Consider the following 230,686-nt stretch of genomic DNA (forward strand, 5'->3'; position numbering starts at 1 on the left):
CTTTTGTCGAGCTGACTCATGGCGGCGATACCACCGCGCACGCCAACCGGCATATTGCGGAACACAAAGCAGGCAATCAGGATCAGCGCCGTGCCGGTCATTTCAAGCGGTGGCAGATTGAAGGCCATAATATAACTGACACCAATGACCGTACCCGGAATGGCAAAGCTCAGCATCAGTGCAAATTCGAACACGTTGCGTCCGAAGAAGCGCTGCCGCACGATCAGATAAGCAGTAAGCAATCCGACTGCAGCAGTGAGCGGTGCCGAGATCAGTGATATTTCCATTGTCGTCCAGAACGAGTTCCAGGCAACACCTGTCCATGAAAAACCGCCATCTGTCCAACCCACAGAGAAAGCGCGCCGATAATGATCGAGTGTTAGCGAATTATCGAGACCCCATGTACGAACGAACCCGCCGATCAAGATCATCAGATAGACAACAACAGTGAAGATCATCCAAGGAATAACAAGGGCATAGACGCCGATCTTCAATCCTTTTGGCAGGCCAGCATGAATGCCGGAATCACCCTTTCCGGTGACGGTTGCAAAGTTTTTGCCAGACAGCCAAAGACGCTGGATGAGGAAGGCTGAAAGCGTGAAGCAGAGCAGCACAATCGCCAGAACAGCCGCGCGTGACGGATCGTTTTGCGCACCCACAACGGCAAAGAATATCTCCGTCGAAAGTACACCGTGACTACCGCCAAGCACCATCGGATTGCCGAAATCAGCCATGCTTTCGATGAAAGCAATCAGGAATGCATTGGCCAGCCCCGGCGCCATAAGCGGCAATGAAACACGGTTAAACGTCCGCCAGCGGTCGGCACGCAGGGTTTGCGATGCTTCTTCCATGGAAGGAGAAACACCTTCGACCACGCCGATCAGAACGAGGAAAGTGATCGGCGTGAAGGATAGCACCTGCGCGATCCAGATCCCTGTTAGACCATAAAGCCAGCGGCCCGGTTCAACGCCGAACAGATTGGAAATCTGTTCCGTCACAACGCCAGCGCGGCCAAACAGCAATGTCAGCGCCAGACCAATCACGAATGGTGGTGTGATGATCGGCAGCACTGTGAGAATGCGCAAGCCTTTCTTGAATGGAAAGCCTGTGCGGGTTGCAACGAGTGCGAAGGAAAGCCCAAGCACTGTCGAGCCGGTTGCCGTCATCAGCGCCAGCCAGAGCGTGCGCCACGCAACACCACAACGCCCCTCGCCGATCACACAGGCAAGGCTCCAGATTGAAGAATCCTGAACATTGCCGATAAAGCCGTCGGGATTGAAAGAGCCGTCAAAATTCTGCACAGATCCTGCGAACATGCTGAAGATCGGGTAGAATACAAAAACACTCACAAGAGCGACCAGCAGCGTGATCGAGGAAACGACAAAAGCGTCACCTTTCATCACACCGCGTTCTGCAAGCCCGAAGGAGAAGATCAGCAGAAAGCAAAGACCTGTGAGAACAGCACCGGCACCAAAAGCGGGTTGGCCGTCTGCAAGCTGACCGAAGAGCGTTTCGCTTACCATCCAGTTCCAGCCGGTAAAACCAATTGCCAGCCCTTGCAGCGCAAGGAATCCTGCTCCCAGAAGGCTAGCGCCGATTAGAACGGATGTTCGTTTTTCCGGCGTCATCGCAAAGCGTGCGAAGCCGCAGATGAGCATCAGTACCGCGACGACAGCCAGCCACGGGCGGCCATAAGCGAATATTTGCAGAATACCGGGACCGTTTTCGGCCTGACTGAAAAACCCTTCAATCCAGCTGAAACGGAAGAAACCTTGCTCGATGCGATACCAGGGCAGGATCAGAAACGCGACTAAAGCCAGCGTCAGAACCACATCAAGCCGTCGATTGTGTTGTCTCATAGCTATCCGCTTTTCTGCTCATTTTGCGCATTGCGGGCAAAGTCGACATATTTATCCTTCTCCCGCCGCAATCAGGCGGGAGGGGATAACGAAAATAGACCGCCAACCAGAGATAGGGCTCGTTTTAATTGGCCTTTGCGCCAATTTCCTTGTCCCAGCGCTCAAGGATTTCCTTGCGCTTGTTTGGCTCGCCATAGGTCTTAAAGTCATAGTCGATCAGCTTGATATCCTCGAAGCGTGGCGACTCTTTTGGAACTTCAGCATTCTTGTTGGATGGAATCTGGAAGGATTTTGCATCCTTCATCTTGGATTGCACTTCAGCACTCAACGCCCAGTCATACCATTTCTTGGCATTATCTAGATTGCGAGCGCCTTTGATGATCGACATGGAACCGATCTCATAGCCAGTGCCTTCGCAAGGCGCGATCGACTTGATAGGAAAACCTTCTGCCGTCATTGCAACTGCATCATGCATGAAAACGATGCCAATGCCGTTTTCACCACGCGCAGCCGACTTCACCGGGGCTGAACCAGACTTGGTATATTGGGACACATTTGCATTCAGCTTTGCCAGATATTCAAATGCCTTCTCCTCGCCCATCAGCTGAACGAGTGTGGCAAGCGCCGTATAGGCTGTACCAGACGAATTCGGGTTGGCCATCTGGATTTCACCCTTATAGGACGGATCAAGCAAATCCGCCCAGCAGGCGGGTTCTTTCAAATTCTTCTTCTTAAAAAGATCGGTGTTATAGCCCCATCCGAGTGCGCCAGCATAAACGCCGACAGTGCGGAAGTCCGAGCTTTCTGCCTGCTTTTTGGCCCAATCCTGTAATTGGTCAAGCATTGGCGATTTATACTCGAGCGTCAGCCCTTCGGAAGCAGCTTGCAAATGGGGATCGCCCGTACCTGCCCACCAAATATCGGTCTTGGGATTGCGCGCTTCGGCTCGAACCTTCGCATAGGTTTCGCCAGAAGACAGGCGTACCATATTCACCTTTATGTTGGTTTCTTTCTCGAAATTGTTCTTCATCTGCTCGCAGATTACGACGTCTGCCGAACATATAAGATTGAGATTGCCCGAAGCCTGTGCCGAAACTGCAAATGATGAAACGCCGGCGGCAAACGCCGCGATTGTAAGTGCCCAACGCATTGTTGTTCCTCCCTATGTTCAGCGCCTCCACGCTGCGGCTTTTCACAAGCCTTCGCATAGTCTTTGCCTTTTAGGCTTGTGTGTCAATGTGAATTTATAAATTTCATTCTATAAATTCTATAAACGGACTAATAATTCTGTTTTAATGGAAATGCGACTAACACGAACCAAAAAGGCGACCCAAAGGTCGCCTTTCTGACTAATCGAAGAAGATCGAAACACGCTCGAAGACGTGTCACCCGATTGCCATCAGGCTGGCATTGCCGCCTGCAGCCGTTGTGTTGATGGAGGTCGAAACCTCTTCAAGCAACCAGCTCAGGCAATAGCAATCAGCGCTCTTTGCAAGCTGCGCCGAAGTTGCTGCCTGTGTCAGCACAAGCGGGCCCGGAAGAGCTGCCAGCTTCTTGTTGATGTCGATCAGGCGTTCGCTCTCTCCTTCAACAAGCGCACCGGCGAAAGGCGCGTCTGCCTGCCAGTCCTTTGTCCAGACAACACGCGCAGCGACGCTTGAAGGCAAGTCCTTCAGAACATTACGCAAGCCTGAAGCCTCGTCGATGACCGCTTCGTTGCCAGTGGCCAGTGCCGCTGTCAGCTGACGATAGAGACCGGTTTCAGTTTGTGGAACAAGAAGAATGCGGCCCCGCGCATGAAGCGCATAGAGGTTGCGTTCGCCAACCGGGCCCGGAAGCTCGATATTCAAACCAAGTGCAGAAGTACTGCCGGTTTCACGAGCGGCTTGCGCCAGTTCGTTCATGCCGCGATTGCCAAGCCACTTTGCGAAATCGTTGAGCGCGGCATCAGTGTGAACAGAAGCCATGCGTGGCGGGATCGGCGCTGTTTCTACGAGGCGACCAAGATAGAGCGGACCGCCAGCCTTCGGACCCGTGCCGGACAGACCACGGCCACCAAAAGGCTGGACGCCAACAATCGCACCAATGACGTTGCGATTGATATAGATGTTACCAACGCGAATACGATCAGCAACGTGAGCAATCGTTTCATCAAGGCGCGTATGAAGACCAAAAGTCAGGCCATAGCCGGTTGCGTTGATGTCATCGATGAGGCTGTCCATGTCGTTACGCTTGTAGCGTACAACATGCAGAACCGGACCAAACACTTCACGCTTCAGATCGCGCAGACTGTCGATCTCGACGATGGTTGGCGCAACGAAAGTGCCCTTCCCTGTTTCAGGCCCAAGCGGAAGCTGCTCCACCTTACGACCCATATCGCGCATCGTCTGAACGTGCTTCTCGATGATGTCCTTGGCTTCAGCAGTAATTACAGCGCCAATATCGACTTTCAGCTGGTCGGTGCGGCCAATCGACAGTTCCTTGAGCGCGCCCTTGAGCATGGTCAGAATGCGATCAGCAACATCTTCCTGCAGGCAAAGAACGCGCAGAGCCGAACAACGCTGACCGGCGCTGTCAAAAGCCGAACCGATCACGTCGAACACGACCTGTTCGGCAAGAGCGGACGAATCCACGATCATGGCGTTCTGGCCGCCGGTTTCAGCAATCAGCGGGATCGGCTTGCCATTTGGCAGCAGACGTGACGCAAGCTGCGCCTGAATAAGACGTGCAACTTCCGTCGAGCCGGTGAACATTACACCACAGGTTTCCTGTGCTGCAACAAGGGCTGCACCAATGCGGCCATCGCCCGGCAGAAGCTGCAATGCGTCCGCAGGAATGCCAGCTTCATGCAGAATACGAACGCCCTGCGCTGCGATGAGTGGGGTTTCTTCCGCAGGCTTTGCCAGAACCGGATTGCCTGCAACAAGAGCTGCTGCAATCTGACCGGTGAAAATCGCCAGCGGGAAGTTCCATGGGCTGATACACACAATCGGACCAAGCGGCTTGTGCGCAACGCCCAGCGTGCGGCGGGTCTGTTCGGCATAATAACGCAGGAAGTCGATGGCTTCGCGCACTTCTGCAATCGCGTTTGGCATAGACTTGCCAGCTTCACGCATGATGAGACCGAGAAGCTCTGCCATTTCACGCTGCATGATATCGGCAGCGCGATCAAGGCAAGCTGCACGATCAGCAGGCGAAATTTTTGACCAGCTTGCTACAGCCTTTTGAGCTGCGTTCATCGCGCTTGCAACATCTTCGGCGGCGATTTCCGTAACCGTACCCACGACATCGGAATGATCGCCGGGGTTCAGAACCGGGCGGCTTTCACCCTTAACCTTGGCACCAGCAACCTGCGGTTCCGCAGTCCAGGCGCGCGTAGCATTGGCTTTGAGCGTTTCGCTCAGTTCTGCCAGCTGCTGTTCATTGGAAAGGTCGAAACCTGCCGAGTTTTTACGAATGCCATATAAATCTTCAGGCAAGCTGATCTGGTCATGACGCGCACCGACAACGGCCATCGATCGAACGACTTCCGCAGGATCGGCAATCAGTTCATCAACCGACACGCTCTTGTCGCCAATGCGATTGACGAAAGAAGAGTTCGCACCGTTTTCGAGCAGACGACGGACCAGATAGGCCAGCAGCGTTTCATGCGTACCAACCGGCGCATAAATACGAGCTGGACGACCCAGCTTCGATGCACCGACAACTTCATCATAAAGCGGCTCGCCCATGCCATGCAGGCACTGGAATTCATAAGAGCCCGTTTTGAAGTCCGGGCCTGCCAGATGATAGATCGTGGCAAGCGTCTGCGCATTATGCGTTGCAAACTGCGGGAAGATCACATCACGGGCGGCAAGCAATTTGCGGGCGCACGCAATGTAGGAAACGTCAGTATGAACCTTGCGGGTGTAGACCGGGAAATCTTCAAGGCCATCAACCTGCGCGCGCTTAATTTCAGCATCCCAGTAAGCGCCCTTGACGAGACGAACCATGACGCGACGATTGTTGCGGCGGGCAAGATCGATAATGAAATCAAGTACAAACGGGCATCGCTTGCCATAGGCCTGCACCACGAAGCCGATGCCTTCCCAATCAGCCAGATCAGGATCTTCAATCAAGCTCTGCAGAAGATCGAGCGAAAGCTCAAGACGGTCTGCTTCTTCAGCATCAATGTTGAGGCCAATATTGTACTTCTTGGAAAGGGCTGCGAGCGCCTTCACCTTTGGCAGAAGTTCGCCCATCACGCGTTCGCTCTGCGCGCGAACATAACGCGGATGCAGCGCCGAAAGCTTGATCGAAATGCCGGGACCATCATAAATGCCGCGGCCAGCGGAAGCGCGACCGATCGCATGGATCGCAGTCTCGTAATCCTTGTAATACCGTTCTGCGTCGGCAGCAGTCGTGGCTGCTTCACCGAGCATGTCGTAGGAATAACGGAATCCGCGCTCTTCAAGCGACTTTGCGCGCTTCAGTGCTTCATCGATAGTTTCGCCGGTAACGAACTGCTCACCCATCATGCGCATGGCCATATCCACGCCGCGGCGGATGACCGGCTCACCACAACGGGCGATCAGGCGCGTAAGCGCTGCCGAAAGACCGCTGTCATTGACGGTGTTGGTGAGCTTGCCGGTGACAACAAGACCCCAGGTTGCAGCATTAACGAATAGCGAACGACCGCCCCCAACATGCGACTTCCAATCGCCATTGGAAATCTTGTCGCGGATCAGCGCATCACGCGTTGCCATATCCGGAATGCGTAGCAGAGCTTCGGCAAGGCACATCAGTGCCACGCCTTCCTGGCTCGACAGCGAATATTCATGCACCAGACCTTCAACACCGGTTCCCTTGTGCTTGGCACGAAGGGCTTCAATCAGCTTGCGAGCAGTCTCTCTGATCTGCCTGGTTGTTTCTTCAGGCAGGGTTGCCTGCTGAACCAGCGCGGTCACGCATTCAGCTTCTGGCCGACGATAGGCATCGGTGATTGCTTTACGCAGCGGTGTCTGCGCGCGGATTGGCGGCGCAAAATTCTGGAATACAGGAGTAGCGTTGGCAGATAGTTTATCAGTCATGGTGCAGTGCTCGCAAAAACAGGCTCGGGCCCAGTTCAACTATGCTTTATATCGTTGCACACTATCATCAGCACAAATTGCATTCTGCCTTCATTTAATCCATATAAAGACAATTCGATCTTATTAAAGCGACTTCAAAAGGCAGTTTGAATGCGAAAGATAGACTCTGTAGACGATCTGGATCAGTTCGATCGCCGCATTCTGGAAGTGCTCAGCGATGATGGTCGCATTGCCATGACCGAGTTGTCAAAAAAGGTCGGCCTTTCCAAGACACCGTGTCAGGCACGCGTCAAACGATTGGTCGATGAAGGCTATATTATCGGCTTTCGCGCGGCGATTGATCCCGAAAAGCTTGGCCTTGATCATATCGCTTTTACGACCGTGAAATTATCGGACACGCGCGAAGCGGCCCTCACCGCCTTTAACGTTGCGGTACGCAAGATACGTGAAGTCGAAGAATGCCATATGATTGCAAGCTCTTTCGACTATCTGCTGAAAGTGCGAACGCCCAACATCCGGCGTTACCGCGAGGTGCTGGGCGAAAAAATCTCGAGCCTTCCGAATGTGGCAAGCACATCAACTTTTGTGGTGATGGAATCTGTCAAAGACAATCGCCCGGTTAGAGTCTATCCGGGCGCACTGTAGGTTTTATAGTGGTTGATCTGCCAGATAGCGCTCAAGTGTTCTGGCCGTTCCATCCTGCCATATGCGCTTAAGTGCCGCCGAGAACGCCTCGATATAGGCTTGATTGGTGGCCAATGCTCCGAAGATATCGGTCATTTCGAGCCAGCGTTTCGGTTCGTCTTTGGCAAGTAATGCCTGTTTTAACAGGCGATCCCACGACGGATCATTGGGTTCTATAACTGCACCGCTATCCGTTGTTCCATAGCAGTAGCGGCACCAGAGAGCGGACACCAGTGCGAGGCCGGTGATCGAACGCCCTTTGGCCAGGCGATCTGAAACGGTGGGCAGAATAAACTTCGGCTGACGGTTGGCACCGTCAAGGCACAGGCGGCGGATTGTGTCGCCGATCTTTGGATTGGCAAAACGCTTGTCGATAAGCAGGCGATAGTCTTCCAGAACCGTATTTGGAACGGGTGGTACTTCTGGAATGATTTCTTCCTCGGTGAGCTTTTCCAGATATTGACGGATCAGGGGATGTTCCATTGCTTCATGAACAAAATGGATGTCGAGAAGTCCTCCCGGATAGGCAATGGCCGCATGTCCGCCGTTGAGGATACGGATTTTCATTAGTTCATAGGCGTCGACCTGATCGGAGAAGGTCACACCGACTTTTTGCAGCCGTGGGCGCCCGGTCGGGAATTTATCTTCGACCACCCACTGTTTGAAACCCTCACAGAAGACCGGCCAGCCATCTTCAACTTCAAACTCCTTAAGCGCAATATCGCGTTCGCGCGCACCGGTCGCCGGTGTGATGCGATCAACCATTGAATTGGGAAACGCAACATTGGCGGCAATCCAATCAGCAAATTTCGGATCACTAAGCTTCGCGAGACCAACGACAGCATCTTCGGTAACATGGCCATTGCCGGGAATATTATCGCAGGACATGATCGTGAATGGCTCAACTTCGGCTTGCTTGCGTAGTTTCAGCGCCTGCACGATAAGGCCGAAGACAGTATTCGGCTTGTCGGGATGAACGCTGTCATAGACAATATCCGGATGCGCAGGATCAAAATGCTGGCTTGCCGGATTGATGTAATAACCGCCTTCAGTAATCGTCATCGACACGATGCGGATATCCGGTGATGTAAGATAGGTTAGCAAGGCCTTCCGGCCCTCATCCGTCGATATAGTCACGTAATCGATCATCGATGCCGTTATACGCGCGATGGAATAATCAGCTTCCTGCTCGACAACTGTTGTCAGCCAATCCTGAGCTTTCAGCGTGTCGCGCATGGCGTCATCGCTCGCACGTACGCCTGCGCCGACCAAAGCCCAGTCGTGATCAAGCCCCAGACCAAACAGGTCATCAAGATAAACAGCCTGATGCGCACGATGGAAGTTACCGATGCCAAAATGCACGATTCCGGGCGTCAGCGCCTCCAGGTCATAACCAGGCTTATCAAGTTTGTTGAAGCTCTTAAGCGTTGCGCGGGACAGCTTGGTCATGACTTACAATCCTCCTCATGAATCCAGACAACCCAGCCTATGGTTTGATATTGCAGTGGGCAATATCTCTTTATAAGTATCGTACATACAAATAAAAATGGCGGGCAAGGCCCGCCATTTCGATCAAATTTATAGTACTTAGTTCAAGCCAAGCGTGCCACGCAGTGTCGAGAGGTCTTCCGCCAGCGTGTTGATCGCGCCAGCCATAACCTTACGGTCTTCTTCTGTCAGCTTGTCATACAATTCATAGCCATCGCCCTTCTTGTACTTAACAAGAATGTCGTTGACGGTTTTGAAATTGGCATCCGACTTCTTCAGAAGCTCCGGATTTTCCTTTTCAATCAGCGGACGGAAGAGTTCGACGATCTTCTGTGAACCATCAACATTAGCCTGGAAATCCCAGATATCCGTGTGGCTGTAACGGTCTTCTTCACCGGAAATCTTGGTTGCAGCCACTTCTTCCATAAGCGCTGCTGCACCGCCGACAACCTTTTCAGGCGGGAAGGTCATGTCTTTGATGCGCTTCTGAAGCTCGACAACATCTGCGTACAGCTTATCAGCATATTTATCGAGACCTTCGGTCGAATTCTGGTCGAACAGACCATATTCGAGGCGATGGAAGCCGGTAAAGTCGTCTGACTTTTCCGCGTCTTCGTGATCGTCTGCACGGCTATCGATCGATGCGTCAAGATCAGCAAAGAGTTCAGCAATCGGCTCGATTCTTTCATAAGAAACGCGTGTCGAAGGATAAAGCTCTTTCGCCTTCGCCAGATCACCAGCCTTGATTGCGTCGGTGAAAGCCTTGGTGTCTTTCACGAGAACATCAAGGTTGTCCTGAACATAGATCTTATAGTCAGCAATTGGCTGAACGAGATCGAGTGGGGAAACTTCAGCTTTTGCAACGCCAAAGCTAAGAGAAAGAGCGACGACACAAGCCGACGCGAGCAGTGGCAGACGATATTTCATAGTTACCTCTCCTTGGTGATAAGACCTTCACCCACGCGCATTCTGCGGCCCACTCGCCTGCAAAAGAGCACTTGCATAAAAGTCATTCTGATCTTTCACGCCGGGTAGCGTGAAGAAATAACCGCCGCCGATTGGCTTGATATACTCTTCCAGAGGCTCGCCATCGAGGCGCTTCTGAACAGTGATAAAGCCCTTTTCCAGATCGGCCTGATAAGCGATGAACAGCAGTCCCATATCGAGCTGTCCAGCTTTTGTGACACCATTGGAATAGTTAAACGGACGGCGCAAAATCAGATGTTGCTCGGCATTGGCATCGCGTGGATTGGCCAGCCGAATGTGCGAATCCATTGGCGTGATCTTGCCTTCCGGATCTTTGGAATAGTCAGGCACATCAGCTTCGGTTTTACCATCGAATGGCGCACCGCTATCCTTGTGACGGCCAAAAATTGTCTGCTGTTCCTGCAGCGGTGTGCGATCCCAGCGTTCAACAAAATTGCGGATAATACGCACGGCCATGTAACTGCCATTCACAGCCCATTCTGGTTCATCCTTATCGGGCTGAATCCACACGATGCGATCCATCAAGGCTTTATCTGCTGCATCCGGATTGGCAGATCCATCGCGGAAGCCGAGGAAGTTACGTGCGCTTTCTTTGGCTTTCGGCGAATGCGGCGGCTGCACAGGCACAGAGCCTTCCTGCTTCCAACGGATCATCAGCAGGTCTGGCATATTCTTCACGATGTCGCGCAAGGCGTGAATATTGGTATCTGCCGTATTCGAACAGAATTGAATGACCAAATCACCGTGGCAGAGATCTTTCTGCAGTGCATCATTGGGAAACGCTGTCATGCGCTGCAATTGCTTTGGCTTATGCGGCTTTAAGCCAAACCGATCATCGAACAGCGAATTGCCCAAGCCAACCGTTATTGTCAGGTTATCTGGCGTCACATGCGGCCCGAGAATGCCGGAATCCGACGGCGGAAATTTAGGATCAAGTTCAGGCGGCACGCCACCTTTCATAAGGAAGGCTGTCCGCTCCGTGAGGAGCTTGAACATGCGCTCAAGATCGGCACGGTCACGCGCCAACACATCAAAAGCTGCGACAAGTCCTGTTGCCGGACGAGGCGTTACAATACCCGGCTGGTGAATACCATAAAATGGCTGCGCCTCATGCAGCTTGTCGCTCTCAGGCGCATTGGTCACGCTTTCGGACGATAGCGCGTTGTTCGACGAGCGCGCACTGGCTGCCGAAGATGCCAACACACCTGCAACACTTGCCGCACCAGCACCAAGCAAAAGTGCGCGGCGCTCTGGCGATATCGGATTGTCTTTTCCATTATCTTTTTTGAAAAATTTCTTTGTCATTAATCCACTCCCAATTGATCGCGGAGTTTTGAAAACTGTTCGGCAAGAGCAGTTGCGCCATCCTTGATTTTCGCCTTCTCGTCAGCAGAAAGTGTGTCATATGCCTTGCCATTCTGCGCACTTAGCATCGCCTTCACGGCAGACACCTGAGCATCAATCCCTTCAAATGCCTTGGGATCGACTTTGACAACGATCGGACGCAATACGTCGGCTGTCTTGGCCGAGCCCTCAACAAGCCCTGCAAATACCTGTAAATCCGTATGTGCGTAACGATCATCGCCTGCGTCAGCAGCGGTGGATGCAAAGCGGTTGATTGCCGATGCTGTGCCCGCCAGCATGCGATCAGGTGAGATGCGCAACGCGCGAATACGATCTTTCAGGCCAGCCGCGTCCGTCACAAGCTTGGCTGCAACAGGCTGAAGTCCGTCAAGCGACTTCTGCTCAAACAAACCATATTCAAGGCGATGCAAACCGCCAAATGCTGGATCCTGCTCGCGTTTTTCAAAGAAATCAGCGCGCGCATTGATTGCCGTATCAAGATCAGAAAGTGCTTCTGAAACCGGAGCAATACGAGCATAGGCTTCGCGTGCTGGCGCGTAAGCGACCTGTGCAGCTTCCAGATTACCACTTGATATAGCATCCGAAAGGACGCCGACCGCCTTCTGGAATTCCGCCACTTCTGTTGCAAGATAAATCTGATATTCAGCCAATGCGCCAAGGAAAGCGGTCAGCGGCATCTTACCCTTTTCGGCTTCGCTGCTTGCCGATGGCGTCACAATCAACTTTCCGCGCGGATTGGAAAGAAGGCCGCATGTAATCTGATACTCGCCCGGAGAAAGCTTGGCAGAAAGTGTTTGCTTAAAGCCCGGCGCAATGTTTTCGCGCTCTTCGAGAACCATCACGCCGTCGAGAATTTCCCACTCGACCGAGCGGTCAGACTTGTTCACGATTTCAAAAACAGTACGTCCAGCAGGCACTGTCAGCTCATTCGGCTCGCAGCTCTTGGCGTTAATAACAACCTGGACCTTATCGTCACCATCCGCGTGACGTGATTTATCTGACACCTTGGATGCGTAATAAAAAGCAGCCCCTGCCGCTAGCACCAGCAGAATGGCCAGCACCAGAACCGCTCGCACGAGGTTGCGGGAGAATGGTGCAGCAGGTTTTGGGCTTTGCGGCTTAGTCATGGAAAATCTCTTCGATTAAACTGTGTGCTTCGCGGCTGCGCTCTGCGCAGGTGCGAAAGATGGGATCAGGAAAATAATGAGCGCAGGCACAAGGAAGCCGAGATAGGCAACCACTTCGCTAACCGTCGGCGTTGCGATATAACCGAAGATACCAGCCAGAACGGAGCCAAGCGTGCTGTCGAGCGGCAGAATTTCGCTTGTATCGAAAACGACCGTCTGGAAATGATTCCAGATACCGGCTTCATGCAGCGCCATGACAGAATTTGCGAGAATGCCGGCTGCGATAATCAGGATGAAAACACCCGTCCAGCGGAAGAAGCGGCGCAGATTGAGTTTCAGGCCACCACGATAGATGCCATAACCAACCAGAGCGGCAAGCAGAACACCGAGCAATGCGCCAAGCGGTGCTGCGCCACCTTCGCTCTGCTGAAATGCGGCGAGCAGGAAGAAGACCGACTCAAGCCCCTCACGGGCTACAGCAAAGAATACCATCAGGATCAGGCCGAAACCCTTATGCGTTGGTGTTTCAAAAGCCGCATCAATCGAATGATGCAGTTCCGCTTTTATGGAGCGGGCGGCCTTCCGCATCCAGAACACCATGGAAGTCAGCACGAAAACTGCTATGAGCCCGATAATGGCCTCAAAAAGCTCCTGCGCCTTCTGCGGAAATTCTGCACTTACGAGCTGGAGAATTGCACCAACTGCCAATGACATCGCTAAGGCCAGCAGAACGCCAATCCAGACAACCGGCATCCAGGCGCCGCGCCCAGTCTGATGGAGATAGCTCGCGATAATACCAACGATCAGCGCAGCTTCCACGCCTTCACGGAACATAATGAGAAATGGCACGAGCATTAACAAACAATCCAGTACACTTGAAACCGCCTGAGAAACACTCTCATACAGTGAGCAGAACATTGCCCGACTTCATCTCTTGAAGGGAATCGTTCTGAATCCTTATCCTGCTGCATTCGATTTTTACGAAACGCCAAACTCTTTAGCCAGGAGTGCAATGAAGCCCCCGACACGACTTGTCAGGCTACCGTTAATCACTACTCTTTTATAACTCTGCATGTCGCCCTGCAACAGAAATGAACATGAGCTCCACGGTAATGTTTTAGAATTATTCTAATGATTTCATAGATTTATGTAGCATTTAATAGGATAGCTAATGAAAGACGTCGCCGTGTAAACAGCGATTTTCATAGCTATCTTACGGAAATATAATCAGTTTTGATCTGTCTGACAGATCGAAAAATCACAACACGTCGGCGGACAGGATGTTGGGGAAATTTCACTTCATTGTGAAAAGTTTCAGAATTTTCCGAAATGGTCAAAAATTTCATCTTTTAGGGGTTGAAGAATAGTTGCAACAGGTCCATATGACAGGTGCTTACCGCTTGCGCCTCCTCCCATTGCGCGCGGTAAGTGTTCCCCTCTGGAGGTTTGCCTTTATGGCACCTTCATAACTTAGCCGGACTTTTTAGTCCGGCTCTTTTTTTGCCTGAATTTCAGTAAGTTAGAACTAAAACAAAAAGCGCCGCGTTACCGCAGCGCTTTAAAAAACATGTCTCTTTCCTTGCCGGAAATGACTGTCAAAGAACATAGTTCTCATCAGCGTTCAGACAATAAAAATGCATTCCAAGCTCTTTCGCCGACAAATAAAATCTGCGTTAGAACGCGGTAATTTTTATTTCTGCCGGAGCGATAGAGTACCGCTCCGACCCGTCCCTTTATAAAACATTAAAACGCCACTGATGTACTGTATCAGCCGTAAGACGCAACCGGCGGACATGAACAGATAAGATTTCTGTCACCACCCACGTTATCGACGCGGCTGACTGGCGGCCAATATTTCGCCGTCGTGTCAAAATCGCCGTTCAATGCGCTTCCCGGAAATACTGCTTCCTCACGGGTGTAAGGATGTGTCCATTCCGTTGCCAGCGTGTCGCCTGCCGTGTGCGGTGCATTGGCAAGCGGATTGTCATCCGCAGGCCAGACACCATCGGCAACCTTCTTTGCTTCGCCTGCAATGGCAATCATCGCATCGCAAAGGCGGTCGATTTCCGCTTTAGGCTCAGACTCAGTTGGCTCAATCATCAGCGTTCCAGCAACCGGCCACGACATGGTCGGCGCATGGAAGCCATAGTCGATGAGGCGTTTGGCTACGTCTTCTACGGTAATGCCTGCACTATCCTTGAGAACACGCGTATCCACGATGCACTCATGCGCCACACGATCATGTGCACCGGTGTAAAGGATCGGATAAGCGTCCTTCAAACGATGCGCGATGTAGTTGGCGTTGAGGATTGCAGCCTCGGTTGCCTTCTTGAGACCCGCGCCGCCCATCATGCGGATATACATCCACGTAATGACCAGAATGGATGCACTGCCAAACGGTGCTGCGGAAACAGCGTGCTTGGAACCAAGATCAACATGACCTGGCAGGTAAGGCACCAGATGCTTGGCCACGCCAATCGGACCAACACCCGGACCACCGCCGCCATGCGGAATGCAGAAGGTCTTGTGCAGATTCATATGGCAAACGTCAGCACCAATATCGCAGGGACGCGCAAGACCAACGAGTGCGTTGAGGTTTGCACCGTCAAAATAGACCTGACCGCCATTGTCATGGACGATCTCGCAGAAATCCTTGATGCCCTCTTCAAACACGCCATAGGTCGACGGGTAGGTAATCATGAAAGCCGCAAGATTGTCGCGATGCTTTTCAGCCTTGGCTTTCAGATCATCAATGTCGATATCGCCATCCGGAAGGCAATTAACGACAACAACGCTCATGCCGGCCATCGATGCGCTGGCAGGATTGGTGCCATGTGCAGAGGATGGGATCAGGCAGATATTGCGATGACCTTCGCCGCGTGACTGGTGATAGTGACGGATCGCGAGAAGCCCCGCATATTCGCCCTGACTACCCGCATTTGGCTGCAGCGATACGCCTGCAAAACCGGTGACTTCGCAAAGCCACGCTTCGACATCCGAGGTCATCTTGGCATAACCGGTCGTTTGTGCCGCAGGTGCGAATGGATGCAGATTGGCAACCGTGTTCCAGCTCACAGGCATCATTTCTGCTGCCGCATTGAGCTTCATCGTGCAGGAGCCAAGCGGGATCATTGCACGATCAAGCGCCAGATCCTTGTCCGCCAGACGACGCAGGAAGCGCATCATCTCGGTTTCTGAGCGGTGCGAATGGAACACGTCCTGTGTCAGGAAGCCTTCGCCACGGCCTTTGCCAGGAACCAGCAGATCGTCGTTACCGACTGGCTTTGCGCCAAACAGAACTGCGAGTGCTGCAAGATCGTCTTCCGTCGAGGTTTCGTCAAAGGTGACGCCAACCGTATCGGCATCAAAGATGCGGATGAGACGACCGCCCTTGTCTGCTTCGTCAGCAATGGCCTGCGCCTTGCCGGAAACCTTAACGCTTACGGTGTCGAACAGGCTATCGCCCGCGATTTCGACGCCAGCAGCCTTGAGGCCCGTTGCGAAGCGAGACGCAAGGCCCGCAACACGCGTTGCAATAGCCTGAAGGCCAGCGGGACCATGCCAGATGGCAAAGGATGCAGCCATATTGGCGAGGAGTGCCTGCGCGGTGCAGATGTTGGAAGTCGCTTTGTCACGGCGGATATGCTGCTCACGCGTCTGAAGAGCCAGACGATAAGCGGCACGACCATGCGCATCGACCGACTGACCAACGATACGGCCCGGAATGATACGCGTAAGAGGCTCGGATACTGCGAGATATGCAGCATGTGGACCACCAAAGCCCATTGGAACGCCATAGCGCTGCATAGAGCCGACAGCCATGTCAGCGCCCCACTTGGCAGGCGCTTCCAGAATAGTCAGCGCCAGCGGATCGGCAACAGCGATGACCAAAGCGCCCTTCGCCTTTGCATCGGCGATGACAGCGGTGAAGTCGCCATAAACGCCGCGCGTATCCGGCCATGGCACGATGACGGCAGCGGTGTTGTCGTCAACAGTACTTCCGGCTTCAACCTGCCAGCCAAGCGGCTCTGCACGGGTGTTGATCACATCCACGCTCTGCGGATGCAGATCGCCTGCAAGCAGAATGCGCGAGCGCTTGTCGCGGTGATGACGAACAGCAACGCCCACGGCTTCAGCAACAGCAGTTGCTTCATCCAGTAGCGATGCACAGGCAACCGGCAGGCCTGTCAGCTCTGCAACAAGTGTCTGGAAGTGAAATAGCAGTTCAAGGCGGCCCTGACTGATTTCCGACTGGTAAGGCGTATAAGCGGTGTACCAGGCTGGGTTTTCAAACAGGTTGCGCTGAATGACAGGTGGCGTCTGCACACCATGATAGCCCGCACCGATGAAGCTCTTCTTCACCACATTGCGGCCCATGATTTCATTGAGCTCGGCAAGGGCTGCGTGTTCGCTCAAAGCCGCTGGCAGATCAAGTGCGCGGTTCAAGCGGATGGATGCGGGAACAGCTTGCGTGATCAGTGTTTCCATGGAAGGAAGACCGAGCGCTGCAAGCATTGCGCGCTCATCTTCCAAGCGTGGCCCGATATGACGGGCAACAAAGGGGAGAACCTGTTGCGTCATCTTTTTATCCTACGAGTTTGTCATAACCGGCCTTGTCGAGAAGCCCCGAAAGCTGGCCTTCATCGGAAAGCTTAAGTTTGAACAGCCAGCCATCGCCCTCTGCAGCTTGGTTGACGAGTGCCGGATCGCTCGAAACGGCTTCGTTAACTTCAACGACTTCGCCATCGACCGGAGCATAAACGTCCGAAGCGGCCTTGACCGATTCAACAACGACGATGCCGTCGCCCTTGGAAACGGTACGACCGACTTCCGGCAGATCTACGAATACGAGGTCGCCTAGCTGTTCCTGTGCGTGGATCGTAATGCCGACAGTGGCAACGCCACCTTCGACGCTGATCCACTCATGATCTTCGGTGAACAGGATATTGGCCATGGAAATCATCCTTTGCGATAGCGATGCGGTGTGAAGGGAAGTGCATGAACATCAACGGGAACCTTGTTACCGCGGACGTCTGCGAAAATGCGGGTGCCGGGGACTGCGAGGCTTGCCTCGACATACCCCATGGCAACCGGGAAACCTGCGGAGGGGCCGAAGCCACCCGATGTAACAGTACCGATCTGAAAACCGGTTTCGTCGAAAAGTTCTGCGCCGCCACGCACTGGCTGGCGGCCTTCCGGCTTAAGACCAACACGCTTGGCGGTTGCACCCTTGGCAATCGCATCCAGAACGGCTTTGGCGCCCTTAAAGGCAGCCTTTTCACGCACTGGCTTGGAAATTGCCCATGTGAGGCCAGCCGAAACCGGATCGGTTTCCGGCGTAATATCCTGGCCGTGCAGGCAAAGCCCCGCTTCAAGGCGCAAGGAATCGCGGGCAGCAAGACCGATCCACTCAACGCGTTCGTCGGCCAAAAGCTTGGTTGCAAGCGCGCGTGCCTCATCGGCAGGCAAGCCAATCTCAAAACCATCTTCGCCGGTATAGCCCGAACGGGTCATGAACCAGTTGGGATTAGGCTCAAAGCCGCTCATAAAGCTGAGTTCTGCACCTGCAAGACCAGCATCGGTAATGACGCTTTCGGCTTCCGGACCCTGAATAGCCAGGAAAACGCGATCCAGCGGATTGACCGTTACGTCCTTGCCAGATGCTGCTTCATTGAGATGCTCAATATCGGCTCTAGCGTTGCCCGCATTGGCAACGACCATGAAACGGTCTTCGCCAAGGCGCGTGACGATAAGATCATCAAGAACGCCGCCGTTATCATTGAGAAAGAATGTGTACTTAGACTGGCCGGTTTTCAGAATCGAAGGATCAAGCGGACAGGTTTCGCTCAAAAGCGTAATTGCATCTGCGCCTGAAACTTCGATCAGCTTCATATGAGAAATATCGAAAAGCCCGACATGCTCACGCGTGTGAAGATGTTCCTTCATAACGCCAAGCGGATAAGTGATCGGCATGTTCCAGCCAGCAAAACCGCCAAAGCGTGCGCCAGCCTGTTCATGTAAATCCTGCAAAGGCAGGGTATTCAAATGTGCGGTATCGCCCATAACAACTCCAGAGTCGCACGTATGCCCCCGCGAAATGCGGTTGCTTCGTGCCCCTCTGTCTCAAGCCTGAGAGACTCGCATAGCTATCAAGCTATACTTACACCTTCGGCGCGGAGTTTCCCCCGACTTTCCAGAGTTGCCTTACCCATCTGCGGTTCATGGTACCTGAGAGATTTCGGGCGATTTCCCCTTCGGTGGCCAGCTTGCGCCAGCTCTCTCCCGCAGACAAACAGTGATAAAACATACTTACAAGAAGCAAAATTCCATCACACGACATAACTCACTTAACTGAATCCGTTTCGGGAGTCATGTATAATTATTGTCACGAGACGACAATTCCAGGGGTTTTTGCGACAAAAATCGATCTTCCCTGAAAGCGCAAAAGAACCCTCTAACAAAGCCCCTTACTATGGTGAATATGTCTGGAAATTCACGACTCATTAAGGATTAAGGCCATAAAGGGCGCTCAAATTGGTGATTTGGGCAGTCGGCATGATGATTGTGATTATAAAATGACCAAGTTGCGCAAAAGCCATGCAATCGACAGGCTATATTGCACAGCAGCTATGCAAATCTGGCTCTCCACTTCCAAAAACATAGGGCCTATATGCTGGTGGCAACAAAGAGATTTGATTTTCACTAGGTGAGAGAAATGAACCTGATCCGCTCGTACAACAACTGGCGCCGTTACCGTAACACTGTCAACGAACTGAGCCGCCTGAGCCCACGCGAACTGAACGACCTCGGCATTATGCCTTCGGAAATTCCATTCGTTGCACGTAAGGCAGCTGCTCGCTAAGAACGCGCCATCTGAAGGCTAATGCCTTTGATTTGAACCGCGACGCTTTATTAACGCGGTTCTACAGTTTCTAAAGTTTTCACCGGGGTGTTCCCTCCTCCCATTTTCCTCGGTGACATAAAGACCGGACCTCCTCCTCCCATTCCGGTCTTACCCTAAATGACACCTGCCGCTCCTCCCGCGGCGGGTGTTATTTTTTTGTGCAATCGATCCGTATATGCGCGAGCTATTTAGCTGCCACAACCTCGATCTCGACCTTAAACTCTTCCCGCGTGAAACCGGAAACGATCATGAGTGTCGACGCTGGTGCATGCTGCGGAAACAGGCGATCACGCACATCCATGTAAGGACGCATATGTGCACGATCCGTGACATAGGCATTGATGCGCACAACATTAGACAGTTCCATGCCACCATCACGCAGGATGCGGCGAATATTCTCAAAGCAGAGCTCGGCCTGCGCGCCTGCATCTTCAGGTACAGAGCCATCTGGCCCAATACCCAATTGACCTGAACAGAAAACCAATTCAGCGCCAGCGGCTACCTTCACGCCATGACTATAAGCAGCAAAGGGAGCTGCCATATCGGCAGGGAGCAGATGTTTTAAAACAGTCATTCTATATCCTCAGGCTTTCGGCGCGGCTGCGAGCAATTCTTTGAAACGCGCGGCACCCGCTGCAATATCGTCTTCATTCGGACTAATACCAGCCGCGAGCAACCGGCGCGCGATCATGTGATCTGTCGGGCGATTGATGGAATCAACCGCCACCAATTTGTCACCTGCAAAGTGAAATACAGAAAAGGCATTGTCTTCGAGACTGCCCGACAGGATATGGCGGTCGGCGTCAAATGAAAGACCAGCCGTTTGCAACTTCATGTCGCCCTGATCCGACCAGAACCATGCAATATCGCGGAAGGGCGTACCGCGACCAACAATCGCGCGCGCAACATGCTTGGCCTGATCGGTCGCATTCTGCACCGATTCCAACCGTACGCGACGACCTGCATGGAAATGATCATAGCTCACGCAGTCGCCAATCGCATAAACATGCTCACTCGATGCACGCATATGCTCGTCAACCACAATCCCATTATCGACAACGAGTCCGGCTTCGGCCGCAAGCTCGATATTCGGAACGGCGCCTGTACCAAGCACAACCATATCAGCCGGATAAACAGTGCCGTTCGCTGCCTTTACGCCCGTTACCCGGCCGTTTTCACCTAGAATTGCTTCAACGCCAACGCCTGTGAGAAGCGTAATATCCGCCGCACGGCTACGTGTTTCGACATAGGCAGAAATATGTGTGGCAACAGAACGCCCCAAAACACGCGGAGCAGCCTCAATCAGAACGGTCTTCTTGCCAAGCGCAACTGCACTATGTGCCATTTCAAGACCGATAAAGCCGCCACCGATAATCACCACTTTCTCAACACGTGGCATCATATCGGCAATGCGGCGCGCATCACCCAAACGGCGCAACGTGACAACGCCATCAAGCTCAACACCCGGCATATCGGGGATTCGCGCACGAGCACCGGTCGCAAAAACCAGCTCCGACCAGTTCAACACCTTGCCGTCATCAAGCGTGACTGTCTTGTCCGTCAGAGACACATGCTCAACGCTGTGCCCAAACAGCATCTCAATATTATTCTCGCGATAGGTACTTTCCGGGCGCAGAACGAGAATGCCTGCTTCTGGGGCTTTCAGATAAGATTTTGAGAGCGGCGGCTTATGATAGGGAATATCCGTCTCATCATTAATAAGAACGATTTCGCCAGCATAACCTTCCTGTCTCAGACTGATCGCAGCCTGTGACCCGGCATGCCCCGCGCCAATAATAATACATCTGTTGTCCATAGGACCTCCGGAAATTTCCGCGCATCATAAACATGAGGCAGGCTGTCGCGTGGCGAATTCGTCACGGATTCACACCTTATTTACATGCATCCTCATTTTTTTAAACATTTAGTTTGACCGATCGGTCAGATTGTTTAGTAAAAAGCTTTACCGCCTCCCAAGAATGCAGGAGCCACCACCTTGAAAAGATATTGGTCTGATTACACGAGCGAAGCGTTTTCACGCCTCGAGCGCGAGAAGATTGTGGCGGTTCTGCCTGTTGGCGCAATTGAACAGCACGGACCGCACCTCCCTCTGGCAGTTGATGCCGCAATCGTGGAGGGCATGGTCAAAGAAACCATCGCTCGTCTGCCTGATGAAAGCCATGCGCTTTTTCTACCAACGCAAGCCATCGGCAAAAGCAATGAACATAGCCTCTATCCCGGCACACTGACATTCTCCGCAGAAACGCTCATTCGCATGTGGTGCGAAATCGGAGCCTGCGTTGCAGCAAGTGGCGTGCGCAAAATGGCGCTTCTGAACAGCCATGGTGGCCAGATCACGATTATGGACACAGTCGCCCGCGAATTGCGCATTAAGCACAATATGATGGTGTTCAGCGTCAATTGGTTCGGCCTCGGCATGCCGGACGGTGTTTATAGCGAACATGAGCTTAAGCACGGCATTCACGCTGGCGACATGGAAACCTCTGTCATGCTCGAGTTCCACCCCGATCTGGTGGACATGTCAAAAGCGCAGAACTTCAACACACTGACCGAAACATTGGCTTCGGACTACAAGCACCTTTCGCTGAGTGGTGGCGCAAAGCCCGCATGGCAGATTCAGGACATCAATGCACATGGTGCCGCAGGCGACGCATCGCTTGCCAGTGCTGAAAAAGGCCGCAAGACCATCGATTTCGCCGCCGAACGGTTGGTTGAAGTGCTGGCTGAGATTGAGCGAGCGCCGCTCTCTTGGCTCGATAACCAACCTGCCTGGTAAGGACGATGAGCGTGGCCCCCAACTCGCAAACCTCACCTTCCCTGATCGATATCAAAAGCGTCTACAAGCAATATGGTACGGGCGTCATTGCGGTCAGCGATATGTCGCTCAAGATCGAACAAGGTCAGTTCGTAAGCTTCCTTGGCCCATCGGGTTGCGGCAAAAGTACAGCGCTGCGCATGATAGCGGGGCTCGAGTCCATTTCAGCGGGCGACATTCGCGTCAATGGTCACGCACCGGGCAAAGGCCCAATTGGTGCGCAGGATATTGGCTTTGTGTTTCAGGAGCCGACGCTGATGCCATGGGCCGGCGTGTTCGACAATGTTTATTTGCCGCTGCGCCTTTCCGGCATGTCCCGCAAGAAAGCCACACCGCGCGTTGAAGACGTGCTGACGCAGGTTGGTCTGTCCCGCTTTGCCAACGCCTATCCCCGTGAACTCTCGGGTGGCATGAAAATGCGCGTTTCGATTGCCCGTGCACTGGTCACGCGTCCGCGCCTTTTGTTGATGGATGAGCCTTTTGCGGCGCTCGATGAAATGACGCGGTTCAAGCTCAACAATGATGTTTTGCGGCTGTGGCAGGAACACGGCCTCACTGTGGTCTTCGTCACGCACAGCGTTTATGAATCCGTCTATCTCTCAAACCGCGTCATCGTTATGGCCGCACGTCCGGGACGGGTCGTTGCCGATATCGCTATTGAAGGCAGCTATCCACGCGCTGAAAACTTTCGCACGACGGAAGCTTACGCAAAGGATTGCGCGACGGTTTCCGATGCACTCACCGCAACGCTTTCGTCGCAAGACATCGACCATTGAGGACAGGGATCATGCAAAACCAAACGCCTGTTCTTAATTCAGAACAACATCGCCTCGCCCGTCGTGAGCGCAATCTGCGCATCTTCATGCCAACGCTTGCGATCCTCATTGCACTTGGCATCTGGGAAGGGCTGGTGCGCTATTATAACGTGCCGCATTACCTGATCCCGGCCCCGTCGCTCATCGGCGAAACGCTGATTAAAGACGGACCATCGCTGATGACGTCGATGTGGTTCACAGTCAAACTCACGCTCATTTCCCTGCTCTGCGCGATTGTTGGGGGTGTTGTTCTCGGCATGATCTTCGCGCTGTCGCGGCCGATCGAGATGGCTTTCTTTCCATTTGCCGTCATTCTTCAGGTAACACCGGTCATTGCCATTGCACCGCTGATCCTGATCTATGTGCGCGATACGTTTTCAGCCCTGCTGATCTGCGCATGGATCGTGGCCTTCTTCCCGATCCTGTCAAACACCGTCATCGGACTGCGTAGCGCCGATCATAATCTGCGCGATCTCTTCAAGCTCTATCGTGCCTCGCCATGGCAGCGTCTGCGCTATCTGCTTGCTCCAAGCGCCCTGCCTTATTTTATGGCGGCGCTCAAGATCGCCGGCGGCCTTTCGCTTATCGGTGCTGTGGTGGCAGAATTCGTTGCTGGCAGTGCTGGCCAAAGCACCGGCCTGGCCTCACGTATTCTGGAATCGAGCTTTCGCAACGAAATTCCGCGCATGTTTGCTGCACTTTTCCTAGTTTCACTGCTTGGCATCGTGATTTTCCTGATCACAAGCTGGTTGTCACGTCTTGTGCTTGGACGCTGGCATGAAAGCGAGATCCGCCGTGAACGTTGATATGCTGAAAGGTATCGCCATTGCTGATCTTGATGGTCATTACGACATCAGCATCGATTGCGGGCGCATTGCATCGCTGACGCCCTCACAGTCTAAAAATGGTGGCTTTATCACACCGCTTTTCGCTGACGTGCATGTGCATCTCGACAAGACCTTCACCATTGGCCGCATTGCCGAGCGTGGCAGCGCCAAAGTTGATTGCCTGTTCGATGCAATTGATCTGATGAATATCGACCGTGAGAGCTGGAGTGCCGACGATATCCGCGCACGCGCCACCAAGGCTCTTGAAGCAGCTTATGCGCAGGGCGTTGGCGCCATGCGAACTCATGTCGATTGGACCACACCTGATGTGCCGATCGCTTGGCCGGTGTTGAACGAGCTGCGTCAGGAGTGGAAAGACCGCATCGACCTTGAGCTTGCTGCTCTTATCCATGGCGACATCGTGCTTGGCGCAGGCGCAGCAATTGCTGAACGTGTAGCAAACGATGGTGGCGTCCTTGGCGCTTTCTTCTATCGCAATGCTGATCTTGAAGCCAAAATTGAAGAGATGTTTCGTCTCGCAGTGCAGCATGATCTCAAGCTCGACTTTCACGTCGATGAAGGGCTTGAATTAGAGGCTGATGGCTTTTCGCTTATTGTTGCCGCAACGAAGCGCCATAACATGGCGGGACGCGTCCTTTGCGGCCATGCCTGTTCGCTTTCACTGCGCGAGCCTCAGGAACTAAGCCGCATTCTCTCCGCTGCTGCGGATGCTGGAACAGCGCTTGTGTCGCTTCCAACATCCAATCTCTATCTGCAAGACAGGCTTGGCGGAAAATCGCCACGCCTTCGTGGTATCGCACCGCTTAAAGAAGCGCGTCGGGCGGGCATGGACGCCATGCTCGGCTCCGACAATGTGCGCGACGCTTTCTATCCCTATGGCGATTACGATCCGCTTGCAGTCCTTCGCCTCGCAGCCCCGGTCTGCCACCTTGAGCCGGATGAATGGCTCAATAGCATCACGACCCTGCCCGCGCGTTTCATCGAAAGCAACCGCGTATTGGCGCTGATCGAAGGCGGGAATGCAAATTTTATCTGGCATGACGCTACAGACATTAACGACCTCATCAGCCGTCCGCAGGCGCATCGCGTCGTCTGGCGCGATGGTAAACCAATCTAATCGGAGACACCCATGAATTCTGCCGCACCACAGCGCATCTATGACTGGGCCGCGTTTCGCGCCGAAATCGATGGTATCCGCATTTATGACGACCCAAAGCAAGTCGAACTGCGGTCCCGTGATTATTTCTGGTACAGCCCGATCCTGACGGAAGATATTGGTCATTATCTCGGCGATCTCGTCGTCATTCCAAAAGATCAGGATGAAGTGCGCCGCGTGGCAGCAGCTGCCGCCAAACTTCGCATTCCAATCACCGTTCGCGGTGGCGGCACCGGCAATTACGGCCAGTGCGTTCCGCTTGAAGGCGGAGTCATTCTCGACATGACCAAGATCGACCGCATCATCGCAATCGAGCCGGGTAAGGTTCGTGTTGAAGGCGGCGCACGTATTTCACGCCTCGACGATGCTGTGCGTGAAACGGGTCAGGAACTGTTGATGTATCCGTCCACCCGTCGCATCGCCACGATTGGCGGCTTTTTCTCAGGCGGTTCGGGCGGCATCGGTTCGCTGCGCCACGGCATGCTTCGCGATGACGGCAATGTCTATTCAGTTAAGGTTCTGACCGTTGAGGCCGAGCCGAAAATCATCGAACTGACGGGCCGTGACATTCACAAAGTGCAACACGCCTATGGCACCAATGGCATTATTCTTGAACTCGAAATCGGTCTCACCAAAGCAACCGAGTGGGTGCATACCGCAGCCCTCTTCGACAGCTACGAGGCAACACTAAAATTCTGTCTCAAAGCACTCGAAGAAAACCTCGATTGCTACCTGCTGACGACGGTGGATCGCCGTTTTGCGCGTTTCTACACAAAATTTGGCGATCTTTTCCCATCTGATAAGGATGCGGTTTTCGCGATGATCGCACCACAAGAACTGGCGCGTTTCGAGCAGCTGGCCACAGAGTTCAGCGGCAAAGTTTCCTTCTCGATGACGCTTGACGAGTTGCACAAGGCCGGGCTTCAGCCTGCTTATGAATGTGGATGGAACCACACCACGCTTCAGGCGCTGAAGGCTGAACCGGGTTGGACTTATTTGCAGGTTGCCTATCCTCGCCCGTTCGACATTGATGTGGTTACACGCCAGATCGAACGCTATGGCGAAACGCAATATATGCATCACGAAATGGCGCGTCTGGAAGGCGAAGTACAGATTTTTGCACTGCCGCTCGTGCGCTTTGAAGGTCGCGATGAAATGTACCGCCTGATCGAAGAGCTGGAACAAGTTGATGGCTGCGACATATATGATCCGCACGCTTACACCATCGAAGACGGCGGCATGAAAGAAATCGACAGCGTACAGATCGAATTCAAAAAGCAGGCTGATCCATATGGCCTGCTTAACCCAGGCAAAACCCGCGGCTGGACAGCCGACATGGTAGCAAAAGACTAATCAAGGGGAACCAAAATGAAAAAAGCACTCTTTGCGGCTGTCGCCGCTTTCTCGCTCGGCCTTTCCGCCCAGATGGCCTATGCGCTTGATAAAGTAACACTCGGCACCAACTGGCTGGCTCAGGCCGGTCATGGCGGCTTCTATCAGGCTGTTGCCGATGGCACCTACGAAAAATACGGCCTCGACGTGAAAATCGAAATGGGTGGACCTCAGGTCAACAATCGCCCAATGCTGACTGCTGGACGCCTCGACTTTTTGCTGACCGGCAATCTGCTTCTGTCGTTCAACAATGTCGCCAATGGTGTGCCGACCACAGTTGTGGCTGCTTTCTATCAGAAAGACCCACAGGCACTAATGGCACATGAAGGCGAATACAAGGACTTCAAAGACCTTGCCAATGCAGAAACCATCCTAATTTCCAAGGATGGTCAGTTCTCGTTCTGGCCATGGCTGGTGAAAGATTTCGGCTTCAAGGACGAACAGCTCCGTCCTTATGGCTATAGCCTTGCGCAATTTCTGAGTGACAAGAAGACCGTGCAGCAGGCCTATGCCACTGCCGAGCCGATCTATGCTGAAAAAGAAGGCGCGAAGGTCACGACCTTCCTGCTGGCCGATCAGGGCTTCAACACCTATGCCAATACCATCGAAACACGCCAGCAGCTCGTCGATGAAAATCCTGAACTCGTACAGCGATTTGTAACGGCCTCCATCGAAGGCTGGAACAACTTCCTTTATGGCGACAACAGCAAAGCCTATGAGCTGATCCTCAAAGACAATGCGGATATGAGCAAAGAAACACTTGATGCGGAGCTCGCGCGTCTTAAGGAACTTAAGCTGATCGATAGCGGTGACACGCTCGAAAAGGGCATTGGCGCAATCGACATGAACCGCGTGAAAGAGTTCTATGAACTCGCACGCAAGTCGGGCATCGTCAGCGGCGACGAGCTGGACATGACCAAGGTTGCAACTGACGCTTTTGTTAACAAGGGTGCGGGTCTCGACATCAAGAAACAATTGGGCCAATAACCCTCCCGCAATTCTAATAACGGCTGGTACGAATGACCACAGACAACCAGAATGACGATAGTGAGCTGACCGGACGAGACAAGGTTCTTGGCCGCAGGCGTCGCATTCAGGGTGCCATTCGTACCGCAGCCATCGATGAATTTGCCGAAAAAGGACTAGCGGGCGCATCCACGCAAGGGATTGCGCAGCGCGCTGGACTAACCAAGCCTCAGCTCCATTATTATATTTCCAGCAAAGAAGAACTCTACGAGGATATTCTCATTTATATCCTTGATGAGTGGGAAGACATATTTCTCGGCGTCAGCAACGAGGAAGACCCGGCCACACTTATCCGGCAATATATTCGGGCCAAGCTTGAATTCAGTCAGAAAAACCCGAAAGCCTCACGGCTATTCACGACCGAGATTGCCAATGGAGCGCCTTTTCTCAGCCGCCACTGGAAGAAGCACGTTTCGGCAACTCATAATGCAGTGAAGCTCATTCAGTCGTGGGTTGATGAAGGTCGTATCAAGCCAGTAGACCCGCTGTTGTTTCAGATGCACATATGGGCCGTAACCCAACATTATGCTGACTTTGAAACACAGGTCCGCAGCATGATGTCGCTCAGTAAAGATGAACCGTTAGACCTCGACCGCATCGAGAAAGAAGTCTCTACACTGTTTCTGCGCGCGTGCGGACTAGAGTAACTGCCTGCAAAATCTGGCAGCTTTTTCAATTCAATTAAAAAATGTCAGAATTCCTTTAGTGAATATCAGAATCAAGTTGCACTTGAAAACAATTGTGCGTTAAAGTTGATCTTAAGATTAAGCGCTTTTAATTAGTTATTACTAATCAATAGCTTACAGATACAGCATCGACCATCCGCAGGCGGGGGCGATGCATTAAGGAGCAGGTTCTTGGGGAGGAGCCTGCTCCTTTTCAATTGGGAGTATTCCAATCAAATTCGTGGCCCGGCTATGTGGTTTAAGCGCGTTACTCTAAAGAAAAACCCCGGCGCATGCCGGGGTTCTGTTTTCTCGAAAGCGCTATGCTTATTCAGCAAGCCATTCTTTAATCCGATCCGGATGATCGGCGATGTATTTATCAACGGCCTTCTCGTAAGAAGTTTCCTGCGCATTGAACATCGCAGTTTCAAGCTCATTGATAGGAATGCTCATTTTAGTCAGAAGCGCCGCAGCTTTCGGGTTATCTTCCTTGAAACCCTTGCGCGCAATCGCATCGACATGTTCTGCGCCGCCCAATGCACCTTCTGGATCGGCAATATAACGAAGCTTATATTTGCCGAACATCCAATGCGGGCTCCAAGAGGTCGCTACAAACCAACCATCTGAACGCGTCGCACGATCAACCGTTGTCAGCATTGCTGCTTCACTCGATACATTCAGCTTGTAGTCTAAGCCATATTTTTTGATTGCTTCTTCGGAAAGACGGGTCAGACCTGCACCCGGATCAATACCCTGAATTTCGCCCTTCAGTTTCTCACGAACTTCCGGCTTCTTCAGATCTTCAATCGAGCTGATTTCACTTTCCGGAATGTAGTCTGGTACAATCCAGCCGAGCTTGGCACCTTCGTACAATGGACCGAGATTTTCGACCTTATCTTCAACGCGCTTGTAATAATCCGCGTGTGTTTCCGGCAACCATGCCATCATCATTGCATCAACATCACCACGGCTCACGCCCTGATACAGCGGCGCAACATCGGTCTGAACCAGCTCGACCTTCTGGCCGAGATTATCTTCGATCAGTTTTGCAGCGAGTTTTGTTACGAACTCCGCATCAGACCATGGAGCCCAGCCGATTTTTACCGTCTTGTTATCCTGCGCGAAGGCTGTTCCGGCGCACATGCTGCCTGCAACAACTGCCGCAAGACCGAATTTTGTCAGTTTGCCTAACATAACTTCTCCTTTGAATTGAAAGAGTTCCCGTTTTTTGTTTATGCTTGTTGATTGCGTAGTGAGGATGAGGACTGCTCACCCTCAGTCTTTTTCATAAAGGACAGCCTTTTGAAAAAGCCCAGCACGCCACCAGAATTTCCCTTGCCAAAGCTCTGCGTGATGCGGTCGAGAATAACGGCCAGAATGACCACAGCCAGACCACCTTCAAAGCCCTTGCCGACGTCCAGACGCTGAATACCTGTCAGTACCGTATTCCCAAGACCACCCGCACCGATCATGGACGCGATAACCACCATCGAGAGCGACAACATGATTGTCTGGTTCATGCCCGCCATTATCGATGGCATGGCATTGGGAAGCTGCACCTTGAAAAGCAGCTGTCGTGCCGTGCAACCAAATGCGAGGCCTGCCTCAACAAATTCTGCATGCACCTGACGAATACCAAGATTGGTCAAACGTACCACAGGAGGCATGGCGAAGATAACGGTTGCAATCGTACCCGGTACGGCACCAAGGCCAAAAAACATAGCTGCCGGAATGAGATAGACAAACGCTGGCATTGTCTGCATGAGATCAAGCACCGGACGAACAACCGATGCCACCGCATCGCTGCGCGCCATCGCGATGCCGAGTGGGATACCGATCACAACCGCGATGATTGTAGAAGCCAACACCAGTGAAAGGCTTTCCATCGTGCCGCTCCACAGCCCCATATGAATAATGAGCGCAAGGGCCAGTACCGCAAAAATCGCGAATTTCCAGCCGACCCTCCAGAGAGCCAGCAGCGTGAGAATTGCCACGCCGCCATATGGTGGAATTGCGAGAAGAGCATTTTGAATACCATCGGTTACAAACCCGATAGTGGCTGCAATAATATTAAGTGCAGGCGTGAAATGATCGAGAATGTAGTTGACCACTACATCTGCTCCTCCACCTATACTAAAATTAAAATCCATGGTTTACCGTCCATTTCAGATCGAGTTACCTATGGCTGGACTTCTGTCCCTTGCGGGGCGTCCAAACGGGATTGACCCCGAAAGCCTGAGAGAAATAAGGCGCGCAGATCAGCCTGCGCGGCCAAGCGTTTCAAGCAATGCCGATTTACTGATAGCACCGAGGTAGCGATTGTTCCGATCCGTTACTGGAACAGGCCAAGGACTTTCCGCCACACGCACCAGAAGCCCCGATAACGGAGCATCAGCTTGTATCGCAATCGCTCCATCCAACTGATCGTTCTCTACCTTGAAGTTTCCGCTCGCAAGCGCTTCCCGTGTGACAACGCCGCGATAAATACGGTCGGCATCCAGCAATACGCCGTAAGGCTTGCCACTTGCATCGAGACGTTCGAGTGCGGAAGACAATTGTGCCTGATCGAAGGTGATCAGCTCATCTTCGCGCACGACATCAGCGGCCTTAAACACACGCGAAACATCAACATTGCGGAAGAATGACCGAACATAATCATTAGCAGGTGCTGAGACGATTTCGTTTGGCGTACCGACTTGGACCACTTTGCCGTGCTGCATGATGCAAATACGATCACCAATACGCATGGCTTCGTCGAGATCGTGGCTTACGAAAATGATTGTGCGGCTGTGTTCCGCCTGAAGGCGCTTCAATTCGTCCTGCATTTCCGTGCGGATCAACGGATCAAGCGCCGAAAATGCTTCGTCCATCAACAGAATGGTGGGTTCACTCGCCAGTGCTCTTGCAAGACCAACGCGTTGCTTCATCCCGCCGGAAAGCTGATCAGGCATCGAATGCGCATAGGGTTCAAGACCCACTGCTGCCAGCGCTTTCAGCGCTTTTTCGTGACGTTCAGCCTCGCCCAATCCGGCCACTTCAAGACCAAACGCGGCATTATCAATCACGTTCCTATTTGGAAGAAGGGCAAATGACTGGAACACCATGCTCATATCGCGGCGACGAAGATCGATAAGCTCGCGCTTCGACATTTTCACGATATCGCGACCATCAACTTCAATGGAACCGTCGGTCGGCTCAATAAGACGATTGAGAAGGCGTAACAACGTTGACTTACCTGAGCCAGAGAGACCCATGATCACGAATACTTCACCTTCTTTAATATCGAAGGTCGCGTTGTCTACACCGATTGTGGCGCCATGATCGCTGTGAATCTGGGCCTTTGATTTCCCTGCAAGCAATTCCTGCATCGCAAGCTTCGGATCGTCGCCGAAGACTTTAAACACGCTATTCAAGCTTATTTTTGTCTTAGCTGGCGACTTCATACTTTCATCCTTGTATAAAATACCATGCATTATGTTTAACCCCACTGCGCTTGTGGGTTTAATCTCCTTTTTACCATTTTTATTTCTTCATTCACGCGCGAATTGGACATGCGCAACTTGCGAGCAACGACATGCCCACATGGAATGATTATCGATTGGTGTGATCTATTTATATAGGCCATTTCCCGACATGTCCACCCACAGTCACGGATTCATCTTTGCACGGCCCGTCCCCTTGATAGTTTTTGATAGGCTGCGCGACGAAATATAAGGGTTGATCAACTTGTCCGGTTCTCGGATCTCATCGGTCAACCTGACTATAATAGTAATCCGCTGGAAGGGCCGCACAGGAGCGAGCTGCGACAAATATGCAATCGGCTGCGACATGAGACAATTTAGTATTCGCAGAATATAATTGAGCTTAATTACAGTGAAATTGTATGATTATACTTGTGCAATATATGGCATCATTTGCCAGAAAAATGGGCGCAGCCCAACCGATCCGTGCCCAAATTTGCAAGATTATTTAACGCGTTTCAATCAATCGTTAACCATATATCCGACAAAGCCCGTAATGCGCCAACGACCGCCATCGCGACGACAAAAATAGAGCGTCTGCCAGTTCAAAATATCCTGCGTTCCATCTGCTTTAGCGATAGTTCCGTCGAATTTTTTACGCGCAACTGCGACATCACCATTGATATCAATCACATTGAGTCGTGTTGCACGGTGTACGCCATCAGCAAGAGATTCGGCATAATCAGTTGCCGCACTCGCGGCTGCCTGCCGCAACCATTCATCGCGATAGGAAGCGAGTGTTGGGAAAGCAGCGTCCCATTTGTCGGGGTTTGCTTCACCATGCGCATGAATGCCGAGAAAACGCGCCTCATCAAAGTCATCAGCAACCAATGACCAGTTCTGTGTAACAAAGGCCTCAATATCGCGACGAACCAGCATGTCCCAAATCTGCTCGCGGTCTTTATCGCCGGCAAAAGGATTATCTATTATCATTTAAGCTTTCCGCGTGCAGCGACAGGCAAAATATCGATGATATCGTCGCCGGAAATCAGATGCACTTCGTCGAAGAGATTGGAAACAACACAGACATGATCGGGAATAACCCGCACCTTATCACCGACTTTCAAGCCAGCAATATCACCCTTAAGCGTGCCGTGCTCTTCGCTCAGACCCGTCACACGTGCGTCTGTCCTCTCAGCCAATTCGCCAAAATCATGCAGCCCTAGCGTATCGCTGGAAAGCGATTTTGAACCCGCATCGATTATCGCTCGGTCTGCTGTCGGATGACTGACAATTGTCGCGAGTACCGTCAAAGCACAATCGTTGAGCGTTGCCGCACCTTTAGCCACCTGAAAACGATCAAAGTAAATATACGTACCGGGGCGGTATTCCGTAACAACACTCTCGTTGGGCGAAAGCCACATATCGGGCGTGCCGCCGCTTGAAATGGTTTCGCATTGAATGCCATTGGCAGCCAAAAGATCGCGCGCTTTACGCAACCAGTTTTCGGCCTGTTCTGCCTTGCCAGTCGCAGGATAGGTCATCAGGCCACCGAAGCGCAGACCTTTGCTCTGGCTGATCTGCCGAGCGAGTTCGAGTGCCTCTTCGGCTGTTTGCACACCACAGCGCCCCATGCCGGTGTCGCATTCCACCAAAACTTTAAGCGGTCGCCCTGCATTGGTGAAACGCTTTTCCAGTCCCTCAAGGGCCGTCGCGTTATCAACCGTTACAGATATTGTGATACGCTGATGCAGAGCATAAAGCCGATCAAGCTTCGCCTTACCCAGAATATTATAGGGCAAGAAAATATCGATGATGCCTGCGTCCGCCATGACTTCCGCTTCACCAAGCTTTTGACAGGTAATGCCAACCGCTCCGGCCTCAAGCTGGCGTCGCGCAAAATATGGGAGCTTATGTGTTTTAATATGCGGACGCAGCTTCACGCCGATCGCATCGGCATGCGCCTGCGCCTTAACAATATTGGCCTGAACGCGATTTACATCAATCAGAATTGCAGGCGTATCAATCTCATGGATATTTTTAGGCCTCGTCATTCATCAGTCTCCCAGCGGCAAACGCGGATCATCAATCTTGAGTGTGTTTAAACTGTGCTTGATACGCCGTAAGCTCTCAAGCACTTGTGGCCCGTGAATTTCAGCAGTGGCGGTGGCGATCATGTCGAGAATTGCCATCAATGCAAACCGCGAAGATGTCGGCTTATAGAGATTTCCATCCTCATTAGACTGGAACGGAATAACCACATGTGTTGCTTTGGCAAGATCCGAATCCGGCGCGGTGATCGCAATCGTTTCGGCACCATATTGACGGGCAACCAGCACAGCCTCGACAACCGAACGCGCATAACCTGACACCGAGAATGCAATGACCGTCGTTTCGCGCGTTGCAACCGCTGCATACATGCGCTGCAATTGACCATCCACTTGCGCCAGAACCGGAATACCGAGCCTGAAAAGCCGGTTTTGCAATTCTGTAGCCATCATTGATGAAATGCCACCCGAGCCAAGGCAAAGCACTGAGCCTGAATTTACAATCCGCTCAGCGATTGACATCACAACGGACATATCGAGCATATCACTTGCGCGATGAATAGCAGCGACGGCAGCGTCAGTCACAGCGGAGGCGATACGCGCCTCACGAATATCACGAGCTGGAATTTCTGCCGTCAGATATTGACCGCCAATCGCAAGTGCTTGCGCCAGAAAAAACTTGAAATCACGAACCCCATCGCAGCCCAGCCCGCGACAAAACCGGGTCACAGTCGGCTCACTCACCTCTGCACGCGACGCTATTTCCGAAATAGCGGCCTTGGATGCATAGGCGGGGTCAGACAACACCAAAGCAGCCAACCGGCGGTCGGATTTCGACCCCTCCTGTGCTGCGGCATGAAGCCGTGTAATGATGTCTGCGACCTTGCTCATGCAGTATTAAAGCGGCAAACCGCTTTCCTTATCAAAGAGATGAATATGTTCGGGCTTTGCCGTTACAGGGACTCGCTCTCCGGGTGCAAGGTGAATACGCTCGCGGAATACGGCACGCACAGCTTCGCCAGCAACTTTTCCATAAACATGAGTTTCTGGTCCGGTTGGTTCGACCACTTCAATCACAAGCGTTAACCCCTCGCCGTCTTTCGCAATGACGAAATTCTCAGGACGCACACCCAATTCAGCCTTCCGGCCAGACACAGATTTTCCCGGAACGGCAATCTCTTCGCCTTCGGTGGTACGGAACCTGCCACCTTCCAGCAATTCACCGGGAATGAAGCTCATCGACGGCGAGCCTATGAACCCAGCGACAAACTTGTTTGCCGGACGATCATAAAGATCGAGCGGCGCACCGATCTGCTGGATTTTGCCCTGATTCATAACGACAATACGGTCGGCCATCGTCATGGCTTCGATCTGGTCATGCGTCACGTAGATGACCGTCGATTTGAGACGATGGTGCAGCGCCTTGATCTCAGTACGCATCTGCACACGTAGCTGCGCATCAAGGTTCGACAATGGTTCATCGAAGAGAAACACCGATGGCTCGCGCACAATGGCGCGCCCCATGGCGACGCGCTGACGCTGCCCACCAGACAGTTGGCGCGGATAGCGATCAAGATAAGAATGCAGATTGAGAATGCCTGCGGCTTTATCAACTTTGGCAGCAGTTGCTGCTTTATCTTCACCGCGAATGCGTGGACCAAAACCAATATTTTCACGCGCCGTCATATGTGGAAACAGCGCGTAGGACTGAAACACCATCGCGATATTACGCTTTTGCGGCGGGAGGTCATTGGCGCGTTCGCCACCGATCGTCAAATCACCACCGGAAATTGGCTCCAGCCCCGCAACCATGCGTAAAAGCGTAGACTTACCACAGCCAGACGGCCCAACCAGCACAAGAAACTCACCATCCTCGATGTCGAGATCAACCCGATCAAGAATGGTCATTTGCCCGAAAGATTTGGTAATGCCACGCAGGGAAACATTTTTCATCACTCAGTTCCCATTTAAAATATCATCGATAAAAGGACGACAGCCCGCCATAAGCCCTGCATCAACCGGCAATATCGTGCCGGTGATGCCAGACGCACGATCTGATGCAAGAAAGGCAATCGTCTCTGCCACCTCATTCACCTTGACAATGCGACCAAGCGGATAAAGACGTTTGAGCTTTTCAAACACGGTTGGATCTTTGGCGATGCGATGATCCCAAGCAGATGTATGAATAGAGCCGGGACAGACCACATTCGCGCGCAAACCATACTGGCCATATTCAACTGCGAGCGCCCGTGCAAAAGCATTGATTCCGGCTTTTGCCGCTGCATAAGCGGGATTACCAAAATGCGAGAGCGCATTGACCGACGAAACAAAAACAAATGTGCCAGAACCGCGTATAGCCATTTTTTGGGCGATGGCAGTAGAAACCGCGCTTACCCCTGTCAGATTGAGATCAATTTCCCGATTTATCATTTTCTGATCAAGTTCTTCAAAAGTCTCGGCCCGGGTCCAGCCAGCGTTGTTGATGACGATATCCGGCACACCCTCACGCGCCATGATGTCATCCGCGACGGCAGCCAATGAATCGCGATTGAGCAAATCGAAAACATAACGACTGGCTATTTGGGGAGCTTGCAACGCTTCCAAGCTTTGGTCACAGCCAATTACACGCGCGCCGCGCGTCGAAAACATCTCAACCAAAGCTGCGCCAAGGCCGCCACCAGCACCAGTGATTAACACGGATTTTCCGGCAAATTCGCCTGAATGATCCACTCTGTTCCCCTTTGTACAGCACTTTGCGTGCCTGATTATTTTGATTAGCCTAGAAGTGAAAATGTAAGTTTGCAACAAAACATTTTACTTGAAAGCGCAAAATTTGCCGATAATGTAGGAAAATAACAAAAATTAGCATTTCCTGCATAGAGCAGAGGCAAAAAGGGGAACGGAAACATGACGATAGGAAAATGGAAGACTGGCCTTTTGGCTGGATTAAGCATTCTGGCACTCGGTTCGACGGCGCTTGCTGGCGAAGTGCGTATGACAGTCGCGGAGTACAGCTCCAAGACTGGACCCTATTTTGAAGAAGTGAAAAAGGCTTTTGAAGCTGAGAACCCCGGCATCACGCTGACTTTCGAAGTCGTGCCATGGGACGTGCTTCTCCAGAAGCTTACAACCGATATTTCAGCCGGAACCAATGCTGATCTTTCTATCATCGGAACGCGCTGGCTGATCGATTTCGTGCAGCAGGGCATTGCCGAGCCGATGGACGGCTATATGGACGATGCTTTCAAGGATCGTTTCATCGAAACCTTCCTGTCACCTTCGGTATTGGAAGGCAAAACATATGGCCTGCCCATCGCCGCATCTGCCCGCGCGATGTATTACAACAAAGATCTGCTTGAAAAAGCAGGTGTAGCTAATCCTCCAGCAAACTGGGATGAAGTCAAAGCCGCCGCAGAAAAAATTAAGGCGCTCGGCGGCGAAAACTATGGTTTCGGCTTGCAAGGCAAGGAAATCGAGACCGACGTATATTATTACTACGCCATGTGGTCACAAGGTGCTGAAATCCTCAACAAGGATGGCACATCGGGCCTGAGCTCGCCGGGTGCACTGGAAGCAGCCAAGCTTTACAAATCGATGATTGATGATGGCCTCACTCAGCCGGGCGTTACATCCTATGCACGCGAAGATGTGCAGAACCTGTTCAAGCAGGGCAAAGTTGGCATGATGATCACAGCGCCATTCTTGTCGAACCAGATCAAGGAAGAGGCGCCGAACCTGAAATATGGTGTTACCGCAATTCCCGCTGGTCCAACCGGCGCACGCGGCACCTATGGCGTGACCGACTCCGTCATTATGTTCCAGAATTCCAAGAACAAGGAAGAGGCCTGGAAAGTTCTCGACTTCCTGTTCCAGAAAGATTGGCGCGCCAAGTTTACGCAAGGCGAGGGCTTCCTTCCTGTAAACAAGGAAGAAGCCAAGATGGATTATTACGTCAATAATGCTGATCTTGCTGCTTTCACCGCCCTGCTTCCTGATGCACGTTTTGCACCGATCATTCCGGGTTGGGAAGAAATCGCCGATATCACATCCAACGCCATGCAAACCATCTATCTTGGCAAAGGTGAGCCAGACGCCGTACTCAAAGAAGCCGCAGGCAAGGCAGATGCGATCCTGAAGAAATAATTTCATCAACCCGGCATCAGACGGCTCAAGTCAGTCTTCATCAATCTGCTGCCGGGTTCCCTTTCTTGTTTGGATTTTTTGGCCGATGCACAATCGCACCCTGCCCTATTTTCTGATCCTGCCAAGCTTAATGCTTGCTGCGGTGGTGATCTTCTGGCCGGTTGTAAATCTCTTTGAGATCGCCACCCATGATGTTAACCGTTTCGGACAATTGCGCGAATTAAACGACGGTGCAAACTTTACCGCACTTTTCGCATCAAGCGAATTTCTCAATGCTTTATGGCGAACCGCTATCTGGACAGTTGCTGTCGTTGTCGGCGCGCTTGTCGTGTCGGTTCCGGTAGCAATCGTCCTCAATATGGATTTTTATGGCCGATCTGTTGCGCGTGTGATTGTCATGCTGCCATGGGCTGTATCGCTAACCATGACAGCCATCGTCTGGCGCTGGGCGTTAAACGGCGAAAGCGGAATGTTGAATTCCGCGCTGCGAAACTTAGGGTTAATCGATAGCAATATTCAATGGCTTGCCAGTGCAACGACTGCCTTTCCAATGCAAGTATTGGTCGGCATTCTCGTGACTGTACCTTTTACAACCACAATCTTCCTTGGCGGTTTGTCCTCAATCCCCGACGATCTTTATGAAGCTTCATCACTTGAAGGTGCGAATATCTGGCAACAATTCCGCGAAATCACGCTGCCGCTGCTCAAACCATTCATCAATATCGCAATCGTCCTGAATACGATCTACGTATTTAATTCCTTCCCAATCATCTGGGTGATGACACAAGGTGGGCCAGCAAACTCAACCGACATCCTCGTAACGCATCTTTACAAGCTGGCGTTCAGGCTCGGGAAACTTGGTGAGGCATCAGCAGTATCGCTGATCATGCTCGCGATCCTGCTTGTATTCACCGCGATTTACATTCGAATTTCAATGCGGAGCGAACGCGCATGACCGCATCAAAAACCAAACGCACAATCATCGCCTGGATCATCCTCGCACCGTTGATCGTGCTCACACTGTTTCCTTTTGCGGTCATGTTTTTGACGGCAGTGAAGCCACCGCAAGAGGTTCTCTCGCCGACATGGTGGCCAAGTGAATTCCGCTGGCAGAACTTTTCTGAAATGTGGGTGAGGACGGGTTTCGGCACGGCACTTCTCAACTCTTTCTATGTCTCGATAATCGCGTCAGTCGGTGCGATCATCGTGTCCATTCCTGCTGCTTATGCCATGTCGCGCTTTCATTTTGCAGGTCATGGCGCATTCCGCCAGTTCCTGCTTGTCTCGCAAATGATCTCACCAATTGTATTGGTGCTTGGGCTATTTCGATTACTGGCAGCTTATGGATTAATTGAAAGCGTGACGGCGGTGGGCGCAATCTACATGGCCTTTAACATCGCTTTCACAGTGTGGATGTTGCAAAGCTATTTCGACACGATACCGAAAGACCTCGAAGAAGCTTCATGGATGGAAGGCGCTGGCCGCTTCAAAACACTTGTCAAAGTGTTTCTGCCACTCTGTCTTCCGGCAATCGCAGTGACGGGAATATTCACCTTCATCAATGCCTGGAACGAGTTCGTCGTCGCACTCACAATGCTGCGCAGTCAGGCAAGCTACACATTGCCTATTCAGGTCTTCTCACTGGTCGCAGGCCGCTACACGGTCGAATGGCATTATGTCATGGCTGCAACGCTCATCGCCACTTTACCTGTCGCGATACTCTTCATATGGCTACAACGCTACCTCATCAAAGGTTTGGCGCTCGGTGCTGTAAAATAAGCAAGGTTTATCATGTCAAAGAAACAAGCATTTGGTGCCTCTCACGTGCCGCTTTCGCCCGCAGTGCGCGCTGGCGACACTGTTTATATCTCCGGTCAGGTGCCAATGGGCGCTGACGGCAAGATCGTAGAAGGCAATATCGAAGCCCAGACCAAACAGGTTCTTGAGAACATCAAGGCTGCTCTGGCGCTCGCAGGCGCAAGCATGGAAGACGTTGTGAAAACGACGATCTGGCTTGAAGATGCACGTGATTTTGGACGTATGAATGCCGTTTACGCGACTTACTTTCCAAAAGACCCACCGGCGCGTACCACCGTCGAATCCCGTCTGATGCTCGACATCAAGATTGAGATTGAAGCTATCGCCTACACACCAAAAATAGCCCAGGCAAACCATATGCGCATTTTCACAGCGTCGCTTGCAACTGAAACCAACACATTTTCACCCGTACCAACCGACCGTGCGTCGTTTGAAATGGCTTTTTATGCTGCGCCCGGAAAACATCCGGACACACCGACGCTGTGTTCCTCGCCTATCGTCGCTCTGCGCAAGCAGGCAGCAGCTGAAGACTTGACCGTCATTGAAGGCACCGCCACATGGGCCGAACCGGGCGGTTTGCTTCAGAGGCAAGCTTTTGAAGAACTGCGCGATGAAGTTCTGGATCAGCTCAAAGCCGCAATGCCTGTGGATGCGGTTGTGCTTGGTCTCCATGGCGCAATGGTTGCGCAAGGTTACGATGACTGCGAAGGTGATCTGCTTGAACGCATCCGGGCAATCGTCGGACCAGATATTCTTGTTGCCAGCGAGTTTGATCCGCACAGCCACCTGACGCAAAAGCGCGTCAAGAACCTCAATATTTACGCTGCATTCCTCGAATTTCCGCACACGGATTTTTATGAGCGCGGTGAACATGTGGTTTCACTCGCCCTTGATGCCCTTAAAGGTAAAGTCAAACCTGTCATTTCGACATTTGATTGCCGGATGATCGGCGTTTTTCCAACCAGTAAGGAACCCATGCGGAGCTTTATTGATCGTATTAAAGCATTGCATGGCAAAGACGGCATTCTATCCGTCTCAGTTATTCATGGATTTATGGCAGCCGACGTCCCCGAAATGGGTACGCAAATACTCGTCGTCACCGACAATGATGCAGCTAAGGGTTATGCCTTGGCTGAGAAACTTGGCCGTGAGCTCATCGCCATGCGTGAGCAAACGCCTATGACAATGTATGATGTTGATGAAGGGATAGATCGAGCGACCTCGGCGCACGCCGCGCAACCGTCGAAGCCTGCTGTCATCGCCGATGTGTGGGATAATCCCGGCGGCGGGGTAGCCGGAGATGGCACTTACATTCTTCGACGCTTGATCGAACGTGGCATTCAGAAGGCCGCCGTTGCAACAATCTGGGATACGCTGGCTGTCACGTTCTGCCATGCTGCTGGCGAAGGCGCCATTATCAATTTGCGCATTGGTGGCAAATCCGGTCCGCAGGCGGGCGAACCCATTGATGCGCGCGTCACTGTGATGAAAGTGTTGCAGGAAGGGTGGCAGAGTTTTGGACTAAGTCGCGTCACGCTCGGGCCTTCTGCAGTCGTCCGCATCGTGGGAACTGAGATCGACATCATTCTCAACACCAATCGCACGCAGACATTTGAGCCGGATATCTTTTCAAACTGTAGCATAGACCCAATGCAGAAAGACATTCTGGTTGTGAAATCGACCAATCATTTTTATGCGGGCTTCGCGCCGATAGCCGCAGAAATTATCTATATCGACGCGCCGAGTTCCTACCCGGTCAATCCGCGTGTGACCGACTACCAAAAAATGACGCGGCCAATTTGGCCGAGAGTCGAAAACCCATGGTAAACAAAAAGGCGCGGACTAATCCGCACCTTTCTTTCAATTAATGTGCCAGAAATGTTGAGATAAACGGCACGTAAGTGACAAGCGCCAGCAGAATAAACAGCGCGAGATACATGCTGAATGCCTGACGCGTGAAATCTGCAACGCGTACCTTGGCGATGTTACAGACCATCAGCATCACCGTGCCGACTGGCGGTGTCAGCGTTCCAATCGAGAGATTGACGATAACAACGATACCAAAATGCACTGGATCAATGCCAAGAGCCTTAACAGTCGGCATCAGCAATGGCACCAGAACGATCATTAGGGCCGTACCTTCGATCAGCGCACCAAGGATCAGCAGAATTACATTGACCGCTAACAGGAATGCATAAGGATTGCTGGTAAAAGACGAGATCAACTGCATCAGCGATTGACCAGCCTGCTCCAGCGAAAACACCCATGCAAGCGCCGATGATGCCATGATAACCAGCATGACAGAGGCTGTGGACTTCGCAGTTTCGATCAGTGAATCCACCACATGCGACACGCGCATCTCCCGATAGATCACAAAGCCGATGATCAGAACCAGCGTGACAGCAACAGCACCAGCTTCAGTCGGTGTGAAGATGTTCATGCGGATGCCGCCGATAATCGCGAACAGCAGCAGAACGGCAGGCCATGCAGATGCAAGCGTCGATGCAACTTCAGCGCCGCTCATACGCTTTTCACGGCTTGGCTTGTAACCGCGCTTTACCGAAGTAATGTAGGCTGCAATCATCAAAATGGCAGCGCCAAGAATTCCTGGAACAACACCTGCCATAAACATCTTGCCTATGGATACATCTGCAATCAGACCGTAAATGATCAGCGCAATACCCGGAGGAATGATTGGCGTAATCAGCGAACCAGCAGCCGTAACTGCGCAGGAAAATGCCTTATCATAGCCACGCTTAACCATTTCCGGCACCATCATGCGGGTCAGCATGGCACTATCGGCGAGGTTAGAAGCGCTCACGCCACCCATCAGGGTCGAAACCATGATGTTGGTCAGCGCCATGCCACCACGCATGCGGCCCACAAGAATGTCAGCAACCTTGATCAGACGCTCGGCAATACCGGTATGCGACATCACGGTCCCAAGCATGATGAAGAACGGGATAGCGAGAAGCGATGTATTCTGCGCGGGGCTGATGAAGCGTTGCACAGCAATAGCAATCGGCATCTGGTTGAAGAAGATAAAATAGGTAAAGACTGCGATCAGAATGGCCACATAAAGGCGCATATTCAGCGCAATCAGTGCCAGCATGATAAGAACGATGGTTGTCAGGTTCATGCCTTGCCTCCCGCAAAGACTGCGCGCAAGGACTTGAATGCACCTGCAAACATATAAACAGAGATAATCACGAAGCCGACGGGAACTGCAATGTCGATCCAGAAATAGGACACACGAAGCACGTCAGTGACTTTGAACTGCGCTGCAACCGAGAGCTTATAACCGGCGTAAGATACGTAGAGCAGAAACAGTCCTGACAGAATTGAGATGATCGCATTGATGACGTCACGGACCTTTTCCGAAAAAAGGTCCACCAACATCGGGATTGCAAGATGCTGGTTGCTGCGTTCAGCTGCGACAGCGCCAAGCATCACAATCCAGATCATCAACAGACCGGCCATTTCCTCTGTCCATTGCAGTGGCTGATGCATCCAGTAGCGCATGACAACAGCGGCATTGAACATCGCCAAAAGAACAAAGAGCGGCGCAGCGGCCAACCATTCGATCAGTTTATCAAAGTATTTCATCGGATTAATTCCATAGCCATGCCACGCCGCAGCAAGAGCCGCGACATGGCAATATCCGAATAGGAGGGATTAGTTTTTCAACTCAGCCTGGATCTTTTCGTAAAGACCCGGTGACCATTCAGGGAACTGCGTGTAGACCGTTTCAGCCAAAGCCTTGAAAGGAGCACGGTCGACTTCGATGACTTCGACGCCAGCTTCTTTCATCTTCTCGATCATTTCGTTGTCTTTTTCGATCGTCAGCTTCTGGCTGTAAAGACCGGCATCATATGCGGATTCATGGATCATCTTGAGCTGCTCTTCAGGCAGCGTCGAGAAGAAGGCTTCGCCACCGACGATCAGAGCCACGTTGGTCAGATAGCCGACCTTGCTCAGATACTTGGCTTCTTCCTGAAATTTCTGGCCATAGAGAACCGAAATCGGATTTTCAACGCCATCAATCACACCCTGCGCAAGCGCCGGGAAGGTTTCACCTAGTGGCATTGGCGTCGGTGTTGCGCCCATGGCTTCAAAGGTCTTGATCTGCATAACGTTGTTCGGCACGCGGATCTTCATGCCCTTAAGGTCGTCCGGCGTGCGGATTGGCTTCTTGGAAATGATCTGGCGAATACCGTAGAGGTAGTTTGGCATTACGATGTGAATGCCCTTCTTCTTCAGCTCTTCGCTCTTTCCTTTGAACCAATCGCCGTCATAAACTTTGAAAAGCTGTGCCGGATCATCGGTCAGGAAAGGGCCATAAAGTACGCCGAGGTCCGGGTCATACTCGGCCAGAAAGCCAACGTCGGAAATGGTCACCACATTGAGACCCATCATGGCCTGCTCGGTCACATCCTTTTTCGAGCCCAGCTGTGAGCTTGGATAAAGCTCGAGCGTGATTTCGCCATTGCTGCGCTTGGCGAGATCGTCTTTCCAGTAATGCATTACCTCATCAAAAGGCTCGCCCGGGTTGTTTTCATAGGCAACCTTGATCGACACATTGGCAGCATAGGCTGCCATGCTTCCTGCCAGCAACATGCCAGCGGCGATCATGCCGGTAACGAGTTTTTTCATGATATTCCTCCCTTTTGGGGTCTTCAAACAATGGCCACGAGGCCGGCTTCCTCCACTAGCGCACTACGTCATCCTTCCTGACGCAGCGCATTTGCTTCGATTCAGTTGCGTTCAATGATGATTTTCAGAACGTTGCGGTCGCCATCCCAATAAGGCAGCGCCTGTTCTGCTTCCTCAAAAGGAAACACCTTCGAGATAAGCAGGGCCGCTTCATCTCCAAGCTTTTCGAGATGCGCGATGACAGCCTGAAAATCGGTGAGCGTCGCATTGCGCGAACCCATGATGTCGAGTTCTTTGAGATTGAAGAACTGGGTCTGATAGGTCACTGGCGACTTGGAATAGCCGACATAAACCACACGACCAGCAAAGCCTGCTAGGTCAACGGCCTGCGTAAAAGTAATCGGCAGACCAACGGCTTCAAAGGCGATATCGACGCCATCATCATTGGTGAATTCCTGAACCTTTGCGACAACATCTTCGCCACCCGGCAGAGCATGCGTTGCACCAAATTTCAGCGCCAGTTCGCGCTTTTCGGCACTCGGATCGATGGCGATGACTTTGGCACCACGCGCAACCGCACCAATCAGCACACCCATGCCGATCATGCCACAGCCCAGCACCGCAACCGTATCACCAGCCTGAACGCGTCCACGTTCGACCGCATGAAAACCTACAGAAAGCGGCTCAACCAGAGCCAGATGACGTGGCGCCAGGCTGTCATTCAGAATGAGCTTTTCAGCCGGCAGCACGATCTGTTCAGCCAGTCCGCCATTCTGTTGCACACCGAGAGTCTTGTTGTAACGACAAGCGTTTAGACGGCCTTTGCGGCAAGATGAACACTGGCCGCAATTGGTGTAAGGCAGCACGATAACGCGTTTACCCTTGGCATATGCCGGGCTGACGCCCTCGGCCGCCTCGACGATTTCGCCGCCGATTTCGTGACCGGGAATGCGTGGCAGTTCCACCAGCGGGTTAAGCCCCTTGAACGTATTCAGATCGCTGCCGCAAAGCCCCACATGCTTCACGTCCACCCGGACATGACCGGGCAAAAGCGGTGCTTCGGGAATTTCGGCGAAACGGGTTACATTTTCGCTCTCGATACGCAGAGCTTTGACCATCAGAATATTCCTGTCATTTTAATTACATGAGGCAGATCAGGTTACGGCGCCGACCTGCCACGGCACGAATTCGTTATCGCCATAGTCGTAGATTTCGCTCAGTGTCTTCTGACCGGAAGCCACCGCGATAATGTGCTCGAAAATGCGCGTCCCGGACTCTTCAATGGTTTCATCGCCAGTGACGATGCCACCGCAATTGAAGTCCATATCTTCCTTCATGTGCTCGTACATTTCGGAATTCGTCGCGATCTTGATGCAGGGCGCTGGCTTGAAGCCTGAAACCGATCCGCGTCCTGTGGTAAAGCAGATCACGTTACAACCGCCCGCCACCTGCCCGGTCACGGCAACAGGATCGTAGCCCGGCGTATCCATGAAAGTGAAACCCTGTTCGGTTACGGTTTCAGCAAATTCATAGACAGCCTTGAGAGGCATAGAGCCGCCCTTGGCAACAGCACCCAGCGACTTTTCAAGAATGGTGGTCAGGCCACCGAGCTTGTTTCCATGCGATGGATTGTTGTTCAGCTCGTCACCGTTGCGGGCCGTATAATCGCGCCACCAGTCGATGCGCTCAAGCAGCTTTTCCGCAACCGCAGGCGTAACAGCGCGACGTGTGAGAAGATGCTCCGCGCCATAAATTTCCGGTGTTTCTGAAAGTACGGTCGTGCCGCCATTGCGCACGATCAGATCAGATGCATAGCCCAGAGCGGGGTTTGCTGAAATACCGGAATAGCCATCAGAACCACCGCATTCGAGTGCCACCTTGAGCTTCGACAAAGGCTGGGGCGTGCGCTTTGCAGCATTCACCAGCGGCAGCATCTCCTTGATCTCGGCAATCGCATGATCGATTGTCTTGCGCGTACCGCCATGCTGCTGGATCGTCATGGTGCGCAGGCGGGCGCCCTCTTCCATGCGATAATGCTCCATGATCGGCGCTATCTGGTTGGTTTCACAGCCAAGCCCGATCAACAGAATACCGCCGAAATTCGGATGTTTTGCATAACCCTGAATGGTGCGCGTCAGCAGACGATAACCTTCTGACTTGGTGTTGAGCGCACAGCCGCTGCCATGCGTGAGTGCCACCACGCCATCGACGTTTTCAAATCCATCCAGACCACCCATGCGGTTGAAGTAATCCGCAATGTAGCGAGACACGGTCGCAGAGCAATTCACCGATGAAATGACACCGATATAGTTGCGCGTACCAACGCCACCGAAACCGCGATCATAGCCCATGAACTGGCGGCGCTCCGCTTCCGGCAGCATACCGCGTTCTTCAATATCGACGGAAAACTGATGTTCATGCTCAGATGGCAGCATAGCAAGATTGTGCAGATGCACATGCTCACCCACCGCAATATCCTGCGTGGCGACACCAATCACCTGCCCATATTTATGGACTTCTTTACCGGCCGTGATATCGCGCAAAGCCACCTTGTGACCGCGCCCGATCAGATCTTTTGCAATCACATCGCCAAGTCCAATCGGATCGCCGGCACGAACCGAAATACGCGCCACCGCCACATCATCAGACGGATGCAAGAGGATTACCGGCGTCACAGCTGAAACAGCCTTGTCTTTCATTTTTCTGACCTCACTCCCAAGATCGCAACAGCGCGAAACATGAGCCCACCTATCGGGGCTCATTCTCCATCCATCGCTGCTTTGATGTATCCAGATGCGTGCGCATCGCTGCCTGCGCCAGAAGCGGATCCCTCGCCTCCAGTGCAGCATAAATCTTCTCATGTTCCGCCAGAGCAAATGCCCATGTTTCCGCATTCTCATAGCGCGTGCGCATTTGCGCGGTCAGCGGACTATGTCGCTCGTCAAACAAATCACGAACAATGCGTGCAACAACCGAATTGGCTGATTGCTCGGCAATGATCAGATGAAATTGGCGATCCAGTTCAATCGGCTTACGTTCCGCTTCAATCTGTAGCCGCATCGCATCAAGATTACCGCGCAGGCGTTCCAGCGCTTCCGTGTTGATCTGGCTGCATGCCATAATCACCGCACTGCCTTCGATCACCGAGCGCGCCTGCATGATTTCGAGCGGGCTTTCACCGATCGAACCGCCTTGCGCTGGAAGCCGCGTTTCTTCAGCCGCAACATAGATGCCAGAACCCATGCGGATTTCGACATTGCCTGCAATTTCTAGCGCAATCAGTGCTTCACGTAAGGAAGGGCGCGACACGCCCAGCTGATGCGCAAGTTCGCGCTCAGCGGGAAGCCTGCTTCCGGCCGGAAAATGTCCCTCGCGGATCAGCAATCGGACCCGGTCGGCAATTTGCTGGTAAAGCCTCCGTGGTTCAACGGAGGCAATATGCTCGTTCATGCTCTCTCCCAAATTGGCCTTACCATATTTTGAAGATGCAAAAAGTGCAATATTATCTATCTTATTGTAACTATTGCATATTGTCTTTTATGTCAGTTTTGTCGCACCATGCTTTAGTTGGCTTTTAAAGAGTGGCTTGACCAATTTTACACACTGGCGTAGCTATTTCACGACAATCTAAGGGAGGATTACATGACCGATCAGCCATCGATTCTACAGTTTGGAACCAGCCGTTTTCTGCTCGGGCATGTGGATTTTTTCATTTCCGAAGCCCTGGCAAAAGGCAAGGCCATCGGTACAATTGCCATTGTTCAGACCACATCCAATCCTGAAAGCGCACGCCGCATTAGCGCGCTGAACAGTGGCGAGGGCTATCCGGTCATCATTCGCGGATTGCGCGACGGCAAGCCCGTTGATGAAAAACATCAGGCAAAAAGCGTAAGTGCTGCCTATTCCGCTCACTGCGACTGGCAAGCCATACGCTCCCTTGCCACTACAGTGCAGGTCATCTTGTCCAATACGGGCGACAAAGGTTTTGAGTTGGATGCTGCTGACGATGTTTCCCTGCTGAGCGAAACCGGCGGCCTTCCTAAAAGCTTTCCCGCGAAACTGCTTGTGCTGTTGCATCATCGCTGGCAGATCAATCCAGATGCGCCTCTGTCGATTTTCCCGTGCGAGTTGATCTCGCGCAATGGCGACAAGCTGCGCTCGATTATTCTTGATCTTGCGGAAAACTGGAGCCTGCCGAAAGCTTTCACGCAATGGATTGAAAGCAACTGTGTTTTTGCCAATAGCCTCGTTGACCGCATCGTATCGGAGCCGATCGATCCGGTCGGCGCCATTGCCGAACCCTATGCAATTTGGGCCATCGAGCAAGCAGAAGGTCTGGCACTCCCTTGCACGCATCCGGACATCGTCGTGACGGACAATCTCGCGCTTTATGAGCGCCTAAAGCTCTATCTGCTTAATCTCGGCCACACTTTCATTGCCGAGCAATGGCTGAACGGTAATCGTCCGAAGGACGAAATCGTGCTGGAAGCCATGAACGACGATACAATCCGCAATGAACTTGAAGCGCTTTGGCGCGAAGAAGTCCTACCGGTCTTTGCCGCTGATGGCCTCGGCGAACAGGCTGAAGCCTATGTTATTACCGTTCGCGAGCGCTTCCTTAACCCGTTCCTCAAGCATCGCATTGCGGACATTGCTTCAAACCACGAGGAAAAGAAGCAGCGCCGGTTTGCACCGATCATCGCTCGCGCTCAGGAACTCGGTCTGAAACTAAGCCAATCTCGTCTTAATTCGGCGATGAAATAAGCAAAAATAAAACTCTGTAATCGCTTTATCGTCACGACCATGCCCGTTGTGACGGAACTGCTTCGCATAAAATAACGACGACATCCAAAAAAGATGCCGCCGCTCTTTATAAATATAAATATAAATGTAGTTAAAAATAATATTGACAGCTCTTAAATTTGTTTCCGTCCCCTTCAGAATGAGCTTATCCTAAAATGCTGGTTCTAAAAAAGATGCTGCGAAAATAGCTGCATCTATCATATCACAAACAGCGAATATTGAAGCATATAATTAGTATTTACTAAAATAATCGACATGCACATTTTTTACAAGTCAAGAAAACAACAATTAAAAATGAACAGTTTGATAATATGACGTTTCGCCTATAGCAGCATCGTCAATAATATGTAAACGGAGTGTCAACAATATTAACCTCACATTCACGTGAAAAAGTTAAATAGAATCAAAAAGTTTAAAAGCTAAATTATATAATTGTAATTTAGCTTTTATTTATAGTTTTAATTCTGTGCAACGGTGAACAACTCTTCAAACCGCGTCTTTGCGCGCACCGGAAACTTCACATCACGATAGCTTTGTGGAAGCTCCACTTCACCAACCTTAATCAGCATCACCATACCCATGCCGTAATGCGGCGAACACTTGATGCCATAGAAGCCAGCTTGATCGAAAGTCACTTCGATCTCTTCATTGATCTTGCCCTTAAATCCCGGATTACCCTCTGGAACCATCCCATCGACTGTCGCTGCGTTATGGCTCTTATGGGTCGCAATGAACTTCACTTTATCACCAGGCGCTAGCTTCAAGAAGTCCGGCTCGAAAACCATTGAACCTTTTTCACCACGGTTCATCATCTTGACTTCGAATGTCTCAGCCAAAGCTGGAAATGCAGAAGCGACCATCAACGCGGCGGCCAGAAAAAGTCGTTTGCTCATTGTCATGCCAATCATGTTTATGCGGATTGTTTAAGTTCAAGCTTCGGATGGCTCGGTGCGCGATAACGAATATGGCAGCCATCCACGCCCTCATATTCCACCTCAACCTCAACGCCAAATACCTTGCGGATACATTCGGCCCGAAGCACGTCACGCGGCGTTCCTAAAGCAACGAGCTGCCCTTTATCCATGACCGCAATGCGATCGCAGAACATCGCCGCATGGTTTAAATCATGAAGTGCCGCAACCACCGTCAACTTCTGTCGGCTGACAAGGTCAAGCAGGCCAATTTGATGGCCAATATCGAGGTGGTTCGTCGGCTCGTCCAGCAACAAGATTTGCGGCTCTTGTGCCAGCGCACGTGCAATATGCACACGCTGCCGCTCGCCACCGGAAAGCGTATGCCAATAGCGCTCTGCGAGATGCGCCATATCAACATTGGCAAGCGCACGATCTACGATCATATCGTCTTCGGAGGACCATGGAGAAAGTGCGCCGAGATAAGGAGTACGTCCAAGCTCGACTGCTTGTCGTGCAGTTATGCGATCAGTCGTACCCGCTTGCTGTTCAACCAATGCGAGCTTGCGCGCAATCTCCCGGCGATTGAGCTTATGAATAGGCATTCCGCCCAGCTTCACCTCGCCAGAACGGCTGCGGCGAACTCCAGAAAGAAGCGACAAGAAACTGGTCTTTCCGGAGCCATTTGGCCCGATGACGCCGAGAAACTCGCCTTCTTTCACATCAAGCGATACGTCGCGCAGGATTTCGACACCGCCTGCTGACCAACAAACATTATGCGTTGAAAGCATCATGATTGTGCCCTTCTCTGCCCAAGAAGAAATGCAAAAGCCGGAGCACCAAACAGAGCTGTTATGACCCCGATTGGCAGAACCTGCCCCGGAATGATGATGCGAGAGAGAATATCGGCAACAATCATAAAAATTGCGCCTATGAGGGCTGAAGCTGGCAACAATCGCCCGTGACGGACGCCAACCACCATACGTGCCGCATGAGGAATGACGAGCCCGATAAAGCCAATCGATCCCACAATGGAGACCATAACTGCCGTCATCATGGCACTAACACCGATCAATACGGCATAGACGCGACGCACAGGAATGCCAAGCGATGCAGCCGATTCCGAGCCAAACGTGAATGCGTCAAGCGCACGCGCATGCCAAAGACAGATTGCAAGCCCCACAATACAGGCTGGTAGCGCAAGCGTCACATCAGGCCAGCGCACACCTGAAAGATTGCCCAGCAGCCAGAACATAATGCCGCGTGCCTGTTCCGCATTGGCAGCCTTGGTCACGATGAATGAAGTAAGCGCGTTAAAAAGTTGCGAGCCTGCAATGCCAGCAAGGATGATTGCGCTGTTGCCCCGCCCTGCTCGAAGTGCCAGCAAAGAAACAAGCGAGAACGCAATAATCGCGCCGATGAAAGCTCCCACCGAAAGCGAAAGCATACCAGCGCCTATACCGAGGATTGCAACCGCGACAGCACCTGTCGACGCCCCGGCTGAGATACCGAGAATATAAGGGTCAGCCAGAGAATTTCGCAGAAGTGATTGCAGAACCACGCCAGATATTGCAAGAGCCGCACCGCAACAAGCCGCGACCATTGCACGGCTTAAGCGATAGCTCCAGACAATGCCTTCATCAATCGGTTCGAGCGGATAACCCGCATTCCAGACGCGGTTAGCAATAGTCTTTGCCACCACGTCGAGAGGTATAGACGTTTCGCCAATGGCAGCGCCCAGCCACAGCGCGCCGAGCAACAAGACAAGCGCGAGAATGCCGAAAAGCACTCTGCTGCTTGAGCTTCTCGCATTTAGAATTCCGGCTGTGGCTGAGCGTGTTGTCACTTGTTCAGGCCTGAAGCTGCAATGGCATCAGCCAGTGTTTCAATGCCTTCGATGGTACGGATAGTCGGGTTCATCGCCTGTGCATCCATATCGAATACATGGCCATCCTTCACCGCAGGCATGAGGCTTGCAACCGGATCAGTCTTCAGGAACTCCCGTTTCACGGCAACATCATCAGCAGGGAAACGGCGACGATCCATAGTTCCAGCGACAATTATAGTTGGATTGGCCTTGGCAATGGTTTCCCAGCCAACGGTCGGCCACTCTTCTTCACTATCAATAATATTATTGATGCCAAGTGTTTTCAGAATATAGGCTGGAGCACCGTTCTTTCCCGCAACATAAGGATCAATGTCGAGTTCTGCACTGGAGAACCAGACAACAGCCGAAAGCTTGCCATCGGCAGATGCGATCTTTTTACGTGCTGCGTCTTCACGTGCTTTCAAATCAGCAACAACTTTCGCGCCACGGTCCTGCACGTTGAAAATCTGCGCGAGCTCATCAATTTCCTGATAGACCTGATCCATGGTGAAAGCGTCATGACGCACGCCATCACCACCATCCGAATTGTCTTTTCCGATGCAATCGGCCGGAGACGTATAGACAGGAACGCCCAATTCTTCGAACTGCTCAGCCTTGGCAACAACGCCCTCTGGTCCAATCTGCCATTGGAACTGATTGGCAACGAGGTCAGGTTTTTCGGCCAGAATGCTCTCAAAGCTCGGATCATTATCCGCGAGACGCTTTACCTTGGCATTGGCTTCTTCGTAGCCCTTGAGAACAGGTCCGACCCACAAGGCCGTACCAACCATTTTATCGCCGAGACCCAGAAGATACATTATTTCTGCGCTGCTCTGACCAACGGCAACCGCCCGTTTTGGTGCATGTTTAAACGTCACGTCGCGCGCGCAGTTTTTCAACGTCAACGGATACCGCGTTTCGGCTGCTTCAGCTGCAAAACCAGTTACGAAAAGACTTGCAGCGCCAACCATTGCGCCAAACGGCAACTTGCCGATGAGTTTCATTTGAATCCCCGAAATGATGTGAGAAAAGCCGTATCAAACGGCGGATGTGATCCGGCGCGTATAGAGAACGGACATATCCGGGGATATGAATGACAAAGGTAAGCGACGTCTTGCGACGTTAAAAGCTGTCATAACCAACTCCTGCACCGGGCATCCCCGCCCGTGACAATGGACTACGTTAGACGGCAGGTCTCCTGGCTCACGAATATTCACTGTTCATCTGCCTTCCCGAGCTAAACTCAGTGGCATGACGCTTGCAGCGTCACGAGGATGAACGGCAATCCGCTTACAGTTGCGGGGGCAGCCACGGTCTCGGTCCCTTTTGGGTCGCCCTCACCGTGTTCCCTATTAATCCCCTTCGCTCTCGGTCGGGGAACCGTCGTAACTCTATTACGTTCTGATATCCGCCAGGTCAAGCAACTGGAACCATTAAATCATCTATAAAAAATTGCTTAGGCTTTATGCTAATGAACGAGCGCTTACACAGTCACACGCTAGCGAATTTTAAATCCCTTTTATAACCGCCAGGTTAGGAGCCTTTACCTTGGGAGAGGTGTAGGTTTTTGGGGAGAGCTATCAAAAAAGATAGCAGCAATCGCAAGTGCAGCATCGGCAGAAGACTAAAAAGTTTGGCACCTGCGGAACCGGGTGACGGCTGGGATAAGACCGCGCTCACCATGCGCAGCAAGTTACAGGCCGAAAAGAGTTCCGGCAGCGTTCAGGTTCTCAATGCTCCCGGTGCTGGCGGAACAATTGAGCTGGCGCAGTTCGTCAATCAAAACAAGGATGATCCAAGCCAGCTCATTGTCGGCGGCTTAGTTATGGTCGGAGCGACCTCGACCAACAATCCCCCTGTTAATCTTGACGCTATTATGCCGATTGCGCTCCTGAGCGGTGAATATGAATCCATCGTGACTACATCATCTTCCGACATTCAGAACCTTGGTGATCTGGTTACAAAGCTGACAGCCGATCCTGATTCAGTTTCACGGGGCGGCTGCTCATCAGCGCGCGGTACCGACCACATTACGGCGGGGCGTTTTGCAAAAGCTGTTGGTGTTGATCCTACAAAAGTGAACTACATCGCATTTTGCGGCGGCCGTGAAGCGCTTGCCGCAATCTTCGAAACTCAGGTGACTGTCGACATTTCCAGCGATGAGCGTATTAAAGGTATAGATTCACCGACCTTCAAGGAAGGTGGCGTTGATCTTCCTATCCAAAACTGGCTCATGGTGGGTGCAGCAACCGATATTACTGCGGAATAATAAGCGGGAATCAAAGCCAACGTTGATAAGATGGTGAAGTCTAAATCCTGGAAGAAAGCACTCAAAGATAATGGCTGGACAGACACCCATCTTGCAGGCGATACCCTCAAGGAGCAGCTTAAGAAAGACGTCACCGCGAAAGGAACCTTACCCAAGGATATAGCCTTGTAAAATTACAACCACCGAAAAAGTGGGAAAGCGCGGTTTGGACTTGCTTCGGAAAAGTGGAGAGTCATTTTTCGACTATGCGGCCGTTCATTGGAAGTGAGCCGGGCTCAAATAGTCAAGTGAAGAATGACGGCTGACGGAATTGTAGAAGCCCTCGATATATCGGGCAATAGCTATTTCTGCATCTTGCCTTCTATGAAATATCGTTCTCCAAATCAGCTCTGATTTTAACATTTTGAAGAATGTTTCCACCATCGCGTTATCGATATGGGATTCCACTTTCTCAACACTGCCTAGCACTACTTTGGCAGATTAACCAACGATTAACGATGATCGGCCATCTTTGGCCCCTTAAAAGGGGTGTGATGGATGGTGGAGCGGAATATTGCACTGGCGGATTGGTTGAAGCCGTTTGTTGAGAAGCTTGGTCACAAAAACGGCGGCCGATATGCCGGTATATGTTTTGGGCCTGATCGGACCGGGTGATCGCAAGAGTATCGAGCCGATGGCGGAACGCCTTGCGCCTGATCACTACGATCGTCTGCATCATTTCATCTCGGATGGGATTTGGGACGTCAGTCCGTTTGAGACGGAGCTGGCTGTACAGGCTGACAGAATAGTCGGAGCCTCAGACGCCTTTCGGGTGATCGACGATACGGGTCTACCGAAGAAGGGTGATCATTCGGTAGGGGGCGCCACAATATGCTTCGATGCTGGGCAAACGCGCCAATTGTTAGACGTTGGTATCGCTGACGTTAGCACGCGAGGCGGTTCCAGTTCCGGTTGGTTTGCGACTGTTCTTGCCGGAAAGCTGGACCAGTAACCAGGATCGGATGGTGAAGGCTGGCGTCCCCGAGGAGATGTGCTTATCCCCATGGTGTCGCCCCGATTTTTCCGGTTTCCGGTCACGGCAGGCCGCGCAAGCATTCGATCCCTGACACCCTGTCGAGGGCGGCCGAAGCGATCCTGGAAGGAGGTCAGTTGGCGTCGCGGAACGAAAGGTCGCCTGACAGCGCACTTTGCTGTGCTCCGCATTCGGATCGCTGATGGTAGTCCGCACCGTATCTTCGACAAGGGACAGCAACATATGCCGGGCGAAGCAGCATTAAAGCAGCTGGCAACTGCCATCAAAGCCCGATGGGTCTGCGAGCAGGCGCATCAACAAATGAAAGAAGAACTCGGCCTTGATCACTTCGAAGGCCGATCATGGCAAGGTCTGCATCGACACGCGCTGATGACAATGATCGCTTATGCCTTCCTGCAACATCAGCGCCTACACCAAGTCAAGCGGGAAAAAAGCCAAGAGGCACGGCCCGCCTAAACCGACACTGCCAGCCATACGACACGCAGTCATGAACACCCTCCCATCAACGTCAGCCCCAGACGATGTCCGCACTGCTGAATTCGCTTCAGACCGCCAAAATGTATTCTGCCAAAGTAGTGTTAGTATTCTTTTATGGCTCAACGGAAGCTGTACTGCCTTTCAGATTGACTGGGAACGCATTGCCACAGTTCAATCGTAAGACAAAACTAAAGTGTCTTTACGCCAACCTGAGAACTCCCAGCTAAAATAAGATTAATGTAACTTCATGTTTTCGTACACTTAAATCGCGATTCAAGCGAGCGCATCTGTTCCATATTGAGTGGTCTAATTGCTCTATCATTCAGCAGATAAAACAGTCGTGCTGTTTCTTCGAGTTCTTCCGTCGCATATTGCGCCTCACGCAAGTTACGACCAGAAACCACAGGACCGTGATTCGCCAGAAGCACGGCATGATGATTCTTGGCCATGTCTTTGACTGCATAAGCTAGTTTCTCATCGCCCGGAGCAAAATAGGGAACCAGTGGCAAGCGCCCTACCCGCATCACATAATAAGCGGTCAATGGTGGCAGCACATTTTCTGGATCAACATCAGCCATAATGCTGGCTGCAACTGCATAAGTCGAATGCAAGTGCACAACAGCTCCTGCAGACTGACGCTCGCAATACATACAAGAATGCAAAAATGCTTCCTTGGTCGGTCGGTCACCGCTTATCAAAGTGCCGTCAGCAGTGCACCGCGAAAGCCTTGCAGGATCGAGAGTGCCGAGCGAGCAATCAGTCGGTGTCATCAGCATCGTACCATCGCTCAGCCGTGCACTGATATTGCCTGTAGAGCCAAATGTCAGACCGCGATCAAAGATCGACTTTCCGACGGCGCACATTTCATCTCGCAAACGGGTTTCTTCCGACATTATTGCGATCACGCCATCATCTCCCAGGCTTTGATGAAAAATTCATCCGAGCCAAAATTACCCGATTTAAGAGCAAGCCTCACCGGCCCTTCGCCTGCGGATGTCACAAGCGGCACACCGGGATCAATCTCCCGGCCAATCCAGAAAGCCTCAGCCCCCAGCGCTTGAACCACGGCACCGGACGTCTCACCGCCAGCAATGATAAAGCGATTATATCCCTGCTTAGAAAGACCAGCTGCAACCTCGCCAAGAAGTTTCTCAACGACGAGACCTACAGTTTCCCGGCCAAGTTCTTCTTGTGCCAGTGCAACGATATCAGGCTCGGCAGACGAGTAAACGAGTGGAGGCAATAGGCTATCACGATGTGATCTGACGAAAGCAATCACGTCGCCGGGTGTGGTTTTTCCGCCGGCAATATCCAATGCATTCAACTGCATTGATGGGACACCATGAACCTTCGCCGTCTCAATCTGTCGCCGGGTTGCAGCGGAACACGAGCCAGCTAATATGACGCCGCCGCCAATAGCAATCGGTGTTTCTGAGCGACCACCAGTCTCACGTAGCAGCCCTGACATACGAAAATTTTCGGGCAAGCCCTGAGCGACCGCAGAACCGCCTGTAACCAGCTTCAAATCACGCACCGCACGCCCGATAGCGCGCAAATTCATATCATCAATCGCATCCACGATTGCGATCCCATTCAACTCGGCCAGCACATCCGCAATAGTATCTGCTCCTGACGCCACCACCTGATGGGCAACCAGACTAACCTCATTTGCAGATTGTCGTTGCAGAACACGGACGAGGTTAGGATCGCACATCGGCGTAAGCGGATGGTCGCGCAGCGGACTTTCCGACAGCAGTTGGTTACCAACAAACAAGTGGCCCTGAAAAACTGTGCGCCCATTGGCCGGAAAGGCGGGACAAGCGATCGTTCGGCTCTCGCCAACAAGTTTCAGCAGTGCATCCGTAACAGGGCCGATATTGCCCTTATCGGTTGAATCAAAGGTCGAACAGTATTTGAAGAAGAGCTGTTTTGCACCTGCTTCAAGCAGCAGTTTTGCTGCACCAATCGATTGTTTAATCGCCGCCTCTGGCTCGATTGTACGGGACTTAAGTGCAATGATCACTGCATCAGCATCACCAAACTGCGATGTATCTTTGGGCAGACCATTGACCTGCACAACATTCATTCCTTCACGTGATAGAATAAGGGCAAGATCAGTCGCACCGGTCAGATCATCGGCAATAGCGCCAAGAAGCATAGTCATCTCCTACTGCATATCGGAGGCGCGGCTCAATAGAGCCAACGCGCAGGAACGATAACAATTTGCGGGAACAGCCATAACAGAACCAGAACAGCAAACTGTGCGACAATGAAAGGGATAGCACCACGCACAACATCCATATAGCGAACTTTTGCGACTGCGCAGGCCACGTTTAAAACAGCGCCCACTGGTGGTGTAATCAGGCTTATTGCAGCCGTCATGATGAACATCACACCAAAATAAACAGGGTCAACGCCCGCCTGCTTGGCGATTGGCAGAAGCACTGGAGTCATGATCAGAATGGTTGGAATGAAATCCAGCGCTGTACCGATCACGATCAACAGCAGCAGCATAACAGCCATCAGAAGCAACGGACTTTCACGCAGTGGACCAAGCCAGCCAACAATTTCGGCTGGAATGTTTGCAATCGCGATCATATAGGCTGTGATGGAAGCGGCTGCGACCAGAAGCATTACGGCTGATGTCGTCAGCACTGCACTCACAAAGCAATGATAAAGCTTGGCTAGTGAAATTTCGCGATAGACAAAGCACCCGATGAACAGAGCATAGACGCAAGCGACAACGCCAGCTTCTGTGGGAGTGAATATTCCGGCCTTCAGTCCGCCAATAATGATAACGGGTAGCATGAACGCAAAGCCTGCATCCATTGCTGCTTTACCAACATCTTTCCAGCTCGAACGAGGCAGAACAGCGGTATTTTCCTTACGGCTTAGCAACCACCAGGCCACAGCAAGCGAGAGCGCCATTAACAGCCCTGGCACAATACCAGCCATAAACAATCGTGTTATCGAGACGCCACCGGCAACGCCAAACACGATATATCCGATTGAAGGCGGCAAGACGGGCGCGATGATACCGCCTGCGCTGATAAGACCAGCGGAACGGCCTAGGTTATAGCCAGCATCGCGCATAATCGGGATCAGCATACCTGCCAGCACTGCAGTATCCGCAATCGCCGATCCAGAAAGACTTGCAAGCAGAAGTGCCGTCACAATAGCAACATAGCCCAAACCACCTTTGAGATGCCCAACGAGCGTCAATCCGAAATTGACCAAACGGCGCGACAAACCGCCAACATTCATCGCCTCGCCAGCGAGCAGGAAGAAAGGAATAGCCAGTAGCGGAAAACTATCCGCGCCATTGGTCATTTGCAGCGCAATCAGCTGCCAATCGAGCATTCCAAGCCACCACATCATGGCAATGCCGCTGAGGATCAGGCCAAAGGCGATGGGGGTTCCGATAAGAAGTGCTGCAATAAGCACAACGATAAAAACAACAAGCGTGGTCATTTTAAGCGATCCTCACTGTGCTGATTTTTAGCAAATGTGAAAAGCGCACAAATCAGATCAATGAATGCGACAACCGCGATCATTACACCTGCTATCAGCGGGGCCGCGTAGACCACACCCATCGGAATACCTGAAATAGGCGCTTTGTTGGCCATATTGGTGATCGTCTGATCATATGCGCCAGCAACCAGAAAGCAGCAGCAGGCGATGATAATTATATTTGTGAGCGCGCGGCAAATGATAGCGGAGGTGCCGGTTAAACGCGCTGTCAGGATATCCACACCGAGATGTTCATGGCGGCGTGCGACGACCACCGCACCAACAAATGAAATCCACACAAACATCATACGGGACACTTCATCGGTGATCGTAATGCCGGTATCAAACCCATAACGCATGACGACGTTCGCGAAAACCAATGCCACCATTGTGGCCAGGATCAGAGCAAGAAAGGCTTCAAGCGCCTTAAATCCCCAATCTGATATCTGTTGCAAGAAACTCACAGTCGGATCTCCCCCTCGATTGCGAAGACCCGCGCCGGTGCGCCATCGGCATTAACGACTTTAAGCGGAGCGGCGGAAAGCAGAAATCGTTTGCTGGTGAGAGCCGCTGTGTTGACGACATATTCAATTAGCGTAACACCTGCACGCAATAACACATCATGTGTGACATGCTCTTCGTCAGGAACACGAACACCGTCGAGAAGAAGGCGGATTGGGTAGTCTTGCGGGAAATCAACGGCAAGCGCGCTTGGCTTTAGTTCCAGAAGATATTCTGATGCCTCACGCGTCAGCCACGGCGCTTCTGTCCAGAATTCGCGGGTCTTATAATCACGGCGCTGATCCCACTGCGTTGAAAGCAGCAATATATCGCCTTCCTTACCACCCGGATTTGTAGAAGCCAGTTGTTCTGCGGTGATCGCACTATTCTCTGGCACGTGAGACAAATCGAACAGGCGACACGCACCGACGACATTTTCAAGCTGTGTCGCCTCAATCGTGGGCGCACCGGCGATGAAGTGCGCCTGCGCATCGACATGGGTGAAACCATGGCACGTGGTTGCCAGCGACGTCACGCGGAACTGATCCCCGCCCGACTTATCACCCTTTACGTGCACCTGTGGGTTCCATCGAAAATGATCGGATATAGGCATGCTGAGATCAACGATGCGCATCTGGCTTTCCTGCTCAAGTATTTCACATTCAGATGCGTCAAATCTGAATGGCATGACACTGCGACGAACTAAAAATAAGGTATGATGGGCGCAGATTTTTGTGATCTGCACCGCAGTGATAGGATGAATTAATGTCAGCCGAGTGCTGCTATGCGATCTGGCAATTCTGCGCCAAACTGGGTAGCAAAGGCTTCTCGTACTTTGTCGGCCACAACAGCGCGCAGCGCTTCACGATCCGGCGTTTCGACAACTTCCATCCCTTCGGATTTAAGTGTCTCCAAGCTGGAAATCTCACGCTCAGCGTTCATCTGGCGTTGCTTGACAGCTGCTTCACGCGCAACCGCTACCAAGGCCTCCCGCAATGCCGGGTCCATTGCATCAAGCTTCGTCTTGTTCGTAACCAATGGCGATGTGGTAAACGCGTGCTGGGTGAGCGAAAGGTAACGCTGCACTTCGTTGAACTTCGAATTGAGGATCAGTGTGGTGGGGTTTTCCTGACCATCAATCGAGCGCATTTCAAGCGCTGTGAACAACTCAGTGAAAGCCATAGGTGTTGGAACGGCTCCAAGCAGTTCAAATGCTCTGATATGTGCCGGGTTCGGTGTGGTCCGGATTTTAAGGCCTTTCAGGTCGTCAACACCATGAACAGGACGACGGCTGTTGGTGACATTGCGCCAGCCAGTCTCCCATGTTGCCAGCGCAACAATGCCTGACGGCTCAAGCTCCGCACGCAACTCATCACCAATTTCTCCGTCCAAAACCGCTGCAACATGGTTACGATCTTTGAACAGGAATGGCAGATCAAGCACATTGAGCTTTGGCGCAAGCCCGGTAAAAAATGGATTCCCTGTCACCATAATATCAATCGTGCCACCGCGCACCGCATTGATCATGGTGGAATCATTACCAAGGATTCCGTTGGCAAAGACCTGAACACCAAGCGCGCCATCTGTGCGCTCACGAAGCGCTTCATTCATCCACAAGCCAGCATCTTGCCAGCTATCGGTATCCGGGTGTGGATGCGCCAGCTTTAACACCTGTGTTGACTGCGCTCGACCAATTGCCGGTGCGGCCAAAAGAGCTGCACCCGAAGCCATGACGCCCATGAAACGGCGACGATTAATGTTCATGATCATGTTTTCCTCCCAGATGATCTTTGTTATGTGCGCGGCTTGTCAGCCCCGAAAAAGAATGCGTCTTGCCAAAGACGAAGTTGCCAAAGAGCACTTGTCTCAGGAATTTCGAGGTCAGCGATCGTAATGGCCTTCCCGGCCTTGACCGAACGCTTAAGCGTCTTGTTCGCAGCCAGATAAAAAGGCGCAGGCGCTTCGCCAGTCAAAGGACGTGCTGGCAAAATAGCCGAGGACACCCCAGTTACCGAATGGTGATGACCACCCATTTCGAGGACATGCCCAGCTTCCAGATCAATATCAGCAATTGCAACCAAATCGACATGATGCGCTGGGATAATTGCGCCTGACGAAAGGCCTTTCATGCCTGCTTCAAGAACAGAAGTTGCAGCTTCCAAACCAAGCAGATGACGCGGGATGTAAACCATCGCGCATTTCAGGTCACGGCTGACGACATGACCTTTTTCTTCAAGCATTTTCCACGTTGCAATATCGTCACAACGAATAATCACAAAAACGCCGCCCGCGAAACTGACCTCACCCGGATTTCGCAGGCAATGAAAGACATCAAGAGTGCCAGTTTCTTCGAGAATTCCGCCCTCCGATTTTGAGCAGAACACCGAAGGGACTTCGCCAATACGTGCAATGGGGGCATGAAGCGCGGGCGCATCAACACTCAGTCCAAGCGCATTTGCAACGACACTCAATTCGCACAGATCAGGGACAGCGCGTTGCGGCAAATCAGAAGCAGCCAATGCACGACCAGCCATAACATCCTGCATGCTACGATCAGCAGACTGCGAAAATTGCCCAAAATCTGGCGCATCAACAGTCACGCCATTGCTTGTGAGCTTACCCGTCTCAGCGTCAAAAACGAAGTCATACTCGCTGGATTTTCCAGCTGCAATAATCTCAAATCCTAGCAACTGCGCCCAAGTAATCAGTCCAATGAGCAAGCTCGGCTGATCGCCGTCAACTGGCGTCACTATCAACCGCTTTTCTCGCGCCATGGCAGCGAGGCCCGGTCCTATGACGCTATCAACCTCTTTCGAGACAAGTGCTACGTGATGACCGGCTTCAATAGCCAAACGCGCATGACGTGCACCGGCCTCTGGATGGCCAGTCGCTTCAACAACAACGTCGAACGGAAGATCTGCAACAAGCGCAAAATCAGCAACAGCGATATACTTGCCAGCATCCCATGCGGAGCGCGCCGCCTCAACGGTATCACAAACGCAAACACTATCAGCAGCCACACCAGTTTCAATAATTGCTTTCGCAGCAGCCGTAGCAGAAATATCAACGGCTACACGCGCACGCATCAGAGGCACTCGCAACCCTTGCGCCAGAAAGCTGCGGCCAAATCCTCCCGTACCGAGTATGCAGGTCTCGATGGGGCGGTGGCTGGCATCGAAATAGGCGTGATAATTCATCCGGACTACATCTTTCGCAATCATTCTCAATCGCGTCGCCATCAACTTTGTATGCAATAACTGCAAACAACAGTCTAACTGCGACACGTCACACGAGACATCATCATTCTGTATGCAATTTGACCAGATCAGACAGATAAAACTGCCAAAACAATCGATCTCCTCACCATTTCCGGATTAATTGCATGCAAAATAATATGTGTCAACACTGTTGCAGGCGCATTTCATAGCATTTAAGATGGATTGCATGCAAAAGAGGTTGTGATGGATTCTTTAGAGAATGATGATTTATGGCCACGCGGACAGCGTTCGACCTTCGTAACCCAACATATCCGGGATATGATTGTTTCAGGCGAGCTACCAGGGGGCGAGAGAATTAACGAACGAATTCTCACTGAGCGTCTTGGCGTATCGCGCACACCCTTGCGAGAAGCTTTCAAAATCCTTGAAGGCGAAGGATTAATTGCAATTTCTCCAAATCGCGGCGCAACAGTTGTCAGCCTTTCACCTTCAGATGTAGAGGCGGCGATAGATGTATTGATAGGACTCGAGAGTGTTGCTGCTGAGCGGGCCTGCGAAAAAGCCAGCCGCGCAATGATCAAGCATATCGAAGAGTTGCACCAGAAAATGGTCGCGAGCTTTCGCGCTCAGGAACTGATGGAATATTTCCATATCAATCAGACCATTCATCAAGAAATCGTCGATTGCGCGCAAAACGCGACGCTATCGCGTGTCTACGCAGCCGAAAGCGCCAGAATCCGACGTTATCGTTATGCGGGTAATAGAAGGCCAGAGCGCTGGGAGCGCGCTGTATTTGAACACGAACAAATATTGGATGCACTTAAGCAACGCGAAGGACCGCTACTGCGCGAGGTCTTGCGCTCTCATCACCTCAAAGGTTGGTCGGTTACCAGAAGTGTGCTCGAAAGCTAAATTTCGACTTCATGAATGAAACGCTCATGAACAGGGAATGATAGGGTAATAGATCACAAACCAATTGCAGGGACCCGCTAATTTGGGTCGTTTCAGCGAATTTAAGCAAGAATACAAGTGGGTGTTTGAGCCGCCAGAAGCTGCTTGCTCGATACGACCAAGCGGCTTGTGGAAGATCGGCGTGGCCTTCTCTTTGCCTGATAGGTGACCATCATGTTCGGGCCGCGAATTCGCGCGGTGGCCCGTGGGTTGATGCCGGCCCTATGTCGAGCAAGGCTCCGAAGCGCGTTGTATCCGCAACCTGGCCACGGTTAGATGGAAAACGACAGTATCACTCGAAATTGCTCGCTATGGGATAAAGTTTGGACTTGAATCCACCGCGCGGGCGACCCATCGGTCTACCATTGCCCTCCGTGTTTTGCGGCAGCCACCGAGGCGTGAGCGCCGACAACAGTGGTATCGCAATCAGGAGAAGGCCGCGTTACTCGGTCTACTGCCAATGGCGACATTTTGATGTTTTGCCGATGCCAGGATTGAAGCTGTTAGTCGGATCAAGTGAGCGATAAAAATTCTTTAACGCGGGTTTAGCATCGTAAAGATGCCCGACATTATGCTCGGCTGGATATTCTGCGCCGCGTGCATCCAGAAGAGCACATATATCGTGTTCGAATGCTTCGCAGTGAGTTCCCTTTTTAACGAGATATTCCTGATGCATTACATGGCAAAAGAAATGTCCTACATAGATTTTCAGGGCAATTTGATTATCTAGAGAATCTGGAAGAGTTTCGAACCAGTCAATCGTGTCGCGAGGCAGCGCAACGTCAAGTGCAACGATATCTTCAACAGTACGCGAATGAACAGCGCGATAACGCACAACAGCACTCCCAACGGTAAAGCGGTTGAGAAACGCTGCACTGCCTTCTTCATTGCTGCACTCAATGAAGCTACCGCTCGCACTCGGAAAAATAGTGGCGAGATAATCGCGCATCTCAGTGATGCATGCATCACCAGTGCGGATCATCAGGTGATGAGGATAACGATTTCTATAATCCACCAGCCGTGCCGGCATATGCTCAGGCAAAAGGCGGCTGACGAATTGAAGGAGCTTATCTGAAACTGATTTGCCTAACCCCAGCTTTTCTGTCACGCCGTCGAACCAGCTTTTTGCCTTAAAGGCACGTGGAACGTTCAGAGTGCCAAAGGTACGGATGAAAAGATAAAGATCTTTGCCCCATATCTGTGCAGCGCGGAAAGCATCGGTATGCATATACTCACCGGCGATCGGCAAGTTTTTAAAATTCGCCAAAATATGACGGCGAATGGTTTGGAGTTCAGCAGGATCGTGAGATCCAATGTAAAATACCTTTTCCTCTTTTGCAGTCGGGAATGTGTCCAGCCGGAGTGCAAATATGCCAATCTTGCCAGCGGAACCTGAGGCTTCGTAATGTCGACGAGGATCCGCGTTGAAGCGGGCTGGTGTTTTTGCCGCAATATCCCGAACATGTTCCTTGTACTCGATATCTGAGGCCTGTGCACTTTGCGGAAAATCAATATCGTCGTCGGAATATTGCCCGGCATCCAGACGGGAAAGTATCTCTTTAGGATTACTACCGAGACGAATTCCTAAATGATTAACAAGATGTAGTTTGCCATTCGCATCGACCTGCGCAAAGAGAGCCAGCTGAGTGTAAGCTGGACCGCGCTGAACGAGAGACCCACCAGAATTGTTGCAGATGCCTCCAGTTACAGAAGCGCCAATGCAGCTTGAACCGATAACCGAGTGCGGCTCGCGGCCAAGCGGTTTGAGGCGTCTTTCGAGCTGGTCAAGTGTTGCACCCGGCATGCTCAGAATTTGTCTGCCGTGGTCTATAAGGTCAATTCTCCTATTACGAAGGGTGGAGACTATGACGATGGGGCGATCATAGCCGTCACCAAACGGCGTGGAGCCCCCGGTTAGACCAGTATTGGCTGCCTGGAAGATGATCGCCACATCTGCTGCCACACATGCTTCAAGCACACGCCACTGTTCAACAAGCGTCCCTGGCTCGACGGCAGCCAGAACCGTGCCGTCGCCATAACGGTAGCCTTTACGAAAACGACGGGTAGAGCTGTCGCTGATATGAAGATAACGACGGCCAACGATTTCGCGCAGATTCTTAATAAGCGTTTGGGTCATAGCCGCTCAAACCTCGTCAAATAATTGCATCATGCCCACCCCTGACTTGGGGCAGGCAAGTTTCGTTGAAAGCTTGGCGCGCTAGCGACCCATCAGGCCAGGCAATGTCATGCTGATTGCTGGCACAAAGGACACAATCATCAGGCAAACAATGATGACCAACACAAATACGATCAGCGGTCTGAGCATTGCAGTGACCGAGCATCCTGCGATTTGTGCAGCAGCAAACAGGTTGACTCCGAGCGGCGGCGTTATCATTCCGAGTGCCAAGTTTATCACCATTACGGTTCCAAAATGCACTGGCTCAATGCCCACACGAACCGCAGCTTCTTGCAGAATTGGAGCCAGAACAATAATACTTGCACCAGTCTCAATAAACATGCCGACGGTAAAGAGCATCGCGTTGATTGCCAGCATCAATGATACGGGACCGTCGAAGGTGCTGGTAAGCCAAACTGCTGCTGCATCAGGAACACCCTGTCTGTTCAGAAGATAGCCCATCAACGTTGCAACGCCGATAATGAACATAATTACGGCAGAGGTGATAACCGTCTTGCGAAAGGCATTCGCAACATCTGTCAAGTTCATTTCACGATGCAAAAATAGCCCCACCAACAAGGCGTAAATAACCGCTATAACACTGGCTTCGGTTGGGGTTGTGATGCCGCCATAAATGCCTCCCATGATGAAGATTGGCATAAGCAATGCCCATATGGCACGACGCGTTGCAATGAGACGTGGCTGGCGACCTTCTCCATCGCGTTTACCCCACCCCTTGATGCGGCACCAGATAATTGCTGTTAACAACAGTGCGCCTGCGATCATGAAACCAGGCAATACACCAGCAAGGAACAACTCCGGTATCGAAGTCTGGGTAGCAACGCCATATAGGATCATCGGGATGGATGGCGGGAAGATCACGCCAAGTTCTGCGGACGCAGCCATAAGGGCTGCTGCAAAGCCTACCGGATAGCCATAATTGCGCATAGCGGGAATAAGAACAGCGCCAACTGCAAATGTTGTGGCAACGCTTGAACCCGAAATCGCGGAGAACAGCATACATGTCAATACGCACGTCGCTGCAAGTCCACCCTGAACCTGCCCGACAAAAGAACGTGCGAATTCGACCAGCCGACGCGAAAGCCCCCCGACTTCCATGAGGTTACCCGCAAGGATGAAAAAAGGGATGGCGGCAAGTGGAAACTTGTCGAGCGCTATGAATATCTGCTGGGGAATGATGATCGATGGCAAGCTGGTGAAGCCAATAAGCCCGATCATTGAGGCAAGACCTACGGAAATAGCGACGGGCACCGAGATGGCAAACAAAACCATCATGGCAGTAATCATTGCAGCGGTCATCCTGCGTTCTCCCTGCCCAAATCAATGAAGTGAACGATTGCTCCGAGCGCGGCGAAAACCGATCCAACCGGAATTGCGGCATAGCCCCATGCAATTGAGATATCGAGCCCAGCCATTTCCTGAAAGCGAACGCGCTGGGTCATGGCGAGACCAAACCAGAAAAGGGTCCCGAACATGATCAGGCATGAGATAAGTGTTGTTGCCTCAATGGAACGACGAATCCGGCCCGATGTGCTTTCTCGCGCCAGATCAATAGCAATGAAGGCACCTCTACGAAGTGCCGTAGAGATTCCCAGAAGTACCATCCAAACCAGACAAAGCCGCGTTAGTGCCTCAGACCATGTAGACGGTGAGTGAAAAACGAAGCGCCCCATCACCTGCCAGAAGCTTGATGCCACCGCAAGAGCGAGCGCTAGAGAGGCGGCCGCAGCCACCCCCATCGCTAAAGCCGCGTCCATTTGACGGACGAATCTGGACATTGAGTTCATTGAGCTTTCCAGTCACGGATGCGCTGTAAAAGCTCAATACCGAACTGATCTTCGAACCCCTTATTCGCGCCAGCCATTGCATCACGATAAGCGTCTCGGTTTTCGATCTCGATGACTTCAATTCCGCGCTTACGTAGCGTCTCAATACCGACGGTGTCATCTTTTTCGACCCGTGCACGGTTTGCGGCGGTTGCAGCAACACCAGCCTCATCAACGGCTTTTTTCTGCTCATCGGTCAGGCTTGCAATGAAGTCGGGATTGCAGACAAGAATACCTGGTGAATAAACATGCCGCGTGAGGTAGAGATGTTTCTGCATCATATCGAGATTGTTTGACAGAATAACAGGAACCGGGTTTTCTTGCCCATCAATCGTGCCTTGCTGCAATGCAGACGGAAGTTCAGAGAACGCCATCGGCGTCGGCAAAACACCCGCAGCCTGCCAAGCCTGCATATGTATCTGGTTTTCCATCGTGCGAATTTTCATGCCTCGCAGATCTTCTGGCGAAGAAATGCTTTTCGCACCAGTTGTCAGATTGCGGAAACCATTCTCAGTCCACGCAAGACCGTAAAGGCCACGGGCAGGAAAGAGCGCAAGTAATTCCTTTCCAACTTCGGAATCCAACACGCCACGGGCATGTGCATAATCATTAAATAAGAAAGGAATGTCGATAACCCGTGTTTCAGCAACGAAATTACCGAGAGGGCCTGCGGAGCCGATAGCGCATTCCTGTGAGCCCAGCTGCACGCTCTCAATGGCCTCACGTTCATTGTCCAGGCGCTGGATTACAACATTTAATGTACCATTCGAGCGTTCTTCAGCGACTTTTTTGAACGCAAGTGCTCCCTCGCCAAAGTGACTGTCGAGCGGTGACGAGTGGGTTATCGTCAGTACGGTCTGAGCCGACGCGGTGAACGTGGTACCAGCCAGCAGCAAGCTGGCCAGAAGTGCTGTTTTCACTGAATTTTTAGTTTTCATGAGTATTCCTCCTCCTTGTAGAATGCGGTATGGGCAAGGCTTTCAGATAGTGCTGCTATAGCGCTTCTTCAGGCAATAAAGCCGCGGGAAAGTTCTGATAGCTGACCGGCCTGAGAAAACGTCGGATCGACATCGTACCAACGCTTGTTGCCCCAAAATTAGTTGATGCTGGATATGGCCCCCCATGCACCATTGAATCAACCACTTCAACTCCCGTTGGAAAGCCGTTGACAAGAACACGTCCGGCCTTGCGCTCCAGTACAGGCAGAAGCGCTTTGGCTGCATTTATATCGGCGTCATCCATGTGGATTGTTGCTGTCAGCTGGCCTTCGAGGTTTCGTGCCAGTTTTTGCATGTCCTCAAGCGATTTTACACGAACGACAAGACCGAGTGGTCCAAAGACCTCTTCAGATAAACTGGGATTCTCAAAAAAGCGCTCTACAGACGTCTCGTACAAATTTGGGTTCGCTTCACGTCCCTTCGACACAGTCTCGTAGATGACATCAACGGCATCACTCGCTTGGAAGCGTTCTTGTCCAGCGCGATAGGCTTGAGCGATCCCGCCAGTGAGCATTAGCTGTGATCCGACGCTTGATAGCCCCTCTTTTGTCGCGGCAACAAATCCATCTGCATCAGAATTATCCAGCACAATGGCAATACCCGGATTTGTGCAGAACTGACCTGCACCCATCAGCAACGAACTTGCCCAGCCGTCACCAATTGACTCTGCGCGTGCCTTCAGAGCTTCAGGCAGGATAAACATTGGATTGACGCTGCCCAGCTCTCCAAAGAACGGAATAGGTTCTGCACGTTGTGCGCACAGATCGAATAATGCACGTCCACCATTCAGTGAGCCGGTAAAACCGACAGCTTTGATCAGCGGATGCGTGACGAGCGCACTGCCAACATGGCGATTGCCTCCCTGCACAAGGCTGAATACGCCCGGATTGATCCCCGCTTTTTGAATAGCTGCATGGATAGCCTCAGCGATGATTTCGCCCGTACCTGGATGAGCGGAATGGCCTTTCACAACAACAGGACAACCCGCTGCAAGGGCAGCTGCCGTATCACCTCCTGCTGTCGAAAAGGCGAGCGGGAAATTGGAGGCTCCAAAGACTGCGACCGGTCCAATAGGACGTTGCATCAATCGGATATCAGGACGTGGCGAAGGCAGACGATCCGGCAAAGCTGGATCATGACGCTTGTCAAGATAATCGCCCTTTTCAATATGATCGGCAAAGAGACGGAGCTGGCCGCACGTCCGACCGCGCTCGCCCTGAAGACGGCCAACAGGCAGTCCTGTCTCCCGAGTACCAATTTCAGTGATGGCATCGCCGCGCGCTTCAATCTCATCCGCAATGGCACGCAAAAAGCCTGCACGCTCTGTAGACGAGGAATAGCCATAAGACCAGAAAGCATTTTCCGCTGCTTCAACAGCACGATTTACCAGTTCCACTGTTCCCAGCGAGAATTCAGATGCATCACCAGAAACCGGCTCGTTCTTAAAAGTTTCGTCTGTAGCAATCCATTCGCCAGCGATAAGATGCTTTCCATGCGGTTTGAAAGTCATGATTCTTCCCTACAGATTGACTATCAAAGTGCTTCTTGAAGCATCGCGCGGTAGTCGTCTGCCGATGCATCTCGCGGGTTCGTGCGATGGCTGTGGTCCGCGAGCGCTCCAGTCACTATCCGATCAAACAGATCTTCAGTGACACCAAGTTCTGACAAGCGGGATGGCAAACCAATAGCGCGTGTCATCGCTTCAATTGCGGCGCCAATATTTGCGTCAGTCTCAAGGCCCATGGCATCAGCAAGACGTGCATATTTGTCCCCTTCTATCACCGTTTGTGCACTGCGATTAAAGTTCAGAACAGCAGGCATGAAGATTGCGTTTAGCGTACCGTGATGAAGTTTTGGATTAATACCACCGAGTGAATGGCTGAGGCTGTGGACACAACCCAGACCTTTTTGGAAAGCCATCGCGCCCATCGTGGCGACGATAGCCATATTTGCACGCGCATCACGATTATCCGGCTTTTCGACTGCCAGACGAATGTTGGCCCAGCCCCTGCGCAGCCCCTCAAGAGCAATACCATCAGCAGGTGGATTGAAAGAGGGTGCGAGAAAAGTTTCGATGCAATGTGACAAGGCATCCATACCTGTCGCTGCGGTCAGCATCGGAGGTAGGCTAAGCGTTAGCTCAGGATCTACAATTGCTGTCTTAGGGATGAGATAAGGAGAAAGCAGCCCAACCTTGCGTCCGTCATCTAAAATGATGATTGCGGCGCGGCCAACTTCACTACCCGTTCCAGCAGTTGTCGGCACTGCAATCATCGGGAATGTCTTATTGGTTATTTTTTCCATGCCGCCTTCCATGACAGCATAGGTTTTCAGCGGTCCACCATGTGCGGCGAGCACAGCGACAGCTTTTGCCAGATCCAGTGCAGATCCGCCGCCGATCGCAATGATGCCATCCCCCTTTGCTTCAAGGAAAAGCTCTGTAGCCTTAACAGCTGCGGCTTCGTTTGGATTACCGGGAGTTTCATCATAAACGGCTACAGGAATAACACCCGTTGCAGCTTCAATTCGATCCAGCATACCAAGTGCACGCACACCTTTGTCCGTAACAATAACAGGGCGGGTAATGCCTGAAAGCGCAAGTTCCGTTTTCAGTGTAGCGATCTCGCCGAATCCGAATTGAACACGGGTTACGTAATTAATCAGGCTCATGTGCCTCTCCCTTTGTATTCCAAAATGGCAATCCGAACACGAATTAGAACGTAAACGCGATGGATGTCTTTTACTGCGGGGCAAAATACCGGTGACAATTACCGTGTAAATCCGCTATTTCTTGATACAGGTATAACGAAAAGGAAATTCCGTATCGATGGCGCATTCCCATGCCAACCCTTTGCTTCGTCTTTCTTTGCGACAGATGCTGTTGATTTCGGCTATTGATGACAATGGGTCGTTGAAACGCGCTGCGGAGTTGATCGGCATGAGCCAACCCCGCGCCACAAAGGCCCTGCAGGAAGCCGAAGATCTCATAGGCCATAAGCTTTTCAATCGTACGAATCGCGGACTGACACCAACCGCTGCAGGTGATTGCATGGTTAGACATGCAAAAACGATGCTTTCCCAGCTCACAATAATGGAACAGGAAGTTCATAGTGCTTCTGATATAGAGTGGGGAAAACTAAGAATTGGGACAATTATGGGTGCGGTACCCTATGTTACTGAAACAATCAGCAATTACTTGCGCCGCTATCCTCGTACTTCAATAGAGATTCTTGAAGATACCAGTGTTGAGTTATTACGTCAGCTCGATCGCGGATTACTCGACCTTGTTATTGGCCGTAGTTCAGTTAGCACTACTCCGCAGCTCTATAATATTACCGCTTTTCATGACGAACTTTTGGCTGTAGTGGCTAATCCATACCACCCACTCGTCGGAAGAAAACGCGTTAGATTAAAAGACCTCGTTGATTCTCGGTGGATTGTTTATACCGCATCGATGCCCATGCGCCTCTCGTTAGAGCAAGAATTCAAACAAGCAGGATTAGTTATTCCCACGGCTCTATTGGAAACTCGCTCTGCTCTTACGACGATGTCACTCATGCAGTCTGATATGAATACTGTCGCATTGCTTTCAAGCGATGTCGCAGCGTTTTTTGTCAATTTCGGAATGGCTTGTATATTACCCATGCATCTTCGATCCAAAAGCGAGCCTTATGAGGTCATAACGCGACAATCATCTGATCTTGGGATTCATGCTCGTCAGTTTATCGATGAACTCCTTTCAGGCATCACCCACTTAAAGCTATAAAACTTGCATGCCCGTCGTCGAATGATTTGACACTTTTAAAGCATTAAAAGTTTGGTGTTTCAGGCTCAGTTTGTGATTTGATCTAAGCAGCCCTGGCTTGGCCAGCCTGCCAACATACCATCCAATAGAAGAATCAGCTGAACAGCTTGCAATATCAAAAACGCAAAGGTCACCCTCACGTCCATTGACACGCTGCTAAAGATTACTGAGCAGGATGGGCAGTCATTGATCTATTCCTCAAAACAATAACGCAGCGTAATCCATAGCCCGATGCAGAATGCGAACAATAGATACACGATCATTATCTATTCGATAGAAAATAAGGGAATTACCGTGCATCTGACGACGATAGCCTTAACATTCATAACGAGGCGCTAATCGAAAGCTGCCAGCGAGCTCAGCTGAGGCGCGGCACATGTTAAGCAATTCGAGAAGAAGGAATAGCCGAATATGCTCACCGCGCACATCGAAAGCAGTAACTTCGCGGGGCACGCGACGACGCTTGTAGAAATAGTTTCCGTTTCGAATTTGGAGGCGTCGATCTGGGCCTTTTTCTGCACGCTTACGTGACAATCAGACCAACCCCCAAATCCTTATGTGCGCTTTATGTGGCACGAAATCAGGCGTTTAGGAAATATGCTGCATTTATAAATCAAATTTATACAATAAAATCAATACATTAAGGGAAATTAAATGGTACGGACGGGTGGATTCGAACCACCGACCTCAGGAGCCACAATCCTGCGCTCTAACCAACTGAGCTACGACCGCGTACCTAAATCTCAACGAACTTTCTTTCGATATTCGCTGACAGGGGGTCACATACGGAGAATCGAACCACATTGCAAGTGATTATAACGATCTTTTTTGAAGATTTCCCCGATTGTTAGCTCGAAACCTGTAATCACTAAAATTCTACGCAATCCGGTTACCAAGTTTTATGCATGGTTGTGCATAAACAAGGATTATTCACCGAGACATAAAATTGGCTTACCCACATTAACTAATGAAATAGAAAATCAGGCCCATATCGAAGGCGAATATAGACCCCACTTCGGAAGAGGCTTATTAAAGAATTATTAATTGGCACTCTGAGTGGTAACGAGAACAGTTGAAGGACCGGTATGTCAGGATCATACCCATTCATTGATGTAGTCGCGCTAGACAATATCAGCGAAGGCTTTGCCAGAGGCGATGCTCAGCTTGTGCTGACGCGCGACTTATCGACTGTCCTTTGGATCAATGGTTCCGGCGCCAAACTTTTCGGCTTTGAACGCATCCAAGACATTATTGGCGGCCAACTCGAGCTGCCCATTGCAACGCGCCGCCAAATCGCGGGTGCCAGCAGTGAAACGGCGAGTGAACCACGCATCGTCTCTGTACGCCTTAATTCTGGACTTCGTTCAGAAATTATACGTCTACACGTTTCGCATCTCACAATGCCGGACGGCATTGAAGCGTTATTGCTTACGTCAGAACAAGAAGGCCGTACGCCAGATGCCATTATTGCCGGTCTCAGCGATGAGACGACACATGTGGCACTCATGGACGATAAGGCTCACTTGATTGCTACAAGCGAGCGCTTTGCAGCGCTCGATATTTCCGTTTCAACACTGGAAGACCTAATCATCGAAACGCGCGATGCAGCCGAGCGGATCGTGAAGCGCCGCATTCGCGCTGGAAAAAACTCGGTGCCCGGCGCAATTGTCAAGCTCACCGACAATCCTGTGATGCATCTCATCTGTATCGTAGGTGAAGCGACAACCGCAATCAAAACGGATACGCCCGCAATAGCTGCGATCGTTGAAGATGAGAAAGAGGCTGAAAAGCCAACCGCTCCGAAAAACTTCGTTTTTGATTCAGAGGGATCGCCTGCTCGCTTCATCTGGAAAGTTGATGCGGAAGGCACGTTTACCGAAGTTTCGCCGGAACTGGGCAATATTATCGGGCCGAACGCAGCAGATGTAGTTGGTCGGCGCTTTGCAGAAGTGGCGAATGTTTTTGGTTTTGACACCGATGGCAGCATTAACGCACTCTTACAGCAGCGTGATACATGGTCAGGCAAGAAGCTCTTATGGCCGGTTGAAGGCACGAGCTTGCGCGTTCCGGTTGAGCTTGCCGCACTACCCGTCTATTCGCGTGATCGCGAATTTATCGGGTTCCGCGGCTTTGGCCTTGTTCGCCCTGAAGACGCAGAGCAAGACCCCGAAACGATTGGTACCGTCCTCGCAGGCGGCACGCCGACAAAACGAGACTCGGCACCGACTATTCAGGAAATGCTTAGTGCCGATGATGAAGACGACATCCTGGCTCTCTCAGAAGAAATCGCCAATGATGATCGGCCTGAAGCAAAGCATAAACAATCAGAAGCCCCAACGCTTCCGTTTGAACTGACGCCCAATCCCGGCCGCCGGGAATCTGACAAGGTCATTGAGTTGCTCAATGCGGCGGCACGCGGAAAAGTAGAAGCAGATCAGGCAAAGCAGCGGAAAGGCAAAGAACAGCGGCCGGAAGGTGGCTTGACCACGACAGAACGCAATGCATTTCGCGAAATTGCGGATCGGCTGCGCAAGCAGGGACTGGCGAATTCTCGTCAGGACACAGATGCTTTGCCAGACGACGTTGCCCATACGCCACCAGCCGCAGACCGCGTTGCGCCTATAGCGCTTGTATCGGAAAACACATCCATTGCAGATGAGGTTCCAATACCGCCAAAGCCTGAGAAACAGCGGCTTGCTGACGAAACGGTACTTCTCGCCAACCTTCCTATCCCCGTTATCATTCATTCGGGCGATACAATCCATTACGTCAATCAGTCTCTCTTAGACCTGACTGGCTATGCAACGCTCACTGAAATCCAACAAGCTGGTGGCATTACGATCCTGTTCAACAGTGACCGAAGTGACGACGAGAAAGCTGACGGCATGGTGCTGCGCCGTGCTGATGGCAGTGAAGCGCCTGTAGAATCACATCTGAACGCCATTAACTGGCAAGATGGCCGCGCTTTGATGCTCAGCCTTATGCCGATGACGAGCGCTACAAATGTTAGCCTGACAGAGAGTGCGGATCAGCGAGCACTTCAAGGGCACATCGAAGAACTCAAAACCATTCTTGATACGGCCACGGATGGCGTCGTACTCATCGACACTGACGGGCGCATGCGGTCCATGAACCATTCCGCAGCCGCTTTGTTCGGCTATGATCAGGCTGATACCGAAGGCAAATTCTTCTCCATGCTCTTTGCCATCGAAAGCCAGCGCGCAGCGATGGATTATCTGCATAGCTTATCCGACAATGGTGTTCTCAGCGTTCTCAATGATGGACGCGAAGTCATTGGCCGCGAAGCACAAGGTGGCTTCATTCCGCTGTTCATGACGATGGGAAAGCTCCCTCATACAAGCGGCTTCTGCGCTGTTCTGCGCGACATAACGCAGTGGAAACGCACCGAAGAAGAACTGACAAATGCCCGCAAGGAAGCGGAGCGTGCTTCCCGCCAAAAAACTGAGTTTCTTGCCCGTATCAGCCATGAAATCCGCACTCCGCTGAATGCGATCATCGGGTTTTCCGAGTTGATGTCTGACGAAAAATTTGGCCCGATTGGGAACGAACGCTATCGTGATTATCTGCGCGACATTAACCGTTCTGGCAATCACGTTCTGGCCTTGGTCAATGATCTGCTCGATATCTCGAAGATCGAAGCAGGCGGCGTCGACATGCAATTCGAAGCGGTTTCACTCAACGATGCAATTGGCGAAGCAATTGCGTTGATGCAGCCGCAAGCCAATCGTGAACGCGTGATCATCCGTTCCAGCTTCCAGTCGAACCTGCCTGATATCGTTGCCGATGCGCGTTCGATTAAGCAAGTCGCGCTCAACCTGCTTTCCAATGCCGTGCGCTTCACTGCAACAGGCGGACAAGTGATCGTTTCAACCAATTACGAACTAAACGGCGATGTCGTGATGCGTGTTCGTGATTCAGGCGTTGGCATGACCAAGCCTGAAATTGAACAAGCGCTTAAGCCCTTCCGTCAGGTTAACACCATGCAACGCCGTCAGAGTGAGAGCGCAAAAGACTGGCGCAATGAAGGTACGGGGCTTGGACTTCCACTGACCAAGGCTATGGTTGAAGCCAATCGCGCCCAATTTACAATCGACTCTACGCCCGGACAGGGAACTGTCGTAGAAATCGTTTTCCCTCCGACACGCGTTCTGGCGGACTGATGCTACAAAATATAAAGCCCTCTTTTTAGAGGGCTTTTTCTATTGATCAAAAAAAACGCCGGTAAAAACCAGCGTTTGAGAATCTCAGAGACAAAGAGACACAGAAGCAAACATAAACGAAGCTGAGGCAGCTCGATCATCGCTCAGTGTTAAACTCTTTATCGGGCCAAACCAGTTAATAGGGCGTTAAATATGGGTGCTCGGATTCAGACATTAGAAACTCGCGTAAAATCAGGGTTAATTTCTTAGAAACAATTGTTTAACCATAGGCAGGAATCAGCATAGGCGGCTTTGCTTTGCCACAGTGCTGGGTTAGATTACGAAATGTGTCTCACTGATAGGATGGTTGATGCGCTGGCCCCGATTTATGCGCCTTATTATTGCGGTCATCATTCTTGGTGCGGCAGCAGTAGCCACCCTGCTCGCGGTCATACCGTTTATTGTCTCGACCGATGCGATCCGTATCCGTGTCGCACAGGAGATCAGCGCATGGACCGGCTATAGCGTCGAACTGCGTGAAGCACCGCGTTTGCGGGTGTTTCCAGTTTTGCGTGCGTCGCTTGATGGCGTGACACTAAGCAAACTGTCCGACCCGGGTGAAAAGCCCTTTATGAGTGCCAATCGTATTGAAATCGAGCTTTCTCCGCTTGATGCCATCATGGGACGACTATCATTCTCTGAAACGCAAGTTGTCAGGCCACATTTTAACATCGGTGGGCCAGTTGATAATTTTGCAGAACTTCTCGATGCGATTGCAAGTTCAAACGGCCGGCTTGGCACCGCCATCCGCGCGCAGCGCGCCTTGCAGCAGAACGGTGCGAATGACAAAACACTTGCAGCACAACAAGCGTCCCAGCCGTTCGGTCGTGTTGTTCTTCGCGACGGAACGGTCTCGTTCAGCGATCCAGATTCGCAGGAAGAACCGAAAGACGACCAGCAAATCACCAAGCTGAACGCCACACTTGAATGGCCTCGCACCTCAAGCGCTGCAACGCTTCGCGGCAGTGCACTCTGGCGCGGTGAAAATACGCAATTCAGCCTGACCGCAGCTCAAGCCTTGCCGCTTCTTGCAGGCGGGACCTCCAATGTTACAGCGAGTTTCACATCAACGCCTCTCAACATCACATTTGAAGGCAAGGCCAATATTTCCAAAGATCGTTTCTTTGAAGGCGCGTTGAGCGCCAAGACGCCTTCTTTGAGCAATTCGCTGCGCTGGCTGGCGCTACCGCCTGTGGCGGGAAGTACGGAAATTGGTGCCTTTTCACTTGCTTCGACGATCACCTCGACTCCTCGCCGTCTGAAATTCGACAATGTCGAAATGACAACGGACGAAAGTCCGGCAAAAGGTGTAATTGACGTTGGTTTTGAGCAGGATACGCCAGCAATCACCGGAACACTGGCTTTTGAAAAGCTCAATCTGCGACGTCTTTTTTCGATTTTTGTGCCACTGCCTGAAAACCAGCCACGTTCGCCGAGCGATCGGGATCTAAACGAGAGCGACATCATCAATACGAGTTTCATCGATCGATCAGAACTCGACCTTCGTCTCTCCGCGCAAACCGCCACAGCCGGGCCGGTCACCATGACTGGCGTGGCAGCAGCCGTGCAAATCAGAGGCGGTCGGGCAATGTTCGATATTGGAGATGCCAAAGCCTTTAATGGCATTTTACAGGCCAATCTTCAAATTGTGCGTGATCTCAAAACAGCAACCGGAGAATTGCGCTTCAACGCGTCTGATATTGATAGCTCACAGCTTTTCGCAGCGCTCGGTTTCGAGAAGCCGTTCGTCAATGGCAAAGGCAATGTCTCGCTATTTATGAAGGCTCCTGCAAATCGTTGGTCAGGCTTACTTAATAATGCGCAAGGCAATGTCTCAGTGCAGTTGAACAACGGACAAATGCAAGGCTTCTCAGTTCAGGATTTTTTGACGAAAGCCGAAAGTCAGGGCTTTTTCGCGCTTGAGCGACAGGAAAATGTATCGCTGGCTTTCAATCGCCTCGATGTGAAAGCAAATCTTTCCGACGGTGTAGCGTCTTTAGAAAATGCAACGCTCGTCACATCGCAAGGCACACTTAATCTTGCTGGTATTGTACCATTTGTAGATCGCAGCCTTGCGCTGAGTGGCGAAGTTATCTTCCCCGATAGTCAACCTCTGCAACAGGAAAATACAGACAGTCAGCAGGCTCAACCTTCGCCCGTGAAGCCGCCACTGCATTTCTTCGTGGGCGGTTCATGGGATCGTCCCTTTATTTCCCCATCGACTATGGGAAACGGAACAGCGCAGTAATCTGCGCTGTTCCTTATTCGTTTAACCCATACGAAATGCTGCTTGCTCGTCGCGACGGCGCTGCACTTCACGGCGCTTGTTAACAACCGACGCGATGATCACACCCGCTGTCACGATTGCGATCAAGATGGTACAAACCGCATTGATTTCCGGTGTCACCCCGAGCCGAACCTGCGAGTAGATTTTCATCGGCAGTGTGGTTGCGCCCGGACCCGAGGTGAAGCTTGCAATCACCAGATCATCCAGCGAAAGGGTGAAGGCCAGCATCCAGCCGGAAACAACAGCTGGCAGGATCACCGGAAGCGTAATCTTCATGAAAGTGGTGACGGGCGGCGCACCAAGATCCATCGCCGCTTCTTCCAACGAACGGTCGAAGCTTACCAGACGTGACTGCACAACCACGGCCACAAAACACATTGAGAAAGTGATGTGTGCAAGCGTTACAGTCCAGAAACCACGATCAAAATTCATCGCCACGAACAATAGCAATAGCGAAAGGCCAGTGATCACATCCGGCATAACCAGTGGTGCATAGACCATGCCGGAAAACAGGATACGTCCGCGAAACCGCGTGTAACGTGTCAGTGCCAATGCTGCCAGCGTGCCAAGCAGTGTTGCAATGGTAGCCGACAAAAGCCCGACGCGGATTGTCACCCACGCTGCATCCATAAGCGCCTGATTGCGAAACAGTTCGCCATACCACTTGGTTGAGAAACCCGCCCAAACCGTCACGAGACGGGATTCGTTGAACGAATAAATGACCAGCAGAACAATCGGCAGATAGAGGAAAGCGAAACCGAGCGCGACTGAGGCGATGTTAAAACGGGACCAGTTGTTCTGCATCTTATTTCCCCTTCTCCTGCTGGCGCGCCTGCACCTGCTGGAAAATCACAATCGGCACAATCAACAAGAGCAGCAGAACCACTGCCACCGCCGAAGAAACCGGCCAGTCGCGATTGGAAAAGAACTCACTCCAAATTGTTTTACCGATCATCAATGTCTGCGACCCGCCTAGAAGATCAGGGATCACGAACTCACCAACCGCTGGAATGAAAACGAGGAAGCACCCCGCCACCACACCTGCAAGCGACAGGGGAAAAGTGATTTTCCAGAACGCTGAGAACGCCGTACAGCCGAGATCTTGAGCGGCTTCGATCAGCGAATAATCCATTTTTTCGAGTGATGAATAAATCGGCAATACCATAAACGGCAGATAGGAATAGACGATACCAATGAAAATTGCCGTATCTGTGTTCAGAATATTCAACGGTGTATCAATGACATTCAGCCACATCAGGAACTGGTTGAGCAGACCTTCTGGCTTCAAAATACCGATCCACGCATAAACGCGGATCAGGAAGGACGTCCAGAACGGCAGAATAACCAGCATCAACAATGTCGGGCGGAGGCTCTGCGGCGCACGCGCCATGCCGTACGCCATTGGATAAGCAACCAGCAGCGTTAAAAACGTTGAGATTGCCGCAATCCGTACGCTGGAAAGATACGCCATATAATAAAGCGGATCGTCCATAAGCCACAGATAATTGTCGATAGAGAGCTGTTTTATGCGTTCCCATGCAAGACCAAAGCCCTGTGTGAGATCAATCACCGGTTGATAAGGTGGGATCGCCATCGTGACTTCGGAGAGCGAAATCTTGAAGACGATGAAAAACGGAATCAAAAAGAATATCAGCAGCCACAGATAGGGAACTGCGATCACGAGACGGCTGGTTATGGAAGCAATCAGCTTTTGCATGTGCTTGCCTCCTCAAGCCGTGAGCACAAGACCGGCATCGGTATCAAATGAAACCCATACGCGCTCATCATAGGTCAGCGGGTTTTCCGTCTTGCGCACTGCATTCAGGCTTGCAGCCTTGATGGTGCGACCATTGTCGAGACGAACGTGAAAAACCGTCATATCGCCAAAATAAGCAATATCCCAAAGCTCACCCTCAACTGCGTTGACGGAGGTCTCTTGCGGCTTTTCACGGGTGATGCGTGTCTTTTCAGGACGCACCGCATACCAGACTTTCTGGCCAGCGCTAAGCTTTTCACGGGTTTCGGTCTGAATGTGAAAGCCGAATTTTTCGGTGGCGATTTCTGCCTCACCATTGGCGGCTTTGACCACTTCGCCTTCAATGATGTTCACATTGCCGATGAAGTCGGCAACGAACTTGGAGCCCGGCGCTTCATAGACTTCAGCAGGTGTCGCTACCTGCATGATACGGCCCTTGTCCATGACGGCAATACGATCGGACATGGTCATCGCTTCTTCCTGATCGTGGGTGACGACCATGAAAGTCAGGCCCAGCTTGACCTGCAAATCCATCAGCTCGAACTGGGTTTCTTCGCGAAGCTTCTTATCAAGAGCGCCAAGCGGCTCATCAAGAAGCAACACTTTCGGGCGCTTGGCAACAGCTCGTGCCAACGCCACACGCTGTCGCTGACCGCCAGAAAGCTGATGCGGCTTGCGCTTGCCAAATTTTTCCAATTTGACGAGCTTTAGCATTTCAGCAACGCGCGCATCGATTTCCGATTTCGCCATACCGTCCTGCTTGAGACCGAACGCAATATTGTTTTCAACCGTCATATGCGGGAACAGCGCATAGGACTGGAACATCATATTGACCGGACGCTTATAGGGAGGAATGCCGCGCATATCCTGACCATCGAGCGTGATGCGGCCAGAGGTCGGCTCTTCAAAGCCAGCCAGCATGCGCATCAGCGTGGTCTTGCCGCAGCCGGAAGCACCCAGAAGCGAGAAAAACTCGCGATTAAAAACATTGAGCGAAAGATCATCAACAGCAGTAAAATCGCCGAAAATCTTTGTTACATTCTCGAAAGAAATAAAAGGCTTCGCAGCCGGATCATTCCAAGGTGCGAATTTGCGGCGAAAGCTGCCAAAAGATTCCATTCCGTTCCCCTATCGCTCTATCAGGAACCTGACATTCACAGGCAAGGCCTGCCATTAAGGTATATTTTAAGACGTAGAGCGGCCCTCCTGTATGAACAGTGAGCCGCTCTCAATTTCAACGCTTAACGCGCCTCAGCTAGTAAGCTGTCTTACGATTTAACTATTACTGGCCTGTGACAATTTTGGTCCAGGCGCGAGTGACATAGCGCTGTGTCTTCTGGTCATAGGGCGTTGGCACAAAAAGCTTTTTCAGCACATCCTCGCTTGGATAGATTTCTGGATCGTCCAGAATCTCCTTATCGATAAATTCCTGCGAAGCCTTGTTGCCGTTAGCATAGAAAACAAAGTTCGATGCCTTGGCAGCAACTTCCGGACGCATGATATAATTCATGAATTCAAGCGCTTCTGGCACATGCTTTGAATCGGCAGGGATTGCCATCTGGTCAAACCACATCAGCGCGCCTTCCTTCGGGATCGAATAACCGATCTCTACGCCCTGATTGGCTTTCTCCGCACGATCGCGCGCCTGAAAAATATCCCCTGAATAGCCCACTGCCATGCAGATATCACCATTCGCGAGTGCGTTGATGTATTCCGACGAATGGAACTTACGGATATTCGGCCGAATCTTGAGATAGAGTTCCTGCGCCTTTTCCATATCTTCCGGTGATGGAGAATTCGGATCAAGCCCGAGATAGTTCAGAGCCGGACGCAGCATTTCGCTGGATGTATCCAGCAGGTAAATGCCACAATCTTTCAGCTTAGCCGAAATTTCCGGGTTGTAGAGAACGTCCCATGAATCAATTGTATCCGTGCCGAGGATTTCTTTGATCTTGGCTTTGTTATAGCCAATGCCGGTGGTGCCCCACATGTAATTGATGGAATATTCGTTGCCCGGATCGTAGGTCGCGGCACGGGTCGAAATTTCGTCCCACATATTCTTCAGGTTTGGCAGTTTGTCTTTGTCGAGTTTCAGGAACACACCGGCCGGGATCTGGCGGCCAAGGAACTCGCCCGATGGCACCACGAGATCATAACCGCTGCCACCAGCAAGAAGCTTTGTTTCCAGAATTTCGTTGGAATCATAAACGTCGTAAACGACTTTGATGCCAGTTTCCTTGGTGAAGTCCTTGAGGATCGAATCGTCGATATAATCCGACCAATTATAGATATTGACCACCCGCTCCTGCGCGCTTGCGGGAAATACGGCAGCGCTCACAAGGCCCGAGACCATTGTTGTCGCCAGAAGAAAAGATTTCATCCTCATCGCGTGCTCCATTCTGTACCGTAATTTCCGGTACAGCTTAAGGGTGGGTAAACTGTTTCAGCTACTACCTTTTTAGATTGTGCAGCTTTCGTCAACCGGGTGATTTAAAGACGAACATAAAAAGTTGTGTTGTGAACTCTCGCATGCCAAATATTGTGGCTTCACTGGAAGTCGAAAGCGGAAAGCCCCGCCACCATTTCATCGAGCCCTAATGGACGCGTCAACGGTGGCTCCGCCCTTGTGATGCAGCCCTGTCGTTCACAAAGCCGACAGACCGGACCGATTTCCGTGCGCGTGGTACAGTTTTCACCATAAATTGTCTCTGCTCCTGCATCGAGCGAACAGCCGAGAAGAATGGCAGTACGTCGCGGGCGTTCATTGAAAGCCCCCTGCGGCCCTTCAAGCGTTCGCGCAATCGTCAAATAGCCGGAGCCATCGGGCAGTTCTGCTGGCTCCACCAGCACCTGCCCCGTTTGCGTGAATGCCGCATAGACTGGCAGTTTGGGGCACTGTCCGCCAAATCGCGTTGGAAACCCTTCCGCTCCCACCATATGAAGACGATTTCCAGCATGGTCAATTTCCATCAGAAAGAATGGTAACGCAGAATTACCTTGTCGTTGAAGCGTCGTAAGGCGGTTCGCTGCCTGCTGAAATGATACCCCAAAGCGCGAACGCAACACGTCGACATCATAACGCACCCGCACAGCGGTATCGCGAAATTGCCGATACGGCATCATCAGGGCCTGTGCCGCATAACGGGCCAGTTCAAAGCGCGCGATACGCTTTGCTTCACTGGACGAAAGTTTCAGCCCTTCTATTTCAGCGCCGATCATCACCTGCATACGGATAAGCGCCGCCTCCATCGCAATTTCCTGCAACTGATCAAAGAGCGACAATCGCTCCGATATAAACAGCCGCTGCGAATGCCGGTCGTAACGCCTGCGCCAGTTGGGCATGGTCGCGACGGGCAGCGTCCGCACAGTGATACCATGTTCGCGCCGCAGCCATTCTTTCAGCGCACTCGACAGGTCGCCCTCGGGCTTCAGCAGCGCGTAAAAACTTTCCGCCTCTTCTTCGATACGCGGATAATGATTGGGTCGCCGTGCCATAACATCGCGCACTTCATCAAGCGGCAACCGCGTCGCGGAAAGCTGCGCATCGCTGCCTTCGTGCGAAAGCAGTTGCGAGAGATCAGACAAGCGTTGCTGTTGCTCACGATAGGCGCGGTAAAGCTTGACGATCCCAGCGGCGGCATTCGGTGCAGCCTCGCCAATTTCCACCAATTCCTGATCGCCCGGCAATTCTCCTGTCAAAAGCGGATCAGAAAACACTTCCTTCAGGCCCGCAACTGTTGTGCCGCTTTCTGCCTGAAGACCGTCCAAATCAAGCTTGTAGACGCTAGCAAGCTTTAACAAAAGCTGCACTGTCAGCGGACGCTGATTGCGCTCAATGAGATTGAGATAAGAAGGCGAAATGCCAAGTGCTTCGGCCATGGACGTCTGCGTCAGACCGCGCTCGTTGCGGATACGCCTGATGCGTGGACCAGCAAATATCTTGCGTTCGCTCATCAGGTCCTCCAAACCAACAGTGTTGAGTTTTACAACTCGTGACAAAATAGCTGCAAAGCCCATCTATGACAATATTTACAAATTTACAGATTGCCGCAGTCAATTTCCAGACAGCGTGACTTCAATTATCGGCTCGTTTTACTGGTTTTACTGGCCGTTCAAGCTCCACAATTGTAAATCTAGTCACAGAAAGAGTGACAATAATTTGCTCTTGAAAAACTAATTAAAGCGTGAGGAGACACCGAAATGACAGATTTTTACAGCCTTATCCCTTCGGCACCCAAAGGCCGCTTTGACGGCATTGAGCGTGCGCATACAGCCGAAGATGTGAAGAGGCTGCGCGGTTCGGTGGACATTAAGTATTCGCTGGCCGAGATGGGTGCAAATCGTCTGTGGAAGCTTATTCACGAGGAAGATTTCGTCAATGCACTGGGCGCACTTTCCGGCAATCAGGCGATGCAAATGGTTCGGGCCGGATTAAAGGCGATCTATCTTTCCGGTTGGCAGGTTGCGGCGGATGCGAACACGGCTTCAGCCATGTATCCCGACCAGTCGCTTTATCCGGCTAATGCAGCCCCTGAACTCGCCAAGCGCATCAACAAGACGTTGCAGCGTGCCGACCAAATTGAAACGGCGGAAGGCAAAGGACTCTCGGTCGACACATGGTTTGCGCCAATTGTTGCCGATGCGGAAGCAGGCTTCGGTGGACCGCTGAATGCTTTCGAGATCATGAAGGCCTTCATCGAAGCGGGCGCTGCCGGTGTGCATTATGAAGACCAGCTGGCATCTGAAAAGAAGTGTGGTCATTTGGGTGGGAAGGTTTTGATACCGACTGCGGCCCATATCCGTAACCTCAATGCAGCACGCCTGGCTGCTGACGTCATGGGAACGGCCACGCTGGTTATCGCCCGTACAGATGCGGAAGCCGCCAAGCTTCTAACCTCGGATATCGACGAACGCGACCAGCCTTTCGTTGATTACGATGCTGGCCGCACAGCGGAAGGCTTCTATCAGGTGAAGAACGGCATCGAGCCATGCATTGCCCGTGCGATTGCCTATGCGCCCTATTGCGATCTGATCTGGATGGAAACGTCCAAACCCGATCTCGAACAGGCTCGTCGCTTTGCGGAAGCCGTACATAAGGCGCATCCGGGCAAGAAGCTCGCTTATAACTGCTCACCGTCGTTCAACTGGAAAAAGAACCTCGACGACGCAACGATTGCCAAGTTCCAGCGCGAGCTGGGTGCAATGGGCTATAAGTTTCAGTTCATCACGCTGGCCGGTTTCCACCAGCTCAACTTCGGAATGTTCGAACTGGCACGCGGCTACAAGGATCGTCAGATGGCAGCCTATTCCGAGCTGCAACAGGCAGAATTTGCAGCCGAAGCCAACGGCTACACTGCGACCAAACACCAGCGCGAAGTCGGCACTGGCTATTTCGATGCCGTATCACTCGCAATCACCGGCGGCCAGTCCTCGACAACCGCTATGAAGGAATCCACTGAAACAGCACAGTTCCGCCCGGCTGCGGAGTAAAAAAGGAGTTACGATAATGGCTTCGATTGCACGTGTTAAGGAAAGAGCAGAAGAGCAATCAACCTCGATGAGCACTGATCAGCAAAGCGCGATCCGTATGCTTGCCAATGACCTGCACCGCCTCAACCAGTCGGTTATGAAAGCAGTCGAGGCCGGTGTTTCCGTTGAGCTGGTCCGCTCTGCGCGTCATCATGGTGGCGAAGGCAATTGGGGTGATCTGCTAATACCAGTAATCGTTACCCGCAACCCGTGACGCTTACCATCGCAAGCTTGGTCGCCACCTTGCTTTTCACTTCGACAAGGCTGCAGCGGCGGAAAAAATTAAGGATACAAGCCGCATTTCGGTCATTTCATCCAAAGAACATATATTAGCACTTGATATACCACTTCATCCATGTTGGACTAACCCAACTGACCTCCCCGGCTGGCTCTGCCAGTCGGGTTCTTTTTTACATGAGCAGATAACCTCTCGGCTGCGGTAGATCTGGCAAATCTGTTTCGCCCAGCGCTTCACGCAGATTGATCTCAACGGTATCCGCAATCGCGCCGATCGGCAGATCATTGGGCAGCGTGCCAAAGGGTTCTTCAAGCTCATCGCCAAGCGCATCAAGGCCAAAGAAAGTATAGGCGACCAGCGTGGTCGCAAAAGGCGCTCCCCAGCCGAGCATATCTGCAAATCCAAACGGAATGAAAAAGCAAAACAAATAAGCTGTACGATGCAAAAGAAGCGTGTAGCCAAATGGTACCGGTGTAAAGCGCAACCGCTCAGAAGCTGCTTGCACCTCGGAAAGGCTGTTAACCGACGCATTCAGCGTCTGAAAATCAATCGCACCAATGTGCCCTTGACCGCGCAGCTCCGCAAGCAACACGCCAATCTTGCGTAAAATGTAATCCGGTCCATTGCGGCTGACTGCAAAGGCCTTTTGTTCATCAACACTCAGCCACTTGTGCGATTGTGCCTGACCATCCTCTGGCCGAAGATGCGGCACCATCGACTGCACGAACGCCATTCACACAATCAAGAAGCTTCGCGCGCACGCCTTGCTTACCCGGCAGTTGGTCCAATACCATTGTCTCGCGCGCAAAGCTGCGTGCCACATGGACAAGTTTACCCCAGACTTTGCGCGCCTCCCACCAGCGGTCGTAACAGGCATTGTTGCGAAAGCCCAGGAAGATGGAAGCGCGATGCCAAGCAACGCGAAAGCTGTGCTATTGTTGAATGCCGGAACCCAGCCGGGAAATGTGCGATGGGCCCAGACTACGACGAGCGACAGCAAGAAGACCGCAATGATTTGTGGCAATATCCGCGTGACAATGGAGCCTTTGAGGATAAAGAATAATTTCCACAACGGCGGACGCGAACGGACAATCGTTTCAATGCATATCCCAGAATGTTATCGGCTTTGCTCTATAGTCTTTGCCCCTCTTCGTCGACCACTACACGTAAACCCTTGATCAAATCTTGATGCTTTCTTAACAATCGCGGTCAATAAGCTCGGCATATTATATCGTTGGAAAACGCAATAAGGAGTTCTTATGTCTATTCAATCGCTTGTCGACACGGTCGCACACCGGGTCAATATCGATCAGCCGCTTGCAGAAAAATTGACCGGTTCAGTTTTTTCCGTGCTGCAACACAGCACGCCGGAAATCGGTGAAAAAGTTTTCAAGCTTTTGCCCGATGCGAAGCCTTTGGCTGAAAGCCATGACGTGCTCGCGGCTGGGAATAGCGGTGTTCTGAGCGTCTTCTCCGGGCTGATGGACACGTTTGCCGGGGAAAAGATGAGTGCATTGCTCAAAGCCGCTGCCAGCCTGCGTACAAGTGGTCTCTCGAGCGAGCAGATCACCGATGCAGGAAATCAGGTGTTTCTCTATATTCGTGACCGTGATCCAGCTCTGGTGGACCAGCTGATTATCTCGGCGCCATCTATTAAAGAGCATTTCGGACTTTAAACCGACAGCGCGCCATCAAAAAACAGACGGCGCGCACTGCAGACTATTTGAGCGTCTTTTCCAGGATCGAAAATTGTTCGTCACGTGTGACAGGCCCCATACCGCTGCCTTTCGCTGGTATGTTGCGGTTTAGGCGTACGAATACGACCCTCTCATCGCCTTTTTCTGCCCATCCAACATACCAGCCGAACTGCCGACGCCGGTCGGGCTTGCCTTTTGGACCAATTTCAAAGGCCGAGCCGGTTTTGCCATGAGCTGTCCAGCCGTTTGAAAGCTTATGGATCGGCAGAATAGCCATGGTTTTATTTATTGAAGCTTCCGAGAGCGGTAGCTTGTTATTGACCATTTTCATGAGAAAATCCGCCTGCTCATTGGGCGATATCGTCAGGGACGAGGAAATCCATGAGCGTAACATGCCATTATTTTTGCCCGGATCGCCACTCAGATCACGATTGCCGTAGTTGAGCTGGTCTGTGTATTCCTGAAACTTTTCTTTCCCGAGTTTCCGCGTAAGCTCCTGTGAGAACCAGACGACGGATTGATCTTCCCAGTAGGTCGGATCGACAGATTGTTTCCAGGATTCACGCCATGCAGGATAACCCTCCTTGTAAGGCCAGGACGGATTGTGGCTATCTTTTAATATGCCGCTTTCAAACCCCATCAGCGCCAACGGAACTTTAAAAGTTGAAGCCGGACTGTTGCGCTTGTCACAAATCGCGCCTTCTTTGGCGATGACCTCTCCGCTCTTTGCGTTAAGAATAATCATGCAAGTGAGTTTTTGATCAGCAGCCATTGCTTGGTCTTGCATAGCAAGAGTTGCAAACGAGAGACCGCCTGCAATTCCAAGCGCAACTCGAAACGATCTTTGCATTAATGAAATCTCCTGGAAAAATCAATTTGGTAATTCTTTACCGAAACATGGCGCCAAGATTACAGGAAAATGGCAATTCACACATTTATGCAATGAGCATAAAATGAATGTTGCGGAAGAGCGTCGAACATCCGACAAATGTCGCCACTGAGCAAATTTTTCTCGATATTTAATGCGGTTATTGCTCAAAGGTTATTTGTCATTGCCGCATGTCCCCGCTATCATGCACATACAAGAAATCATTTTTTTGGTGTTGGATGTCTGCTGATACGACGGAAAAGAAGGTAACGCGTGCGCCGCGTCGCCGTACCCCGCCTCATGTCAAATCGCTTCGCGGCGTGAAGAACTGGAAGCAAGCCACCGAATGGCTGGCGTGGCGTGATATCGAAGACATCGAATGCATCACACCAGATCAGGCAGGCGTTGCCCGTGGCAAGATGATGCCATCGAAAAAATTTACGTCGAACACGTCGCTGGCGCTGCCTTCGGCTGTGTTTATGACCACAATTTCGGGTGACTACCCGGAAGACGGCCATGGCTTCCAATATCCGGAAGATGATGGCGATCTGAGACTTCTTCCCGATCTGTCAACCCTTTCCGCTGTACCGTGGGAAACTGATGCGACGGCGCAGGTTATCTGCGATCTGGTCTATCAGGATGGACGTGCGGTTGAATTCACTCCGCGAAACGTGCTGCGCTCGGTCGTGGCTGCTTATAGCAAACGCGGCCTCAAGCCCGTCGTAGCCCCGGAAATCGAATTCTATCTGGTACGTAAAAACCCGGACCCGGATTATCCGCTCACCCCACCCGTTGGCCGTTCTGGCCGCGCAATTGGCGGTGGACAGGGCTATTCAATTGCGGGCGTTAACGAATTTGATGAACTCATCGACGATATTTACCATTTCTCGGAAGGCCAAGGCCTTGAGATCGATACGCTGATCCACGAAGAAGGTGCAGCCCAGCTTGAAATCAACCTGCGCCACGGTGATCCGGTTGAACTGGCCGATCAGGTCTTTTTGTTCAAACGCACAATTCGCGAAGCGGCTCTCAAGCACGATATGTATGCAACCTTCATGGCCAAGCCCATTCAGGGCCAGCCGGGATCGGCCATGCATATCCACCAGTCGATTGTCGATAAGAAAACTGGACGAAACATCTTCTCCAACGAAGACGGTTCGGAAAGCGAAGCCTTCCGCCACTTCATCGGCGGCATGCAGCGCCACGTCCCTAACGCGCTTGTGATGTTTGCGCCTTACGTGAACTCCTATCGTCGTCTGACGCCATCGGCTTCGGCTCCGGTCAATGTGAAGTGGGGTTATGACAACCGCACGACCGCATTCCGCGTGCCGCGTTCCGAACCGGGCGGTCGCCGCGTTGAAAACCGTATTCCATCGTCGGATGCAAACCCTTATCTGGCATTGGCAGCATCGCTTGCTTGCGGTCTGATTGGTCTGGTCAACAAAATCGAGGCGGATCAGCCCGCATCGACCAGCGTCAATACCAAGGAAATCGACCTGCCACGCGGCCTGATTGACGCGGTGGAGCTGTTTGAGAACGATCAGGAATTGCGCAACCTGTTTGGCAGTTCATTCGTTACGACTTACGCGGCAATCAAGCGTGCCGAGTTTGAAACCTTCATGGAAGTTATCAGCCCGTGGGAGCGCGAGTTCCTGCTGCTCAACGTCTGACCGGTTCCACATGCCACATCATCGGCCCTATCAAAGCCCCATCTCGCCCGGCATCTCCTGGTACGAAGCGAGCGTAGCGGAACGCCCGCAATATCCGGAATTGGATGGTGCACGACAGGCGGATGTCGTGATCATCGGCGGCGGATATACAGGGCTTTCTGCAGCGTATCATCTCGCCAAGCAAGGCGCAGATGTCGTTTTGATTGAAGCCGCGCGTTTTGGCGATGGAGCATCAGGGCGCAATGGTGGGCAGTTCGGCACAGGTCAGCGCACATGGGCTGAAGACCTTGAAAAGCAATATGGCTTTGAACGGGCAAAGGCACTGTTCGACGTTGCGGAAGAAGCCAAGGCGCATCTGCTTGGCTTTGCCCACGAACACAATATCGACATGGAATATATGCCCGGTCAGATTTCTGCGGCGCATAAGCCACGATATTTGAAGCACTACCGCGACCATGCGGAGCAGATGGCAACGCGCTTCAACTATCCGCATATTCGCTATGTTGAACGTGATGAAATGGCTGCACTTCTCGGCTCAAGTCGATACTACGGCGGGATCTATGATGCCGGCACGGGTCATATTCATCCGCTTAAATTGCTGATCGGTTTGGCAAGAGTTGCTGCCGAGGCTGGAGCGCATATTTTCGAGAACACCAAAGCCACCCAAATAACCACAGCAAGCGGTCGTGTGCAGGTCGAAACACCACGCGGAACGATCTCAGCAAAGCACGCATTTCTCGCGGTCAATGCGCATGGCGGTGATCTTGAACCGACGAGTGCATCCCATGTCATGCCGATCCGTTCGTTTATCGGTGCGACAGCTCCTTTGGGAGACAACAGCCCCATTATTCCGGGCGGCGAGTCAGTCGATGACTCACGCTTTGTGGTCCGCTATTTCCGCAAATCAAAAGATGGTCGCCTGCTGTTTGGCGGTCGTGAAGCCTATACGGCGGACAATCCGCGTGACATCAGCGAGCATATCCGCCGACAGATCGCCGAAATTTACCCCGCACTCGACAAAGTCGAAATCACGCAAGCATGGGGTGGCTCAGTTGGTATCACCATGCCGCGTCAGCCTTTCGTGCGCGAAGTGATGCCGGGCGTCATCTCGGCAGGCGGCTACTCCGGCCATGGCGTAATGCTCGCCAATTATATGGGCAGGCTTTATGCGGAAGCCATCTCTGGCAAGCGCGACAAGCTTAAGCTTTTTGAAGAGCTTCGTATTCCCGCCTTCCCCGGCGGACGCACACTGCGCGCACCGCTCCTGTTTGTCGCACTGTCATGGTATGCGCTGATGGATCGGCTGTGACGATTAAGAAAAGCCGATTGACAATGCGTCCCGGCAGGAATAGCAAAGCACCATGATTAAAGCGTCCATCCATACTCAGTCTTATTACGCCCCGCTCATATAGCGGTGGTTTTGCTTTGTCATAGTTCAACCGCTGCATTGCCAGCGGTTTAGTTTCAAGACGGTGCCTCTGGCGATCCAGCCATTCAGAGGTCAGTCTATGTCTTCCGACGAAAATCATCAGCATAAAACAATCGGCATTATCGGCTTTGGTGCATTCGGGCAGCTTATCGCCCGTTACCTCAGCCCATATTACCGGCTATATGCTTATGACCCTGTCGCCAGACTGGATAATGTTGCAGGCGCTCTCTCCGTAACACTTGCGACAATCGAAGACACAGCCGGTTGCGACATCGTTATTCTGGCAACACCCGTATCAACCCTTGAAGGCGTTGTTAGAGCTATCGCGCCGCATCTGCGGCCCGGTACGCTGGTTATGGATGTCGGATCGGTGAAGGTTGGCCCCGCCAATATCATGCTCAAAGGGCTGCCGGATCATGTCGATATTGTTGCCACGCATCCTTTGTTTGGCCCACAGAGCGCACGCAATGGGATTGCTGGTCTGAAGATTGCCATTTGTCCGGTTCGCGGCACGCAAGCATTTCGCATCGGTGCGTTTTTGCGAAAATATCTGGAGCTTGATGTGATCATCACAACGCCGGAGGATCATGACCGCGACGCAGCTATGGTTCAGGGATTGACCCATCTGATTGCAAAAGTGCTGGTGCAGATGGAGCCATTGCCAACGCGTATGACGACGAAGAGCTTCGATCTCATCATGCAGGCGGTTGGCATGGTGCGCCACGATGCGCCGGAGGTTTTCCATGCCATCGAACGTGCAAATGACTTTTCACCGATGGTGCGACAGCGTTTTTTTGAGCTGGCAACCACGCTTGAACAAACACTCAATGAAGCGCACTTATAAGGTTTTACCAGCCAAAGCCTTATGATGCCAATCGTTCAGATGCGCGATTTCAGATTGCATATTGGTGATAAATCTCACGGCAATGTCATCTGCGTCGCCATCTGTCGATGATGCGTTTTCATCCACGTGCACAGTTTTACCAACGGCTTTCAATTCGCAGACAAGTTGATCAAGCGCCTCGCCATGCGCCGCATATTCCGTTTTTACATCGGTAATAGAATAAGAGGTGATGGCATCACACAAGCGCTCCATCGACGTAATAACCGGATACCAGACAATGGCCTGCAAACCGGCCGGCGGCGGATCACCAAGCGTCTTTTGTAAGGTTGCTCGCATGTCTGCAAGCTTGCCATAAGCTAGCCTGCGTGCTGCAATGAGATTGACGGTTTCGTCTTTCACACCTGTCTTTTTTGAGCTGTTCAGTACCTGCCCGAGATAGTGGACGATTGCCATTCGCGCGGCGGTAAAACAGCGTTCAAAGGTGTCATATTTTCGCTTTGGCCAAATCAGATATCCAAAAACGATCACAATCAAACCACCTGTCAGCGTATCAACGAAACGCCAGATAGCATAATTGGCTTCCTTTGTTTCGGGGCTGATATAGTCTATCAGTACGAGAACAAGCGGCGTCAAAACCATGGCGAAAAAAGCATAAGACTTCTGGATTGCCCACGGTATCAAACAGGCAATACCCGTCAGGATAACAACGAATGTCACGCCAAGCGGCACGAAAACCAAGATCGCAGCACCGATCAGCACACCTGCACTGGTTCCGACGCAGCGCAAGATCGTTCTTCCAAAAACAGAACCCAGATCTGGACGCATGACGATCACAATAGTCATCGGTATCCAGTACCAATGCGTTACACGGTCAACAAAATGAAATGAAAGCCCAATCCCCAAACAGATTGCAAGCGCCAAGGCCGACACGATCGTGTCTTTGCCGACACTCATAATATCAACTGTCATCCGTAAGCGTTCGAAAATCGTCGCGCTTTGCGGCGTCTGCACATTCATGTTGTTTAGGACAAAAGCACGTTTATTCGTGATACTTTCAGCAAGCTGACCAACGGCACTCCCCACTCGTCCAGCATCATTGACAATTTTCTGTCGATCAATACTGCCTTTGACTGACAACATCTCGTGCATGAGAGCAAGATTACTGGCTGCTTTACTCAGGACTTCACTCTTATCTGTGCCCAAAATGAGAGTAAAAAGCGCATCAGCTTTCTGGACGATTGCAGCCGTTTGCTCACTCTGCGGACTGGTTCCCCATGCATTGAAACGCGTGTGCATCATCATCTGATAGAGTGCATCAAGCAATGTCGTAACCTGTTCGCGATCAGCCTCGACCATTGTGCCATTTGCGCGCGATTGCGCCAGATTTTGCAATGCCGCAAGCAATTTTGTCAGCAATTTACGACGTGGAGAACTTCCGCTGCAAATCGCCTCAATGCCAAGCAAAAGCGCATAAAAAGCTGATCCAAGAATGAAGAAACCAGCGAGTGGAATGAACGACTTGATATCCGGATTGCACAAAGCAATCGTGCCGAACATCAAAATCATCATGCAACCTGACGCCAATACGCTGCTATGAAAACTGATGATGGTCGAGAAAAATGCGAGCACCATCATAATGCCAATAATGGCAATCCACGGCAGAAAGCCCAGATATCCAAGCAGCAACCCAATGGCACCGCAAAGTGCCGACATAGCAATTTTAAGAAATGTAAACTGATAAGCTTCGTCGCGCTCACCGGGTGCCTGTGTCAGTGACCCCATTGAAACGAAAAGCGATTCAGCGACATGCCCCGTCGCGATGCCTATTGCCAGCGGTAAACCAACGCCAATTCCAGCACGTATTGAACGCCCCCACACCCATTTTGCAGGTTTGAACGCCAGAAGCTGCTTCCACCAATCTCTGTTGGCGTGATTGGCGACGGTGTTTCGCATCTAAACTCGCTTGGTCTTGATTGAACTTTCAACCTAATAAGTCACATTGCAACTTAGACATATGAAATGTTTATTGCGACCCTAAAAGGCATGGTCACACAAGTAATTTAACCCAAGAATGCGAGGATAAGTAAATGAATCGCGATACGCTTTTCCTTCTAACACCCGGCTTTGAAGATCCGGCATATCCTAACCAGAAATTTTACTGCGAGCATTGTGCGTTGATGGAAGGCGTGCTGGCTTCCTTTCCGCAACTCGGCAAAAACCTCGACATCAAGCGCATCGACTGGCCAAGACCACGGCCTGATGTGATCGCGCTTGTTGGGGAAGAAAACCAATCCTTGCCTTTGTTGGTCTTGGCGAAGGGCCAGCGTTCGCTCCACCAGACGGGTGGGTATGCAGGCAGAACATTCATTTCCAACAAAGATGCGATCATCGCAGCTCTTTCTGAGCGACATGATTTCCCTAATCCACATCCATAAGTAAACGCGAACACACGCGTGCGCTGCGACGCGATTGAAGCATCCGGCACACGCATTTGTGACTGGTAGCTTCAAACTCCCTCTTTCCTTTTCCGGTTTTCGCTCCATCTTAGCTCTCCTGCCGACTCGACACTTTTCGCAGGACAAAGAGCGCTGCTCTTCATGAAGCTTCTTAAAAGCTTTGATCATAGTCTTCGTCCGAATATCGAGCGGTCATAAACAAGATTTCAGATTGAGTGACACCTACCAATGTGCACTCACACCCAAACACAACAAGGAGCAACCTCATGGTCGTAAAAGCCTATGGTGCTTATGCCGGTGACAAGCCACTTGAAGCGATCGACATTACCCGCCGCGCGCCGGGTGCAGACGATGTGCAGATCGCAATCGCTTATTGCGGCGTCTGCCATTCTGACCTGCATCAGGTACGTTCGGAATGGGCAGGAACAGTCTATCCTTGCGTTCCTGGCCACGAAATCGTCGGCCACGTGACCGCCGTAGGCGCGAATGTCAGTAAGTTCAAGGTTGGCGATACCGTCGGCGTCGGATGCATGGTCGATAGCTGCCAGCATTGCTATGCCTGCGATGACGGGCTGGAACAATACTGCGAACACGGCTTCACCGGCACCTACAATTCGCCCACGTCCGATGCACCGGGCCATACACTCGGTGGCTATTCGCAGCAGATCGTTGTGAAAGACAAATTCGTTCTGAAGATCAGCCACCCGAAGGAACAGCTTGCAGCGGTTGCACCGCTGCTATGCGCAGGCATCACCACATGGTCACCACTGCGTCACTGGCGCGTTGGTCCGGGCATGAAGGTCGGCATCGTCGGCATTGGTGGCCTTGGCCATATGGGTATCAAGCTTGCCCATGCGCTTGGTGCTCATACGGTGGCTTTCACAACATCCGAGAGCAAGCGTGAAGATGCCAAAGCACTCGGTGCGGACGAAGTGATCGTATCGCGCAACGAAGAAGAGATGAAAGCGCATGCAAACAGCTTCGACTTCATCCTCAACACCGTTGCAGCCAGCCATAATCTCGATGCCTTCACACAGCTTCTGAAGCGTGATGGCACCCTGACACTGGTTGGCGTGCCTGAACATGCGCATCCGTCGCCAAACGTGGCTGCGCTTATCTTCAAGCGCCGTTCGATTGCCGGTTCGCTGATTGGCGGCATTGCCGAAACGCAGGAAATGCTCGATTTCTGCGCTGAAAAAGGCATCGTTTCCGACATCGAAATGATTGCTATTCAGGATATCGAAAATGCCTATGAACGTATGCTGAAGAGCGATGTGAAGTACCGTTTCGTCATCGACAGTGCGACGCTCGCAGCATAACGAACTAAAAATGGCCCGGTTTTTCCGGGCCGTTTGATTCATACGGGTATTTCAGAAACCTGTTTCACAGTCTGGCTCGGAACGTCGGTTTTCAAGCTTTGAACGCCTTTGATGCGGCTCAAATGCTCGGACTGGAACCGGCGATAATCTTCAATATCTGCCGCCACGACGCGGATCATCGCATCAAAATCCCCCAGCATGAAATAGCACTCTACCACCTGCGGTAGTTTAAGAATTGCCTTGGCGAAGGTTTGCAGCGTTTCCTCATCCTGCTGGTCGAGACGAATGCGCACAAAGAAGGTCAGCCCTTTGCCGATCTTGGCTGGATTAAGCACCGCAACATAGCGATCAATCACCCCCGCCTCTTCTAAAAGTCGCACGCGACGCAAACAGGGCGAAGGCGACAGCCCTACCTCGCGCGCTAAATCATTGTTCGCAATACGGCCATTGCGCTGAAGCACGCGAAGAATCCGTCTATCGATATCATCCAGCTTCATTGGCTCTCAGTTCCATTTTTGCAAATATTATTGGCATTTTGTGCCAAATATTGATGCAAAAGAGCGATCTTTGCAACCCGATTGCGTGAAAGATTGGCTACATTGCCCATCGATCAGGCAGATCACGCAATGCATGAGGGGCAGCCTAGAGGCCCGCCAACGGAATTTATATGGATATTTCGCAAGACTACGCACCGCAGAAAAGCAAGACTGCTCGCAACTCCGAATTTCGCCGGGGTGCAGTGGCTGGATTTCCAGTTCTGCTCGGCATCATTCCTTATGCGGTGGTTCTCGGTGCGCTTGCTACACAGAAAGGTTTGAGTGTCGCTGAAGTTCCAATGATGACCGGCCTCAACTTTGCGGGCGGCTCGGAATTCGCAGCGATCCAGCTCTGGACGTCTCCACCGCATATTCTGCTGATTGCCGCGATTACCTTTCTGGTCAACAGCCGTCATCTGCTGATGGGGGCAGCGCTTGCTCCGTTCATCCGCCATCTGCCTAAGCGCAAGGCTTTCGCAACGCTGTTTCTGATGTGCGATGAAAGCTGGGCTATCGGCATTGCCGACGCCAGACGCCGCAAGGCTAAAGGTATCAATCCAGCTCTCAGCCTGAAATTTTATGCTGGCGTTGCGGTCCCGTTTTACATCGCATGGGTATTTTTCACCACGCTCGGCGCTGCCTTTGGCCCGATGATGGGAGATTTGCGTCCCTATGGCTTTGACATGGCGTTTCCAGCTGTCTTCCTCGTGCTGCTTGCAGGCATGTGGAAAGGTGTTGCCCCAGCCCGCCCATGGCTCGTCAGCCTTGTTGTGGCAGCAACAACCTACCTGACTATTCCCGGCGCGTGGTATGTCGCAGCTGGTGCAGTATCCGGCCTGATTGCAGCTTATGTTCTCGCAGGTGACGATAATGATTGATCCAATAGCCGTTCTTGCCATTCTTGCGATGGCCAGCGTTACCTATCTCACGCGCATCGGTGGCTATATTCTGTTGCGCAACCGTACGCTCAGCAAGCGCGCCACAGCCGTTATGGAGGCAGCACCCGGCTGCGTGCTGATTTCGGTTATTGCGCCTGATTTCGTATCCGACAAACCGGCTGATCTCGCAGCGCTCGCGGTCACTATTCTGGCGGCCACTCGCTTTTCAATGCTGCCAACGGTCATCATCGGTATCTGCTCAGCTGGCTTTTTCCGCTATCTGATGGGCTAATTTGACGACGCCAGCTCGTCCAAAATCCATTCGCGAAACGCACGGATTTTGGGCATATTCTTGCGTGCTTTAGGATAAACCAGCCAATAGGCCTGTCCATCATCACAAAGAAGGTCAAAGGGTTGGATCAATTGTCCTGATGCCAATTCAGCCGCATGAAAGGCAGGTGTCAGGATGCCAACGCCCTGCCCGGCAGCGGCTGCGCGTCCTTCAAGATGCTGCGCGCCATAACGGCTAAATGCATTGCCTTGTATTTTCGGGTCTTCAATTCCAGCAGCCTTGTACCAGATTTTCCACCATGGATCGGTGGGATCGACAGCGCGAAGACGCAATAGGTCAGCAGGTTCTTTAATACCTCCGACCGCCTCTATCAGCTTAGGACTGAGCATCGGCGAGAACTGCGCTTTGATAAGCTCGTGCGAGATCATACCGGGCCATTCCCCTCGACCGCTGCGTATGGCTAGATCGACATTTGACGTCGCGAAATCGATTATGTCATTCGATGTATCCAGCCGCACGGCCAGCGCCGGATGCTGCATCTGAAATGATCCCAACCGCTGCACAAGCCAGTTGGCTGCAAACGTCACCACAGCGCTGATCGTCAACACGCCTTGCGTATCTTCGCGTGCAGATGCAAAGGCGGCCCGCATAGCTTCAAAAGCATCATTGATAGCAGGGGCAAGACGCTTGCCCAACTCGGTCAATTCCACCTGACGCGGCTTGCGTAGAAACAGCGGCGCGCCAACACGTTCTTCGAGCAATTTTATCTGATAGCTAACGGCCGCCTGCGTCATGCCAAGCTCTTCTGCCGCACGCGTAAAACTCGCATGGCGGGAAGCAGATTCAAAAACACGAATTGCTGAGAGCGGCGGCAGGGCTTTTGACATAAAACATAAGTTCTCCTTATGCATTATAATTGACGTTCAATTGGAAAACAACGCGTTTTTCCGACATAAGCATAGGCAGAATTTAATCGAGAGCCGAGTTTCCCACTCGGCCTTAAACTTAGAAAAATCGAGACCGACCATGCGTGATGTTGAGATCAACTCGTCAGCGATTGCTGCCGCTTGCCCTGCAAAAAAAGCGTCTTCCGGCCTGCGTGCATGGATTGCAGGTTTGTTCAAGCGGAAGCAAAATCCTTACGTCATCAGCGAACATTCGCCAGAATATTTGCTACGTGATGTGGGTATGAAAGAGGGTCGACCATCCCGGTTTGACCGTGCCGGACACAAGCTGCCCGAATGGTGAAAGTGGTTTGTTTTTACGCATTATCTTAAGCAAAACCGCTGCGCACTTTTGCTGGAAATGCTTTTAGCCACTAACCACCGCAAAACCACGCGCTTTCAAACCGCGCCGGTCCTCGCGCAAATTATCGATCAGGCGCGACCGGCTTCCTCCGAGATGCGCTGTCATTAAAGCCGTCGCTTGCGACGCATCACCGTCCCGCACTGCATCCAGAATTGCGTGATGTTGCTGCCAGGCACGCGCCAGCGCATCCGCATCACGCACTTCAAGCCAACGCGCCCGCGATAGTCGCTGCATAGCATCGCGAACACCACGGCTCAAAAATTCATTGCCGGAAAGTCGTGCGAGTTCGATGTGAAAATCCATGCCCACACGATGCCATTCCTCGCGCGTGCTTGTGGCATCGCAACTGTTGAGCATTTCAGCGATTGTCTCGACACCAATGCGATCTTCAAGTGCGCAGGTGACTTTCAAAGCGGCAATTTCCAACGCCTCGCGATAGACACCGATCTGTTCAATCTCCGCGAGATTGATCGGTGACACGGTCCAGCCGCGCCCTTCCCGCCCGACAAGCCCTTCCGCCTCAAGACGCAAGAGCGCTGCCCGGATCGGCGTACGCGAAGCATTAAACTGCGCTTCAATCGCTCGTTCGGTCAGCCGCTCGCCCGGCCCCAGCTCAAGCCCAAGGATCATATCGCGAAGCTGCTCTTCGACTTGACGCATCTGTGACATAGGACCCTCAATAATTCTCGCGCGTGACTGATTGACAAGCGCTCGGGACAGGCGCATGTGTGTATTCCGTTTTGGTATCCCAAAATGGAATACAATGCAATCACGCATATTAACACGGAACACAGCATGAGCACCCAGCACGCCACAAGCGGCGGCAAGGCCACGACCGAAGCAGACGAAACCCACGAGCGCTACTGGAAGCAGAATCTTTTCATCTGCCTGATCGGTTCGTTCACCACGCTTGTTGCCATGTCGCTGCTGCTGCCGTTCCTTCCACTTTATGTGGCCCAGCTCGGCGTCGCCAGCGAAGCTGCTATCGTGCAATGGTCCGGTATCGCTTATGGTGCAACCTTTCTCGCAGCCGCAATTGTCGCTCCTTTCTGGGGCAAGCTCGGTGACCTTTATGGCCGTAAGCTGATGCTGATCCGCGCCAGCCTTGGCATGGCGATTGCGATGTCGCTGATGGGCATGGTGACAGATATCTGGCAGCTGGTGGCACTCCGTCTGTTCGTCGGCATTGCTGGTGGCTACTCATCGGGCTCAATGATTCTGGTTGCAACCCAGACGCCAAAGAACAAGACGGGCTGGGCGCTCGGCGCACTTTCTGCCGGCATCATGGCAGGCAATCTGGCTGGCCCTCTACTGGGTGGCGCGCTTCCACCGCTCATTGGTATCCGCGCGACCTTCTGGCTGGCGGGCAGCGTGATCTTCCTGACCTTCCTTGCAACGACATTTCTGATCCGCGAAGATCGCAAACGACCAAAGCGAAACAAAGAACAAAAGGAGCAGTCTATTTGGGCAGCAGTTCCCGACCGCAGACCCGTCATTGCGATGCTTGCGACCGGTATGTTGCTGATGTTCGCCAATATGTCGATAGAGCCGATCATCACCGTTTATGTTATGCAATTGGTCGATGATCAGGCCAAGGTGACGATAATCTCGGGAGTAGTTATGGCTGCGGCGGCACTGGGCAGCATCCTGTCCGCCTCGCGTCTCGGAAGATTGGCAGACCGCATCGGCCATACCCGCGTTATTACTGGTGCTTTGGCAATCGCAGCGCTTCTACTGATCCCGCAAGCCTTCGTCACAGAGGCGTGGCAGTTGATCGGCCTGCGCTTCCTGATGGGCTTGGCACTCGGCGGCTTGCTGCCCTGCATCAGCAGCGTCATCCGGCACAATGTTCCTGACCGCGTTGCAGGCAGCGTGCTTGGGCTTTCTGTTTCTGCGCAATATGTCGGTCAGGTTGCTGGTCCGGTTGCAGGTGGCTTTGTCGGTGGACGTATGGGTATGCCATCAGTCTTTATAGGAACCAGTATACTCATTGCAGCTGGTGCTTTGTATAATTGGGTGACGCTGAAACGCGCCACCCAAAGCCAGCACTAAATCGAATACCCGCCATCAACACTGAGCGCGGTTCCAGTCACCATTGAAGACGCGTCGGAAGCAAGGAAAAGCGCGGCTTCCGCCACATCTTCCGGTTTGGAGAAACGGCCAAGCGGAATGGTGGCTTTCAGACCTTCACGCGCCTTTGGGGTGTCTTCCGCCAAGAACAATCCCAATGCCTCGCTGTCGCTTTCAGCGGGGCAGATACAATTGACGCGGATATTTTTGTCAGCCAGCTCCAGCGCCATGGCCTTGGTGGCACTCACAACCCAGCCCTTAGAGGCTGCAAACCATGTGAGTCCCTTGCGTGGACGGTTCGCCATGGCTGATGCCGTATTGATGATCACGCCACTGCCCTGATGCTCCATGATCGGCGCAACCAGCAGAGTTGAATAATAAATAGCCTTCATGTTGACCGCATTGATGAGATCGAAATTATGCTCATCCACGTCCGTCAAAGGCATGTTGCGATGCGTGAAACCGGCATTGTTGACCATGATGTCGATACGACCGAACTTGTCGAAAGCAGCGCGCGCCAGCCGCTCCATATCGTCCTTGCGTGACACATCAGCCTGCACGGACAAAGCATTTTCGCCAATATCAGCCAACTCGTCTTCAAGACGCTTCACATTCACATCAGCCAACACGACTTTCGCACCCTCTGCTGCAAAGCGGCGCGCTATAGCGGAGCCGAAACCTGATCCAGCGCCTGTGATAATCGCAACCTTGTCTTGCAGCCTCTTCATGTCATTCTCCTTTTGCGGATGAGAGATATAATCCGCGCGTCAAATCAGTAAAACTTCGTTCAGCTTAGCTGTGTTCATGCCTAAATAAGGCTCTATGTTGAGCATGTCATCTGTGCATTTGCAGTTAATTGAAATGCTATGCCATCCGCAATTGATAACATTTATGGGAATTTACCATTGGAGAGTTGAATTTAAATCGATTAGATTATAGACAGAGGATGCGCGAAAATCGCAATCTGCTATGAGCAGAGTGATTTGCGCCAGAATTGGAAGAGAGCGATATATGACCAGCCAGATAATACCGGTAGAGCCCTTCGATTGCATCGTCTTTGGTGGCTCCGGCGATCTTGCCGAACGCAAACTGATTCCTGCGCTGTATCAGCGTCAGCGTGCGGGTCAGCTCAGTGAGCCAACGCGCATTATCGGCGCATCGCGCAGTGCGATGACCGATGAAGAATATCGCAAATTTGCCCGCGATGCGATCAACGAACACGTAAAGCCTGCCGAAATTGACGCGAAGGAAGTCGAGACTTTCATTGCTCGCCTCACCTATGTTGCAGTCGATGCAAAGTCAGAAGACGGCTGGGCCGCTTTGAAAGATGCCATCGGCAAGAAGCCTGAAAAGATTCGCGCATTCTATCTCGCCGTAAGCCCGACGCTGTTTGGTGATATCGCAAACCGCCTCAAGTCGCACGGTCTTATCACGCGCGACACGCGTATCATTGTAGAAAAGCCAATTGGCCGTGATCTTGAATCTGCCAACGCGCTGAACGACACCATCGGCAGTGTTTTCCGCGAAGACCAGATTTTCCGTATCGACCATTATCTCGGCAAGGAAACGGTTCAGAATCTGATGGCCTTGCGCTTTGCCAATGCGCTTTATGAGCCACTGTGGAACTCTGCACATATCGACCATGTGCAGATTACGGTCGCGGAATCGGTCGGCCTTGAAGGTCGTGCGGGCTATTACAACACCGCTGGCGCACTGCGCGATATGGTGCAGAACCATATTCTGCAGCTTCTCTGCCTCGTCGCCATGGAGCCGCCTTCGTCGCTCGAAGCCGATGCCGTCCATGACGAAAAGGTCAAGGTGCTGCGTTCATTGAAGCCGATCACCACGGCCAATGTGGAAGACGTCACGGTTCGCGGTCAGTATCGCGCGGGTGCATCTGCAGATGGCCCGGTTAAGGGCTACCTTGAAGATCTCGGCAGCGACGACAGCAATACGGAAACTTTCGTTGCCCTAAAGGCCGAAATCGACAACTGGCGCTGGGCTGGTGTTCCATTCTATATGCGTACAGGCAAGCGCCTTGCATCGCGCGTTTCCGAAATCGTCGTGACCTTCAAGCCGATCCCGCATTCGATCTTCGGCGAAAATGCTGGCAAGGTCGTCGCCAACCAGCTCGTCATTCGCTTGCAGCCTGACGAAGGTGTGAAGCAGTGGCTAATGATCAAGGATCCGGGTCCGGGCGGTATGCGTCTGCGTCACGTCCCACTCGACATGAGCTTCGCCGAGTCGTTTAACGAACGTAACCCGGATGCTTATGAACGTCTGATCATGGACGTCGTGCGCGGCAATCAGACGCTGTTCATGCGTCGCGACGAAGTAGAAGCAGCATGGCGCTGGGTTGATCCAATCCTCAAGGGGTGGGATGTCAACAACCAGCAGGTTCAGGGCTACACCTCGGGCACATGGGGTCCGTCGTCCTCCATCGCTCTGATCGAGCGTGACGGTCGGACCTGGCACGAAAGCTGATAAAGCACATGCCGGGAACGTTGACAGACTTTCCCGGATCAGTCTTTGTGCCACAAAATAAGAGCGAGCACGCATAACTCTATAAAGTGCTCGCTCTGGACTGAGTTGAAAGGTACGGCATGAGCATCGAACGGCATGATTTTACAAGCGGAACAGAACTGGCGCAGTCGCTTTCTGAAGCAATTGCGGACAAGCTCTCGAGCGCTATTGCTGAGCGGGGACACGCAACGATTGCTGTTTCCGGTGGGACTACGCCGCTCAAGCTGTTCGATATCCTGTCGCGGAAGATGATTGACTGGACGCTCGTGACTATCACGCTCGTCGATGAACGCTTTGTGGCGCCTACCAATGAGCGTTCTAATGAGAAGCTGGTGCGCGATCATCTTTTGCGCGACCATGCAGGCGTTGCAAAATTTGTGGGCCTTTATAATCCGGCTGCAACTGTAGAAACGGCAGCTCTCGCTGCTGCAAGCCGGATTGATGCCCTGCATCGACCGTTCGACGTAGTTGTGCTTGGCATGGGCAATGATGGCCATACGGCTTCATTCTTCCCAAATGCTGATCGTCTAGATCAGGCAATCGACCCCAAGACCAAAGCGGTGGTTCTGCCCATCCATGCAGAGGGCGCAGGCGAAAAGCGTCTGACACTGACTCTGCCCTTGCTGGTGGAAGCAGACATGCTGGTTCTGCATATTGAGGGCGCTGCCAAGCAGGCAACGCTTGAGAAAGCACTCTCCAGCGACGACGAAAAAGAAATGCCGGTTCGCGCCGTGTTCCGTCACGCGCGTAAGCCGATACAACTCTACTGGACGAGCTAACAGTCCCATCCAACGCAGCAGTTTGCGTTTGGGACTGTGGGTTTTATAATTAGCCACAGGCAAGCCTGACATTATCTCACAGGTGATACCCATGACGACGCAAACTGCGCATACCCGAATAAAGGCCATCACCGAACGTATCGTTGAGCGCTCGAAGCCGACCCGCGAAGCCTACATCGGACGCGTGCGAGAAGCGGCTTCCCGTAAGCCGCATCGCTCGATCCTTGGATGCGCCAATCTCGCACATGGTTTTGCAGCCTGCGGCCCCAATGACAAGTCGGCCCTTACCGCCGATGTCGTGCCAAACTTAGGTATCATCACCGCTTACAATGATATGCTTTCGGCGCATCAGCCGTTTGAAACCTATCCCGAACTAATCCGCGCAGCAGCGCGCGAAGCGGGTGGCGTCGCACAGGTTGCGGGCGGTGTGCCTGCAATGTGCGATGGCGTCACTCAAGGTTTTGCGGGGATGGAACTCTCCCTGTTCTCGCGCGAAGTCATTGCCATGGCAACCGCTGTCGGCCTGTCGCATGATATGTTCGATGCAGCGGTTTATCTTGGCGTTTGTGACAAAATCGTACCGGGGCTGATCGTCGGTGCCCTCACCTTCGGACACTTGCCAGCGGTCTTCATTCCGGCAGGGCCAATGACGAGCGGTCTACCGAATGACGAGAAGGCAAAGACCCGTCAGCTTTATGCAGAAGGCAAAGTCGGCCGCGCGGAATTGCTCGAATCCGAGTCAAAATCCTATCACGGCCCCGGCACCTGCACTTTCTATGGCACGGCCAACTCCAATCAGATGCTGATGGAGATCATGGGTCTGCACATTCCGGGCTCCTCCTTCATTAATCCCGGCACACCTTTGCGTGATGCCCTCACCCGCGAAGCCGCCAAACGCGCGCTGGCGATTACCGCTTGCGGCAATGAATACACGCCTGTAGGCGAAATGCTCGACGAGCGGTCTTTCGTCAATGGTATCGTCGGCTTAAACGCCACCGGCGGCTCGACCAACCACACGATCCATCTGATTGCAATGGCAGCCGCCGCCGGTATCAAACTGACGTGGCAAGACATTTCGGAGATATCAGACGTTGTGCCTTTGCTGGCGCGCGTTTATCCAAACGGTCTTGCCGATGTGAACCATTTCCATGCTGCGGGCGGCATGGGCTTTTTGATCCGCGAATTGCTCGATGGTGGCATTTTGCACGAAGATGTTCGCACCGTTTGGGGTGAAGGCCTGCGCCCTTATGCGATTGAGCCAAAGCTCGGGCAAAATGGCTCGGTTATTCGCGAGCCGGTTCCTGAAAAGAGCGGAGACGATAAGGTTCTGGCGAAGATCGGCTCGCCCTTCCAGCCAAGCGGCGGCATCAAGGTTTTGACCGGCAATATAGGCAATGCAATCATCAAGGTTTCTGCCGTGAAGCCGGATCGTCATGTCATTGAAGCTCCCGCCAAAGTCTTTAACGATCAGGCCGAATTGCAGGCAGCCTTCAAGGCTGGCGATTTGAACGGCGATTTTATCGCAGTGGTTCGTTATCAGGGGCCGAAAGCCAATGGCATGCCTGAACTGCATAAGCTCATGACAGTGCTTGGTATTTTGCAGGATCGTGGACAGCGTGTGGCACTTGTCACCGATGGTCGGCTTTCCGGCGCATCTGGCAAAGTTCCGTCTGCCATCCATGTGACGCCGGAAGCACTCGACGGTGGCGCAATTGGGAAAATTCACACTGGCGATATTGTACGTCTTGATGCCGTGAACGGAACTCTCGACGTGCTGATCAGCGATGCGCTTCTTGATGAACGCATCGAGCAGCACCCCGATCTTTCAGCCAATGAACACGGCATGGGCCGCGAGCTTTTCCGCGCTTTCCGCAACATCGCGGGACGCGCTGATGAAGGTGCTTCAGTCTTCTGAAATACGATGTGTTAAAAATAAGGCAAAGCGGTTTTGTACCGTTTTGCCTCTCAAACTATCAAAAAATGCACAAAAAGGCGCGAAAAACGCCTTTAAATTGTGTCAAAATACCGGCTTTTCGAAGTCAACACTGCGACAAGCGGCCGTTAAAGTGTTCGCCATCAGCATTGCAATGGTCATCGGGCCCACACCACCCGGAACCGGCGTAATGGCACCAGCCACTTTTTCCGCGTCCGCAAAGTCGACATCGCCAACCAGACGCGTCTTGCCTTCGCCCTTTTCAGGCGCAGGAATGCGATTGATACCGACGTCGATCACTGTCGCACCCGGCTTAACCCAATCAGCCTTGACCATCTGCGGACGACCAACAGCCGCAACCAGAATATCAGCTGTGCGGGCAATCGCTGGCAGGTCTTTCGTACGACTATGCGCGACAGTAACTGTTGCATTGGCCGCGAGCAGAAGATTGAACATCGGCTTACCAACGATATTGGAACGACCAATCACAACAGCATTAAGGCCGGACAGATCACGACCATGAACGCGCTCGATCATAATCATCGCACCAGCTGGCGTACAGGGAACGAAAGCCGTATCAACCTCGCCGGTGCCAAGCTTGCCCACATTGATGAAATGAAAGCCGTCGACGTCTTTTTCCGGCGAGATCGTCTGGATCACACGACCTGAATCGATATGCTTGGGGAGCGGCAGCTGTACCAGAATGCCGTGAATTGCCGGATCGTTGTTGAGGCTATCGATCAAATCGAGAAGTTCCTGCTCGGATGCATCTTCTGCCAAATCGTGCTGAACAGAAACGAAACCGCATTCTTTGGCTTTCTTTCCTTTAGAGGCAACATAGACCTGACTGGCTGGGTCTTCACCGACAATAACCACCGCGATGCCGGGGACAACGCCGGTCGCAGCCACGAGCTTTTCTGTCTCACGCTTCACCGTGGAAACCATGTCCTCGGCGAGCTTCTTGCCATCGATCAATTGGGCCATATTGAATGCTCCGATCTAAACAGACGATGCCTTGGGATACACCGTCTTTGTTCTAAAAACATGCCAATAAGCGTCATCACTGAAGATGACAATCTCTAAGCGGCGAGTTTCAGGATAAAGTCGCAAAATGTCGGAGTGTGAAGGCTATTTCATAGAGCAGCGCGACTGACACGAACACCGCGTGATAACGCCGGTTTTCCGTGAATATTGCCACAAGGCTGGCCGCAATCAACAATGCGATACGAACGGGATATTCGAAGCCGTAGAGATAATAATGGTCCATACCCTTAAGCAAAGTATCAACAACATCAGCTACATAGAGGAGAGCCAAGATACCGAAGAACCATTTTCGCCGCGAGATGAAATAGTCACGATAGCCGGTATATTCTCCCATGCTGTCAGGAAACAGCAAAGTGCAGAGAAGGAAATAAAGCCCTGCATAGAAAAGTACGAAGAAATAGATTTCAAAGGTCCAAAGATGGATCGTGCGGAGGTTAAATTCAAACCACCAGAAATGGATAACCGACAATAGAATAAAAGCCACCCATGCAATATGCACCGGATAGATATTCTGTTTTCCGGGATGCTGAATAAAGCGCGCGAGCCCAGTCAAAAGGCGTGAAACGCTAAGGCCAAGTATGATCCCGATGATGATGCGGACATGCGTGAAAGCTTCCGCGGGCGGCACGCCGGTTGTTAGCAACGGGTCCATTGTTTCCCTCCTGATACTTTATTAAAAGCATCTTGGCGCATAAATGTAAGTAATCAATAAACTACGAAAATTATAAAATCTGGTTGATTGCGATCCAATAGATTTTGCTAATCAAACTTGCGAAACAGAGCCTATGGCGGCTATACCGAAATGGCATTAGAGCGTGTTTCGAGCTGATTGATTCAGGTCAGCGCTCTAAATAATTGTTTCAAAGCGTATCTTCTCCGAAAGGCGTTTTAAAGTTTTCGGTACACGCACTAATCCAATAAAGGCGGAACATTCTCATGCAAGATACAGTCATTCTCGTCGGTTGCGGCAATATGGGCTTCGCCATGCTCAAGGGTTGGCTCGACAGCGGCATATTACAAGCCGAGAATGTGCATGTGGTTGAGCCATCTGAAGCGCTGCAAACACGGGCAGCGCTTGCTGGCGTCAATGCCTGTTCAAGTGCGGATTCACTGCCCGATGACCTTAACCCACGCATGGTGTTGATTGCCGTCAAACCACAGGTTATGGGCGATGTGTTGCCTGTCTATAAGCGCTTTGCACCGAATGCGACCTTTGTCAGCGTCGCTGCAGGTATTCCAGTTTCGTTTTTTGAGCAGAATTTGGGTAGCGATGCAAAGATTATGCGCTGCATGCCAAATACGCCTGCTGCCATTGGCAAGGGAATGCTTGTTACCTACAAAAATGCCAATGTGAGTGACGACGATGCCGCTTTCGTAAAAAGCTTGCTCAAGACATCCGGCAAAGTCGCAAGCATTACTGACGAAGCGCAGATGGATGCTGTGACGGCGATTTCCGGTTCTGGTCCTGCTTATGTGTTCCACTTTATCGAAGCGCTCACCGATGCTGGCGTAACCGCTGGACTGCCGCGTGAAACGGCAGCGCTCCTTGCTATGCAGACTGTCATGGGCGCAGGAGCGCTGGCAGCGGCCAGCAGTGACAGCCCAACCAAGCTGCGGGAACAGGTTACAAGCCCGAACGGCACAACTGCAGCAGCACTCGAAGTTCTGATGGGCGAAGATCGTCTCAAGAATTTGGTTAGCGAAGCCGTTGATGCGGCACGCAAGCGTTCGGTTGAGCTGGGTAAAGCCTAAGTCAATATTTTCGGCACCGCTTCAATCAGCGCCTTTGTAACAGGTGCTTGCGGTGCCGCAATCAACTCTCCCGCGGGGCGACATTCAACAATTCGCCCGCGCTCCATCACAGCAATCCGATCGGCCATTTGTGCAGCAACCGCCAGATCATGCGTGATGAAGAGATAGGCCGTGCCTTCGGCCTTTTGTATTTCCTGCAATAATTTCAGAATTGAGCCACGCACCGTCACATCGAGCGCCGACACCGCTTCATCCAGAACGATGAGCGATGGGCTTGTTGCAAAGGCCCGTGCCATTGCCACCCGCTGACGCTGGCCACCGGAAATCTCATGCACCCCGCGTTTGCAAAACGCGGGATCAAGGCCAACCTTTTGCAGAAGCTCAGAAATATCGCGCTTTATACCATGAATGCGCAGGGGTTCGCTGAGCAGATCATGCACGGTTGCGCGTGGATTGAATGCCGAAAGCGGGTCTTGAAACACCATCTGCATCCGAGCGCGGCGCTTTCTCAACGCGCTGCCTTTGAGCGCAAGCCAGTTCTCATTCTCGAACTGAATCGAACCCGATTGAAGTACATGCAGCCTTAGAAGTGCGCGTGCCAGTGTAGATTTACCGCTGCCGGAAGGCCCGACCAGCGCCAGCGTTTCACCTGCTGCAATCTCAAGATTTACATGATCCAGCGCAAGCTTCTCGCCATAGCGCACGGTCAGATCAGTCGCCTGCAACAAAACTCTATCCATGTTGAGGTTCCAGCACGGGAACGGCTGAAATCAGCGCTTTTGTATAGTCGCTCTTTGGATTTGCTATGATCGCACGCGCAGGGCCGCTCTCCACCAGTTCACCATGACGAAAAACGACAATACGATCCGCCAGATTGGAAGCCAGCGCAATATCATGTGTGATGAAGATTAGCGTCATGCCATCAGCCTGAACCAAGGCGCGCAGCAGTGCCACGATTTCGCGTTGCACAATGGTATCTAGCGCACTGGTTGGCTCGTCAGCAATCAACAGAACGGGGTTTGCTGCGATGGCAAGTGCAATGGCGATACGCTGTTTCTGCCCACCGGAAAACTGATGCGGATAGCGCGAAAAACTCTGTTCCGGCTCGGCTATCTGAACACGCGCTAACAGCTTGAGCGCCTTATCTTTTGCCGCATGACGATCAATGTTTTCGTGGGCACGGATTGTCTCGACGAGTTGCGCACCAACACGCATCAAGGGGTCAAAACTTGAAGCCGGATCCTGAAACACAAAGCCCACATCGTAGCCCGGCTTTGGTTTTCCATTCGGCCACTCAATCGCGCCTGAAACGCGGGCATTGGCTGGCAGCAGGCCAGCAAGAGCCAACGCCAATGTACTTTTTCCAGAACCGCTTTCACCGATAATGGCAAGCGTTTCACCGGCCCCTATATCGAGATCAAGATTGTTGAGAGCTGTATCGCTGCCATAGCGCACGCTGAGATTTTCAATATGGGCGACCAAGCTCATGCCTGCACCTCGCGCCGCGATGCAGCCTGTGTGATGCCTTCGCCTGCGAGATAGACGCCGACGACAGTCAAAGCCAGCGCAAACCCGGGCAGAATGGACAACCACGGTGCAGAGCGTAAAACCGTGCGGCCTTCGGCAATCATGCCGCCCCATGTCACGCGATTGGGATCACCTAGTCCCAGAAATGACAGTGCTGCTTCAATCAGAATTGCGGAGGCGACAATTACCGGCACAAGAGCCAAAACCGGCGGCAAGGCATTGGGCAGGATTTGCCGGAACGCAATTTCAAGCGGGTGCATACCGATAACGCGGGCTGACGCCACGTAATCGCGCTCACGGATTGACAGCACCTGCCCGCGCGTCAGACGTGCAGCCTGCGTCCAGCTTGAAAGCGCAATTGCAGCCACCAGCACCGGCAACGAAGGCCCCGCGATACTAACCAGCGCCAGCGCCAGCAAAAAGCCCGGCACAGTCTGAAAAGCTTCTGTGATGCGCATCAGCAGTTCATCGACCAGACCACCGGCGAAACCTGACAGTGTACCGACAATGCTGCCAATCAAAATAGATGCAGCGGCTGCCGCCAGCCCCACGACCAGCGATGTGCGGCTTGCATGGAAAAGCTCGGCCAGCACATCACGACCGAGCCGGTCTGTTCCGAGCGGAAAGGATGCATTGTCGAACGGCGCAAGCATCGGCGTTGCAACAATACGCAGCGGATCGCCTGGAAAGAGTAGCGGTGCGAGAAGAGCTGATGCCATCAGCGCGAGCAGAATAATCGCACCTGCAATGCCCTCGCCCGATCCGAAGTAACGTCTCATCCCACTCATCGCAGGGCCTTTCCCGCAGTTATGCGCGGATCAAGCCAGAGATAAAGAAGATCGACGACGAAATTGACCACGATCACCATAATGGCGCTGGTTAAAATAACACCCAGCAGCAAAAGCGTATCGCGGCTCGCAACCGCCTCCTGTGCGAGCCTTCCAAGGCCGGGAACTGCAAAGACGCTTTCAATCACCACACTGCCGCCCAGCATGGAAGCAGCTTGCAGCCCAAGCATGGTGACAAGCGGTGAGAGAGCGTTACGTGCCACATGACGCAGCACAATGCGCGGGCGTGATATGCCTCGTGCTTTTAATGCACGGACAAAATCCATCCGCCAGATATCAGCCATGGAAGCACGCATCACACGCAGATAAAGGGCGAGATAAATCAGCCCTAGCGATACAACTGGCAGCACGAGGTGGCGAGCTATATCGAGCCCGCGCGCCAGCCCCTCTTTGCCCGAAGCAATGGTCTCAATACCGTTTGAAGGCAACCAGCGCAGCCGGATTGAGAACAGGATGACAAGCACAAGCGCCAACCAGAAACCGGGAATGGCATAGAGAATAAGTGAGGCAACCGACAGGAAACGATCGCGAAAGCTTCCCGGTCTTGCGCCTGCAACAATCCCCAGCGCCGACCCAACCGCGAATGACAGTGCCGTCGCAGCACCCATCAGCAAAAGCGTATTGGGAAGGCGCTCAAGAATAACATCGAGAATGGGGCGGTTGAAACTGACCGACCAACCAAGATTGCCCTGCAAAAGTGCGGCAAGATAGGCAGTCAACCTGTGCCAAACGGATTGGTCCAGCCCCCAGCGAGCGCGCATTTCAGCAATGGCGCTCGCATCACCGCCGAAGCTTACGGCATAAGCATCAACAGCATCGCCCGGTGCTGTTTCCAACATCAAAAAACAGCCAACAATAACAATCAGCAGCACAATCATGCTGCTGATCAGTCGTTTCCTGAAAAGGGTTAGAATCTGCGCCACGTCGTGAACGTACAATCAAAGCAACGCTTCGTCACAATATTTCGTCACTGTGCAACAAACACGTCTGCCCAGTTGGAAACTGCCCAACGTGGATTGTTGGAAACATTTTTTACGCGCTCATTGGCAACCGTGATAAAGCCCCATTCCGCTACATTGATGAGCGGCAGATCAGCTTCGACCAGTTGCTGGAATTGATGATAAAGCGCGGTGCGCTTTTCCTCGTCAATTTCATGTGCAGCCTTGTCAATGAGCGCGTCCAGTTTCTCATTGGCATAACCGCCCTGATTGGAGAACGGAACGCCTGCTGCAATCCCGCTTTCCACCAGAATGGTCGTCGAAATAGCCGGATCGCCACGATAGACCGTCGGCGCGATGGCGAGATCAAAATCATGATCCGTGTAGACCGCCTTTTGATGTGCCGCTGAATCATTATTGACGATACGCGCATCAATGCCAATTTCCGCCAGCGCCTGCCGCAGATAATCACCAAACTGCCTGGTTTCGTTGAAATATGGGGCTGGCAGCAGCTTCAGTGCAAAGCGCGTGCCGTCCTTGTCGCGCTTATAACCCGCCTCATCCAGCAGCGCATTGGCCTTCGCCACATCGAAAGGATAAGCGGCGACATCGCCCGTATAAAACTGGCTATCATATTGGGGAACCGGCCCAGTCGAAGGCTTGGCAAAGCCCAGGAAAATGGTCTTTACGACGAAATCGCGATCAATCGCATGAGCGATTGCCTGACGAACTTTGAGGTCAGACAATTCCTTGCGGCGATGATTGATTTCAACGACCAGCTGATAGGTCAGCGCCTCATAGCCCTTGGAAATGACATTGATCCCCGGCACTTTCGAAATGCGGTCGAGATCTGCCAGGGGCACGGCGGAAAACGCAGCAAGGTCAATTTCCTCAGCCTCAAGCGCACCCGCAGCCGCAGCCCGATCCGGCAGCACCCGATAGATGACTTCATCGAGATAAGGCTCGCCCTCGCGCCAATAATCATCATTTTTCACAAGGCGATAATATTCCCCGGTTTTGTGCTCGGCATATTTAAATGGGCCAGTGCCAATCAGCTTCTCATTGGCAGGGTTGGCGGCAATATCCGTGCCCTCAAACACATGCTTTGGCAGCACTGCGGTCAGCGCTGGCAGCGCATTGCGAATAAGCTGAAACGGTGTTGGTTCGCTGAAGTGGAAAACTGCCGTATGCTCATCCGGCGTTTCGACTCTCTCCAAGGCCTTGAACACGACGCGGCCAAGATTTTGCAGCGGTTTCCAGACCTGCAACGCCGAAAACGCAACGTCTGCGGATGTAAAGGGTTTACCGTCATGCCATTTGACGCCCTCACGCAGGCGGAAGGTTGCGGTCAGACCGTCATCAGAGCCTTCCCAGCTGATTGCAAGGCGCGGCTCCAGGCCGTTTTCACCGTCGAAGGAAGCTTCAGCCAAAGGCTCGATTACCTTGCTCGCCACGAAGAAAACGCCGTTGGAAGCGACAATGGCCGGGTTGAGATTACGTGGCTCGGAATCTGCCGCAACGATCAGTCGCCCACCTTTTTGCGGCACATCTTCAGCCCGCGCCCAGTGGGGCAACAGCGGCAAAGCCGCAAGCGATGTCGAACCAATCAGAAATGCCCTGCGTGAAGCTACAAACCGAGCCATATCCCTGCCTCCGAAATTCCATTTCCTTTGTCTACAACGGCGCTACGGGAATTGCAGGGTAAATCCTGTCACAGTGGCAATAAATATCGAAACTTGTTTCTCTTTCCGTAAGGCTAATCTATCGGTAGCTCTCTGCGCGCCCAATCCGCTTTAGGGATAGGGTCACCAATCGCATATTGAAACGACGAAACCGCCATATCTTTTGGATTAACTGCGCAATTGAAATCTAGGTTGTACCACTTTGCATGACTTCTGAAGGCACCATCCGACATCTTCAAACGCGTCTCTGTCAGCGTCCCACCTGTGCGTGCCATCATATCGGGAATAATATCAGGCCGATTATGCCGGATTTGCTCCAATGCCTCTATTCCGCAAACTTGAATGACCCGATCCTTAGGAGAAAGCTTTCCCAAAGCCTGTTTGACATGTGGGTTTGACAGCGCGTCCTTCGAATAAATTTTCCTGGCTTTGGTCATCTGCACTTCTTGCTTCGCCAAACTGGCTACACTCACAGACGATTTTTCAGTGCTGAGAATTGGATCAGTGGCAGATGATTTATTCTGATTAGGCTCGGTTTCACCTTCCGCCGGCTGAGGCGCATCTTTGCTCTCTTGGTCGGATGGCTTTGCAGGCTCAATCTTGGTGTTTTCTTTCTCCTCGTTTGCAGCAGTTTCAAAAGCCTTCTGTTCAGATGCGGCTCTGGCAGCATCATCCGACTTATCCGGCTGTTTCTCAGCCTGTGCCAAGGGTGGTGGCGGAACGAGTTCGACCTTCACATCTTCCGGCTGGACAGAATGCGTTGACACCGGAAAGGTGATCAACAGCAGCGCGAGCACGGCACCATGCAGTCCGACCGAAACGATGCCACCCAAAACTGTGTCTTTGTCCACCACCAATGACGATCTCTTCATTTCAGTACAATTTGAAACTGCTTAAAATGATGCGCGTCTCAACCAAAATGAAACATGAAACAATTTCGCTTGAAAAGCATCCCTTTTCCTGACGCCACCAAAGTCATGCACTGTGAGAACGGCGAAGAGACATTGCTTTAATACATAGACTTTGCAAAAAAGCTCAAACATCCGCACGGGCAATTTCCGCCATGCAATACATAGCCCAGCGCTGCTCAAAGAAAGTGATTTTAAATGATTGTTATAGAAAAGCATATATATTGGAAAGTCAGCTTCGCTTTCGGTGCAATGCTCTTGATCACTTCGCCAGTCTATTCGCAGGTTGCATCAACAATTCAGACGCCGCCAGCTTCGGCTGTTGCTGCACTCTCGAGTGAAAAATCTTTGCATGAGCTCGCTTTGGCCAATCTCGTTGCTTCAAACTGTGAAATCAACGATGTCACAAAAGGTGATGCGGCACTGATCGGCGGAACGGCACAAGCCGTGGCAAGTCACATGAACCTGAATATGGACGTTTACATTAGCAACTACCTTCAGCCGGCAATGATGAAGCTTGCCACTCCAACTGCATGCCAAGAGCACGAGCCGATGACAAGCGACGTCTTGCAGAACATAAAAGATTTGGGCGGAACAGTATTAAACTGATTAAGAGAAATTTCTTACATCTTGAAATAAAAAACATTCACAGCTTTTGACATGAAAGATGTAATATAATGTACGAGAAGCGTACCACTCCGCCAATAAGCCATAGCCGTTTCGTTGAACGAATGATGAAACATGTTTTTTATGTGATAGTGGTCATGCTTATCTCAGTGGCGTTCGGTGCGATTGGCTTTATTATTTTTGAAGGTCTGGGACTTGAAGATGCAATACTGCATTCAACCTTCATTCTCAGTGGTTTTGGGTTGATCAGTGTTCCTGCAAGCACGGCAGGCAAAATGTTCGCGGGAATATATGGCCTTTACGCCAATATTTTTTTCTTGGCGGGCTTCAGCATTATGTTTGCGCCGATCATTCACCGCATATTGCACAAAATGCATGCGGATGATTTCTGAACCCAACGCAGCGGAACTCATTTTCTCCTTCCGGCCTTATTAAAGAAATTTCCTTCTTGCCAAACACTTCCCTTGCATAGATCATGGTTAATTATGTGTTGTCGTATTTCGTGAGGAGATATTCGATACGGCACGTACATGGCGAGCTTTTACGGCTCTTTTAACCGCATTTGCGGAGTCTTGTATTGCAGTTTCCGTAAGTGCCTGAAGCTAATCATATTGGAAGAGAGGAAACAGAAATGTCTAGTTTGCTGCCCCCACTTCATAACGGTCATGCACCGATCTATTTGCATCACGCATTTCAGAACGCAATTGATGCCTACGAAGACTGGAATTTGGAAACAGCGGAGCCGGTCGTCGCAATCAATGGAAAGATCACGCGCATCAGCGTGGTTTTCCGGCGACTATGGAATTGTACTGATATTGTCCCGCGTCATACGCTCGAAGCGTTGAGGGATATCGTTCCGTCAAACCTTATTCATGCCGAACGCTGGAAAGACAGCGCTACATTTGCCGAAGCTGCCCATCTCATGCGGACAGCACTTGAATGGCGCAAGGCACGGCGCGTTCCCACTGTCTACTAATAAAAACGGTTATGCTATGGGCGGGATTGAACCCGCCCGTTTTCAATTGCACTCTTTAATTTAAAGCTTGCGGAAACGCACACGCGCACTGCGTTCAATTGCTGCCACAGTCAACTCATCCAGCGTCCAGCGATCACGCAACATCTGCAAAAATTCGAGTTCTTCCTGCTCGACATGAAGGTCAGCCGCCGCCACTTCAACAGCGAGCGCGTAAGCCGTGTCGTAGAGCTTTTCCGGCAAGGCATCATGTGCGAGGTCAAGAATACGTTCCAGGCCATCGTCATAAGAAAGCATTTCCAGACAATCACTGGCGAGCTTAGGCAATCGCGCGGCATCAAAGCCCTGAAAAACCGGCAGACGGGATACCACATTGCTGATCGACGCCAGCTCTGCATCGGTCATCGACGTATCTGCGGCGGAAGTCGTCACCATGATGTAAACGAGTGCGTCCTGAGGTGAAATGTTTTTCATCGAATGCTCCTGCATCGTTCAACCGGAATCATAGTTTCGGCTAATTTTTAAGAAAATTAGGGAGCATATAAGGCTTACGCAAGGAAATTCGGACGTAATCATCGTGGCAAAGATTGACGTCCAAGCTTCGCCGCGCCATAGAGCAATGGTACATAACCGTGCAAAAAATTTCATCAAACAAAGCCCTTCACAGGACATCAGGATAAAATCATGACTTCGCACCGCCTTCCCGAAATTACGCTGACCCCGGAACTGACCGCGGCGGCTGCGGAAGCGAAATCGTGGCCCTTTGAAGAGGCGCGGAAAATCCTTAAGCGGTACGAGAAGACCGGTCTCCCTGAAACGGTGATCTTTGAAACCGGCTATGGACCATCGGGCCTGCCGCATATCGGTACGTTCGGCGAAGTTGCGCGCACCTCGATGGTCCGCCACGCGTTCCGCATCCTGACAGAAGACAAGGTCAAGACGCGCCTGATCTGCTTCTCCGACGATCTCGACGGGATGCGCAAAATCCCCGACAATGTGCCGGACAAGGCAGCCCTTGAGCCGTATCTGCAATTGCCACTTTCAGCCGTACCAAACCCATTTGGCGGCGAATACAAGAGCTTTGCCGAGCATAATAACGCAATGCTCTGCCGTTTCCTCGATACCTTTGGGTTCGATTACGAATTCGCAAGTGCGACCGACTATTACAAGTCGGGCAAGTTCGATGCTGTGTTGCTAAAAGCTGTCGAGCGCTATGACGACATCATGAAAGTGATGCTTCCTACACTCGGTGAAGAGCGTCAGGCGACCTATAGCCCGTTCCTGCCAATCTCACCGAAGTCCGGCCGCGTGCTTTATGTGCCGATGAAGAGCGTGGATGCCAAGGCTGGCACTATTACTTTTGACGATGAAGACGGCGTTGAGACGACGCTTTCCGTCACCGGCGGCAATGTGAAGCTGCAATGGAAGCCGGATTTCGGTATGCGCTGGGCAGCACTCGGCGTCGATTTTGAAATGTTCGGCAAGGATCACCAGACCAATGCGGGCATTTACGACCGCATCTGTGAAATCCTTGGTGGCCGCGCGCCAGAGCATTTCGTCTATGAACTCTTCCTTGATCAGCTTGGCCAGAAGATTTCAAAATCAAAGGGCAATGGTATTGCAATTGACGAATGGCTGGCCTATGCGCCAACTGAAAGCCTTGCACTTTACAATTTCCAGAAGCCCAAGACCGCGAAGAAGCTCTATTTCGACGTGATCCCGAAGGCCGTGGACGAATATTTCACCTATCTTTCGGCTTATAACCGTCAGGAGTGGAAAGACCGTCTGAACAATCCGGTCTGGCATATCCATTACGGCAACCCGCCAAAGGTTGAACTGCCGGTTACATTCGCGCTGATGCTCAATCTGGTGAGCGCGTCCAATGCAGAAAACCCAAGCGTTCTCTGGGGCTTTATCTCGCGCCATGTGCCAGGTGTTACGCCGGAAAACAATCCGGAACTTGACGCGCTCGTTGGCTATGCGATCCGCTACTTCAATGATTTTGTCAAACCGACCAAGCAGTTCCGCGCCCCAGACGATGTGGAGCGCGCAGCACTTGAAGGCCTTGATGCCAAGCTTGCGACGCTGCCAGCTGGTAGCGACGGCAATGACATTCAGAACTCAATTCTGGACGTTGCCCGCGCAATCGAGCGCTATCAGGACCACACTAAGAAGAGCCCTGAAGGCGGCCCCGGCGTATCGGTCTCCTTCTTCCAGATGCTTTATGAAGTGCTGATCGGTCAGGAACGCGGTCCACGCTTTGGTTCCTTTGTTGCCCTCTATGGCATTGATGAAACCCGCGCACTTATTCAGAAGGCGCTTGCTGGCACATTGTCATAACCGACCAAGAATTCGAAAAATGCCCTGCGTTGACCAATCAGCGCAGGGCATTTTTATTTATATCATCTTCCATTCTAATTGAAGCTAAGCAAAGGAGAAGACCTCCAATGTCCAACACGCGCCTTCCGAAAACCATTTCACAGTTTTAGGGCGCGATCTAGTTTTGCGGCGCCGGTGGGAATTCTCCATCAAGCTGCTGTGGTCGTATCGATTGATCAGGCGTCGCTGGTGCTTGTATTATTGGCTGATCAACCCCATTACCAAACTCCGGCAACGCAGTTTCAGGTTTATTCCCATAGATCCCGAGTTTTCCCGCTTCTGCTTTTTCACCAGCGTCCTGATAGGCACCACCCGCAACAGCTTTCGCCCAACCATTAGCAACGAGCCACTGCGCTGCATCGTCATTACCGACGCTGCACTGCGTTGAAACAGCAGCACCACTGTCATCCTTCGGCAGGCGGCACATAATTGCCCGTGCGCGTAACCATTGGCGAAAGGCTGTGCGCGCCTGCATACCACATGGCCAATTTTCACCCGATGACGACTGGCAGGATTGCTCAACCGGCATGACTTCTATGCCTTGCAAATCGACAATACGCCCCTGACTTTCAAGCCGACCTGCTGCAATTGCAACAGGACGCTGCAAAAGCTGCATTTGCTCACCCTCGTCCACCGAGATGGCAGGAGCAGGTGGCTCCGGTGGCTTTGGCGCGGAGGCTAAGCCAAGATCACTCAAAGGTGGCCGCGCAGGCTCACGCTCAAACCCGCTCTGCCCTGGTTCGCTTTGACCACTCTGACTGGCAGAGTTCTGTTCATTAGTGTTTGGTGCAGCTTCAGGAGCCGGAGCATCTGGCGCTAAAGGATTATCTGCATCTTTGTCGGGTTCGTTATAGTCAAACTGCTCTACGACAATTCCATTGCCCGAACCCGCTTCCACTTTGCTTTCACCGTCGCCGCTTTCGACAACAGTCACCGGGCGATCCAGCGCGCCATAAAACGGTGCAACGAATGCAGCGGCGAGGATGGCTCCAGTAAGACTGGCTAAACTACCGAAAACAATCCGTGCATTACTCTTACGAGGCGGCTTGGTCATTACTGGCTGGCCCACAGAATGCGTGCGACCCAATCAACATCTTTCATTTCAAAAGCGCGGTTCGGAAATTCAGGATTGAACGAATGCAATTCGATCGTACGTGGTGTCTGGCGATGCAATATTTTAGCCATTACCTCTCCTTCTTTCGTGCGAACGACGACGCGGTCACCACGGCGAACCGCTGCATTGGGTGCTACCACCAGCGTATCGCCGTCGCGATAGAGCGGCAACATCGAGTCACCAGAAACTTCCAGAGCATAGACATGATCGTTGGGTGCCGCTGGAAACTGCACGACATCCCAGCCCTGGCCTGCAGGGAAACCGGCATCATCAAAATATCCGCCACCACCTGCTTCTGCCATGCCAAGCAGCGGAATTGCGCTTGGTTCCTGCAAATACTCACCATAATTCGGCGTCGAATTTTCACCACGAATGAGCCGGGTAAATTCATCAAATGTTGCCCCGGTGGCTTCCATCACCTTGGCAAGTGACTCTGTTGAAGGCCAACGCGCACGACCATCTGATGCATATCGCTTGGATTTGTTAAAGGTCGTTGGATCAAGCCCTGCACGACGCGCAAGACCGGACGCACTTAAAGAACTGCGCTCTGCCAAGGCATCAATCGCAGCCCATACGCTATCGTGAGAAAACATTGCCAAAACCTACGAAAGAGGATTTTAAACCTAATTACCTAACATATATTGTGGCAAACTTAACAGAATTCCTAAAACGACGCAAGATGTGCGATTTTGCAGGTAAATTTTCTTATACATAGACGAAACGCGCAACATTGGAATGTCGCGCGTTTCTCGTTTCAGACAAAATTTATACGTTAAGCGGCTTTCTTCGCTTCACTTTTATACGGATTGAAGCGCTGGTAAAAGCTTTCGCCATTCTCTGCCATATCGGCAAGCAGCTTTGGTGCCTTGAACTGCTGGCCGTATTTGCGCTGCAACTCCTTGGCAAGCTTGACGAACTTCTTAGCTCCCATGCCGTCGATATATGACAGTGTGCCGCCAGTATAAGGTGCAAAACCAAAGGCCAGAATGGAGCCGACATCGGCTTCACGCGGATCAGTGACAATGCCCTCTTCCATAACGCGCGCAGCTTCCAGAGCAATCGTCACGAGGAAGCGCTCTTTCAGTTCCTTCACGTCAATTTTATCCGGGTTCTGCTGCGGATAGAGGTCTTTCAAACCGGCCCAGAGATGCTTCTTGGCAGGCTTGGCTGGGTATTCGTAGAAGCCCTTGCCGTTCTTGCGGCCCTTACGGTCAAACTCATTGACGAGCCTGTCAACCAATTCGACATGGCGCGGATCAACGGCCTTTTCACCAAGATCGGCAAGGGTTGCCTTGAGGATTTTCTGCGAGAGATCAATTGCCGTTTCGTCGTTGAGCGCAAGCGGGCCAACCGGCATACCGGCCATACGGGCGGCATTTTCGATCATCGCAGCAGGAACACCTTCAACGAGCATGTTGTAGGCTTCCGACATATAACGCAGCACGCAGCGATTGACGTAGAAACCGCGCGTGTCGTTGACGACAATTGGCGTCTTTTTGATCGCACGAACATAATCAAGGGCTACGGCCAATGCCTTGTCGGACGTCTTCTTGCCCAGGATCACTTCCACCAGCATCATCTTATCGACGGGCGAGAAGAAGTGAATACCGATGAAGTTCTTCGGACGCTTGGAGACTTTAGCAAGGCCAGTGATTGGCAGGGTCGAGGTATTGGACGCAAAGACCGCAGAAGTTTTCAGTACCTCCTCGGCCTTTTCGGTCGCCACACGCTTGACTTCGCGGTCCTCAAACACAGCTTCGATCACCAGATCGGCACCTTCAAGCAGCGCATAGTCAGGCGTTGCGGTGATGAGCGACAGGAGCTTTTCCTTGTCGGCTTCCGTCGCGCGGCCCTTCTGCATTTCCTTGGTGATAAGATCAGCCGTATGGGCCTTGCCCTTATCGGCAGATTCCTGATCGCGATCGATCAACACCACCGGAATGCCAGCTTTGGCCGTCACATAGGCAATGCCTGCACCCATAAAGCCAGCGCCAATCACACCGATCTTCTTAAACTTGGTTGGCTTTTCATCGGCTGGACGACGCGCGCCCTTGTTCAATTCCTGCAACGATACGAACAGCGAACGGATCATCATGCCCGCTTCGGTCGTCTGGAGAATTTCGGTGAAGTAGCGCTGTTCGATCTTAAGGCCGGTATCGAATGGAACCAGAAGGCCTTCATATACCGATTTCAGGATAGCGAGTGCCGCCGGATAATTGCCCGACGTTTCACGGCGCAGAATGGCGGTTGCAGCAGGCCAGAGATTTGCACCAGCAGCCGAATAAATAGCTCCGCCCGGCAGCTTGAAGCCTTTTTCATCCCATGGCTGAACCGGCTTGAGACCACCCTTAATAAGCTTCTTGGCGGTTTCAACGAGCTTCTTGGCAGGTGCTACTTCGGTAATAAGCCCCATCGCCTTGGCGCGCTGCGCCGTCAGGCTTGAGCCAGTCGTCATCATCTGCAAAGCGTCCTGCTGGTTGGCAAGGCGTGGCACACGCTGCGTACCGCCAGCGCCCGGAAACAGGCCGACTTTCACTTCCGGCAGACCCATTTTCACGCCCGGCGCGTCGGATGCAACACGGGCATGACAAGCGAGCGACATTTCAAATGCGCCGCCCATGCAGGTGCCATTGATGGCTGAAACCCATGGCTTGCCCGAGGTTTCCAGCTTGCGGAACAGTCCGCCCATACGACCTACATTGTCGAACAGTGACTGGACAGCAGCCTGCTTGTCCTCTGCCTTTTGCTTCTGGAATTCCTTGAACATGCCTTCGAGCATGGTCAGGTCTGCTCCGCCGGAGAACGTGTCTTTGCCCGACGTGATGACCACGCCCTTGACCTTTTCGTCGGCAGTCGTCGCGTCGATGATGGCGTTCAGTTCCTGCATCGCCTCGACGGTGAAAACATTCATCGACTTTTCGGGCATGTCCCATGTGACGAGAGCGATGCCATCGGTGTCGGTCTCAACTTTGAAATTTACGTAAGCCATTGTTTAAACCTCCCTTTACACGCGCTCGATGATCGTGGCCGTACCCATACCAGCACCGATGCACAAAGTGACCAGTGCGGTGTTTAGGTCGCGGCGTTCCAATTCATCCAGCACCGTGCCGAGTATCATCGCGCCGGTTGCACCCAGCGGGTGGCCAAGCGCAATCGCGCCGCCATTGACGTTGATCTTGTCGTGCGGAATGTCAAAGGCCTGCATGTAACGCAGAACCACGGCAGCGAAGGCTTCGTTCAACTCGAAAAGATCGATGTCCGAGAGCTTCATCTTGGCCTGCTTCAGAAGCTTTTCCGTTACATCAACCGGGCCAGTCAGCATAAGGGCTGGTTCAGAGCCGATATTGGCAAAAGCACTGATACGCGCACGCGGCTTGATGTCAAAGGCTTTTCCGGCCTTTTTCGAGCCAACAAGAACACCAGCTGCGCCATCAACGATACCAGACGAATTACCGGCATGGTGAACGTGATTGATGGCTTCTACTTCTGGGTGTGCCTGAATGCCAACAGCATTGAAGCCGCCCATTTCGCCCGGCATCACAAAGGATGGGTTGAGCTGGCCAAGCGCCTGCATATCAGTGCCGGGACGCATATGCTCGTCATGGTCAAGAATGGTGAGGCCGTTTTGATCCTTGATCGGAATGACCGAATTCTTGAAATAGCCCTTTTCCCACGACTTGGCGGCGCGTTTCTGGCTTTCGACTGCATAGGCATCAACGTCATCGCGCGAGAAACCATACTTCGTGGCAATCAGATCGGCAGAGACGCCCTGCGGCATGAAAAAGCCCGGAAATCCAACCGATGGGTCCATATACCAGGCACCGCCCGACATGCCCATGCCAACGCGGGACATGCTTTCAACGCCACCAGCAATCACCAGATCGTCGGCACCGAACGCAACCTTGGCTGCAGCCAGATTGATGGCATCCAGACCAGATGCGCAGAAACGCGAAATCTGAATGCCGGGTGCCTTGAAGTCGTACCCAGCTTCAAAAGCCGCAGATTTCGGAATGACAGCCCCTGCTTCGCCGACGGGATCGACGCAGCCGAAAATAATGTCATCGACCTTTGCCGTGTCGATGCCGTTGCGGTCGCGCAAGGATTCCAGAACCTTCGCGCCCAGACGAACGGCAGGCACTTCATGCAGACTACCGTCTTTCTTGCCACGTCCGCGTGGTGTGCGCACGTGATCGTAAATATAAGCCTCAGCCATTTTTTCTCCTTCCCGCTAAGTTCGAAAACGTAGCCTGATCTCTAACTCAAAATGCGTCTGCGTTAAGCGCCATCATGCTCTCTGCACCCGACTGTATGCGCGCGAGATGAGCCACACTTTCCGGCATGATCCGCTCGAAATAGTAGCGAGCCGTGACAAGCTTTGCTTCAAGATAAGCCTTGTTGCCCTCGCCCGCAGCCAGCTTTTCTTCGGCAACCTTCGCCATGCGCCCCCACATGTAACCAAGCGCCACCAGACCAAACAGATGCATGTAATCATTCGATGCTGCACCCGCATTGTCTGGCTTTGCCATCGCGTTCTGCATCAGCCACATGGTTGCGGCCTGAAGATCGTTGACGCCCTTCTTCAGATGCTTGGTGAAAAATGAGAGCTTTTCATTTTCGCGATTGATTTCGCAGAACTCGCCCACTTCCTTGAAGAAAGCCGTGATCGCACGACCACCATTCAGTGCCAGCTTGCGGCCAACCAGATCAAGTGCCTGAATGCCGTTAGCACCTTCATAGATCATAGCAATACGCGCATCGCGCACATATTGGCTCATGCCATGTTCTTCGATATAGCCGTGACCGCCAAACACCTGCTGCGCCATGACAGCATGTTCAAAACCCTTGTCGGTCAGAACGCCTTTCAGCACAGGTGTAAGCAGGCCAACGAGATCGTCTGCAGCCTGACGCTCTGCTTCATCGCCGGAACGATGGGCAATATCAGAATTAAGCGCAGTCCAGAGGATAAGCGCGCGACCGGCTTCATTGAAGGCGCGGATATTCATCAGGTTGCGGCGGATATCGGGGTGTACGATGATCGGGTCTGCCTTCTTGTCAGGTGCTGCTGCACCCGAAAGGGCACGGCCCTGAATACGCTCACGCGCATAGATCGCAGCGTTCTGATAAGCGGTTTCCGCAATCGAAAGACCCTGCAAAGCCACGCCAAGACGCGCTTCATTCATCATGGTAAACATGGCGCGCAGGCCCTTATGGGCCTCGCCAATCAGGAATCCCCTCGCATCGTCGTAGTTCATCACACAGGTTGCATTGCCATGGATACCCATCTTTTCTTCGATGGAGCCACAGGACACGCCGTTGCGTTCGCCAGGATTCCCATCGGCATGCAGGATGAACTTCGGTACGATGAACAGCGAAATACCTTTCACGCCTTCAGGTGCACCGTCAATACGAGCCAACACCAGATGGATGATATTTTCCGACATGTCATGTTCGCCAGCAGAGATGAAAATCTTCTGGCCGGAAATCTTGTAGGAATCATCGTCCTGCGGCGTTGCGCTCGTGCGCAAAAGACCCAGATCCGTGCCGCAATGCGGCTCGGTCAGGTTCATGGTGCCGGTCCATGTGCCTTCGACCATCTTTGGCAGATATGTTTCTTTCTGCTCATCCGTACCGTGGGTAAGGATCGCAGCAATCGCGCCCTGCGTCAGCCCCGGATACATGGTGAGCGCCATATTGGCCGACGACATATATTCGCCAACAGCTGTATGCAACAGATATGGAAGTCCCTGCCCGCCATATTGCTCTGGAACCGCAAGACCAAGCCAGCCGCCTTCGCGATACTGATCATAGGCCGCTTTGAAACCTTTAGGCGTCTTCACCGAACCATCAGATGCGCGGGCGCAGCCTTCCTGATCACCGGTATGATTGACCGGAAACAGCGTGCCTTCGGCAAGCTTCGCGCCTTCAGACAAAATCGCTTCAACCACATCAGGCGATGCATCAGCAAAACCCGGCAAATTATTATAACGCTGATAATTCAGAACGTCATTGAGAACGAAATTTGTATCCTCAACTGGTGCGCGATAACTCGGCATAGAAATCCTCCAAAGCATTTACCAAATCAGCTCCGCATCAAGCGGCGCAGGTTCCCACCTGCATGTAAAACTTTACCTATGTGCACTGTCTCACAAGAAACGCTCAAATGCGTGACAGCATAACTTCCTCACAAAAATGGGGCCTAAAACTCGAAAAAATAGCCATTTTTGCCCAATTTAAAGCACTAATTGTTCAAAGCTCAAAGAAAGCGCTTCAATTCCGCGATCACCTTAACCGACTTTGACGTTTCCGTAAACGTCAAAATATGTTTAAACAAAGCCAAGCGTTTCGCTCGCTATTGTAAATGTAAACGCCGCCTAGGTTTGTCTCCCTGCGCCTTGGTATGGTCATTTCGTTGCGTTTGATTTGTCCACATAAGAAAAACCCGCAAAACTTGGCTCCAGAATTTTACATCGCGGGCCATACGAATCAGTGAACTTGATTGCTGTCTTATGTCCGCGTTGGCGAAGCAGGCGGCAGTCGCCCTAGCGGAGCAAAATTCATATCGATATAGTGACGGTTGATAGGGGCAACTGTCGGGGCAAATATGGCGGATATTATTTCGAATATTAGCGTCTGTAGAAACGCAGGAATTCTCGAAGAAAGAAATGGCCGTTCGGAAAGCCTTGGCTTCCGAAAATACAATCTCATTTACGGCTTCAATGGTGCAGGTAAGAGTACCTTGTCCAGGCTTTTCTCATCTTTAGAAATCGGAGAAAGGCACACTAAACTGCCTAAGGACTGTGCCTTCGAGATGAGCTTGAGCGACGGCACTACATATGGCATCCCCGCCAATCCGAAAGGGCTGGAACGACGGGTGACAGTCTTCAATAGTGACTTCGCCGAAAACAATTTCCAGTGGGTTCATGGAACGGCGCGACCGATTTTTCTCATCGGCAGAGACCAGGCTGATGCTCATAAAGAATTGGGAAATATTGAGAAACATATCCTCGAACTAAAGGGCCGATTTGCAACCGCCAAAACATCTGAACAGCATGCTCTCAAAGCCCTAACTGCATTCAAGCGTGACCGGGCGAAGCTAACGGCAGATCGTCTGAATCTCGGTGGCCGCAAGTATGAAGCGCCCCAGCTCACAAAAGATTATGAGAAATGGCCAGCGGCAGATACGCCTGTAATCTCGGTAGACGCCCTGAGAACAGCCGAAGATCTGAGACGAGCATCCGAGCCAATGGCTCCAATTCCAGAGATTCGTTTCGATAGCACGACAGTGCCAGCTGCATTCCGCTTCATTCGAGACATGTGCGTACAATCCCTCGGTACCGTCGCACTTAAGGAAGTCGAGAATTATCCGGATGCATTGCTTTGGATCAAGCAGGGACATGAACTACACACGAAGCACGACCTCTCGGTATGTCTTTTATGCGGGAACCAGTTAACACCCGAACGTCGTGACGTTCTGCGCATCGCGTTGGACTCAACTATCGATCAGTTTATAGATCGTCTCTCCAAAACCTCGTCAAAATTGAATTTCGTAATCGATATTCTATCTGAACTTCGCGACCATTCCCCTCGCGCTGACTCCTTATATTCAAACCAAATCGACCAATACAAATCGCACAGAGCGGACTTTGATGAAAAACTAAAAGAAACATTGAGAGTCTTGCGACTTCTTAGAGAACTTCTCGATCAAAAAATTGCCGCCCCAGCGAATCCTGTAGATATATCGCATCTGCCCGAAGCAAATGAAATTGAAACCATCAACGATCAATTGTCGGCTTCGGTATCCTCGTTGAACGTGATGATTGCTGAACACAACAAAACTGTTAACGGGTTTAAGCAAGCCAAAGAAGACGCTGAAATTACAATTCGCAAGCATTTTATCGGTGCTTGTAGAGCTGATTTCGACATAAATGTTAATGCAGTCAGCGAGGCGATTGAGTCTCGGGAAGCGATAGAACGCACGCTCGCTGAGGCTCAAACCAAAGCCGAGAATCTCCGACAGGCCATCCGTACTCATGGTCCAGCGGCAGAAGCTATCAATAAACTCGTGAAGTCATACCTTGGTCATGGGGAGCTTACGATCCACCCTATTGAAGAAGGTTATGAGGTTCGCCGTCACGGAACGGTGATCGAAGGATTACCTAGCGAGGGTGAGAAAACTGCGATCTCGATAGCATACTTTCTCTCAACCATTGAAGCAGACGGCAAGGCTTTCAAAGATGCCATCGTCGTAGTCGACGATCCGGTGTCCAGTCTGGATACGAAAGCCCTGAATTTTGCGTGTTCATTAATTCGCACACGGCTATCCGGCGTCTCTCAGCTTTTCGTGCTTACACACAATCAGCAATGTATGAATGAGTTCAGAAAAGCGTGGAAGAAGGGAGCAGAAGCAAGAGATGGTAAACAACCGACCACTTCCTTACATTTTCTTGATGTCAAAATTGCGCGAGATAGTTCGAGGCGTTCTTCAAAAATAGTTCCATTACCAACGCTGCTGCGCGAATACGATTCGGAGTATCATTTCCTTTTTGGGCAGGTACTTCGTTTCCGCAATGCAGGCGAAGAGCATTTTGAACATGGCTACATGATGCCGAACGTACTTCGTCGAGTTTTGGATGTTTTCCTAGCGTTCAAATGTCCTGGAAACTCGGGACTTACAGGAAAAATCGACCAGATATGCAAGGCACATCCTGAATTGGACCGGGATCGCATCATAGCATTAGAACGACTGACGCAAGTTGAATCCCATTCAGATAGCCTCGATGATCTTATATCTTTCTCTTCGATGACAATCGAAGAAACACGCGATGCCGCAAACGCGTTAATTGTTATGATGGATCATGTAGATAAGTCGCATCTTAAAGCTTTAAATAGACTGTGCAGCTAGAACATAATACCAGAGTAGAACCGTCAAAAATTTCCAGAAAGCTGAAACTTGAAATTTTATCTATTCAACAAAATTTCTTCTTCTGGTACTCTACTTAATCTTTCGGTGGCAAGAAATGCTAACGTAGTCTTAGCTTCCTGTATCTTTTGTAAATCCTCCGTCATATAATACAAACCACAATGAGGGTGACTCTGGTCACGAAACGATATTATATCTTGCGGTTCATCATTTATGTCGCTGAGACATTCTTCGACATCAAGTAACGCAATAAATCCCTTTAGTTTACCTGAGAATTTTTTCGATAAGTCATTACAAGCGCATTGAACGTGCTCGTCATCAGAACTACCCGTAGTCATAGAAAAGGAAACATACACTTCTGGTGGAGTTCTATCTCGCAAATCAAAAGCAATAGCCAAGACACCACAATTCTGGTCTACCCACGTTTTTTTTATCAATCTTGACGTCGTACCACTAAAAATCGTGGAAAATGAAATCACATCACCCACAGCATCCTCAGAATTTTCTTAAAGTTAATAAAGTCGCGTTTATCTTTGATCTTTGCGGTACCAGCAATTTTTACCAATTTTTGGCCCCGACCAACAAAAGAGTAGTGAATCTCGCCCTTACCTGTAACTAAAGCAGTGAGAATTTCATTATTGCTAGAGCGAAATCCGAGATTTACAAACCCAGTATCGGCATCAATAGACACGTTGTGCAGATAGCGACGAACTGACGGGATTAAGTATAAGTAATTCCTCGCAGAATCTTCCGATAATATTATATCGGTACCCCGAACTTCTGACTGAAAATCAGCAATTGCACCGCAGAGATTCTTGAGTAACCGAACAGTGACGTCGTATGACACGTCATCAGTTACTGTTGCATCAATTATACGATCACTGACAAAATCGAACTTTATTCGGTCCACAAAATCACACCAAGCCGCCATCTTTTCCGCTTGAAAAGAAGAAGACCTATTCTTATATTCTGCAACATCTAGACTTATTAAATTTTCGGATTCAATATAACTCAACAATCTTCTTTGAGAGTCGTAAATATTCACATTCTCCTCTAAGGGAGAAACACTAATTAATGAAACAAAATTACTTTTCTTCATCTTCATCTTCGAAGGCCTCTAACAATCCATCGGCAAGCTTTATTGCCTGCTCCCGCAGCATAGCTACTGAAGAAATAATGATTGGAGGCTCTGAACCGTCTAAAAAATCTATTACCACAGCTTCTTTGGCAACTCGGCGAACACCTAATCCAAAAGGAAATACTGTTGGACTCTCTTGTATATACCTTTGCGCTCTCTTCTTTGTAGTCTTATTCATATCTGCCTCTCTATAACGGCTCCAAATTAACTAGTTTGTCAAATAACTAAAGTAAGCACTTAAAATCATGCGTCCTTATATTCAGACTACTTGATATTACGTGGTCTTTTTGTAAATTACAAACCCTTTATCGAACCTCGGTGTCCAATAGCACGTACGTCAGCATCGGTACATCGCTCCACGCTAGCTGACGCGAACGAAGACAACCTTTACCGTCACAGTTTCAGTTCCGGCCCCTTTTAGAAACAGCGTTTCTGGACCTGCTTTGCCACCGTTGGCGACCATTGTCAGATCATGAGCACTTCATCAGCCGCATCATTTTTTACAACAGGAAAGTCTGTGATTTTCAAACAGCGACAACTCATCCACTGTAGATTGAAAATCCAGCTAGACTCCTGCCCATGATTGTTACATTTATTGGTTATAATTGGGTGGGTTAGATCATGGATCAGCAGCGTTCGGAATCGGCCAGTTCGGTCGAAAATTCCGCTTTTTCAGGTAGTTTATCAGTCGAAGACAAGATCGAACGAGCTCGAACAGAGCTTTTAGATCTTTCAGCTCGAAATCGCTTGTTGAACGTGCCGCGTTTTTCCAAGAGCGCAAAGACGGTCGATATCATTGATGAGAAAGCGGCAGAAGTATTTCGTATTCTCGTGACCGAAGGAAAGGCAATGACCTTCCTTGCAGGCGCGAAAGGACGCGAGAAGACCGGAGAGGATGCTGATGGCGAAGAGCTTATAGAGCTCGCACTGCCAGACGATGACGAGCGCGATGAACAAGGCAAGCTGGTCCGGCACGGTGATACCAAGCTACAGACCAAGATGACGCCGAATGCTTTGCAGAAACGTCTGCTGGACCTCTATTTCGACGCGCGCACACTCGAAGAAGAGCAAGGCGTCAATATTCTATTTCTTGGTCTCGGAACGCTGAAATGGATCGACCCCAACAATAAAGAGAATATACGATATGCTCCTTTGATATTGGTGCCGGTCATATTGGAACGCGGAACCGCCGGTGAACGCTTTAAGCTCCGGGCACGGCAAGAAGATTTCTCATCCAATCTGTCCTTGGAAGCCCTACTTGATCGTGTCCATTCGATCAAAATGCCCGAGTTCGAGGCAACAGACGATTTTTCATTTGAAGATTACGCGCAGAGAATTGCCTCTTGTATCGCGGTTAAGCCGGATTGGTCAGTACAGCCTGACGACATCGTTCTTGGCTTCTTTTCATTCGCCAAATTTCTGATGTATCGGGATCTCGATCCTGCTCTATGGCCAACCCACGCCAAGTTTACAGATACGCCTCTTATTAGATCTCTCGTCTCTGATGGATTTGAACGCGATGACGACCTGATTTCTGACGAGGCTAATATTGATGCCGTCATCCAGCCATCTGAGATGACCCATATCGTCGATGCCGACAGCTCGCAGTCAGCGGCAATTCATGAGGTCAAACGAGGTAAAAACCTTGTGATTCAAGGGCCTCCCGGAACAGGGAAGTCGCAGACAATTGCCAATATTATTGCCTCGGCAGTTGCTGATGGGAAAACGGTACTGTTTGTAGCTGAAAAGATGGCGGCGCTGGAGGTGGTGAAACGCCGCTTGGACGCCGCTGGTGTCGGCGAAGCCTGCCTTGAATTGCACAGCAATAAGGCGAACAAGAAAGCCGTTCTGCACGATCTTCAAAAAACTTGGGATCTAGGTTCGCCACGAGGAAATTTCGATGGCGCGATAGATACTGTCCTGCTCGATCTTCGTGACAGGCTCAACGATCATCCCAAGAGGCTACACCGCCTGTATGAACCATATCGACTTTCAGCATATACGGTCATCGGCCATCTGTCTCGGCTTCGTAGGGAGGGAATGGCACCGTCAGATATCGAGCTTCATAACGCGATAGAGTGGACACCTGGTCATCGTGACGAAGTGTCGAATTTGCTTATGGAGCTCGCCGAACGCATTCGCGACATTGGACTGCCTTCTCAACATCCTTGGCGTGGTGTCGGCATAACGGGTATCTCACCTCTCGATCTTGAACGACTAGCCGTACGCATCCAGAACTCAAGCACAGCATTCGCGGAATTGCTCGAAAGGATGCAAGAAACGACGACGACGCTTCAGCGTGCGGATGTCATCGATCTTCAGGATTATCAGAACTGCTGGAAGCTTGCAGACCGACTCGCTAGCTGTCCCGATACCATTTCGAATGACGCGCTTTCAAATGATGTATGGGCGCGTTCGATCAATGACATCGCTTCCTTAGTTCAAGATGGCAAGAAGTTAGCGAATGTTGCTGAAAGAATTAATGAAATCTTAAGATCGGAAGCTTGGGGATCTGAACCTGCAGGACTCGTTTCGCAGTTCTCGCGAGTACCTGCAAATTTCTCCGATGCAGCTTTTACGACCGTTGAACAATTAAGAACCCTTCTGCCGCGATTGCTGACAGCGGTGCGATCATTGCAAGCGCTGCTCGGGATAGACGACATAGGCTCGTTGGCTTCGATTGAGCGGATGGTGGTAATCGGCCAACGTGTGGCGAATGCCCCGGATGCAAGCCCAGACGCGTTTGTTGCAGCTATTTGGGAACGAGGACTCGATCAGGCAGGTGATCTTGCTGAAGCCGTAGCCACACTACAAGATGCGCGATCAGAACTCACAGGAAAGGTTACCGATCACGCCTGGGAAGTCGATCTCGTTGCGGCGAGAACCGCTTTGGCGGTTCACGGAAAGAGAATGCTCAAATTCCTGAGCGGGGATTGGCGTTCTGCCCGATCATTGCTCAAAACGGTATTGGTTGGTGAGCCTTCCGTCGACGAAACGTTGCGTATTCTCGACTTGCTTCAGAAGGGCAAGCAGGCCAGATCGACTATACGAGACGGAGATGCTCTTGGCCGTTCCGCCTTTGGAGCTGACTGGCGCGGTGAGAAGACAGACCCCAAGCCACTTGAAGATCTGGTGCTTTGGATGCGTAGCCTGCGGGGTGTCAGCACTGAGGCGCGGCAGATCGCAAGCCGTCTTTCGAACAAAGCCGCAGTTGGCACTAGCGCAGAACAAGTACAAGGCATCTTGGAAGAAGCCCGCAGACTGACTCATGCTCTCTGGCTGGAACTGTCTGATAGGACGCAGATTCTCTTCCCTGGCGCTACCGGAGCAGAAGACGCACGTTTATCGCAAGTCCTTAGATTGGTGGATGAGCTCGGCCAAGCTGAGCAGGAAGCCAAGACGCTCCTTAAGCGCGATCTGGCGACTGCAGGCGAACGTTCGAAAATTTTCCAAGTGTTAGGTCTCGCCCTTGATCTGAAAGCAAAAGTCGACGGTCAGGGAACGCTTTTAGCTTCAGCATTTGGTCAACGTTGGGAGGGCATTGGATCCGATTGGGATGCACTCTCTCTTCTGGTCGATTGGGTTCAGCAAAATGCAGACATACGTCCTTTAGCTGCGACAATAGCTGATCGGGGAGACCTGGCCAGAAAAACGGGAGCGACGCTTGACGATGCCGGTACCTGGGTCGGCGAATTCTCAGTGATCCTTGATTACCTACAGACCGATCCGGAAACACTTTTTGGAACCAACAGGATTGAGGAAATTCCCTACTCCGAGTTGCAGGAGCGGTTGCGAGTTTGGTTGAAATCACGGGAACAGCTTTCCAAATGGACCGCCTACCGTAATCGCGCCAATGCCGCAAATGATGCAGGCGCAGAGCTAATTGTTGAACGTCTGGAAGACGGTCGTGTCACTCCAGACGGCGTAATGTCATATTTTGAGATGGCATTTTACGAAGCCATCCTACGTGATCAACATACACACGATCCGGAGCTAGCTCGTTTCGACGGCGAGGTCCATGGAAGGCTGGTAAATGAATTCGCGCGCCTTGACATGGACAGGATGGGACTGTCGCGACTGGAAGTCGTTCGTTCACACCATAAACGTATTCCCGGCAAGAGCGGTGTTGGCCCCGTAGGTGTCCTCAGATCTGAAATGGCTCGTCGCCGTGGTCATATGCCAATTCGTCAGCTGATGACGAGGGCAGCTCCAGCGATTCAAGCGCTGAAGCCGGTCTTTATGATGAGCCCGCTGTCCATTGCACAGTTTCTGCCACCTGCACAACTCACCTTCGATTTGCTCGTCATGGACGAAGCCAGTCAGATCCAACCTGTTGACGCCATTGGCGCTGTTGCCAGAGCACGGCAGGTTGTTGTTGTGGGCGACGAAAGACAGTTGCCGCCAACGCGCTTCTTCTCGAAGATGACTTCAAGCGGCTCAGAAGACGACGATGAACTTGAAGGCGCACAGGTTTCCGATATCGAGAGCATTCTCGGTCTGTTTTCTGCGCGTGGTCTGCCCGAGAAAATGTTGAGATGGCATTATCGTAGCCGTCACCAGTCACTCATCGCGGTTTCAAATAGCGAGTTTTACGAAAACAAGCTGTTTATCGTTCCCAGTCCATATACGCACGAAGCTGGAATGGGGCTCCGATTCCATCAAGTTCCAGGCGGAACCTTTGAAGAAGGCGTAAACAAAACCGAAGCCAAGGCCGTGGCCAAAGCTATCATCAAACATGCTCTTGAGAACCCTAACCTGTCATTGGGTGTTGCTGCTTTTTCGATCAAGCAACGCAGGGAAATACAGGACCAGCTTGAAATACTGCGTAGGCTTAACCCTGAAACCGAAGCCTTCTTTCATTCCCATCCAACAGAACCGTTCTTCATCAAGAACCTTGAAAACGTTCAGGGTGACGAACGTGATGTCATTTTCATTTCAGTGGCCTACGCCCGCAATGCCCAAGGCTACATGGGGATGAGGTTCGGCCCACTTGGAGCAGAGGGTGGTGAACGACGTTTGAATGTTTTGATTAGTCGCGCCAAGCAACGCTGTGAAGTCTACGCGTCCATAACCGATGAGGACATCGATTTGGAGCGCGCACGAGGCAAAGGCGTAGCTGCATTCAAGCTCTTCCTTCATTTTGCAAGAACCGGACGGCTTTCGCTTTCCAAGCGTACTGAACGCGAGATGGACAGCGTCTTTGAAGAACAGGTCGCAGCGGCATTGACCGAGCGCGGCTATCAAGTCCATCCGCAGGTGGGTATTGCGGGGTTCTTTATTGATCTTGCGGTCGCCGATGACGCCGTTCCTGGGCGGTATTTGCTCGGTATTGAATGCGACGGTGCAGCATATCATGACTCTCGTTCTGCTCGCGACCGTGATCGTTTGCGACAAGCTGTTCTCGAAGCGCATGGCTGGAATATTCATCGCATTTGGAGCACCGATTGGTTTCAGCGCCCAAATGCTGAGCTCGAAAAGCTGATTGCCGCGATAGAACGTGCGAAGGCCAATACACTTGAACTCGAAGGTGACACAGAGAAGAAGCGCAAAGCAGTCAATGTCGAGATCATCACCATTGATCGTGAGGACGTGACTGAAATCGGGCTATTGCCGAAGGATGTGATCGAAAACGCAACTCCCCTTTATAAGGAAGCGTCAATCACGCCAGCGATCCATGTCGAACTTCATGAAACGCCTATCGGCATTCTGGTTGAACACATTAAGGAAATTGTGGAGGTCGAAGGCCCTCTTCATCAAGACGAACTCGTCACTCGGCTCAGAAGCGCGTGGGGATTACAAAGAGCAGGCCAGCGCATCAACAGCCACGTAACCGTGGCAATATCGGCGGCCGCCCGAAACAAGCACATCAACATCGAAGGCCAATTCCTGCTATGGCCAAATGCTGAAATCAAGCTTCGTGATCGAAGTGAAGTTGCCTCGCTCAGTTTGCGTCGTCTCGATATGCTACCTCCAATGGAGATCGATCAGGGACTTCGACAATTGGTCGAGGCGAGCTTCGGTGCAACGCCAGATGAAGCGACCAATGCGATTTCCAGAGCGCTTGGGTTCAAATCAACAAGTGGTCAATTGAGGGAGCAGATCCAAGCGAGAATTGGTTATTTGAAAAAAGCCAATATACTTGAGGAACGAGATGGGCTTCTCACACTCAAGACAGCTTAAAACCGAAGAAACTCCGCGCTTGCTTCTGCCCCGATTGCGGCAGAAGCAAGCGCTCTTAACGTCGCATCAGTTATTTGGTTTCTGGATCGCTTTGAAGGCTATCGCTTGGCAATGTTTTCGGGCGTCAGTTCTGAACCGTTTAAGTTTCTAAGCGCTGACGGGATTCAGAGGGGTAATTTTTACGTGGGGGCAAAATGCAAAAATATTTAGCTTTTGTCGCGATCCTAATCGCGGCTCTGTCGTTTTCCAATTTCGCGGATGCGCGCAATACACCCTGTTCTGGGAAGAAGGGCGGCGTTGCGCGTTGTACCGCCGATGGCAAGTTTCTCTGTCAGGATGGCTCAATCAGTAAATCCAAGCGACTGTGCACTAGAAAGTAGCAGTCGTATGGTTCGAATGATAATGGCCGCGCTTCTCAGTGTAGAGGCTGTAGCAGCTCATGCCGCTGATATAACTGGACGCGCCTCAGTGATCGATGGTGATACAATCGATATACATGGCGCGCGCATTCGACTGAGCGGGATCGACGCCCCAGAAAGCACGCAGACCTGTAAGAATATGGAAGGCAAGTTATATCGTTGCGGACAGAAGGCGGCCCTAAAACTGGATGCATTCATTCAGGATGCACAGCCGGTCACTTGTTTCCCAGTGAATCGAGATCGGTACGGCCGAACCGTTGCGACATGCCAAACAAGCCAAGGCCAAGACATCGCCGCATGGTTGGTCGAGAACGGTCTCGCATTGGATTGGCCAGTTTATTCCAAGGGAGCATACGAACACGTGCAAGACATTGCTATGCGAACCTCTTCAGGCCTTTGGCAAGGTGACTTCATTGTGCCATGGGAATGGCGAAAACTGCCGAAAGCACAGCGTCGATGAGCCATGGAAACTCAATGAAATCGAGCAGGATTATATACGCCATCGGCGATGTGCACGGGCGTGCAGATTTGCTGGAAAGGATGCTGGATCAAATTCAGACTGATGCTGATCAGCGAGCGGTCGAGTATCGCATTATCTTTTTAGGAGACATCATTGATCGCGGTCCTGATAGCAGGAGGGCGATGGACTTGGTACATGCAACGCTTAACGCGTCCCCGGATAGCCGCCTGATATTGGGCAACCACGAGGAATTCTTCCTACGGGTCCTCGATTGCAGCCAAGAGAGTGAACGTGTGCTGGACCACTGGTTACGTAAAGGCGGCCACGAGACGCTAGCGTCATATGGTCTTCTCGATTGCAATGACGTCACGCAATTGGCCGAGGAATTCAACAAACGTTTTCCTCATCATGTAGCAATGATGCGACAAGCTGAGAACCTTATTATCGATGGAAACTATGCGTTCGTCCATGCAGGCGTTCGACCGAACGTTCCTTTGAAAGAACAACAGGAAAAAGACTTGCGCTGGATCAGGGACGAGTTCCTCAACCATATGGATGCTCATGAGAAGATCGTTGTCCATGGTCATACAGTTACTGCATCGCGTAGGCCGGAAGTTTATTCAAACAGAATAGCACTGGACACAGGAGCCTATCAGAGTGGAATACTAGCTTCGGCGATAGTCGACCCAGTCGGGAGGCTAGAAAATGTAAGCCTTTTTATGGCGATGACTGACTGCATCCCCAAAGAGTCAGTAGAGATATAATTAGCGCTCTAACAACGTTGAGTTCGCTATCCATCCACTATTCTGATTATCAATCTGCACGCGGCTCCATCTTCCCTTTATTTCCAACACAGAAACCTCAGCATCCTTCGGAAGGACTTTCAATACATCAAAAGTCGTCCCAGGACCTTTCCTCAGATTGACTGCCGTCGTCGTATAACGTGTGGAAGCTTTTTCCGTTTCGGTGTCAGTTTTTACCGAGATACCTGCAGGAGCGTTAATAGGGAGCGTTTCCGTATTTTTATTAGGCAGCAATTGTGGTGCCATATCCACCTCTTGAGGAGACGAGATGTTCGGCTCAGACCCCTGTCCCATGGAAGGTGAAGATATACTTGTCGTGCGACTAACAGAATTTGTGTCCGTTTGGCGGCTGCCGAATTCGAAAAAACGCAGTACAAAAAAGCTAGCCACCAGTCCTATCAAGACATACGCAATAGTCCTGAAATGATTGCGCTTGATCGCAGGCTCGTCAGGCACAATCGCGCTGCGGACGTCACCTTCAATTACAGGGGGAGCAACGGTTTTACGACCGCGAGGTAGCTCCGCCAACAGATTACAGCCGTCGGCAAACTGCTCAATGAGACCTGTTTTTGAAAACTCGACTAGTTCGTTGATACCACTGTTGCTCTTGAAGTGAACGGATTCGTAAAGGCAGATCGGAATTTGTCTGTTGTCTTTAAAGCGACGGTCTGGTCCACCATTTTTATTGGGATACTTCCAGGTATGGCCGACAACCGTTGTATCGCTCGGTACACGTTCGGTTTCGATAAACCTTGAAGGCTGCCATCGCAAATTCAGATCAGCATACTGTACGGCACCGAATCGATTTCTATCTTGAACCAGAACGACATCGGGCATGAAGTACATAACCTGCCTACCGACATGAAGCGCAGGCGGAGTTATGTTGCTGTTAATAATTGAAGGCAGTTTATATGAGAGTGCGGTCGCTTTCCTGTTAACGAGATGGCTCGCACCTGCGTTTCGTTTCCAAGCGGTAAGCCCTTGCACTGCGCCGCCAGCCTCGATGTGCCATTTGGCGGCGCAACCACAAAGAGAATCAAATCCCTCAGTTAGACGCCTATAGCCCCTCTCCGCCTCCCCTTCGAGATCATAATAAAGCACCGTGGTACGTCGGTATGAATCAAGCCACTTACCTATCGCCCATCCAGGGAGTGCCAATAGGCTGAACAAAAGCGCAGTCCCTCCCCCGAGCGCAAGACCTGCCACGAACCCAACGCCGCCCAAAATCCAAGCCAAAGTGGTGGACATTCGCGATTGCGTAAACTTGGAATTGATTTCGTTGAGCAAATTTTCAAAGGATTCGTCACGCATATGCATAACGTCGCCAGATTCGATCTCAACCATGGTGACATCGGTGTCGAAATATGCCCCGACAGGAGGCCGTGCACTTTGCGTTAGCTCTGGCGAAGATCGCTTACGACCTGCGTTACCCAACGTAGCACGATAATATAGTCCTCCAGCGCCAGCATGGATGTAATGACCGCGCGGACCTGTTCCTATCCGGAGGCCTTTAACGCCTACAGAAACGCCGACACCGCCCTTTGAAAAATTGAAACGAAATGGCCCCGCAGAAACCGATTTTCTAATATAAAATGGCAACTGTTCCCCCAGTTCGCTTGCTCATATGTGTTTTGCTGGAAACCTATTGAAGATTTTGACCTATCTCCCGATAACAAGCGTCGACGGCCCCGACGTCGTAACGGTTTAATGGCTTCCAGGCCCGTCCCTTAAAATCGAAAAACTCGATCACACACTTGTCACGCTCGGTATCAGCCCATTGCGCGGCGATGAGGCGACTATCGCGCCGAAACATCAGCGACAAATACATGTTGTCTTCGCCACCGCGTGGAAAGCCCATTGGACGACCAGTATTGCTATCACTCACAATCACTGCCGAGCAGCCGGTCCCACAGCCAAATTGAATCAACGAATAGTGCCCCGCAAAATTGGGTCCGCCTTTGAGACCATTGCGAATTCGAGTTCGAAACGAATTGAAATCCTTATCGCGTCCCTTGAAGTCCGGCATCTTCGTTTTGCCCGAAAACCGCGCTTCGACGGGATATGCGCGGGGATCTGGAGCACTTACACGGGTGGCATTGGCTTGAACAGAATTCGAAGCCGACGATTGGCGTCCTTCGCATTGATGCCAGTTCATCTGATATCCGTATTCGCCGGGACGCCCATAGCACCAACCAACAGACGCGAGTTTGGCATCCAGCTTATCTCGTCGTCCGCAAGCTTTATGTGTTTCAGGAGAATCTCCCGATCCACCTCTGCATAATTGGTTTTCTGTATGCCACTGCGAGATTATTCGGGTGGGTTCGAATACGTTTTTGTCGAGTGTTATGACCTTCCCCGATTCAGAGACGATCCTATTCGTGCGTGGATCCCAGCCGAAAGCGAATTCGGCATCTCCGGACGAGGTCTTGCCAGAGAAGCTTCGCGCAAACCATTCGACGACACCTATGATCTGGCAATTATCCGTGCAGATGACCTTAACCGTGTCGGCTTTCGGGCTATAGGCGCGTTCGGGCCAACGCTCCACAAACTTGCGCTTCTCGTCAACGATGAACGATTTGGCCTGGACCTTGTCGTAAAATGTAACAAAGTCAGCATACGCGCTTTCAGCGAAGTTCATTGACTGGCTGTTCGACTGCGACCAGGTTTCGTAATAGCTCGTCAGAAAAGCGCGTGCTCTATCTTCTCTCGTGTCATTCTGCGGAGTAGTCTCCGCCACTGACGTCGGCTGGTCGGGTTGAGGAGTTGTTGCCACGGAGGGTGTCGATGCCGCAGTGGCTTCACCGCTCGTTGTTACTTTGAAGTCTTGCATCTCAGTCGCGGTCAGATAGCGCATATCGGTGCTCGGTACCGACAGACTGAGCTGCAGAAGCCTTGGATCGATGCCCATTTCAACGAGATAGGTAATGATGTGCGCTGTAACCCTTTGGACAGCGGCCACCGCACTTTGCCCGTCCAGTGTATGTTCAGGAGCAAACGATGACTGATGGACACCTATTGCACCCGGTTCCGCATGCCGATTGATACCACCAACAAACGCAAGAGCACACGCCGATGAGCATTCCATAGAACGTGCTTGCATGGTCGACAGACCAAGGGATCGGATCATTCGACCGTAAGCCATCGCGGAGATAATATTGCCGCCTCCACTTGAGAACGAGACAATCTTGGCACCCGTAGCGCCAACTTCGCGAGCAAACACACTTGGATCGTCGTTGGTAGAGAACTCGCCTTTCAAGACCAATGCCGGTGGTCCATCATCAAGTGGCACACGCTCAATAGTGATTTCCGCACGTGCGAATGTCGCAAGCGAAAGTATGGCGATGACATTTGCTATCAGGAAGCGAGTCAATTGCCATGAACCCATTACCGTTACTCACTTTACTTGGCTGAAATACGGAGAGCGTCAAGGGTTTCAGGCGTGATTGTTCCCGTAACCTTCAATCCATAATCGCCTTGAAGCCTTTGCAGCCCTGTTTTCATTGTTGGCCCCAGAAGCCCATCAATGTCACCGGTGTAATAGCCGTAGGCAAGCATCGCGAGTTGGACCTGTTTCACGACTTCCTTGAACTTATCGCTATTGCCAGGGAGCGTCTTTAGCGGCATCGCTGTGCCACCTGTCGCACCAGATCCAGATGGCGCTGATGGATAATATTGGGGCGACGGCGCAGGGGCAGTGTTAACAGGCGGATTATAAAGCGGTGCCGCATAACTCCGGGACGGCGCACTGTAAGAAGGCGCTCGATAGGAATAGCCGCCGGTTGAGGAACGGTGACTGCTATGTGACCGGTGTGAACTGTGGCTTCTGTGGCCAGCCAGAGTGTAGTCGTGGTCCATCCTGAAAACATCGAATAGAGATTTCGAGCTTCCTCCGTCATCTATGGACGGCTTTGGTGGCATTGCCACCGCTTCCGCTGGCAAGAACCCAGCGGCCAGCAAAGATGGAATTGCGAATACCTTCTTTTTCATAATACCCCCAACGCCCTGTAACCGTGATTACGCGGATGCCATTCAAAGAAGCCCCCACAAGCTTCCTTCATCGAACATCCATCACATTCCTCTAGAAAAGTCTTCTTCCAGTCCGAGATCGTAGCCGGAGCCAGCGATCTGTAAGCCACTGGCACAGTGCAGAGTGGAAAATTGTATAATTTTGCTTCCAGCCCTCGACTTTGGACGATGTTCAATGCCGTAGCTAGTCCCATAAATTGATCAGAACTGTCGAAGAATAGCGCGTCCCAATTTTTCCTGCCGTAACCAATGTTTTCCATCTGCATGATGGCCCAAACGTCAATAAAGGGCAGCATCGTTGTAATGAATCTCGCCAGTTCCGGCAGGTGCTCTGCGTTCGGGCCCATCAGCACGGTTCTGAGTTCGATCCGACATCCAGCACGTGCCATCAGCGCCAGATTTTTCTGCAACTGCTCGTAAGCCCCAGCTTTGCCGACGATCTCGTCATGCACGCAAGAATCTGCTGAATAAAGAGGGACGCCCCAAATTACACGACTGAGATCAATCTGGCTTAGAGCGGATAGATCCTCGTTAGCAAAATGCTGAGCATTTGTCAGAATGTGAAAGCTGATATCGGGCCGCTGTTGCATTACACGGCCGAGAAGTCCGAAAAGCTGAGCCTTGTACAGAGTTGGCTCACCACCCGACAATCCGATTACTGCGTTGCGCGGAGCCAACAATGCTGCGGCTTCGAAGTATGGAAACAAATCCACATGATGCTGTTTCGGGGGCTGGGAACACATCACGCAAAGCTGGTCACATCGCTCGGTAATTACGAACGTATTATGAGGCGAGTTTCTGCGAACAAGACGATCTGCGACACCCCTTCTCGGATTGACAAGGAGCACGTCCCCATTGAGATCAGAAGATAAAATGCCTGAGATTGTTACTCGGCCTGCCTTCCCTTCGAAGATGCTGTCGCCATCTGAATCTGCTACGAGAATTGCTTCGAAAGCTTCATCGACCCACGGCTCGTCCAACGGTCGATCTGCCCATAGTCTAACAACAAAGGGCTCCGACGCATCTGTCTTTGCTTTGATACGGAGCGGTATCATGTGTGCACCTCAACCATCTGAGGGCTCCAATCGGCGATACCGAGCCAATGTGCGACGGAAAATCGAATTGCTTCGTCATTGCTGTATAGAAACTTGAAAGCCTTATCGAAAATCGCAGTGTGGCGACCACAGAACCATGTTTCGTGCCGAGGGACATCAATACGACCATAGCGCGACAGATCATCGACGACATCAGTCCCGCAGAAAGGTTGATAGACGCAATGAATGCAATCTGGGTCGAAATTATTCAGCGACGAGACGTTGATAGCGGCAATCTTTGTGGAATCCAAGCCTGATGAGAGGTCACCTATGCTAAGATCAATCCGACAGATACGTGACAGCATTCGGGCTTCGTCGGTTGGATAAAATACGCCATCATGATCAATGACCAGATAGTCCGATGCGAAGAAGTTTGGATTTCGAAGGTCCACATGCTGATCTGATCCGGTGCGAAGGATACGCTTCAGACACTGACTGAAATAGTATTCTTCCAAAACCGATCCAGTTGCGAAATTGCGTTCGACCAGGCGATCAATGAAATCGGAATAAAGAGTATTCCAGCGTTGAAGCACGTCACCGCGCTGCTTCAGTTTACGGGCAAACCCCTGATAATTTATCGGCCGCAGGTAAATTGATCGAATGCCGAACTGTTCAAAGTTCGTAATTAAAGCTTCCAGATCAGGAGGATTATCGACATCAATGGTAGGCAATGCTGAAATCTTGCCTTCGGGAAAGCGCCGAACTGCCTCGTTCAGGTTCCTGAAGAACGCGTCCGTTTTTGATGCCTCATGCGTTCTTTGCCGTTGGTGAGTTTTACGATCTCCGTCGACGGACGTGCTTATAAAAGTGTCGTCTTCTGCCAGGAAGGACCATTCGCGCTCAGTCAAATTTTGCAGATTCGTGCAAACCACAATCTGAGCACTCTCGAAACGCTGTCGACAAAACGCCCTCACCTTTTCCAAGATATCCAACCGGAGCAATGGCTCTCCACCCTGAAATTCGATCTTGATCGAAGTAGTCGAAAGTTGGTTCAGAAACTGGAGAACAGCCTCAAGCGCTTCTTCATTCCAATCAAAGCCCTGCGCCGTCTCCGAAACGCGAGAAACCTGGCAATAGCCACAAGTCAGATTGCAGCGCAGTGTGGGGACGAGGATCAAATACGTCAGTTCACCCGCGACCGCCTGGCGTCGCGACCATCTATAAGCAAATGAAGTCCACGCAAGGTCGTTCTGTTCTTCAAATGCGTGGCCATTTGACTTCAAGAACGTCAAGTCGCGTTCGGCAAGATTGCCGTTTGCATAGCGATTCAGGAACGTCGCATCTGACTTAAAGAAGCCTCCCGCGTCGTCTGAGAATAAATATCCACTACCCGTATCTTTGAACTTTAGCGGCCAGACCTCTGTCATTTTATGACCGCTGACAGCAAGGATTTCCGCAACGAAAGCGTTTCGACGAGAATCTTCTCGCGATAGATCTGATGGGCTATAACGCTTCGAAAAGCTGGAACAGATTGCTCATCGATTTCTCGGACGGTTATTTTATCGCCATCCAGCGAGAAACTGACGTCTGGATACAGTCCCTGAAGCCTTAAAACAGCTGCTTCTGCGTAAGGTAAAAATGCTTCAGTGATTTCGCCGACCAATGATCGGGTTTCGCCACAAAATTGAAAATTCATATCGTCCCAGCCCAGAAACCATATTGCCTAGGTTCCAAGGTTGATCAAGCGGAAAACTGATCATTTCCCCTTTAGTATTAGATCAATCTTTGGATGCCGCTCCTTGACTGGAGGTATTTACTGTCGGACCATGTCGGTCGATAGGTTTAATTTCCCCTCGCGGGAACGGAGTGTGTCATGAGCGATGACCATCATCACGAGCATAAAGATCGATGGAAGCACGACGGGGTGCGTGTGATAAAGGGTGACCAGCTTGACCCCAACACCGCGCAAACGCCAGGCATGTTTCGTCAAGCTGCGATCAATCACGCGCGTTGGAGCACAGAAAATCTGGGCTGGGACGGTCGCCATCGAGCCCAATGCCAAAACGGGTGTGCATCATCACGGCGCATTGGAAAGCGTTATTTTCGTTCTGCGTGGCAAGGCTCGAATGCGGTGGGGAGACAAGCTCGAATATGTTGCCGAAGCCGGACCAGGCGACTTTATTTTCGTCCCACCTTATGTTCCCCATCAGGAGATAAACGCTGATCCTGAAAACGTGCTGGAGTGCGTTTTGGTTCGATCTGACAACGAAGCGGTCATCGTGAACATCACCGACGTTGACCCGATAGAAAATCCAGAAACGGTCTATTGGGTCGATCCGATACATCCTCACCCAGAACAGAGCTAAAATCCTCATTAAGGATGTCCTGCTGGTCCTGGAGAAGACAATCAAAGACCGCTCAATCTAATCTGTCACTAGTATCCAATGGCCCCCCGCGAAATAATATATCTTTTACATTTTCGGTTTGCCCCTCTTGTACGGCTTCAATTTTATAAACCTTACTGCCCGACACTAAAAATTGCGGACTTTGTGCATCAACAAGAGACAAAACATCATCTGGCGCTGAAATAAATTCAGTCATAGTCCAACGTTTTCCAGCACCCATCTACAAAACACCCCATGTTTAATAGCGACAGCTTTTGCGAGCCATCGTTAGATATACTAATGGTTATTTTACCAAATTCTTGTAATTGCCCAGATAATGCTTTCCAGTTAACCACGCTTGCGAGTGCAGTATGAAAACGCATGAGCGACTGCTACTAGATACCTGCATCATAAGTCAATTTGCTTACAAGAATCCTCCGCATCAGCTTATCACATGGTCCCAGCGATTTCCGGACAATTATTTTGCGATCTCTGTTTCGACCGTAATCGAGATACAGAAGGGAATAGAAAATCTCCGGCTCTCGGGCTCGCCCCGCGCGGATGCACTGGAGAAATGGCTAGACCGATTGCTCGCTAGTGACCTCGTTTGCCTTGATCAAGACGTCATCACTGCAAGAATAGTCGGACAGATGATCTCTACGCCAGCCTTGAAATCTCTGTGGGTACCAGACGCAAAATCTAAGAAGCCCAAATTTGGTCAAGACCTGCAAATAGCCGCTGCTTCAATACGCCACCAAATTCCGATAGCGACAGAAAACGTCAGCGATTTCCTTAGAATTCATCAATGGTACAAACTTCCTGGACTTTGCAATCCCGCTACAGGTGAATGGTATGCTGGATCGAAAAAAGCAGGTATGGTGCCTTGACTCTCAGATTTTGTTCCTGATATGTTCCAATCATGAAAAACGCGCTCACCCTTTCCCCGTTCCTGACTGTGCTCCCTGTTGAGCTTGTTACCCGCGCGCGTCGAATACGTACCTTCTGAGTTTTTGAACCCCGCAGTTCATTGACGGTTTGCCGTCCTCAGGAGCAATGTAATGTTCCATTCCATTAATGATGTCCTAGCTGACGCACATCTTCGTGCGGCCAGCAACTTATTTGCACCTTCAGTTGTTTTAAAGTGCAGGGGCCGCGCTCTCTTTCGATCACAGAAGGCTCGAAACCTAGCTTGCTATTTTGACCTCAGTCCCGATGTGTTGGCTTGGTCCTGCATGCCAATCTTACTGGGTTCAACACAGACATTTCACATCCCAGACTTCGCAGTTCAGAGAGAGGACGGCGACTATCTTGTAGATGTCCATGACACACCGGAGTGGGCTCTCGCGGCGGCAGAGGATGAAGGCTGGTTATATGACCAGCACACCTACAAAATGATTGAACAAACAATCATTTTTAATGCCGTCGATCTCGTTCCCTTTGCCTCATCTACGGTTTCGCTCGGAGACCGACTTCGACTACTTTCCGCGTTAGATGATGACGGTCCTCTACCTCTTAAACATTGCTGTCAGTTGGTGCGCAATGCCAGTGAGCCCATGAGCGCTTTGGCCGCCCTCTATTTCTCAGGAGAAGTTTCATTCGACCTGAATGAAAGAATAAGCCCGGAAACTAGGGTTTCGAGAACTTAACCTAACTTCAAAATCAGAATTATCCAGATCGGCATTCGATGCCTGATAACGAGGAGGCTTACCATGAACAATCTGAATTATTTAACTGAAACGATCAGTACGCTCGAAAAATTGATCAACGATCTCAGGGTTTTACGCGAGGGCAAACAACCGGACCTGAACCTTCTGGATAACAGCCCACTTCTCAACGACTGGGTTCGAACAACACGCGCATTGCCTTGCCTGGAAGGAATGGTTCTAGAGCATCCGAAGCTAGGTAGCCGCAGACCGATTACGACTAGCGAACTGTTTTATGTCGATCCGCAGTTGCACTTCGCACGCACGTATTCCCGATTTTATCGACTTGGTAAACCCGCTGCAGTCAGAGGTCTACGTTAATTTTTTGAGGGCGACATCTATGACAATGTTTCGAATATCGCACTGCAACTGCCGGTCTCCATCTTTCAATGCTGTGAAACCTTGTGAGAAAACAGAATGCAGAATTTTCAACAGACGCCAGAAGCTCTGGCTTTGCGCCTTGCTGTTGCGCATCTTATTCGGCAAATTCGAAGGCGAGGTCTTCATGATTTACTCGCGGGACGAGTGCTGGACCTAGTTGTGACATGTGAACATGCAGATGACCTGGAGCTTTATGAGAAGGCCCTTGGTCGGTTGGACTATTACAATTCGAAACGGCCGTCACAGCGAAGCATCGTCCTACTAACAGCCCAAAAGCGGGAACACAGTGATTTTGGTGATGATCACGTCACCTACAAGCAAACCGTCTATTTCGCACAACACGTAGCTTCCTTACCACAACAAGTATTGGACTCCGCTGACGATATCATCGAAATGAAGCTCGATGGCTCCCTGTGTGAATCGATTGCGAAAGAAAGTCTTCGAGCTCCGCCTCGATTTTCCGATCTGCCTGTCCCTGCCCCGTTCTCGTTACGCATCCTGGCTTCGATGATCTATCAATCATGGAGTGATCAGGACGTTCAACACAAGCTTGATCGCGTGACCAGAGGAGCAAAAGCGATCAGCACAAAAAACGAGATCAACCTCGATAATATCGCAGGATACGGCGAAGCGGCATCGTGGGGAAAAATGCTCGCAGAAGACCTAGCTCTCTTCGCAAAGCGAGAACTGGACTGGGCCGATATTGATCGTGGTGTGTTGCTCTGTGGTCCGCCAGGCGTCGGCAAAACGCTGTTTGCTCGTGCATTAGCAGGAACCTGCAGAGTCCCCTTGTTTGCGCACTCTCTAGCGCAATGGCAAGCCAAAGGTAGCTTAGACGACCTGCTCAAAGCGATGCTTCGTGCATTTGAGCAGGCGAAACGGGAAGCGCCATGCATTTTGTTTGTCGATGAAGTTGACAGTTTCGGAACACGATCCCAGCTTTCTGGACGAAACTCCAATTACGCGCGGCAGGTTATCAATGGATTTTTGCAGTGCTTGGACGGTCTGGATGGACGAGAAGGTGTCGTCGTAGTTGCAGCGACCAACGACATCAATGCAATTGACCCTGCGATCATTCGTTCTGGAAGAATTGAACGGCATGTTCACATCCCCCTCCCCGATGCAGTCGGAAGGGAACAAATCCTCAAATACCATTTGCGAGATGCCCTGCCAGGGGAAGACATTTCTGAAATCGCTGTTAGGATTGAAGGCGCGTCCGGTGCAGACATTGCCCGACTGGTGCGAGAAGCACGGAGCCGCGCACGAACGAGGAAAGGCCCTCTAAGCGCGTCAGACCTTGCCATCAATATTCCTTCTCCGCGCCCGGTATGTATTCAAGACATCCGCCGAACAGCCATTCACGAAGCCGGGCATGCTATCGTTGCAGATGAATTGTTCGATGTTACTGGCATCAAACCAGTGTCCGTTCATATCAGGCGAACCTTCGGAGACCGTGATTGCAATCTCGGCGGCACACTGATGCAAATTCGAGCAGATAGAATCCTAACAACCAGAAACGCTTTTGAGGCGCAGATTTGTACACTTTTGGGTGGGTTAGCCGCCGAGAAGGTTGTGTTTGGAGAGACGACTGATGGCAGCGGCGGCCGCTCTCAATCTGATCTAGCAGAAGCGACCCGAATTGCAATTCGGATGGAAGCATCCTTCGGCTTGGGTAACGGGCTGGCTTTCTTAGCTACTATGGATTTGTGCGACGAAACCCTACTGCGCCAAAATACCCATCTCCATCAGCGTGTGAATGAAATCCTTCGAATCCAGTTTGATAGAGCGGTCGGCATCATCGAGAAAAAAGCGAAAGCCGTTTCTTCAATCGCCGCGAAGCTCGAACGTTATTCGATACTCAACGAAAGGCAACTGAAAAGGATTCTTCTGCGAGAAACCAAATCGACTACCCGCGCTCGGAGGCAATAACCAAATTCATTGCCAGAAGATTGCTTAAAATATAAAAATCTATTTTCAGAAGAATGCGAAAGAGGGAAGCATGGCTACAGGTACAGTAAAATTTTTCAATCATGAGAAGGGCTTCGGTTTCATCACACCAGAAAATGGTGGTCCGGATGTATTCGTTCACATCTCTGGTATAATGGCAGGCGGAGACATCCGGGACGGTGATAAAGTGAGTTATGACGTTGGACAGGATCGCAAGACTGGTAAATCGAAGGCTGAGAACGTTACCCTTCTGTAAGCTCTTCGGCAAACCTGCTCAGTATAGCCTCGGATATTATGATAATGCCCGCGCCAAGCGGGCAATATATCAAGGAACGCTCCATCGGCTGCTAAATCCACGGCTCCTATTTCGCGTATAAAAATCCAAATCGGCGGTTTAATTCTAAAATCCGCAGGTCCCTGCTACACCCACCACAATATCCTATCAACCAGCCCTAATATCCCCGCGAATAATCGATATTAATGTTTGCGAGGTTGTTCTTCATCTGGAATGGCTAAAATGAAAATTCGTCACTACTTTACTAGTGCGTTCGTTGCGCTCACGGCAATGAGCGGTCAATGTCTTGCAGAGACGACTGAAGTTTCCACTGATGCGCAGGCAGCTTTGGAAAAAAGTCCGGTCTACCGCCTCTACAAAGCTGCCTTAGTAGAATGGACCGCCGATAATTGCTCTCCCGCTATAAATACAGAAAGGGCAATGAGCGCCAAGACTATCTTGAGCGAAACAAATGATACCAACGCTGTAGAACTCTTCCGTACCCTGAATGCGGAACGCGCCTTGCTAATTCGAGACCGGGGAGACGATCCATGTGATCTGGCCATGCGGGATGTATTTACCCCTGTTGAGCAATCGAAAAAAGACTTGCAGGTTCGCACCGCCGCTGAACGGGCTCGAATTCGACCACTTAGAGAGGCTACACTGATTGAATGGGCGGCGAGAAACTGTTCGTCGGCGGTCGCCCCGAAAACCGCCGCTCAGGCACAGCAAACGTTGAAGAACTTTAACGAGGAGGAAGTCCGATTTCATCGCCTCGTCGTCTCGTCCGAAATTCATACAGAAACACAGAGCGGTAAGGATGCGTGCAAGTCCGTGTTGAACGAAATTTCGAGTTTGTGATCCGTCTTCAACGTCAGCTCGTGTCTGTAAATATACATATCGACTTTGGCACGAGGCCGTTGCGTTCCCATACGTGGCAATTAAAAAGGAACTCAAACAAAGATGAAGGTACTTAGCCTTGAAACTCGCTCACATCAATATGGTCGCTAGAATGCGGAAACGCTCGCTGCATTTTATATGGACGTCATGAAATGCGAGTTGCTTCGCGAGCCCAGGGTTTTATCAGGCGATAAGGTCTCACGTGGTAACGGGCTTTCGGATTGCGAGATCTATTCGATCTGGTTAAAGTTTTCGGAGCTCGAATGGCCCTTCCTTGAGATACATGAGCATAAGACCACCCATTCGCGCGACCTGCCAAAGGTCAATGAACCTGGTTATGGTCATCTTTCTTTCCGGATAGAGAACCTCGACGATATACTTTCGAAAATCATCAGGGCGGGTGGGTCACAGATCGGGCAAACTACAAATTTCGGAACGCCGGAGAAGCCTTACTTTATCGCTTATGCACGTGATCCTGAAGGGAACGTGCTTGAGCTTGAGCAAATGGGCGCGTGAGTTTGGAGAGTAAATCACCGACTAACCATGAAGTATGCGTCTTCCGAGACGTAATCAAATAAGGGAATGGTATAGCGTGCCAAGGCGGGAAAGCGTTGTTGCCAGTCCTCGTCAGACAAGTTTCGAAGCCACTGGCAAGTGTTCGTAACTGAACGCGCATAATCGGTAACCGGTATGTATCCGATTTTCTGTGCGGCTTCAGTACTCAAAGTAAACGGAGCAGGAACTGACCAAGGTGTCCAGCCAACGAGCGAATCCTTACCTGCATCGGCGACATTAATTGGCTTAAGTATCCCTTTCCAACCCATGGCTTTGGCAATGTGAGAGCCAATCTCATGAACGGTCGGAGCACCCGGATCTGCTATATTAAGGATGAGGCTCCCAGTTTGGTTTAAAGCAGCGTTCGTCACCTCGGCTATGTTCAGCGCGGCAGTCGTATGGAAACGGCTTTTCCCATTAAAACAGATTGGAATCACCTCACGGCCGTCTAACATGCGCTTCACAAACTACCACTCGCGGGGATGCGAAGAATGCGTGCCGTGAATTGCACCGGGACGTAAAATTATAACGGGACGCCTAGCTTTATCGAGTAGCCGTCTTTCGAGCGCAACCTTCTTTGTCGAGTAATTCGTTGAACCAGGTTCGACCGTTGGCTGTTGTTCTGTCATCCCGTCTGGCAAGTCCGGAAAACCATTCTCGCGCGCTTCATCAAGTGTTCTGCCAGACGCATCACGATAAACGCTCGATGACGAGATCACTACAAACTGCCCAATTGATGACTCCAGTTCGAGCAACTGATTTGCATGTGTTTGGTCGAACGCCACTGTGTCGATCACAGCGTCAGCACCTTGGCCGATGGCCTGTGCTAAAGCGCCCGGTTGTTCACGATCCAAAAAGATTGCCTTAGCGCCAAAGCTCACGGCTTCATCGGGAATGTTTCCATTACGACTTGCGAAGGTAACGCCCCACCCTTCCTTCAACAATTTTAGGCCAACTACCCGACCGATTTGCCCGGTTCCGCCAATGATAAATGCCTGCTTCGTCATGTGGCCTCCAAGCGCTTGTGGTTTGGCTGAGCCTAACAAGCGCAGCTGGGTTTATAAAGGCAAATGGATGCGGATAATTGGCACCAGAAAATAAAGTTCAAGCACCACTGAAAGCCATGGCCATCTATCTTGGTAGTCTGCACATTTTCTGCGAAATTGATCCATTTGAAGGTTATTGGGATTAATGCGCAGAATGCCAGTGCGCATGTCGTCGAACCCATCCGGAGCGTAGACTGCACCACTCTCAATGCCGATCCCAAACCGAGTGCAGTTGATCAGGTATCGATCAATTCCGTCTTCAACTCGCTTGAGTTGCGGACAAGGGGAACCGAATCTTTGCTGATACCAGAGATGGACACGAGCTTGGTTCCTGATTTCAACTTTATCTGCAAGATCGCCCAGCAATTCTCTAGCTTTTCAATCTGAGCGTCTTCTGCTTCCCACGAGATATCTTCGGCATCAAAGTAGAAGACATCATAATCTTTGATGGCCCAATTTGGTTCATTGCCACTTTTGAGGTTCCATACTGTTTGAAATAAGCAACCCGCAGTCAAAGTAGCCTGAGGCAATTTCATTATGGGAAGAACTTCCAAAAGCCAACGGTTTGCCTCGTTTCTCTTTATCTGTTCGACATACTGTTGTTCAGAAAATGACATGATTTCATAGTCTCCACGTTCGTGCAATGTTCTGCACGTTAGTCTAGGGCCGGGATTGTTAGTCGTTGTAGTTGCGATTTTTTCTGAACAGGGTTGGATACCGCCTTCCGGTACCGCTGTTGCCCCGACATCCTCAAGGAACAGACAATCCGTCGATGAGGTTGGTTGCTCGTTTCAGTGCCGCTTTTGCCACATTTAATTCTACGGACACTTGGAACGCATTTCTGCGGCTTAAACGCAGGAAAGCTTGAAAAACAGCATCGGAATGCTCGGCCAGAACAATCAGTTGCCAACCGCTCGGCGCGCGAGCGCCCGACAACCAATATTTTGCAGTCCGATCACTTGCCCCTGTCCATTTTGTGATTTCTTTAGCCGCTTTGCGACTATCGCCAAGTTCTGATTTTAACGCGATTGACATCTCTTCTAGAAAAATACGCCGCGATTGCTTCAGAACTTCTGTGCCCTTTTTAGGAACCATTGTTCTTACCCTTATAGTGTATAGTCGTTCTTTAATCAGCTATTCCGCCAAGAAAGACGATGATTATTGATTGGAGTCACCAAACAGGTCCCGTCTCAATGCCTCCCGTGTCGGCGGCAGCTTATGTTCGTATGTCTACAGATCATCAGCGCTATTCAACCGACAATCAGCTTGCCGTTATTCAATCATATGCCGAGAAGAACAATTATGAAATTGTTCAACTCTATGCTGACGAAGGTAAGAGCGGACTAAGTCTACGTGGGCGCGACGCATTAACGAGGTTACTTTTCGACATTGAAAACAGTCGCGTTCATTTCAAGGCTCTCCTTGTATACGACGTTAGCCGCCTCGGACGATTTCAAGATCCTGACGAAGCTGCAGAAATTGAGTTGAAATGCAAACGTGCCGGTGTCTCGGTGCATTATTGCGGAGAGCTATTTTCGAATGACGGCAGTATGGGCTCTTCCATCGTTAAAACACTCAAACGCGCCATGGCTGGCGAGTACAGTCGTGATCTTTCCATCAAAGTTTATAATGGGCAAGTTCGCCTAATCCGATTAGGCTTTCGACAAGGTGGTGCTGCCGGTTACGGCCTGCGACGCATGTTAATCGATCAGTATGGCAATCAGAAAAGCGAACTTTTGCCAAGTCAGCAGAAGAGCATCGCGACTGATCGGGTCATTCTCGTTCCCGGCCCCCTAGAGGAGCAGAAACGAGTGAGGGATATCTACGATTTATTTGTTAATCAGAAATGGACGGAAGCCGAAATAGCCCATCACTTGAACGAGATGGGCGTCTTGACCGATTTAAATCGCCAATGGACGCGAGGTACCGTTCATCAGGTACTTACTAACGAAAAATACATCGGCAACAATGTTTGGGCAAAGACGTCTTTCAAACTCAAATCCAAACATGCACGAAATCCCCCGGAAGAATGGGTTCGAGCTAACAGCGTCTTTGAACCAATTGTAAACGAGGAACTTTTCCTGAAAGCCACAGGGATTATTCTCGAGCGCTCTGCGCGATTGAGTGACGAGGCAATGTTGGAGAAACTGGCAAAGGTGTTTCACGATACGGGCTATCTTTCTGGATTGATAATAGATGAAGCGGAAGAATGTCCTTCAAGCAGCGCCTTTACTCATCGCTTCGGTAGTCTGCTTCGAGCTTATACATTAGTGGGGTTTGCGCCGGATAAAGATTACAGTTTCATTGAAATTAATAAGGCTTTGCGCGTAAGACATCGCGATCTAATAAGCCAGCTCGTCCAGGGCCTTCAAATTACGGGTGGGACTGTAAACCAAGATCCAGAAACAGATCTACTCACTATCAATGGTGAGTTTACAGTCTCACTTATAATCGCGCGGTGTCTGACTACGCCCAATGGTCACCTTCGATGGAAAGTTCGGCTCGATACAGAAATTCGCCCGGATTTTTCACTCGTCGTTCGTATGGACCAATCGAACTCTGCCGCTCACGATTATTATCTATTGCCAACGATGACGATTGAGCAAGCCGTGGTGCGCCTTTGTGAAGAGAACGGTTTATATTTCGACGCTTTTCGCACTGAATCGCTAGACAGTTTTTATTCTTTGGCTGCTCGCGTCCCAATTTCGGAGGTTGCATGATGTCTGCTACACCTGCCCAGAAGATCGAGATGATACCCATTTCCAGTATCACGGTCATTAACGCCCGCAGTCGAAATCGAAAACAGTTTCGAGAAATAATCGACAATATCGGCCAGATCGGGTTGAAAAGACCTATCACTGTCGCGCGCCGTATGACGTCTGAAGGACCATGCTACGATTTAGTTTGTGGTCAAGGGCGTATCGAAGCCTTTATAGCGCTTGGCCAGACCGAAGTTCCAGCACTTGTAGTTAATGCGAGAAAGGAAGACTGTTACATCGCAAGCCTAGTGGAGAACTGTGCAAGGCGTAAACTTCGCGCTGTCGATTTGTTGAAAGACATCGCAGGTATGAGTCGGCGCGGCCATTCTGTTCCGAAGATTGCACAAATGACTGGCCTCACGCCCGAATATATTCATGCAATTATAAGCCTCATCGAAAAAGGGGAAGAACGACTGCTCAATGCTGTAGAGTGCGGACAGATTCCATTCTCCATTGCACTGGAAATTGCAGGTGCAGAAAACAACGAGATTCAGTCAGCCTTGCAGACTGCATACGAAAGCAAGCTTCTTCGTGGACGCAAGCTAATACAGGCCAAGAGAATTGTCGAAATGCGTCGTCTTCGAGGTAAAGGCCTAAAGGTTTATGACAGCCGAGCTCGCCCGATGTCATCTGACGCCATTCTCAAGGCATTCGAAGCCGATACGACCAAAAAGAAAATGCTGATCAAGAGAGCTGACGCCGCGAAGAGCAGACTGGCATTCATTATTGCAGCAGTCAAAACGCTTCTTCTCGACAATAGATTAAGGCCAATCTTTGAAGAGGAAGGATTGACAACCATTCCCGAAGTTTTGGCTCGAAAGCTCTAAATCTGGAGAAGGCACATGTCGAACAGTAGTAAAGATGGCTCCGTATCACTAGCTTTCGAAACAACCAGCCTTCGCATTTCACTGGATTCCATTCTCCCCTTGAGGCCTATGACACCAGCCGCGTTACGATCTTCCAAGTATGCTCAAATAGCAGCTTCCATAGGGGAAATCGGCCTAATAGAACCGCCGGTCGTCGTGAGAGACAAGCAGAATGCTACCTTATTTCATCTTTTAGACGGCCATTTGCGTTTGGATGTTTTGCGCAAGAGGGGCGACACCGAGGTCGTATGCCTTGTTGCAACCGAAGATGAAGCCTTCACTTACAACAAAAGGATCAGCAAACTGGCGACGATCCAAGAGTACAGAATGATTATGAAGGCTATCGAAAAAGGTGTTTCAGAGGAACGCTTGGCTCGAGCACTGAACGTTAACATCAACAGCATCAGGGCTAAAAAACGATTGCTCGACGGTATCTGTCCGGAGGCTGCCGAGCTGCTAAAAGACAGACACGTACCGTTGAATTCGATGTCTCAAATTAAAAAGCTGAAACCAATGAGGCAAATTGAAGTCGCCGAACTTATGATTGCGATGAACAACTATAGCCAAAGCTATGCGAATTCGCTTGTGCTATCGACCCCCGAGAGCATGCTGGTCGCCCCCAAAAAAGCAGCTAAAGGGCTAACACTTGAGCAGATTTCCAGGATGGAACGCGAAACGGCAAACTTGGAAAAAGAGTTCAAGATTGCCGAAGAAGACTACGGCAAAGATAACATCGATCTGGTTATTGCCACTGGATATGTAGGTCGATTGCTAGAGAACGTCCGTGTTGTCCGGCAACTTGCCCAATACTATCCGGAGATACTGGCGGAGTTTCAACGGATAAGCGAAAACCGAAAGGCTGCATAAAATTTATGTTGAAATGACTATAGATGCTTATGGGCCCTGATAACGCGAACCCGTCGATTCAATACGCTCGCAAGCTTCAATCGCCGCATTCATCATCTTTCTGATTTGGTTCCAATCCGTACGCATGCGAACTCCCTTTTGATTGCGCGGATACTGCACATTTCACAATAACGTGTCTTCGTTGTCGACGTCATAATTGAGGCCCGAAGCGGTCGGGCCGGTGTCGGTGATCGCGTATGCAATGGCAGCCATGGAAATAGACAGTTATCAATGACCGGTTCCTACCACATCCCGGACCTTTGTAGCCGCTTCCAGCTTTCCCGGTCGTTCGCCTGGATCATTGAATAGCCGACGCACATGGAAAATGTGTAGAGAAATCGGCGATGTCTTGTTATGGATCTACATTAACATTTTACGGCTGGGGGGAAGACGTGCCGCATCCTAACATTGAAATCCTTCGGTGTCTTGAGACCGTAGTTCAGGCGCTTCAAATCCACAAAACAATGAGTGGCACGAAGCTCAAGAGAACATATGATTTTGACCCAGACCTATTCGATGCCGCAGTTCAGCACGGCTCGGAAAGGAAGGTCTTAAAGTGGGGTGATCGGAATATGTTCACCTTCGTGGCTCCGTACATAATACCAGAAGAAGCTTACTACGACTCCATTGAAGGTGCGTTTCGGGAAATTTGGGAGGCCGAAGGCTACGACAAGTCTCAGTTTTATCTTGAAAACACAGCGCGCCGTGACTCGAAAATCGCGGGACCTTGGACAAGGCCAGACTTCACCATGGTCTCCTACAAGAAGTTTCCTTGGACAATCGGATCGGAATTCGACGTTGTCACATTTGAGGTGAAGCGGGCCGACACCAGTAATGTGCTGGCAGTTTTTGAAGCAATGTCCCACCGAAGTGCGGCCACACGTTCATACGTAGTATTCCCTCTGGATGAAGTTACATGGACGACTAAAGACCCCGCACAAGCAGTTCGCGTAAAGGACGAGTGCATACGACATGGAATTGGATTAATTCTCGTAGGTGCCGGTCATTCGACCGCTGTACATGCGATCCCGGCTAGGCGGTTTGACATCGATCATCGTAAAAGTAGTGACTTCTTAGCGGCAGTGCTGACCGAGGCTGGTAAGAATCGTATAGCAGAGTGGAAGTAAATGTGAGTGCTCCCTTGACCGCAATGGGCTGGATCTTACCAACTTGTCAAAGGCTCTGACCGACGCGACGGCTTATCGAAGGCCATGGAGGAATTTTGCTTCAGGAAGGGTCACACCCTATTGTAAATCCGCGCAACCTTACATAAATCTATGCTGACTTCAGTATAAGGCTGTGGCTCACGGATCGACGGAAAGATACACCTAAAAGTTGTCCGGATGTACGATCTTCGAGAATAACTTTCTCTCAGTTGACGGCTCCATGGTTAAAACCTGGGTTGCAGTTTGCTGAAGTCTCGCAATGGAGGATTCGCGCATGAAGAAAATTCGTAAGCGTCTCGACCTTGCTGTAGTAGCTTTGACAGTGCTAACGCTCTCTTTGGATTGCATAAAGTCTGTGATTGATCTGCTCAGCAAGGTTGTCAACTATGCCCGTCGCGTTCGAAAACTTCCTCTATTCCTTCCAACGCAACGGCAAGCCGGTCTACGCACCTAACGAGTTTTGTGAGAAGCTCGGTCTCCAAATTAAGAAGCAAGTCAACAAGGCCTACAAGTTTGACAGCTTCATATATCACTTTAAGGACGGCTCACATGTGGTAGCGTTGCATAAGCACCGCGCCAACCATTTTTTCTGCCGTATTGACATTGCTCGGTTTTTCTACAGTATCCAGAGAAACCGCTTAAAGCGGGTCCTAAAAGACATCGGCATCTTCCGGGCCGAATATTACGCCAAGTGGTCAACTGTGAAAAACCCGTATGAGGGCGGCGGCTACGTCATCCCTTACGGTTTTGTGCAGTCTCCCATCCTCGCCACTCTCGTGTTGGCGCGCTCGGCTATCGGCAATTATCTGCGTGGCCTAGATCCTTCCATCACAGTCTCAGTCTATATGGACGATATCTGCCTGTCAGGTAATGATGAGCCTGCCTTACGCGAAGCATTCGAGGGACTCCTGATAGCGGTCGATACGGCGGGGTTCACACTCAACGACGACAAGACACGCACAACAGCCGAGCAAATCGATATTTTCAACTGCAATCTGGAACATGGCGACACTTCTGTCCTGCAGGGGCGGAAGAATGAATTCTATTCAGTCGTCCGCACCCCCGCTGGTGAAGATTCTTTCGAGCGATATTGCGACATCGTGGAATCTAAGACCTGGCGAGTAGGTGCCAAGAAGAAACGGCGCAAGGCCTATTTTCGTTCAAAGGGCAGGTTACCGAAGGGAAACCGTTCAGTGCCTACTTAACTTTTCGTGACATTTGACCGATAGTTAGGCCAAATACAAACCCCAAAATGGTAGCGATAGTCGTTTTGGCGATCCTTATAAGCTTTCTCAGATGCACCCACGGTTGAAGACTCAGGCAATCAAAATTGCTTCGCATCAATATCAGTTACATTTTTACGACTTGAGATCAGTCAAAACCAGAAAATGTTGGAACTGGGGCCATTAGAAGCAGCTATATATTGAGCGAGAGTGGGATTTAGTTACGCCAAGATTCGAGGGTCCAGCGGAACCTTCAAAGACAACGTTTTTTCTAGCGCTCCCGGATGGGAAACAACAAATAAACGAAGCACTAAACGTTGTAATTACGATCCAACCATGAAAATACGCCATTTTAGCTTGTGGCACGACAAGAAATAGCACCGCTGTGATGAATAGCCCCAATCAGGTTCCCCGAAACATAAATCGTACCCGAGAAGTATTGATGCCTTTGCCCGCTGGCAGCCTGCGCCCTGCTGATCAGCATTGATCTTCGTCAGCATCTTCCTGATCGTTCGGCGCATCGTCGTGCAAACGGTCGTGACATGCGTCGCATACCGCGACCAGCTCGAAAAGGAACTCCGCCTTTGCGTGCTCATATGTCAGATGATGAACTTGCGTGGCAGTTGCGCTACCGCAACCTTCGCACATGCCGCCAGAGCGCTTGAATACTAGTTGGCGCTTTTCTCGCCATTCGTCACTCTCAAGATACGCGCTATAGTCGCGAAACCATGAATTGGATTTCTCAAACTGCAATTTTGCATGTTTTTGGAAAATCCGGTTGTACTCTCGGTCGCGTTGAGCTTCATATCCGCTTTTGAGTTCGAAGTTCGGCAGCGGCAAGTTTTCATGACCTAGTTCTCGTTTCTTTGCTCCGCCCAAGAGGTGTCCGCATTTGCGGCATTGCCTTCTGATTTGCTCACCGCCATTTGATGTGGGGAGACGAACCAAATCTGTCTCGGGATGATCGCTGCAAACAGCCTGCCGATGTGCAACCAAGTCGTCGGAAAGTTCCGGAGTCATACCAACAAAAACGGCCTTCCCGACTTCTTCCAGATAAACTTTTACCATGTCCCGCCATGCCTCTGTCAATTATGCTTCGTGCGAGGCCGGACCGCCATGAACGGCGCAATATTCGCCTTGCAGCCGCTTCCACTTTTCCGGCTCATAATGACTACCACCTGACACGTAGTTCTTGCATCTTGTCCTGCTAGTGGTGGTTCCAGCGCATCTTACAAAACCATCCGTTTCAACCCATTCGGCATATTCTTGCCGAGTCAATCCAAACTGACATGCAGCAAAGCCATCCTTGTCAGCGAGATATTGAGATACTTCGTCGGCGTTCAAAAACAGTGTTCGCCCACCCCCTGGTATTCTTATGTGCACCGTGAAGCCAACGCCCACAGCTTCCATTTGCTGAAGGTACTTGATGTCGATTGTCATTATCTTCTCCCGCCCATTGTTGTCTGCAGTAGTTCCACTGTCGAGATTCGCATATTCGACGCGCATTGCCTATATAAAAGGTGGAGAATGCCATCAAAACCGATGCCTCAACACGGACGAGATCAACCTTCCTAGCTTGTTCCAGCACCGCTACCACCAGGCGATAACCGATGCCACGCCCCCTATAGTTTGGGATGGTCCCCATTGCCAAGGTTCCACGATAAAGGTGGGGGGGAAAGAAATGACGCGATGTATCGCACCAGCCAACCACCGCACCTTCTTGTAACCAAACCCTCAACATGCTTGGCAGTTGACGCCACAATCTTCACCTGACCTGGCCATATCTTGTTCTCCCGTTTCCACTTCGCCTCACCTCGTTGCAAAATCTCCTAATTAAGAGTGGTCATGTGATGACGCGGTCCAAATGACCGCAATTGAACAGATTTTGCCTAGCCAAAAGCCGATGATGCACTTCCACTCCAAATCACACCGAGCATTGCCATCAAGGCGATACCATACAGCGTGATCTTCATACTCAACTCCTGAAAGTTAACGTTCAGCGCACACGAGAGCTAAGACTGCTCCTTATGCCGGTTGCAACTTCGGTTGTGAATCTTGAGCGTAATAACGCCACCAACTGTTTATGGTTAACACAAATTTAGTTGTTGCAATCAAATCGAAACGCTGCCATATGCAGCGCCCTGAGCTTAAACGCTCAAACAAAAGGATAACATCGCCATGATACGCAAACCGACTACCCAGTGGAGCACAAACAAAGCCTAGTATTGGCGTCGGTTTAATACCTGTTGCGGCTTGCATCGGTTTATCCTTGTGTTCCCCATTTGACAGACTTCGGCCATCCTGGTCACCAAAAGCTTTCAGGGGACAGCTATGAATTTTTCTCGTCAAGTATCTCGAAATATCAGTCTTCAACGTGCCGGTCTCGGTTTCATCGCCGAAGCTGACGCTTCACGTGATCTGCTGCAGCTCATTGACCAAGATTGTCACTGCCTGACCAAGGTCGGGGGCTTCGAAATATAAGGCAACCTCATCCGAAAGTGGCGGCTCTTCCATCAAGTTTTGGAAAGAACCCTGCCCTGGATTTGCAACCCGTGAACCTCAGCAGAAGAATGCCAAAACCGCTCGTGGTTCCACCGTTCATGAAGTTACAGTTGTCTTCCATGAAAGTGAACTTGAGCACCGGGTTTCGACATTAATTCAGGCGCGGCGAGACGTTCAGGAACTTCATTCACAGTACCCGGTAATGGGCTACGTCGACGCCGATGACGTTCGACGAAAGCATACCTTTGACTATTACGTGGTGCTGAAAAGCGGAGTCCATCTAGCCATTGCAGTTAAGCCGTTCAAGAAAAAGGCGGCCATGCAAGATGTGCTGGAGCGCATTCAACGGGCAGGCACGGAATGCATCGGGACACTGGGGGAGATTGAAGCTCGACACCCCCATATCCAGCTGAGACTTCTCACCGAAGTCGAGGCTAACATCGATGCATTTCTGAACGCCATGAACATCCTACGCGCCCGTTCTCATTACAATGAGGGTGAGTATCTGGCACTGGCCAACGCGATCAAGGACTGCCCAGGCCACTTCCGGTTTGGGCAATTGTTCAAGAACTGCACGAGCCGTTCAAGCCGCTGGACTGCGGCTTGGTCGCTTATCGACCACGAAATTATCAGGCCCGTGAATCCGGGACAGATCAACGAACTCAGTTGGATGACTGTGGTTCGCTAGACGACGACCAATACAGCTACGTTCAAAAAGGAGGTTAACATGAACAGCTATTTTGCACAGCCAGCCACATTCCAGCGCTCTTTGGTGAACATGCGCAAGGTCGACAGGCTTAGCTATAAGAACGCCCATTGGATTCCAGTTTGCAGAGGCAACGAGGGATGGCACATCAAGAGGGAAGACGACAGCCACGAAGTCGTTGTCGGCCATCAGGAACTCTATAATGAAATTTCTGCTGGTCGCGCCTCGGTTCGGTATGGATATCAGGAACCTGAGCAACAGAAGCTACGCATTATCTTCGGCGATAAAAAGTTCTCTGATTTCCCTGAGAAGGTTCAGAAGCTGGCTCTCGTTCGTGAAAAGCTGATCAACCGTTATGACGCGGAATTCCCGGAATATGGGCGGAAACGTTGGAACAATGAGAAGCTCCAGCATCTGCTAAATACTTGGCACACCGATATCCAGGCAAGCCTTCTCCCAAGCGCCAGGCGCGCAGACAGGCCGATGGAACTCACGTTCTATCGCGCCCCATCGGTCAAGACTTTCTGGAGGGATTACATCAAGTACCACGGATGCGGAGGCGACGTCCTCGGATTGGTTCAACGTCACCATGGTCCTGGAATCTATTATCGTTCTGCTGACCCGGAATCGATTGCATTCGCTCACAGCGAAGCTCTTCGGTACATGGACAACAGAAAGAAATCGAAGGCACAGGTTTATCAGGACTATCTGGCCAAGCTTTTTGAGATGAATTCATCACCGGATTCTCAGCTCAAAAAAGTTTCACGCACAAAATTCGAGAGCATTATTGATGGTTTTGATGAGTACGCGAAGGTCGCTGGACGACACGGGGAGGCTTACGCCAAGAGGCGGCTTTCTTCGGTAAAACGGAGCTTCCACTTCGAGGTGCCGGGTGACCGGATCGAGATGGACTTCTGGAATGTGGAATTGATGTCCTTGTTCGTGGAAACGGGGATGTGGTCCCTGCTACCAGAAAGCTACCGTAATCAGATCGGAAGCACTCGCATTTGGTTCGCTGCCGCCATCGACGTGTCCACTCGCTATGTGTTGGCTTTTAAGGCGAGCACCAATCCGAATGCGGCCAATGCCGTCGAAGCAATCAGAATGATCATGTCCGACAAAACGCATATTTCCACTGCGTTGGGTTGCGAAACGCCCTGGATTGGACGCCTTCGTCCTCGCCAGATCTATTGCGATAACGGCAAGGAGTTCGTCAGCCAGCGGACCCAGGAAGTTTTGAGGAATGCACGCATTGCGTTTACCCGTCCACCAGCGGGTGAACCACAAGCCAGACCATTTATCGAACGGCTTTTCAAGACCATTGGTCCGATGGTGGCCCACCATTTTGATGGCCGAACCTTCGGTTCTATTCACGAGAAAGGAGACTACAATCCGGAGGAACGCCTAAGCCTGCAGAGTGATGAGCTGATCAAGTTCTTCCTGTTCGCGATCTGCGATATCTATCACAACAAGAAGCATGCAGGGCTCGCGGATGGTACACCACACAATGCTTGGGTGAAGGCGACATCCCGATATCCAATCGACGTTGCGCCTGACGAAGAAGAAATGCTTCACATCTTTGGGGAGAAGGTTTCGCGACGGATTTCGTCCTATGGCGTGTCTTTCATGGGCATTCCTTATTCGAACGAAGAGCTAACGCGCCTTCGCCTGAAACATGGTCAGACGGATTTTGAGATCAAGTACGATCCAGCAAATCTGCGCTCCATTGCCGTCTATGCGGGCAAGGATAAGGGCTGGTTCTCAGTCGAAAACCAGATTGGTCTGGATGACAACGTTTCGCTTGAGGAATGGATCGTAGCACGTCAGCAGCTTCGTCTGGCTAATGCCAAGGAAAGCGAGTCTGGTCTCCCAGCGATGTACCGGGCGATCAGTAAATTGCGGACCTCTGGTGACGCCGCAATGATCAGGGCCAAGCTGGGTGCGCGGTCATTAGATAGCAATGCACTGGCAAGGCTCGAAGCTGAACTGTGTGGCAGTTGGATCGCAAAACCGGATGATCAGATGCAGGGACTTGAAGCGCTCGCATCTCTTCCAGGGGATCTGAAGCTCGCGGATGAATCGGCCTTTGTCGAGTACCAAACGGTCCAGAAGAAGGAGATCGCAGCTGCAAAACGGGCTGCGAAAAGCGAGCGGCTGGAACCCAGAACGAACAATACAGATACCGACCTTCAAACAGAACCCTCTGTTTCAAGGAGCGGCTATTACGACGAATTTTAAGAAGGGCGGGACCAATGAACACTGACGAATTGAAAGAACTCAAAAGACATATCTACGGCACATATCTTGAAAGTCCGCGCGACAGAAAATTGCGCAATATGCTGCAAGGAATGGTTGATAACGTCGATGATCACCTGAACGGTGGCGGCGGCTCTCGCCAGACTGCATTATTTGTCATTGGTGAATCCGGGAGTGGCAAATCCCATTCATTGAAACATCACTGTGGTCGCATCGCAGAGTTTCAGCCGCGAGAAAATGAGTTTGGCGAAACCATCACGCCTTTTCTCAGCATCGAGGCATCAAGCTCATCAACCATGAAGGGGTTTGCAATCACACTGCTGTCCGCGATGGGGCTTCCAGCAAACTCCAAGCAGACTGAGACCCAGTTGTTTTCGGCCGTGAAAACTCAGTTGAAAGCGAGAGGTATTCTCTATCTGCACGTCGATGAGGCTCAACACCTCATTCGTCACGATAGTCAGAAGGTGATCACCGAAGTCCAGGACGGGCTGAAGAGCCTTATGCAGATTCCTGACTGGCCTTTGCATACAATCTTTTCGGGTGTGCCGGATCTTGCCAAATTGCTGACAAATGATCTCCAGCTCGCGAACCGTAGCAAGGTCATCCGCTATGTTGAGCAGAGCCCTACTGATGATCAGCAATTCATCAACGATGCCATGACCAAAATTGCCGAACAGATGTGTGGCCTGAAGATCGCGGATGAACTGCGAGAAGCAGACTTTGTGGGACGACTGTGTCACTCGGCTCAAGGCGGGCTAGGCAAGATTGTTGAAACTATCCGTGCCGCTTGCATCCTGACCGTTAAAAACGACAGGACGGTGCTCGAAAATCGTGCGTTCGCATTCGTCTATCAAGAATCGAGCGGTTGCCTGCCCGAACACAATATCTTCTCAGCGGCTCGATGGTCAGAAATCTCGCCTGAACATGTGCTCGCCGATCTGTCTGCATCCATCGAACCCAAGAAAAAAGGAAGGACCAAGAAATGACATTGCCGGTTACCCTGCCCTTCCATGAAGACGAAAGTCCGATCAGTCTCGTGTCGCGTCTAGCGCGCGCGAACAGCTATGACTCCTTGCAATCACTGCTCGGTTTCACACACACGAGCCGAGAAGCTATTGTTCGTGGAGATCATGACGCGCTTGCGGAAATCTCGGAGCTTTCAGGGATTTCCACTGAACGCCTATCGAACGCAAGCATCGTCCATCAGCATCCAGGTTCCAACTGGAAACTTGGCCACGCTATTTTCAATAAAGAGATGCGTCCGGGAAAGATGCTCCGCTACTGTCCCCATTGCGTTCTCAATGACTTGGGAACAGGCATCGGCCGCGCAATCTCGCGACCTTATGCACGCTCGTGGTGGAGCTGTCGCGGTATCGAAGGATGTTCAGAGCACCAGCGTAAGTTGGTCGAGCACGTTGCAATCTCTCTTGACCAGCGCGACGACTTTGCCACGTTCGTCGAGCAAAATGTCCAGACAATCCGCGATCAGGCGCATGATGATGTGCGGAGCTCGGCTCCAATGCTGGACAGGTTTCTGCGTGACCGCATTTTCAAACGCGCCGAAGCCGACGATTTGGTCGACACATTGGACGCACATATCGTTGCTGAGCTTTCTGGTTATATGGGAAAGTTCATTGCGATTCATAAGCTCACCCACTTTCAGGACGAGGCGACGGACCAGCGTGAATGGGGATTTAGGCTTATCTGCGAAGGGCAGGCTGAACTGGAGCGCATTATTATTGAAACCATCGAGCAGAAAAGGCCGATGGTTCGTTTCGTCGAGCAGTTCTTCGGTCAGCTTGTCGATTGGCTTCGCCGCAATAAACTGAAGCCAGCATACCAGCCTCTTGTGTCTATGTTCCAGAACATTGCCGAAAAGAATATGCCATTTGGCCCGGGCATGACCTTTATCAATCCCGTGGAGCACCGCTATGTCTATTGCGTGAACTCTGCGCACACAGACTTCGGCATTCATAAAAAGCGCATCAAGGCCCTGCTTGCGTCGCATGGACTAACCGACCGCGTCAATCTGCATGACTCGGCGATGTATTTTGATGCTGAGAGAGCTCGCTCAATTTTCGAGAACGCACTCGAAACCCTCACCAGCAAGAAGGCCGCGCAGATTCTCGGCATCAGCGAAGAAAAGCTTCGTCTGGTTGTAAAGTCCGGACTTCTTCCACAGGTTGAAGGAAAAGAAGAGCGCCGGGATTATATTCGTATCCAACGGCTGGACCTGAATGATCTGCAGGCCAGATTGGTTTCCCATGCCGAGCGGATCGAGGAAAGCGACGGGGCATGGATCTCGCCGCAGGATTTCGCGCAAGGATATTCATTTCCGCTGAATGATATCTTGAAATTGCTACTCGACGCGACTATCGCCTCGCGGGTTATTGCGGGCAATGAAGGGCTGGTCGCGCGGCTGCGTATCAATAAAGATGAAGTGCGTCTGATCGCTCTTCAGCAGCAAGTGGATAGCGACGAAAAATTCATCACGTTCCAGGACGCTCTTGGATTACTCGGAACCTCTGATCCAACCCTGATTGAGCTAATCAAACAGGGTTACATCACCGAGACGAAGTACGAACGCTCGGCAAAAAGGGCCCGCTTGATCAGCGAGAATTCCATTATGGATTTCAAGACACGGTTCATCTCTCTTGTCGACTTCTGCGATGAAATCGGGGCAAATCGGGCCGGAATGAAAAAACGCCTTGCGGACCTCAATGTGAAGCCGCTGTTTGACAAGAGCAATCGAGTGGCCAGTTATTATTCTCGGATCGATATCAGCAAGATTCAGACAGCCATGATCCAGTCGTAATAAGCATCACCATTCTAAAACCGCCCAAAGCCCGCTTAGCGGGCTTTTTTTGCGTCTCCCCTTTAAAAGGGACAAATCAAACGAAGCGAAACGACCATACCTTTTTCATAGCATTCCAAAAAGACCAATGAAATCAATGTTAATTAGAGCGAATAAGACAAACCAAGGCAGCATTTACAGTAAACGCCGCCTTGGTTTGTCCCCCTGCGCCTTGGTGTGGTCATTTCGTTGCGTTTGATTTGTCCAGTTCCGGAAAATCGTCGAATTAATGGGAGGCCGTACTGCACCCGTCCCGACTATTGGCAATAGTGAAGATCGCCCCCGAAAGAGAGCCAATTTTTGGGTTAACTTATTACATCCACCGCCGTTAGCATCCAAGTTCCATGACAGCTTTTAAGCAGTCCACCTCTCTGCGGGATGCGCCCGTCGAAATAGCCGTACTGACCAATATCTGCATACAGACATTTTGAAATCTTTGTATTGTCGCAATATGATGTAGCGAGCATAACCCTTAAACGTCTAGGCTCAGGACCTATTGATTTGAGAATGAAGAGCTGATTCAGTTTCTCTTGAGGAGACTGAACGATGAGCAATCTTTACTGGCTGAGCGAAGGGCAAATGTCACGCCTTCGGCCCTTTTTTCCCAAGAGCCATGGACGTCCACGCGTTGATGACAGGCGTGTCTTGAGTGGAATTATATTCATTCTTCGTAATGGGTTACGGTGGTGTGATGCCCCTCGAGAATACGGGCCCTCTAAAACGCTCTATAATCGTTGGAACCGTTGGTGTCACAAGGGGATATTTGCTCAAATACTTGAAGGCCTGTCTTCCAAGTCGTCGGTCGGAAAGACTGTCATGATAGATGCGACCTATTTGAAAGCGCACCGCACGGCCTCAAGCCTACGGCTAAAAAAGGGGATGGTGGACGGCTGATCGGCCGGACAAAAGGTGGCATGAATACCAAGTTGCACGCCGTCACCGACACGCAGGGTCGCCCTATCAGGTTACACGTCACGGCGGGACAAATCAGCGACTACACCGGAGCTGCAGCCTTAATTGAGACGGTACCGAAGGTCGAATGGCTTCTTGCTGATAGAGGCTATGATGCTGACTGGTTCAGAAAACGGTTAAAAGACAAAGAGATAAGGCCATGCATCCCGGGTCGCAAAAACCGTAAGAAGCCTATTAAGTATGACAAACGTCGATACAAGCGACGCAATCGTATCGAAATCATGTTTGGCAGACTGAAAGACTGGCGAAGAATTGCTACCCGTTATGATCGCTGCCCGATTGTGTTCCGTGCAGCAATAGATCTTGCAGCAGCCGTTATATTCTGGCTCGGAAAGCAATGAGTCCTGAGCCTAGCAGCCTCAATCACCTCAATTGCCTGCTTAGACAACGGTACCAGATGATCGCGGCGCGCATCGTCCTTGTGCTCAAGCTTCAACTTCATCCGGCTTGCAGGGATATGCCAAACTGGATTCTCTTTATCCAGATCGGCGAACTCGGTCCAAGGTGTCGTGATTAATGTGCCGGGCCTGACAGACGTTAAGGCAAGTAGGCGCATCGCCAGCTTAGTGACTGGATGGGCTGTTTCAGCTTCGGCCTTACTCAGAACTTCGCGGGCCTCTTTGAGTGTGATCACCGCAGGCTGCTTACTTTTTCGCAATGGTGCCAATGCACCTTTTACAATGTGGGCCGGATCGTTTGATGCTTGTCCGGATGATATGCCGTAAACAAAGACCGATGAAATTCGCTGCATCACACGTTTAGCTGTTTCAATGGCTGTCTTTTCAATCTCACGCAGCAACTTCAATACATCAGGCGCACTTATGTTGTCTGGATGCTTTGATCCGATATATGGGAAAACCCGCGCCTCTAGGCTGTCGATCACGTCATCAGCGTGCCGCTTGCCCCACATTGGCCTTTGAAGCTCAAACCACTCTCGCGCCAGTGTTTCAAAGGTGAGACAGCTCACGCTCGATGGCAAGCGAATCGGGGCAAGTTTTGGATCCCCGCCACTCTTAACAATCTTGCGTTTTTCATCACGAAGATCGCGTGCATCTGAAAGAGACAAATCGGGATATGACCCCAGCGATAGCAAATGTTCTTTGCCGTCGCGCTGATAACGATAACGCCAAAGCTTCGAACCGGAGTTCGACACGAGCAGAAAAAGTCCTTTTGTGTCGCTTAATTTATAAGGCTTCTCACTTGCTTTGGCTTTTTTGATTTGCGCTTCAGTTAGCATACACCCACCCGCTATCTCAATTCAGCGAACGGGCGAAGGATAACGGTATCCGGTTTTCTCTTTTACGATATCCGGTTCGTATCCGACTTGTTTCCGGCTTCCAGCAACCAAGCCCGAACGCGCTTGAAGCGGAATGTACACTCAAACTCAAGGTTTACAATGGCTTTTGAACGCCAATGAACGCGGGTGTATCTGCTTGAAAGAGTAAATGGCGGAGGGGGTGGGATTCGAACCCACGGTACAGTCTCCTGCACGCCGGTTTTCAAGACCGGTGTGAAACTACTGATTATCTTGACATTTTTTACTATTAATCTAATTATGTTGCATTATTGTTGCAAGCATAGGCAAAAACAACGATGGCAAGCCTTGTAAAGCGTAACGGACGATGGACTGCGACAGCACGCCTTCCTGATACTTTTCAGGGGCCTGCCAAGGCCAGATCAATCAATCAGACTTTCACAAAGAAGTCTGACGCCCGGTTATGGCTTGAGTCAACAGAAGCAGCCATGCGCCTTGGCACATGGAAAGACCCTCGCCTTACTCCAAAGCAGTTCGGTCCATTGGGGTGGCCCGACAAGCAGCTTAAAGACGCGTTAGAAACATATCGCGATGAGGTGACACCAGAAAAGAAAGGGGCTTCTCAAGAAGCCGCGATGCTCAGTATGCTGGTGCGTCAGGATTTCGCGAAGAAGAAACTACGTGAATTGTCGGTTACTGATTTTGCCGATTTCCGCGACGTCCGAGAAGACGAAGGCCGCAGCGCCTCCACTATCAGGAATAATTTGAATACAATCAGCGCCGTCTATGAGTGGCTAATTCATGAGAAGTCAGTTGACGTCGAAAATCCAATTTCCAGCCTGAGAAAGCGCAAACGGGGCATTCCGCAGCCAAGCGGTCATCGCGAGCGGCGACTACGCGCCGGAGAAGAAGCAGCCATCAATAAAGCCATTTTGGAAATCGAAGGGCCTGTTGGTCGCCAGTGGAAAATCCTCTTCCCCCTGCTCCTCGACACTGGCATGCGCTTGGGTGAAGCTATGTCTCTACGATGCGGCTGGCTCCGGGAACGCGAGAATTTTGTGGTCATTCCAGATAGCAAAAATGGCAACCGTCGGTATGTCGCTCTCTCGGGCCGGTCTTATGCTGATCTATCAGAGCACATAGCCACTGAACCAGATGATAGCCTCGTCTTCCGGTTTTCAGCTTGGACAGCAAAGAACGTATGGCGAGAAGAAATCCGGATAAAAGCCAAATGTCCTGATCTCCGTATTCATGATTTGCGGCATGAAGCCCTATCATTAATGGCATCGCGTGGCGTCGACTTGAAAACGCTCATGCGCCAATCGGGTCACAAAACCGTTGCTGTATTGATGAGATATCTAAATCCTACCCCGGAGGAACAGTGGGCGCGACTATTTGATCTCAAGGCAACCAACAACGATTAACCTTAATTCTAATTATTAAATTTGATTTTTGATGGTAGGCGTTAGGATTTGAAACGGTTCGAGACCTGACGGCGAACGAATATCTCCATACGGACAGAAATCCAAAACGAGGGAGCACTTGACGGAACACTGCCGCCTGCGGCAGCAACTATCTGTTTTACGCCCCAAGAGTTCGACAAGCTGTCATACTTTGGATCAGTTATTACGCTGCGCGCTACAGATGCGTAATGCCCAGCATAAGACGCAGCCTCACGTTTCTCTCTGTGATAGAATATACGCCTACCATCCGCTGGATAATCAATTCTCGGTCGCCAACCACCTCTCGCAAAAACTAAATCATTGCGTATTGGATTAATTGAACCGTAATCACCGTAATAAATACCTGTATTATTATTGATCTGTCGCATTACTTCATCATATAGATACTCCTCCTCATTGGGAAAAGTACCTTCTTCCTCTCCGCCCAGCTCAGTTACCGAAGAAGGAAAAGAAGTTGCGACCACCACAATTTCAGCACCTGGAACAATATCTCTAACTCTTTGAATAATTTTACTTGTCCGCAAAGCATGCATGATTCCCGTTCCAGTCCTAACGAACTCATGATCTATGATCAAAAGGAATCGTTTACCTTGCAACAAGTGATTATTGAGGTCGTTGGCTAGGATCGCAATATCGTATAAAAACTCGGTATCATGCAACACTGAAGCTCGATAGGCTATTGCATGGTGCGTAGCCATTACCGCATTCAGTTGTTCTAATAAATTATTTTTATATTCTTCGGCCGTTTCACCTTCTTCAGGATTTACAATCAATGTCGGAATCAGCTTTTGCAAGCGATCATTACGCATCTCTTGGCAGAAATTCCGCCAAGCCAAATACCCCTTCGCAGACGACGTTAGCGCAGAAAGTTCCGCACAGTTAAGACTGGGCTCCCGAGTCACATCCAAAATCACAGCTGTATTATTCTTAAAATTTTCTTTCGCTGCTTCAATATTCTTTTGATAGTCAAAAATTCCGAGAGTAGACGGCCAGTCTTCTTCAGGGATGTCTTTTCCTGCTCTTGGCTTCTTTCTGCCGCGAGTAAGCTCAACGATTGGAACAACATCCGTCTTATGAGGATGGTCAAAATTGATCCAAAACCTGTTTTCAGATTGTGCGGTTTTAAACAGTAAAAAATATTCATTCGCCATTTAATACAAAGCCCAGTTTCATTGCCCGAACGCGGACAGCTTCGAGTGAAACATTGAAAATATTAGCGATGCCCCTAATGTTCCCTCCAGTCTCTTTTACCAGAGCTACAAATTCTTCGTGTGGCATGAGAATTTCGCCCGCTACACGATTAGCTTGGTATTCAATTGGATTACGTTCCGCATTTCTGTAGAGAATACGTTCACCTACTGGCTTCATGCCAATTTGCTCTCGGTGAAGTTGGTAATGAACATATTCATGGGCCATGGAAAATCTTTGTCGATTTTTATGGTGCCTGGAGTTAACCGCGATTTTGAAACCGCTATCCTCCTTTTTCATAATATAGGCGTCATTATCCCCTAAATCCTCAAAACAGAGTTCGAGTTCCGGATTAGCAGCGATAGCCGATTCAATGCTCGTGCAACCGTTTGCTATGAAGCCCTGACTACGAAAATATTCTATAATTCTTTCAGGCGTGTCGAGAGCTGACGGATCAAGCTCTGAACCAAAACTTACAGAAGCAAGCACGGCTTGGTCCATTGGCCTATTAGGTTTTTTTTTCATGGCTGCCGTATCACTCCTGGAAAATCGTAACCGTCTTCCTCTAGTACAGCTATCACTGTTTCTAGGCGAATAGTTAGATCGCTTGCCTTCGTTTCACTGAGTTCGCTAAGCCGCTTATCTATCCATTTCTCGGCTACAGCGGATGCGAAGTAACGCTCTACTTCTGCTTCCATTACCTCTTGGGATTGATGGCTTGCAGAAGCCCTTACTACTAAAAACGCTAAGGTTGCCAACACTGCTAATAGGCCGATTAAAATAGTGATTATAGAAGCATAAAATGTCGTTATAGCCGACAAATATTCGCCAGAATCCCATTTCTCATCAAAAAAACAATAACTAAATCCTTTTTTGCTTCCACAGCTTGCGTTCTTAATAAAATCGACATCAACAAACCAAAATAAAATCATAACAACGCAAATTGTAGCTATCAGCCCACCAACCACACCAGCCCAAAAGCAAGTCCAATAAGTTCGCCGTTGCTCTTTTTTCGCTGCCTTATCACCACCTAATAGACCGGTAGTTTGCCCCATTTTTAGATACTCATCCCAATTCACCCCGATTCGCTATAAAAGCTTACAATCTTTTTCTTTTCCGTCTAGGCCGCTGTCGATTATCGCTAACCTAAAATCTATAATTACGTAAAATCCTCTTTCCTCCCCGTAGTAGAACAACCGAAAGTGTGAAATTTACAAGTTCTTACTGTGCACAGGAAAAAGGCTCATTTTCCGTGTTCTTTTGAAGCGCTACCGCTATTTTTACTCTTTTTGGGTCGCCCTATATGCTTGCCTCTGAGCTTCGCCGCCGCCATACCCGCCTTTGTCCTCTCGCTGATAAGCGATCGTTCGAATTCGGCAAGCGCTGCAATCATGTGAAATAGCAATTTTCCGCCGGACGAGGCGGTATCGATGCTTTCAGTTAACGACTTGAATTCGACCCCTTGCCTGCCGAGGCCGCTTACATGCTCAACCAGTTGCACGAGTGAGCGCCCGAGGCGATCCAGACGCCAAACAACGAGGGTGTCACCGGTCTGAAGCATATCCATAGCTTGTTGCAAACCTGGTCGTTCATGAGTTGCGCCTGAAATCCCATGATCTGTAAAAATTTGTTCGCATCCAGCCTGTTTCAAGGCGTCCAGTTGCAAGTCCATCCGCTGGACGTCAGTGGAAACTCGCGCATAACCGATTTTCATTGGCTGATTGCGGAAATTATTTCCGTTTTTCTTTTTAGTATTCTTACTTTTCACTGCATTATTCCTGCGCCTTTCCTTCAATATTCGCTTGAATTTCATGGGTTTCCAGCCTCAAAATTGTTGACGAAAAGGGAAGCCTTTGAAATGGCAAGAGTCGTCAACAATATTTCTTTGCTTTTTGAACTAAATGTACGGTTATTCGGCGCATTTTCAGCGCCGTTGATGGTAGTCAATATTTAGATTTATTTTCCCGATAAGGCTTCCCTTTAATAAGATATGGAAATTTCTTGGGTGACTTTTGTAGTCGAGGGGCTTGAATGAGCGAAATTATTGAAACGGGCGTCACAGTTTTATCTGGTGAAGTGATCGAGAAAAGCGCCAGCGTGGCACAGGGTGATGTCAGCAATTCCAATACGAACTCAATGTACCCATTCATTTTGTTGAAGACTGAGAAGGGAGAGGTTGTAAGAATAAACAACTTGGTAACCGACACGCATACGGATCAGCAAATTACGATCGGCCTGAAAACGACGCTTTATTTGAAGTCAATACGACACATGACGAACTTTAAAAAAATGAATTTTGCGATAGCAGCAAACAGCGAGAAAGGCGTCGGCATTATCGATTTGCCTCTTCGTCTGATAATCAACGTGTTCATTCAAAGTTTGGTCGGCGGCGCACTGGCAGGTACTTTTGTCGGCTTTTTCGCGTCAATGCCACTGATTGGAATTTTCGGTGGATTTGGGCTCTTTTTGACCGCGATTGTCGCGATCTCAGTCCCTATCTATTTCCTTTGGTCGGCAACGCAGTTTGCAGGAGCACGAAACGCGTCTCTTCGACTTCGCAATAAACTGTTGGGCCTTGATGGAAGCGGCGATACGTACCAAGGCGTCGCGGTCAAAAATGTTTGACGTTTTATCTCCACCCGCAGAAAGAACAGTATCACATGCGTATCCTGCTTCTAACTTCAATTGCTGCAATTAGCCTGTCGACTTCTGCATTCTCTGCACCCTCCACAAGTGACCCCTATATTGGGGAATACGTTGGTACATGCGAGCGCGCTCAGTGTTTCATTGAGATTACGAAAAAGAAGGGCAAAAATTATCATTTACGCTTCACGGCATCAGAATCGATGGATTCCACAAAAATCCTGTGCCGTGCCGATATTCCGATGAAACGCGGACGATTGGATTTTACAGCCCGCGAACAATACGAGGACGCCTTATCTGGCGAATACAAGGCTGACCCACTCGTGTGGCTGCTATCGTTCAGCGACGGCAGCATACAGTTTTACATTGAGAATGCACCATGTGGACGCTTTGATATGAGTGGCGAGTACGGCCCTTACGGTGATTAAAAATAGAAAAGCGGCCTCCAGTTAATGGCAGGCCGCTTTGTAGCGCCATGGGAGGGGGAAGGGACGCCACTTCCAATAGTCTTCCGGAGAAGATTCGTCGGCGCAAGCTGATTTCAGAAGCATGACATTATTTCGGATGCGGAATGATGTGCATGCCTGCTTGACCCAATCAGCGCCGACGACAATCCTTGATAGAGGATAACAAAAACCGCCTCAACGGCTGGCAGGCCTCGGCGGTTTTTCAAGGTGAATGGAAATAGAGTGAAATCACTCCCGTACACAGTCAAGAGCCGAAGGACGCTTAAGCGTTGAGTGCGCGGCTGGGATATGACCCAGCCCAAAAGACAGCCTCACCTGCCTGCTCACGTCAACAAATTTTGCCCTCACGCGCAATTCCGACATCGAAAGAAGATCGCCCACAGCATACAAGGATTTTGCCACCGTCGTTTATGACGCGTCTAGCGGAGGATGCGCTACGCTCCGGTGTTCTCCGAGGAGCAAAGACCGAAGTAGCGCTTAAGGCTTGTCACGGCACAAGTCAGACGTCAAAAGATAGAGACGCCGAATTCTTTATCCAGCGTTACAAGGACCAGCAGGCGCTTGTGAAGGAACGACTTGAAATCGGCTACCGTCGCAATGGCTATAAAGAGTTATCTGGTCATCAGGTCGGCCCAGTCCGTGAAGATGGCCTGCGTTCTGAAACATTGAAATCCAAAGCAGGCCAGATGTTCGTCGCCTCCGTCCCGCGAGCGCAACATTTGCGAAGCAATTGGGGCAAAGGAAAGCTTGAAAAGCTTTACCAAAAGCTGTTGGCATTGGATGAGCCGTATATAGAAGGAAATCGAAAGTTCCTTGGTTTCATTCGCATAGACACAGATCGGGTCTGGAATTCGGTTGAAGAATGTAGCTCATTTTATCGGCTGCTTGCTCGCGATGGAAAGATCGCCTGCGAACCGCATTTCCTTGTCGGCCTGAAACTGTGCGACGGACGTTTCATCCGCCCCCATGCAATATGGCTTTTACCCTATGGTTCCGCTATCTGGAACGAACCTGGCAAGGCAGGTTGGAGACGTAGCCCCGTCGACTTGTTTCATTCCGTATATTTCGGCCTTTGCAATGCGCTTCTCGAAGCAGGCGCAGATGCTGGTGCACCCGCGACGTCGCAACAGGTCAAATGCCCGCTTTCGCCTGAATGGCATACCATATGCCCGCAAGACGTCAGCTTTCCAAGTTTATCGGAACATGCCGAATATCTCGAACTCAATCAAACCCGTGAGACGCTTCTGCGCCGCGCTGCTGTGGTGCAATCTGGAATGGCGATCGTCCAGAGCAATGAGATTTTCAATGCACTCCAAAAATGGGCCTATGCCGTTCTGACAAACTGGCATTTTTCTGGTGATGTTGAATTTATAGCTGCACACAAAAACGGACGTCTGGGAGCAATTGTCGATAGGCTGCATGTTCAATTGGAATATGCCCTTGCTTCCAGCGATTTGAAGCTGAAAAAGAAGCAGCGCGACAAGCTTCCCCTATTGATTGCGAAGGTTGCCGAGTATGCCGTGGCTGCCTGGTCGCCAGAGAAGGCGCAACAGTCGAGAAAGAACCGTGGCGCTGCCATGCACATGGTGCAAGGGCTAGGAAGCCTGAAAGAACGCCAATCTGTTGGGGGACGATACGCGGCTCATAAAAACGCAGAACGCGCACAAAATGCCATTGAGAACGCGATGAAACGCCTGTCAGATAGTGGTATTGCCATCACCAAGACCAATCTTGCTCGTGAAAGCGGCATCAGCCGCCCCACGATCAATAAATACTGGCCGACACTGGCAAAGTGAGGGACGCCCATGCACCATGTAAAAAACGGTGTATAGATAAAAAGCATCCAGCGCATCGGCTCTATGCATATTCATATCAAACAAAGCCGGAACTGCTTGTATCGGTCGGACGCAGATAATCATCAATCGTTATATGTCGTGGCTCACGGCAAGGCCCCTGCCACGGCCCTCGGAGAGCCGATGTCTATGAGTAGCCGCAGGCGTAAAGCGAATAGACGTAGTCGGTCACTACATCTTTGTTCTTGTTTTATTCTCGCCGACGGATGACCATAGTGGTCTAAGCAATTTTAAACAGGAGCTTCGACCATGAATCTACTTGAAATCCCAACTGAAGAATTCCCTCTCAATCATGCCCGTTACATGTACCTCATGGATGAACTGCGTACCGCTGCGCGCGGATTTGAACAATTGCATTGGCTCGGCTGGCCTAACGGTAAGAAGTTAGACGCCCGCCTTATGAAAATCCATGCGGAACTTGGTCAAGTTTGGGAACTTATTCAGGAAACCGAAAGCCAGCTTGCAGCCAGCGTCGCATCAAAGCCGTAACGAAAATGGGCTTCCAGTTTGCCCATATTGAAACTTACTCTCGATCTGGTGGCCGTAACAAAAAGCTGAACGTAACGGAAATTATTTCCGAAGCGCGACGGATGCCAGAATCTTCTCTCCATGTTGCAAATCCGAAGAATCCCGTGCCCGTCTACGGTTGCGATTTTGATGAGCTTATGCGCCGCCATGATACCTTGGTCGAGCAAGCACAAGAAACGCTCGCAACTGGTAAAAAGCGCGCGGTTCGAAAAGACACCTGTTCGCTTTTCACCTGTGTGTTGTCTCATCCCGCGACGCCCGATGAATGCCGCAACGATCCCGAAGTCAATGCTGCTGTGGAAGCTTGGGCTAAGGATTCCGTGAAATGGCTTCGAAGTGATCTGAAAGCGCGTGGCGGCACGCTGGAAACCGTCGTGATGCACATAGATGAGGCGCATGTGCATCTGCATGCGTATGGACTGCATTCCTCCGGCCACGCTGATCGGCTGCACCCTGGTAAGGCAGCGAAGAAACAAGCTGTCGAAGCTGCCATTGTGAACGGTCAAGAAAAGAAAGCTGCTAACGCCATTGGTGACAAGGCTTATGTCACGGCAATGCGCACATGGCAGGATTCTTATTCCGAGAAAGTTGGATTGCCCCATGGTCTGACGCGACTCGGTCCGGCGCGACGCCGCCTTTCTAGGGCCGAATGGATGGTTGAGAAGGCTGCAGCCAAAAGTGTGCAGCAGGCAAAAGTGATGGTAGTTATGGCAAGCAATGCTGCTAAAGTAGCAGACGCCAAACGTGAGCAGCACGAAACGGCAGCACAAAAAGCCGTTGCGCATGCCAAGCAGCACGCAAAAATTATCATTCAGGATGCACAAGACGAATCTGGAAAGCTTGTTGCAAAGGCTGACGCCGAAGTCAGGAAGGTCCGCTCTCTCGCTAACTGGCTACGAGCTTTTTGGGATTCACTGCACATATCCTCCATTCGTAAATCTCTTTGGAAGGAGGTGAAGACAGTTGTCGAGGGTGAACGCAAGCGTACAGCAGACGCGGAAAATCGTCTGCAGAATGAAATCAGACGTCGGACGTCTGTGGAAACAAGACTTTCTAACACCAACCAATCACTGCACGCTGTGATCAGCGAACGTGATAAATTGCGACGTCAACGGGATCGGCTGTTCAATACTGAGCAACAGAGCTTTGAGCCGCACAGACCGAAAATCCGATGAGTTCACACCCATGCGGCGTCAATCTTGTCGTTCTTTTCCCCATTTACGGGCGTTAGAATGTTGACGCTTGACAAAAGCAGCCCCAAAAATCTGCCGCCGGTGGGTTTTCATTCCATAATTGTTCCGATGCGAAAAATCGGGAGCCAGCCATGGAGAAGAAAAAACGACGTCAAAAGAGCTGCTATGAAATTGCCCTGGCACGCGCACGTCAGGCGCGACGTCAGAAAAAGCTCCCCATTCTCGTTGGCTGGGTATTCATTGCCACGCTGCTATCAATCCGCTCATCAATATTTTCACCAGAAAAACTGAGTCCCGATATAGTAGGGCATGAGTGGCCTATCTCGGATTATGAACGGGGGTTTTCGACTTCCCCTAAACCTCACCGCGAACGCTACAGCGAGCGGCCCTCCATGAACCGCCTGATGCGCGACCTCCGACGCCCAGCCGCACGCGATGACGCAACGCAATTCTTGCTCGCACATATTGATGACGTCGCTCTGCGCGGGTGGATCATTGAACAAATCCGCGAAGACCACGTTAATCGCCTAGCGATCCACGTCCAACCCGGTGTCCGCGACGCTACCGTACTGGCAGCATGGCGAGCAGAACTTGATGCGGATAATATTACTAACGACGAAGGCGGAAACGATGTCTTACAAGCGCAGCAGGCACCTAAACATTAGAGAATACTAAATATTCCCGTTCGGATTTAGTGGCTTAGAAAGCAACATCGTTATATAGCTATACTTAAGTCTGACCCAATATCCTGAGAAATCAGATAGACTACGTAAGTTCTCTGATTCGATGCGGTGGGTCCTTGCGAAAAAAAGATATAAATCCCAAAATAGCGCGTAGCGAAGCGGAAATATTTGACGACCTTCAAAAGCTTTGCGGCTCTCCTGGTTATATTCACGCTATAGCATATTTCTGTTGGCGAGATAATCTTATTAGATTTGCTGGTGATAAGCTAACAGAGGATGATATCCAGCATCAATACTCCCATGAGCAACTGCTCAGATCTGAAATTTCGACGCTTATAGGTCTGATGGCGAAAGGAGACATTGACGTCAGTGTGCCCAAACCAGCGACTCTTCAAAACTACATAAATCAGTCAGAAGCGCTACTGCATGAAATGCATATGAGCCTTCAGAAGCCGTGGCTAGCTGCATTTGAGGCAATGGCGCGAGATCCTCTTAAAGCAAGTCGCGTTGATCCATTTAGCACCGCGGAGGGATTAAGAGAGCCCATTTTTTATGGCGGTGATTCAGCTTACAATTTCCAATATGAAGAACTAGCGCTCAAAAAATACAACGCGGATGACAAGTGGCTCACATCTCACGTTGGCTTTTCCATTGACGAAGCCTGCATAGTTGCTCGCCAGCTCGGCGAGTTGCAGATGCAAAAGTTTTTGAGCCTTCGCGAGGCAATGCTAAAACTTCATCCCGATCAATGGACTTTTTTGCCCGGGTTTTCTTTCGACGTTCATGAGCTAAAAGAGAAGACAGGATTCTCTTCTGAAAAAATAGAATGCATTCTTGTGGCATTCACCGTTGATGCAAAGAAAGCAAACGCCTCTTTTTCCAGCTTAAATGCCTTCAACGAAACAAATGCTGCTCCGATCATCAAAGTTGTCGATGGTGCATATATTTTACTGCAACATTACAGCCTACTAGAAGCGCTGTATGAAGCACCATTTTTTTGGATGGCAGCTGACAAATCCTACGCCTCAACTGCATCTAAGAACCGTGGCGCGTTCGCTGAGCAATTCTTGGCTGATCGTCTAACCCGTGTGTTCGGACCACAGCATGTTTTTCAAAATGTGGACATTTATAAGGGAAAAGATCGAGTCTCGGAAGCAGACGTCCTGGTCTTGTTTGGGGACCGAGCAATTGTAGTGCAAGCCAAGTCAAAACGGCTAACCATCGAGGCGCGTAAGGGAAACGATTCTCAGCTAAAGGACGACTTTAAAAAAGCTATTCATGATGCTTATGATCAGGCTTTGCTGTGTTCGGAGGCACTCTTAGACCCCAAATATCGATTCGTATCACCAGTTGCCGATGAAATTAATCTTCCGAATCGGCCTTCGAAAATCTTTCCTTTGTGCAGCGTATCGGATCATTACCCTGCTCTTTCTGCACAAGCGCGACAATTCCTAAAAATAAAATCTGATAAAAATATACAACCACCTATAATTACAGATTTATTTTTCCTTGATGTCGCCACAGAAATACTTGAAACACCATTACATTTTTTAAATTACTTGACACTGCGAGCGAAATTCGACCGAAGGCTATTGGTAAATCAGGAGCTGACAAACTTAGGGTATCATCTAAAACATAACCTGTGGCTAGAAGATCAATACGACATGGTGAACTTGGGCGATGACTTTACCAGTTCCCTCGACATAGCTATGTCCGCACGCAGATTGGGAGTTCCAGGAGAACGAATACCCAAAGGCATACTAACTCGCTTTGATGGAACCCCCATTGGTAAACTGATTTCTGAATTCGAGGCCAGCGCCATTCCCGAACTTGTGGGAATTGGAATGTTATTCCTTCAACTCGGATCCGATACCGCAAAGCACCTCAATAGGGGCATTGATCGATTAGTGAGGTCAGCAGCCGACGACGGGCGAGATCACGACATTTCACTTCCGTTGGATACAGATAAGTCAGGTTTCACCATTCACGTTAATTCGCTTCCGGAAGAGTTCGCGAGAGAACGTTTGGCGGCCCACTGTCAAATTAGAAAATACGACACAAAGTCTGATGTCTGGTATGGACTGCTAATTGCTCCTGGAACCGGAGACATCAGAGGTGCTCTTGCTATCGAAGGGAAATGGAAAACCGATGCAAGTCTGGAGAAGGCGCTCGACAAATGGCCCAAAAAGCCAATGGTTCCAGTTACGACGCTATCGCGAGGTGCGCTTCATAGGAAAATTGGGCGCAATGAGCCATGCCCGTGTGGTAGCGGACAGAAGTACAAAAAGTGTTGCTTAGTTTGATCCTACTGCCCATGCCGTGAATATCTAGCCAGTTTTTGTTGCCTTGGTAGAGACGCAAATACCCTTAATGCGGTTTACCGCCGTCATACGAATAGTTGCATTTAAGCGGCGCTCCGGTTGCCTCGCCTGCGTGGCATGAAGATGTCATAAACACATCTATTACCAACAGAATGTCAAACGCAGTAAGGTGTGAGATTTCGCTCAACTGTGTGTTCGATTCGTTCTGCCCGTAAAAATGCCGTCTGCAACAGAAAAATTGTTGCGCCATTGTTGCAGCCGCAAACAAATTTGTTGCAGACAACCGCTGAAGCCAGAAAAATCCGTCAACAAATTTTGCATAATAATTTCAGTCGTTTATGGCGGAGGGGGTGGGATTCGAACCCACGGTACAGTCTCCTGCACGCCGGTTTTCAAGACCGGTGCCTTAAACCGCTCGGCCACCCCTCCGCGTCTGCACGAAGCAGATATGAGAGCCTCTTTATCGTCATCAAACGGCAGCGTCAATCTGCCACTTACAGCTAAATAGCATTAAATCGTTGATAGACTTGCTCTCTAAATCAATGATGCATAAACTTGACCGCAACAGTCATAAAGAAATGGGAACTTATGAGCTTGGAATCGGTCAAAGCATTCTTTTCGAAGAAGGCACCGGAAATCAATATTATTGAAATGCCGACCAGTACAGCGACAGTGGCACTTGCTGCTGAGGCGCATGGCGTGCAGCCAGGGCAAATCGCGAAGACATTATCGTTTGCAGCTAAAGACCAGACCATTCTCATCGTTACGCGTGGCGATGCGCGCATTGATAACCGCAAGTTTAAAGATCACTTCGGTAGTAAGCCGCGGATGCTGGACGCGGAAAGCGTGTTAGCCGAAACAAGCCATCCAGTCGGTGGAGTGTGTCCGTTTGGTTTACCAAACGCGCTACCCGTTTATTGCGACTTGTCGCTCAAAACCTTTGAGGAGGTTGTACCCGCTGCAGGTGCAACGAACAGCGCTGTGAGAATCTCTCCGCAAAAAATGGCCGAGCTCGTATCTGCTCAGTGGATCGATGTTTGTCAGTCAACCAAGATCAACCCGGATACGTGATCGCGATGACGTGATGAAAAGAAGTGATCTTTTTGCCCTTTAAAGGTGATAAATCACTTCATATATTTTAAGAATAGTTCTAAAGTGGAATCGAAATAAACGCACGCGCTTGGCACATACGTTCAAAAGCTAACCGTCGACGGTTAACCAGCGGGGTATGTGACGTAACAAAAGCAAAGCTTTTAAATGGGAAAGCCCCATGAGAAAGTTTGAGGATGTGCTGAAAGGAATAATAAATGCGTCTTACTCGTCAGACGAATTATGCCATTCGCATGCTTATGTATTGTGCCGCCAATGACGGCAAATTAAGTCGAGTTCCGGAAATAGCCCGCTCCTATGGCGTATCCGAACTTTTTCTTTTTAAGATTTTGCAGCCGCTCGTGGAAAACAAGCTGGTTGAAACCGTGCGAGGCCGAAACGGTGGTGTCCGCCTTGGACGCGCGGCAAAAGATATCTCCCTGTTCGACGTCGTACGCGTGACAGAAGAAAACTTCGCCATGGCTGAGTGTTTTGAAAACGACGCCACGGAATGCCCGCTCGTCGATAGCTGCGGTTTAAACTCAGCTCTGCGCGAGGCACTGAATGCCTTCTTTGGCGTTTTGATGAAGTACAGTATCGACGACCTCGTAAAGGCTCGTCCGAATGTTCGTGCTTTGCTTGGCCTTGATGACGATCTTGAAGTTGAGCGCGTCGCCAGTTGATTTTCAACAATAAGCAGAATTGAAAAAGGCTGACAACCAACTTGGTTCTCAGCCTTTTATTTTTGCGCATTCGTTCAGAGCGACACAGTGTAGGCCGATTGCGGTAACACAAACGGAACGCCCTCTGCAGGCGGAACACAGACCCGCAACGTGCATTCATAGACCCGTTCAAGCCGATCGTCAGTCAGAGCATCTTGCGGCGTTCCGATTGTATCGAGCCTCCCCTTATGCATGACGGCAATACTGTCGGCGAACATGGCGGTAAGATTGAGATCATGCAGAATGGCAATCACCCCACCCCCTTCCGCCGCAAAATCGCGTGCAATTTCCATCACCGTGATCTGATGTTTTATGTCGAGGCTGGAAATCGGTTCATCTAAAAACAAATAGCGGGGACTTCCATCCACCACCGGCTTCCACACCTGACACAAAACGCGGGCCAGCTGAACGCGTTGCTGTTCACCACCGGATAATTCCTGATAAAGCCGACCACTGAAGCCAGCGAGATCGACCTTTTCCAATGCGCGATCAGGCAGTTTTTCCTGGTCAGGACCGGTCACGCCGCTAAACCCACCTGTCAGACCGATATGCACAATTTCGCGAACTGTGAACGGAAACGACAAGGCACTGGCTTGCGGAAGCACCGCACGACGTGAAGCCATACGCCATGGCTTAATGCTGCTGAAATCCTCGCCATCGAGATAGGCAGATCCAGTATAAGCGATATCGCCCGACAGTGCGCGCAGCAATGTTGTCTTGCCCGAACCATTCGGACCAACGATAGCTGTCACCTCGCCGGGACGCGCAACAAAATTGACATTCTCAATGATCGACTTTTTGCCAATAGAAACGCTTAAGTTTTTGGTTTCAATCATCTCGTGCCTCACAGGTCGAGAACGCCGCGCTGACGCAGCAAGATCCAGAGGAAGAAGGGAGCACCACACACGGCTGTAATAATGCCGATTGGCAATTCAGCGGGCGCAACGATGGTGCGGCTGACCGCATCGGCCAGCAAAAGCATAATCGCGCCGAGCAACGCTGCCGCTGGCAACAAATAGCGATGATCAGGGCCAATGCTCAAACGCAGCATGTGCGGCACAACAATACCAATGAAGCCGATGCCACCCGATATTGCGACCGTTGCGCCAGTTGCAGCCGCCACGGTCACTATAGCCACATTTTTAATGCGCTGAACGGGAATACCAAGATGACCTGCAGCCGCCTCCCCCAGCGCGAGCGCATTTAAACCACGTGCAAGAAACGGTGTAGCAAACAGGACAACCATGATAATCGGGCCAGCTGTTCCGATCTTGCCCCACGTAGCACCCGCAAGCGAGCCAAGCCCCCAGAAGGTCAAATCACGCAACTGGCGATCATCGGAAATATAGACAAGAGCACCAGTCGCAGCGCCGGTCAGCGCGCCAAGCGCAATACCGGCCAGTAGCATTGTAGCGACAGACGTGCGACCGCGCCGCGTCGCAACGCGATAGAGAACAAGAGTCGTTATCAACCCGCCCACAAACGCAGCCAGTGGCAAAGCATAAAGACCAAGCAGCATGTAAAGTGGCGCAAGCGCTGTTCCGCCAAGAACGATCATCGAAACGGCACCCAAGCTGGCACCAGTCGAAACACCCACAAGGCCTGGATCAGCGAGTGGGTTGCGAAACAATCCCTGCATCACGGCACCAGAGACAGCAAGCGACGCGCCCACCAATATGCCTATGATGATGCGCGGCAAACGTATTTCCATGATGATCAGATGATCGCGCCTGAAGGCGTCAGCACTTTCCTGCGTGCCGAAAACATATTCACGCAGAACAGTCAAAACTGATGCATCTGAAGCACCAGCAGTAAGACTGAAAAGCGCAGTCACGCAAAGGGCTATCGCAAGAACAACGATAGCAAGGCGTGCACGGGCTGAACGATCACCGACATGATTATCGGCGGCTTGATCACGCACAACAAAGCCCCCAGGTTTTGCCGTGCGGTCATGGCTGGTCATTTCTATATGTCCTTATTACGCGTTTCCGCGATATGCCTGCCCGTATTTAAACGAAGCAGGCACAAGTTCTTAGTTTGCAGCCTGCTTGCCATAGAGCTTTTCAGACAATTCACGGCTGGCAGCACCAGTGCGTGGACCGAAGCCAAGCAAATAGAGTGAATCCATCTGAACAATGTTACCGCTGCGTCCCGCAGGGGAATTGGCCAAAGCAGGATTTTTCAGAAGGTCTTCTTTTTGAACGCTGTCTTTACCGATGTTCATCGTCAGGATCAGATCAGGCGCCGCCTTTTCAACGGCCTCGTCTGTCAACTGCTTATAACCTTGATATGAATCAATAGCATTTACACCGCCCGCAAGCGTAATGATACCATTGGCACCAGTGCCCGTTCCAGACGCCATGATGCGTCCTTCCTGTGCAGACATGATGAAAAGCACACGCTTGCGCGGGTTCTGATTGGCCGAAATTTTCTCAGCGGCTTCCAGATCGCGCGAGACATTTGCTGCGAGTTCTTTGGCTTTATCTTCAAGACCAAGCGCTTTACCGACAGCATCAATCTTCGCAATAACCCCCTCGCCCGTAAAGGCTTCCGGGACCATAACAATAGGAACAGATGCTTTCTTGAGGACTTCTAGAGTTTCCGGCGGGCCACTGCCTTCCGACATCAAAATGCCGGTCGGATTGACCGAAAGAACACCTTCCGGTGAAAGACGGCGCATATAGCCAACATCAACCAGTTCACGCGCTTGCTCTGGATAGGTGCTTGTTTGGTCACGGGCGACAAGCTTATCGCCCGCGCCTAAAGCATAGACGATTTCAGTCACAGCACCACCGACGGAGACGATCCGTGATGTATCCGCAAATTTCTCAACTGTATCCGCTTTTGCAAACCCGCTAAAAGCAACGATCGTAGCGAGAACAGCCAAAACCGTATAGCGAGCCACGCGTAAACCAATCACTGACATGTTTGTACCCTTCACATGCATATTCCGGAAATGGAAACCATCTCCGGAACGCGCACTAAAAAAGCGACTTAAATCCTGTTGGAATTAAGCAGCCGACGATTGTGGCAAACGAGGAAGATTTTCTGCGACCATTCGCCAATCGGCGAGTTCAGCCTCGCCTTCGTGACGCTCGCCAAAGAACTGAATAATCATTTCACCATTGGCATCGTAAGCTTCAAGCGAGGTGACGTGACCATCCTTCGTAGGCTTACGAACAACCCATGCATCAGCAATGTGATCCGCACGCAGATGAAGATGGAAAGTTGGATCAAGAACATTAAGCCATGGGCCCATCGTCTTGATTTCCGCAATCTTGCCTGTGTGAATCTGGATGCAGCCACGGCTGCCGACGAAGCACATGATCGGAATTCGCTCCTGAACAACATGGTTCATCATGGCTTCAACTGCTGACAGATCAACGCGCCATGCAAAGTCCTGACCGGCAAGATGCACGGCCTGATGACGGTCGACGCCAAAATCTTTCAAAAGACCAATAAACTGGTGAACATCAGTCAGCGCACCCCAGCGTTCGCGGAACGCATCGCCATCGACAGTTGAAACATCCGCTTTCTCAGCTTTGGCAGCAATTGGTTTTGTTTCAATCGCAGGTGTCTGATCATCAAGAAGCAACTCAGCGACAAGCTGCTCATAGGCTTCCAGATTAGATGTAGGGCGCAGATGTATCTTATGAACCGCTTCACCTGAAGCATCAAAAAACTGAAGGCTACGACGAATATGTTCGCCATCCGGCTTTGCTACAGCAAAACCATGCACCCAATGCTTTGGGAAAATGCGAAGATCAATTTCTTTGCCGAGTGTCAGCGATGCATGTGGACCCCATATCGTTTTCTCGAATGGGCCAATCTTTTCATGCACAGCGCTTTCGTTGCGTGTAAGCGCCATGACTTCGCCGAGCAAAGGCGCGTGTTTAAGCAAAGTTTCCACATCGGCACGGATGCGGCGGGCAGAAATTGAACTTTCAGCATCTGCACCTGTATATGCCGCAATAAAATCGGCTTCCGATATCCCGAGGCTTTGAGCAAAATCGCGTTCGCGCATTTTCGGGTTATCTGCCCGTGCCTTGAGAATATGCTCTGGGGAGGGCTTGGTCTGGGTCGTCATCTTTTGTTGCCTACTTGTTAAGGATGAGCTTGCCTTGACGGGTGATTTTTAAACGATAGAGAGAGCCGCCATGCTCTATCGCCACTTCACGTGAGCCGTTGAATAGCTCACGGCTGCCATAAGTTTTAAGCTGCGGTTCATAAGACTGTTCAGAAATGTGCGATTTAACCTGTCCTGTCGCATCAAGACGCGACTGGAGTTCGGGCATGCGGCTGGAGACGCGCTCACGCGGCAACCGCACCTGCATGTCGATATGGATTCGCCTGTTCATTTTGCTGCCTCTGCACCAGTTATGGAGCCGTTTTTGTTCACTGACTTGGCGCCAACAAAACATTAGTTGACATCGTAAGTCATGTTTAATAATCACTGCCTTACTGGATTAATCGAGTCAAGTTTAATTCTCTTTTTTCCAGAGCAAGCCCGAAGGTTCTCCTTCCAGCCAGCGCCACAACTTCCCTCGCGATGGGAAGAAAGTAACCTATCGAGATAATTCGTTTTCTCGCGCCTAATCGGCTGCGAGAATTTTCTGTGGCCTTCAGGAGAATTCGGGCAATGCGGGCAATAAACGGGGAACAAAAGCGGTCATTTTTGGCAAGCACAGGCTTGGCTGTGATCCTTACGACAATGGCATCGAGTGTATATGCTCAACAGCAAACTGCAGCGACAGACCCGGATGGCGTGCAGTTGAAGCCTATTGTTATTAAAAACAACCGTGCAACAAGCGGCTCTGTATCTGACAGCCCACTCGCCAATGTAATTACGGCTCAGGAAATTCGGCAGAGCAATGTTGATTCCATTAAGGATCTTACCAATACGCTGGAGCCGGGCCTCGCGGTGAGTACGACAACCGGCGGTGTAAACATTCGAGGTTTACAGAATGATCGCGTTCTCACCACCATCGACGGCATTCCTATCCCGTATCTCGATGCAGCAATTCGCGGTGAAGTTAACGGTGGCAGTGCAGACGCCTATGACCTATCTGCCTTATCTACCTTCGATGTATTGTATGGCGCTGACGCCAGCCGCCTTGGGTCAGGTGCGATGGGCGGAGCGATTGCTCTGCAGACGCTTGAACCTGAAGATCTGCTTGCTCCGGGAAAAGCCTTCGGCGGCTTGGTAAAGCTCACATATGACGGTTCTGACCGCTCATTTATCAGTTCCGGTGCCGTTACCCAAAAGGTCCAGAATACTTCTGTTCTTTTTCAAGGATCATATAAGCGCGGTCATGAAATCCGGGGAACTGGTGATATAGGAGGTTACGGACCGGCACGTACTGAAGCAGACCCTCGTGATTATGATCGAAGCAATTTGATGTTCAAGCTGCGTCAGGAGCTTGAGGGTGGTCATACGATCGGCATCACAGCCGAACGAAACCGCTATGACTCAGACACCAATCTGAATTCGGATGCAGGCACAACTTATGACAATCGCGATTACAATCAAAATCGCAAGAATGATCGTGATCGTGTTTCACTCGATTATCGTTATGAAAGCCAGAATGATGGCCTCGTGAATAATGCGAGAGCCACACTTTATTGGCAGAAAATGACACGATCCTATGGAACGGATACAATCCGCTTCGGCGCACTGGCGGGGCCCTTCAGCAGGCATTATAAGCTTGAAGATGAGCGTTACGGTGCCACTGGGTACGCAAATCTCGGATTTGATACGGGAACACTTTCGCACTCCCTGACCGTCGGCGGCGATTTCAGCGTTGGTAAAAATACCCAGTCGTTTACGGGCGACGATGCCTGTATTCGTGGCTTACAAAGTCCAACTTGTGGTTTTCTTCACATCAATCAGTCCGACACACCCGATGTCGATTCATATCGCTTTGGGATGTTCGCCGAAGATCGTATCTCTATCGGCGACACACCTTTTGCTGTTACCCCAGGATTACGCTTTGACTGGTTCAAATATGAGCCGGACTCGATCAGCGGATATGCCAACAATACAGACAGCCGCATTTCGCCCAAGATCCGCTTCTCATGGCAAGCTACACCTGCGCTCGAACTGTTTGCGCAAATTTCAACAACTTACAAAGCACCGCAAGTCGACCAGCTCTATGTAACCTATCTGTCTGCGGGTTATGGCACAATTGGCAATCCAAACCTGAGCGCTGAAAAGGGTTACGGAATCGACATTGGTGCGAATTTCGGGACTCAGGATTCTGGTGGTAAAATTACTGCTTTCGTAAATCGATATAACGATTTTATCGATACGGTTACGACCCGCACGACTGCATTTCCTCTTGGCCTGACGGAGTATCGAAATCTCGATAAGGCACGCATCGCCGGCATCGAAGTCAAAGCACACCACAATTTTGTCAACGGCTTTAACGTTCACGGCTCCTTTGCGTACGCAAAGGCTATGAACTTAGATGATGACATTCCTTTGGCATCAGCATTGCCGTTTAAAGGAGTGTTTGGCGTCGGCTATAACGCAGAAACGTGGGGCGTAGATTCAAGTGTTGTAGCAGCTGCTTACATCAATCAAACGATTTCAACCCGTGCAGGTACAACAACACGGCGACTGCCTGGTTATGGTATAGTCAATCTCACGGGCTGGTGGGAGCCAAATCAACTGAACGGCACGCGACTGCAGGCTGGTGTCTATAACATCTTCGATAAGACTTATTACGACGCCATGAATGTAAACAGCGTAGAAAATGTAACAGAGCGGTGGTCCGAAGCAGGACGCTATTTCAAAATCTCGCTAACACAGAAGTTCTAACCCCATTCGGGAGGCTAAGCCTCCCGAACGTCAATCGTCGTGTCTACGAAGTCCACTCATCTCTGACCGCTGTGGTGGTTTTCATATCCCGAGATACGACGCGGCGAGTGCAGTCCCTACCACTGCATTCGCCGGAACTTTATAAGGACGGAGCACAATAACTGTGCAATTGTCCTGCGGCCATTCTGTAGCCAGTCCCTCTTTGAAAGTAAGGATCAGCAATGTTCATCGCAATGAACCGCTTCAAGGTAATCATCGGCAATGAAGTCGAATTTGAAACCGTTTGGCGCAGCCGTGACTCGCAATTGTCAGAGTTGCCTGGCTTTGAAAGCTTCCATCTTTTGCGCGGCGCAACAAATGAAGAAGAAGGCTATACGCTTTATTCCTCGCACACCGTTTGGAAAACGCGCGAGGATTTCGTATTTTGGACGAAATCTGAACAGTTCCGCAACGCGCACCGCAATGCCGGTAACACAAAACCGCTTTATGCTGGCCCACCTCAGTTCGAGGGATTCGAAGCTGTTGAAGGCATTTAGACAGCCTTAGAAGGCAGTTTTCCACACGATGCGGCGAAATAGCGCATAAATTTAAAACAGGGCTAAAATTGCCCTGTTTTTCTTTCTATAAAAGTCTAATTCGTGTTTAAAGATGGGCGGTTAACTCATATTTAGAATAATTCTAAGTTATTGATTTTTAGAACGTTTCAAAAACATAAAATTTGACAGAATGGCTCATTTCCAGCCATAACCTGACTGAAACTGGTGGGTTTTTAAAGACTTACCTAAGACTACCTTTGATGTTCGGGCCTTTAACCCCTGCGATTGGAGGAACCTTTGTTCGGTTCGGAATGGCATATAGCCAATATTGAAGTAAATTTGCGCCAGAATTCCGTAGATTTCAATGTTGATCACAACAACGAACAGAGAATCTCACTCCGTCTTGTGAATTTTTTACAATCACAGAGCATGGCAGATGCTGGAGTTACTTTTGAATGCTAGTCTGCAGCTGCAATGTTATTACGCAAAAAGATATTGAAGCCGTTGTCACACAACTTCTTGATGAGGATTGCTGGCGTTTAATTGTGCCTGGCACCGTCTTCAATGCCATATCCAAGAGTGGTCGTTGCTGTGGCTGCTTCCCAAATGTCGTAGAAACGATCATAAGGGTGACCGAAGAATATCATCTTCGTCACAACCAAATGGACGAAAACGTGATCCAGTTTATGGATCGTGTACGTTCTCTACGAGACAAATTCGGGAGTTCTTGGAATGAAAGGCGAACCAAAGGTCATCGAGCGGCTTAACGAGGCATTGTTTCTCGAACTGGGCGCTGTAAACCAGTATTGGTTGCACTATCGTCTGCTTAACGATTGGGGTTTCACGCGTCTTGCTAAGAAAGAACGCGAAGAATCTATCGAAGAAATGCAGCATGCGGACAAGATTATTGACCGCATCATTTTCCTTGAAGGCCACCCAAACCTTCAGACCGTTGCTCCGTTGCGTATTGGCCAGAATGTAAAGGAAGTTCTCGAAGCTGACCTTGCTGGTGAGTATGACGCGCGCGCTTCCTATAAGAAGTCACGTGAAATCTGTGACGAACTGGGCGATTATGTTTCCAAGCAGCTTTTTGATCAGCTTCTTGCCGATGAAGAAGGTCACATCGACTTCCTTGAAACGCAGCTGGAACTGCTCGGCAAGATTGGCGAAGAACGCTACGGCTTGCTGAATGCAGCACCTGCTGACGCAGCAGAATAAGCCGAATAAAATGGCAAAGAAAAGGGCGCCCGAAGCGCCCTTTTTTATGCTTTGATTACAGCTTACTGCGGCAGCTTATCGTCTACGCCTTCGACGTAGAAGTTCAGGCCAAGCAACGTCTTATCGTCAGCCTGCTCGCCTTCTTTAAGCCAGACAGAGCCGTCCTGCTTCTTGATAGGGCCAGTGAATGGCTTGAATTCACCAGACTTGATCTTGGCTTCTGTTTCCTCAGCCATTTTCTTCACGTCGTCTGGCATGTTGGTGTAAGGCGCCATCTTAACAAGGCCTTCCTTCATGCCCCACCAGATGTTCTGGCTTTCCCATTTACCATCAAGCACAGCTTTCGCGCGGTCGATGTAGTATGGACCCCAATCATCAACGATTGCTGTGAGCTGGGTTTCTGGACCAAACTTGATCATGTCCGAAGCCTGACCAAATGCTTTGATACCACGCTCATGCGCAACCTGGATAGGAGCAGTCGAGTCAGTGTGCTGGGTCAGAATGTCAACACCCTGATCAACCAGTGCCTTAGCAGCATCAGCTTCTTTACCCGGATCAAACCAGGAGTTTACCCAGATAACCTTGACCTTGAAATCAGGGTTAACCGACTGTGCGCCGAGGATAAAGGAATTGATGCCCTGCACGACTTCTGGAACAGGCACAGAGGCAATATAACCTGCAACGCCCTTTTCCGACAGCTTCGCTGCGATCTGGCCCTGAATATAACGGCCTTCATAAAAACGCGCATTGTAAGCTGAAACATTGTCAGCGGTTTTGTAACCGGTGGCATGTTCAAACTTTACGTCTGGATATTTGGCCGCAACCTTAATGGTTGGATCCATATAACCGAAAGACGTCGTGAAGATCAGCTTGTTGCCTGCACGCGCAAGACGCTCGATCGAACGCTCGGCATCAGCGCCTTCCGGCACGTTTTCGAGGAACGTCGTTTCGACCTTATCGCCGAGAGCTTCGATCATTTCCTTACGCGCAACGTCATGCTGATAAGTCCAGCCGAAGTCGCCCGGAGGTCCGATATAGATGAAGCCAACCTTCAGCTTGTCTTCTGCATTTGCCGCTCCGCCAAGCATAAAGCTGGCTGCGGTGGCAATCGCCAACAGCGTCTTTTTCATGTTCCCTGCACTCCTTGTTATCACCCTCAAAAGAAAATAGCAGACCGTGGGAGCCGGACTGCCATTCAGAACTCATATTTATCTATCCGGCACAAAAGGTCTGCCAAGCGATGCGGGTGTGTTCATCATCGTCAAACGTCTGTTGCGCGAGATGATGACCAAAACCACAATGGTCGCGAGGTAAGGCAATGCCGACAGGAATTGTGACGGAAGGCCGAAGCCAAGCGCCTGCGCGTGAAGCTGACCGATCGTCACCGCACCAAACAAATACGCACCGATCAACACGCGCCAAGGACGCCATGAAGCGAAAACCACAAGCGCAAGTGCAATCCAGCCACGCCCTGCGGACATGTTTTCAACCCATTGCGGCACATAAACCAGTGAAAGCTGCGCGCCCGCTAGACCAGCACAAGCGCCGCCAAACAGCACTGCGAGATAGCGCGTACGCACCACATGCACCCCAAGCGCATGGGCTGAGCCGTGATTGTCACCGATAGCGCGCAATTGCAGGCCGGCCCGCGTGCGGAACAGGAACCACGTCACGCCAATCACCAGCAAAATGGATATATAGAATATCGGATCCTGACCGAACAGGAAACGTCCGACATAGGGAATATCGGTGAGATACGGAATGCTGATTGCTTCAAGCCTAACACCGGGCATACCGACGAAGCTTTCGCCAAGCATGGCTGATGCACCTATACCAAGAATGGTGAGTGCCAGACCCGTTGCAACCTGATTGGTAACAAGCGTGAGCGTGAGAAATGCGAATATGCCGGAAAATGCCATTCCGACAAAAATAGCGGCAATCATGCCGAGCCACGCCGAACCAGTAAACTGAGCCGCAGCAAAGCCAGACACTGCTCCCATCAGCATCATGCCCTCAACACCAAGGTTTAGGACACCGGAGCGTTCAACAACGAGCTCACCAATCGCTGCAATCAGCAAAGGTGTTGCAGCTGTCGCGATGGTGAGAAGGATTGCCTGTGTCAAATCCATTGATCAGGCCTTTCCTGCTGCGCGTCCGGCGATAAAGCGGATGCGATAATGAATGAGTGTGTCGCAAGCGAGCACGAAGAACAGGATCATGCCCTGAAACACCCGCGCAGACTTTTCAGATATACCGATGGAAACCTGTGCAGCTTCGCCACCCAGATACGAAAGTGCCAGCACGAAGCCTGCTGCAATCGCGCCAATCGGATTGAGCCTGCCGAGGAAGGCAACAATAATGGCCGTAAATCCATATCCCGGTGAGATCACCGGGCGAAGTTGGCCAATAGCGCCCGATGTTTCAGCAATACCCGCGAGACCAGCTAACGCGCCTGAAACTGCGAAAACGAAAAACACAAGCTTGCCACGACTAAAGCCAGCAAAACGTCCTGCCCGAGGGCTTTGGCCGATGACTTTGATTTCAAAGCCTTTCAGCGTTTTAGCAAGCAAAAACCAAACGACGATTGCGGCAACAATTGCAAAGATAAAGCCCCAATGTGCTCGGCCCGATGCGCTCCATATCTCTGGCAGTACGGCGCTTGCATTAAACTGACGTGTTTCCGGGAAGTTATAGCCTTCCGGGTTGCGCCAAGGTCCGCGCACCAACCAGTCGAGAAAAAGCTGCGCCACATAAACGAGCATCAGACTGGTCAGGATTTCATTGGTATTAAAGCGGACTTTCAGCAAAGCCGGGATCGACGCATATGCGGCGCCACCAGCCATGCCCATTAACATCATTAAAGGCAGAACGATCCACATCTGCAAATCAGGAAACATCACTGGCAAAATTGAGCCCGTGACTGCACCAATGATGAACTGGCCTTCGGCTCCAATATTCCAGTTGTTAGACTGGAAACAGACGCAAAGCCCAACAGCAATCAGAATGAGCGGTGTCGCCTTCACCAGCAACTCATGCCACGACCAAACGTCGAATAACGGTTCGACGAAAAACACATAAAGTGCATGAAACGGATCTTTGCCCATCAACGCGAAGGCAACACCACCAAAAACTAAGGTCAGCGCTAAGGCCAGTAACGGTGAGATAGCACTAAAAATCTTCGATGGCTGCGGGCGCTTTACCAGTTCAATACGCATCACGCTGCCCCCACCTGATCCGAGCCGGAAACGCCGCCCATCAGCAGGCCAATCTTTTCCAGCGTTACGTCTGCGATAGGCATTGGATCGGAAAGCGCACCATGGTTCATGACTGCAATACGGTCACTGATTTCAAGCAGTTCATCTAAATCCTGACTAATGACAAGAACCGCTGAACCAGAGCGTGCAAGATCAACGAGCGCTTGGCGAATATGCGCCGCAGCACCCGCATCCACACCCCATGTCGGCTGGTTCACAATCATCACCATTGGAGAGCGATCCAGCTCGCGTCCGATAATGAACTTCTGCAAGTTGCCACCAGACAAGGCAGAAGCAGGCGGGTTTTCCGCACTCTTGCGCACATCCATCGTCTTGACGATGCGCCGTGCGGCGGAGCGCAGCGCGCTTTCAGCAATAAGCTTCAGCTTGCCTCCGCGCATGAAGGCTTTGGCATCAGTTTTATAACGCGAAAGGAAAAGATTATCGGTCAATGAGAGAGCCGGAACAGCACCATGTCCCAAACGTTCTTCCGGCACAAAGGCAGCGCCCATCATTCGGCGTTCGCTGATGCCGAGCTTGCCTGCATCAGTACCACGAATGCGCACAGCAGATGCAGATGATTGCAAAACCTCGCCGGAAATAGCTTCAAAGAACTCGCCTTGACCATTACCGGCAACGCCTGCAACACCGACGACTTCTCCAGCTTTGATGCCAAGCGAAATGTCGTTGAGTGCAGTTGAGAACGGGCCGCGCGGCGCTTGCGACAGATTTCTTATCTCAAAAAGCGGTGATGCTTGTTGTTCAACAGCTTCAATCGGACTGCGCGCCACGACTTTAATGTCATTGCCAACCATCATGCGGGCCAGTGACGACGCTGTTTCCCGCCGCGGATCACAATGCGCAACGACTTTGCCATGACGCAGCACTGTGGCGCGATCACAAAGCCGCTTCACCTCTTCGAGGCGATGACTGATATAAAGGATCGACTTGCCTTCCGCCTTCAGACGCTCTAGCGTTTCAAACAGGCGATCAGCTTCCTGTGGTGTCAGAACCGATGTGGGTTCATCAAGGATAATGAGGTCCGGCTCCTGCAACAAACAGCGGACAATCTCAATGCGCTGACGTTCACCGACAGACAAATCGCCGACATGGGCTTGCGGATCAATGGGAAGACCATAAGCTTGCCCCACATCGCGCGCTCGTTTTGCCACTTCAGAAAGCGACAAAGAACCGTCTAAAGAAAGCGCAATGTTCTCCGCAGCAGTGAGCGAGTCAAACAGCGAAAAATGCTGGAAAACCATGCCAATGCCAAGTTTTCTTGCCATTGCGGGTTCGGCAATGGTAACGTGCTCACCCTTCCAGACGATTTCGCCTTCAAATGGCTGTAGCGCACCAAACAGCATTTTTACAAACGTCGATTTGCCTGCACCATTTTCGCCCAAAAGCGCGTGAATTTCGCCTTCCGCGATAACGAGATCGACGGCGTCGCAGGCCCGAAGCTGACCAAATACTTTGGTGAGCCGGCGGACATCCAAAAGAGGTCGGTCGGTTGAAGGCGTTGACATTGTTCCCCGAGCTTATTTTTGGATAACCTTATCCAGCAAGATCAAACTTGAAAAGCTAAAAAGAAAACGGCGGAGGACATATGCACACCGCCGTTAGGTTTCTGAACTTACAATGACTATGGAAGCAATATACTCGCACCCGTTGTCTTACGAGCTTCGAGGTCTTCATGGGCCTTACGCACATCTTTCAGCGCATAAGACTGGTTGATTTCGATCTTGACGGCACCACTGGCAACCACGTCAAACAAATCCTTGGCTGTCTTTTCAAGATCAGCGCGCTTTGCCACATAATTGAACAGCGTCGGACGTGTCGCGAAGAGTGAACCTTTTTGCGCCAACAGGTTAAGATCAAAAGCAGGAATGACCCCGGATGACTGACCGAAACAGGCAAACATGCCAAGCGGTTTCAGCACATCAAGCGATCCCATATAGGTATCGCGGCCAACTGAGTCATAGACGACATCCACGCCCTCGCCGCCGGTCAGTTCTCGAACGCGCTCAACAAAGTTTTCCGTACGGTAATTAATCACATGGTCATAGCCATGCGCTTTAGCCAGCGTGACTTTCTCCTCGGAACCGGCAGTCCCAATAACTGTCGCACCTAGATGCTTTGCCCATTGCCCCGCAATCAGCCCCACGCCACCCGCTGCGGCATGGAAGAGAATTGTATTCCCCGGCTTCACAACGAAAGTCTGGCGCAGAAGATACTGCGCCGTCATGCCTTTCAGCATCATTGCGGCAGCAGTTTTTAATTCAATGCCATCCGGCACTTTGACGAGCCTGTCAGCAGAAAGAATGCGCTCATCTGCATAAGAGCCCGGCGTGGCCGCATAGGCCACGCGATCACCCAATTTCAGATTTTCAACGCCAGAGCCGACGGCAACAACCGTGCCTGCGCCTTCATTGCCGGGCGTGAACGGCATCTGAGCCGCCTTATAAAGTCCTGTGCGGAAATATACATCAATGAAATTAAGCCCAACCGCCTCATGGCGTACCTTAACTTCGCCAGCGCCCGGTTCACCAATCTCAATCTGTTCGTATTGCAGAACTTCTGGCCCGCCGGTTTGATGAACCCGAATAGCATTGATCATGATCTAGCCTCTCTTCTTCGCTTCAGCAGCTTGTTCAGCCGCAATAACAGCAGCAGTACGACCCAGATTAGGGAAGAACTGCATGATTGCTCCGATGAAGTAGATGTAAAGTCCCGTCACTGTGATGCCGACGCGCACCCAAAGCGGTGCATCGAGCGTGTAATAGAGGCCTAATGCACCAAAGGCGCACCACAGTAAAAAGATCGTCAGATTAAGCGGGCGCAGACGTACCACGCGCACCGGGTGCAAGAAACTGATTGGCAAGAACGAAAGAATTGCCGACAGAACAACGATAGCAAAAGCCTCCCATTCGCCCGGACGGACGATGAAAAGCGTAAACACCACCATATTCCAGACAACAGGAAACCCCTTGAAGAAGTTTTCCTTCGTCTTCATGCCCGTATCAGCATAATAAATTGCGCTGGTGATAACGATGATAGCGCCGGATATGAAAGACAGGTTGGTCCCCATGAACCCGCTTTGATAAAGTGCAAAGGCAGGTATTAGGACGTAAGTGACATAATCGATGATGTTATCAAGCAGTTCGCCTGACCAGTTCGGCAGCACATACTTGACTTCAAGCTTACGCGCGATCGGCCCATCAATGCCATCCACGAACAGCGCCAATCCCAACCACCACCACATGGCAGTGTAACGACCATCGCTCGCAGCGACGATAGACAAAAAGGCCAGAAATGATCCTGATGCAGTCAGCAGATGCACGGAAAATGCCTTAGCCTGCGGCGCCGTCACTTTCTTGGCTTTTAATTTTCCGGTCAATTTGCTTTTCACGCTGTTCGCCATTTCTCTTGATCGCCATCCCACGCGCTAAAACAACACGAGGGGGCACATAAGACTTTCAAGCACAAAGCAATCGAAAGCCATACTCCGTTAAAAAAGCTTTCCCCGAATAAGGCCAAAAGCGCAAGTAAGTCATGAGACAAAACCGCCCTCATTCCACCAAAGATTGGGTTTTAGTGGTCGCGGCGATGGCGTTCGACGCTCACTTGGGATTAAATGAAGATAAATACGACGCGATAAGAATCGCTTTGGACCGAAGCTTTTCGGTCAGGGATAGAGCATTATGAATGATCTAATTGTCGATAAGCCCCTCACTGAAATCACGGTCACTGGTGGCGGCCCTGCGGGAATGATGGCGGCACTTGCACTGAGCGCCAAAGGCTATCGCACAGCATTGCTTGGCCCTGAAACAGACATAAATGACCGCCGTACAACGGCACTCATGATGCCGGCTATCCGCTTTCTTGAAGAGATCGACGTGTGGGAAGATATCGCTCCGGTCGCTGCTCCGCTCGCATCGATGCGTATCGTCGATGCCACAAAGCGGCTTATTCGCAGCCCTACGGTCACGTTTCGCGCAGGTGAAATTGATGAAGTCGCATTCGGTTACAATATCCCAAATGCAGCGCTCAACCAGAAACTCTCTGACGCTGTTGCGAGAAATGCGAATATCACGCGGATAACGAACACGGCGATTGAATATCGCAACAACGACGATCATATCACCATCACGCTTGCAGGTGGAAATACACTGCATACCCGATTAGTCGTCGCCGCTGATGGGCGAAATTCAGCAGCTCGCGAAGCTGCAGCTATTCGCACTCGCCGCTGGAGCTATCCGCAGACAGCGGTCGTGCTTTCTTTTGCACATGAAATCGAACACGAAAATATCTCGACCGAGTTTCATACTGAAGAGGGTCCATTCACGCAGGTCCCGCTCAAAGGGAAACGCTCTAGCCTCGTCTGGGTCGTCAACCCTGAGCGGGCAGAAGCACTGCTCGCGCTGGATGAGAGCACCCTTGCTCAACGTATTGAAGACATGATGCAATTCATGCTTGGCAAGATCACAATTGATATTCAGCCTCAAGCGTGGCCACTATCCGGTATGGTGCCTTTATCATTTGCGGCAAAGCGTACCATTCTGATCGGTGAAGCGGCCCATGTCTTTCCACCTATCGGCGCGCAAGGACTTAATCTTGGAACGCGCGATGTCGAGATGCTCGTTAAGGCCATTGCAAGTGACCCTTCTGATCCCGGTTCAGATCGCGTAATCCGCACTTATGATCGCGGCCGTCGCCCTGATATTCTGGCACGCACTGGTTCAGTAGACGCACTGAATCGTTCGATGTTATCTGCCATGTTACCCGCTCAAATTGTGCGCGGTGTAGGCTTGGAGATGCTGCGTTCATTTGCACCCCTGCGTGCGTTCTTCATGCGCGAAGGCCTGCGACCCGGTAGTGGATTTTCTAAATTTTTACCACAATTTCCGAAATTATCGGATCGCGGAAGCCAGGCAAAAAATTAGCGGATCACGTTAAAATTCGATCCTGAAATCTCCCGCAGCTTTATTTTCGCCAGCGGTGATCTACATATGTCTTATGAGTATGGCACAGATTAAACACGCTAAGTTTCAGATCGGACAGGTTGTCAAACATCGTCTGTTTCCCTTCCGCGGCATTATTTTCGATGTGGACCCGGAATTTGCGAACACGGAGGAATGGTACGAATCCATTCCGGAAGAAACGCGTCCGCACCGCGACCAGCCTTTCTATCACTTGCTGGCTGAAAATTCTGAGGCCGAATATACAGCCTATGTTTCTGAGCAAAATCTTGTTCCGGACTTCAGTGATGAACCTCTGCGGCACTCGCAAATTAGCGAAATGTTCGAAAGACTCGAAAACGGCTCCTATCGTGTGAAGCTGCACGCAAACTGAGACACATGAAAAACCGGCAACAAAAAGGGCGCTTTGAGCGCCCTTTTTAATTCTCGCGGATAGCGCTGCTTAATTCGCTGCGCCTTTTGCCTTGGCCTGTTCAGCCTTCATCTTTTCTTCGAATTCCTTCTGGCGCTTTGCAACAGCGTCCTGAAGTTCCTTCTGGCGTTCTTCAAGTTCAGACTGCTTAAGGCCTGGGCCGGTAAGAGCCGCTGAGAAGCCTGTCAGAGCCACTGGAATTGGGTTCTGCTTATTCTGATAGTTGACAGATGTCAGCGTGACCTTGCTGCCCTTCTTGAGCGCGTTGATCAGTTCATCCGAAAGCGGAGCTTCGGCAATGCAGCGATCTGGGAAGCAGATGCCATATTCGAGCTTGGTGGGCTTGTTGTTGTCGATCTGCAGACCAACGCCAGCAGGAATCAGTCGGCCGATTGGCACAGTAACCTGAAAAATCTTACGGTTGATCTTACCCTTGATCTCGATGAGGTTGACAGCGGTCAGCAACTGGCCGGAGTCAGCAGTGATAATGTTCTGCGTGTTGCAGATGTCATTGTCTTCCTGCTTCGAGCAAACTTTGAACCAGCCCTGTGGCGGCTGCTGCTGTGCGGCTGCAGGCATCGTCGCAGAAGCAAGCAGGGCGAACGCGCCAGCAAATGCGGATGCGGCAGCGATTGTCTTCGTGCTGGTCATGATCAACAGTTTCCTTCCAAGGCTTTGATCTTCCGGTCTCTGGTTTGAGTCAGCGATAGACCGTCACTGATTTGAAAATGCGGCAACAGCGTGACCTCTGGAATTTATCATCCCAATCCGAGGGCCGTGTTACAACGACTTCTCACATGAATCCAGATGGTCGTATGCAATCAAAGAGCAAAATACGACATATTTTTTGTTTTAATCTGCACTGTCACGCGCCAGACACGCTCTTAATCCGCACAAGTTCAAGGTTCATGCTAATTTCGCCATACGAATCAAATGTAAGTTCTCACACTTATTTACAATGAACCAATTAAGTTGAACGAGGACGCGAGAAAGTTGACTGAATTGTTTGCTCTTTTCCGCACCACAGCTTTGGCGAGCCTGATCGGCATTTTTACAGCGACGGCTCCCACGCATGCAGAAACCGCTGCCGCGCCAGATTACGCACTTTCAATGCACGGTGATGTGGCCCTGCCCGCTGACTTTACGCATTTCCCATACGCCAACCCCGATGCGCCGAAAGGTGGAACGCTCAGAATGGGCGTTGTTGGCACTTTCGATAGCCTCAATCCATTTGTGCTGAAAAGCATGCGCACAACAGCACGCGGGTTGTTTGGTGATCAAGACTTTGGCAATCTTGTCTACGAAACGCTGATGCAGCGCTCCCGCGATGAACCTTTCACGCTTTATGGATTGTTAGCAGAGAAAGTCGCCGTTGACCCTGAACGCAAATGGGTCGAATTCACCCTTAATCCAAAAGCCAAATGGTCTGATGGCGAGCCTGTCACTGTGGATGACGTGCTCTTCACCTATGAGATTCTCACTGAAAAGGGCCGCCCGCCCTTCAACAATCGCATGAGCCGCATCGACAAGATCGAAAAGACCGGCGAACGCTCTGTGCGATTTAATTTTAATGAGCAATCTGATCGTGAATTTCCGATGCTGATTGCCGGAACGATGCCCGTTCTGCCAAAGCACGCCATTGATCCGGCTACCTTTGGTAATTCCACGCTTAAACCACCTGTTGGCAGTGGGCCTTATATTGTGTCGAGCGTCCAACCCGGCCAGCGGATCATTTACAAACATAATTCCGATTATTGGGGCAAAGACCTGGCCGTCCGACGTGGCTTCGATAATTTCGATATATTCAGCATCGAGTATTATCGCAATGAGACCGCGTTGTTTGAGTCTTTCAAGAAGGGGCTTCTTGACGTTTTCATTGACGCAAACCCAACCCGCTGGGAAAAATCTTATAATTTCCCCGCCGTGGAACAGGGCAAAGTCGTTAAGGAAAATTTTGAAAAAGGCACGCCAGCCAACATGCTGGGATTTGTCTTCAACACGCGACGCGCAGTGTTTGAAGATCCGCGTGTCAGACAAGCACTCAGCCTTCTGTTTGATTTCGAATGGGCTAACCGAAATCTTTTTGCCGATCAGTACAAGCGATTGCAGAGCTTCTGGGAAGGTTCGGAGCTATCTTCCATTGGTAAGCCCGCCGATGCGCGTGAACGTGAATTACTCGCCCCTTTTCCAAACGCGGTGCGCAACGACGTCATGGAAGGCGCTTGGCATCCTTCTATTACCGATGGAACGGGACATGACCGCGGACCGGCCAAGCAGGCTTATGAGCTTCTAACGGAAGCTGGCTTTTCTTTTGAACACGGCAAAGCAATCGACCCGTCCGGCAAGCCTTTGCAGTTTGAAATCATGACGCGTTCGCCAGATGAGGAAAAAGTAGCGCTGGCCTATAAGCGCAATCTTGCACGTCTTGGCATTGATGTGGCAATCAGAAGCGCCGACGATGCACAATACCAGCAGCGGCTGCAAACCTTCGATTATGACATGATCCTTGGAGCTTTGACTGGCTCTCTTTCCCCCGGCAATGAGCAATGGCAGCGCTGGGGTTCTGCATCGCGTGATGCACAGGGGAGCTTCAACTACCCGGGCGTCGCAGATCCAGCGGTGGATGCCATGATCGAAGCGATGCTCGCAGCGCGTGAGCGTGAGGATTTCGTTAGTGCCGTGCGTGCACTCGACCGCATTCTCATATCAGGCAATTACTACATTCCCCTGTATTATCTGCCTTATCAGTGGGTTGCGCGCTGGGATCAGATCGGTCATCCGGAAAAAACTCCGCTATACGGTTATCAATTGCCGACGTGGTGGAAATTCACTCCTTGATTCCAGTTGAACAGGTTGTAAATCACCCTACATTTTTAGAGTAAGAGCTATGCAAGCGGGAGGATGGTTCTCCTGCTTGCCGAACGGAGCACCTCATGACCGGAAGAAAAATCACCATCGACGTTGTCTCTGACGTCGTCTGCCCCTGGTGTTTCGTAGGCAAGAAAAGACTTGAACAGGCACTTGAATTAGCGCCTGAGGTTGATGCTGAAGTGCGCTGGCGTCCTTACCAGCTAGACCCGGCAATTCCTGCACAAGGCAAGGATCGCCAGGCCTATATGCGCGAAAAATTCGGTACAGGCTCTAAGATTGACGACATTCACAAACAGCTTGTGGAGCTTGGCGAAGAAAACGACATCGTTTTTGATTTTGACGCAATCACCCGTGCGCCCAATACGCTTGATGCACATCGCATAATCCATTGGGCCGCACAGGCTGGTCCGGGATTGCAAGACAAACTAGTCGGCAGACTGTTCTCGCTCTATTTTGAGCAAGGTCAGGATATTGGCGACCACGATGTGCTAGTTGATGCTGCTGCAAGTGTCGGCATGGAAGCGCCCATCGTCGCAAGACTTTTGCAAAGCGACGCCGACAAGGATGCTATCCGCGAAGAAATCGACACCGCCAATCGCATTGGTGTGCGCGGCGTACCTTGTTTCATCATCGATCAGAAATATGCCGTCATGGGTGCACAGTCAGCTTCAGCCCTTGCCGATGCCATTCAGCAGACCGCAGAAGGATTTGAACCGGGTATTTCAGAAGATCGGTAAAACGGATCAACGGCGGGTTAACCCGCCGCAATCTTCGCAAGCTGAGTCATAATAACTGCCGAACCATTCAACCGCTTCTCCGGCGTGGACCAATCCCGAATGAAAACAATGCTCTGATCGGGCCGGATTTTGGCCATAGAACCGTGTTCACCGATCATCTTCACCAGCCCGACCGGATTGTTAAACGTCGCATTGCGGAACTGGATAACCACGCCCTTTGGACCTGCATCGAGCTTCTCGACGTTGGCGCGGCGACAGAGTGCTTTGATATATACGATTTTCAGCAGATGCTGCACTTCTTCCGGCATCGGGCCGAAACGATCAATCAGCTCTGCGCCGAATGCATCGATTTCCTGCGGCTGAGCAAGATCGGCCAGACGACGATACAGTCCAAGACGCAATTGCAGATCCGGCACATAGGCTTCCGGAATCATCACAGCCGTACCGATTGCAATCTGCGGTGACCACTGACTGTCTTCGACTTCAATGGTACCTTTAAGCGTAGCAACAGCTTCCTCCAGCATTTGCTGATAAAGCTCGAAGCCCACTTCCTTGATGTGACCGGATTGTTCTTCGCCAAGCAGATTGCCCGCACCGCGAATATCCATGTCATGGCTTGCAAGCTGGAAGCCCGCGCCAAGTGTATCAAGCGATTGCAGAACCTTCAGGCGGCGCTCGGCAGTCTGCGTCAGCGTGCGACCGGCAGGCAGTGTGAACAGCGCGAACGCACGCTGCTTAGAGCGGCCAACACGTCCCCGCAACTGGTAAAGCTGCGCCAAACCGAACATATCGGCGCGATGCACGATCATCGTATTGGCCGTCGGAATATCGAGGCCCGATTCCACGATGGTCGTCGACAGCAGCACATCATATTGCCCGTCATAGAAGGCATTCATGATGTCGTCGAGCATACCCGGCGCCATCTGGCCATGCGCCACGGCCACTTTCAGTTCTGGCACATGGTCCTTCAGGAACTCTTCGATCTCTGTGAGATCGGCAATGCGCGGGCAAACATAGAAGCTTTGACCGCCACGATAGCGCTCGCGAAGCAAAGTTTCGCGGATCACTAACGGATCAAACGGCGACACAAAGGTTCGCACAGCCATACGATCAACAGGCGGCGTGGTAATCAGTGAAAGCTCGCGCACGCCAGTCAAAGCCAGCTGCAATGTGCGCGGTATAGGAGTAGCCGAAAGTGTCAGGACATGAATGTCCGACTTCAGTTCCTTGAGCCGTTCTTTGTGCTTCACACCAAAATGCTGCTCTTCGTCAATAATAAGCAAACCGAGGTTTCTGATCTTGATAGAGTTGCCCAACAGTGCATGGGTGCCAACCACAATATCAACGGTCCCATCTTCAAGGCCCTTCTTCGTAGCAGCCAGCTCTTTGGTGCCAACAAGACGCGATGCATGCGCGACATTGACCGGCAGACCATGGAAACGCGTCGAGAAAGTCTTGAAATGCTGGCGCGACAGAAGCGTGGTCGGCACGACGACAGCCACCTGAAAGCCGCTCAAGGCCGCAACGAAAGCAGCACGTAATGCAACTTCCGTCTTGCCGAAGCCAACGTCACCGCAGATGAGGCGATCCATTGGCTTGCCTGCACCCAGATCGTCGGTGATGGCATCGATGGCGCGCAGCTGATCTTCGGTTTCATCATAAGGAAAACGCGCTGCGAATTCTGCGTAAAGGCCTTCTGGCGGCTGCATGACGGGAGCGCCACGCATCTGTCGTTCAGCTGCAATCTGGATCAGATGACCGGCAATCTCAAGCAGGCGCTTCTTGAGCTTGGCTTTGCGCATCTGCCATGCGCCGCCGCCAAGCTTATCAAGAACTGCTTCCGATCCTTCCGACCCGAAGCGAGAGAGCAGCTCGATATTTTCAACTGGCAGGAACAGCCGATCATCGCCAGCATAGTGGATTTCAAGACAGTCGTGGGGCGCACCGGCAGCCGTAATTGTCTTAAGACCAACGAAACGACCAATACCGTGATCGACGTGAACCACGATATCACCAGCCGAAAGCGAAGCCGCTTCCGAGATGAAATCCTGATCGCGTTTGCGGCGTTTGGAACGGCGTACAAGGCGATCGCCCAGAATATCCTGTTCGGCAACGACAACGAGATCCCCTGCATCAAAGCCGCTTTCAACAGCCAGAACCGCGGCCGTGATCTTGTCACGCGACAGTGCTTTGACCGTTGAAAGTCGATCCACCGTCTCGATCTTTTCAAGACCATGCTCGTCCAGCACCTGCAAAAGACGATCCAGCGATCCTTCCGACCATGCGGCAATCAACACTTTTTTGCCTGCAACGCGCAGATCGGCGATATATTTAACCGCCGCTTCAAACAAGTTTACATCGGTCGCAGCTCGCTCTTCTGCAAAACTGCGACCTTTATGAACGTCAGCATGAACAACCGTGCGGCCTGAGACTTCCGGCGTGCCGAACGGTGTCAGATCAATCCGCAGACCATTCGTTTCTGCAATTGCTTCAACTTCGCGGGGCGTCAGATAAAGCGCTTCCGGCTTAACCGGCTTATACGGGACGGCATCGCTGCCCGGCTCTTTGCCTTCGGACTGTCGCAGACGCGACTCAAAATGATCGACGACCATCGTATGACGTTCAGTCAGCGCTTCATGCACCAGATGATCGAACACCACCGGCATATCGCCTGCATGATCAAAAACAGTTTCTAGATTATCGTAGAACAGTGGCAACCAATGTTCCATGCCTGCAAAGCGGCGGCCTTCGCTAATCGCCTGATAAAGCGCATCATCGCGCTGCGGCGCGCCGAACATAGCCACGTAATTCTTGCGGAAACGGCTGATCATATCCGGCGAGAGCGAAATTTCGCTCATAGGCTGAAGCACGAATTCCTTGCGTGCGCCTGTTGTGCGCTGCGATGCGGGGTCGAACGCGCGAATTGTTTCGAGTGTGTCGCCAAAGAAATCCAGCCGCAGCGGCTCTTCTGAACCCGGCGCATAAAGATCGAGAATGCCACCGCGAACTGCATATTCACCAATGTCACGCACAGTGGAAACACGTTCAAAACCATTGCGCTCCAACCGTGCGCTCAGGTCATTCATATTGAGCTGATTACCCGGGCGGGCGGAAATCACCTGCTCGGCGATTGCCGCCTGTGGTGGCAGCTTTTGCAGAATAGCGTTGGCAGTTGTGATAATGACAGCTGGATGCGGCGTTTTCTTGAGCGATGCCAAAGCAGCCAGTGCTGCGAGCCTGCGCGCCGATGCATCAGCCCCCGGCGAAACACGATCATAGGGCAAACAATCCCATGCCGGCAGGTGCAAAACAGGCAGATCAGGGGAAACAAAATTCAGCACTTGTTCTAAATCGGCAATGCGCTGGCCATCGCGCACAATATACAAGACAGGCCCGCGTTCTCCGATCTCTTCGACCAAACGCGCAAGACAAAAAGCCTCGAAACCGTCGGCAACGCCGTCGATAACGATATGCTTGCCATTTTTAACGCTCGGGCCGGTTTTAAGACCAAACTTGCTGAATACTGGCATGGCGACTTATTCTCAGAATTCTATGCGATCACGGAAAGCGATAATGTCTCGAAACAACGGCGTATCATATTCCTTTGGTGTTTCGCTTTCGCCTGTCACCCACTTCAGAAGATCTCGGTCGAGCACCTCAAGAATCTGCTCAAACTCATCCAGCTGTGCATCGGTGAAGGTTGGAAGATATTGATCGGCATATTGCCCAAGGATCAAATCCATCTCGCGCATACCACGATGCCATGCGCGAAACAGAAGCTTGCGACGCCTTACATCAAGTTTTCCTGCCGCAAGTGTGCTGCCAGTCATTGTTTGAGCGCTCCATTAACAAATATGTCGCCGGTATATAGCATCTCGAACGAAAGTGGGAACCCGTTTCCGCAATAAGAACAAAAATAGTACAAAACTATTTCAAAGGCTTGCGCAGAAAAGCAAAGCAGTTAATGCTCCTGCTATGCGTCCGTCTGTGCTTGATCCATTTTTCGCTTCCGTCCGCTCGCTTTCTGGTATTGGCCCGAAAGTGGCAGCTTTGCTTGGCAAACTTTTAGGCACTGACGTACCGGGAGCTGAACCCAAAGTCGGCCAGCTTCTGTTTCTGCCGCCGAACAGCGTTATCGACCGACGCAACCGCCCCGGCATCGCTCTTGCGCAGGAAGGCGCAATTGTTACGCTGGAAGTGAAAATCGATCAGCACCAGCCTCCACCACGCGGAAAAGGCAATGTCCCGCATCGTGTGATCGCACATGATGATACTGGCGAAATCGTCCTCACCTTTTTCCATGCGCAACTGCCATGGCTTGAAAAAACGTTGCCCGAAGGCGAAACTGTCATCGTTTCAGGCAAGGTTGAATGGTTTAACGGACGCGCTTCAATGGTGCATCCCGATTATATCGCCAGCTTAGAGGATGCGGCCAATCTGCCGATGGTTGAGCCGGTTTACCCGCTAACTGCCGGACTTTCATCGAAAACGCTTGGTCGCGCGATGAAAGAAGCACTAACCCGCGTGCCTGTTCTGCCCGAATGGATCGATGGGCCGCTGATTGCGCGGGAGCGCTTTACCGCTTTCAAAGACGCGCTCGACACGATGCATCTGCCCGAAGATCCGAGCGATATAGCGCTTGAAGGCATCACACGGCGCAGGTTGGCCTATGACGAATTTTTGGCCGGACAACTTGCTTTGGCACTGGTGCGAGCTAAAACGCGCCGACTTTCAGGACGTCCGCTTGACGGCACTGGCCGCATTGTGACTGAAATCATGCGCCATCTACCCTATAAACTCACCAAAGGTCAGGATCAGGCAGTTCGTGAAATCATCACCGACCTTAAATCACCGGAACGTATGCTGCGGCTTTTGCAAGGCGATGTGGGTTCGGGCAAGACAATCGTTGGCCTTTTATCAATGGCACATGCAGCTGAATCCGGTGGGCAGTCTGCATTGATGGCGCCCACAGAAGTGCTGGCGCGACAACACTTTGCAACGATTGCCCCATTGGCTGAAAAAGTCGGTCTGAAAGTGGCTCTGCTTACTGGCCGTGATAAGGGGAAGGAACGAACTGCTACACTTGAAGGCCTGAAAAGTGGCGAAGTCGATATTATCATCGGCACACATGCGCTTTTTCAGGAAAAAGTCGAATATCACGATCTCGTCTTTGTTATTATAGATGAGCAGCATCGCTTTGGTGTGCATCAGCGTTTGATGCTGACAGCCAAAGGCACCGCACCTGATATGCTGGTTATGACGGCAACGCCGATCCCGCGCACACTCGTGCTGACTGCCTTTGGCGATATGGATGTATCCAAGCTTACCGAAAAGCCAGCTGGACGACAGCCAATCACCACGGCGATTCTACCAATGGAGCGAATGAACGAACTCGTTGAGCGCATTCGGAAAGCGATTCAAGAAGGGCAGAAAATCTACTGGATTTGTCCATTGGTGGAAGAATCCGAACTTGTTGAACTGACTTCTGCCGAAGAACGTTTTGAATCACTGAAGCCGGTGTTTGGTAACAAGATCGGCCTCATTCATGGCCGCATGAGTGGTGCAGAAAAAGACGACGCCATGCGCGCTTTCAAGCAAGGAGAAACGCGGCTTCTTGTTGCAACGACCGTCATTGAGGTTGGCGTCGATGTGCCGGATGCAACGATCATCGTCATCGAACATGCGGAACGTTTCGGCCTATCTCAATTGCACCAGCTGCGCGGACGCGTTGGTCGTGGCGACAAACCGTCCACCTGTCTTCTGCTTTATAAAGGCCCGCTTGGTGAAATCGGGCAGGCGCGGCTCAAAGTGATGCGCGAAACGGAAGATGGTTTCCGCATTGCCGAGGAAGACCTGAAACTTCGTGGTGAAGGCGAACTGCTCGGTACACGTCAATCCGGCACGCCGGGCTTCCGGCTTGCTTCGATTGAGGCGCATGGTGACTTGCTGGAAATCGCCCGCAAAGATGCGCGTTATATTCTGGCGAGCGATCCTGATCTTGAAGGCGAACGTGGGCAAGCTTTGCGTGTACTGCTCTATCTCTTCGGGCGTGATGAGGCGATCCGGTTGCTTCGGGCAGGATAACCGATAACAAAATGGCCGCATCGCTGCGGCCATTTCTGTTTTTATTCTACCGTCACCGACTTCGCCAGATTGCGTGGCTGATCAACGTCAGTCCCCATCAGCAACGCTGTGTGATAGGCCAACATCTGGATCGGCAGAGCATAAACCAGCGGTGTAATGAACTCCGGCATGTCAGGCAAAACAATGGTCGCCATCGTATCAATACTCGCAGAAGCAGCACCCTTCTTATCGGTGATAAGAATGATACGACCGCCGCGTGCAGCCACTTCCTGCATATTGGAAACGGTCTTCTCATAAAGACGATCCGACGGCGCAATGACAATAACCGGCATGGTTTCATCGATCAGCGCAATCGGGCCGTGCTTCAATTCGCCAGCCGCATAGCCTTCAGCATGGATATAAGAAATTTCCTTGAGCTTCAGCGCGCCTTCCATAGCCAGCGGGAAGGATGTTCCGCGACCGAGATAAAGCACATGATTGACCTTGGCCAGCTCGTGGCAAACTGCTGCAATCTGGTCTTCAAGCTTCAGAACCTGATTGATGAAACGCGGTGCTTCGGAGAGCTGCCGCACCAACTCCTGTTCACGCTTGTCATCAATCGCACCGCGTGCTTTTGCAGCAGCAATGACGAGCGATGCCATCGTGGAAAGCTGGCAGGTGAAAGCTTTGGTTGAGGCCACGCCGATTTCGGGCCCGGCAAGCGTTGGGAAAACAGCATCTGATTCACGGGCAATGGTCGAGCCCGTGACATTGACCACAGATGCAATCTTCAGGCCCTGCGACTTGCAATAACGCAGAGAAGCAAGCGTATCCGCCGTTTCACCAGACTGCGAAACGAACATCGCGAGCGAATCTTTTGAAAGCGGCATTTCGCGATAGCGGAATTCCGAAGCAATATCGCTATCGACTGGCAGACGTGCGATCTGCTCAAACCAGTATTTGCCAACAGAAGCTGCATAAAAAGCCGTGCCGCAGGCAGAAATCGTCAAGCGATCAATCTTGCTGAAATCTATGCTGACTGCTTCCGGACGCACCTTACCGGTGGTGAAGTCGAGATAATTGGCAAGCGTGTGCGAAATCACTTCCGGCTGCTCAAACATCTCTTTCTGCATGAAGTGACGGTGATTGCCCTTCGAGACCAACATATTGGCTGACTGCGACTTCTGAATTGCGCGCTCAACCTCTACATTGTTCTCGTCATAGACGGTCACGCCCTTGCGGGTCAGCACGGCCCAGTCGCCATCTTCAAGATAAGCAATCGTATCGGTGAACGGCGAGAGCGCAATAGCGTCAGAGCCGAGGAACATTTCGCCGTCACCATAGCCAACGGCCAGTGGTGGTCCCTGACGGGCACCAATCAGCGTTTCTTCATCGCCTTCAAATAGGAAAGCGAGAGCAAAAGCACCCTGCAACAATGGCAGACAATCGCGTACGGCTTCAACTGGCGATTTGCCCTTATTCAATTCGCGCGTCACGAGATGTGCAACAGCTTCGGTATCGGTTTCGGTCTCAAACTTGTAGCCTTCAGCTGAAAGCATAGCCCGCAGTTCGGCAAAATTTTCGATAATGCCGTTATGGACCACAGCCAACCGTGGCGTGATATGCGGATGCGCATTGCGCTCAACAGGCTTGCCATGTGTGGCCCAGCGGGTATGGCCAATGCCAATCACGCCCGGAAGTGGCTCGCCTGCCAGACGCTTTTCCAGATTGACCAGCTTGCCTTCCGCGCGACGGCGGTCAAGCTTTCCACCCAGCAGCGTAGCAATACCAGCGGAATCATAGCCGCGATATTCAAGCCGCTTCAGCGCATCAACCAGACGCGGTGCAACTTCGTCATTGCCGATGATGCCGATAATTCCACACATAGAGTGCTCCAAATCCAAGATTCACGCATATAGCTGCGATTTAAAACTTATAAAGCAGAACGGCAACCCGGAGGATTGCCGCTATTGTCATCCAATGGTCTTTTATTTCTTTGCCGTTTTAGCCGCTTTGATGGCAGCGTACTTCTCACGCAGCAGCTTTCCACGACCTTCTTTCGTTTCCTGTCGTGCGCGACCAAAAGCCAAAGCGTCGGCAGGCACATCATCCGTGATCGTGCTACCAGACGCAATATAGGCATTGTTGCCAATTGATACCGGCGCAACAAGCGAGCTGTTGGATCCAACAAATGCGTTTTCGCCGATCACGGTTTTATACTTGTTATAGCCGTCGTAATTGCAGGTGATCGTACCTGCGCCGATATTGCTGGATGCTCCAACCACCGCATCGCCGATATAGGTGAGATGGTTGATCTTTGCGCCCTTGCCGACTTCTGCATTTTTCACTTCGCAGAAATTGCCAACTTTTGATTTTTCGCCAAGATTTGCACCGGGACGCAAGCGCGCAAACGGTCCAATCTCTGCGTTGACACCAATCTTTGCGCCTTCAATATGCGAAAAAGCATGGATCAACGCGCCCGATGCGACATGCACGTTTGGTCCGAAGAATACATTCGGCTCAATAATTACATCAGCTTCGACCAGCGTATCGTGCGAGAAGAACACGGTTTCAGGAGCGATCAACGTCACACCGGCCAGCATCATTTCCTGACGCTTACGATTCTGCCAGATGTTTTCCGCAACAGAAAGCTCTGCGCGATTGTTGATGCCAATCACATTATCGACCGGCACTTCAATCGCTACAACATTCAGGCCCTTGCCATGGGCGAGAGCGACGATGTCAGTGAGATAATATTCACCCTTGGCGTTTTTGTTATCAACCGCATCGAGCAATGAAAGTGCGTGCGCACCCCGAACTGCCATCAAGCCGCCATTGCAGAAGCCGATTTCCTTCTGCTCGTCGGTTGCTTCTTTTTCTTCGATAATGGCGACAAGTTTGCCGCCTTCTTCAATCAAACGACCATAACCGTGCGGGCTTTCAGGACGGAAACCGATAACAACAACATCTGCGCCTTCCGCAAGCTTATTGCGTGCGGCCTGCAATGAATGCGCTTCGATCAGCGGCGTATCGCCAAATACGATCAGCAGATCATCATATCCGCGTTCAATCGCTTCGCGTGCGGCCAGAACCGCATGCGCCGTACCAAGCCGTTCTTTCTGCTCAAAAGCAGAAACAGCATCGGCAACTTTTTCGACCGCGCCGCGTACTTCATCAGCACCACGTCCAACGACCAGCGCTACGTCGCTTTTACCAGTGCCTTGCACAGCTTTGACCACGTGAGAGACCAGCGGCAGGCCAGCCACCTGATGCAGAACTTTTGGCAGGTTCGATTTCATACGTGTGCCTTCGCCAGCGGCAAGCACGATGGAAAGGCAGGTACGGTCGGTCATTTTATCGTCCAGAATGATTGAAGGCTTCTCTGCTCAATAGCATCAAAGCGTATATGGAAGCTTACGGCTCGTTATCCAAGTCTGCCCAATGCCGGGAACGTTTCAAGAAGCCAGAATGAGAAAGACTGCATCCCGCCCGTCAGAAACAGAATACCGGCAAGGATTAGAAGCACACCCATTACCTTCTCAACCTTGCCGAGATGCACACGGAAGCGCGACAAAAATCGCATGAATGCACCAGAGAAAAGAGCAGCAATCAAAAACGGAATACCAAGGCCAAGCGAATAGACTGCCAGCAGTGCAGCGCCTTCACCGACAGTGCTGCTACCGCCTGCTAAAGTGAGAATTGGCCCCAGCACCGGACCGATGCACGGTGTCCAGCCAAAGGCAAAAGCCAGCCCCATGACATAAGCGCCCAATGGCGTTGCAGGCGCACTACGCGCCTGAAAACGTGCTTCGCGCGAAAGAAATGAAAAGCGAAGAACGCCGAGGAAGTTGAGGCCCATCAGTATAATGACAATGCCTGCAACCATTGCGATTTCCTGCTGCCACATACGCAGGAATGCGCCAATCGATGATGCACCGGCACCAAGGGCTACAAAAACAGTGGTAAAGCCAAGAACAAAGCAAATAGCTGCAAAAGCAAGTGAGCGGCGATGGTTTGGTGCCGCAGCGACTCGCGCTTCTTTTTCCGCGCGAAAATCTTCAACGCTTACACCTGCCATGTAACAAAGATATGGCGGGACCAACGGCAATACACAGGGCGAAAGAAATGACAATGCCCCTGCCCCGGCTGCTGTTAAATAAGAAACACTAAGCACTAAAACCTCATTCTTCACATAAATCGGTTCTTATCTGATACAGATAAATTACTCTATTCATTTGTTTTTGAACAAACCTGAAAAATATTTGTTTTGTCCAGAGCACTTGCGGTGACCGCAGTTTACTGGCCTTATAACGCTGCTGCGACATTAATTTAAATATTTTTAATACCGCATATCATTCGAACACAAGTTCGCCCCAAAGCGGGATCATTTGCCAGATTTTAGATTGCTCCAGACTGGACAGCGCTCCGATGAGCTTAATTGACGATAAAGAACCTTCTTCAGCTCAGCCCCCAAAGAGGTCATTTTTCGGCTGGCTGAAACGGTACCAGCACTTTTTGTTTCCAATCGCGGGCATCGCAATCGCGCTGCTGGCGATTTATGTTCTCGGTAATCTACTTCAAAACACCTCGCGCAAAGAGACGCTTGATGCATTCCATGAAATGCCATGGACCACCATCGGCCTTGCGGCCCTGTTTACGATGCTCAGCTATGCGGCAGTTGCACTTTACGACGTCGTTGCGGTCGACACCATCGCACCCAATCAGATTCCCCGCCGCATCGCTGCGGTTGCGGGTGCCGCCGGCTATGCGATCTCAAACGCCATTGGTTTTTCGCTGCTGACAGGCGGGGCACTTCGCTACCGTATTTATGCAGCTGAAGGTATCAGTCTGGCCGACATTGGCAAGATCGTTGGCACTTCATGGTTTGCAATCTGGTTTGCGCTCATCATCATGGTAGGGGCCGCCCTTCTGATCGATCCACAGGATGTACCGTGGATTTCGACTATTGATCCCCGAATTGATATCGTCGCGGGTATTATTATTCTCGGTGGGATCGCCTGGCTCATCTACTGGCTTTCCCATGGACAACGTACGCTGCGCATCGGCTCAATAAATCTGCGATTGCCAAACTCAAAGGGCGCAATCACACAAATTCTCGCTGGCCTCGTCGATGTTGGTGCTGCGGCAGCAACGCTTTACGTTCTGATGCCTCAGGATGCTGTTCCAAGCTTCGCAGTTTTCTCACTCGTTTACGTAATTGCGATTGTTCTTGGTATCGCAAGTCATGCGCCGGGCGGTCTTGGTGCCTTTGAAGCGACCATCATCGCGGGTCTGGGGATTGGCGATAATCCGCAGGCGATTGCCGGTCTGCTGGCCTACCGCGTCATTTATACAGTGATGCCGCTCGTAGTTTCGACGATTGGCCTGCTGATCTGGGAAGCGATGCGCCGCGGACAAATGCTTGGGCGACAGGCCAAATTTGCCAAGCGCCTTGTCGAGCCGCTGATACCGGGGCTTTCCGCCAGCATTATCTTCCTTGGCGGCATTATCCTGCTGGTGTCGGGCGCAACACCCGATATGCGCTATCGCGTCAAAATCCTTTCGGGCATTGTTCCGGAGTTTTTTGTCGAGACATCGCATCTTGCCGCCAGTCTTGTTGGTGTTGCTCTGCTCATTGTCGCACGTGGCTTGTTCAAACGCCTTGAGCGCGCATGGATTGCGGCGATCGTTCTTCTCCTGTTTGGTGCTGTTTTCTCGATTGCCAAGGGGCTCGACTGGGAAGAAGCAAGCATTCTCTGCGTCTTTGCGCTGGCTCTTTGGGGGTTTCGGGACTCCTTCTATCGGCGTCCTATTTCTGGCCCCTTTGAATTGAGCTGGAGCTGGATTGCTTCAGTCGGCACGACGGTGATTGTCTCAACATGGCTCGGCTTCTTCGTCTATCGCCATGTCGAATACTCCAACAATTTATGGTGGGATTTCGCGTGGAACGATAATGCGCCGCGCTTCTTGCGCGCAACAGTTCTGGTCTTTGCTGTTGTCGCAGCATTTGGTCTGCATTCAATCATCAACCGTCATAGCCAGCGTAAGCGCAAACGCGACTATTCAATCCCCGATGCAGTTCCATCACTCGTCGCGGAATGTCCACATACCGATGCGGCACTTGCTATGCTGGGCGACAAGCAATTCTTGCTGGCACCCGACGACAGCGCCTTCATCATGTATGCGCAATCAGGCGGAAGCCTTATTGCCTTGGGCGAACCTATCGGCGCAGCGCAAAGCGGCAAAGACCTCGCATGGGCATTCCATAGTCTTGCAGACAAAATGGCGCTTCGCACAGTATTTTACGGAGTTGGTCCACAAAGCCTGCCGCTATTTCTTGATATGGGGCTTGTTGCCCTCAAGCTGGGCGAAGTTGCGCGCGTAAACCTTGCAGACTTTTCTTTGGAAGGTCCGCGCAGGCAACCATTCCGTTATGCGGATCGTAAGGTTGACAAGGACGGGCTGACTTTTGAAGTCATCGACGTGAAAGACGTGCCGCCACTCGTGCCACGTCTGCGCGAAATCTCTGATGCATGGCTGGACCATAAGTCTGGCAGCGAAAAAGGCTTTTCGCTTGGCTATTTCGACAATGATTACATGAAGCGCTTCGATGTTGCCGTCCTCAAAAAAGACGGTGAGATTGTCGCCTTTGCCAATCTTTGGCGCGGAGCTGACAAATATGAAATCACCGTCGATCTCATGCGTTACATGCCGAATGTGCATAAGTTGCTGATGGACGCACTTTTTGCCAAACTGCTCATGTATAGCAAAGATCAGGGCTACAAATGGTTCAATCTGGGTGCCGCCCCGCTCTCAGGCCTAAACCGCAGCAGACTGGCTTCACGGTGGAACCGTTTCGGCTCTTTCATCTACCGGCGAGGCGCTGATCTTTATCACTTTGATGGTCTTAAAGCCTTCAAGGAAAAATTCGATCCCGTCTGGACACCGCATTATATGGTTTGTCCCGGCGGGCTTGAAACACCGCGTGCACTTATCGATGCAACAACCCTGATTAACGGCAGCCCTCTGGAGTTTATCCGCAAATGAAGAAGCGACGCATTCTTTTGACAGTCTTCGGACTGGCGCTGCTTGGTGCAGCAGGTGCTTATGCTGCAATGCATTCGGGCAAGATCGCTCGTCATTGGGCACAGTTCTTCAATGCTGACGAGCCCGTCATCCATGCCAGTGCAGAGCGACTTTCAAACATTCCGGTCTATATGCCGAAAGGAGATCCGGTCGGGCTCTCCATATTGCTGAGCGACGAAAACGGCATCGGCGATAATGAGCGCAGCTATATGGATGCGATGCTTGCCCGAAACATCATCGTGCTTCCGGTCGAACTCGGCCCGTGGCGGGCAGCACTCGATAAGGAAGACGGTGAGTGCAATTATCTCGACTCTGACTTTGAAGCCATTGCTAAGGAAGCGCTGCGCGGGCTGGATCTGGATGTCTACTTCCACCCGGTTGTTACTGGCATTGGACAGGGCGCCACAATCGCTTATGCTGCTGCCTCCGACTCTCCGGATGCCACGATTGCCGGTGCAATCGCTCTCGACCCAACGCCGGCAAAAACCCGGCTGCCCTCTTGCACGGAGGAAGCGGACGCCGTCAAAGCCCCGGGCGGTGGTTTCACTTATGAATATGATGCGAAAATGCCTGCACCAACGCTTGTGATTGGCCCGGCAGGCTCGCAAGTCAACAATCCATTGGAAGCACGACAGAAAAAAGTAGCCGTCTTGCAATCCGGACCGGATTTCGCCTCTCGTATGAAGATAGCGGTCGACAATGTGGTTGCCATGGCGGACCAGGACGCCAAAAACGAAGCACTGCCTATCGTTGACCTTCCAGCCAAAGGTGGAAAGGCTGAAATGGTTGCGGTGTTTTACTCAGGCGACGGCGGCTGGCGCGATCTCGACAAATCCATTGGCGAATGGCTGCAAGCAAATGGCGTTCACGTTATCGGCGTCGACTCACTCCGCTATTTCTGGTCAGAGCGGACGCCTGAAGAAATTGCGCGTGATACAACAGCCATGATCCAGAAAGCTGATCCGACAAACAAACTTCCAGTCACGGTTTTGGGCTATTCGTTTGGCGCAGATACCTTTCCCTTCGCGTGGAAATATCTGGACCCGGCCATGCAAGATCGCACGAAGATGATTGGCCTCTTGGGCGTAGAAACAACGACGACGTTTCAGGTTTCCATTGAAGGCTGGCTTGGAATGGATGGGGACAAAGATGTCGTGCCAGCCATCTCAACCATCCCGCTTGATCGCGTGGTCTGTGTTTACGGCGAGGAAGAAGACGATACTGCTTGTACCGCGCCAGAACTCAAAGGCGCTGATCTGATGAAGCTCGCTGGCGGTCATCACTTCGATGAAAACTATGAGCCAATTGCAGCTGCTCTCTATGAGAAAATGCGCTCACGCGCTGGCTTGCCACCACGTCCAGCGAGCTAGAATATATAAAGGCACGGAGACAAGTCGGTGTCTTTATCGTTTCAGTTTTGGCGGTCGCGTGCAGTTTCCAGCACACCAAATGGGGTGCTTGAAACACCAAGTTCTGCCCATACATTGCTGTATCCGCGAATAAACAAATGAAAGACATTGAAATGATCGGCCGATTTAAACCAGCGCAACAGCGGAAAGCCTCGCACCAATTGGGCCGTTTGGACGACGCAACTTGAGTGTCAGTGCTAGTTTTTGACGAACGCGCCCTTGCCCAGCCAAAGTTGCACATTTAAACGTGAATATTAACAGGAACATTGGCGATTGACTTCACCGAGGAAAAATTGAACAGACCAACCATAATCACGTTGTCTACTATACCATCCCGCTTTGGACTGCTGGGGCCCACACTCCAATCACTTCTGCAACAAAATCTAAAAGCCGCAGAAATCAGGATTTATATCCCGCATCAATACCGTCGCTTTCCTGAATGGAACGGACAATTACCATCGGTACCAGCGGGGATCGAAATCCACCGGTGCGACAAAGATTATGGACCGGCAACGAAAATTCTACCTGCCGCTCGCGACCTAAAAGGGCATGCGGTCGATCTGCTTTTCTGTGATGATGATAAAATTTATGATCGTGGATGGCATAAGCGTTTTAAAACAGAATCCCAGCAAAAGCCGAATACATGCATTGTCGAAGTAGGAGAAACTTTCCCTGACATCGCCGATAGTGCCCGGCCGAAAGACAGGCTTCCACGCAGCCGTTGGAAGAAAAAAGATTTTCTGTACCGTGCGAAGCGCATATTGAGCTTATTCACAGTGAAACCCAACCTGTCCAGTAGCGGATATATTGATCAGATTTCGGGATTTGCCGGCGTCTTGGTGCGTCCTGAATGGTTCGATGAACTATTCTACGATATTCCAGACGTGATGTGGACAGTTGACGACCCTTGGATCTCAGGCCACCTCGAACGTGTAGGTATCCCTATTTGGAACACAGGCCGCCGTAAAAAGCTATCTGAAGGCGGGGGGAGCAAAGTTGATGCCCTCCTCAATCTTGTTCAAGAAGGACATGACCGCGTCGACGCTGATTTGAAGGTAATCGATTACTTTCGAGAGAAATATGGAATTTGGCAGAAAAGCGACATCCTCGATGAGCAAGCGAGCCTTCGCACCACATCAATGCGCGAAATGCTGCGACGCCGAACGTTAGAAATTCGCGATCAAGCGATAAAATAAATAGACTATATATATGTAAATGCGCTTCACTTGATAAATAAATCAAATCCATCAAGAGAAGCGCATTATCATTATTCCTATATTAATTTTTACAAGAGTTTTCAAAATTAACGCAACTCAAGGGAAGATTATAAAGCGATTTATTTCATATTATTTTTTTTAATACATGCAAGCAAATTCAAGAAATATAACATGCTGCCTACCCTTGCCAAAATGAGCCGTTGAACCATATCGTTGTCTATATACTCATGCTTAAGGGAGTTTACGAAATGAGTGATGCAGGTGTGGGTTGGATCGCCGCAATCATCATTGGAGGGCTAGCAGGCTGGATAGCTTCGAACTTCATGAATAGTGATACTGGCATATTCATGAACATCGTTCTTGGCATTATCGGTGCCGCAATCGCGAGCTTTATATTTGGATTTGTCGGTGTTTCATTTGGCGGTTGGCTTGGATATCTGGTGTCAGGTTTCATAGGAGCTTGCATACTTATATGGCTTGGAAGGGCAATCACTTAAAGCCAGAAAGTGGACTATAAATACCCCGCGCGTTGCGGGGTTTATTTTTGGGATTTTCAAAAAATAAGCCAAAAAACTAAGAAAAGATTTTAATTAATTATAAGGCTTATATAACTTTATTTGCATTGAAACTGAATATGCAATCCGTCTAATAAAGTCTTGTAGACTGTTTTTTCGGGGGGCTGGAGTGATACGCATATTATTTCTTCTGCTTGGTCGGGAGATTATCCAGCGGCATTGGAGAACCCTACTCGCTATATCCATTATCTGGATCATCGGCGGTTCGCTTATAATAATCGACGCGCTGGATGGAAAGACAGTAATATCAGCCCGTCTTTTCGGTTATTTTCTATTGCCAGAGGCTGCCCTATGCCTTGTTGCAGCCGTTGCGAGTTATGGCACAGCGCGTAGAATGCGAATCGTGCAAGGCGTAGCACTTCTCGGTGTCAGCATATTAATCTTAAGCTCTACGCCAGCAAGCAACTTCGCGCTCGCGGTGCTATTCGGCTTTTGCTTTCTGGTTGATGGAATTGTGCGCATCGGCAGTGCCTGGGTTGTCCGATATCCGCGCTGGAAGATTGGACTCATCGGCGGCGCGGTCGAAGTTTTAATCGCGATATTCACACTGCAACCGTGGCCGACGTGGTACGAAGGAACAGTTGGCACAAATGTTGGTGCAGTTCTCGTGTTGACCGGCATCGGCCTTTTAAACATCGCCTTCCGGATAAAGCGCCTCGAAAATGGTGCCTCACTGACGAATATTCTGAGTAGAAATCCATTTAGCCATCGCGCGGCAGAACTTTATCGAAAGCGAGTCTCGAAAAATCGTAAGCATTTGACCGTTCATGTTTGGACGCCAACCGGCACTGCGATGACAACTCTACGCCAGCGCGCAATCAATCGATACATTGCAGCGGTGGATAGCAAAGGCGCCATATCCACCGGACACGCTGCATTGGAAATGGAGCCTGATCTTTATATTAGCCATTATCCAGCCTCTGAAATTGATCGCAATCCTGATGAGTTTAGCCGAACATTAAGAGCCACGGCAGACAATAATGTCCCGGGACGCTTCCTTCCGAGCTATGAATTTGAATCCAATGATTGGTGCCCTTCAACCGTTCAGGTTGTCATCAAGAATATTGATTCCAGACGTTTGCGAACCTTTTGGAAGCACTACCGCGCAAATGATACCTACAATCTAACCAATAGAAACTGTTCCAGTGCTGTGGCCGATGCGCTGGATGCTGCGGTTGAAGGTGTTTATAGAGACCATCAATGGCCCGTCTTCAAAGCGCTAAAGGCCCTCGCCTTTCCAGAATTGTGGGCAGCTGGATTGATGCGCAAACGTGCAGAATCCATGGCTTGGACCCCTGGACTGGTTCTGGATTATGCGCGTGCACTTTCGGCCCTGGTCGATGCTTCCGAACGCCGCCCGACGAAACAAAACATTCAACTTGTTAAAAAATATAGTCCTCGGAAATCGAAGATTAAAGCCAACTAAGCTGTTTAGAACCAGCAATTTTGATGCCGTTTCAAACAGGTAAATTAACTTGATAAATTTAGTCATATTAAATAAGTATCTGGCTGAAATTTCCTTATTCGAGGACAGCCAAGTTGCAACTTCCAAACACCTTCCAAACTGGCATTACGCGTAGCGCTAAAATCGCCGTCTTTTTTACGCTTTTATTCTTCGGCTTTCTGCAGGGAGCTTTTGCAACGAAATCAGAGGCGCAGCGCATTGTCTCCCTCGGCCCCGACGTGACAGAAATCATATTCGCGCTTGGTGCTGGCGATAAGGTTATCGCAGTTGATCGCAGCAGCAAATATCCCGCTGAAACGGCCAATAAAGCTAATGTCGGCTATCGTCGCAGCCTGTCACCCGAAGGCATTCTGGCGCTTAATACCGATCTCATCATTGCTTCCGAAGATATTGGTCCACCCGAAACCACAGACTTACTCAACCAATCCGCCGTCGAGGTTTTCTATGTACCCGTTGATAACAGCCGTGAAGGACTGATTAAAAAAATTGGACTAATTGCAAAGCGGCTTGGAGTTGAGAAACAAGGTGAAGTTCTCACAAAGAATGTCATCGATGACTTTGATGCAGCTACCGCCTATGCCACAAAGGTTTCGGCGGGCAAGCAAAAGAAGGTTGTGTTTTTCCACGGTCTTGCACGGCTGAGCGGCGCAGGTAACGACACCGCAGCGGATGCTTTCATTCGCTATGCTGGCGGGATCAATCCTCTATCGATTTATTCCGGTTATAAGCCTGTATCCGAAGAGTGGCTTGTTAAGGCTGAGCCAGATGTGGTTCTCATGCTATCAGATGGTGCTGGCGGGCCGACACTCAAAGATGTTTTCTCACATAAAGCCTTGCAAGAGACACCCGCTGCGCACAGTCAGTCACTTGTTGTGCTGGAAGGCCCGTATATGCTGGGATTTGGACCACGCACGGCCGAAGCCATCAAAAAATTAGCAGCAGCACTTTACGAGTGACCCAAATGAAACGGCAAGGGTGATATATATTCGTCATCGTCGTTTGATGTTCCTGAATTCTCGCACGCGTTATAATACGCGTCATTTGCTCTACTGTGACGAGCGCTACTTTTACCTAGCTTGCCTTATTCTTGAGTGCGACGGAAACTTACTGCGTGATTTATCTGAGCTTCAATGTGCTTTTTGCTTTGCCGCTCACAGAAGAAAGCGCTCTTAAACCGAGATTTATCTTTATCAAACAATCGCTTGGACGATTTACGACATCTGTGGTTGGTGTGACAAAGAGAAGTGGCTCGGGAAATCTGCACAGCTAGGATAAGTGGAAATTCTGCCTGACTTCGGCTTAGATGCCGGGAACAGGAGATACCATGACGAGACGACCACGCCGAAACCATAGCCCAGCTTTTAAGGCAAAAGTTGCGCTGGCTGCGATTAGAGGCGAGCAGACGCTAGTGGAATTATCCCAGCATTTTGACGTGCACGCGAACCAGATAAAGCAATGGCAAGATCAGCTTCTTGAGGGGGCCATTGGTGTTTTCGGCGACGAGACCAAGGCGGAATCAGCAGAGCCAACCGTCGACGTTAAAACGCTGCATGCCAAGATCGGTGAGCTAACTCTGGAGAACGATTTTTTAGCCGGAGCGCTCAGCAAGGCGGGATTGCTGGGCGGAAGGAAATGATCGACCGCGCTCACAAGCTTTCGGTCGCACGACAGGCAAAGCTCCTCGGGTTCAGCCGTAGCAGTGTCTACTATTCACCGCGCCCTGTATCGGATGGCGATCTGGCACTGATGCGCCGGATCGATGAATTGCATCTGGAATACCCATTCGCGGGAAGTCGGATGTTGCAGGGGCTTTTGAAAGGAGAAGGGCTTGAAGTTGGGCGGCTGCATGTCGCTACGCTGATGAAGAAGATGAGCATCGAGGCGATTTACCGTCGCCCAAACACCTCGAAGCCAGCGCCAGGGCATAAAATCTATCCCTATCTCCTGCGCAAGCTGGCGGTCACCAGACCCAATCAGGTGTGGGCAATGGACATAACGTATATTCCGATGGCACGTGGCTCTGTCTATCTGTGCGCTGTCGTCGACTGGTTCAGCCGCCGGGTTCTATCATGGCGACTGTCGATCACAATGGAGGCGGACTTCTGCATCGAAGCGGTTGAGGAAGCTCTGGTCAGCTATGGAAAGCCTGAAATATTCAACACGGATCAAGGATCACAGTTCACGTCCATCGACTTCACTAACTTGCTGAAAAAGGCAGAGATCGCCATCTCGATGGATGGCAAGGGTTCGTGGCGAGACAATGTCTTTGTCGAGCGGCTCTGGCGATCAATCAAATACGAAGAGGTTTATCTTCACGCCTACAAAACCGTGTCCGAGGCCCGAACTGGCATCGGCAGATATCTAAATTTCTACAACAGCCGACGGCCACATTCATCGCTTGACCGACAGACACCGGATCAGGTGTACTTCAACGCGCTGACACCAATGATCGTGGCAGCATAATCGAGGCGGTAATCCACTTAGCAAAACGCCCGAAACTGTTCAGACAAACCGAACCACTTCTAAGGTATCCCCCCCTACACCAAAATGTAAAATCACAGCAAAGGTGTAAAATGGGTGTTTTGAAATATGTGCTAAGTGATTGAATTTGGTGAGCGCGCAGGGATTCGAACCCTGGACCTACTGATTAAAAGTCAGTTGCTCTACCGGCTGAGCTACGCGCTCCCTAATGGAGTATTTAACCCCAGGAAGTGCGGCGGAACATACGGGCGACTTTTGAATTGGTCAACACCATAAAATCAAGTTTCTCCAACATAAATTCAAAAAAATAGTCATATCCGTACAAATTCCATACCAAGCCGATCCAACACAGACATTCCAACGCTAAAAAACACCATCAAAAGAATAAAATTGGCAATCCAGCCATTCAGAAAGACAGAATCACGCGGCGGACGACGTCCATCGAAAAATCAATTGATTCTAGAAATTGATATGGATTTCTAGAATGATATTGTAGGCTGTCAGCGTAACCCATTCTAGCGTATCGGTTTTTCATGTCCTTTATCGCCAAAGCATTTTTTCGCTTTCGTCATTCCTTATCCGGGATCGGATTGGCACTCGGCACTTTGTTCTTCGCGGCAGCACTGACGCCAAGCCTTGTACCCCGAACTTATGTGATGCAAGGCGTGCTGTGTGGTGTTGCCTTTGGACCAGGATATGGATTGGGTGTTTTCTGGCGGTTGATCTGGCGTTACCTCGAACTTCCAGAGCCGCGTGAACGGTTGCGGCGGCGAGTTAACATCTTTATCGGCCTTATATGTCTCGCAGTTGCGCTAGCAGCGCTCTATCTTTCCGCTGAATGGCAAAATTCTGTCCGCTCTGTCATGAGCATGGAGCCTCTCCCAAGCGCCTACCCTGCAAGCGTGTGCGGGTTAGCAATTGTTACATTTCTTGTCCTGCTGCTTTTAACACGCGCGCTCATTTGGCTTGGGCTTTTCATTTCTAGAATGACACATCGCCTCGTGCCGCGCAGAGTGTCAAATGTCGTCGGCATCACACTGACAATTGTTTTGATATGGACAATTGCGAACGGCCTTCTCATCAAATCGACTTTTGAAGTGCTTGACCGCTCATTTCGCGAGTTTGATGCACTGATTGAGCCAGACCGCCCTCAGCCAAAAGAAAGCCGCAAGACAGGAAGTGCCACATCCCTTTTAGCATGGAATGAACTCGGGCGTGCCGGACGTGAATTTGTTTCGTCTGGTCCTGCGGCGGAAGAGATATCATCCTTTACCGGACGCGATGCTGTTGATCCAATTCGTGTCTATGCCGGATTGAATGTCGCTGACGCGCCCAAACAACGTGCCGAGCGCGCGTTGGAAGAGTTAAAGCGACAGAACGGGTTTGACCGTTCAATTCTCGTCATTATCACTCCTACGGGCACTGGCTGGGTTGATCCTGCTGCAATGGACGGCCTCGAATTTCTACATGATGGCAATGTCGCGAGCATTGCTATGCAATATTCTTATCTCAACAGCCCGTTATCACTGCTCTTTCAGCCCGAATATGGTGCCGAAGCATCACGAGCTCTATTCACAACCGTTTATAATTATTGGAAAACACTGCCAAAAGACCAGCGTCCAAGGCTTTATCTATATGGCTTGAGTTTAGGCGCGATGAACTCCGAGAAGTCAGTCGCTTTATTTGAAATGCTTGAAGACCCAATAAATGGTGCCTTATGGGCGGGGCCGCCCTTTCCAAGCCGCGACTGGAAGCTGCTCACTCGGGACCGAAATGAAGGCACGCCGGAATGGCTTCCCGTATTTCGCGATGGAGCGTTTGCCCGCTTCATGAACCAAAAAGGCGAAGCACCCGGTAATGGTGATCGATGGGGGCCGCTTCGAATTGTTTATCTGCAGTATGCCAGCGATGCTGTTGTCTTTTTTGACAGCCATGCGCTTTATCGGCAACCCGAATGGATGAACACGCCACGTGGTTTTGATGTCTCGCCAAAATTGCGGTGGTATCCAGTTGTGACAATGCTTCAGCTTGCGCTTGATATGGCTTTCGCAACCACGACTCCAATGGGCTACGGCCATGTTTATGCACCGGAAGACTATGTTAATGCCTGGATTGATGTTGCAGATGTTGATGGATGGAATGAAGCTCAGATCAATCGTCTCAAGCAATACCTCCGCCATAAACTCACTGGCGAAGACGTCGAAGGTTACGAACAGCGTGGCGGATAAAAAGCCAGAATAAACAAAACAGCCGCCCAATTAGAGCGGCTGTTCATCTCAGGAGTCAAATCCTGCTATCGGTAAGGCGAATAGCACTGCTGACGTGGGCCGTTATATGGCTGGAACGTATTGTCCGACGCCCGGTAAGATTTATATCGGTTGTAGCACCACTGAACATGGTTGTTACTCTGACGATAAACCGGCTGCGGCGCTGGCTGTGATGCAATAGCCCCGCCGATGATCGCACCAGCACCGAACGCTGCAAGTGGATACCACCAGCCGTCATTGTGACGACGATAGCCTTGGCGATAGTGATTATAACCACGATGACCATTCCAATATCCAGGACGTGGCCGATGGTTGCCGTTCCAGCCTGGACGCGGACCCGGGCGATGACCATTCCAGCCAGGCCGATTTCCCGGACGATTTCCATTCCAGTTACCGTTACCGTTACCGTGACGACGCCAACGGTCATCGCGAACATTCAAGACATTATCAGAGCCTGCAACCTGTGCTGTCGGCAGGACCGGAGCGGCAGAGACCGGCGCCATAGCCCCAATCATAAAAGTCGCACCGATCAAGCCAACCATCATTTTTTTCAACGTTTTGATCATCTTGTTCTCCAGTTCAACTGCACACATCATGCTCAATGCCAGATGAACATGCGCTGAATGATAGGGAGAAATATATAGCGCCCTCAACACCTGACAAGCTCCCGTCATTCATGATCCATCATCGCATTCGCGGCTAAAATTTCCGATAATACAAAGGTATGGCTATGTTTCTATTAGAATCTGCTATTAGTGATGGTTCGTTTGAACCCATAATAAATTGGGTCACTGTTAAATAGCGGGGAAAGTCGTGCAGGCGGAACCAATAACTGCCAGAATGAATTCGACTAGCTTGTTATCGGGCACTGCAAACCCGTTTCTGGCTGCGATTGAGCATACCCCCACGCCGATGGTTATTACCGATCCACGCCTTCCAGACAATCCAATTGTCTATGCAAACGAAGCGTTCATGAATTTGACGGGCCATTCTGCGGAAGAAGTTATCGGCCAAAATTGTCGATTTTTGCAGGGCGAAGGAACGCGCGCAGATCATATCGATGCTATTCGCAATGCATTACATGCTGAAACCGCAATCGACATTGACGTTCTGAACTATAAGAAATCCGGCGAAGCATTTTGGAATCGCCTGCATATTTCGCCTGTTAAAAACGCTGACGGTCAGGTCGAGCATTTCGTTGCAACGCAGCTCGATGTGACATTGGAACTCAAACAGCTTGTTGAACTTCAAAAAGAACGTGACCTGCTTTCCACGAAAACTGCTCGACACCAAAAACATCTCGATTATATCGTTGATGCGGCCAATATCGGTTATTGGTCACGTGATTTAAACAGCGGAATTGTGACCGGATCAGCAGAATGTCGACGAATATTCGGCTTCACAGAGAATGAGCCCATTAATTTCGATCAGATTGTTGAATTGATCGCTATTGAAGATCGAATGGCTGTGATCCAGCAGACTGAGGCCGCTTTTATAAACGGCGAACCTTATTCCATGGAATATCGGATCATCAATAAAGCTGGAGAAACTCTTTGGGTTGAGACCCGAGCAAAAGCCTTGCTTGGTGAGAATCCGGCTCTGGTCGGTGTTATCTTAGACGTGACAGAACGCAAGCAGAACGAAGCCGACAAAGCACTTGTGACACGGGAAATTTCACATCGGTTCAAGAACTCGATGGCAATGGTTCAATCAATTGCCAACCAGACATTACGCAATGCAAGTAATTCCGATGAAGCAAGCAAATTATTTAACGAACGCTTGCATGCACTGGCACAAGCACATGATATGCTGCTGCAAGAGAATTGGAACGGCGCAACAATCAAACAAATTGCCGACACAGCACTGGAACCGTTCAATAGAACCTTCGGCAATCGCATTCGCATAAGTGGCCCATCGCTCTTTGTGTGCGACCGAATTACCGTTTCGCTTTCGCTTGGCCTTTATGAACTGGCCACAAATGCTGTTAAATACGGCGCATTGTCGGATGAGCACGGCAGCATCGATTTCAGTTGGAACGTTATCATTGATAACAGAGAACACAAATTCCACATGCAATGGGTTGAAAGTGGCGGACCGACCGTCACACGTCCATCGCGCCGCGGTTTTGGACAGCGTCTCATACGTCTGGTTCTCGCGGAAGAACTCAAAGCACGGTGTGATATTGATTTCGCCCCGACTGGCCTGAAAATTGATGTTGTGGCTCCCATCACCTGCGAAATCTTTCCTGGCTTTGATCACGGCGCGCATTCTACCAGTATTCCCGTGGGAGCAACTGGTTAAGAAGCAGAGGCATTTTGACATCTGGTGCCCGACTTGAAAAAGCGCCATATGCTGCGATCATGAACGACAGCTCCGC

The 230,686-nt window shown here is 51.1% G+C and carries 197 protein-coding genes, 3 tRNA genes, 10 pseudogenes and 2 riboswitches (1 of these 212 only partly in view); of the genes and pseudogenes, 92 read left to right on the forward strand and 118 right to left on the reverse strand.

Annotation, left to right across the window (positions count from 1 at the left end; genetic code table 11):
* The 3 genes from U2P60_RS05570 to putA all read right to left on the reverse strand — a co-directional run.
* On the reverse strand, positions 1–1,859 hold the 5' portion of the coding sequence (locus U2P60_RS05570; RefSeq protein WP_413571711.1) for an ABC transporter permease. The gene continues 367 nt to the left of window position 1, outside the view; the window shows 1,859 of its 2,226 coding nt (coding positions 1–1,859); the start codon lies at positions 1,857–1,859; the stop codon falls past the left edge of the window.
* Positions 1,860–1,983: 124 nt separating this feature from the next.
* Positions 1,984–3,009 (reverse strand): ABC transporter substrate-binding protein, encoded by a 1,026-nt coding sequence (locus tag U2P60_RS05575; RefSeq protein ID WP_313829646.1) that lies wholly within the window; start codon positions 3,007–3,009, stop codon positions 1,984–1,986.
* Between the two features lie 235 nt (positions 3,010–3,244).
* Entirely contained in the window at positions 3,245–6,928 is a 3,684-nt protein-coding gene (gene putA / locus U2P60_RS05580; RefSeq protein WP_413571714.1) for a trifunctional transcriptional regulator/proline dehydrogenase/L-glutamate gamma-semialdehyde dehydrogenase, read from the reverse strand.
* Between the two features lie 150 nt (positions 6,929–7,078).
* Here putA and U2P60_RS05585 point away from each other — a divergent pair, with 150 nt between their 5' ends.
* Complete coding sequence (locus tag U2P60_RS05585; protein WP_007879523.1) at positions 7,079–7,573, forward strand: Lrp/AsnC family transcriptional regulator; 495 nt, start codon at positions 7,079–7,081, stop codon at positions 7,571–7,573.
* A gap of 3 nt (positions 7,574–7,576) precedes the next feature.
* Here U2P60_RS05585 and U2P60_RS05590 read toward each other — a convergent pair whose 3' ends face one another.
* From U2P60_RS05590 to gcvT, 8 genes are all read right to left on the reverse strand, one after another.
* Positions 7,577–9,061, reverse strand: a complete 1,485-nt coding sequence (locus tag U2P60_RS05590; protein WP_413571716.1) for a mannitol dehydrogenase family protein — start codon at positions 9,059–9,061, stop codon at positions 7,577–7,579.
* Between the two features lie 138 nt (positions 9,062–9,199).
* Positions 9,200–10,027: an iron uptake system protein EfeO gene (gene efeO / locus U2P60_RS05595; RefSeq protein ID WP_313829650.1), complete on the reverse strand. Its 828-nt coding sequence runs from the start codon at positions 10,025–10,027 to the stop codon at positions 9,200–9,202.
* A 27-nt stretch (positions 10,028–10,054) separates the two neighbouring features.
* A complete protein-coding gene (gene efeB, locus U2P60_RS05600; protein ID WP_413571717.1) occupies positions 10,055–11,392 on the reverse strand; it encodes an iron uptake transporter deferrochelatase/peroxidase subunit in 1,338 nt (445 codons plus the stop codon).
* Positions 11,392–12,579: an iron uptake system protein EfeO gene (gene efeO, locus U2P60_RS05605; RefSeq protein WP_413571719.1), complete on the reverse strand. Its 1,188-nt coding sequence runs from the start codon at positions 12,577–12,579 to the stop codon at positions 11,392–11,394. Before efeO (U2P60_RS05605) ends, efeB begins: the two co-directional genes overlap by 1 nt.
* 15 nt (positions 12,580–12,594) lie before the next feature.
* Positions 12,595–13,434, reverse strand: coding sequence for an iron uptake transporter permease EfeU (efeU, locus tag U2P60_RS05610; protein WP_413571721.1), 840 nt, complete (start codon positions 13,432–13,434; stop codon positions 12,595–12,597).
* Between the two features lie 912 nt (positions 13,435–14,346).
* Positions 14,347–17,160 (reverse strand): aminomethyl-transferring glycine dehydrogenase, encoded by a 2,814-nt coding sequence (gene gcvP / locus U2P60_RS05615; RefSeq protein WP_413571722.1) that lies wholly within the window; start codon positions 17,158–17,160, stop codon positions 14,347–14,349.
* Between the two features lie 4 nt (positions 17,161–17,164).
* Positions 17,165–17,533 (reverse strand): glycine cleavage system protein GcvH, encoded by a 369-nt coding sequence (gcvH, locus tag U2P60_RS05620; RefSeq protein ID WP_413571724.1) that lies wholly within the window; start codon positions 17,531–17,533, stop codon positions 17,165–17,167.
* 5 nt (positions 17,534–17,538) lie between these two features.
* Positions 17,539–18,642, reverse strand: coding sequence for a glycine cleavage system aminomethyltransferase GcvT (gcvT, locus tag U2P60_RS05625; protein WP_413571725.1), 1,104 nt, complete (start codon positions 18,640–18,642; stop codon positions 17,539–17,541).
* A 142-nt stretch (positions 18,643–18,784) separates the two neighbouring features.
* Positions 18,785–18,874: riboswitch (glycine riboswitch) on the reverse strand.
* 420 nt (positions 18,875–19,294) lie between these two features.
* Between gcvT and U2P60_RS05630 the strand changes: the two genes are divergently transcribed.
* Positions 19,295–19,441: a DUF1127 domain-containing protein gene (locus tag U2P60_RS05630; protein ID WP_084486680.1), complete on the forward strand. Its 147-nt coding sequence runs from the start codon at positions 19,295–19,297 to the stop codon at positions 19,439–19,441.
* Between the two features lie 226 nt (positions 19,442–19,667).
* Here U2P60_RS05630 and U2P60_RS05635 read toward each other — a convergent pair whose 3' ends face one another.
* Together U2P60_RS05635 and U2P60_RS05640 are read right to left on the reverse strand one after the other, a co-directional pair.
* The gene (locus tag U2P60_RS05635; protein WP_413571727.1) at positions 19,668–20,057 is read right to left on the reverse strand and encodes a RidA family protein; all 390 of its coding nucleotides are present in this window, start codon (positions 20,055–20,057) and stop codon (positions 19,668–19,670) included.
* A gap of 9 nt (positions 20,058–20,066) precedes the next feature.
* Positions 20,067–21,299, reverse strand: coding sequence for an NAD(P)/FAD-dependent oxidoreductase (locus U2P60_RS05640; protein WP_413571730.1), 1,233 nt, complete (start codon positions 21,297–21,299; stop codon positions 20,067–20,069).
* Between the two features lie 180 nt (positions 21,300–21,479).
* Here U2P60_RS05640 and U2P60_RS05645 point away from each other — a divergent pair, with 180 nt between their 5' ends.
* The 7 genes from U2P60_RS05645 to U2P60_RS05675 are packed head-to-tail and all read left to right on the forward strand — an operon-like array spanning position 21,480 to position 28,203.
* A complete protein-coding gene (locus U2P60_RS05645) occupies positions 21,480–22,280 on the forward strand; it encodes a creatininase family protein (protein WP_413571732.1) in 801 nt (266 codons plus the stop codon).
* Between the two features lie 5 nt (positions 22,281–22,285).
* Positions 22,286–23,095 carry an ABC transporter ATP-binding protein gene (locus U2P60_RS05650; RefSeq protein ID WP_413571733.1) on the forward strand — a complete coding sequence of 270 codons (810 nt, stop codon included), beginning with the start codon at positions 22,286–22,288 and terminating at the stop codon, positions 23,093–23,095.
* Positions 23,096–23,106: 11 nt separating this feature from the next.
* Positions 23,107–23,940, forward strand: coding sequence for an ABC transporter permease (locus tag U2P60_RS05655; protein ID WP_413571734.1), 834 nt, complete (start codon positions 23,107–23,109; stop codon positions 23,938–23,940).
* Positions 23,912–25,099, forward strand: coding sequence for an amidohydrolase family protein (locus tag U2P60_RS05660; protein WP_413571736.1), 1,188 nt, complete (start codon positions 23,912–23,914; stop codon positions 25,097–25,099). Before U2P60_RS05655 ends, U2P60_RS05660 begins: the two co-directional genes overlap by 29 nt.
* 12 nt (positions 25,100–25,111) lie before the next feature.
* Positions 25,112–26,491, forward strand: coding sequence for an FAD-binding oxidoreductase (locus U2P60_RS05665; protein WP_413571737.1), 1,380 nt, complete (start codon positions 25,112–25,114; stop codon positions 26,489–26,491).
* A 15-nt stretch (positions 26,492–26,506) separates the two neighbouring features.
* A complete protein-coding gene (locus U2P60_RS05670) occupies positions 26,507–27,517 on the forward strand; it encodes an ABC transporter substrate-binding protein (protein ID WP_313829666.1) in 1,011 nt (336 codons plus the stop codon).
* Positions 27,518–27,549: 32 nt separating this feature from the next.
* A complete protein-coding gene (locus U2P60_RS05675; protein ID WP_413571738.1) occupies positions 27,550–28,203 on the forward strand; it encodes a TetR family transcriptional regulator C-terminal domain-containing protein in 654 nt (217 codons plus the stop codon).
* A 345-nt stretch (positions 28,204–28,548) separates the two neighbouring features.
* Here the strand turns inward: U2P60_RS05675 and U2P60_RS05680 are convergent, their stop codons facing one another.
* From U2P60_RS05680 to U2P60_RS05715, 8 genes are all read right to left on the reverse strand, one after another.
* A complete protein-coding gene (locus U2P60_RS05680) occupies positions 28,549–29,415 on the reverse strand; it encodes a glycine betaine ABC transporter substrate-binding protein (RefSeq protein WP_413571739.1) in 867 nt (288 codons plus the stop codon).
* Positions 29,416–29,453: 38 nt separating this feature from the next.
* Positions 29,454–30,371 (reverse strand): ABC transporter permease, encoded by a 918-nt coding sequence (locus tag U2P60_RS05685; protein WP_413571740.1) that lies wholly within the window; start codon positions 30,369–30,371, stop codon positions 29,454–29,456.
* A gap of 108 nt (positions 30,372–30,479) precedes the next feature.
* A complete protein-coding gene (gene proV, locus U2P60_RS05690; protein ID WP_413571741.1) occupies positions 30,480–31,664 on the reverse strand; it encodes a glycine betaine/L-proline ABC transporter ATP-binding protein ProV in 1,185 nt (394 codons plus the stop codon).
* Between the two features lie 540 nt (positions 31,665–32,204).
* Positions 32,205–32,675 carry a hypothetical protein gene (locus U2P60_RS05695; RefSeq protein ID WP_413571742.1) on the reverse strand — a complete coding sequence of 157 codons (471 nt, stop codon included), beginning with the start codon at positions 32,673–32,675 and terminating at the stop codon, positions 32,205–32,207.
* Entirely contained in the window at positions 32,672–33,736 is a 1,065-nt protein-coding gene (locus tag U2P60_RS05700) for a D-TA family PLP-dependent enzyme (protein WP_313829673.1), read from the reverse strand. Before U2P60_RS05700 ends, U2P60_RS05695 begins: the two co-directional genes overlap by 4 nt.
* Positions 33,737–33,739: 3 nt before the next feature.
* Positions 33,740–34,621, reverse strand: coding sequence for a MurR/RpiR family transcriptional regulator (locus U2P60_RS05705; protein WP_413571743.1), 882 nt, complete (start codon positions 34,619–34,621; stop codon positions 33,740–33,742).
* A gap of 6 nt (positions 34,622–34,627) precedes the next feature.
* The gene (locus U2P60_RS05710; protein ID WP_413571744.1) at positions 34,628–35,683 is read right to left on the reverse strand and encodes an ABC transporter ATP-binding protein; all 1,056 of its coding nucleotides are present in this window, start codon (positions 35,681–35,683) and stop codon (positions 34,628–34,630) included.
* A gap of 3 nt (positions 35,684–35,686) precedes the next feature.
* Positions 35,687–36,460 carry an SDR family oxidoreductase gene (locus tag U2P60_RS05715; protein WP_413571745.1) on the reverse strand — a complete coding sequence of 258 codons (774 nt, stop codon included), beginning with the start codon at positions 36,458–36,460 and terminating at the stop codon, positions 35,687–35,689.
* A 177-nt stretch (positions 36,461–36,637) separates the two neighbouring features.
* Here U2P60_RS05715 and U2P60_RS05720 point away from each other — a divergent pair, with 177 nt between their 5' ends.
* The 5 genes and pseudogenes from U2P60_RS05720 (at position 36,638) to U2P60_RS05740 (ending at position 41,518) form a co-directional block, all read left to right on the forward strand.
* Positions 36,638–37,873, forward strand: a complete 1,236-nt coding sequence (locus U2P60_RS05720; RefSeq protein ID WP_313829677.1) for a sugar ABC transporter substrate-binding protein — start codon at positions 36,638–36,640, stop codon at positions 37,871–37,873.
* A gap of 85 nt (positions 37,874–37,958) precedes the next feature.
* Positions 37,959–38,828: a carbohydrate ABC transporter permease gene (locus tag U2P60_RS05725; RefSeq protein ID WP_413571746.1), complete on the forward strand. Its 870-nt coding sequence runs from the start codon at positions 37,959–37,961 to the stop codon at positions 38,826–38,828.
* A complete protein-coding gene (locus tag U2P60_RS05730; RefSeq protein ID WP_413571747.1) occupies positions 38,825–39,652 on the forward strand; it encodes a carbohydrate ABC transporter permease in 828 nt (275 codons plus the stop codon). Before U2P60_RS05725 ends, U2P60_RS05730 begins: the two co-directional genes overlap by 4 nt.
* Positions 39,653–39,664: 12 nt before the next feature.
* Positions 39,665–40,009 (forward strand): annotated as a pseudogene (locus U2P60_RS05735) (RidA family protein); the annotation flags it as partial.
* A 39-nt stretch (positions 40,010–40,048) separates the two neighbouring features.
* On the forward strand, positions 40,049–41,518 hold the full coding sequence (locus U2P60_RS05740) for a M81 family metallopeptidase (RefSeq protein ID WP_413572003.1): 1,470 nt from the start codon (positions 40,049–40,051) through the stop codon (positions 41,516–41,518).
* Positions 41,519–41,555: 37 nt separating this feature from the next.
* On the opposite strand, the gene U2P60_RS05745 is transcribed toward U2P60_RS05740, so the two are convergent.
* The 6 genes from U2P60_RS05745 to U2P60_RS05770 all read right to left on the reverse strand — a co-directional run bounded on the left by U2P60_RS05745 (position 41,556) and on the right by U2P60_RS05770 (position 47,794).
* A complete protein-coding gene (locus U2P60_RS05745) occupies positions 41,556–42,830 on the reverse strand; it encodes a TRAP transporter large permease (protein ID WP_313829682.1) in 1,275 nt (424 codons plus the stop codon).
* Entirely contained in the window at positions 42,827–43,297 is a 471-nt protein-coding gene (locus tag U2P60_RS05750; RefSeq protein ID WP_313829683.1) for a TRAP transporter small permease, read from the reverse strand. The genes U2P60_RS05745 and U2P60_RS05750 overlap by 4 nt, the downstream gene beginning before the upstream one ends.
* Before the next feature lie 69 nt (positions 43,298–43,366).
* On the reverse strand, positions 43,367–44,344 hold the full coding sequence (locus U2P60_RS05755) for a C4-dicarboxylate TRAP transporter substrate-binding protein (protein WP_313829685.1): 978 nt from the start codon (positions 44,342–44,344) through the stop codon (positions 43,367–43,369).
* A gap of 101 nt (positions 44,345–44,445) precedes the next feature.
* Positions 44,446–45,462, reverse strand: coding sequence for a zinc-binding alcohol dehydrogenase family protein (locus tag U2P60_RS05760; protein WP_413571748.1), 1,017 nt, complete (start codon positions 45,460–45,462; stop codon positions 44,446–44,448).
* Between the two features lie 36 nt (positions 45,463–45,498).
* Positions 45,499–47,043 carry a UxaA family hydrolase gene (locus tag U2P60_RS05765; protein WP_413571749.1) on the reverse strand — a complete coding sequence of 515 codons (1,545 nt, stop codon included), beginning with the start codon at positions 47,041–47,043 and terminating at the stop codon, positions 45,499–45,501.
* A gap of 49 nt (positions 47,044–47,092) precedes the next feature.
* Positions 47,093–47,794 (reverse strand): FadR/GntR family transcriptional regulator, encoded by a 702-nt coding sequence (locus U2P60_RS05770; protein ID WP_413571750.1) that lies wholly within the window; start codon positions 47,792–47,794, stop codon positions 47,093–47,095.
* A gap of 192 nt (positions 47,795–47,986) precedes the next feature.
* Between U2P60_RS05770 and U2P60_RS05775 the strand changes: the two genes are divergently transcribed.
* On the forward strand, positions 47,987–49,108 hold the full coding sequence (locus U2P60_RS05775; protein ID WP_413571751.1) for a mannitol dehydrogenase family protein: 1,122 nt from the start codon (positions 47,987–47,989) through the stop codon (positions 49,106–49,108).
* A gap of 497 nt (positions 49,109–49,605) precedes the next feature.
* Here the strand turns inward: U2P60_RS05775 and U2P60_RS05780 are convergent, their stop codons facing one another.
* The 4 genes from U2P60_RS05780 to U2P60_RS05795 are packed head-to-tail and all read right to left on the reverse strand — an operon-like array spanning position 49,606 to position 52,929.
* Entirely contained in the window at positions 49,606–50,046 is a 441-nt protein-coding gene (locus U2P60_RS05780; protein WP_413571752.1) for a pseudoazurin, read from the reverse strand.
* 11 nt (positions 50,047–50,057) lie between these two features.
* Positions 50,058–50,852 carry an ABC transporter ATP-binding protein gene (locus U2P60_RS05785; protein ID WP_413571754.1) on the reverse strand — a complete coding sequence of 265 codons (795 nt, stop codon included), beginning with the start codon at positions 50,850–50,852 and terminating at the stop codon, positions 50,058–50,060.
* A complete protein-coding gene (locus tag U2P60_RS05790; protein ID WP_413572004.1) occupies positions 50,849–51,877 on the reverse strand; it encodes a FecCD family ABC transporter permease in 1,029 nt (342 codons plus the stop codon). The genes U2P60_RS05785 and U2P60_RS05790 overlap by 4 nt, the downstream gene beginning before the upstream one ends.
* Before the next feature lie 23 nt (positions 51,878–51,900).
* The gene (locus U2P60_RS05795) at positions 51,901–52,929 is read right to left on the reverse strand and encodes an ABC transporter substrate-binding protein (protein WP_413571755.1); all 1,029 of its coding nucleotides are present in this window, start codon (positions 52,927–52,929) and stop codon (positions 51,901–51,903) included.
* 166 nt (positions 52,930–53,095) lie between these two features.
* A riboswitch (cobalamin riboswitch) is annotated at positions 53,096–53,325 on the reverse strand.
* A 189-nt stretch (positions 53,326–53,514) separates the two neighbouring features.
* Between U2P60_RS05795 and U2P60_RS05800 the strand changes: the two are divergent.
* A pseudogene (locus U2P60_RS05800) lies at positions 53,515–54,365 on the forward strand (Bug family tripartite tricarboxylate transporter substrate binding protein).
* 84 nt (positions 54,366–54,449) lie between these two features.
* Here the strand turns inward: U2P60_RS05800 and U2P60_RS05805 are convergent.
* Positions 54,450–54,626, reverse strand: a pseudogene (locus U2P60_RS05805) (IS3 family transposase); the annotation flags it as partial.
* A gap of 105 nt (positions 54,627–54,731) precedes the next feature.
* Here U2P60_RS05805 and U2P60_RS05810 point away from each other — a divergent pair.
* A pseudogene (locus U2P60_RS05810) lies at positions 54,732–55,683 on the forward strand (IS701 family transposase).
* A gap of 266 nt (positions 55,684–55,949) precedes the next feature.
* Here U2P60_RS05810 and otnC read toward each other — a convergent pair.
* From otnC to U2P60_RS05845, 7 genes are all read right to left on the reverse strand, one after another.
* On the reverse strand, positions 55,950–56,597 hold the full coding sequence (gene otnC / locus U2P60_RS05815) for a 3-oxo-tetronate 4-phosphate decarboxylase (protein ID WP_413572005.1): 648 nt from the start codon (positions 56,595–56,597) through the stop codon (positions 55,950–55,952).
* Positions 56,598–56,605: 8 nt separating this feature from the next.
* Complete coding sequence (otnK, locus tag U2P60_RS05820; protein ID WP_413571756.1) at positions 56,606–57,862, reverse strand: 3-oxo-tetronate kinase; 1,257 nt, start codon at positions 57,860–57,862, stop codon at positions 56,606–56,608.
* 32 nt (positions 57,863–57,894) lie between these two features.
* Positions 57,895–59,175: a TRAP transporter large permease gene (locus U2P60_RS05825; protein WP_413571757.1), complete on the reverse strand. Its 1,281-nt coding sequence runs from the start codon at positions 59,173–59,175 to the stop codon at positions 57,895–57,897.
* The gene (locus tag U2P60_RS05830) at positions 59,172–59,678 is read right to left on the reverse strand and encodes a TRAP transporter small permease (RefSeq protein WP_413571758.1); all 507 of its coding nucleotides are present in this window, start codon (positions 59,676–59,678) and stop codon (positions 59,172–59,174) included. The genes U2P60_RS05825 and U2P60_RS05830 overlap by 4 nt, the downstream gene beginning before the upstream one ends.
* Complete coding sequence (locus U2P60_RS05835) at positions 59,675–60,349, reverse strand: cyclase family protein (RefSeq protein ID WP_413571760.1); 675 nt, start codon at positions 60,347–60,349, stop codon at positions 59,675–59,677. Before U2P60_RS05835 ends, U2P60_RS05830 begins: the two co-directional genes overlap by 4 nt.
* A 134-nt stretch (positions 60,350–60,483) precedes the next feature.
* Entirely contained in the window at positions 60,484–61,485 is a 1,002-nt protein-coding gene (locus U2P60_RS05840; RefSeq protein ID WP_313829701.1) for a TRAP transporter substrate-binding protein, read from the reverse strand.
* A 23-nt stretch (positions 61,486–61,508) separates the two neighbouring features.
* The gene (locus tag U2P60_RS05845; RefSeq protein ID WP_413571761.1) at positions 61,509–62,912 is read right to left on the reverse strand and encodes an NAD(P)H-dependent oxidoreductase; all 1,404 of its coding nucleotides are present in this window, start codon (positions 62,910–62,912) and stop codon (positions 61,509–61,511) included.
* 264 nt (positions 62,913–63,176) lie between these two features.
* Between U2P60_RS05845 and U2P60_RS05850 the strand changes: the two genes are divergently transcribed.
* A complete protein-coding gene (locus U2P60_RS05850; protein ID WP_413571762.1) occupies positions 63,177–63,845 on the forward strand; it encodes a GntR family transcriptional regulator in 669 nt (222 codons plus the stop codon).
* A gap of 490 nt (positions 63,846–64,335) precedes the next feature.
* Here the strand turns inward: U2P60_RS05850 and dld are convergent, their stop codons facing one another.
* The 6 genes from dld to U2P60_RS05880 all read right to left on the reverse strand — a co-directional run bounded on the left by dld (position 64,336) and on the right by U2P60_RS05880 (position 71,575).
* Positions 64,336–66,021 (reverse strand): D-lactate dehydrogenase, encoded by a 1,686-nt coding sequence (gene dld, locus U2P60_RS05855; protein ID WP_413571763.1) that lies wholly within the window; start codon positions 66,019–66,021, stop codon positions 64,336–64,338.
* An 81-nt stretch (positions 66,022–66,102) separates the two neighbouring features.
* Positions 66,103–67,380 (reverse strand): TRAP transporter large permease, encoded by a 1,278-nt coding sequence (locus U2P60_RS05860; RefSeq protein ID WP_313829705.1) that lies wholly within the window; start codon positions 67,378–67,380, stop codon positions 66,103–66,105.
* The gene (locus U2P60_RS05865; RefSeq protein WP_313829706.1) at positions 67,377–67,859 is read right to left on the reverse strand and encodes a TRAP transporter small permease; all 483 of its coding nucleotides are present in this window, start codon (positions 67,857–67,859) and stop codon (positions 67,377–67,379) included. The genes U2P60_RS05860 and U2P60_RS05865 overlap by 4 nt, the downstream gene beginning before the upstream one ends.
* Positions 67,860–67,864: 5 nt before the next feature.
* Positions 67,865–68,845, reverse strand: a complete 981-nt coding sequence (gene dctP, locus U2P60_RS05870) for a TRAP transporter substrate-binding protein DctP (RefSeq protein ID WP_313829707.1) — start codon at positions 68,843–68,845, stop codon at positions 67,865–67,867.
* A 55-nt stretch (positions 68,846–68,900) separates the two neighbouring features.
* Positions 68,901–70,415: an aldehyde dehydrogenase (NADP(+)) gene (locus U2P60_RS05875; protein ID WP_413571764.1), complete on the reverse strand. Its 1,515-nt coding sequence runs from the start codon at positions 70,413–70,415 to the stop codon at positions 68,901–68,903.
* Positions 70,416–70,438: 23 nt separating this feature from the next.
* On the reverse strand, positions 70,439–71,575 hold the full coding sequence (locus U2P60_RS05880) for an iron-containing alcohol dehydrogenase (RefSeq protein WP_413571766.1): 1,137 nt from the start codon (positions 71,573–71,575) through the stop codon (positions 70,439–70,441).
* Positions 71,576–71,732: 157 nt separating this feature from the next.
* On the opposite strand from U2P60_RS05880, the gene U2P60_RS05885 reads away from it, so the two are divergent.
* Entirely contained in the window at positions 71,733–72,671 is a 939-nt protein-coding gene (locus tag U2P60_RS05885; RefSeq protein ID WP_313829711.1) for a LysR family transcriptional regulator, read from the forward strand.
* 237 nt (positions 72,672–72,908) lie between these two features.
* On the opposite strand, the pseudogene U2P60_RS05890 reads toward U2P60_RS05885, so the two are convergent.
* Both U2P60_RS05890 and U2P60_RS05895 read right to left on the reverse strand, forming a co-directional pair.
* A pseudogene (locus U2P60_RS05890) lies at positions 72,909–73,013 on the reverse strand (type II toxin-antitoxin system RelE/ParE family toxin); the annotation flags it as partial.
* Between the two features lie 352 nt (positions 73,014–73,365).
* A tRNA-His gene (locus U2P60_RS05895) sits at positions 73,366–73,442 on the reverse strand.
* A 353-nt stretch (positions 73,443–73,795) separates the two neighbouring features.
* Between U2P60_RS05895 and U2P60_RS05900 the strand changes: the two genes are divergently transcribed.
* Positions 73,796–76,891 (forward strand): PAS domain S-box protein, encoded by a 3,096-nt coding sequence (locus U2P60_RS05900; protein ID WP_413571768.1) that lies wholly within the window; start codon positions 73,796–73,798, stop codon positions 76,889–76,891.
* 349 nt (positions 76,892–77,240) lie between these two features.
* Positions 77,241–79,178, forward strand: coding sequence for an AsmA family protein (locus tag U2P60_RS05905; RefSeq protein ID WP_413571769.1), 1,938 nt, complete (start codon positions 77,241–77,243; stop codon positions 79,176–79,178).
* Between the two features lie 21 nt (positions 79,179–79,199).
* Here the strand turns inward: U2P60_RS05905 and U2P60_RS05910 are convergent, their stop codons facing one another.
* From U2P60_RS05910 to U2P60_RS05930, 5 genes are all read right to left on the reverse strand, one after another.
* Positions 79,200–80,021, reverse strand: coding sequence for an ABC transporter permease (locus U2P60_RS05910; protein WP_313829715.1), 822 nt, complete (start codon positions 80,019–80,021; stop codon positions 79,200–79,202).
* A gap of 1 nt (position 80,022) precedes the next feature.
* Positions 80,023–80,934 (reverse strand): ABC transporter permease subunit, encoded by a 912-nt coding sequence (locus U2P60_RS05915; protein WP_413571770.1) that lies wholly within the window; start codon positions 80,932–80,934, stop codon positions 80,023–80,025.
* A gap of 12 nt (positions 80,935–80,946) precedes the next feature.
* Positions 80,947–82,092 (reverse strand): ABC transporter ATP-binding protein, encoded by a 1,146-nt coding sequence (locus U2P60_RS05920; RefSeq protein ID WP_413571771.1) that lies wholly within the window; start codon positions 82,090–82,092, stop codon positions 80,947–80,949.
* Between the two features lie 163 nt (positions 82,093–82,255).
* Positions 82,256–83,359: a polyamine ABC transporter substrate-binding protein gene (locus tag U2P60_RS05925; protein ID WP_413571773.1), complete on the reverse strand. Its 1,104-nt coding sequence runs from the start codon at positions 83,357–83,359 to the stop codon at positions 82,256–82,258.
* 161 nt (positions 83,360–83,520) lie between these two features.
* A complete protein-coding gene (locus tag U2P60_RS05930) occupies positions 83,521–84,927 on the reverse strand; it encodes a helix-turn-helix domain-containing protein (protein WP_413571774.1) in 1,407 nt (468 codons plus the stop codon).
* Between the two features lie 246 nt (positions 84,928–85,173).
* Here U2P60_RS05930 and aceA point away from each other — a divergent pair, with 246 nt between their 5' ends.
* Together aceA and U2P60_RS05940 are read left to right on the forward strand one after the other, a co-directional pair.
* Entirely contained in the window at positions 85,174–86,463 is a 1,290-nt protein-coding gene (gene aceA / locus U2P60_RS05935) for an isocitrate lyase (RefSeq protein WP_413571776.1), read from the forward strand.
* 16 nt (positions 86,464–86,479) lie between these two features.
* On the forward strand, positions 86,480–86,716 hold the full coding sequence (locus tag U2P60_RS05940; protein WP_313829722.1) for a hypothetical protein: 237 nt from the start codon (positions 86,480–86,482) through the stop codon (positions 86,714–86,716).
* A gap of 196 nt (positions 86,717–86,912) precedes the next feature.
* On the opposite strand, the pseudogene U2P60_RS05945 reads toward U2P60_RS05940, so the two are convergent.
* A pseudogene (locus U2P60_RS05945) lies at positions 86,913–87,833 on the reverse strand (bestrophin family protein).
* Between the two features lie 166 nt (positions 87,834–87,999).
* On the opposite strand from U2P60_RS05945, the gene U2P60_RS05950 reads away from it, so the two are divergent.
* Positions 88,000–88,416 carry a DUF2267 domain-containing protein gene (locus U2P60_RS05950; RefSeq protein ID WP_413571777.1) on the forward strand — a complete coding sequence of 139 codons (417 nt, stop codon included), beginning with the start codon at positions 88,000–88,002 and terminating at the stop codon, positions 88,414–88,416.
* A gap of 43 nt (positions 88,417–88,459) precedes the next feature.
* Here the strand turns inward: U2P60_RS05950 and blaOXA are convergent, their stop codons facing one another.
* The gene (gene blaOXA, locus U2P60_RS05955) at positions 88,460–89,287 is read right to left on the reverse strand and encodes an OXA-919 family class D beta-lactamase (RefSeq protein WP_413571779.1); all 828 of its coding nucleotides are present in this window, start codon (positions 89,285–89,287) and stop codon (positions 88,460–88,462) included.
* Between the two features lie 257 nt (positions 89,288–89,544).
* On the opposite strand from blaOXA, the gene U2P60_RS05960 reads away from it, so the two are divergent.
* The 3 genes from U2P60_RS05960 to U2P60_RS05970 all read left to right on the forward strand — a co-directional run bounded on the left by U2P60_RS05960 (position 89,545) and on the right by U2P60_RS05970 (position 93,248).
* Complete coding sequence (locus U2P60_RS05960; RefSeq protein WP_313829729.1) at positions 89,545–90,975, forward strand: glutamine synthetase family protein; 1,431 nt, start codon at positions 89,545–89,547, stop codon at positions 90,973–90,975.
* Positions 90,976–90,985: 10 nt separating this feature from the next.
* Positions 90,986–92,284, forward strand: coding sequence for an NAD(P)/FAD-dependent oxidoreductase (locus U2P60_RS05965; protein ID WP_413571781.1), 1,299 nt, complete (start codon positions 90,986–90,988; stop codon positions 92,282–92,284).
* A 199-nt stretch (positions 92,285–92,483) separates the two neighbouring features.
* Positions 92,484–93,248, forward strand: coding sequence for a prephenate dehydrogenase/arogenate dehydrogenase family protein (locus tag U2P60_RS05970; RefSeq protein WP_413571782.1), 765 nt, complete (start codon positions 92,484–92,486; stop codon positions 93,246–93,248).
* Here the strand turns inward: U2P60_RS05970 and U2P60_RS05975 are convergent.
* Positions 93,243–95,201 carry an FUSC family protein gene (locus U2P60_RS05975; RefSeq protein ID WP_413571783.1) on the reverse strand — a complete coding sequence of 653 codons (1,959 nt, stop codon included), beginning with the start codon at positions 95,199–95,201 and terminating at the stop codon, positions 93,243–93,245. The two genes, U2P60_RS05970 and U2P60_RS05975, sit on opposite strands and share 6 nt — an antisense overlap.
* A 134-nt stretch (positions 95,202–95,335) precedes the next feature.
* On the opposite strand from U2P60_RS05975, the gene U2P60_RS05980 reads away from it, so the two are divergent.
* Together U2P60_RS05980 and U2P60_RS05985 are read left to right on the forward strand one after the other, a co-directional pair.
* Complete coding sequence (locus tag U2P60_RS05980; RefSeq protein ID WP_413571785.1) at positions 95,336–95,683, forward strand: DUF3088 domain-containing protein; 348 nt, start codon at positions 95,336–95,338, stop codon at positions 95,681–95,683.
* A gap of 287 nt (positions 95,684–95,970) precedes the next feature.
* A complete protein-coding gene (locus U2P60_RS05985; RefSeq protein ID WP_413571786.1) occupies positions 95,971–97,023 on the forward strand; it encodes an NAD(P)-dependent alcohol dehydrogenase in 1,053 nt (350 codons plus the stop codon).
* A gap of 38 nt (positions 97,024–97,061) precedes the next feature.
* On the opposite strand, the gene U2P60_RS05990 is transcribed toward U2P60_RS05985, so the two are convergent.
* Positions 97,062–97,520: an Lrp/AsnC family transcriptional regulator gene (locus tag U2P60_RS05990; RefSeq protein ID WP_094508151.1), complete on the reverse strand. Its 459-nt coding sequence runs from the start codon at positions 97,518–97,520 to the stop codon at positions 97,062–97,064.
* Positions 97,521–97,690: 170 nt separating this feature from the next.
* Here U2P60_RS05990 and U2P60_RS05995 point away from each other — a divergent pair, with 170 nt between their 5' ends.
* Both U2P60_RS05995 and U2P60_RS06000 read left to right on the forward strand, forming a co-directional pair.
* Positions 97,691–98,437, forward strand: a complete 747-nt coding sequence (locus U2P60_RS05995; RefSeq protein WP_413571788.1) for an AzlC family ABC transporter permease — start codon at positions 97,691–97,693, stop codon at positions 98,435–98,437.
* On the forward strand, positions 98,430–98,729 hold the full coding sequence (locus U2P60_RS06000; protein WP_313829740.1) for an AzlD family protein: 300 nt from the start codon (positions 98,430–98,432) through the stop codon (positions 98,727–98,729). The genes U2P60_RS05995 and U2P60_RS06000 overlap by 8 nt, the downstream gene beginning before the upstream one ends.
* On the opposite strand, the gene gcvA is transcribed toward U2P60_RS06000, so the two are convergent.
* Positions 98,726–99,616: a transcriptional regulator GcvA gene (gene gcvA / locus U2P60_RS06005; protein WP_413571789.1), complete on the reverse strand. Its 891-nt coding sequence runs from the start codon at positions 99,614–99,616 to the stop codon at positions 98,726–98,728. The genes U2P60_RS06000 and gcvA overlap by 4 nt on opposite strands.
* A 139-nt stretch (positions 99,617–99,755) precedes the next feature.
* Between gcvA and U2P60_RS06010 the strand changes: the two genes are divergently transcribed.
* The gene (locus U2P60_RS06010; RefSeq protein ID WP_313829742.1) at positions 99,756–99,977 is read left to right on the forward strand and encodes a hypothetical protein; all 222 of its coding nucleotides are present in this window, start codon (positions 99,756–99,758) and stop codon (positions 99,975–99,977) included.
* A 63-nt stretch (positions 99,978–100,040) separates the two neighbouring features.
* On the opposite strand, the gene U2P60_RS06015 is transcribed toward U2P60_RS06010, so the two are convergent.
* Positions 100,041–100,706, reverse strand: coding sequence for a GntR family transcriptional regulator (locus tag U2P60_RS06015; protein ID WP_413572006.1), 666 nt, complete (start codon positions 100,704–100,706; stop codon positions 100,041–100,043).
* Positions 100,707–100,832: 126 nt separating this feature from the next.
* On the opposite strand from U2P60_RS06015, the gene U2P60_RS06020 reads away from it, so the two are divergent.
* Positions 100,833–102,089 (forward strand): multidrug efflux MFS transporter, encoded by a 1,257-nt coding sequence (locus U2P60_RS06020; protein WP_413571791.1) that lies wholly within the window; start codon positions 100,833–100,835, stop codon positions 102,087–102,089.
* Here the strand turns inward: U2P60_RS06020 and U2P60_RS06025 are convergent.
* A complete protein-coding gene (locus U2P60_RS06025; RefSeq protein WP_413571792.1) occupies positions 102,086–102,835 on the reverse strand; it encodes a glucose 1-dehydrogenase in 750 nt (249 codons plus the stop codon). The two genes, U2P60_RS06020 and U2P60_RS06025, sit on opposite strands and share 4 nt — an antisense overlap.
* Positions 102,836–103,118: 283 nt before the next feature.
* Here U2P60_RS06025 and zwf point away from each other — a divergent pair, with 283 nt between their 5' ends.
* The 3 genes from zwf to edd all read left to right on the forward strand — a co-directional run bounded on the left by zwf (position 103,119) and on the right by edd (position 107,324).
* Positions 103,119–104,591 carry a glucose-6-phosphate dehydrogenase gene (gene zwf / locus U2P60_RS06030; RefSeq protein WP_413571793.1) on the forward strand — a complete coding sequence of 491 codons (1,473 nt, stop codon included), beginning with the start codon at positions 103,119–103,121 and terminating at the stop codon, positions 104,589–104,591.
* Between the two features lie 119 nt (positions 104,592–104,710).
* The gene (gene pgl, locus U2P60_RS06035; RefSeq protein ID WP_313829747.1) at positions 104,711–105,409 is read left to right on the forward strand and encodes a 6-phosphogluconolactonase; all 699 of its coding nucleotides are present in this window, start codon (positions 104,711–104,713) and stop codon (positions 105,407–105,409) included.
* Positions 105,410–105,500: 91 nt separating this feature from the next.
* Positions 105,501–107,324, forward strand: a complete 1,824-nt coding sequence (gene edd / locus U2P60_RS06040; protein WP_413571794.1) for a phosphogluconate dehydratase — start codon at positions 105,501–105,503, stop codon at positions 107,322–107,324.
* 102 nt (positions 107,325–107,426) lie between these two features.
* Here edd and folD read toward each other — a convergent pair whose 3' ends face one another.
* Together folD and U2P60_RS06050 are read right to left on the reverse strand one after the other, a co-directional pair.
* Positions 107,427–108,326, reverse strand: coding sequence for a bifunctional methylenetetrahydrofolate dehydrogenase/methenyltetrahydrofolate cyclohydrolase FolD (gene folD, locus U2P60_RS06045; RefSeq protein WP_413571796.1), 900 nt, complete (start codon positions 108,324–108,326; stop codon positions 107,427–107,429).
* A 109-nt stretch (positions 108,327–108,435) separates the two neighbouring features.
* Positions 108,436–109,038, reverse strand: coding sequence for a hypothetical protein (locus tag U2P60_RS06050; RefSeq protein ID WP_413571798.1), 603 nt, complete (start codon positions 109,036–109,038; stop codon positions 108,436–108,438).
* A gap of 284 nt (positions 109,039–109,322) precedes the next feature.
* Here U2P60_RS06050 and proC point away from each other — a divergent pair, with 284 nt between their 5' ends.
* Positions 109,323–110,138 carry a pyrroline-5-carboxylate reductase gene (gene proC / locus U2P60_RS06055; protein WP_413571799.1) on the forward strand — a complete coding sequence of 272 codons (816 nt, stop codon included), beginning with the start codon at positions 109,323–109,325 and terminating at the stop codon, positions 110,136–110,138.
* Here the strand turns inward: proC and U2P60_RS06060 are convergent.
* From U2P60_RS06060 to U2P60_RS06085, 6 genes are all read right to left on the reverse strand, one after another.
* Positions 110,135–110,878, reverse strand: coding sequence for an ABC transporter ATP-binding protein (locus U2P60_RS06060; protein ID WP_413571800.1), 744 nt, complete (start codon positions 110,876–110,878; stop codon positions 110,135–110,137). The two genes, proC and U2P60_RS06060, sit on opposite strands and share 4 nt — an antisense overlap.
* Positions 110,871–111,626: an ATP-binding cassette domain-containing protein gene (locus U2P60_RS06065; RefSeq protein ID WP_413571801.1), complete on the reverse strand. Its 756-nt coding sequence runs from the start codon at positions 111,624–111,626 to the stop codon at positions 110,871–110,873. Before U2P60_RS06065 ends, U2P60_RS06060 begins: the two co-directional genes overlap by 8 nt.
* A complete protein-coding gene (locus U2P60_RS06070; RefSeq protein WP_413571803.1) occupies positions 111,623–112,453 on the reverse strand; it encodes an ABC transporter permease in 831 nt (276 codons plus the stop codon). The genes U2P60_RS06065 and U2P60_RS06070 overlap by 4 nt, the downstream gene beginning before the upstream one ends.
* Positions 112,450–113,451, reverse strand: coding sequence for an ABC transporter permease (locus tag U2P60_RS06075; protein ID WP_413571804.1), 1,002 nt, complete (start codon positions 113,449–113,451; stop codon positions 112,450–112,452). Before U2P60_RS06075 ends, U2P60_RS06070 begins: the two co-directional genes overlap by 4 nt.
* A 29-nt stretch (positions 113,452–113,480) precedes the next feature.
* Complete coding sequence (locus U2P60_RS06080; protein ID WP_413571805.1) at positions 113,481–115,094, reverse strand: ABC transporter substrate-binding protein; 1,614 nt, start codon at positions 115,092–115,094, stop codon at positions 113,481–113,483.
* 113 nt (positions 115,095–115,207) lie between these two features.
* On the reverse strand, positions 115,208–115,987 hold the full coding sequence (locus tag U2P60_RS06085) for a DUF930 domain-containing protein (protein WP_413571806.1): 780 nt from the start codon (positions 115,985–115,987) through the stop codon (positions 115,208–115,210).
* 252 nt (positions 115,988–116,239) lie between these two features.
* Here U2P60_RS06085 and U2P60_RS06090 point away from each other — a divergent pair, with 252 nt between their 5' ends.
* The 3 genes from U2P60_RS06090 (at position 116,240) to U2P60_RS06100 (ending at position 117,644) form a co-directional block, all read left to right on the forward strand.
* On the forward strand, positions 116,240–116,650 hold the full coding sequence (locus tag U2P60_RS06090; protein WP_413571807.1) for a hypothetical protein: 411 nt from the start codon (positions 116,240–116,242) through the stop codon (positions 116,648–116,650).
* A 68-nt stretch (positions 116,651–116,718) separates the two neighbouring features.
* Complete coding sequence (locus U2P60_RS06095) at positions 116,719–117,060, forward strand: hypothetical protein (protein ID WP_313829763.1); 342 nt, start codon at positions 116,719–116,721, stop codon at positions 117,058–117,060.
* A gap of 239 nt (positions 117,061–117,299) precedes the next feature.
* Positions 117,300–117,644: a hypothetical protein gene (locus U2P60_RS06100; protein ID WP_413571809.1), complete on the forward strand. Its 345-nt coding sequence runs from the start codon at positions 117,300–117,302 to the stop codon at positions 117,642–117,644.
* Between the two features lie 60 nt (positions 117,645–117,704).
* Here the strand turns inward: U2P60_RS06100 and U2P60_RS06105 are convergent, their stop codons facing one another.
* Positions 117,705–118,115, reverse strand: a complete 411-nt coding sequence (locus U2P60_RS06105) for a tellurite resistance TerB family protein (RefSeq protein WP_313829765.1) — start codon at positions 118,113–118,115, stop codon at positions 117,705–117,707.
* A 210-nt stretch (positions 118,116–118,325) separates the two neighbouring features.
* Here U2P60_RS06105 and U2P60_RS06110 point away from each other — a divergent pair, with 210 nt between their 5' ends.
* On the forward strand, positions 118,326–119,981 hold the full coding sequence (locus tag U2P60_RS06110) for a lysine--tRNA ligase (protein WP_413571810.1): 1,656 nt from the start codon (positions 118,326–118,328) through the stop codon (positions 119,979–119,981).
* A gap of 157 nt (positions 119,982–120,138) precedes the next feature.
* Here the strand turns inward: U2P60_RS06110 and U2P60_RS06115 are convergent, their stop codons facing one another.
* From U2P60_RS06115 to U2P60_RS06135, 5 genes are all read right to left on the reverse strand, one after another.
* On the reverse strand, positions 120,139–121,074 hold the full coding sequence (locus tag U2P60_RS06115) for a thermonuclease family protein (protein ID WP_413571811.1): 936 nt from the start codon (positions 121,072–121,074) through the stop codon (positions 120,139–120,141).
* The gene (locus U2P60_RS06120; protein WP_413571812.1) at positions 121,074–121,727 is read right to left on the reverse strand and encodes a helix-turn-helix transcriptional regulator; all 654 of its coding nucleotides are present in this window, start codon (positions 121,725–121,727) and stop codon (positions 121,074–121,076) included. The genes U2P60_RS06115 and U2P60_RS06120 overlap by 1 nt, the downstream gene beginning before the upstream one ends.
* 179 nt (positions 121,728–121,906) lie before the next feature.
* Entirely contained in the window at positions 121,907–124,123 is a 2,217-nt protein-coding gene (locus U2P60_RS06125; RefSeq protein WP_413571813.1) for an FAD-dependent oxidoreductase, read from the reverse strand.
* A gap of 15 nt (positions 124,124–124,138) precedes the next feature.
* Entirely contained in the window at positions 124,139–125,347 is a 1,209-nt protein-coding gene (locus U2P60_RS06130; RefSeq protein ID WP_413571815.1) for an acetyl-CoA C-acetyltransferase, read from the reverse strand.
* 46 nt (positions 125,348–125,393) lie between these two features.
* Positions 125,394–127,187 (reverse strand): acyl-CoA dehydrogenase C-terminal domain-containing protein, encoded by a 1,794-nt coding sequence (locus U2P60_RS06135; RefSeq protein WP_413571816.1) that lies wholly within the window; start codon positions 127,185–127,187, stop codon positions 125,394–125,396.
* Between the two features lie 548 nt (positions 127,188–127,735).
* Between U2P60_RS06135 and U2P60_RS06140 the strand changes: the two genes are divergently transcribed.
* Complete coding sequence (locus U2P60_RS06140; RefSeq protein WP_413571817.1) at positions 127,736–130,036, forward strand: AAA family ATPase; 2,301 nt, start codon at positions 127,736–127,738, stop codon at positions 130,034–130,036.
* Positions 130,037–130,092: 56 nt separating this feature from the next.
* On the opposite strand, the gene U2P60_RS06145 is transcribed toward U2P60_RS06140, so the two are convergent.
* The 3 genes from U2P60_RS06145 to U2P60_RS06155 are packed head-to-tail and all read right to left on the reverse strand — an operon-like array spanning position 130,093 to position 131,370.
* Complete coding sequence (locus U2P60_RS06145) at positions 130,093–130,542, reverse strand: hypothetical protein (protein ID WP_413571818.1); 450 nt, start codon at positions 130,540–130,542, stop codon at positions 130,093–130,095.
* The gene (locus U2P60_RS06150; RefSeq protein WP_413571819.1) at positions 130,530–131,153 is read right to left on the reverse strand and encodes a hypothetical protein; all 624 of its coding nucleotides are present in this window, start codon (positions 131,151–131,153) and stop codon (positions 130,530–130,532) included. Before U2P60_RS06150 ends, U2P60_RS06145 begins: the two co-directional genes overlap by 13 nt.
* Positions 131,140–131,370, reverse strand: a complete 231-nt coding sequence (locus U2P60_RS06155) for a hypothetical protein (protein WP_413571820.1) — start codon at positions 131,368–131,370, stop codon at positions 131,140–131,142. Before U2P60_RS06155 ends, U2P60_RS06150 begins: the two co-directional genes overlap by 14 nt.
* 443 nt (positions 131,371–131,813) lie before the next feature.
* On the opposite strand from U2P60_RS06155, the gene U2P60_RS06160 reads away from it, so the two are divergent.
* The 3 genes from U2P60_RS06160 (at position 131,814) to U2P60_RS06170 (ending at position 139,015) form a co-directional block, all read left to right on the forward strand.
* On the forward strand, positions 131,814–137,372 hold the full coding sequence (locus U2P60_RS06160) for a DUF3320 domain-containing protein (protein WP_413571821.1): 5,559 nt from the start codon (positions 131,814–131,816) through the stop codon (positions 137,370–137,372).
* Positions 137,373–137,774: 402 nt separating this feature from the next.
* Positions 137,775–138,251, forward strand: coding sequence for a thermonuclease family protein (locus U2P60_RS06165; RefSeq protein ID WP_413571822.1), 477 nt, complete (start codon positions 137,775–137,777; stop codon positions 138,249–138,251).
* A complete protein-coding gene (locus U2P60_RS06170) occupies positions 138,212–139,015 on the forward strand; it encodes a metallophosphoesterase family protein (RefSeq protein WP_413571823.1) in 804 nt (267 codons plus the stop codon). Before U2P60_RS06165 ends, U2P60_RS06170 begins: the two co-directional genes overlap by 40 nt.
* On the opposite strand, the gene U2P60_RS06175 is transcribed toward U2P60_RS06170, so the two are convergent.
* From U2P60_RS06175 to U2P60_RS06205, 7 genes and pseudogenes are all read right to left on the reverse strand, one after another.
* Positions 139,016–140,398, reverse strand: a complete 1,383-nt coding sequence (locus tag U2P60_RS06175; protein ID WP_413572008.1) for an SH3 domain-containing protein — start codon at positions 140,396–140,398, stop codon at positions 139,016–139,018. It abuts the gene before it with no gap.
* 108 nt (positions 140,399–140,506) lie between these two features.
* Positions 140,507–140,653: pseudogene (locus U2P60_RS06180) on the reverse strand (DUF4236 domain-containing protein); the annotation flags it as partial.
* A 43-nt stretch (positions 140,654–140,696) separates the two neighbouring features.
* Positions 140,697–142,439 carry a hypothetical protein gene (locus tag U2P60_RS06185; protein WP_413571824.1) on the reverse strand — a complete coding sequence of 581 codons (1,743 nt, stop codon included), beginning with the start codon at positions 142,437–142,439 and terminating at the stop codon, positions 140,697–140,699.
* 14 nt (positions 142,440–142,453) lie between these two features.
* Positions 142,454–143,041 (reverse strand): His-Xaa-Ser repeat protein HxsA, encoded by a 588-nt coding sequence (hxsA, locus tag U2P60_RS06190; protein WP_413571825.1) that lies wholly within the window; start codon positions 143,039–143,041, stop codon positions 142,454–142,456.
* A complete protein-coding gene (hxsC, locus tag U2P60_RS06195) occupies positions 143,038–144,060 on the reverse strand; it encodes a His-Xaa-Ser system radical SAM maturase HxsC (RefSeq protein WP_413571826.1) in 1,023 nt (340 codons plus the stop codon). The genes hxsA and hxsC overlap by 4 nt, the downstream gene beginning before the upstream one ends.
* A 71-nt stretch (positions 144,061–144,131) precedes the next feature.
* Positions 144,132–145,541, reverse strand: a complete 1,410-nt coding sequence (gene hxsB, locus U2P60_RS06200; protein WP_413571827.1) for a His-Xaa-Ser system radical SAM maturase HxsB — start codon at positions 145,539–145,541, stop codon at positions 144,132–144,134.
* Entirely contained in the window at positions 145,538–145,777 is a 240-nt protein-coding gene (locus tag U2P60_RS06205; protein WP_413571828.1) for a hypothetical protein, read from the reverse strand. Before U2P60_RS06205 ends, hxsB begins: the two co-directional genes overlap by 4 nt.
* Positions 145,778–145,987: 210 nt before the next feature.
* On the opposite strand from U2P60_RS06205, the pseudogene U2P60_RS06210 reads away from it, so the two are divergent.
* Positions 145,988–146,480 (forward strand): annotated as a pseudogene (locus tag U2P60_RS06210) (cupin domain-containing protein).
* Between the two features lie 52 nt (positions 146,481–146,532).
* On the opposite strand, the gene U2P60_RS06215 reads toward U2P60_RS06210, so the two are convergent.
* On the reverse strand, positions 146,533–146,715 hold the full coding sequence (locus U2P60_RS06215) for a hypothetical protein (RefSeq protein WP_413571829.1): 183 nt from the start codon (positions 146,713–146,715) through the stop codon (positions 146,533–146,535).
* Positions 146,716–146,869: 154 nt separating this feature from the next.
* On the opposite strand from U2P60_RS06215, the gene U2P60_RS06220 reads away from it, so the two are divergent.
* The 7 genes from U2P60_RS06220 (at position 146,870) to U2P60_RS06250 (ending at position 152,219) form a co-directional block, all read left to right on the forward strand.
* Entirely contained in the window at positions 146,870–147,385 is a 516-nt protein-coding gene (locus U2P60_RS06220) for a hypothetical protein (RefSeq protein ID WP_413571831.1), read from the forward strand.
* A gap of 171 nt (positions 147,386–147,556) precedes the next feature.
* Positions 147,557–148,144 carry a hypothetical protein gene (locus U2P60_RS06225; RefSeq protein WP_413571832.1) on the forward strand — a complete coding sequence of 196 codons (588 nt, stop codon included), beginning with the start codon at positions 147,557–147,559 and terminating at the stop codon, positions 148,142–148,144.
* Between the two features lie 63 nt (positions 148,145–148,207).
* On the forward strand, positions 148,208–148,522 hold the full coding sequence (locus U2P60_RS06230; protein ID WP_413571833.1) for a DUF6634 family protein: 315 nt from the start codon (positions 148,208–148,210) through the stop codon (positions 148,520–148,522).
* A 96-nt stretch (positions 148,523–148,618) separates the two neighbouring features.
* Complete coding sequence (locus U2P60_RS06235) at positions 148,619–150,511, forward strand: AAA family ATPase (protein ID WP_413571834.1); 1,893 nt, start codon at positions 148,619–148,621, stop codon at positions 150,509–150,511.
* A gap of 70 nt (positions 150,512–150,581) precedes the next feature.
* Entirely contained in the window at positions 150,582–150,785 is a 204-nt protein-coding gene (locus U2P60_RS06240; protein ID WP_413571835.1) for a cold-shock protein, read from the forward strand.
* Between the two features lie 261 nt (positions 150,786–151,046).
* Positions 151,047–151,664 (forward strand): hypothetical protein, encoded by a 618-nt coding sequence (locus U2P60_RS06245; RefSeq protein ID WP_413571836.1) that lies wholly within the window; start codon positions 151,047–151,049, stop codon positions 151,662–151,664.
* A 177-nt stretch (positions 151,665–151,841) separates the two neighbouring features.
* On the forward strand, positions 151,842–152,219 hold the full coding sequence (locus tag U2P60_RS06250; protein WP_413571837.1) for a VOC family protein: 378 nt from the start codon (positions 151,842–151,844) through the stop codon (positions 152,217–152,219).
* A gap of 14 nt (positions 152,220–152,233) precedes the next feature.
* Here U2P60_RS06250 and U2P60_RS06255 read toward each other — a convergent pair whose 3' ends face one another.
* The 5 genes from U2P60_RS06255 to U2P60_RS06275 form a co-directional block, all read right to left on the reverse strand.
* The gene (locus U2P60_RS06255) at positions 152,234–152,713 is read right to left on the reverse strand and encodes a hypothetical protein (protein WP_413571838.1); all 480 of its coding nucleotides are present in this window, start codon (positions 152,711–152,713) and stop codon (positions 152,234–152,236) included.
* A gap of 12 nt (positions 152,714–152,725) precedes the next feature.
* A complete protein-coding gene (locus U2P60_RS06260; RefSeq protein ID WP_413571839.1) occupies positions 152,726–153,265 on the reverse strand; it encodes an NAD-dependent epimerase/dehydratase family protein in 540 nt (179 codons plus the stop codon).
* Positions 153,266–153,316: 51 nt separating this feature from the next.
* Complete coding sequence (locus U2P60_RS06265; protein WP_413572009.1) at positions 153,317–153,640, reverse strand: nucleotidyltransferase family protein; 324 nt, start codon at positions 153,638–153,640, stop codon at positions 153,317–153,319.
* Positions 153,541–153,921: a nucleotidyltransferase family protein gene (locus tag U2P60_RS06270; protein WP_413571840.1), complete on the reverse strand. Its 381-nt coding sequence runs from the start codon at positions 153,919–153,921 to the stop codon at positions 153,541–153,543. Before U2P60_RS06270 ends, U2P60_RS06265 begins: the two co-directional genes overlap by 100 nt.
* Positions 153,922–154,054: 133 nt before the next feature.
* Entirely contained in the window at positions 154,055–154,399 is a 345-nt protein-coding gene (locus tag U2P60_RS06275) for a hypothetical protein (protein WP_339439321.1), read from the reverse strand.
* Between the two features lie 59 nt (positions 154,400–154,458).
* Here U2P60_RS06275 and U2P60_RS06280 point away from each other — a divergent pair, with 59 nt between their 5' ends.
* The 5 genes from U2P60_RS06280 (at position 154,459) to U2P60_RS06300 (ending at position 160,206) form a co-directional block, all read left to right on the forward strand.
* Positions 154,459–156,024: a recombinase family protein gene (locus U2P60_RS06280; RefSeq protein WP_413571841.1), complete on the forward strand. Its 1,566-nt coding sequence runs from the start codon at positions 154,459–154,461 to the stop codon at positions 156,022–156,024.
* Positions 156,021–156,890: a ParB/RepB/Spo0J family partition protein gene (locus tag U2P60_RS06285; RefSeq protein WP_413571842.1), complete on the forward strand. Its 870-nt coding sequence runs from the start codon at positions 156,021–156,023 to the stop codon at positions 156,888–156,890. Before U2P60_RS06280 ends, U2P60_RS06285 begins: the two co-directional genes overlap by 4 nt.
* Positions 156,891–156,905: 15 nt before the next feature.
* Entirely contained in the window at positions 156,906–157,796 is an 891-nt protein-coding gene (locus tag U2P60_RS06290) for a plasmid partitioning protein RepB C-terminal domain-containing protein (RefSeq protein ID WP_413571843.1), read from the forward strand.
* Positions 157,797–158,227: 431 nt separating this feature from the next.
* On the forward strand, positions 158,228–158,962 hold the full coding sequence (locus tag U2P60_RS06295; RefSeq protein WP_413571844.1) for a hypothetical protein: 735 nt from the start codon (positions 158,228–158,230) through the stop codon (positions 158,960–158,962).
* Positions 158,963–159,387: 425 nt separating this feature from the next.
* Complete coding sequence (locus U2P60_RS06300) at positions 159,388–160,206, forward strand: reverse transcriptase domain-containing protein (protein WP_413571845.1); 819 nt, start codon at positions 159,388–159,390, stop codon at positions 160,204–160,206.
* Positions 160,207–160,701: 495 nt separating this feature from the next.
* On the opposite strand, the gene U2P60_RS06305 is transcribed toward U2P60_RS06300, so the two are convergent.
* The 4 genes and pseudogenes from U2P60_RS06305 to U2P60_RS06320 all read right to left on the reverse strand — a co-directional run bounded on the left by U2P60_RS06305 (position 160,702) and on the right by U2P60_RS06320 (position 162,483).
* On the reverse strand, positions 160,702–161,292 hold the full coding sequence (locus U2P60_RS06305) for a hypothetical protein (protein WP_413571846.1): 591 nt from the start codon (positions 161,290–161,292) through the stop codon (positions 160,702–160,704).
* A gap of 21 nt (positions 161,293–161,313) precedes the next feature.
* On the reverse strand, positions 161,314–161,664 hold the full coding sequence (locus U2P60_RS06310; RefSeq protein ID WP_413572029.1) for a hypothetical protein: 351 nt from the start codon (positions 161,662–161,664) through the stop codon (positions 161,314–161,316).
* 109 nt (positions 161,665–161,773) lie between these two features.
* Positions 161,774–161,965: pseudogene (locus U2P60_RS06315) on the reverse strand (GNAT family N-acetyltransferase); the annotation flags it as partial.
* A gap of 284 nt (positions 161,966–162,249) precedes the next feature.
* On the reverse strand, positions 162,250–162,483 hold the full coding sequence (locus U2P60_RS06320; RefSeq protein WP_413571847.1) for a hypothetical protein: 234 nt from the start codon (positions 162,481–162,483) through the stop codon (positions 162,250–162,252).
* A gap of 72 nt (positions 162,484–162,555) precedes the next feature.
* On the opposite strand from U2P60_RS06320, the gene U2P60_RS06325 reads away from it, so the two are divergent.
* The 6 genes from U2P60_RS06325 to U2P60_RS06350 all read left to right on the forward strand — a co-directional run bounded on the left by U2P60_RS06325 (position 162,556) and on the right by U2P60_RS06350 (position 169,855).
* The gene (locus U2P60_RS06325; RefSeq protein ID WP_413571848.1) at positions 162,556–162,705 is read left to right on the forward strand and encodes a hypothetical protein; all 150 of its coding nucleotides are present in this window, start codon (positions 162,556–162,558) and stop codon (positions 162,703–162,705) included.
* A 223-nt stretch (positions 162,706–162,928) separates the two neighbouring features.
* On the forward strand, positions 162,929–163,414 hold the full coding sequence (locus U2P60_RS06330; protein WP_413571849.1) for a hypothetical protein: 486 nt from the start codon (positions 162,929–162,931) through the stop codon (positions 163,412–163,414).
* Positions 163,415–163,504: 90 nt separating this feature from the next.
* Positions 163,505–165,670, forward strand: coding sequence for a DDE-type integrase/transposase/recombinase (locus U2P60_RS06335; RefSeq protein ID WP_413571850.1), 2,166 nt, complete (start codon positions 163,505–163,507; stop codon positions 165,668–165,670).
* 29 nt (positions 165,671–165,699) lie between these two features.
* Positions 165,700–166,674: an ATP-binding protein gene (locus U2P60_RS06340; RefSeq protein WP_413571851.1), complete on the forward strand. Its 975-nt coding sequence runs from the start codon at positions 165,700–165,702 to the stop codon at positions 166,672–166,674.
* A complete protein-coding gene (locus tag U2P60_RS06345; protein WP_413571852.1) occupies positions 166,671–168,503 on the forward strand; it encodes a TniQ family protein in 1,833 nt (610 codons plus the stop codon). Before U2P60_RS06340 ends, U2P60_RS06345 begins: the two co-directional genes overlap by 4 nt.
* A gap of 585 nt (positions 168,504–169,088) precedes the next feature.
* Positions 169,089–169,855, forward strand: a protein-coding gene (locus tag U2P60_RS06350) for an IS5 family transposase (RefSeq protein ID WP_413571853.1) whose coding sequence is annotated in 2 segments (ribosomal slippage) — positions 169,089–169,406 and positions 169,409–169,855 — 765 coding nt in all. Because the reading frame shifts where the segments join, the coding sequence is not laid out codon by codon here.
* On the opposite strand, the gene U2P60_RS06355 is transcribed toward U2P60_RS06350, so the two are convergent.
* Positions 169,777–170,751: a tyrosine-type recombinase/integrase gene (locus U2P60_RS06355; RefSeq protein ID WP_413571854.1), complete on the reverse strand. Its 975-nt coding sequence runs from the start codon at positions 170,749–170,751 to the stop codon at positions 169,777–169,779. The two genes, U2P60_RS06350 and U2P60_RS06355, sit on opposite strands and share 79 nt — an antisense overlap.
* 506 nt (positions 170,752–171,257) lie before the next feature.
* Here U2P60_RS06355 and U2P60_RS06360 point away from each other — a divergent pair.
* On the forward strand, positions 171,258–172,193 hold the full coding sequence (locus U2P60_RS06360; protein ID WP_413571856.1) for a tyrosine-type recombinase/integrase: 936 nt from the start codon (positions 171,258–171,260) through the stop codon (positions 172,191–172,193).
* A gap of 41 nt (positions 172,194–172,234) precedes the next feature.
* On the opposite strand, the gene U2P60_RS06365 is transcribed toward U2P60_RS06360, so the two are convergent.
* The 4 genes and pseudogenes from U2P60_RS06365 to U2P60_RS06380 form a co-directional block, all read right to left on the reverse strand.
* Complete coding sequence (locus tag U2P60_RS06365; protein ID WP_413571858.1) at positions 172,235–173,383, reverse strand: beta family protein; 1,149 nt, start codon at positions 173,381–173,383, stop codon at positions 172,235–172,237.
* Positions 173,373–173,945 carry an ImmA/IrrE family metallo-endopeptidase gene (locus tag U2P60_RS06370; protein ID WP_413571859.1) on the reverse strand — a complete coding sequence of 191 codons (573 nt, stop codon included), beginning with the start codon at positions 173,943–173,945 and terminating at the stop codon, positions 173,373–173,375. The genes U2P60_RS06365 and U2P60_RS06370 overlap by 11 nt, the downstream gene beginning before the upstream one ends.
* A complete protein-coding gene (locus U2P60_RS06375) occupies positions 173,942–174,475 on the reverse strand; it encodes a hypothetical protein (protein ID WP_413571860.1) in 534 nt (177 codons plus the stop codon). Before U2P60_RS06375 ends, U2P60_RS06370 begins: the two co-directional genes overlap by 4 nt.
* 239 nt (positions 174,476–174,714) lie before the next feature.
* Positions 174,715–175,134 (reverse strand): annotated as a pseudogene (locus U2P60_RS06380) (recombinase family protein); the annotation flags it as partial.
* Positions 175,135–175,451: 317 nt separating this feature from the next.
* On the opposite strand from U2P60_RS06380, the gene U2P60_RS06385 reads away from it, so the two are divergent.
* The 7 genes from U2P60_RS06385 to U2P60_RS06415 all read left to right on the forward strand — a co-directional run bounded on the left by U2P60_RS06385 (position 175,452) and on the right by U2P60_RS06415 (position 183,090).
* Positions 175,452–176,045: a hypothetical protein gene (locus U2P60_RS06385; RefSeq protein WP_413571861.1), complete on the forward strand. Its 594-nt coding sequence runs from the start codon at positions 175,452–175,454 to the stop codon at positions 176,043–176,045.
* 35 nt (positions 176,046–176,080) lie between these two features.
* Positions 176,081–176,491, forward strand: a complete 411-nt coding sequence (locus U2P60_RS06390) for a hypothetical protein (RefSeq protein WP_413571862.1) — start codon at positions 176,081–176,083, stop codon at positions 176,489–176,491.
* Positions 176,492–176,940: 449 nt separating this feature from the next.
* Entirely contained in the window at positions 176,941–178,326 is a 1,386-nt protein-coding gene (locus U2P60_RS06395) for a hypothetical protein (RefSeq protein WP_413571863.1), read from the forward strand.
* Between the two features lie 306 nt (positions 178,327–178,632).
* The gene (locus tag U2P60_RS06400; protein WP_413571864.1) at positions 178,633–178,872 is read left to right on the forward strand and encodes a hypothetical protein; all 240 of its coding nucleotides are present in this window, start codon (positions 178,633–178,635) and stop codon (positions 178,870–178,872) included.
* Positions 178,873–178,877: 5 nt separating this feature from the next.
* Positions 178,878–180,086 carry a hypothetical protein gene (locus tag U2P60_RS06405; protein WP_413571865.1) on the forward strand — a complete coding sequence of 403 codons (1,209 nt, stop codon included), beginning with the start codon at positions 178,878–178,880 and terminating at the stop codon, positions 180,084–180,086.
* Positions 180,087–180,235: 149 nt separating this feature from the next.
* A complete protein-coding gene (locus U2P60_RS06410; protein ID WP_413571866.1) occupies positions 180,236–180,769 on the forward strand; it encodes a hypothetical protein in 534 nt (177 codons plus the stop codon).
* Positions 180,770–180,903: 134 nt separating this feature from the next.
* Positions 180,904–183,090 carry an SEC-C metal-binding domain-containing protein gene (locus U2P60_RS06415; protein WP_413571867.1) on the forward strand — a complete coding sequence of 729 codons (2,187 nt, stop codon included), beginning with the start codon at positions 180,904–180,906 and terminating at the stop codon, positions 183,088–183,090.
* A 357-nt stretch (positions 183,091–183,447) separates the two neighbouring features.
* Here U2P60_RS06415 and U2P60_RS06420 read toward each other — a convergent pair.
* Positions 183,448–183,537 (reverse strand) — tRNA-Ser (locus U2P60_RS06420).
* Positions 183,538–183,696: 159 nt separating this feature from the next.
* Here U2P60_RS06420 and U2P60_RS06425 point away from each other — a divergent pair.
* The gene (locus U2P60_RS06425) at positions 183,697–184,179 is read left to right on the forward strand and encodes a YbaK/EbsC family protein (protein ID WP_413572010.1); all 483 of its coding nucleotides are present in this window, start codon (positions 183,697–183,699) and stop codon (positions 184,177–184,179) included.
* Positions 184,180–184,415: 236 nt separating this feature from the next.
* A complete protein-coding gene (rirA, locus tag U2P60_RS06430) occupies positions 184,416–184,880 on the forward strand; it encodes an iron-responsive transcriptional regulator RirA (protein WP_413571868.1) in 465 nt (154 codons plus the stop codon).
* 74 nt (positions 184,881–184,954) lie between these two features.
* Here the strand turns inward: rirA and U2P60_RS06435 are convergent, their stop codons facing one another.
* The 5 genes from U2P60_RS06435 to hemP form a co-directional block, all read right to left on the reverse strand.
* A complete protein-coding gene (locus U2P60_RS06435; RefSeq protein WP_413571869.1) occupies positions 184,955–185,755 on the reverse strand; it encodes a heme ABC transporter ATP-binding protein in 801 nt (266 codons plus the stop codon).
* A gap of 8 nt (positions 185,756–185,763) precedes the next feature.
* Positions 185,764–186,882, reverse strand: coding sequence for a FecCD family ABC transporter permease (locus U2P60_RS06440; RefSeq protein WP_413571870.1), 1,119 nt, complete (start codon positions 186,880–186,882; stop codon positions 185,764–185,766).
* A gap of 69 nt (positions 186,883–186,951) precedes the next feature.
* Entirely contained in the window at positions 186,952–187,845 is an 894-nt protein-coding gene (locus U2P60_RS06445; protein ID WP_413571872.1) for a heme/hemin ABC transporter substrate-binding protein, read from the reverse strand.
* Positions 187,846–187,929: 84 nt separating this feature from the next.
* The gene (locus U2P60_RS06450; RefSeq protein ID WP_413571873.1) at positions 187,930–189,006 is read right to left on the reverse strand and encodes a hemin-degrading factor; all 1,077 of its coding nucleotides are present in this window, start codon (positions 189,004–189,006) and stop codon (positions 187,930–187,932) included.
* A gap of 10 nt (positions 189,007–189,016) precedes the next feature.
* The gene (gene hemP, locus U2P60_RS06455; protein ID WP_413571874.1) at positions 189,017–189,277 is read right to left on the reverse strand and encodes a hemin uptake protein HemP; all 261 of its coding nucleotides are present in this window, start codon (positions 189,275–189,277) and stop codon (positions 189,017–189,019) included.
* 281 nt (positions 189,278–189,558) lie between these two features.
* Here hemP and U2P60_RS06460 point away from each other — a divergent pair, with 281 nt between their 5' ends.
* From U2P60_RS06460 to bfr, 4 genes are all read left to right on the forward strand, one after another.
* Entirely contained in the window at positions 189,559–191,739 is a 2,181-nt protein-coding gene (locus U2P60_RS06460; RefSeq protein ID WP_413571875.1) for a TonB-dependent hemoglobin/transferrin/lactoferrin family receptor, read from the forward strand.
* Positions 191,740–191,960: 221 nt separating this feature from the next.
* On the forward strand, positions 191,961–192,275 hold the full coding sequence (locus U2P60_RS06465; RefSeq protein WP_313829830.1) for an antibiotic biosynthesis monooxygenase: 315 nt from the start codon (positions 191,961–191,963) through the stop codon (positions 192,273–192,275).
* A gap of 455 nt (positions 192,276–192,730) precedes the next feature.
* Positions 192,731–193,042: a (2Fe-2S)-binding protein gene (locus U2P60_RS06470; protein ID WP_313829832.1), complete on the forward strand. Its 312-nt coding sequence runs from the start codon at positions 192,731–192,733 to the stop codon at positions 193,040–193,042.
* A complete protein-coding gene (gene bfr / locus U2P60_RS06475; RefSeq protein ID WP_413571877.1) occupies positions 193,008–193,493 on the forward strand; it encodes a bacterioferritin in 486 nt (161 codons plus the stop codon). Before U2P60_RS06470 ends, bfr begins: the two co-directional genes overlap by 35 nt.
* A 62-nt stretch (positions 193,494–193,555) precedes the next feature.
* On the opposite strand, the gene U2P60_RS06480 is transcribed toward bfr, so the two are convergent.
* The 6 genes from U2P60_RS06480 to pcsA all read right to left on the reverse strand — a co-directional run bounded on the left by U2P60_RS06480 (position 193,556) and on the right by pcsA (position 200,168).
* Positions 193,556–194,623 (reverse strand): BMP family ABC transporter substrate-binding protein, encoded by a 1,068-nt coding sequence (locus U2P60_RS06480; protein ID WP_413571878.1) that lies wholly within the window; start codon positions 194,621–194,623, stop codon positions 193,556–193,558.
* Between the two features lie 78 nt (positions 194,624–194,701).
* Positions 194,702–195,622 carry an ABC transporter permease gene (locus U2P60_RS06485; protein ID WP_413571879.1) on the reverse strand — a complete coding sequence of 307 codons (921 nt, stop codon included), beginning with the start codon at positions 195,620–195,622 and terminating at the stop codon, positions 194,702–194,704.
* A 3-nt stretch (positions 195,623–195,625) separates the two neighbouring features.
* Complete coding sequence (locus U2P60_RS06490; RefSeq protein ID WP_413571880.1) at positions 195,626–196,708, reverse strand: ABC transporter permease; 1,083 nt, start codon at positions 196,706–196,708, stop codon at positions 195,626–195,628.
* A complete protein-coding gene (locus U2P60_RS06495; protein WP_413571881.1) occupies positions 196,708–198,273 on the reverse strand; it encodes an ABC transporter ATP-binding protein in 1,566 nt (521 codons plus the stop codon). Before U2P60_RS06495 ends, U2P60_RS06490 begins: the two co-directional genes overlap by 1 nt.
* A gap of 116 nt (positions 198,274–198,389) precedes the next feature.
* Entirely contained in the window at positions 198,390–199,364 is a 975-nt protein-coding gene (locus U2P60_RS06500; protein ID WP_413571883.1) for a quinone oxidoreductase family protein, read from the reverse strand.
* A 3-nt stretch (positions 199,365–199,367) separates the two neighbouring features.
* Positions 199,368–200,168, reverse strand: coding sequence for a phosphatidylcholine synthase (gene pcsA / locus U2P60_RS06505; RefSeq protein WP_413571884.1), 801 nt, complete (start codon positions 200,166–200,168; stop codon positions 199,368–199,370).
* Positions 200,169–200,448: 280 nt separating this feature from the next.
* Here pcsA and U2P60_RS06510 point away from each other — a divergent pair, with 280 nt between their 5' ends.
* Positions 200,449–201,690: a UbiH/UbiF family hydroxylase gene (locus U2P60_RS06510; protein WP_413571886.1), complete on the forward strand. Its 1,242-nt coding sequence runs from the start codon at positions 200,449–200,451 to the stop codon at positions 201,688–201,690.
* 73 nt (positions 201,691–201,763) lie between these two features.
* Positions 201,764–202,099: a heat shock protein HspQ gene (gene hspQ / locus U2P60_RS06515; RefSeq protein WP_313829845.1), complete on the forward strand. Its 336-nt coding sequence runs from the start codon at positions 201,764–201,766 to the stop codon at positions 202,097–202,099.
* Between the two features lie 69 nt (positions 202,100–202,168).
* Here the strand turns inward: hspQ and U2P60_RS06520 are convergent, their stop codons facing one another.
* Positions 202,169–202,789 (reverse strand): invasion associated locus B family protein, encoded by a 621-nt coding sequence (locus U2P60_RS06520; RefSeq protein WP_187546953.1) that lies wholly within the window; start codon positions 202,787–202,789, stop codon positions 202,169–202,171.
* A gap of 459 nt (positions 202,790–203,248) precedes the next feature.
* On the opposite strand from U2P60_RS06520, the gene U2P60_RS06525 reads away from it, so the two are divergent.
* Both U2P60_RS06525 and U2P60_RS06530 read left to right on the forward strand, forming a co-directional pair.
* Positions 203,249–204,976, forward strand: coding sequence for an extracellular solute-binding protein (locus tag U2P60_RS06525; protein ID WP_413572011.1), 1,728 nt, complete (start codon positions 203,249–203,251; stop codon positions 204,974–204,976).
* Positions 204,977–205,071: 95 nt separating this feature from the next.
* The gene (locus tag U2P60_RS06530) at positions 205,072–205,746 is read left to right on the forward strand and encodes a DsbA family protein (RefSeq protein WP_313829846.1); all 675 of its coding nucleotides are present in this window, start codon (positions 205,072–205,074) and stop codon (positions 205,744–205,746) included.
* Between the two features lie 17 nt (positions 205,747–205,763).
* Here the strand turns inward: U2P60_RS06530 and mfd are convergent, their stop codons facing one another.
* Positions 205,764–209,276, reverse strand: coding sequence for a transcription-repair coupling factor (mfd, locus tag U2P60_RS06535; protein WP_413571888.1), 3,513 nt, complete (start codon positions 209,274–209,276; stop codon positions 205,764–205,766).
* Between the two features lie 12 nt (positions 209,277–209,288).
* Positions 209,289–209,576, reverse strand: coding sequence for a succinate dehydrogenase assembly factor 2 (locus U2P60_RS06540; protein WP_413571890.1), 288 nt, complete (start codon positions 209,574–209,576; stop codon positions 209,289–209,291).
* A 145-nt stretch (positions 209,577–209,721) separates the two neighbouring features.
* Between U2P60_RS06540 and recG the strand changes: the two genes are divergently transcribed.
* Entirely contained in the window at positions 209,722–211,830 is a 2,109-nt protein-coding gene (gene recG, locus U2P60_RS06545) for an ATP-dependent DNA helicase RecG (protein WP_413571891.1), read from the forward strand.
* Between the two features lie 41 nt (positions 211,831–211,871).
* On the opposite strand, the gene glmS is transcribed toward recG, so the two are convergent.
* From glmS to U2P60_RS06560, 3 genes are all read right to left on the reverse strand, one after another.
* Positions 211,872–213,695, reverse strand: coding sequence for a glutamine--fructose-6-phosphate transaminase (isomerizing) (glmS, locus tag U2P60_RS06550; RefSeq protein WP_413571892.1), 1,824 nt, complete (start codon positions 213,693–213,695; stop codon positions 211,872–211,874).
* A gap of 102 nt (positions 213,696–213,797) precedes the next feature.
* Positions 213,798–215,162, reverse strand: coding sequence for a bifunctional UDP-N-acetylglucosamine diphosphorylase/glucosamine-1-phosphate N-acetyltransferase GlmU (glmU, locus tag U2P60_RS06555; protein ID WP_413571893.1), 1,365 nt, complete (start codon positions 215,160–215,162; stop codon positions 213,798–213,800).
* 71 nt (positions 215,163–215,233) lie between these two features.
* Entirely contained in the window at positions 215,234–215,983 is a 750-nt protein-coding gene (locus tag U2P60_RS06560) for a cytochrome c biogenesis CcdA family protein (RefSeq protein ID WP_413571895.1), read from the reverse strand.
* A gap of 254 nt (positions 215,984–216,237) precedes the next feature.
* Between U2P60_RS06560 and mprF the strand changes: the two genes are divergently transcribed.
* The 7 genes from mprF to U2P60_RS06595 all read left to right on the forward strand — a co-directional run bounded on the left by mprF (position 216,238) and on the right by U2P60_RS06595 (position 226,024).
* Complete coding sequence (gene mprF, locus U2P60_RS06565; RefSeq protein WP_413571896.1) at positions 216,238–218,856, forward strand: bifunctional lysylphosphatidylglycerol flippase/synthetase MprF; 2,619 nt, start codon at positions 216,238–216,240, stop codon at positions 218,854–218,856.
* On the forward strand, positions 218,853–220,265 hold the full coding sequence (locus U2P60_RS06570; protein ID WP_413571897.1) for a virulence factor family protein: 1,413 nt from the start codon (positions 218,853–218,855) through the stop codon (positions 220,263–220,265). The genes mprF and U2P60_RS06570 overlap by 4 nt, the downstream gene beginning before the upstream one ends.
* A gap of 332 nt (positions 220,266–220,597) precedes the next feature.
* Positions 220,598–221,500 (forward strand): glycosyltransferase family 2 protein, encoded by a 903-nt coding sequence (locus tag U2P60_RS06575; protein ID WP_413572012.1) that lies wholly within the window; start codon positions 220,598–220,600, stop codon positions 221,498–221,500.
* 269 nt (positions 221,501–221,769) lie between these two features.
* Complete coding sequence (locus U2P60_RS06580) at positions 221,770–222,018, forward strand: GlsB/YeaQ/YmgE family stress response membrane protein (RefSeq protein WP_313829856.1); 249 nt, start codon at positions 221,770–221,772, stop codon at positions 222,016–222,018.
* Between the two features lie 688 nt (positions 222,019–222,706).
* Entirely contained in the window at positions 222,707–223,522 is an 816-nt protein-coding gene (locus U2P60_RS06585) for a hypothetical protein (protein ID WP_413571899.1), read from the forward strand.
* 113 nt (positions 223,523–223,635) lie between these two features.
* A complete protein-coding gene (locus U2P60_RS06590; RefSeq protein ID WP_413571900.1) occupies positions 223,636–224,517 on the forward strand; it encodes a heme/hemin ABC transporter substrate-binding protein in 882 nt (293 codons plus the stop codon).
* Between the two features lie 368 nt (positions 224,518–224,885).
* Positions 224,886–226,024, forward strand: a protein-coding gene (locus U2P60_RS06595; protein ID WP_413571901.1) for an IS3 family transposase whose coding sequence is annotated in 2 segments (ribosomal slippage) — positions 224,886–225,153 and positions 225,153–226,024 — 1,140 coding nt in all. Because the reading frame shifts where the segments join, the coding sequence is not laid out codon by codon here.
* Between the two features lie 146 nt (positions 226,025–226,170).
* On the opposite strand, the gene U2P60_RS06600 is transcribed toward U2P60_RS06595, so the two are convergent.
* Positions 226,171–226,246: transfer RNA gene (locus U2P60_RS06600), tRNA-Lys, on the reverse strand.
* A 329-nt stretch (positions 226,247–226,575) separates the two neighbouring features.
* On the opposite strand from U2P60_RS06600, the gene U2P60_RS06605 reads away from it, so the two are divergent.
* Positions 226,576–228,270, forward strand: coding sequence for an alpha/beta hydrolase (locus tag U2P60_RS06605; RefSeq protein WP_413571902.1), 1,695 nt, complete (start codon positions 226,576–226,578; stop codon positions 228,268–228,270).
* Between the two features lie 65 nt (positions 228,271–228,335).
* Here U2P60_RS06605 and U2P60_RS06610 read toward each other — a convergent pair whose 3' ends face one another.
* Positions 228,336–228,875, reverse strand: a complete 540-nt coding sequence (locus U2P60_RS06610) for a BA14K family protein (protein ID WP_413571903.1) — start codon at positions 228,873–228,875, stop codon at positions 228,336–228,338.
* Between the two features lie 274 nt (positions 228,876–229,149).
* Here U2P60_RS06610 and U2P60_RS06615 point away from each other — a divergent pair, with 274 nt between their 5' ends.
* Complete coding sequence (locus tag U2P60_RS06615) at positions 229,150–230,610, forward strand: PAS domain S-box protein (protein ID WP_413571904.1); 1,461 nt, start codon at positions 229,150–229,152, stop codon at positions 230,608–230,610.
* The last annotated feature ends 76 nt before the right edge of the window (positions 230,611–230,686 follow it).

Origin of the sequence: Brucella sp. H1_1004, assembly GCF_047308065.1 — a bacterium.
Taxonomy (GTDB): Bacteria; Pseudomonadota; Alphaproteobacteria; order Rhizobiales; family Rhizobiaceae; genus Brucella; species Brucella pseudogrignonensis_B.

Excerpts from the sequence above, each read along its gene's own strand:
- U2P60_RS05875 (WP_413571764.1), bottom strand. The coding sequence starts at position 70,415 with ATGACTTTCAAACCGCATGGAAAGCATCTTATCGCTGGCGAATGGATT.
- proV (WP_413571741.1), bottom strand. The coding sequence starts at position 31,664 with ATGAAGTCGCCAGCTAAGACAAAAATAAGCTTGAATAGCGTGTTTAAA.
- U2P60_RS06410 (WP_413571866.1), top strand. The coding sequence starts at position 180,236 with ATGGAGAAGAAAAAACGACGTCAAAAGAGCTGCTATGAAATTGCCCTG.
- U2P60_RS05750 (WP_313829683.1), bottom strand. The coding sequence starts at position 43,297 with ATGAAATACTTTGATAAACTGATCGAATGGTTGGCCGCTGCGCCGCTC.
- U2P60_RS05585 (WP_007879523.1), top strand. The coding sequence starts at position 7,079 with ATGCGAAAGATAGACTCTGTAGACGATCTGGATCAGTTCGATCGCCGC.
- U2P60_RS06275 (WP_339439321.1), bottom strand. The coding sequence starts at position 154,399 with ATGGTTCCTAAAAAGGGCACAGAAGTTCTGAAGCAATCGCGGCGTATT.
- U2P60_RS06520 (WP_187546953.1), bottom strand. The coding sequence starts at position 202,789 with ATGACCAGCACGAAGACAATCGCTGCCGCATCCGCATTTGCTGGCGCG.
- U2P60_RS06230 (WP_413571833.1), top strand. The coding sequence starts at position 148,208 with ATGAACAATCTGAATTATTTAACTGAAACGATCAGTACGCTCGAAAAA.
- U2P60_RS06000 (WP_313829740.1), top strand. The coding sequence starts at position 98,430 with ATGATTGATCCAATAGCCGTTCTTGCCATTCTTGCGATGGCCAGCGTT.
- U2P60_RS05700 (WP_313829673.1), bottom strand. The coding sequence starts at position 33,736 with ATGACGAGGCCTAAAAATATCCATGAGATTGATACGCCTGCAATTCTG.
- U2P60_RS05885 (WP_313829711.1), top strand. The coding sequence starts at position 71,733 with ATGGCGCATTCCCATGCCAACCCTTTGCTTCGTCTTTCTTTGCGACAG.
- hxsA (WP_413571825.1), bottom strand. The coding sequence starts at position 143,041 with ATGAAAAAGAAGGTATTCGCAATTCCATCTTTGCTGGCCGCTGGGTTC.
- U2P60_RS06135 (WP_413571816.1), bottom strand. The coding sequence starts at position 127,187 with ATGCCGAGTTATCGCGCACCAGTTGAGGATACAAATTTCGTTCTCAAT.
- hxsB (WP_413571827.1), bottom strand. The coding sequence starts at position 145,541 with ATGACAGAGGTCTGGCCGCTAAAGTTCAAAGATACGGGTAGTGGATAT.
- U2P60_RS06305 (WP_413571846.1), bottom strand. The coding sequence starts at position 161,292 with ATGGTAAAAGTTTATCTGGAAGAAGTCGGGAAGGCCGTTTTTGTTGGT.
- pgl (WP_313829747.1), top strand. The coding sequence starts at position 104,711 with ATGAGCATCGAACGGCATGATTTTACAAGCGGAACAGAACTGGCGCAG.
- efeO (WP_413571719.1), bottom strand. The coding sequence starts at position 12,579 with ATGACTAAGCCGCAAAGCCCAAAACCTGCTGCACCATTCTCCCGCAAC.
- U2P60_RS06280 (WP_413571841.1), top strand. The coding sequence starts at position 154,459 with ATGATTATTGATTGGAGTCACCAAACAGGTCCCGTCTCAATGCCTCCC.
- U2P60_RS05695 (WP_413571742.1), bottom strand. The coding sequence starts at position 32,675 with ATGATAATAGATAATCCTTTTGCCGGCGATAAAGACCGCGAGCAGATT.
- U2P60_RS05720 (WP_313829677.1), top strand. The coding sequence starts at position 36,638 with ATGACGATAGGAAAATGGAAGACTGGCCTTTTGGCTGGATTAAGCATT.
- U2P60_RS05930 (WP_413571774.1), bottom strand. The coding sequence starts at position 84,927 with ATGAGCGAACGCAAGATATTTGCTGGTCCACGCATCAGGCGTATCCGC.
- U2P60_RS05590 (WP_413571716.1), bottom strand. The coding sequence starts at position 9,061 with ATGACCAAGCTGTCCCGCGCAACGCTTAAGAGCTTCAACAAACTTGAT.
- U2P60_RS06540 (WP_413571890.1), bottom strand. The coding sequence starts at position 209,576 with ATGACTGGCAGCACACTTGCGGCAGGAAAACTTGATGTAAGGCGTCGC.
- U2P60_RS06090 (WP_413571807.1), top strand. The coding sequence starts at position 116,240 with ATGATTGTTATAGAAAAGCATATATATTGGAAAGTCAGCTTCGCTTTC.
- U2P60_RS06355 (WP_413571854.1), bottom strand. The coding sequence starts at position 170,751 with ATGCTAACTGAAGCGCAAATCAAAAAAGCCAAAGCAAGTGAGAAGCCT.
- U2P60_RS06385 (WP_413571861.1), top strand. The coding sequence starts at position 175,452 with ATGAGCGAAATTATTGAAACGGGCGTCACAGTTTTATCTGGTGAAGTG.
- U2P60_RS06240 (WP_413571835.1), top strand. The coding sequence starts at position 150,582 with ATGGCTACAGGTACAGTAAAATTTTTCAATCATGAGAAGGGCTTCGGT.
- U2P60_RS05775 (WP_413571751.1), top strand. The coding sequence starts at position 47,987 with ATGACCGATCAGCCATCGATTCTACAGTTTGGAACCAGCCGTTTTCTG.
- U2P60_RS05835 (WP_413571760.1), bottom strand. The coding sequence starts at position 60,349 with ATGCGCATCGTTGATCTCAGCATGCCTATATCCGATCATTTTCGATGG.
- U2P60_RS05825 (WP_413571757.1), bottom strand. The coding sequence starts at position 59,175 with ATGACCACGCTTGTTGTTTTTATCGTTGTGCTTATTGCAGCACTTCTT.
- U2P60_RS05660 (WP_413571736.1), top strand. The coding sequence starts at position 23,912 with ATGAAAGCGAGATCCGCCGTGAACGTTGATATGCTGAAAGGTATCGCC.
- U2P60_RS06470 (WP_313829832.1), top strand. The coding sequence starts at position 192,731 with ATGCTAGTCTGCAGCTGCAATGTTATTACGCAAAAAGATATTGAAGCC.
- U2P60_RS06345 (WP_413571852.1), top strand. The coding sequence starts at position 166,671 with ATGACATTGCCGGTTACCCTGCCCTTCCATGAAGACGAAAGTCCGATC.
- U2P60_RS05960 (WP_313829729.1), top strand. The coding sequence starts at position 89,545 with ATGTCTGCTGATACGACGGAAAAGAAGGTAACGCGTGCGCCGCGTCGC.
- U2P60_RS06485 (WP_413571879.1), bottom strand. The coding sequence starts at position 195,622 with ATGGATTTGACACAGGCAATCCTTCTCACCATCGCGACAGCTGCAACA.
- U2P60_RS06495 (WP_413571881.1), bottom strand. The coding sequence starts at position 198,273 with ATGTCAACGCCTTCAACCGACCGACCTCTTTTGGATGTCCGCCGGCTC.
- U2P60_RS05910 (WP_313829715.1), bottom strand. The coding sequence starts at position 80,021 with ATGCAGAACAACTGGTCCCGTTTTAACATCGCCTCAGTCGCGCTCGGT.
- recG (WP_413571891.1), top strand. The coding sequence starts at position 209,722 with ATGCGTCCGTCTGTGCTTGATCCATTTTTCGCTTCCGTCCGCTCGCTT.
- U2P60_RS06270 (WP_413571840.1), bottom strand. The coding sequence starts at position 153,921 with ATGTCATTTTCTGAACAACAGTATGTCGAACAGATAAAGAGAAACGAG.
- U2P60_RS06360 (WP_413571856.1), top strand. The coding sequence starts at position 171,258 with ATGCGCCTTGGCACATGGAAAGACCCTCGCCTTACTCCAAAGCAGTTC.
- U2P60_RS06570 (WP_413571897.1), top strand. The coding sequence starts at position 218,853 with ATGAAGAAGCGACGCATTCTTTTGACAGTCTTCGGACTGGCGCTGCTT.
- U2P60_RS05865 (WP_313829706.1), bottom strand. The coding sequence starts at position 67,859 with ATGTCCAGATTCGTCCGTCAAATGGACGCGGCTTTAGCGATGGGGGTG.
- U2P60_RS05740 (WP_413572003.1), top strand. The coding sequence starts at position 40,049 with ATGCGCATTTTCACAGCGTCGCTTGCAACTGAAACCAACACATTTTCA.
- aceA (WP_413571776.1), top strand. The coding sequence starts at position 85,174 with ATGACAGATTTTTACAGCCTTATCCCTTCGGCACCCAAAGGCCGCTTT.
- U2P60_RS06465 (WP_313829830.1), top strand. The coding sequence starts at position 191,961 with ATGTTCATCGCAATGAACCGCTTCAAGGTAATCATCGGCAATGAAGTC.
- U2P60_RS06130 (WP_413571815.1), bottom strand. The coding sequence starts at position 125,347 with ATGGCTGAGGCTTATATTTACGATCACGTGCGCACACCACGCGGACGT.
- U2P60_RS05840 (WP_313829701.1), bottom strand. The coding sequence starts at position 61,485 with ATGATCATGAACATTAATCGTCGCCGTTTCATGGGCGTCATGGCTTCG.
- gcvA (WP_413571789.1), bottom strand. The coding sequence starts at position 99,616 with ATGTCAAAAGCCCTGCCGCCGCTCTCAGCAATTCGTGTTTTTGAATCT.
- U2P60_RS06405 (WP_413571865.1), top strand. The coding sequence starts at position 178,878 with ATGGGCTTCCAGTTTGCCCATATTGAAACTTACTCTCGATCTGGTGGC.
- gcvT (WP_413571725.1), bottom strand. The coding sequence starts at position 18,642 with ATGGGCGATACCGCACATTTGAATACCCTGCCTTTGCAGGATTTACAT.
- hemP (WP_413571874.1), bottom strand. The coding sequence starts at position 189,277 with ATGAACAGGCGAATCCATATCGACATGCAGGTGCGGTTGCCGCGTGAG.
- U2P60_RS06260 (WP_413571839.1), bottom strand. The coding sequence starts at position 153,265 with ATGACGAAGCAGGCATTTATCATTGGCGGAACCGGGCAAATCGGTCGG.
- U2P60_RS06110 (WP_413571810.1), top strand. The coding sequence starts at position 118,326 with ATGACTTCGCACCGCCTTCCCGAAATTACGCTGACCCCGGAACTGACC.
- U2P60_RS05905 (WP_413571769.1), top strand. The coding sequence starts at position 77,241 with ATGCGCTGGCCCCGATTTATGCGCCTTATTATTGCGGTCATCATTCTT.
- U2P60_RS05845 (WP_413571761.1), bottom strand. The coding sequence starts at position 62,912 with ATGAATTATCACGCCTATTTCGATGCCAGCCACCGCCCCATCGAGACC.
- U2P60_RS06185 (WP_413571824.1), bottom strand. The coding sequence starts at position 142,439 with ATGGGTTCATGGCAATTGACTCGCTTCCTGATAGCAAATGTCATCGCC.
- U2P60_RS05640 (WP_413571730.1), bottom strand. The coding sequence starts at position 21,299 with ATGGACAACAGATGTATTATTATTGGCGCGGGGCATGCCGGGTCACAG.
- U2P60_RS06010 (WP_313829742.1), top strand. The coding sequence starts at position 99,756 with ATGCGTGATGTTGAGATCAACTCGTCAGCGATTGCTGCCGCTTGCCCT.
- bfr (WP_413571877.1), top strand. The coding sequence starts at position 193,008 with ATGAAAGGCGAACCAAAGGTCATCGAGCGGCTTAACGAGGCATTGTTT.
- U2P60_RS05665 (WP_413571737.1), top strand. The coding sequence starts at position 25,112 with ATGAATTCTGCCGCACCACAGCGCATCTATGACTGGGCCGCGTTTCGC.
- U2P60_RS05755 (WP_313829685.1), bottom strand. The coding sequence starts at position 44,344 with ATGAAAAAACTCGTTACCGGCATGATCGCCGCTGGCATGTTGCTGGCA.
- U2P60_RS06250 (WP_413571837.1), top strand. The coding sequence starts at position 151,842 with ATGGACGTCATGAAATGCGAGTTGCTTCGCGAGCCCAGGGTTTTATCA.
- glmS (WP_413571892.1), bottom strand. The coding sequence starts at position 213,695 with ATGTGTGGAATTATCGGCATCATCGGCAATGACGAAGTTGCACCGCGT.
- U2P60_RS06105 (WP_313829765.1), bottom strand. The coding sequence starts at position 118,115 with ATGAAAAACATTTCACCTCAGGACGCACTCGTTTACATCATGGTGACG.
- U2P60_RS05860 (WP_313829705.1), bottom strand. The coding sequence starts at position 67,380 with ATGACCGCTGCAATGATTACTGCCATGATGGTTTTGTTTGCCATCTCG.
- U2P60_RS06490 (WP_413571880.1), bottom strand. The coding sequence starts at position 196,708 with ATGCGTATTGAACTGGTAAAGCGCCCGCAGCCATCGAAGATTTTTAGT.
- proC (WP_413571799.1), top strand. The coding sequence starts at position 109,323 with ATGCAAGATACAGTCATTCTCGTCGGTTGCGGCAATATGGGCTTCGCC.
- U2P60_RS06480 (WP_413571878.1), bottom strand. The coding sequence starts at position 194,623 with ATGAAAAAGACGCTGTTGGCGATTGCCACCGCAGCCAGCTTTATGCTT.
- gcvP (WP_413571722.1), bottom strand. The coding sequence starts at position 17,160 with ATGACGCAACAGGTTCTCCCCTTTGTTGCCCGTCATATCGGGCCACGC.
- otnK (WP_413571756.1), bottom strand. The coding sequence starts at position 57,862 with ATGCTTCTTGGCGCTATTGCCGATGATCTGACCGGTGCGACTGATCTT.
- U2P60_RS06025 (WP_413571792.1), bottom strand. The coding sequence starts at position 102,835 with ATGAAGAGGCTGCAAGACAAGGTTGCGATTATCACAGGCGCTGGATCA.
- U2P60_RS06150 (WP_413571819.1), bottom strand. The coding sequence starts at position 131,153 with ATGAAGAAAAGTAATTTTGTTTCATTAATTAGTGTTTCTCCCTTAGAG.
- gcvH (WP_413571724.1), bottom strand. The coding sequence starts at position 17,533 with ATGGCCAATATCCTGTTCACCGAAGATCATGAGTGGATCAGCGTCGAA.
- U2P60_RS05745 (WP_313829682.1), bottom strand. The coding sequence starts at position 42,830 with ATGAACCTGACAACCATCGTTCTTATCATGCTGGCACTGATTGCGCTG.
- U2P60_RS06335 (WP_413571850.1), top strand. The coding sequence starts at position 163,505 with ATGCGCAAGGTCGACAGGCTTAGCTATAAGAACGCCCATTGGATTCCA.
- U2P60_RS05770 (WP_413571750.1), bottom strand. The coding sequence starts at position 47,794 with ATGAACGAGCATATTGCCTCCGTTGAACCACGGAGGCTTTACCAGCAA.
- U2P60_RS06020 (WP_413571791.1), top strand. The coding sequence starts at position 100,833 with ATGAGCACCCAGCACGCCACAAGCGGCGGCAAGGCCACGACCGAAGCA.
- glmU (WP_413571893.1), bottom strand. The coding sequence starts at position 215,162 with ATGACCGACCGTACCTGCCTTTCCATCGTGCTTGCCGCTGGCGAAGGC.
- hspQ (WP_313829845.1), top strand. The coding sequence starts at position 201,764 with ATGAGTATGGCACAGATTAAACACGCTAAGTTTCAGATCGGACAGGTT.
- edd (WP_413571794.1), top strand. The coding sequence starts at position 105,501 with ATGACGACGCAAACTGCGCATACCCGAATAAAGGCCATCACCGAACGT.
- dctP (WP_313829707.1), bottom strand. The coding sequence starts at position 68,845 with ATGAAAACTAAAAATTCAGTGAAAACAGCACTTCTGGCCAGCTTGCTG.
- U2P60_RS06175 (WP_413572008.1), bottom strand. The coding sequence starts at position 140,398 with ATGGTTGAGATCGAATCTGGCGACGTTATGCATATGCGTGACGAATCC.
- U2P60_RS06605 (WP_413571902.1), top strand. The coding sequence starts at position 226,576 with ATGTCCTTTATCGCCAAAGCATTTTTTCGCTTTCGTCATTCCTTATCC.
- U2P60_RS06115 (WP_413571811.1), bottom strand. The coding sequence starts at position 121,074 with ATGACCAAGCCGCCTCGTAAGAGTAATGCACGGATTGTTTTCGGTAGT.
- U2P60_RS05880 (WP_413571766.1), bottom strand. The coding sequence starts at position 71,575 with ATGAGCCTGATTAATTACGTAACCCGTGTTCAATTCGGATTCGGCGAG.
- U2P60_RS06095 (WP_313829763.1), top strand. The coding sequence starts at position 116,719 with ATGTACGAGAAGCGTACCACTCCGCCAATAAGCCATAGCCGTTTCGTT.
- folD (WP_413571796.1), bottom strand. The coding sequence starts at position 108,326 with ATGGCCCAATTGATCGATGGCAAGAAGCTCGCCGAGGACATGGTTTCC.
- U2P60_RS05985 (WP_413571786.1), top strand. The coding sequence starts at position 95,971 with ATGGTCGTAAAAGCCTATGGTGCTTATGCCGGTGACAAGCCACTTGAA.
- U2P60_RS05915 (WP_413571770.1), bottom strand. The coding sequence starts at position 80,934 with ATGCAAAAGCTGATTGCTTCCATAACCAGCCGTCTCGTGATCGCAGTT.
- U2P60_RS05725 (WP_413571746.1), top strand. The coding sequence starts at position 37,959 with ATGCACAATCGCACCCTGCCCTATTTTCTGATCCTGCCAAGCTTAATG.
- U2P60_RS06610 (WP_413571903.1), bottom strand. The coding sequence starts at position 228,875 with ATGATCAAAACGTTGAAAAAAATGATGGTTGGCTTGATCGGTGCGACT.
- U2P60_RS06425 (WP_413572010.1), top strand. The coding sequence starts at position 183,697 with ATGAGCTTGGAATCGGTCAAAGCATTCTTTTCGAAGAAGGCACCGGAA.
- U2P60_RS06140 (WP_413571817.1), top strand. The coding sequence starts at position 127,736 with ATGGCGGATATTATTTCGAATATTAGCGTCTGTAGAAACGCAGGAATT.
- U2P60_RS05965 (WP_413571781.1), top strand. The coding sequence starts at position 90,986 with ATGCCACATCATCGGCCCTATCAAAGCCCCATCTCGCCCGGCATCTCC.
- U2P60_RS05850 (WP_413571762.1), top strand. The coding sequence starts at position 63,177 with ATGGATTCTTTAGAGAATGATGATTTATGGCCACGCGGACAGCGTTCG.
- U2P60_RS06310 (WP_413572029.1), bottom strand. The coding sequence starts at position 161,664 with ATGACAATCGACATCAAGTACCTTCAGCAAATGGAAGCTGTGGGCGTT.
- U2P60_RS05730 (WP_413571747.1), top strand. The coding sequence starts at position 38,825 with ATGACCGCATCAAAAACCAAACGCACAATCATCGCCTGGATCATCCTC.
- U2P60_RS05765 (WP_413571749.1), bottom strand. The coding sequence starts at position 47,043 with ATGAAAGACAAGGCTGTTTCAGCTGTGACGCCGGTAATCCTCTTGCAT.
- U2P60_RS06125 (WP_413571813.1), bottom strand. The coding sequence starts at position 124,123 with ATGGCTTACGTAAATTTCAAAGTTGAGACCGACACCGATGGCATCGCT.
- pcsA (WP_413571884.1), bottom strand. The coding sequence starts at position 200,168 with ATGGCGAACAGCGTGAAAAGCAAATTGACCGGAAAATTAAAAGCCAAG.
- U2P60_RS05680 (WP_413571739.1), bottom strand. The coding sequence starts at position 29,415 with ATGTTAGGCAAACTGACAAAATTCGGTCTTGCGGCAGTTGTTGCAGGC.
- U2P60_RS06460 (WP_413571875.1), top strand. The coding sequence starts at position 189,559 with ATGCGGGCAATAAACGGGGAACAAAAGCGGTCATTTTTGGCAAGCACA.
- U2P60_RS06325 (WP_413571848.1), top strand. The coding sequence starts at position 162,556 with ATGAATTTTTCTCGTCAAGTATCTCGAAATATCAGTCTTCAACGTGCC.
- U2P60_RS05675 (WP_413571738.1), top strand. The coding sequence starts at position 27,550 with ATGACCACAGACAACCAGAATGACGATAGTGAGCTGACCGGACGAGAC.
- U2P60_RS06245 (WP_413571836.1), top strand. The coding sequence starts at position 151,047 with ATGAAAATTCGTCACTACTTTACTAGTGCGTTCGTTGCGCTCACGGCA.
- U2P60_RS06320 (WP_413571847.1), bottom strand. The coding sequence starts at position 162,483 with ATGCAAGCCGCAACAGGTATTAAACCGACGCCAATACTAGGCTTTGTT.
- U2P60_RS05685 (WP_413571740.1), bottom strand. The coding sequence starts at position 30,371 with ATGGATTTTAATTTTAGTATAGGTGGAGGAGCAGATGTAGTGGTCAAC.
- otnC (WP_413572005.1), bottom strand. The coding sequence starts at position 56,597 with ATGTCGGAAGAAACCCGTTTGCGAGATGAAATGTGCGCCGTCGGAAAG.
- U2P60_RS05950 (WP_413571777.1), top strand. The coding sequence starts at position 88,000 with ATGTCTATTCAATCGCTTGTCGACACGGTCGCACACCGGGTCAATATC.
- U2P60_RS06050 (WP_413571798.1), bottom strand. The coding sequence starts at position 109,038 with ATGGACCCGTTGCTAACAACCGGCGTGCCGCCCGCGGAAGCTTTCACG.
- U2P60_RS05670 (WP_313829666.1), top strand. The coding sequence starts at position 26,507 with ATGAAAAAAGCACTCTTTGCGGCTGTCGCCGCTTTCTCGCTCGGCCTT.
- U2P60_RS06080 (WP_413571805.1), bottom strand. The coding sequence starts at position 115,094 with ATGGCTCGGTTTGTAGCTTCACGCAGGGCATTTCTGATTGGTTCGACA.
- U2P60_RS06530 (WP_313829846.1), top strand. The coding sequence starts at position 205,072 with ATGACCGGAAGAAAAATCACCATCGACGTTGTCTCTGACGTCGTCTGC.
- U2P60_RS06440 (WP_413571870.1), bottom strand. The coding sequence starts at position 186,882 with ATGACCAGCCATGACCGCACGGCAAAACCTGGGGGCTTTGTTGTGCGT.
- efeU (WP_413571721.1), bottom strand. The coding sequence starts at position 13,434 with ATGCTCGTGCCATTTCTCATTATGTTCCGTGAAGGCGTGGAAGCTGCG.
- U2P60_RS06235 (WP_413571834.1), top strand. The coding sequence starts at position 148,619 with ATGCAGAATTTTCAACAGACGCCAGAAGCTCTGGCTTTGCGCCTTGCT.
- U2P60_RS06615 (WP_413571904.1), top strand. The coding sequence starts at position 229,150 with ATGAATTCGACTAGCTTGTTATCGGGCACTGCAAACCCGTTTCTGGCT.
- U2P60_RS05900 (WP_413571768.1), top strand. The coding sequence starts at position 73,796 with ATGTCAGGATCATACCCATTCATTGATGTAGTCGCGCTAGACAATATC.
- U2P60_RS06015 (WP_413572006.1), bottom strand. The coding sequence starts at position 100,706 with ATGTCACAGATGCGTCAAGTCGAAGAGCAGCTTCGCGATATGATCCTT.
- rirA (WP_413571868.1), top strand. The coding sequence starts at position 184,416 with ATGCGTCTTACTCGTCAGACGAATTATGCCATTCGCATGCTTATGTAT.
- U2P60_RS05970 (WP_413571782.1), top strand. The coding sequence starts at position 92,484 with ATGTCTTCCGACGAAAATCATCAGCATAAAACAATCGGCATTATCGGC.
- U2P60_RS06100 (WP_413571809.1), top strand. The coding sequence starts at position 117,300 with ATGTCTAGTTTGCTGCCCCCACTTCATAACGGTCATGCACCGATCTAT.
- U2P60_RS05655 (WP_413571734.1), top strand. The coding sequence starts at position 23,107 with ATGCAAAACCAAACGCCTGTTCTTAATTCAGAACAACATCGCCTCGCC.
- U2P60_RS05995 (WP_413571788.1), top strand. The coding sequence starts at position 97,691 with ATGGATATTTCGCAAGACTACGCACCGCAGAAAAGCAAGACTGCTCGC.
- U2P60_RS06160 (WP_413571821.1), top strand. The coding sequence starts at position 131,814 with ATGGATCAGCAGCGTTCGGAATCGGCCAGTTCGGTCGAAAATTCCGCT.
- mfd (WP_413571888.1), bottom strand. The coding sequence starts at position 209,276 with ATGCCAGTATTCAGCAAGTTTGGTCTTAAAACCGGCCCGAGCGTTAAA.
- U2P60_RS05785 (WP_413571754.1), bottom strand. The coding sequence starts at position 50,852 with ATGATGCTTTCAACGCATAATGTTTGTTGGTCAGCAGGCGGTGTCGAA.
- U2P60_RS06445 (WP_413571872.1), bottom strand. The coding sequence starts at position 187,845 with ATGTCAGTGATTGGTTTACGCGTGGCTCGCTATACGGTTTTGGCTGTT.
- U2P60_RS05920 (WP_413571771.1), bottom strand. The coding sequence starts at position 82,092 with ATGGAATCTTTTGGCAGCTTTCGCCGCAAATTCGCACCTTGGAATGAT.
- blaOXA (WP_413571779.1), bottom strand. The coding sequence starts at position 89,287 with ATGCAAAGATCGTTTCGAGTTGCGCTTGGAATTGCAGGCGGTCTCTCG.
- U2P60_RS06285 (WP_413571842.1), top strand. The coding sequence starts at position 156,021 with ATGATGTCTGCTACACCTGCCCAGAAGATCGAGATGATACCCATTTCC.
- U2P60_RS06435 (WP_413571869.1), bottom strand. The coding sequence starts at position 185,755 with ATGATTGAAACCAAAAACTTAAGCGTTTCTATTGGCAAAAAGTCGATC.
- U2P60_RS06450 (WP_413571873.1), bottom strand. The coding sequence starts at position 189,006 with ATGACGACCCAGACCAAGCCCTCCCCAGAGCATATTCTCAAGGCACGG.
- U2P60_RS05795 (WP_413571755.1), bottom strand. The coding sequence starts at position 52,929 with ATGAAACTCATCGGCAAGTTGCCGTTTGGCGCAATGGTTGGCGCTGCA.
- zwf (WP_413571793.1), top strand. The coding sequence starts at position 103,119 with ATGACCAGCCAGATAATACCGGTAGAGCCCTTCGATTGCATCGTCTTT.
- U2P60_RS06165 (WP_413571822.1), top strand. The coding sequence starts at position 137,775 with ATGGCCGCGCTTCTCAGTGTAGAGGCTGTAGCAGCTCATGCCGCTGAT.
- U2P60_RS06330 (WP_413571849.1), top strand. The coding sequence starts at position 162,929 with ATGGGCTACGTCGACGCCGATGACGTTCGACGAAAGCATACCTTTGAC.
- U2P60_RS06290 (WP_413571843.1), top strand. The coding sequence starts at position 156,906 with ATGTCGAACAGTAGTAAAGATGGCTCCGTATCACTAGCTTTCGAAACA.
- U2P60_RS06220 (WP_413571831.1), top strand. The coding sequence starts at position 146,870 with ATGAAAACGCATGAGCGACTGCTACTAGATACCTGCATCATAAGTCAA.
- U2P60_RS05575 (WP_313829646.1), bottom strand. The coding sequence starts at position 3,009 with ATGCGTTGGGCACTTACAATCGCGGCGTTTGCCGCCGGCGTTTCATCA.
- U2P60_RS06255 (WP_413571838.1), bottom strand. The coding sequence starts at position 152,713 with ATGTTAGACGGCCGTGAGGTGATTCCAATCTGTTTTAATGGGAAAAGC.
- U2P60_RS05990 (WP_094508151.1), bottom strand. The coding sequence starts at position 97,520 with ATGAAGCTGGATGATATCGATAGACGGATTCTTCGCGTGCTTCAGCGC.
- U2P60_RS06510 (WP_413571886.1), top strand. The coding sequence starts at position 200,449 with ATGAATGATCTAATTGTCGATAAGCCCCTCACTGAAATCACGGTCACT.
- U2P60_RS06370 (WP_413571859.1), bottom strand. The coding sequence starts at position 173,945 with ATGAAAAAAAAACCTAATAGGCCAATGGACCAAGCCGTGCTTGCTTCT.
- U2P60_RS06395 (WP_413571863.1), top strand. The coding sequence starts at position 176,941 with ATGACGCGTCTAGCGGAGGATGCGCTACGCTCCGGTGTTCTCCGAGGA.
- U2P60_RS05650 (WP_413571733.1), top strand. The coding sequence starts at position 22,286 with ATGAGCGTGGCCCCCAACTCGCAAACCTCACCTTCCCTGATCGATATC.
- U2P60_RS06525 (WP_413572011.1), top strand. The coding sequence starts at position 203,249 with ATGCACGGTGATGTGGCCCTGCCCGCTGACTTTACGCATTTCCCATAC.
- U2P60_RS06225 (WP_413571832.1), top strand. The coding sequence starts at position 147,557 with ATGTTCCATTCCATTAATGATGTCCTAGCTGACGCACATCTTCGTGCG.
- U2P60_RS06070 (WP_413571803.1), bottom strand. The coding sequence starts at position 112,453 with ATGAGTGGGATGAGACGTTACTTCGGATCGGGCGAGGGCATTGCAGGT.
- U2P60_RS05780 (WP_413571752.1), bottom strand. The coding sequence starts at position 50,046 with ATGACAATGAGCAAACGACTTTTTCTGGCCGCCGCGTTGATGGTCGCT.
- U2P60_RS06375 (WP_413571860.1), bottom strand. The coding sequence starts at position 174,475 with ATGGGGCAAACTACCGGTCTATTAGGTGGTGATAAGGCAGCGAAAAAA.
- U2P60_RS06060 (WP_413571800.1), bottom strand. The coding sequence starts at position 110,878 with ATGGATAGAGTTTTGTTGCAGGCGACTGATCTGACCGTGCGCTATGGC.
- putA (WP_413571714.1), bottom strand. The coding sequence starts at position 6,928 with ATGACTGATAAACTATCTGCCAACGCTACTCCTGTATTCCAGAATTTT.
- efeO (WP_313829650.1), bottom strand. The coding sequence starts at position 10,027 with ATGAAATATCGTCTGCCACTGCTCGCGTCGGCTTGTGTCGTCGCTCTT.
- U2P60_RS06580 (WP_313829856.1), top strand. The coding sequence starts at position 221,770 with ATGAGTGATGCAGGTGTGGGTTGGATCGCCGCAATCATCATTGGAGGG.
- U2P60_RS06065 (WP_413571801.1), bottom strand. The coding sequence starts at position 111,626 with ATGAGCTTGGTCGCCCATATTGAAAATCTCAGCGTGCGCTATGGCAGC.
- mprF (WP_413571896.1), top strand. The coding sequence starts at position 216,238 with ATGAGCTTAATTGACGATAAAGAACCTTCTTCAGCTCAGCCCCCAAAG.
- U2P60_RS05710 (WP_413571744.1), bottom strand. The coding sequence starts at position 35,683 with ATGAAAAATGTTTCCCTGCGTGGCATTACCAAATCTTTCGGGCAAATG.
- U2P60_RS05940 (WP_313829722.1), top strand. The coding sequence starts at position 86,480 with ATGGCTTCGATTGCACGTGTTAAGGAAAGAGCAGAAGAGCAATCAACC.
- U2P60_RS06120 (WP_413571812.1), bottom strand. The coding sequence starts at position 121,727 with ATGTTTTCTCACGATAGCGTATGGGCTGCGATTGATGCCTTGGCAGAG.
- U2P60_RS05705 (WP_413571743.1), bottom strand. The coding sequence starts at position 34,621 with ATGAGCAAGGTCGCAGACATCATTACACGGCTTCATGCCGCAGCACAG.
- U2P60_RS05980 (WP_413571785.1), top strand. The coding sequence starts at position 95,336 with ATGAATCGCGATACGCTTTTCCTTCTAACACCCGGCTTTGAAGATCCG.
- U2P60_RS05635 (WP_413571727.1), bottom strand. The coding sequence starts at position 20,057 with ATGACTGTTTTAAAACATCTGCTCCCTGCCGATATGGCAGCTCCCTTT.
- U2P60_RS06155 (WP_413571820.1), bottom strand. The coding sequence starts at position 131,370 with ATGAATAAGACTACAAAGAAGAGAGCGCAAAGGTATATACAAGAGAGT.
- U2P60_RS06400 (WP_413571864.1), top strand. The coding sequence starts at position 178,633 with ATGAATCTACTTGAAATCCCAACTGAAGAATTCCCTCTCAATCATGCC.
- U2P60_RS06390 (WP_413571862.1), top strand. The coding sequence starts at position 176,081 with ATGCGTATCCTGCTTCTAACTTCAATTGCTGCAATTAGCCTGTCGACT.
- U2P60_RS06215 (WP_413571829.1), bottom strand. The coding sequence starts at position 146,715 with ATGACTGAATTTATTTCAGCGCCAGATGATGTTTTGTCTCTTGTTGAT.
- U2P60_RS06170 (WP_413571823.1), top strand. The coding sequence starts at position 138,212 with ATGGGAATGGCGAAAACTGCCGAAAGCACAGCGTCGATGAGCCATGGA.
- U2P60_RS05760 (WP_413571748.1), bottom strand. The coding sequence starts at position 45,462 with ATGGTCAAAGCTCTGCGTATCGAGAGCGAAAATGTAACCCGTTTCGCC.
- U2P60_RS06365 (WP_413571858.1), bottom strand. The coding sequence starts at position 173,383 with ATGGCGAATGAATATTTTTTACTGTTTAAAACCGCACAATCTGAAAAC.
- U2P60_RS06300 (WP_413571845.1), top strand. The coding sequence starts at position 159,388 with ATGCCCGTCGCGTTCGAAAACTTCCTCTATTCCTTCCAACGCAACGGC.
- efeB (WP_413571717.1), bottom strand. The coding sequence starts at position 11,392 with ATGACAAAGAAATTTTTCAAAAAAGATAATGGAAAAGACAATCCGATA.
- U2P60_RS05925 (WP_413571773.1), bottom strand. The coding sequence starts at position 83,359 with ATGAGGATGAAATCTTTTCTTCTGGCGACAACAATGGTCTCGGGCCTT.
- U2P60_RS06500 (WP_413571883.1), bottom strand. The coding sequence starts at position 199,364 with ATGATCAATGCTATTCGGGTTCATCAAACCGGCGGGCCAGAAGTTCTG.
- U2P60_RS05975 (WP_413571783.1), bottom strand. The coding sequence starts at position 95,201 with ATGCGAAACACCGTCGCCAATCACGCCAACAGAGATTGGTGGAAGCAG.
- dld (WP_413571763.1), bottom strand. The coding sequence starts at position 66,021 with ATGACCCAAACGCTTATTAAGAATCTGCGCGAAATCGTTGGCCGTCGT.
- U2P60_RS05630 (WP_084486680.1), top strand. The coding sequence starts at position 19,295 with ATGAACCTGATCCGCTCGTACAACAACTGGCGCCGTTACCGTAACACT.